Origin of the sequence: Paenibacillus sp. FSL E2-0178 (assembly GCF_038593005.1) — a bacterium.
Lineage (GTDB): Bacteria > Bacillota > Bacilli > Paenibacillales > Paenibacillaceae > Paenibacillus_AQ > Paenibacillus_AQ phytohabitans.
This window is the reverse complement of sequence record NZ_CP151953.1, coordinates 3,227,831-3,458,516: the sequence shown is the minus strand read 5'-3', so window position 1 is coordinate 3,458,516 and position 230,686 is coordinate 3,227,831. Positions and strand designations below refer to the sequence as shown.

Genomic DNA, 230,686 nt, shown 5'->3' with positions numbered 1-230,686 from the left:
GACGGCAATCGTAACGCTTGCCGTTCCGTTCGGAACGGAGAAACCTAAGGTGACCATTGAGCCCCTGCCTGCACGGATGAACGGGAAAGAGCTATCTGCTGAAGAGGCAACGGCCCTGCGTATTATAATGGGAGATCGAGTGGATGAAATCTGCTTATACCATAATAGTGTAGAGGTAGCGGGCTACCTCGACCACACCGGCAATATCATTGCCGAAGCGCTGCTGCCCCGCAAGGAAGAGCCGCTAGGCTTGGAGTTTGCCGGGGGGAGCTATAGCCGGGATGTTATTGTGATCACGGAATCTAAATCATAGCGGTCTGAAAAGAACAACGTCCATCCTGTACCGGGGTGGGCGTTGTTTTAGTTTGGGGGGGAGAGGAGGAAATGAAAGGGAGAAATCCCCTTGAATGCGGCGGAAGCAGGCAGCAGGCGGGAATGAGGGGCAGAAGTGCCCCGGAATCCGCCAACTTGAAAATGTTTGCGCCGAATCCCCTTGTTGCAACCGTTATCATGTTATAATTTTAGATATAATTTGAATGATAATGGAGGGACTCATGAGGAACTCTTTGGAACTGCTTGAGGATGTCGTGGATACACAGGCGCTGCAGATCATTCAGGACGATCTTGCTGCGGTGACGGATATGGCTGTGCTTACGGTCGATGCTGGCGGCAAGCCGGTGACCCGGCACAGCAAATGCACGGACTTTTGCAGAGCGATGAGATCGGCCACCCAGTCCTCCCGGTTATGTGAGAGCTGTGATTACCGCGGGGGATATGCCGCACAGAGTATGCAGCGTCCCTATGTCTATAAATGCCATATGGGGATTGTGGATATGGCGGTACCGCTGGTAGTCGGCAGCAAGTACCTTGGCTCCATTATGCTGGGGCAGATCTCTATTCCCGCACAGGATACCGGTAAGAAGCTTGATATGCTGAGCGCAACCAGCACTCCAGATCAAAGGGAGCATGACAGCATGCTGGAGGAATATTACCGGAGCCTTCCGGAGATGTCTTATGAACGGATCGAATCCGTAGCCCGTCTGGTCACCCACATGAGCCATTATATAACCGGCAGAGTTAGCGCCAGGAACCGGACTTATGTATTCGGCACTTCTGCAGCTGCTGCCGATGTGAAGCTTACAGAAGAAGCAGCGCAGGAGCAGGAGGTTCGCCGGCAGCAGGTACAGGAGGAGGCGGGCCAGCCGACTGACAGGAAGCAAGCTGCGGGCACAACAGGCGGCAGCCTCAGGCTGAAGCCGGCGCTGGAGCATATGCATGGGCATTTCCGGGAGCGGCTGAGACTGGCGGACATGGCCCAGTTATGCTGGATCAGCGCAGACTATTTCAGCAGACTGTTCAGGCAGGAGACGGGCAGCACCTTTTCTTCCTATATAAATAGCCTTAGGCTGGAGGAAGCGAAACGTAGTCTGGCGGAGGGGGAAGAATCTGTAGTGAGCATCGCGTATTCGCTGGGTTTTGAGGATAGCGGGTATTTCATCCGGACCTTCAAAAAAGCTACAGGCGAAACACCGGCGGTCTACCGCCTGAAGAGCCGTGCATAATCCGCGCTGCGCTGGGAGTTTATAGGATGAAATGACGGAATAGTTCTATACAGGATCGTGCAATGCCAAACAGCGGCAAAGCGCTTATACTGAATAGGAAGCGTTTACAAATCCTGCCTAAGGAGTGCTGTGAAATGAGAAAAATACTAACCTCTCCCTCTAAATATGTTCAGGGCAAAGATGAACTGTACAACATCGGGGACTATGTAACGATCTATGGACGGAAAGCGCTGCTGGTGGCGCATAAGGATGATCAGGCCCGGGTTCAGGATTACCTGGACAAGGCAGTTGCCAAAGGCGGCTTCGAATTCGTAACCGGCGGGTTCGGCGGGGAATGTACGCTTAAGGAGATCGGCCGGCTGGAGCAGTTCGCGGCAGCAGAAGGCTGTGATGTGATTGTTGGCCTCGGCGGCGGCAAGGCGCTGGATACAGCCAAAGCGATCGCCAACCGGGCTAGAATTGCGATTATTGTCGTACCGACGATTGCGGCGACTGATGCACCATGCAGCGGCTCTTCGGTGATCTATTCGGAGCACGGCGAGTTCGAATCCTATCTGTATGCGCGGCAGAATCCCAATGTGGTGCTGGTGGATACCGGAATCATTGCCAATGCGCCGACGCGTTTTCTGGTGGCCGGGATGGGGGATGCGCTGTCGACCTTTTTTGAGGCGAGATCCTGTGTCAGAGGGTTCACCTATAACAATTCCGGGGCCGTAAGCACGAAGGCGGCGATGGAGCTGGCCCGGCTCTGCTACGAAACACTGCTGGAGGACGGGCTGAAGGCCAAAGCGGCCAATGACAGCAAGGTGGTTACGCAGGCGCTGGAGAATATTATCGAGACGAATATCCTGCTTAGCGGACTTGGATTTGAGAGCGGGGGGCTGGCCGCAGCGCATGCGGTGCATAACGGGCTGACCATTCTGGAGGAGACCCATCACTATTATCACGGGGAAAAGGTGGCTTTCGGCACGCTGGTGCACATGGTGCTGGAGAATGCGCCGCAGGAAGAACTGGACACGGTGCTTGGCTTCTGCAAGTCGCTCGGATTACCTACCTGCCTGAAGGACCTGGGTGTTACAGATATCAGTGAAGCCCGGCTGATGCCGGTGGCCGAAAGAGCCTGTGCCGAAGGGGAGTCCATTCATAATATGCCGTTCCCGGTTACGAAGTACGATGTATATGCGGCCATTCTGGCTGCGGACCGGCTGGGCGGAAGCGGAGGCGAAGCCAGATGAAGAAGATCATCAACGCTCCTGAAGATGTAGTCGTGCAGATGATCGAGGGCATGGTGCTTGCTTATCCGGAGCTGCTGGAGTGGAACCGGAAATACAAGATCATTACGCGTAAAGAGCTGAACCCGGACAAAGTCACCCTGATCAGCGGCGGAGGCAGCGGACATGAGCCTGCGCATGGCGGATACGTAGGTAAGGGAATGCTGGATGCGGCGGTATGCGGTGATGTGTTTGCCTCTCCGTCGACCATTCAGGTCTACAATGCGATTACGAAGACGGCTTCCTCCCAAGGAACGCTGCTGATTATCAAGAACTATTCCGGCGACTGTATGAATTTCGATGCGGCGGCGGAGATGGCGTTCGAAGATGATGATATCACCGTGGAGAAAGTGTATGTGAACGATGATGTGTCCGTAGCGGATGATGCATCGACGGCAGGCAGAAGAGGCGTGGCCGGAACGGTGTTTGTGCATAAAATCGCCGGAGCGGCTGCAGAACGCGGAGATACACTTCCGGAGGTCAAGGCCATCGCGGAGAAAACAGTGCGCAATGTCCGGTCGATCGGCTTCGCGCTGACTTCCTGTACCGTGCCGGCCAAAGGCTCACCAACCTTCGCGCTTGGAGAGGATGAGATCGAGTTCGGCGTAGGCATTCACGGCGAACCGGGTATTGCCCGGGAAAAGCTCGTTCCGGCCGATGAACTGGCCGCGAAGGCACTTCAGGCGCTGCTCGCCGATATGCCGGTTAACCCGGAGGAAGAGGTCGCGCTGATGATTAACGGCTTCGGGGCAACGCCGCTGCAGGAATTGTACATTCTGAACCGTTCCGTCAGCCTGCTGCTGGAGGAAGCCAAGATTAGGGTATACCGGACCTTTGTCGGTAATTATATGAGTGCGATTGATATGGCGGGAGCATCGGTCACCCTGCTGAAGCTGGATGATGAGCTGAAGCAGGCACTCGACTATAGCGCGGAGACGGCAGCTTATAGATGTTAGGAGGCGGAAGCAATGGAGAAGCTGCTTACAGCTGATATAGTAGTGATGATAGATGAGATGGCGAAGCTTATCATTGAGAAGGAAGTCGAATTCTGTGAACTGGATTCCTTCGCCGGAGACGGGGACTTCGGCATGTCGCTGGCCAAAGGCTTCCGGCAGCTGAAGCTGGAATGGGAGGAGCTGCCGCAGGAGGGAATCGGTGAATTCCTCAAAGCCTGCGGAATGGTGATCATTGAGCACTGCGGAGGCGCTTCGGGTCCGATCTGGGGCTCGGCCTTCCGCAGCGCGGCGAAATACGCCAAGGGCCGGACAGAGCTAAGCGGACTTGAACTTGCCGAGCTGCTGGAGCATGCGGCGGAAGGGATTCAGAAGCGGGGCGGAGCGAAGCTTGGCGATAAGACGCTGCTCGATGCACTGATTCCTGCTGCTGAAGCTCAGCGGAAGAGTGCGGAGAGTGGCGACGCCCTGCTGATCAGCATGCGCAAGGGCGCAGAAGCGGCGGTGCAGGGAGCCGAGCACACCAAAGACATTATCGCTTCCAAAGGCAGGGCAAGCTATGTGGGCGAGCGGAGCCTCAGCCACCCGGATGCCGGAGCTACAGCGATAGGTATTCTGTTCACCGGGATTGTAGACCGGATGCAGCAGTAAGGATTGAAGACCCCGATTGAAATACAGATGCAGTGAAAAGGACGCCCGGTGGTATATCTCTTCCGGGCGTCCTTTTGCTGTTCCGCTAGTTCAAGTCTCGTATATAATATTCCCTGTTTCGGTAAGGTCATAGCTGTGAATGGACTTCAGCTCGTTCTGGAAGGCGGATGAACGCAGAATATCAAGAACCGTGCTGATCCATTGTTCATTCTCGGGCTTCTTGACCATGACCAGATCGTAGCGTTCCGTGGTGAGCGGAATGAAGTCAATGCCGTCAATAATCTTGGCGGCCTTCTCGGTGCCGATACCCACATCGGCGCTGCCCCGCGCCACCATACCGGCTATAGCCAGATGGCTGTTCTCTTCGGTTCCATAGCCCTCCAGCGATGCGGATGGAATTTCGAGCAGGCGGAGCTGCTCATCCAGCAGCACCCGGGCCCCGGAGCCGCGTTCGCGGTTGATCAGGATCAGCCCGTTCTGCCGGAGATCACTCCAGGTGCGGATGCCTTTGGGGTTGCCCTTCCGCACATAGAACCCGGCACTGCGTGATAGCAGATGCACTACGATATAAGAGAAGCCTACGAGCAGCTTGCGGATATAAGGCAGATTATATTCGCCGGTATCCCCATCCAGGAGATGGGTGCTGACAATATCCGATTCCCCGTGATACATGGCAATCAGGCTGTCCAGACTGCCGGCATACGAACGGAGCGGGCGGGTGGACGGCAGCGTACGCTCCAGATAGGTCGCCAGAATATCAAGCGACATATCCTGGCCGGTAATGACCACATTCATACTGGTGCTTTTGCCGGTATGGGGGGGCGGAGGGGCGAAGGCCTGATACGGAGCCGCAAAGGAAGCGGCCGTCTGCAGCGGCTGTATTTCCTGTAATCCGCTTCCGCCGGGGAGCGGATGCCCATAAGCCCCGCTGCTGCGGGAATTCTGCTTGTATGCCTCCAGATCAGAGAGATCAACACGCATCTGTTTGCCGACACGGTAGGAGGGCAGCTCTCCTTTTTTGATCAGATCATAGACTTTAAGTTTGGATATTTTGAGTAACCGGGCGATTTCCTCGGTGGTATAGGAAGTATTCTCAGACATGAATTAAACCCTCCCAGGGATGCACTGCGGCAGAAGTCACAGGTAGCCATATAATGCTTATAATGCTCAAGACTACCTTATTTTGTGGACCTGCGCAATCTAAGAAACCCCCGGACCGCAGGTGCAGAGCGGCAGACGGGGCTTCAATATGTCCCGTGCCGCTCTGTCTTCGCCTGCTGCGCATCGGATAACGTGATCAGCTCGGAGACAGTGACGAACCGGAACCCTTGCTTCGCAAGCTCGGGGAGGATGATCTTCAGCGCTTCCTTCGTTTGCGATTGCCCATGGACATGATCATGGAACAGAACGATATCTCCATTCCGGGCATTGCGGATCACTCTGCTGGAGATGCTCCAGACTCCCGGGCGGTTCCAGTCGCGGGTATCCTGATGCCAGGACCAGAGCACCGGCTTCAGGCCCATGCTGTTGGACACATCAATCATCGTGTCGTCGTACATTCCGCCCGGCGGTCTGAACAGGCTGCTGTGTTTGCCGGATACTTTGACAATCTCCTTCTCCGTCAGCTCCAGCTCCTCCTGAATCTGCTGCCCGGAGACCGGTTTTTTGAAATAAACGTGATTATAGGTATGGTTCGCAAGCTCATGGCCTTCATTAATGACGCGTCTGGCGACCTCGGGATAAGCGGCGATCCGTTTGCCAATTGCAAAAAAAGTGCATTTCGCATTGTATTCATGCAGTACCTCCAGAATGCCATCCGTCTCGAAGGGGTCCGGGCCGTCGTCGAAGGTGAGTGCAATAACCTTTTGGGTGGTCTGCACCTCCCAGATCATGTCGCCCCGTTCCTCATAATAATAGCGGTTCTTGGCCCTGTTCGGGCTGCCGAGGGCAATGTCTGCAGAGCCGTGCATAAGCGCGAGCGCTGCAAGGGCCGCGGCAGTGATTCGGATTCCTCTTTTCATGCGTCTCAAGTTTCACTCCACACCCTGTGTTTTTATAAGCCGTTCCTGCGCTGCTTGAGCCTTAGAATGCTCCATTTGCCCCGGGAAATATGCATTTTATATAAAGCGAACTGGAAGGTTAATGATAAAGATGAAAGTAACATCTGAACCGGAAACTTATCTGGTCGCATTTTAGAGTGAAAGTTCTGCCGGAAATGACTTATAATGAGATACTAAATACAGAACAATGGAATAGGGGCAGCGGAGATGACACTAATTGAGAAAAGAGAGCATAGGCAATATCCGGAAATTACCCGGCTGGAAACATCCAGAGCCGCATATGAACGCGATTATTCGCGTCTGATCCATTCGCCGACCTTTCGACGGCTGCAAGGCAAATCACAGGTATTCGGTGCAGGCACCGGAGATTATTACCGCACACGGTTGACCCACTCGCTGGAGGTGGCGCAGATTGCCCGTGAAGCGGCCAAGAGTCTGCTGCGTTCTTACCCTGAGGTAGAGACGGGGGCAGCTGAGAATCCGGGATTGGTCATCGATCCGGAGGTCGTGGAATGTGCGGCCATTGCGCATGATTTCGGACATCCGCCGTTTGGGCATAAGGGGGAAGAGGTGCTGGACAGCCTGCTGGAAGGGCTTATTGCCAAGAAGACAGCGGAGGCTGCCGCGAAGTCCGGGGCCGGTCCGGTACAGAAGCAGACGATCCATGAGAGCATGAAGCGTAAATATGAACATTTTGAAGGCAATGCCCATAACTTCCGCCTGATCATGTTTCTGGAGAAACGCGAAAATATTGATGGACTGAACCTCTCGGATGCGGTGCTGCTGGGCATTAACAAATATCCGTTTCCCGGTACTGTGCTGAAGAAGGGCATGTACCTGCATGAATGGGAGTACATCAACGAGATCCGCACCCAGTGGGGGGTTCCGGCAGGCAAGAAGACGCTGGAAGCACAGCTTATGGACTTATGCGATGATATAGCCTATTCGGCCCATGACCTCGAAGACGGCATCAAGGCCGGCAAGATAGAGGTACACGAGCATTTCATGCACGACGAATACATCCAGCGGCTGATTGTAGAGAAGATCACGACGCTGGAGGATGCCTTCTGGTCAGGCTGGCAGGCCGAGGCGATCAGCGCCAAGGTGGAGGAAGTGCTTAGCTCATTCCTTCGGGTATGGATGGAGAAAATGCCAACCTGTGAGAATGACTACTCCCGCACGCGCCGTGAAGTTAAAGCTTATTGGGTCAGTACTTTCGTCGCCAGTCTCGGCGTCATCGAGGACGGGGACTGGAAGAAGGTTACCTTCATCAAGGAAGGCCAGGAGGATGAGGATATGCTGCGGACGGTCAGTGTGCTCAAAAGCTTCGCCTGGGTAACGATGATCCGCGATTTGCGTGTGCAGCGCCTGCAGAAACGGAGTGAATGGATCCTCCGGCGGCTGTGGGAGGCCTTCCTGGATCCCGAGACCTCGCGGAGTATTATTCCGAGCGACTGGCTGCAGCGGTATGAGAAGGATCAGAGGTCGGCCAGGCCCATCTGGACCTGGGAGCATATGGTGACAGATTATATCGCCGGGATGACCGATGCGTTTGCCGAGAAAATCTACAATGAGCTGTATGGACTAAAGGTAGGCTCGATTTACGATCTGGATTAGGCATGGCTCTGCGCCCATAGTACCTGTCAGCCGGTTTGGCTGGCGGGTACTGTTTTTTTATATGATCTGGATATACATATAAAATTTTTTAGGTATTTTGCCGAAATAGTACTAGCAACCTATTTTTTTTGTTCTTTTATGAAAATGGAATGTAATAGAATGGAATTCCGGTCATGTTTTCGGAAAAAGTTTGAGGAGGCACGCGTAGATGGGCAAGGGTCAACAACTGAAAAGTGCAGTTAAAAAATGGGTGAGTAGAACTAAAAAGGTGCGCCAGACCGCAGTAGCTAAAGGAAGTAAAAGTATTGGATTCAAGATTGCCTCCGGTTATGCGGCTTTGGCAGTACTGGTTCTGGTTACCGGCGGAGTCTCGCTCTATCAAATGAACGGTATGCAGAAGAATACAGGCAATATTATTGATCAGAGCATTCCCGCACTGGATAAAATCCACAATGTAAATTACCTGACAGAGCATGTTATGGCGATCAGCATGCAGCATATTCTGAGCACGGATAGCGCAGAGAAAAACACACTGGCGGAAGAGCGGGCTGAATTCATCCGCAAAGTGTCAGATACATTGAAGGAATACAAGCTCACCTTGCGGGGAGAGCAGGAGCTGGGGCAATTACAGTCGCTCGTCGGGAAATGGGGAGAGTTCCTGACCGTCAACAATCAGGCGATCCTGCTCAGCAGCTCGAATGACGAGGCATTAGCACTGGAGGTATCCCACAAGGGGATTGAGGCGTTTAATTCGATGCAGATTGATCTGGACGCGCTTGTTGCACACACTCAGGATGAAGCAGCGAGTGAGGGCAAAGTGTCCGAGAAGATTTTCCACACTTCCCTGACGTTGAGTATTGTAACTGTGCTGATTGTCCTGGTAGTCATCGGAATGATTAACATGGTGATCCGTAAGACTATGATCAATCCGCTCAAAAAGGTAACCGTACACCTGCAGCGGATCTCCGGCGGTGATCTGACCGCTGAGGATACCCTGATCGGCAATATGGATGAAATCGGCCAGCTTGCCAAGACCGTTAACGAAACTAACCGTACCTTGCTGGAAATGGTGAACCGGATCAGAAATGTCTCCGAGGTGATTTCGGAACAGGGCGATGAGCTGATGCATACGATTTCCGATACCAAGGAGGGCAGCAGCCAGATTGCCTTGACCATGGAAGAGCTGGCCAAAGCCTCCGGCAGCCAGGCCGAAGCAGCGGTAGATGCTTCTAAGGCGGTGGAGGAATTAAACGCTATAATTGAGAATTTTGCCGGCAGGGGAATTGACCTCTCGCTTCATTCGGAGCAGGTGCGGCAGAAGGGTGAAAAAGGCAAAGCGCTCATGGAGAGCTCTGTAGCGCAAATGAACCAGATTGCGGACGCTGTATCGCAGTCTATGGACACGGTGGAGGAGCTGAACCGCAAGAACGAGGGGATCTTCCGGCTTGTGGGCTCCATCCGCAGCATCTCTGAGCAAACGCATCTGCTGGCGATCAATGCGGCCATTGAAGCGGCGAGAGCCGGTGACAGCGGCCGGGGCTTCGCGGTAGTAGCACAGGAGGTGCGCAAGCTGTCGGAGGATGTGCAGCGGACCGTAGCGGAGATTACCGGAATTACACAGGGAATCCAGCATGACTCCAGAGCGATGGTTGAACAATTGCGCGGCGGCGTGGCGAAGACGGAAGAGGGCAGCCGGCAGATAGTCGAGACAGGCGAAGCCCTGGCCGATATCAACGGCTCGGTGGGGGTAATGGCGCTCACGGTGGAAGAAATGGCCAAGGATCTGGAGCAGATGACCGGAGCCAGTGAAACCATGAACGAGTTCAGCCAGCATATCTCGGCACTCGCCCAGCAATCTGCGGCCGGTGTAGAAGAGACTTCAGCTTCGGCCCACGAGCAGCTCAGCGCGACTACGGAAGTGGCTAACGGCATCGAGCATCTGAAGCTGCTGCTTACTGAGCTTAAGGAGTCTGTGACGCGATTTCAAGTGTGAGGGGCTATATAGTTTGAGTGGTGAAATTCTAATACTTAGGGATACGCCGTGACTGCAGAGAATGTTTGGACTTCCGGCCGCTGTTGTTCCCGGATTTCTTGATTTATACCGCTGGTAGCGGTGGAAATCCGTGAACAAAGGCGGACGCTGCCGCTCCTACAGTTCCAAACTTCTCTTCCGCCACTTCTCCCTAAATGTAAATTTCAAGTTCAAACTATATAGTGAGATGGGAATATAAAAACAGCCTCTGCTTAGGTTAGCAGAGGCTGTTTTTGTCTTGGTAATGTGCTGGGGAGAGCAAAGTTATGTTACCTAGTGCTATATTACTATACAGCTTGAACTGGGGGTTTTTCGGATGGCCCCGGCTCCTAGCTCGAACTGCAGGCTCGAACTCCTTGGCGAATTGATGACGAGACCCGCGCCGCCTAAGTACTAACTAACTGTATTTTGTGCAACTAAAGCGATCGTTTTTTGCGCTGCGAGGGTTTTAACTGCATTCTCTACAGTTAAAATCCCCCATACTCCGGGAAAAAAGACGTACCGCTAATTTTAGTTGTACAGAATACAGTTAACCGGGAAAATCCGTTTTTTCGCCGTTATTTAACTGCAGGAAATACAATTAAAGTAATTGCAATGCACTTCGCACTAGCTAGTTCACAATAGACTTGTCCGCGCAGAGTCTTGCCAGCGCTGGGCTCTACGGAATAGGTTGTTTTCAGGTTCAACTCATTTCGTTGAAATCCGGATAGTTGAAATCCTGCACAAAATACAACATTTTCCTCAAAAGATCGACGTTAACCGAAAATTGTTGTATAAAAGGCATCATTTCGCCTCCATCCGGCAGATTAACTAGAGAATTGTTGTATTTCATACAACAATTCTCTAGAAAACCCTTTTATCTAACATCCAATGTTGTAATATGTACAACATTTAGCCGCAGGAGGCACCTTTAAACCCGCAAGTCACAAACAAGTCCGCAAATCCTCAGCAATCACCAGCCTGTCCGCCAGTCCTCAGCAACCTCGCAGCCCGTCCGCCAGCTCGTCCACAAGTTAGCAGCAACCTGGCAGCAAGCCCGCTAGCCCGTCCGCCAGTCCTCAGCAACCTCGCAGCCCGTCCGCCAGCCCGTCCACAAGTTAGCAGCAACCTGGCAGCAGGCTCGCCAGCCTGTCCACAAGTCCGCATATCCCACAGTAACCCCGCACCTACCTAGCAGCGGAGGCTTAATATTGGCGGCTGTAGTCGACCAGATTGAGTGAAGGCGTTCCGGACTCCAGATAGGCCTTCATGTTCTCAACGAAAATATCCACTACCCGGTCCGCGTAACGGTCGGTTACCCCGGCACAGTGAGGGGTCATGATGACCTGCTCCATTTCCCATAGAGGGTGATCCTCCGGCAGCGGTTCTTTCTCGAAGACATCGAGTCCGGCACCGGCAAGCTGTCCGCTGTGCAGCGCAGAGATTAGATCGTCCGTATTGGTAGTCGCTCCGCGGCCAATATTAATGTAATAGGCCCCCTGCTTGGCAGCGGAGAAGATGTCTGCATCGAATATTCCCTGCGTCTCGTCGGTGATCGGCAAAGTGTTGATAATAAAATCGGCGTCGCTCACGGAATCCTTCAGCTGTCCGGTCGTGAAGACCTCATCGAAGCCGTCAACCGGCCGGCCGGAACGGCTCACACCGATCGTCTTCATACAGAAAGCCTTGGCAATTCTGGCGGTTTCACTGCCGATGGAGCCGGTTCCGGCAATCACTGCCGTCTTGCCGGTCAATTCACTCTCTTGTCCATCCGAATGCCAGCGGCGGTTCTGCTGGTTGCGGATAGCAGTATGCATGTTCCGGGTGAACATCAGCATGAAGCTGAAGATAACGGCAGTAATCGGTTCGGCGTGAACACCGCTGGCATTCGTCAGCAGAATCCCGCGTTCATGCATGGCTTCGAGCGGAAGTTTCTCCACACCGGCAGACCAGGCCTGGACCCAACGCAGCGGTGAACCCTGGCGCAGAAGGGTATCACTGACGCCTTTTCCCCAGCCGATGATAATTTCCGCACCGGAGAGCAGCTCAAGGTCCGGATTCCTGGAATCTCCGAGGGTAAGGGTATAATCTGGTGCAGCGGCGCGGATCAGCTCCTGCTGCCCATCTGATAAATGCTGCATACAAACGATGGATTTAGTCATGTTGGTTCCCTCCTATTCTACATTTCAGTAGAGAAATGGACGATAAGTATAGAATAAGCATAACAAATCTGCCTGGAAAGGTGAAATTAGAATGGAACATAAGGAGCCGGAGCAAGAATTTGAGCGTCTGTTTATCGCTATACCTTTGCCGGAAGCGCTGCGCTATTATCTTAAAAATGAGTCTGCCCGCGTGTCTTCCGGACTTAAATTTGCCAGATGGACACATTTTGAAGATTTCCATATTACGCTGCAATTTCTTGGCGACACTCCGAAGGAGGATATCCCGGCCCTGTTCGCGGCGCTCCGGAAAGTTTCCTCGTCAAGCAAAGGCTTTCAGCTGAAGCTCGGAGAATGGGGCACATTCGGCCTCCCGGACTCGCCAAGAGTGCTCTGGACGGGGGTTTCCGGGGAGCTTGAGCCGCTCAGGGAGCTGCAGAAAAAGGTGGTTTCCGCGACACTTCCGTTAGGGTTCACGGCGGAAACACGAACGTATAATCCCCATTTGACAGTGGCCCGCAAATACCGTGAGGAGCAGCCGTTTACGCTGGAGCGGCTGGAAAATTTACGGGTAAAGGGACGTCCCGCAGGCAATTTACTTCCAGACTTAGGCTGGACGGTGGATGCTTTTGTGGTGTATGCTACCAGGATGTATGCCATTCCTATGTATGAAATGACCGAAAAATTTACATTTTTCTCAACATAAATCGACAAGAAAGTTTTCAAAGCTTCCATTTTCGGTTACATACAATAGGAGTGTGCCGTAAAATAGGAGGTAAATAATGTTAATATTTAAACAGAGCCGCTGTATTGCGCTGCTGGTTAGTGTAATTCTAGTGTCTTTCTCAGCGATAAGTTTGATGAACCCCGAAGGATCTGCTGCTACCGGGGAGAATGTAATAGAAATGGGTAAATTGAAGTCTGCCGGCCATGAGTCTCTGGAGCCCAGTGTTCCGAAAGCTGCATCCGCTGTATATAGGACAAGCCCTTCATCCAGCACAATGATTCCCATGCTTTACACCACAGCTGCCGAACCGGTCCACACCTGGGCCCGCATGGTAAGCGCCGGATGGTTAAGCCCCGAGAAGCTGCAGCGTCAAGAGGCTGTGAAGACGGGCGTCGTTCAGCCTAAGCCTAAGGCTAAGGTAACTGTGGTGAAAGCAACGCCGTCAGCGGCGCAAGCGCTGAAGAAAGCGGCCAAGGGGACAACGAGCGTAAATAAAGTCAAAGCGGCAACTCAGCAACATCCCCCCGCAACATTGTTCTTCTCTCGGACCAAGCTACTAAGCCAGGAGCAGCAAGCTGAAGCTACCTGGAGCTACGCCGTATCCGAAGAAGACCTGCTACTGCTGCAAAAAATCGTCATGGCAGAAGCAGAAGGCGAACCGTACCAGGGCAAGGTGGCAGTTGCCAACGTTGTTCTGAACCGGCTGCGGTCAGCCAATTTTCCCGATACCATTCATGATGTAATCTATCAAAAAAGCCAATTCAGTCCTGTCGCCAACGGCCGTCTAAAGCGTGTGAAGCCCAACGCAGACAGTATCAAGGCTGTTAATGCTGCACTTATGGGAGTTAAGGAAGTTACGGATGACACGTACTTCTTCTTATCGCTGACGCTCGCGCAGGATCTTACTGTGCATCATTCACGGACACTCCTTAAGACCATCGGCAATCATACCTTTTACAAATAATCACTGTTACGGTCTAGCCATCCGAATTCACGCTGGCTGCGCGCGGAGAAGGTTTCCGCTGCATTCTCATCTTAAGTAATGCAAAAGAACCTCCAAATCCACGCTTACCAGTGGCTGGAGGTTCTTTATGTTGTTGTTCACCTGGGGCCGTTTACGGGGTGACATAGACGGCCTCTTCATTGCGCACCTGTGAAGGGGAGCTCCACGACTCGGATTCGGCAACAGCTTGGCTGGCGGGCTTGCCCAGCAGCTGGAGCACAGTAGCTGCACAATGCTGAGGCTGCTGGCGTTCCGGGGAAGTCCGGCGTTTCCGCTGTAATTCAAGCCCGGCATATTCATGCAGCAGCATGGAGAACCATTTGTTCACCACTTCCGAATCAAGCACCTCGGCCAGCCCCAGCTCTACAAAATACTGGCTGTTCTTCTCTTCCTGCCCCGGGATGGCGCTGTAGAACAGCATCGGAATGCCCTTGGCCTGACCTTCAGTACAGGTCATTCCGCCCGGCTTCGTAATCAGCAGATCGGAAGCATCCATTAATTTGTTGATCTCGCTGCTGTAGCCGAGAATCTTTACATTGGGATGGTCCAGCAGCGGGTTGGCTTTCATTTTGGCTACCAGCTTGTCATTGCTGCCCATACAGAATATAAGCTGGATCTCATCCATCCGGGCCGTGAGCGAATTCATGATGTCCTTCCCGAACATCAGCCCCCAGCCGCCGCCCATAATGAGCACGGTAGGAATGTCGGCGAGCCCCAGCTCCTTGCGGAGCTGAGTCTTGCTATGGCGCTCCCAGAACTTCGGATGCACCGGGATACCGGTAACCGTCACCAGCTCAGGAGATACGCCCCGTCCGGTAAGAATCGATTTGACGCGTGAAGTAGAGACGAGATAACGGTTAGCTTCGGCGTTCACCCAGCTGCCGTGCGCATCATAATCTGTAATCAGCGTGTAGAGCGGGACATCCAGCCCCTGCTGCTTCAATCTGGAGATGACAGCGGCCGGAATCGGATGAGTGCAGATAATCAAATCGGGTTTAAGCTGCTCTATGACCTGTGAGGCATGTGTATAAAAAATCCGGTGAAGAGCCAGCTTGGTCAACCGGTTCAGTGATTTATGATATTGGGTCTTATACATCATGCCGACCAGCTTCGGCTGGCTGCTGACTGTTTTGCGGTAAGCGGAAAGAATCCATGGTGCGACCGTAGGATTGAGGAATTTTCCAAGCTCAATGACCCGGCACTGCACATCCGGACTCAGCAGTCTTATTCCTTCGGCCAGAGCATAGGCTGCCCCTGTATGGCCCGTGCCGAAGCCTTCCGAAAACAGCAGTACTCTTTTCTTTCGCATAAGTTCACCTGCTACTTTCCATCATGGGTAGAATTACGAGTTCTCTTCATCGGTTCATTCGAGATCCCATGTTCATGTTCTATTATATTATACTAGGGTTTTTGCTTCTTTTCTCACATTATACAAATAAGACGTAAATAGAAAGTTAAAACACTGCAATAAAATAAAAAAAGTTGGGCATAAGTATTGCATTGGCAGGAGCATCGTGATAAAGTTGGTCTTGACCGAGTGACCGGATTAGTAAAATGGTCAGAACGCGAACGCAATGATATTTCCTGACGAAAGGGAGTGCACGGGTGGCTGTGGTAGATCGAAGGCAGCAGGTGCTTCAGGCGGCGACGAAATCTTTTTCATTATTCGGCTATAAGGCAACTACAATGGATCAGGTCGCCAAGATTGCCAATGTCGGCAAAGGGACGATTTATACCTTTTTTACGAACAAGGAACAATTATTTGACGAGATTCTGCGAGATGTCATTATTGAGATGAAAAGAATCGCCGAGCGGGAGATTAAACGCGACAAGCCGTTTTTTGATAATCTGCACCGTGTGCTGGACGCCCTGCTGGAATTTCGGAGCGAACATGAGCTATTCATCAAGCTGTCCCAGGAAAGTCGTGATTTCGGAACGCCGCAGGCCGGTGATGGGCTCGACAAGATCGAGAGTGTCGTACTTGAATATTTGGAACGGGAGGTGGAACAGGCAATCCGTCAAGGGGAGATCAAACCCTGCGATCCCCAGATTGTCTCGGTAGTAATGTTCAGGCTTTATATCGTACTTACTGCTGAACTGAGCAAGGTGCATGTGCCTTTGACCAAAGAGCAGATTAAATGCTACTTTCATTTATTTTTGGCAGAAGGCCTGTCACAGTAGAATTTAAGTCCGGTATAGGGACGGCGCCCTGCGAACCTGCGCTTTCCCTGATGTGAATAGGCAAATTTTTTTTGCTCTTAAGTGACTGAATGGGGAAAATGGTCAACCAGTGTTACTGTAACATTCACGAAAATATCATTTCAGAGGAATTTATAGCATTTTAAAGAGAGCATATGATTAGAAGGAGAGAACCAGAATGAAATCTTTATCCGTGTTTATCAAGGACCTTGGCGCGGTTTTTAAGAATCCCAAGATGCGTATTTCCATGTTTGCCATTCTGTTCATTCCTGTACTGTACAGCGGATTATTCCTGAAGGCATTCTGGGATCCTTACGGTAAAATGAACGAGCTTCCGGTCGCTGTCGTAAATGAAGATAAAGGTGCTGATTATGAGGGCTCCAAGCTGAGCGCCGGAACAGACCTGGTCGCAGAGCTGAAGAAGACGGACGGGTTCAAGTGGAATTTCGTCAGCCGTGAAGCAGCGGAAGCCGGACTTGCGGACAATACCTATTATATGGCGATTATTGTTCCGGAAGACTTCTCGGCCAAAGCTACTACCCTGCTGGATGCGGATCCGCAGCCGGCCAAAATCATCTACGAGCCTAATGAAGGCTACAACTTCCTGGCTGGCCAGATCGGCGGCACGGCAGTGAAGGATATTAAGACCAAGGTATCTGCCAAGATCACAGAAGCGTATACCGAATCTGTATTTGATAAAATCACGGATATCGCCAGCGGGCTTGGCGAAGCCGGGGACGGCGCCACCAAGATTGCTGACGGTGCCACCAAGCTGGATGACGGAGCGCTTAAGCTGAAGGACAATCTGCTTGTCCTGACTGAAGGCACCGGCAAGCTGCTCGATGGTGTAGCGCCGCTTACCCAGGGTGTGACGGATCTGAATACCGGAGCAGCGGCTCTGGAAGCCGGCAGCAGCACGCTGGCCGGAGGGCTTCAGCAGTTGTCCGCAGCCCATAAGCAGCTGCAGGATGGTGTGACCCAGTCGGCAGCAGGCAGTAAGCAGCTTGATGCAGGGCTGCAGAAGACTGCAGCCGGAGCGGCTTCGCTTAAGGACGGCACACAGTCGGCCGTAGACGGAACCGCCAAGCTGCAGGCTGGCACGAAGTCGGTGGTGGACGGCAGCGCGAAGCTCGAAGCGGGCCTGACCTCTTCCGCAGAAGGCAGCGCGAAGCTCGAAGCCGGTCTTACGGCTTCGAAGGAAGGCAGCGCGAAAGCGGCAGCCGGAGCCAAGGCGGTAGCAGACGGTCTGCAGGCACTGGCGAAATCGAATCCGCAGCTTGCGGCAAGCCCGGATGTGCAGAAGCTGCTGGCGGCAAGTACAGCAGTGGCCACCGGCACTGCACAGCTGGACCAGAGCCAGGAGCAGCTGCTGGCAGGAGCAACAGCGCTGCACAGCGGCCAGGAGCAGCTGGTGCAGGGAGCGAATCAGCTGCACAGCGGTTCCCAGCAGCTTGATGCAGGTGTAACGCAGCTGCATGCCGGAGCGCAGCAGCTGAACGCCGGCAGCGCACAGCTGCTGGAAGGCCAGCAGCAGCTGGCGGCTGGCGCTGGCACACTTGCAGCAGGCGGCGCTAAGCTGTCGGCAGGCATGCAGCAGTTCGGCGCGAAGCTGGACGAAGCGGCCGCAGGCGGTGCGAAGCTGGCCGACGGCGGCAAGGCGCTTGAAGCCGGTACAGCGAAGCTGCTGAGCGGCGCAGGACAGCTTGGCAGCGGCCTCAGCTCTGTAGCTGACGGCTCGAAGCAGCTGAGTGACGGAGCAGGCCAGCTCAAGGACGGTCTGGATGAGCTGAAAGCAGGCTCCGGTGAGCTGGCCAGCAAGCTGGGCGATGCTGCAACGCAGACTAATGCTGTGAACAAGAGCGATGCGCTGGTATCCATGTTTGCCCAGCCGGTACAGATTGAAGAAGTGAAAGTCAGTAAGGTACCGAACTATGGAACAGGATTCGCCCCTTACTTCCTGTCGCTCGGTTTGTTCGTAGGCGCACTGATCTGTACGATTGTTATTCCGATGCGTGAATCTGAAGTGATCGGAGCCAGCCGGTTCAACCGGTTCATGAGCCGTACTCTTACGTTCTCCATGATGAGCTTGCTCCAGGCACTTCTCGCCATCCTGATTGTTCTGTACGGCTTGGGCCTTGAAGTGCAGAGTGTAGGCTTGTTCTACGCCTTCTCCTTCATCACCAGTCTTGCCTTCATGTGGATGATCCAGGCGATCGTAACCTGGCTTGACCAGCCGGGCCGTTTCGTAGTCATCCTGATTCTGATCTTCCAATTGACTACGAGTGCGGGTACGTTCCCGCTGGAGCTGATTCCGAACTGGATGAAGATTTTCAATCCGCTGCTGCCGATGACTTATAGTGTCAAAGGCTTCAAGGCAGTCATCTCCACTGGCGACTTCAGCTCGATGTGGAATGATGCCGGACTGCTGGCCGCTTACGGCATAGTATTCCTGGCGCTTACCTTCACCTACTTCATGACCCGTGACCGCGGTAATGAAGCTCTGCTGAAAAGTGAACAAGTTTTGACTGTATAATGGAACACATTTTCTTGTAAATATGAGGACACAAAAACGCCCCTGAGGGGGCGTTTTTGGCTTATACAGAAAACTAAATGGGTAAAAAAAGTGCCATACCCATGGCAGGAAAATAAATGAAACGCTTTCAATGCATAAGAACTTATTCGTCTTTTATGCATAATTATGCATCGAGAAGATTTTTTACGCTTTTATCCGCTAAAGCTGCGCTGCAAAAGCATTTGTTAATCAAGCTCATAAAAAAGTTTAAATTGCGCTCATGTCAGGTCGATGATAAAATAATATAACCAATCTGGCTTGAATAATTATTAAGATTTTCCTCTGAAAAATTTTCCTGGAATTCCGTCTACTTTATAATAGAAAGGTTGCGTATGATGAGACACACTGAACTGCCCGGCAAACAGGGCCTTTATGATCCTCAGTTCGAAAAAGACGCTTGCGGCATGGGATTTGTTGCCCATATTAAAGGCAAACCGTCCCATGATATTGTTAGCAATGCTCTGACTATGCTCTTTAATATGGAGCATCGGGGAGGCCAGGGAAGCGAGCCGAACTCTGGTGACGGAGCCGGCATTATGCTGCAGATTCCGCACCGTTTCTTTGCCGGCGAAGCAGCGAAGCTTGGCTTTGAGCTGCCGGAACAGGGCCATTACGGCGTGGGCATGATCTTTCTGTCTCATAACGAGGAGATCCGGGCCCGCCACGAGGCGCTCCTGAGCGAGATTATCGCTGAAGAGGGCCAGCAGGTGCTCGGCTACCGCGATGTGCCTACCTTTGACGAAATGCTCGGCAAGACGGCCAAGGCTGCCAAGCCTTATGTGCGGCAGGTATTTATCGGCCGCTCTGAAGGAATTAAGGATGATCTTTCATTTGAACGCAAGCTGTACGTGATCCGCAAACGTGCGGAGCTGTCGATCCGCTACGGCGGGGCAGAAGAGGGTGAATCCTTCTATGTACCGAGTTTATCCTGCAAGAAGATCGTATACAAGGGCATGCTGACTACTGTACAGGTTGGACAGTTCTACCTGGATCTGCAGGATGAGAAGCTGGAGTCGGCGATTGCGCTTGTCCACTCCCGGTTCAGTACCAATACCTTCCCAAGCTGGGAACGTGCTCACCCTTACCGCTTCATGATTCACAATGGCGAAATCAACACCCTTCGCGGCAATGTGAACTGGATGCATGCCCGCCAGTCGCTGTTCAAGAGCGAAGTGTTCGGAGAGGATCTCGGCAAGATCAAGCCGGTGGTTAACCCCGACGGCTCCGATACTGCGATGTTCGATAATACGTTCGAGTTCCTGTACCTGAGCGGACGCTCCCTGCCGCATGTTGCGATGATGATGGTTCCTGAGCCTTGGAGCAATCATGACAGCATGGACGAGAAGAAGAAAGCCTTCTATGAATTCCACAGCACCCTGATGGAGCCATGGGACGGGCCTGCCGCTATGGGCTTCACCGACGGCGTGCAAATCGGGGCAATCCTCGACCGTAACGGTCTTCGTCCTGCGCGTTATTATGTCACCAAAGATGATCTGATCATTCTGTCCTCCGAAGCGGGAGTCCTAGACATCCCGGCAGAGGATGTACTATACAAAGACCGCCTGAGACCGGGCCGTATGCTGCTTGTGGATACGAAGCAGGGCCGGATTATCTCTGATGAAGAGGTCAAGGCTGAAATTGCTTCGCAGCAGCCTTATCAGGATTGGCTGGATGAGCACCTGATCAGCCTCGATGAGCTTCCGGAAGCACCGGAGCTGCCGAATCCGAAGCATGATAACGTGCAGCAGCTTCAGCAGTCGTTCGGTTATACCTTTGAAGATCTGCGCAAGGTGCTGGAGCCTATGGCTTCCACAGGTGCCGAAGCTGTCGGGTCCATGGGTTATGATTCACCGCTGGCGGTATTGTCTGACCGTCCGCAGCGGCTCTACAACTACTTCAAACAAATGTTTGCCCAGGTAACCAACCCGCCGATTGATGCGATCCGTGAAGAACTGGTAACGTCCACGGCAACAACGATCGGGCCTGAACGCAATCTGCTCAAAGCAGAACCGGAGAGCTGTCGTCAGATCTCGCTGGATTCTCCGATTCTCTCGAACGAGGATTTCGCCAAGCTGCGTCATGTACGCCGTGCCGGCTTCAAATCGATGTCCATTCCGATTCTCTTCCCGGCAGAGCTGGGGGCGGAAGGGCTGCGTATCGCTCTGGAGCGTATGAATGAGGCGGCAGACCGTGTTATGGCCAAAGGACATAATATTCTTATTCTGTCAGACCGCGGGGTAGACCGCGACAATGCTGCAATTCCGGCGCTGCTGGCTGTCTCCAGCCTGCATCACCATCTGATCCGCTCGGGAACACGGACCAAGGTCAGTATCCTGCTGGAATCCGGTGAACCGCGTGAAGTTCATCATTATGCGCTTCTGCTTGGTTATGGTGTCAGTGCGGTCAACCCTTATCTGGCCTTCGAGAGTCTGGATGATATGATCGGCCAAGGCCTGCTCCGCGGAATCTCGCATGAGAAGGCTGTGAAGAACTATATCAAGGCAGCTACGAAGAGTGTTGTCAAAATCCTGTCCAAAATGGGTATCTCCACAATTCAATCCTACCGCGGCGCACAGATTTTTGAAGCTGTAGGCCTGAACTCGGAGTTCGTAGACCGTTACTTCACCTGGACACCATCCCGTATCGGGGGAATTGGCCTGGAGGAAGTGGCTCTAGAAGCACTTGCCAGCCATAACCGCGCCTTCACCGACAAAGACGGCAACGACAAGGTGCTGGATTCCGGCGGTGAATACCAGTGGCGGAGTGACGGGGAAGAGCATCTGTTCAACCCGCAGACGATTCATCTGCTGCAGCATTCCGTACGCAGCGGAGATTACGAGATGTACAAGAAATATGCGGCACTTGTTCAGGGCGAAAGCGAGAAACACCAGACTCTGCGCTCGATGCTGCAGTTCAAATCGACTAATGCACCCGTTTCGCTTGATGAGGTAGAACCGGCGGAATCGATCATGAAACGCTTCAAGACCGGCGCCATGTCCTTCGGCTCGATCAGCAAGGAAGCCCATGAGACATTGGCCATTGCGATGAACCGTATCGGCGGCAAGAGCAATACCGGCGAAGGCGGGGAAGATCCGGCGCGCTTCATTCCGGACGCTAACGGCGATTCCCGCCGCAGTGCGATCAAGCAGGTGGCATCGGGACGGTTCGGCGTAACCTCGAACTATCTGGTGAATGCCGACGAGATCCAGATTAAGATGGCACAAGGCGCTAAGCCGGGTGAAGGCGGACAGCTTCCGGGCCGCAAGGTATATCCTTGGGTTGCCGAAGTCCGCGGCTCTACAGCAGGTGTAGGTCTGATCTCACCGCCGCCGCATCATGATATTTACTCGATCGAGGATTTGGCAGAGCTGATCTATGATCTGAAGAATGCCAATCCTCGTGCCAATATTAACGTTAAGCTTGTATCCGAAGTCGGCGTAGGCACCATTGCCGCCGGTGTGGCCAAAGGCCGTGCCGATATTATCCTGATCAGCGGCTATGACGGCGGCACCGGTGCTTCACCGATGAACTCCATCCGTCATGCCGGACTGCCTTGGGAGCTGGGTCTGGCTGAGACACACCAGACACTGATGCTGAACAATCTGCGCGACCGTGTTGTACTGGAAACAGACGGCAAGATGCTCAGCGGGCGTGATCTGGCAGTAGCTGTTCTGCTTGGCGCCGAAGAATACGGCTTCGCTACTGCACCGCTGGTAGCTGTAGGCTGTATCATGATGCGCGTATGTCAGATGGATACCTGCCCGGTTGGCGTTGCTACGCAGAATCCGGAGCTCCGCAAGAACTTCATGGGAGATCCGCAGCATGTCGTTAACTTCATGACCTTTGTAGCACAGGATCTGCGCGAGATTATGGCTGAGCTCGGCTTCCGCACCATTGAAGAAATGGTCGGCCGCACGGATTGCCTGGATGCGGTTCAGGCTTCGACCCACTGGAAGAAGAAGGGTGTCGATCTGAACAGCCTGCTGCATACACCGGCTATGCCGGAAGGAAGCACACGCTTCCGCAGCAAACACCAGAATCATGGCCTGGAAGAAACGCTGGATATGACTCACCTGCTCGATATTGCCGCTCCTGCACTGGAATCCGGCACAGCAGTTGAAGCATCCCTGCCGATCACGAACGTCAACCGTGCAGTGGGTACGATTCTGGGCAGCGAGCTGACGCGCAAATATGGCGCAGCAGGTCTGCCGGATGACACCATCAAGCTGTATTTCACAGGCTCGGCCGGACAAAGTCTGGGCGCATTCGTACCGAAGGGCATCACGATTACGGTCGAAGGCGACTCCAATGACTATGTCGGCAAAGGGCTGTCCGGGGGCAAGCTGATTATCAGACCGTCCCGTAAGGCAACCTTTGCCGCTGAAGATAATATCATCATCGGGAATACGGCGCTGTATGGAGCGACTGGCGGCGAAGCTTATGTCAGCGGGATTGCGGGTGAACGTTTCGCAGTCCGCAACTCCGGGGCGAATGTAGTCGTTGAAGGCGTGGGCGACCACGGCTGCGAATACATGACTGGCGGCCGTGTGGTTGTTCTGGGTGAAACCGGCCGCAACTTTGCGGCAGGGATGTCAGGCGGTATCGCCTACGTATATGATCCGGACAGCACGTTCATCAAACGCTGTAACCTGGAAATGGTATTGCTGGAGCGTGTGGAGGAGGCGGATGAAATCGCTGAGCTGCATAGCCTGATTACCCGTCATACCGAGCTTACAGACAGCAATGCGGGCAGAGCGATTCTCGATTCATGGGATCAGGCCCTGCCGAAGTTTGCCCGTGTCATTCCGAAGGATTACAAACGGATGATGGAGCAGATCCGTAAGGTGGAGCAGAATGGCCTGACCGGCGAAGCTGCCCTGATGGCTGCTTTTGAAGCGAATATGCGTGAGCTTGCCCGTGTCGGCGGCTAAGGTTTAAGCTTTCAACTTTTAAATGTCTCCGGTATTGCCGGTGTGCACTATACGATCAAGGGACAGTATTCTTACCCGTATCACACGGGGAAGATACTGTCCCTTTTACTATTACTGCATTTCTTTCCTAATTTCAGGAAAAAGGAAAGCTATGGTAGAATATAAAAATGTATGAAACGGATTGCTGATACAGCGATAAGGTTAATATAGCTTGAACTGAAAGAGACAATATTAAGATGAGGGAGCGGAGGGGAAGTTTGGAACTGGAAGAGCGGAAGCGTCCGCCTTTGTCTGCGGATTTCCACCGCTAAAAGCGGTATGAATCAAGAAATCTGCAGACAACAGCGGCCGGAAGTCCAAACATTCACCGCAGTTACGGCTAACATCTGCATTGGAGCCTCTTCAGTTCTTCTATTAGTCACCTTATCCGAAAGCGCAAGTCCGTTTCATCCAAACCGACGAAAGGAAGTGAAGTTATGCCGAATACGGCAGAAGTTGTGAAACCTGTGGCCAGCCTGATGGGGGTTACCAAAAAGATCGGCTCCAAAACGCTGATCAGCGACTTGACCCTCGATATTCCGCCCGGGCAAATCTTCGGATTCCTGGGTCCGAACGGTGCCGGTAAAACAACTACCATCCGCATGATGGTAGGGCTTATTTCCATTAGCCGCGGGGATATTCTCATCTGCGGACGCAGTATTAAAGATCATTTTGAAGAAGCGATAGCGAATGTAGGGGCGATTGTGGAGAATCCGGAAATGTACAAGTTCCTTACCGGATACCAGAATCTGCGCCAGTATGCCCGCATGGTCCCCGGTGTGACCAAGGAGCGGATTAATGAAGTAGTAGAGCTGGTAGGCCTCAGCCAGAGAATCAACGACAAGGTTAAGACCTATTCTCTGGGGATGCGCCAGCGGCTGGGTGTGGCCCAGGCACTACTGCACCGGCCGAAGCTGCTGATTCTCGATGAGCCGACCAACGGGCTGGACCCGCAGGGCATCCGCGAGCTGCGCGATTATCTGCGCCTGCTGTGCCAGAAGGAAGGTACTACTGTTTTTGTCTCCAGCCATTTACTCGCTGAAATGGAACTCATGTGTGATAGTGTGGCGATTATCCAGAACGGCCGCCTGATCGAAGTGAAACAGCTTAAGGCTGTAGGCAATGTGCTGGTGCCGGTGGGTGAGACCCTGTTCGAAGTAGATCAGCCTGAAGCTGCGCTGGAACTGATGGGCCGTGGTGTGGTGAAGGACGGGGGTATTGCTGTAGAGGCGGTGCGGGAGGAAATTGCCGAGCTCAACGCGAAGCTGGTGGCCGGCGGAATTAAAGTGTACAGCATCAAGCCGATATTCCGGTCACTGGAAGATCAATTCTTGGAGATTACAGGAGGTGAAGGCATTGGGTGAGTTCGCTGCTCTCATACATAATGAGAATATCAAAATTTACAGACGTCTGCGGACATGGATTATGCTGTTCATTCTGGCGGTTATGAGTGCGCTGTTTCCGGCGCTAATCCATTTCACCAGCGGAGGCAATGAGGTAACGATCGGGTTATGGGATAGCTTCCAGACTACCGTAGCTATTGCTTTTTTCCTGAACACCATCTTCACAGCCCTGGTGGCTGCTGACTCCGTTGCGGGCGAATTCACCTGGGGAACGATTAAGCTGCTGCTGATCCGCCCTTGGAGCCGCTCCAAAATCCTGCTCTCGAAATATATATCGATGGTGCTCTTCAGCTTGTTCAGCACTCTGCTGCTGATCGTGTTTGGTTATGGTTCAGCCCTGATTTTCTCGTCCTCGGCCGTGGATTCGATAGGGGGGCCGACGATGGCCTGGAGCCAGGGGGAATACGTTTTTCTGACGATTATGTGTGCCTACATTGAGCTGTTTCTCACAGCAGCCATTGCCTTTATGATCTCCAGCGTATTCCGTTCCAGCGGCCTTGCGATTGTACTGTCGCTGTCCATCATGTTCACCAAAGATATCTTTATCGCCATCTTCAGCCCGGAACGGTATGAGTGGGCCAACTATCTGATTTTTGCCCATATGAATCTAAGCGGCTATCTGCTGTCGGACACCGGCCCCGGAGGCGCTACGTTAGGATTCGCAATTGCCGTCCTCGCGGTGTATTACGTTATTTTCATGCTAGTCTCTTGGGTTGTATTCCGTAAAAGAGATGTCGCAGCTTAATGTGGTAAAAGGCTCCACAAGGACTGGAAGCAAGCAGATGCGGGGTTATGCCCGCTCAGCCAGCTTCCAGTTTGTTCTGTTTATGGGAACCCCGCTTTCCTGCCTTGTCCGTAGAAGCACCTGCCTGAAGCCCGCCCGCTGTCTCTGTGGCGGGCTGTTCGGCCATGGCTACGGACCCGTTCAGCACGCTGCCTTCCATAATACTCAGTGCGCCGGCTGCAATATTACCGTGCAGCTGTCCGGTTTCGGTCATGATCAGCTTCTGGTTGGCGGTCACGTCGCCGTAGACCTTGCCGGCGATAATAACCTCCTGCGCCTTAATGCTGGAGTGGACCGTTCCCTGTTCGCCGACCGTAACTGTCCCCTGGCACAGGATTTCCCCGCTGAAATTCCCTTCAATCCGCAGATTGGTATCGCAATGGACTTTACCTTCAAGTGTGCCTCCATGTCCGATAAGTGAATCGGTCGATTTATATGGAGCACTTTGTTTGCGTTTGTTCCACATGCCTGCATTCCTCCTTGTATTCTTAAGGTTTAACATAATTCAGCGGATTCACCGGCTTATTCTGCTTCACAACCTGGAAATGGAGATGGGGACCCGTGCTGCGTCCGGTATTGCCGAGCATACCAATTTGCTCCCCTTTGCTGACCTTGTCACCGGGTGAGACCACCATGCCGTTCAAATGCATATACCAGGTTTCCAGCCCGTTCGCATGCTTGATAATGATATATTTGCCTCTGGCGCCCAGCTGGTCGGCAGAAGTGACCACACCTTCCATCGCTGCGTATACAGGGTCACCGATGCGGCCGGCAATATCGATTCCGGAGTGATAGGCAGAGACACCCTTGAAGGGATCGGAACGATAACCGAAGCTGGAGGTGATCACCTTCGAGCCTGTGGGCCAGAGGACAGCCGGAGCCAGTCTTGCTTTTTCTTCACGAGCCTTCTTGGCCTGCAGGTTAGCCTCCAGGGTGTTGGCTTTTTCCGCCTCTGTAATCGTAGTGGAGATACGGCTGACCATTTCCTCCAGCATCGTTTTTATTTCTTCGTAGTCGTCTCTTGTTTCCTGAACCAGCTCCAGCGGGTCATTGGCATACACAGCGATGTACTCCCCGCCAACCTGGGGGGGCACTGTACTTCCTAGTGCAGCGGTAACTACCCCGAAACGGAAATCAACTGCAGACAACGTGCCGGAAGAGGTATCTGATGGATGCTCTGCAAGGAACGGAGCCGTACTTGAGCGGCTTATGGTTCCCTTGACGTCTCCCTTGGTCCCGCTTGCAGCGACTTTGGCTGAAGCGGAAATGAACGGCCGGCTGCTTACGGCAGAAGCTGCAGAGGCAGTGGGGTCATTGTCGTCTGTACCGGAAGAGGAAGTCGTCTCTTTCTCAATCAGCGACTGCAGCTGCTGCTCCAGTTCAGAGACACTCTTCAGCTTGTCTTTAATGCTCTGGGCTTCCTCCGAGAGCTCAGTCACCTGGCTGCGGAGCTGCAGCAGCGCCTGGTCCTTGTCGGCGACCTTGAGCTCCATCCGGATATTCGTCAGCGATAGTGCCGCAGCTTCGGCCTCCAGCTCGGAAATGGACCGGGAGGCATGAATATGCATGGAGGTGACCAGACTGGAGAGGGACAGGGCAGCTGCGGCAGGCAGGGCGAAGGCAAGCGGCTTGGACAGCTGCAGCTGTCTGACCGGCCGTCCGGCCTCACGGACGACGAGCAGCGTAATCTTTTTATGATCGGGCTGACTCTTCATAACATCTCCTTCCTGCGGCCTTTAGCAGCCGCGTGGTATGAACTGAGTGAATCCAACATTGCTATAGAGCGGGGCTCATCCGATTCGTCCTACTACTCTATGTATTCCATTCCTCTGGCGAACATGACAACGGTTTGCTTGAATAAAGAAGGAGAGTTACGGCAAGACCTGTAGTAGATCATCTTCAATAACATAACTTTTAGGAGGCCCGGGATGAGGATATTCGCAGTTATCTTAAGTCTTTTTATCATACAGATTGCCATTATCGTTATATCGGAGTTCCGCCGTCCGCAGAGGGCACTGGCCTGGATATGCATTACCTTCTGCTGTCCGCCGCTGGGGCTGCTGTTCTATTATTTCCTCGGGCGGGATTATTGGCAGAGCCGGAAGCTTGGCAAACGGTGTGTGTCCCTGCTGAGGGAGATCCGCGCCCATGTTGCGGGCAAAATCCATATCGTCAAAAGCACGGCAGATACCGGGAATCCGGGGTTTGAGAACCGTAAAGAACTGCTGCATTTGCTCTCAGGCCTGTCAGAAAGCCACATTACAAGCCATAATCAATGTCAGGTGCTCAATAATGCCAGGGACGCGTATAAGGCGATGCTGGAGGTTATGGAGAATGCGCAAGAGCATATCCACATGGAGTTTTATATTTTCCGGGATGATGATATTGGCAGGCAGTTTCAGGAGATTATGATCCGCAAGGCGCGTCAGGGGGTTAGGGTGCGTCTGCTATGTGATGGTCTTGGGAGTCATCAGCTGAGCCGGAGATTCGTGAATACGCTCAAGAACGCAGGGGTGCAGGTTCACTTTTTTCTGCCGCCGCTTACTTCGCTGCTGGACCGCCGCTTCAATTACCGCAATCACCGCAAGATACTCGTGGTCGACGGGCTGACGGGCTTCACCGGGGGAATGAATGTAGGTGATGATTATCTGGGAAAAGACCCTAAGATGGGCTATTGGAGAGATACGCATCTTCGTGTTGAAGGGGATGCTGTGTATCATCTGCAATATGTGTTTCTCAAAGACTGGAGACTGGCAGCCGGTGACACTATGAGCCATCCGCGGTTTTTTCCTGTTCATACCTGCAGCGGGCCGGATGCTGTACAGATTGTAGCCAGCGGGCCCGATGGGGCGGTTGATGCCACACAGGAGATGTTTTTCGCTTCACTCTGTGCGGCGAAGGAGCGCATCTGGATGACCTCCCCGTATTTCATTCCGGACCCGGCCATTTGCCGGGCACTCAAGAATGCGGTGCTCAGCGGAGTGGATGTGAGGATCATTATCCCGGCGAAGCCGGACAACAAGCTGGTGTATAAGGCAACCCTGTCTTACCTTGAGAATCTGCAGGATGCCGGTGTGAAGTTTTACCGCTATACAAGAGGCTTCATGCACGCCAAAGTGATGATTATTGATGACGTGCTGGCAACGGTAGGCAGTGCGAATCTGGACATGCGCAGCTTCTATTCCAACTTTGAACTGACGGCTGTTCTGCTCCGTCCGGCGATTATTGCGCAACTGGCAGAGGACTTCAGCCAAGACCTGAAGCACAGCGAATTCATCGATCCCAAAAAGTTTAAAGAGAGAGCGCATAATGTCAAACTGATTGAGGGGCTCTGTCAGCTCTTATCGCCGCTTTTATGACATAAAAGGTGAAGTAAGCATCGTTTATCGAAGGTTATATCAAGTTCCATGCGTTATTTGAGCTTCCTTTATGATATAATAGGAATATAAGAAGCAAAGGGGAGAAAGCGCAGCTGTGAAGTCTGCTTTCGTATACTTCTTAGATATACTATTTATAGGGGGAGTTCTATGACTGTAAGCCAACAAATCTTTACGAGTGAGGAACAGAAGAAGCCTCAGAAATCAGGAGCCTTCAAGACAGCGAAGCTGGCCCAGCGGATTGTGATGATTGTCATCGGAGCGGCCATGATGTCTGTTGCGCTTGAGATTTTTCTTGTTCCCAATGAGTTGATTGACGGCGGAATAACCGGTATTTCCATTATGTTGTCCCATATTTTCAACATACCTCTGGGTATTTTATTGACACTGCTTAACCTGCCGTTTCTGGTGATCGGTTATAAGCAGATTGGTAAGACCTTTGCCTTATCTACTTTATTTGCTGTAATTGTAATGTCCATTGGTACCCAGTTGCTCCATCCTGTGAATCCGATTACGGTTGAACCGCTGCTTGCCGCAGTATTCGGAGGGGTTATCCTCGGGGTCGGGGTCGGACTTGTGGTACGTTATGGAGGATCGCTTGATGGTACTGAGATTGTGGCCATCCTTGTGTCCAAGAGACTTCCGTTCTCCGTAGGGGAAGTTGTAATGTTCTTCAACCTGTTTATTCTTTCCGGCGCGGGTTTTGTCTTCGGCTGGAATAATGCGATGTTCTCGCTGATTGCCTATTACATTGCTTTTAAATTAATAGATATTACACTTGAAGGTCTGGATCAGTCGAAATCGGTATGGATTATCAGTGATAAATTCCGTGATATCGGTGAAGCCTTGACGGAGCGTCTGGGACGCGGAGTGACGTATCTGGATGGTGAAGGCGGATTCTCCGGCGATAACAAGAAAGTTATCTTTGTAGTCATTACCCGTTTGGAAGAAGCCAAGCTTAAGTCCATTGTAGAAGATTGGGATTCTGACGCATTCATCGCGATCGGCAATATCCATGATGTCAAAGGCGGCCGCTTTAAGAAAAAAGCAATCCATTAGCGAGTACGGTATAACCGGAGCGCTTCCGAAGGAAGGTATATTTACGAACGTCAGAGTAATCAATGCGGCGGCCTGTGCTTGCTGCGCCGTATTCTCATATATAATACCTTCCGTCCATATGCTGGACGCCAAATAAGCCCGCAGCCTAGAGTATAGGTAACTGCGGGCTTATTGCTGTCTTCAGGGCCATTCTCAGGGCAGCTTGGCAATAATATCACCCACCGGCTGGGGAGGGACCTGGGCGACAAGATCGCCCATCCGGGCCAGACGCTCCTCAATGTTCAGCAGATGGTAATCGATAGGCTTGACGTTACGCTGCACTTCCTCCCACAGGAGGGGCGTTGAGACGGTTGCCAGCGGACGGGCCCGCGGGGTGTATGGGGCAGCAAGAGTTTTGCCGCCGTAATGCTGGAGGTAATCGAAATAGATTTTGTCCCCGCGGTTTTTCTTCAGGCGCTCCAAAGTGAACAGATCGGGACGCTTCTCCGTAACATAGCGGCCGACGAAATGGCCTACCCGGCGCAGGCCGTCGAAGGTGACTCCCGGCTCCACCGGAACAATGATCTGCACACCGGTGGCACCGGAGGTCTTGGGTACAGAGGCCAGTCCCAGGGACTTCAGTACCTCGCCCACCGTAGCGGCTGCCTCCATAATGCGCGGCTCGACCTCAAGCGAGGGGTCCAGATCAATCATCCATTCGCAGGGGAGCTCACTGCCCGCATAATGCAGCGAGGGATGGAATTCGAGCGCGGCCAGATTGCCGAGCCAGAGCAGCTCCGGGAGCCCCTGCAGCACAATATAGGTAATATTCTCATGAGTTGCTGTATGCACGAATTCCGGCAGCGGCTCGGGGGCATTCTTCTGGTAAAAGGACATCCCCGGAACACCGTGAGGGTAGCGGATTACCGTGAGCAGCCGTCCCTGGCAGTAGCGCAGCAGATATGGAGAGAGCGCGGCCAGCTTGAGCAGATAGATCTGCTTGGTGATGCCGCGTTCAGGCCATAGCAGCTTATCCGGGTTCGTAATGCTGATCTCGTGTCCCCCTGCGGTAATGGAGCCTCTGATCGTCTTCGGCATGCGGCATCCTCCTTGTATAGTTATACGAGCTGAAGATAAGGTGAGGCTTAGTCAGGCAAGGCTCGGGTAAGGCTCAGACAGGGCTCAGGCAAGACTTAGGCAGCTCAGGTAAGGCTCAGGCCCGGTGATCCCGTTACTACGTCTGTGTTCTCTGGTCCATGCGGCAGGATAGCGGAGGGAGCTCTACCTGGGATTGTATAACCGGCTGGCGGAAGGTTCCGGAAGTATTCCATTCCAGATAGTGCAGCTTGAACACTAGCTCAGGCTTAATCCAGACCGAGCCTTTACTGCGCTGGGGCAGCTCTGCAAAAGGCATCTGCTCTGTGATCATGCCGCTGATCTGTGCAGTCAAATTCCGCCAGTCCTGTACGGTCATTTTGCCCGCTCCTGCATGGCCGATATAGTGCAGCTTCCCCGCATCATCATACAGTCCGAAGAGCAGGGCGTTGACCAGACCGTCACGGAAGGTGACGCCGCCGGCTACAGCAGTGACATCGGAGATGATTTTGCATTTCTGCCAGCGCTTGTCCTTGCCTCCCGTGGCATAGGTGCTGGTGAGCTCTTTGCATACAATCCCCTCCAGCCCGCCCTTCAGAGCGGCGGCGTACAGCTGTGCGGGCTGATGGTAGCTTGGCACATTCTGCACATGGGGATGGGGCAGCAGCATTTCACTTAACATCTGTTGCCGCCGGGACAAAGGCTGGTCCAGCAGCCAAATGCCATTGCAGTACAGGATATCGAAGACCATGTAGAGCACCGGTACCTGCGGACTTACCGCCCGGATCGCTGCTTCATTCTTCAGGCTGTCCCGCCGCATCACCTCATGGAAGGAGGGCTTGCCGCCGCTGAGCGCAATAATCTCGCCATCGAGAATGACGGAACCGGCCCGGCAATACGCCTCCGGTCTGGCAAGCTCAGGATACTGCAGCGTGCGCAGGTTGCCTCGCCGGTTGATCAGCTCGGCATGGCTTCCATCGTAATAGGAGAGCATCCGCACGCCATCCCATTTGATCTGGGCGATCCACTCCTCGCCCTCCGGGAGCCTTGAGGCAAGCACGGGCTCGAATGGAATAACCGGCTGCAGCGTAAGCGGACCGCCAATAACGGGAGGTGCGGATGACCTGCTCCTAGGCACCGGTTACCTTGCTCTTGGCCGTCCGGCGTTTCGGCTTCGGAGCGATGACCGGAATCGGGCCTGTTGCCTCGTTAACTGCCGGCACTTCCGGTTCAGGGGCAGGGGCTCCGGAGGCTTTTGCCTGTGCCGGTTTTTTCTTGCCGGCCGCAGCCGCCCGCGGCTTTTTGCCTGTACCGGTTCCTGTGCCGGACAGTGAAGGTCCGGGGTCGGACGGAATATGCTGTACAGCTTCGATACTAGCCTGCAGGGCAGCCATCAGATCGATGACATTGTTCTCCTGGCGTGCCGGAGCAATATGGAATTCCTCACCGGCGATCTTGTGCGTGATCAGATCAAGCATCCGCTGGCGGTAATCGTCCGTGTATTTAGCGGGTTCAAACGGTGTGGACAGCTGGGAGATCAGCAGCTTGGCCATATCCAGCTCTTTGTCGTTCACGATCCCCGGCTCCGGCAGACCGGGGACCTGCGATACCGGACGGACTTCGTCCGGGTAATAAATGGTTTCAATCGCCAGGCAGTCGGCGAGGACGCGGATAGCAGCCAGACTGCTTTTAGAGCGGATGGAGATTTTGGCGATCCCGATTTTGCCGGTCTGGCGCATCGCCTCCATGAGCAGACGGTAGGCGTTGGCGCCGGCCTGATCGGGAGACAGGTAATAGGTCTTTTGGAAATAAATCGGGTCGATCTCCGTCAAATCCACAAAATCCAGAATCGTAATGCTCTTGCTGCTCTCCTCGGTTAACTGATCCAGCTCTTCCTTATCGAACAAGACAAACTTGCCCTTCTCATATTCGTATCCCTTGCCGATCTCTTCCCAGGCCACTTCCTTCTCGCACACGGGGCATTTACGCACGTAGGATAGCGGGCTGCCGCATTCTTTATGGATGTAACGCAGCGAAATATCCTTGTCTTCCGTAGCGGAGAACATTTTGACCGGAACATGCACAAGCCCGAAACTGATGGCTCCTTTCCAAACGGTATGCATGAGAATCGCCTCCTGAGTATAAGTGCTGTTTATAATTGCTGTATCATGAGTTCACGATCAATATGGCTTAGTATGACGCGATGGGGCTTTTTCTAGCCGGATGCATTATTTGCGATTCATGGGAAAAAATAAAGCCGTTCAGCATACGCATTGCACAGTGAATGAGACATTCATTGCTGGTCATTGCTGGATAGTCATGCTAAGGGAGGCCGTTATGGAAAAAGAGCGGAACAACTGGAGCGACGTCCTGTCCGAGCAGGATATCCCGGCAGAGGCTGTCGATTGGGAGAGCATTATTGCGGAGCCCGGGGAAGAGGAGCTGTACGGCGAAGCCGGACTGCTGGATGCTGATGCAACCATCGGCGAACTTTCTGCAGAAGATGAGGATGAATAGGGAGGCGACAAAATGGATGTGAAACGTGCGGGGGATATTTACGCCTCCAAGGATAGAATTGCTGTCCATCTCGATGGTGAACCGGTATGGATTGAGCATGTGGATGCCGATAACGGCATGGCCACTGTACAAGTAGGCTCCCGGCCGGATAATACACGGACCGTTGGTGTAGACCGGCTGGAGGAGCAGGAAAGTTAGATCGGTTGATGCCTACCTAGGCAGAGGCCTGATGAGGTAGAGTGAGTAAGGACGGATAGGAACGAATAAGAACGGATTAGGCAGATAATAAGAGTATATAAAACCGGTTGAGGAGGTATCCGATCAGCCGGTTTTTTTGTAGTTTAGAAATTATGTGATGAGCAAGTTGCTACGGCGCGGGTAACCGAGCCAAATGTATGCGAAAAACCGAGTACAATGTGCTGGAGGGGGCTGGTTGGTGAACATAAAGGGGGATGTCTCTTTAAATCCGCCAGAAATTGGCCAGAGCGTCATCCGGCAAAAAGATCATATTAGAGCTGACACAAAGGTTGACGGCGGACGCCATAACCCCCTATATTTGGGGGAAGAATTTTGACGAAAAGAGATGATAGGCGTGCGTCCCATTTTGCTTGGTGTATGTTCGGCGCTGTTTTTTGCGGTAACGTTTGTGCTTAACCGTAGGATGGAGCTTGCGGGAGGAAGCTGGGCCTGGAGCGCCTCGCTGCGTTATTTCTTTACCCTGCCGTTTCTGCTGGCCCTTGTGGCCGGAAGAGGGCGGCTGAGGCCGCTGCTGGCTGCGATGAGAGAACGTCCGGGGGCCTGGCTGTTATGGGGGACGGTCGGCTTCGGCCTGTTCTATGCGCCTATTTGCTTCGCGGCTGCATATGCACCCGGCTGGTTGACGGCGGGGACCTGGCAGATCACGATTATCTCGGGCTCGCTGCTCGCTCCATTCTTCGGACAATGGGTAAGCGGGCCTTCCGGTTCTGTATACATAAGAGGTAAAATCCCGCTCCGCGGGCTGCTCCTGTCCCTGATCATTCTGGCCGGAGTAGCGCTGCTGCAAGTGGAACATGCGCGCCAGCTGACTCCATCCCAGCTGCTGCTGGGCATTATTCCGGTACTTATTGCTTCATTCGCCTATCCGCTGGGCAACCGCAAGACGATGGAGCTCTGCGGAGACCGGCTGGATGTGTTCCAGCGGATTCTAGGGATGACGCTGGCCAGCCTGCCCTTCTGGCTGGCAGTCGCAGTATATGGCCTGGCAGATGCGGGCCTGCCGTCGTCCTCGCAAGCGGGCCAGTCCGTGATCGTTGCCCTATCTTCGGGGATAGTGGCTACCGTACTCTTCTTCCGGGCTACGGATATGGTCCGGGGCAGCATGAGCGGCCTGGCGGCAGTTGAGGCGACCCAGTCCCTGGAGGTGCTGTTTGCCCTGCTGGGTGAGATGCTGATTCTGGCTTCCCCGCTGCCGTCTCTCCTGTCATGGGCCGGGATTGCGGTCATTATTGCCGGCATGGCGCTGCACAGTCTGTTCTCCCGGCATCCGGGAGAAGCGGCTTCCGGGACAGAGAAGCGGTGCGGAGGAGCAGAAGTACCTGCAGCCGGAGGGAAGATTACATAATGAGAATCTGTGCAGCGGGCTCTGTACACGGGCTCCATGTACAGATAACAGCGGCCTGTTGCGGTGCAAGTATCATACCGATATAATTAAAAGTATTGTTAACCGTTAAGGGATATCAAGTAGAAACGGCTACGCCGTCCTTTAAGGACGGTATCCGTTTCAGCGAGAAATAGAAGGATAAAGTATAACGTAAAACATATACTTTCTTATATTTTCTAAAAGGTGGTAGTTGCAGTTTTGGACAATAATATTGAAACGGTGTTTACTTACCGTTCCTCCAGCCTTCAGGACACTGAGGCGCTTGCAGCCGCCATCGCAGCCGTGTCGGAGCCGGGGATGGTGATCGGCCTGGACGGGGATCTGGGCGCAGGCAAAACCGCGTTCTCGCAGTGCTACGCCCGCCACTTAGGTGTGGAGGGGATTGTGAACAGCCCTACTTTTACAATTATCAAAGAGTATGAGGGCCGTCTGCCGCTGTATCATATGGATGTATACCGGATTTCCCTCCAGGAAGCGGATGAGCTGGGGCTGGAAGAGTATTTCTACGGCCAGGGAGTAAGCCTGGTGGAGTGGAGCAGTATCATTACGGACCTGATGCCGCCGCGGCATTTGCATATAGAGCTGAAGTCTTCCGGCCCGGAGAAGCGGGAGATTACGGTAACCGGAATCGGGGAGCCTTACGGCGGAGTGTGCCGGGCGCTGATCCAGAAGTGGGGTAAAGAAACATGACGAATCTGAATAATGAGCCGCGCAAGCGGTTTTTGGCGCTGGATACATCAACGGCTGTGCTGGGGGTGGCAGTTACCGGGAACGGGGAGCTGCTGCATGAGATTAATGCTTCCGGGGAACGGAATCACTCGGTACATCTGCTGCCGATTATTGAGCAGGCGCTGCAGGCCTCGGCTACGGCGGCAGACATGATCGGCGGAATTGCAGTCGGTGTCGGTCCGGGATCGTATACCGGGACAAGGATTGCTGTAACTGCAGCCAAAACGCTGGCCTGGGCCTGGAACGTGCCGGTCACCGGGGTGTCCAGTCTGCATGCGCTGGCGTGGGGCGGATATCATGCCGCGGCTCTCCAGCAGGAAGCCGGACAGGCTGATGTGACGTCCGCGAACGGGACAACGGGTCCGGACTGGATCATCCCGCTGATCGACGCGCGCCGTGGACAAGCCTACACTGCGCTTTTTGCAGCGGACGGGGACAACCCTCCGCAGCGGCTGGCGCCTGATGCCATCCGTCTGATGGCAGACTGGGTGCAGGAGCTCGGAGAGCGGCTGAAGGACGCTGCAGCGGAAGGTATGCTGCCGGGCACCCTATGGTTCACCGGGGACACGGCACTGCATGGAAGTGCAGAATCGCTGGCCCCGCTAGCCGGAGCAGGCATTGTTCAGGCACTGCCTTACGAACTCGAAGGCCGCTGGACCGGATTCTTGGCCGAAGCGGGCAGCTATGAGGAAAGCGCAGATATTCACGTGTTGATTCCCAATTATACGCAGCTTACCGAAGCGGAGGCTAATCTCCGACGGAGCAGTGAAGGGAGCCTGAATAAAGGATGACGGTATCGGAACCAGGAAAAGATCAGGGGACTGAGCTTGTTTTTCGCCTGATGCGGCTTGAGGATATCCCGGAGATTCTTGTGATTGAACGCGAAGCCTTCACAATGCCGTGGACGGAGGAAGCGTTCCGCAACGAGCTGAGCCATAATCATTTTGCTAAGTATATGGTAATGGAGCTTTCCGGGCATATCATCGGCTACGCCGGGATGTGGGCGATTGTCGATGAGGCGCATGTGACGAATATTGCGCTGCTGGAGGCCTACCGGGGACGTAAATGGGGAGACCGGCTGCTGGACGAGCTGATGAAGACGGCGGCGTATCTCGGGATGAAATCCATAACACTTGAAGTGCGGGTCTCGAACGAGGTGGCCCAGAATTTATACCGCAAAAAAGGCTTCCGTCCTGCCGGCACCCGCAAGGGTTATTATTCGGACAACCGCGAGGATGCGCTCATCATGTGGGCGGATCTGCCGGAGTACGGGGAGCAAGGGTTGACGGAAGGAAGCGTGGACTTGAAATGAAGACAGGAACGGGCGCACTTAAGCCTGTATATATACTTGCCATTGAAACGAGCTGTGACGAAACTTCAGTAGCTGTAGTCAAAGACGGCTGTGAAGTGTTATCCAATATTATCTCCAGCCAGATTGAGACCCACCGGGCATTCGGCGGCGTGGTGCCTGAAGTGGCCTCCCGCAAGCATGTAGAGGTGATCACGCTGGTTATTGAGGAAGCCATGAACGCGGCGGCAATCTCGCCGCAGGACCTGACGGCAGTAGCGGTCACCCAGGGCCCGGGGCTTGTCGGTGCGCTGCTGGTCGGTGTCGTGGCGGCCAAAAGCCTGGCGCTGGCCTGGGGCAAGCCGCTTATCGGCACCCACCATATTGCCGGCCATATCTATGCCAACCGGCTGGTCAAGGAACTGCAGTATCCCAATATGACGCTGGTGGTATCCGGCGGTCATACGGAGCTGGTCCTGATGGAACGGGAAGGTGAGTTCAAGATCATCGGGCGCACCCGGGACGATGCTGTCGGCGAAGCTTACGACAAAGTGGCCCGGGCGCTGGGCTTTCCTTATCCGGGCGGTCCCCATGTGGACCGGCTGGCGCGGGAAGCAGAAGAAGCCTTCCCGCTGCCGCGTGTATGGCTGGAGCCGGGTTCGTATGACTTCAGCCTCAGCGGCCTGAAGTCTGCGGTGCTCAACGCGGTGAATCAGAGCAAGATGAAGGGGTTGGAGCCGGATGTGGCCGGAATCGCCCGCGGCTTCCAGGAATCGGTTGTTGAGGTACTGGTCGAGAAGGCTGTGCGTGCCGTACGTGAGTTCAGCGCAGGGCAGCTTTTGCTCTGCGGAGGGGTGGCTGCGAACAAGGGCCTCCGTGAAGCGCTGACCTTGAGATGCGCTGCAGAAGGGATCGAACTGATCATCCCGCCGCCGGTATATTGCACGGATAACGCAGCGATGATCGGGGCTGCTGCCTATGTGAAATGGAAGCATGAAGGCGGGATTCCGCTGGATATGGTCGCCGATCCCGGATTTTCGCTGGAGAAATGGTCTGTATCTGCCTATTGACTTCTTTTGGAGAAGCCGGGTATAATCAGTTCAATTCATGAATCTTATATTTGAACAAACGCGATGATTGGAAGCAGTAAGGAAACTCCGGGATAAGAGAGCTGCGGGCGGGTGCGACGCAGTCGAAGGAGACCTGAACTCGTCCGGGAGCGGAGCGGTGGAAGCAGGGAACTCCTTGAACAGGGAGTGCTGGCCGGTGCAGAATGTAGACCGGGCCCTTTCGTACACCGTTACGGTTGACCTCCGTAAGAGGGTTGTTGAGTGGATACCGCAGGCGCAGCAGAAGAGTTGCTGATCCGGGTATCAACAAGAGTGGTACCGCGAGGGTGAACAACCTGTCGTCTCTTGAATGAGACGGCAGGTTTTTTTGTGCGCTGGTATAGGCACTCATAGAATTACACGCAATGAACGGGAGCAGTAGACGGCCAAGGTGAACAGAGAGCTGCGGGTGGTGCGACGCAGTCACCGGAGGCCGGCGAATCTCGCCCGTGAGCGGAACGGCGGAAAGAGCTTCAAGTACGCCGTTACGGATGTCCCCGTTACCGGACTGTTCGTATCCCCCAGGCTACCCTTACGGGAGCAGGGAGATATGAAGCGGAGCTGGACGCAGCTTGGGCTGCCTGAATGGAATGAGGTTCAGGAGCCTATGCGTCAAAAAGAGTGGTACCGCGGAGGGGTGACCCGCCGTCTCTTTAATTAGAGACGGCGGTTTTTTGTGTTGTTTGAAGTTGATCTGGCAGGCTGGCTGTATGAACCCAATTTGAGGAGGATGAACAATGATTATTCCGGTAAAGAAACGAATTCAGATTTTTGATACGACTCTGCGTGACGGAGAGCAGGCCCCGGGGGCTAGCCTTACCCCGGAGCAGAAGATCATTCTGGCCGGCAAGCTGGCCGAACTGGGCGTGGATGTCATGGAGCCGGGCTTCCCCGTATCCAGTCCGGGTGACTTTGCAGCGGTAGAGACCATCTCCCGCAAGATTCAGGGCGTAGAGATCTGCGGCTTCGCCCGCGCGGTCAAAGGGGATATCGATGCTGCTGTGCGGGCAACGCGGGATGCGGAGCGGCGGCGGATTCATCTGTTCATCTCCTCCTCTGACATTCACCTGCGCCATCAGCTGCGTAAGAGCAGACCTGAGGTAGTTGCCGCCGCACGCGAAATGACAGCCTATGCCCGCCAGTTCAGCGATGTGGTGGAATTCACCGCAATGGACGCTGCACGGACGGGAATCGATGATCTGATTGAGATGGTCGAGGCGGTGATTGAAGAAGGTGCAACCATTATTAATCTGCCCGACACGGTAGGTTATGCGCTGCCGCAGGAATACGGGGAGATGTTCCGGCGTGTGCGGCTCGGTGCGCGGGGCGGCGACAAGGTCATCTATAGCGCCCATTGTCATAACGACCTGGGGCTGGCCGTGGCGAACAGCCTGGCGGCGATTGCCGGCGGTGCCACACAAATTGAGGTCACTGTCAACGGAGTGGGCGAGCGGACCGGCAATTGTGCGCTGGAGGAGCTGGTTATGGCGCTGGAAACACGGGGTGATGCTATCGGTGCTGAGACGGGCATCCGGCTTGAGAAGCTGTACGATACCTCGCGTATGATCAGCGGGGCGATGCATTTCCCGATCGCCTTCAACAAGCCGGTCGTCGGCCGGAATGCGTTCCAGCATGAATCCGGCATCCACCAGGACGGCTTGCTCAAGGACCGCAGCACGTATGAGATTATGGACCCGGAGCGGCTGGGCATCCCGCGCAGCATGATCATCCTCGGCAAGCATTCCGGCAGGCATGCGCTGAAGGACCGCGCGGCGAAGTACGGGATTGCCCTGGATTCAGCGGAGCTGGACGCGCTCTATGAATCCTTCAAGGAAACCGCTGACCGCCAGAAGGCCGTCAGCGATGATGAGCTGCTGCGGATGGTCAGCAGCACCACCGGGCAGCAGGCGCAGGTCTATGCGCTCGGCGAGGTGCAGGTCCTGGCAGGCAGCGCGCCGCGCCGCGTAGCCGCCGTATCGGTGCGCCACCTGCAGAGCGGCGCAGAAACCACGCACACCAGCACCGGAGACGGTCCGCTGGAAGCGATCATTGCCGCCATCGGGCAAGGGATCGCTGAGGATATCCGCTTCGACGGTCTGGAGCTGCACTCCCTGGGCAGCGGCGGGGATGCTCAGGCTGAGGCTGCCGTTATGGTGGAATGGAAGGACGCCAAATTCCGCGGCACGGCCATCCATCACGATATCGTGATGGCAGCGGGAATCGCTTATATCGCCGCCTGCAATGCAGCGCTGCTGTCAGAATCGGCTGCGGATTCTCCGGAAACGGAAGCTGCGGTGAACGGCTAAGCATTACCCGGAATGCAGCATTAGACACTTCACGGACGCGTCTTGCCGATGTCACTCAGACACGGCGGGGCGCGTTTTTTTAGCGGATAACTCCGAAGAAGCGATGCAAGAAGCTGGCACGGCGCTGGCTGGCGCCGGCGGCCGGAAACAGTTGGATTTTCTCCACTTGCTTATGAACTGAGGAGCTCTTGCCGGGAAACAGTTGGATAATCAGCACTTAATAGGCTGTAAATATCCAGACTTGAGGGAATGCATGAATTTAAATGACGTTTATCCACTTAATGATCTCAAACGCTCCAAAACAGCCAAATTAAGATACGTTAATCCACCTAAATTATTATGCAGAGTGGAGGCCCATCAACGCCCTTTCATGCACCTGAAGGGGAAGTGTAGTCGCGGCAACGTCCGCCAGAATTTTTTTCTGCAGGAAAGTGTACTTCGGAAGCATCGGCAGTCTCCGGATTTTCACCAATAACAGAAAGAGGAACAACGGTCCTGCTTTTATCCCTTAATCAACAAATTTTGATCCATTGCGGGTTTTGTCAAGCTGTGGACAACGTTATCCACATATTCCGCACGAGTTGTGTAAAAACCGTGTAAAATCAGCAATAACGCCTTTTTTTCGAAGGCCATAAACAGAAGGTTATGCCTTGAATCATTTTTGTGAAAACTGTGGATAATGTGGATAATTCGGTGGATAAAAAGTCCTTGACAAGGAAAATAGCGATTTTACGCATAAAAAAAGCCCCGGAGGGCTATTTTTCAACAGGAGTTATGCACGAAAACTGTGGATGGCGCTGTGGATAACTATTTATGAACAAATCGGAAACAGTTGAATTTTATTTTTTTACTGCCTTTACATTATTCGTCAGCCAGTTTCTCCCATTCGCTAAATAAATCTGCCAGCTGCTGTTTCTTGTCCTTCAGATCACTTTCATGCTCCTGAAGCGCCAGGTAATCCTGATAAACCTCAGGTTTGGTCATTTCATGCTCAATCCCGGAGATGGCTTCCTCCAGCCTGGCGATATTCTCCTCAAGGTCAGAGATCCTCCGCTGGCGGTTGCGCTCCTCACGCTTGGCCTGTTTGTCTGCTTCATAAGAGAGCGAGGTCCCTTTCTCGGCAACAGCAGCCTCGCTGTCCGCATTCCGGGAGGACTTGGCGGCGGCAAGCTCCGCTTCCTCCTCGGCAATGGCTTCAAGTTCACTTTTTTTCTCGACATAGTCGTCATAGTTACCGAGATATTGATCAATACCGCCAGGATGCAGCTCGAGCACCCGCTCAGCCATTTTGTTCAGGAAATAACGGTCATGGGAAATGAACAGCAATGTGCCTTCAAAATCAATCAGTGCCGCTTCCAGCACCTCACGGCTGACCAGATCCAGATGGTTGGTAGGCTCATCGAGAATCAGCATGTTGGCTCCGCGCAGCATCAGCTTGGATAGCGCTACCCGTGCTTTCTCGCCGCCGCTGAGTGCCGCCACCTTCTTCAGGACATCCTCGCCGCTGAACAGGAAATTGCCGAGAATGGTGCGGATCCGTGCTTCCTCCAGCATGGGGTACTCGCTCCACAGCTCTTCCAGAACGGTGTTGCGCGGATTCAGCCTCGTCTGCTCCTGATCATAGTAAGCGATCTTCACCTTGGTTCCCCAGTTGACCGTTCCGGCGGATGGTTCACGGGTGCCGGTCATGCACTGCAGGAGCGTGGACTTGCCGATACCGTTCGGACCGATCAGCGCCGCTGTCTCGCCGCGTCTAAGCTCAAAGGAAGCATTGCGGAACAGCGGGGCAGCCCCTTCGTTAAAAGCTACTGCAACCTCGCGGACCTGCAGCACTTCCTTGCCGGACATGAAGTCAGGCTCGAAGGAGAAGCTGGCCTTCTTCAGATCGCCCAGCGGCCGGTCGATGCGCTCCATTTTGTCGAGTGCCTTGCGCCGGCTCTGTGCCCGCTTGGTGGTGGAAGCCCGCACAATATTGCGTTGTACGAAATCCTCCATCCGCGAAATCTCGTCCTGCTGCTTCTCATATTGCTTCATGCGGATCTCATATTCCGCTGCCTTAAGCTCCATATAGCGGCTGTAATTACCTGTGTATCTGCGGGACTGGTGCCGCTCAATTTCCACTATGGTCGTGACCAGACGGTCGAGGAAATACCGGTCATGGGAGACCACAAGGATACCGCCGGGATATCCGCGCAGATAATCCTCCAGCCAGGTGAGCGTCTCGATGTCCAGATGGTTGGTCGGCTCATCAAGCATAAGCAGATCAGGAGCCTGCAGCAGAATGCGCGCCAGTGCCAGGCGTGTCTTCTGACCGCCGCTGAGCGTAGCGATCGGGGTCTCGGGTGCAAATTCCCCGAAGCCCATACCATGCAGGACGCTGCGAATCCGCGTGTTCATCTCGTAGCCGCCATGATCCTTGAACCAGTCTGAACGTCTGGCGTAGCGCTCGAGCAGATCCTCATAACGCTTCGGATCTTCCGCGAGCGCCGGATCAGCGATATCCGTTTCCAGCTGCCGCAGCTCCGCCTCCGCCTCAAGCAGCGGCGCAAAAACAGCGAGCATCTCTTCCTGAATAGTTTTATCGGATTGCAGGCCGCTGTTCTGGGCCAGATACCCTATTGTGGTTTCTTTGGATTTATGAATTTGTCCGCTGTCATACGACATCTCGCCTGCGAGAATCTGCAGGAAGGTGGACTTGCCGGCCCCGTTGACGCCTACCAGACCGACTCTTTCCTTCTCATTGACCATCAGGCTGATGCCGTCCAGCACGCTTTGTATTCCATATGATTTCGAAATTCCTGTCGCTTGAAGAAGCATTCTGATGAAACCTCCGCCCTTGCATATTCGCCTTGGCTCATTACGCCCGGCTTGTAATAATCTTATTCTTTAGTTTACATGAAAAAGGTTTGCCGCGCGAGGGGGCTGCATCATTCCTGAGGGCCCTGACGGCGGCAGATCAGCTGTCCGGGCTCCCGGCATTTCACGGCGGGGCGGTCAAAGACAGTGCGCAGAACATTCCTCTAACAATGTAAATGCCGTAGCCTTGGCGAACCGGGGAGAAGAGTGGTAAACTGAGCTTACAAACTATGATAAGCTAGGAACATGTTGAAGAGGAGGCGGCTGCCTATGCAGGACAGCAGCATGCGGTTTGCTCTCCGGAAGCGTGAGCTGCGGGCCGGGAAGGCCGCTCTCCGGGACGGACTATCCGTGGAACAGAGAGGCCGGTTGTCTGCTCTGGTATGCAGTCATGCCTTGACCTGGTTCTCTCAGGAGCAAGGGGATTCACTGCTTGCCTATGCCCCGTTCCGCTCTGAGCTGGATTGCCGCCCACTGCTGGCTGAGGCTTGGGCCAGAGGACATGAAGTGCTGCTTCCGAGGGTCATCCGGGAGAGCGGAGTCCTGAGCATCCATCCGGTCCGGTCCTGGGAAGAGCTTGCTCCGGGAGCTTACGGTATACCGGAGCCAGTAACAGAAATAGCCGGACCCGGCTTATACGCCGGCAAGAGTGAGAGATCCGGCCTGCCGGATGCCGTATTCGTACCCGGCCTGGCCTTCGACTTGCGCGGCGGACGGCTCGGCTATGGGCAGGGCTACTATGACCGCCTGCGGGCAGCCTGGGAAGCAGAGCTTCCTGAATCTGCCGCCAGGCCCCTGTGGGTGGGACTGGCTTTTAGCCTGCAGCTGGTGCCTGAAGTGCCGCTGGAAGAGCATGATGCCTTAATGGATGTGCTGATTACGGAGAACGGCATTTGGGACTGCCGGAAGGAGAGGAAGACATGGAGTTAACTCATTTCAATGAACAGGGCAGAGCCCGCATGGTGGATGTGAGCGAGAAGGAAGTCACCAGCCGGACAGCGGCGGCGCGAAGCCGGGTGCAGATGGACCCGGAGACGCTTGCCGCCATTAAAGCGGGCAGAATCAGCAAGGGAGATGTGCTCGCCGTAGCCCAGGTTGCGGGAATTATGGCTGCCAAGCAGACCTCCGCCTGGATTCCGATGTGCCATCCGCTGCCACTTACCGGGGTGGATATCAGCTTCTCGGATAACAGCAAAGATGAACTATATATAGAAGCAACCGTCAAGACTACCGGCAAAACCGGAGTGGAGATGGAGGCGCTGACTGCAGTTTCAGCAGCGGCGTTGACCGTATACGACATGTGCAAGGCGCTGCAGAAGAATATGATTATCGGACCTACCCTGCTGGTGTCCAAGAGCGGCGGCAAGAATGGCGATTACGCGCTGGAGGAAGAATAGCTAACAGCATGAGACTTACGCTGAAGGTGCGGGCAGCGGCTGTATCAAGCAGCCGGACTTACATAGTACATAGAGAGGGAGGGACAACCTATGGCGTGGAAAACAGCAATCCTGACGGCCAGCGATAAAGGGGCCAGAGGCGAACGGGAAGACACGAGCGCCCAGGTTATTCGGGAACTGGTGGAAGAAGAGCTTGGAGGCGAGATTGTAGAATACCGGATCGTACCCGATGAGCAGGATGAGATTATTGCTGCATTGATTGAACTGACGGATTATTTCCAGGCGGATCTGGTGCTGACTACCGGAGGAACCGATCTGGCGATCCGCGACGTTACACCGGAGGCTACACGGCGTGTCATTGAACGTGAAGTCCCTGGACTCTCCGAGGCGATGCGCAGCACAGTGATGCAGAAGAACCGGGCGGTGATGCTGTTCCGGGGAATCTGCGGCATCCGCGGCCGGACATTGATTGTCAATCTGCCCGGCAATCCTAAGGGTGTGCATGAGAACCTGGCGGCTATTATGGATCAGCTGCCTGAAGCCTTGCTGATGGTTACCGGACAATACCGCCAATAACAGCTCATGCTCCGGTAACTTCCGCATGATTCGTCACTCTAGACGATGGATGTGTGATATAAGTTATGGTATTATTAATTTATCGTTAACGATATCATGAACGGATAGAGTGATGGGAGGAAACAGTAATGCTAAATGGTATTGGTGCACCCGGAATTATTCTATTGGTTATCTTGGCGCTCCTGCTCTTTGGCCCGAATAAGCTTCCTGAGCTTGGGCGGGCAGTCGGACGTACCTTCCGTGAATTCAAGGACGGGGCGCGGGAGATCATTAATGAACCGGAACCGGCCCGGAAGAGTGAAGCACCTGCTCCTCCGGCTCCGCAGACTGTAGCAGCAGAACTTCCGCAGGACCGCCGTCTGCCGGAATAATTTCCATCCACTTACGCAGGGGCGTCTTTCCCAGGTCTGCTTCAGACTGGGGCGGCGCTCCTTTTTTCTCTAATCTATATAAATTTAATTAAAAATGACAAATAAGATGTGAGTAACGGAAGGGAAATTTGGAACTGTAGGAGCGTAGCAACCGCCTTTGTCACCGTATTTCCACCGCTAGAAGCGGTTTAAATTAAGAAATCTGGGGGCAACAGCGGCCGGAAGTCCAAATGTTCTCTGTAGTTACGGTGGCATCTTCATTGAAATACCTTGAATTTAATTTATATAGCCATTTTATATGTCATTTCGGGTGGTGTCAGTCATGTCTCTGGAAGCGGAAGAAATGTCTTTGGTCGATCATCTGACCGAGCTGCGCAGACGGCTTATCTACGTGCTGATCGTATTTGCAGCCGGACTTGTACTCGGATTGTTCGTTGCCAAACCGATCTATTTGTATCTTATCAGTGCTGACCCTGCCCAGGGATTCGTGCTGCATGCCTTCTCTTTCTGGGACGGGATCGGCATGTACATGAAGATTGCCATGGCCGTGTCACTGGCGTTCTCCGTGCCGTTTATTGTCTTTCAGCTGTGGGCCTTCATCAGCCCGGGCCTCCGGCCTGTTGAACGCAGCGCAGCGCTGCGTTATGTGCCGTATGTGTTCGTTCTGTTTATTCTGGGCGTAGCCTTTGCCTATTACATCGTATTTCCTATGGCCTTGTCCTTTACAATCTCGATTACACGCAGCATGGGACTTGAGGAGACATACGGCATAGCCGAATATTTCAATTTCCTGTTCAGTCTGGTGATCCCGCTGGCCTTGCTCTTCGAGCTGCCGCTGATTGTCATGTTCCTGACCAAGCTGAGAGTGCTCAATCCGCTGCGCCTGCGCCGGATGCGGCGGTATGCTTATTTTGCGCTTGTATTTATTGCTGTGGTGATCACACCGCCCGATTTCATCTCGGATTTTCTGGTGACAATTCCGCTTCTGGTGCTGTATGAATTCAGTGTATTTCTGTCTGCGTTCGTTTACCGGAGGCAGTTGGCGGAGGATGCGCAGCGGGAAGCACGTTATATTAAGGCGGAGGAGTTGTAGCCGGCAGATGGCCTTTGCAGTTCTGAAGTGCAGCACGCATCTGCAGAAGCTTAAACTGCAAGCCGCCGACAACCAGGAACGAGCCCGCCAGAATGGTAAAAAGGACGGCTCCTCCCCACCGGCCCAGCAGAATTCCGCCGATCAGCGGCCCCAGTATTCTCGATAGCTGCGGCCCTAGTCCAAAGACTGCAAAGGCATACCCGAGCCGTTCCACTGGAGCGGTCTCGGAAATTGTCTTGCGGATATGCGGCCCGTGCAGCATCTCACCAAGAGAAAACATCAGCTCTGCGGTCAGAAGGAACAGGAGCGAAGGGGCAAAGCCGTAGCCTAGTGCAACTACAGCAAACAGTAAATAGGAGACGGCAAGCATCCTCTGGGCAGTGAAGCGGGCAGTCGCTTTGGCTATCCACAACTGGAGCAGAATGACGGTGATTCCGTTGAACGTCAGAAGCAGGGCGAGTATAGCTTTATAATTGACGAATCGAGTTTTGAGATGAAAAGGCAATGTGGAATCTACCTGGGCGTATAGAAATCCCAGCGGCAGATAACACAGTGTCAGCAGAAGGATGATCCGCATTTCCCTGCTTTTGAAAGAGGAGAGGCTGCTCTGGGATTTCCTGCTGCCGGTCTTATGGGAAACTTGAGGTAAAGCTGCGGGCAGACGTGTCCAGAGCAGCAGCGAATACATACCCAGGAGCAGGGCGGCTAACCAGAATACGACAGATACATTCCATGTAAACAGCATTAGTCCAAGTGCAGGTCCGAAGGCAGCTCCGACATTCAGGGCCATATGGAGGAGGGCATATACTTCCGCCCGCTGCTCCGGCTTTACAATATCCGAAACCTGGGCGCTGGCGGCAGGTTCGAACAAGGCAGAGCCGATACCATTCACCATCGAGGCCAGAGCAAACAGGGCAACGCTATCCGCCACGGCATATCCAGCCATGGAGATGGTTTGCAGCAGCAGTGAAACAATCATTACCGGTTTGCGGCCGAACCGGTCGCTCAAGGTGCCTCCACCTATTCCGGCGGCCATTCCGCACAGAGGCTGAAGTGTTACAATAAGGATGGGCAGCAGCACGGCATCGTTCATCCGTTCATGAAGGTAGAGCACCAGAAAAGGCCGTATCATGAACATGGTCAATGCGCTGAGCACCGTTCCGGTAAACTGTACCCAGACTGCAGAATCATAACTTTGCAGGAAGCTTTGGAGCGAGCGGTTTTTCATTATTTTTGGGCCCCTTTCCGGTGCAGTTAACACATCTGCAGTATAGCTGCCGTTTCGGGGGACCGTGAAATTAAGGTTTGTAATACCGTAATTAGCATTTGCTAATAGACGCACCGGGCAGAAGCTTGCCGTAGGGAGGTAACCTGTGACCATTCTGCAATTGAAGGTGTTTGCCGCAGCCGCGAAATTCAATAGCTTCACCAAGGCAGCCGATAACCTGGCGTTTACACAATCTGCTGTCTCGCAGATGATTCAGAGTCTGGAAAAGGAACTCGGAGTCTTATTGTTCCACCGCAGCCACCAAGGCATTGCTCTGACACGGGACGGGGAGAATATGCTGCAACATGCCGAGCTTATTCTCCGCACAGAGCAGCTTATGAAAGAGGAGGCGCTGCTGGCGTCAGAACTGCACTCCGGCAATTTGCGGATCGGTGCTACACCGGACATCGCCTGCCGGTTTATTCCGGCGTTGACAGCTTCCTTCAAGCAGTCTTTTCCAAAAGCGGAGCTTGTCCTGTTTGAAGGGGATTCTGAAGAAATTAACAACTGGATAACAAGTGGCATCATCGATGTCGGTGTCACCATGTTCCCGGACCCTCTGCTCTGCACGGTGCCTCTGATCACGGGCGATATGGTTGTGATTCTGCCAGAGAAGCACCCGCTGGGTAAGGAGGGCAGCCTAAGTATCGACCAACTTGGAGAGCGCTGCTTCATTATGCCGGGAGATGAGGATTTACAGAATCTGCTGTTGTCCAGGTATTCCTGCATCAACGTAACGATAGAGGTCAAAGACATCAATACGATTCAGGCTATGGTTCAGGAGGATGTGGGGATCTCCGTTCTGCCAAAGTTTTATATTTCCAGCCGAAGCCCCAAGCTATCTGTCATTCCGCTTATGCCTCCCCTGACACAGGAGATCGTACTTGCAGTAAATAACAATGACAGTGTTTCGGGACTGGCCAGGGAGTTTATTAGGAACAGTCTGGAGGATGTCCGCACCAAAGGCCGTGATGATGCGGCGTCATGGCAAACGTAACAAGAGGGGCATATTTTGCCCCCTGGTGGATAGAATGTAAGAGAGTGTGTGCCGGACAAGCCCTGAAACCATAATTTTCCCCAAAACAAATACGATTTTACGTAAAAGGACTTGAAATCCGTCTTCAAGTTGAGTATCATAAAAATTGTTGTTAGCACTGCAAGCAGTTGAGTGCTAACGCTGTGGAAAATAGGGAATGGGCCGGCGAAACGGCATTTAAGTATGCTGATTCTCAACATTGCCATAAGGACCGCTAAGATTCCCGGCAGTTCAATCTATGTTTTCAAGGTAAACAACATAATTTCAAAGGAGGCTATTTTTTCATGATTAAACCACTAGGTGAACGCGTATTGGTAGAACCAAGCGAGCAAGAGCAAACCACTTCTTTCGGGATCGTGCTTCCGGACTCTTCCAAGGAGAAACCGCAAGAAGGCACAATTATCGCTGTAGGCAGCGGAGCTTTGAAAGACGGAGTACGTGTAGCGCTGGAAGTTAAAGAAGGCGACCGTGTGCTTTTCTCGAAATATGCCGGAACTGAAATCAAATACGAAGGCAAAGAATATCTGATTATGAAAGAAAGCGACATTCACGCGATTCTTGACTAGTCCGTTAGAGCCTTTCATAAGTTAGAACCCGATTACTTATATACACAAAACTTAAGTTTATGCTTTCGAAGCGAGTTTTGTACGAAGTGAAATTAATGAAGCGAATGCTACACAAAACTTTTAGGAGGTTAACAACACAATGGCAAAAGAAATTAAATTCAGTGAAGATGCCCGCCGCGCTATGCTGCGCGGGGTTGATGCTTTGGCAAATGCGGTTAAAGTTACACTCGGACCTAAAGGCCGTAACGTGGTGCTTGAGAAGAAATTCGGCAGCCCGCTGATCACTAATGATGGTGTTACTATCGCCAAAGAAATCGAGCTTGAAGATGCATTCGAGAACATGGGCGCGCAGCTTGTTAAAGAAGTTGCTACCAAGACTAATGATGTAGCCGGTGACGGTACTACAACTGCAACAGTTCTGGCTCAAGCCATGATCCGCGAAGGTCTGAAGAACGTAACTGCAGGCGCTAACCCTATGGTTATGCGTAAAGGTATCGACAAAGCGGTTAAAGCTGCTGTTCTTGAACTGCAGAGAATTTCCAAGCCTATCGAAGATTCCCAGTCTATCGCACAAGTAGCTGCTATCTCTGCTGCTGACGAAGAAGTAGGCCAACTGATTGCTGAAGCTATGGAAAAAGTCGGCAAAGACGGAGTTATCACCGTTGAAGAATCCCGCGGATTCCTGACTGAGCTTGAAGTGGTAGAAGGTATGCAGTTCGACCGCGGTTACATTTCCCCGTACATGATTACAGATACGGACAAAATGGAAGCTGTTCTGGAGAACCCGTACATCCTGATCACTGACAAAAAAATCAGCAGCACTCAGGAAATTCTTCCTTTGCTTGAGAAGATCGTTCAACAGGCGCGTCCGCTGGTTATCATCGCTGAAGATATCGAAGGCGAAGCTCAGGCAATGCTGATCGTGAACAAACTGCGCGGAACCTTCAATGCAGTAGCTGTTAAAGCTCCTGGATTCGGCGACCGCCGCGAAGCTATGCTGCAGGATATCGCTGCTCTGACAGGCGGCCAAGTGATCACTGAGAAGCTTGGACTTGATCTGAAAAGCACTTCCATCGAGCAACTGGGTAACGCACGCCAAGTGCGCGTAACCAAAGAAAACACTACAATCGTAGACGGAAGCGGCGACAAAGCGGATATCAATGCACGTGTAAGCCAAATCCGCTCCCAGCTGGAAGAAACTACTTCCGAGTTCGACAAAGAAAAACTGCAGGAGCGTCTGGCTAAATTGGCTGGCGGCGTAGCCGTTGTCAAAGTCGGTGCTGCTACTGAAACTGAACTTAAAGAGCGCAAGCTCCGCATCGAAGATGCCCTGAACGCAACCCGCGCTGCGGTTGAAGAAGGTATCGTATCCGGTGGGGGTACTGCTCTTGTGAACGTATATGCTGCTGTTGCTGCTGTAGTAGCTGAAGGCGACGAAAGAACCGGCGTTAACCTCGTGCTGCGCGCACTGGAAGAACCTGTTCGCACCATCGCTGCTAACGCAGGCCAGGAAGGTTCCGTTATCGTGGACCGTCTGAAAAAAGAAGCTGTAGGTATCGGCTATAACGCTGCTACCGATGAGTGGGTAAACATGTTCGAAGCGGGTATCGTTGACCCTGCGAAAGTAACCCGTTATGCTCTGCAGAACGCGGCTTCCGTAGCTGCAATGTTCCTGACCACTGAAGCTGTTATCGCTGACAAGCCAGAACCGGAAAAGGGCGGAATGCCTGATATGGGCGGCATGGGCGGTATGGGCGGCATGATGTAAGACAGCTTTGCAACCCTTGCTGAGGCAAGAGGGGAGCTGTTGGGGAGTTCAATTCCCCACATAGGGTAATACAATTAGAGGCTTCTCACGAGTTCAATGAACTTGTGGGAAGCCTTTTTTTAGCTTTGAGAATTCAAAAGTAAGGATAACTAGTGATTAAATGGAAAATAAAACCGATATATAGTTTATTAGTAACTTCTTGTTTTACATAAGCTTTCCAACGATGAAGCAGTGTATAAAGAATTGGAGGGAAGGAATGTCAGCTGGAAAAATGGTGTTTGACGCCGATGAAGCCCGGCGTCTGCAAACGAAAATAAGCCAGGTAAGTGAAGACACGAACCGGTTGTACCTGCAACTGAAAGGCCAGGCCAGCCAATGGGACGGGCTACCCATAGGGACAGGCCGGTTGCAAGCTCAGGTGCTTATCAACGAGCTGACTGTAGAGGCGGAGAAGCTTGAGGATCTCATTCGGATAGCGGTGAAGGGTGTTCAGGACGTGCAGGACGAAAGCAAGCGTCAGGCGGGCCAGCTCAGCCAGCAGTTCGGCATTTTTGGCGGTATGTTCGGAAGTTTTGGAGCAGGGTTCGGGAGCGCGGGAAGGTTGCCAATTCCAGCCTTTGCCCAGAAGATATCAACCAACCTGATTTCTTCGATAGCGATCCTGAGCGGCAAGGATGAACTGAACAGCGATCCAATGGTGCGGAAGCTTCTGGACATGAACAGTCAGTCCGGCCTGGGGACAGTGGACTCCATTGCCGTGCAAAGCAAGCTCAAGGATATCTACGAAGCACGGGACCAGATCGCAAAGGCGCAGACAGCTTTTGGCGTGTACCAGGCATTTGGAAACCAGGCGCAGATGGATAGGGTGCACCAGTTGGCGGAAGAGGCACGGGCGAAGCTGAAATCGTTTGGAGTGGATGAGGTCCAGTACCAGGCGGGGAAGGATCTGAGTGTCTACTTCAAGCAGCCTGCAGTCAAGGCATGTAAGTATGATCCGTCCATTACGTCTGGTAACGTACCTCTAGTACAGAATGAAGCGTATCTACTGCTGCTGCGGATGGGGATGGAAGATGGAGTTCAGGGCAAGTGGGCGAAGGGGCAGCTGGAAGGCATTCATGCTACAATGAAGCAAATGATAGCTACAGGGGTCAATTTAGGCGTACATATGATGACGAACCAAGGTGCAGAAGCTTGGGGAGACGTCGCCCGGTTAACTTCCTCATTTGCGCAATTAGAAAGCTATAACCTGTTTAAAAGCAAAGCGCCGGATGAACAACCGGAAGCGCCAGAGAAGTCGAAAAATGCTTTCTTAAAATCGCTGGACAGTTTCAAAGAGATTGGGACGGGTTTCATGGATACGTTAAGAATCCGTGCGGATAAAGCCACAGATTCCCCCTATGACTTTGTCAACTGGATAACGTTAGGCATTGCAGGCGATCTTCCCGTAGGGATATACAGGCAAGCCAAAGAGCGGGCGGATCATATGTTGGATTCACCGGAGAAGTTTGCGGATTGGTTGACGCTCGGGACAGTAGAAATGGGGAAGGGGGCATTCCACCCCGAAGAAAGCTGGTCCGCAGAGCATTGGCTGAACAGTCTGGGAGTAGTGTCGTTGTTGGTGGGTCCCTTGGAAAAGTCCTTGCTATCTACAGGTGGCGAATTACCGAAACCGATGATTTCAAAAAATGCAGCTGACAATGGGATGGATATATTCAGTAAAGATAAGGGCGGGCAGGGTATTGAGGGGACGGGAAATTTTGATTACAAAGAATGGGCAGACATGCCTGTTAGTGGTCAAGTGAAATTTGCATCAAATGGACAGAGATTGATTAGTATACGTGATTTGAAAATGTTTGCGAAAGAAATGAATGCAAAAAATATCAGAGTGATTATTGATAGTGAAGGTAAAATATTGCCAAGTTTTGCAGACGGAGGATTCAATCCTAAGACTGGTCAAATTGTGCTAAAAAAAGAGCCAACATACTTAAGTGCAAAGCATGAATCATATCATGCACAACAATGGCTCGAACTTGGACAAGAGAAGTATTTGAAACTAACAACTTTAGAAAGAGAAGAGTTTGTGTATAGTCAGATAATGAAGAATAAAGATTTGTACACAAGCGAAGAAATTTTGTTTTCACAAAAGTATATATTTAAATTACGAACTGGTGAGTGGCCACCACCCGGATGGAAAGGTTTTGAATGAGAAGGGGGATACAATGGAAACAAATATAACCTCAAATATGGCATTAAGTATAGCTAAAGATTATATGAGCAAGTATGATCTGTCAGGCGATATTTTAGAAAACTTGGAGCGTACAATAAGATTCTATTCGGAGTTTGATAGTGTCAATGGGTCAGTATGGTTGGTGATAGTAAGTATTGCGCCAAATGACTTTTTTGCAGAAAATGAATACACACTTGTAATTTCTGATAAAGAAGCATCAGTTAAATATATTATCGACCCAAATGGTCATGTTCATAGCCCCCATTTAGAAACTTTGACACATGATGAATTTGATTCACTATGGAATGGTGATAGTGATAATTAAACAACCCCACAATGCGAGCTGACCGCCGTGTTGTGATCTTCTTTGTTTCTGTCACTGTCTCAGCGGTTAATTCGAAGAATACATAGATGAAAATAATGGTTAATAAAAACGAATAAGTGTTGTATTTATGTTAATTATTCGCTTTTTCAAACCTTGCCAGGTCGGGCAAGGTTTTTTTTGTTATGGATACTCACTGAAGAGACAATTTCATTGTTCGGACATCTATCCGCACACCCACCCGCCCCCGCTCTAACAATATACTGCTGCACCCAATCAGAAATGCTTTTGAAAGAGTAGATTACTATGAGGGTGTTGTGATTGGAGCGGTAGTAATGGCTGGTGGCGAAAAAGTGGACAGGGGGTAAGGGCGCATTCATTTCTGATGACAGAATCTAGATTACATTATAGGAACGGGGGGACTACCCATGGATTTCAGTGCATTGACTGGCCTTTTTGTGAATAACAATGGTTCGGTCGTGCTAAATGTCCTGTTATCTACTGCATTAATCTGGAGTATTAAGCAAATTGCGAACAAAGAGAAAGTGATTCAGAATTACCAGAAACGTGATGAAGAGAACGAAAAGCAGTTGAATGAATATAACCGTACGCTCGTCAAGCTGCTAATCGAGAGAGGCACTGCGGAGAAGAAACCTAAAGATGAGGAGGTCGTCAACAAGTGAAGCTCCTCGATATATTCAGAAAACACGAGATGAAGCCCAGCCGGGTCAAGCATGAAATAGATACCTTGGGCGAAATTCAGGAAGCGTATGAATCCAATGATCTGGAGAGACTCATTGATCTGCACCGTACCGGCTTAGGTAGAAGGGGAGATGATCTGCATGGAAATTGTTGACTTGACACTGATCACACTGGAAACGATAGCCTTTATTGCTTTTACTGCTTATGTTATCCGTTACCGCAGGTATTTTATGGGACGAGGCCCCTTGCGGACGTATAATTTGTATCTCCGGAGTGTATGGGTTACCTACGGGGCCGTAGCACTGCTATGTCTCAATCTGTTGTGGGGGCGGCTGAACATCATTCTCGGATATAATACGGACGGCAGCCTATCGGGCATCATGAGGGAGTATGTTCTGATTCTGACCCTCGTAATGCTCGTATTCGCAGGCTGGATGCATAAGGAGCTATGGGATTCCAACCGGCGTGAAGAAAAGACCCGGGCCCGTTCAAACCAATCAAACAGACTCAAATAGGCCTAAATAAGCCCAGAGAGACACTGATTCACATCATAGCTATTCTGGTGCTGGACGAGCTGACCAACGGACGGGATCTCCCGGGGAAGTATGGAGCACTCACAGTGTATTCTGCTCTCGTGAACAAGGGTATTCATATATAATAGGGGAAAAGAGTACAAGGAGGCGGTCTGTTTGACTACTAACAATACACTCCAGGTGGCCACCTTCGCCGGCGGCTGCTTCTGGTGTATGGTCAAGCCGTTCGACGAGCTGCCGGGTATAGTCTCGGTGGTATCCGGTTACACGGGAGGACATACGGAGAATCCTACCTACGAGGCATTAGGAAGAGAAGCTACAGGGCATAGGGAGGCGGTGCAGATCACCTTTGACCCGGAACGTTTCCCTTATGAACGTCTGCTGGACATTTATTGGCAGCTGATTGACCCGACAGACGGAGGCGGGCAATTCATGGACCGGGGGCGTGCTTACGAGGCGGCGATTTTTGTACACAGTGAAGAGCAGCGGCAGAAGGCGGAGCTGTCGAAGGCGGCGCTTCAGGCCAGCAAGCGGTTCAAAGCACCGATTGTGACGGAAATTCTGCCGGCAGCAGCCTTCTATCCGGCGGAAGCGGAGCATCAGCATTATTATAGAACCCATCCGCTGGACTATAAGCTGTACCAGAAGGGTTCAGGCCGTGATGATTTCACGGAGCTGCACTGGAACAGCCGCGAAGACAAGAAGCAGCTGCTGAAGCAGCTGACAGAGCTGCAATATGAGGTCACCCAGAGGAAAGCTATGGAGCCGCCGTATCAGAACGAGTATTGGAGCCACTTCGGGGAAGGGATCTACGCCGATATGATCAGCGGTGATCCGTTATTCAGCTCCACGGACAAATTCGATGCCGGAACCGGCTGGCCCGGATTCACTAAGCCCGTGGAAGAGGGGCTGATCCGCCGAGAAGCGGATTACGGCAGCGGTGAAGTGCGGACGGTGCTGCGCAGCAGGCTGAGCGGGGCTTATCTGGGGGATTTATCCTACGATGGCCCGGAGCCGGCGAAGCTGCATTACCGGGTGAATTCCGCCGCACTGCGTTTTATTCCGAAGAATGAGCTTGCGGAGAAAGGGCTTGGGCGGTATTTAGAGCAGTTTGAGCGGGAGAGCCAAGGTTAACTCCGGATGAAGGGCTGACTTCAGGACGGAATATCATATGTATTAGGGCAGGCTTCCGGATCTGGGGGACTGCCCTAACTTGTTTTTAATGGGAATTATTCATGATTAGCGAGTGTAAGGCATATTATATAACGTCAAGAAAAGAGGAGATCTCCGGTATGGTAGAAGCATCGGCTTCAGTACGGGGGAAGATGTCCGGCAGCGTGGAGCATGAAGCGGTAGGATTTGGATTCAATCATATCTAGGGATTATTAGCCGTAATTTAGCGATTAGTGATATAGAAGCCGGTACCTCTATTAGGGTATGGGCTTTTTCTATTACCCGGGAAGCAGGTGAGGCATATGCCCAACATAGACAATCAAACCGTCATGATCCGCGGCAATACATTAACCATTGAGGAAGTTGTTAAGGTGGCCCGGTATTATCGGATGGTGGACCTGAGCGAGGAGAGTTGCCGCAAGGTGGACCGTACCCGCCAATATGTAGAGAAGCTCCTTCTGGAGAAAAAAGTGGTGTACGGCCTCACGACCGGCTTCGGCAAATTCAGTGATACGTACATCTCGCCGGAGGATACGAAGCAGCTGCAGCTTAATCTGATCCGCAGCCACTGCTGCGGAATTGGCGAGCCGTTCCCGGAGGAGGTTGTGCGCGCAATATTGCTGCTGCGGATAAACGCCTTATCCCTTGGTTATTCCGGCATCCGTCTGGAGGTGATCCGGCTGATGGTGGAGATGCTTAACCGGGGCGTAGTTCCGGTGATTCCGGAAAAAGGCTCCCTGGGCGCAAGCGGTGACCTTGCCCCTTTGTCGCATATGGTACTGGTTCTGATCGGCGAAGGTGAAGCCTATTATCAGAGTATACGGATGCCTGGTGCTCAGGCGCTGGCCAAGGCGGGCCTTACGCCAATTGTCCTTGCGGCCAAGGAGGGGCTGGCCCTGATCAACGGAACACAGGTGATGACCGCTGTCGGCACGCTGGCCTGCCGGGATGCGCTGAATCTGGCCAACTGGGCCGACTGCACGGCCGCGCTCAGCTGTGAGGCGCTGCGGGCGGTCCGGGATGCGTTCGACCCGTCAACGCATGCGGTTCGTCCGCATCAAGGCCAGCGCCAGGCGGCCGATAATATCCGCAATCTGACAGCCGGCAGTAAGCTGATGACTAATCAGGGGGAAGTGCGGGTGCAGGATGCCTATTCGCTGCGCTGCGCGCCGCAGGTCCACGGCGCAAGCCGTGATGCGCTGGCTTACATCGCAGAGAAGCTTGAGATTGAGATCAACTCGGCCACGGACAATCCGCTGATCTTCGCGGATGAAGACAAGGTGATCTCGGGCGGGAACTTCCACGGGCAGCCGGTTGCGCTGCCGATGGATCATCTGTCCATCAGCGCGGCGGAGCTGGCGGACATTGCCGAGCGGCGGATCGAGCGGCTGGTCAATCCGCAGCTGAACGAGGGACTGCCCCCGTTCCTGACGAAGAACGGCGGGCTGCAGTCCGGGTTCATGATCGCCCAGTATGCGGCGGCATCCGTGGTGTCCGAGAATAAATCACTGGCTCATCCGGCCAGTGTGGATTCGATCCCCTCCTCCGGTAATCAGGAGGATCATGTAAGCATGGGCACGATCGGCGCCCGGAAGGCGAAGCAGATCGTCGACAATGCCTATGCGGTATTGGCGATCGAGCTGCTATGCGGGGCGCAGGCAGCCGATTTTCGGGGGCCGCAGCTGCTCGGGACGGGCACGAAATGGCTGTATGACCGCTGCCGGGAAGTGGTCCCGTTCGTAGAAGGGGACCGGGTGCTGTCCGGTGATTTCGCCACCATCGCCGAGTGGATGAAGGAAGCGGATGTGCTGGAGGAGTTGTTCGCGCTGGTTCCGTTTCATTCCTGATCAAGGGCAAGCAGAAACATTCGATTCCGCTAACCGGTTAGTTACTGGAGGACGGGGTCTGGCCGATCAAGCCTTTTGGCGAGTTTTAAACGAAGCAATGGGGCGGTAATGTAACAGTTTGCTCGGAGTTCATGTCTGGAAGCCGGCTGAGAACTTTAGTTCAGCTGCTATAGGCATAATTGTTGTAATTTTTGCAACTTTGATACCTGGATACCCGGGTGTTCAGGGGGATTGTTGTATGGAATACAACAATTCTTCCGCTAAGCCGGCTGGAAGAGGCGGAATGCTGTATTTTCTACAACAATTTCCGGTTGCAGCCGATTTGATGAAGGGAATGTTGTATTTTGTGCAGGATTGTTAATCAAAATTGTAATTTGCTCTCTTGCGGGATAACGCTGCATTCAACTACGTATGAAAGTTTGCCGCTGGAAGGGGAGTTATCTGCAGCTTAAGCAGTCACAGGATTCCCGGCATGATCAGCATGTTCAATGGAGGAAGGGGAGTTAAGAATATGAATATGGATGAACCAAGAGTCTGCCGCGCGCCAAGAGGCAGCGTGCTGAACACCAAGGGCTGGGTGCAGGAAGCGGCGCTGCGTATGCTGATGAACAATCTCGACCCTGAGGTGGCGGAGCACCCGGAGCAATTGGTTGTCTATGGCGGGATCGGCAAGGCCGCGCGCAACTGGGAGAGCTATGATGCTATTGTGCGCTCCCTTAAAATGCTTGAGGACAACGAAACTCTGCTGATACAGTCCGGCAAGCCGGTTGCCGTCTTTCGCACCCATCGTGATGCCCCGCGCGTGCTGCTGGCCAATTCCAATCTGGTGCCGGCCTGGGCCAACTGGAGTACCTTCCATGAGCTGGACCAGAAAGGGCTGATGATGTACGGGCAGATGACGGCGGGCAGCTGGATTTATATCGGTACGCAGGGAATTGTGCAGGGGACCTATGAGACGTTCGCGGAGTGTGCGAGGCAGCATTTCGGCGGTTCGCTGCAGGGGACGATCACACTTAGCGCAGGACTCGGCGGCATGGGAGGCGCGCAGCCGCTGGCCGTCACCATGAACGGCGGGGTATTCATCGGCATCGATGTGGACCGGACGCGGATTAAGAAAAGAATCCAGTCCCGCTACTGCGATGTGCTGGCCGAAACGCGGGATGAGGCGCTGTCGCTGGCTGAAGCAGCCCGGGACACCGGGCGGGCGCTTTCGGTGGGCCTGCTCGGCAATGCGGCAGAGGTACTGCCGGTGATGATATCCCGGGGATTTGTCCCGGATATTCTGACCGACCAGACCTCGGCCCATGATCCGCTGAACGGCTATGTGCCGGAAGGCTTCACGGTGGATACGGCTAAGCAGCTAAGAATTGAGGACCCGCAGGGATATATACAATTGGCGCGAAAGAGTATCGCCCGCCACGTCGAAGCGATGCTGGAGCTTAAGCGGAGGGGGGCGGTTACCTTCGATTACGGCAATAATATCCGCCAGGTCGCCTATGATGAAGGCGTGAAGCAGGCTTTTGACTTCCCGGGCTTCGTCCCGGCCTACATCCGCCCGCAATTCTGCGAAGGCAAAGGACCGTTCCGCTGGGTCGCCCTGTCGGGCGATCCTGAAGATATCTATAAGACGGATGCGGCTATTCTGAAGGCATTCCCGGATAACGAAGGGCTGCAGCGCTGGATTACTCTGGCGCAGGAGAAGATCTCCTTCCAGGGGCTGCCTGCACGGATTTGCTGGCTCGGCTACGGTGAACGGGCGAAGTTCGGGCGGATTATCAATGATATGGTGGCAGCCGGAGAGCTGTCTGCGCCGATTGTTATCGGCAGGGATCATCTCGACGCAGGCTCTGTCGCTTCCCCCAACCGGGAGACGGAAGCGATGCGTGACGGCAGTGATGCGGTATCGGATTGGCCGCTGCTGAATGCGCTGGTCAATACCGCTGCAGGCGCCAGCTGGGTATCGCTGCACCACGGCGGAGGCGTCGGCATGGGCTATTCGCAGCATGCCGGAATGGTCGTAGTGGCTGATGGAACGAAGGAAGCGGAAGCACGGCTTGAACGGGTGCTGACCTCAGATCCGGGGATGGGAGTAGTCCGCCATGCGGATGCGGGGTATCCCCTGGCTGTGGAGACAGCCAAGGCTCAAGGCATTGTGATGCCCATGCTGATTGACCCGAAAGGAGTCAAGTGATGATCTATATTCAGAACGCTGCGCAGATCGCGACGCTTGGCGGTGCCAGTAATAAGCCGAAGACGGGCAAGGAGATGGAGGAGCTCGGGCTAATCGGGCATGGGGGAATCGTGATTGAAGACGGTATCTTCACCTTCGTCGGCAGTGATGAGGATGCGCGCAGCTATGTGGAGCAGCATGCCGGAGATAAGCAGGTGACGGTGTTCTCAGCGGAAGGAAAGACTGTTACGCCGGGGCTGGTCGATCCCCATACCCATGCCGTTTTTGCTGGCTCCCGGGAGTTTGAGCTGAATCTGCGGCTGCAGGGCGCTAAATATATGGACATTCTAAATGCAGGAGGTGGAATTCTGTATTCCACCGAACGGACCCGGGAGGCTACGGAGGAACAGCTGATCGCCGAAACCGTGAAGCGGCTGGACCGTTTCCTGGCGCATGGGGTAACCACCATCGAAGCCAAGAGCGGATACGGATTGCGGCTGGAGGATGAGCTGAAGCAGCTGCGGGCGGCCCGGAGGCTGGATGCTTCCCATCCGGTGGATGTGGTGTCCACATTCATGGGCGCGCATGCCGTGCCGGTGGAATATCGCGGCGATGCGGATGGATATGTCCGCTGCGTGATTGAAGAGATGATTCCGGCTGTGGCCAGGGAGGGGCTGGCGGAGTTCTGTGATGTGTTCTGCGAAGAGGGAGTATTTACGGTGGAGCAGTCCAGGGATATTCTGGAGGCGGGCCGGAGCTGGGGGCTGAAGCCCAAGCTCCATGCCGATGAGATTGTCTCCTGCGGAGGAGCAGAGCTGGCCGCCGAGCTGGGGGCAGTGACAGCGGATCATCTGCTGCATGCTTCCGAAGCTGGCATACAGGCGATGGCGGAGAGCGGAGTAATCGCCGTATTGCTTCCGGGCACAGCCTTCTTCCTGATGGCAAAGCCTGCGGATGCACGGGCGATGATTAATGCCGGTGTGCCTGTTGCGCTGTCGACCGACCGCAATCCCGGCTCCTCCCCGACGGAATCGCTGCCGTTTATTATGAATCTGGCCTGCCTGACGATGGGCATGACTCCGGCGGAGGTGCTGACGGCCTGTACAATCAACGCGGCACATGCGATCTGCCGTGCGGATGTGATCGGCAGCATTGAGGTTGGCAAACAGGCAGATCTGGTAATGTTCGATGCGCCGAATGTTCTCTACCTCCAGTACCATTATGCGGTGAATCTGGTGGATACCGTGTTCAAGAAGGGTGAGGCAGTCATTCAGAACGGACGGAGGGTATGGTGATGAGAACCTTGCGGATTAATGCGGAACGTCTGCAGAATAACATCCGGGAGCTGGCCAAGTTCGGCCTGAATGAGCAGACCGGAGGGCTGGACCGGACGACCTTCACTGAGGCCGAGCTGGCCGCCCGGCAGTGGCTCAAGAGTAAGCTGCTGGATCTGCAGCTTAGGGTCAGGATAGATGAAGCGGCGAATATCTGGGCCACCCGAAGGGGCGCGGGACAGGGGACTGCATCCGGAGCTTCAAAAGTTATGGAATATCCAGAGGCTTCGCAAGACTTAGAGGTTTCAGGAGTTCCGGATGGGCAGATGATTTCAGATCAGTTAGGAGATTCAACAGCTGCCGGCAGCTTAGGTGCTTCCGGCAGAGCCCGGGAGAGCCTTCCGGTGATCGCATTCGGCTCCCACATCGATACGGTTCCAAACGGCGGTAAATATGACGGTGCGCTTGGCGTTCTGCTGGCTCTGGAGGTTATGACAGTACTGGAAGAGAACAAGATCAACACCCGTCATCCGCTGGAGCTGGTTTCCTTCAGCGCGGAGGAACCTAATCCGTTCGGACTCTCCACGTTTGGCAGCCGGGCGGTCGCGGGCAAGCTCAGCCGGGGTGATCTTGCCGGAGTGCGCAATGATCAGGGGCAGCTGCTGACGGAGGCGCTGCGGCGGGCAGGCGGCGATCCTGAGCATTTCGAACAATGCCGGAGGGAACCCGAGGCGTTTGCAGCTTTTCTCGAAGTCCATATTGAGCAAGGTAAGCGGCTGCTGGACCGGGGCATTCCAGTGGGAATCGTCACCGCCATCACGGGAATTTACCGCGAGGAGATTACCGTCACGGGAGAAGCGAATCATGCCGGTACCACCTTGATGCAGGACCGGAAGGATGCGCTGATGGGCGCTTCTGAGATGATGCTGGCGTTCGAAGCGGTCTGCCGGAAGCATCCGGCGGATGAAGCCGTGGGCACGATCGGGCGGATCAGCAATGAACCGAATGCCGCCAATATTATTCCGGAGAAGGTACTCTTCCACCTGGAGGCCAGGGGAGCGGACCGCCAGCAGATTCAGGAGATGATAGGGGACTGGAGCCAGCAGGCTGAGGGGATTGCCCGAAGCAGAGGCCTCCGGCTGGAGCGGCGGCTGATTCTGGATCAGGCGCCGCAGCCAATGGATGCACGGGTCATTGATGTGAGTACTGCGCAGGCAGAAGCGCTGGGGATTCCAGTTCTGCAGCTGGGCAGCATGGCTGGTCATGATGCCACGCATATGGCTTCGCTGACCCGCGCGGGAATGCTCTTCGTACCGAGCCTGGGCGGCAAAAGCCATTGCCCGGAGGAAGAGAGCCGGATAGCGGATATTGAGAAGGCGGGCAATGTCCTGCTGCAGTCTATTCTGGCACTCGATGAGCAACTAAGCCGTTAGGAGGACCAAACCATGCGCGAAATATATTCAGCAGATGTTCTGTACACGCAGGACGAATTCAAGAAGAATGGCGCTCTGCTGGTGGAGAACGGGATAATTACGGATGTGGGAGAATGTGAAGAGCTGCTGGGCAGCTATCCCGACGCCAGGCACATCCACTGGGAGGACAGAGCTATCGTTCCCGGTACCGTCAATTCACATAATCACTCCTTCCAGAGTCTGCTGCGCGGGATTGCAATTGATAAGCCGTTTCTGGATTGGCGGAATCAGGCCCTGTACAAGTACACACCGCTTCTCGATGAAGAGGCCATCTATACCGGCGCACTGCTTGCCTTCGGAGAGATGCTGCGCTACGGAATCACGACCGTCTGTGATTTCTTCTATGTGCATAACGGCGGAACTGTCTACGATGAAGCTGTGATCCGGGCCGCGGGTGATCTGGGAATCCGGCTTGTATTTGCCCGCACGATGTATGACTGGACCGGGGCACCACTTGCTTACCGGGAGACGGTTCCGGAGGCTGTAGAGCGGACGCGGTCATTAGCCAAGAAGTATCAGGGCAATCCCATGGTTACGGTACATCCGGCTCCGCATAGCCCGCATGCGGCTTCACCGGAGATGATTAGGGCCGGGCATAAGCTGGCTATGGAGCTGGATACGCCTTTTCATATCCATGTGGCGGAAGAAATGTTCGAGGTAGAAGAGATCCAGCGTGACTATGGCCTGCGGCCTGTGCATTATCTGGATTCCCTGGGCGTTCTCGACGAGCGGATGATTGCGGTTCATCTGGTCTGGCTGGAGGATTCCGAGATTGAACTGATTGGCGCAAGACGCGGGTCGCTGGCATACTGTCCGTCCAGTAATATGTTTCTGGCTGACGGGGTGACCCGCATTCCCGACCTGCTGAAGGCAGGCGTCAGAGTGACACTCGGGACTGACGGAGGCTGCAGCAATAACCGGATCAGCGTGTATGAGGAGATGCGTATGTGTGCGCTTTTGCAGAAGGTCAGCCGGCTGGACGGTACCTGCATCACTGCCGGACAGGTGTACCGGATGGGCACCCGGAGTGCCGGGGAGATTCTGCAGCTGCCGGTGGGTTCGCTCGAAACCGGGCAGTACGCCGACTTCGCGGCGCTCGACCTTCAAGATCTGTCGCTGGCTCCGAAGCGGGAATTGTTCGCGAACATGGTCTATGCCATGCAGCCGGGAGCGATCCGGACAGTAGTCGTGGGCGGGAAGGTGGTTTTTGAACAAGGAAAAATCAAGGCAGTATCCGAAGCAGCCATCGGCAGGCGGGTAGACCGGTTGTTTGAGAAATGGGCGAAGCTGGAGTAATTCATGTCATTCATCACCATCAGATTCTAATGTATTTCATACAATTGATTGCTGAAGTCCGGCTCCATAACACCCTTTCTACTGGGATCTGCTGTACAGAGTGCAACAGATTCAGTTTTTTAGCACATTTAGTGCTGATCTGTTGTACAAAATGCAATTGAACTCTTGCTGGGCGCCACCGGTTCAATCTGTATGGGAAGAAAATAATGGAAGCCTGGTTATATTTAAGGCTGCCGGAAGCATAAGCTTGTCTATAAGTCCTGTCCACAAAAGGGGTTGAAGACTTGGCGAGTGCGTTTCTAGGCAGCTTTTTATCTGCAATGGCTACGGTTCTTGGCGTGATTCCCATCCTGTTCGTGAAGCGGCTGTCTGAGCTGTGGAAAGATGTGCTGGTGGCCTTTACCGCCGGTATTATGGTGTCCGCGACCACCTTCGGACTGATGCCGCAGGCGATCAAAGAGTCGGGAATCATCGCTCTTACTCTGGGTCTGATTACCGGGGTGCTTCTGCTTGATCTGATCGAGAGCCATATTCCGCATATTGATGTGGAGAACAAGCCCGGTCTCAGCAATCTGGATTCCAAAGCGCTGCTCGTGATGATCGCGCTGTTCATTCATAATATTCCCGAGGGGCTGAGTACCGGCTTCAGCTATGCCAGTGAGCAGGCGAGCCTGGGGCCCATGGTAGCTATTGCGATCGGTGCCCAGAATATGCCCGAAGGCCTGATCCTGGCAATATTTCTGATGAATGCCCGTGCGACCCGGCGCAAGGCATTGACTATTGCTGCCCTGACCGGCCTGATGGAGATGGTATCGGCGGTCATCGGATATTTTACAGCCAGCTATGTGCAGAATGTGGTCGGTTACGGGCTGGCCTTCGCGGCCGGAGCGATGCTCTTCATTGTCTATAAGGAGCTGATCCCGGAGAGCCACGGCCATGGGTATGAGCGGCCTTCGACTTATTCGTTTATATTCGGGTTGCTGGCGATGGTATATATTACAACGTTTTTTGGCGGATGAAGGATTTGCATAGAGGTTTTTCCGCAAAGTCTGTCGAAAAAGTCTATTACTATGGCGAAACTAAAATCTTTGGCAGCAATGCCTTACTATGTTGTACTGATCTATATAATTGCGGGGTTGCTTGGAGCGGGTTATTTTCATACCCGGTCCTTTTTGGTGTTGGATGTTCTGCTGTATGCTGCTGCGTTTAGCTGTATTCTACACTCCGGCAGGATAATGCTGCTGCCTGTGCACGTTCTTCTGCTGGTATTCACGGTGATGTATTGGATATCTGCGGTTTGGGCGGTTGATCTTGAACAGGCGGTGCTGGAGGCGGCCAAAATATCGTCGCTGCTCCCGTTGTCTTTGCTGTTTGCCACACTGTCATCGGAGCAGCGGGACCGGGTATGGTCGGCATGGGCCTGGTGCGGTGCAGCGCTGACCCTATGGGGACTGGTCTTTGGCTTGTTCAGGGAGGGAAGACTGGAATCGACGCTTGGGTATGCGAATAGCTATGCTGTGATAACAGCTGCAGCCATAGCGGCCGGTTGGCGCGCTTATCAGCTATCGGGATATAAACGTTACTGGCTGGCCTGCGTTGTCTCCTCTGGGGGGCTGCTGCTCTCCGGTTCCAGGGCTGTGATCATTCTGGCTGTCATTGGGGCGGTGCTTTATGTAGGGATTACAGGGCAGAACAAGAAGATTGCAATAATGGGTGCTCTGACAGCGGCAGTCTTGTTGGTTGGTGGCATTGCCCTAATCGTGTGGGTCGGTGGGGCAGCTTATCGGGAGATTGCCTGGAATGCGCCTGAGTTCACGCTGCGCCGGATCTATTGGAATGATGCGCTGCAATTATGGCGGAAGCATTGGCTGCTTGGTGTAGGAGGGGGCGGCTGGGCCGTGCTGTACCCTTCCGTATTTGTGAAGTACGCACATCAGCAGTATTTTCAGGTGGCTTTGGATACCGGCATACTGGGGGGCTTAACCTTCATTGCAATGATTACCAGTTCGCTTTGGGCAGGTTTGCGCAGAGGGCACACAGGACGGAGTACCCTGCTGGCAATTATCTTGTTTGGTATCCATATAGCCTTTGACATCGAATTGGCTTATCCGCTGATCTTCGGGCTGTTTATTATGCTACTTACCGGAGCAGAGGCTGAGGGTTTCTCTGCCAGACCAGTCCGCATCTCCCGCAGGACGGGTGCAGTTACAGCATTGCCGGTGCTCTGCGCTATAGTGGCTTTTACATGGCTGACCCTGGGTTATAACCGGCTTGCCGGAGGAGAATCGCAGATGCTCAGGAAGGACTGGCATAAGGCGGAGCAATCCTTGCTGGGAGCAGACAAAGCACTGCCATGGTCTCATGAGACACACTATCAGCTGGCAGCCTTGTATTCAGCAATAGCTCGAGATAAGGGAGATGCAATATATATGGACAAGGCCGTACAAGAGATGCAGACTGCCTCGGATATGATCCCGGAGAACAGAAATTATAAAGCGATGTTGAAGCAGGCAGAGAAACAGCAAGAATGACTGTTTATATATTAAAAATCACATTGTAATATTCTGGAGTTCCTCGTATAGTAGTGAAGGATTTTCCAAATTCGAATCCTACATATCCGCCGGGGGGAATTATTCTGCACAACATTTTACGTAAAATTAGCGCTTCGCTTGCAGTTCTTATGCTGCTGGCACTGAGCGCGCCTGTACTGACCTATGCGGCCAGTATACTGAAAGTTTATTACAATGCCTCCACAGGAGAAATTTCAGGAGTGATTTACTCTGATCAGTCGGATATTTCACTGAGTCTGGATAACACCGATGGAAGCAAGGTTCAAGTCCCTGGATCAGTCATTGGGGAGGTCTACCATTCTAACAGCGCGCTTGTATATTGGGCCAAGGTGAATGGAAATATTGCCACCGGGCTGATTCCCGGCAGTGCAACTGTAGAATCGGGCGATACCAGACAGTTTAACGCAAGTGTATCGGGGGATGTGTATTCTTTTGATAACAAGGTTACTACTCCGTATATCGAGCACTACTGGTACAGTTTCCTGAATAAAACTACGATGGTAGCTCCATATTGGCTTACTGAGGACAGGTTTGGTTTGGCTCATTATAATATCTATGACAACAACCAGCTTATGGCTTCAACTAAGAGTTATTATCGCGAGTTCTATAACCTGCCTTATAATTCTCTCCACAGGTTCGAACTTACTTCGGTAGATTTACTGGGTCATGAGTCAGAACGCTACAGCTATCCTATGTATGCTCCCTCTCTAATGCCGGAAGGTAAAGTTCTGCTCAGCGGCAAAAAAAGAGGTGCGGCCCTGATGCCTAATGACGAAATACTGGCATTCAGGCCAAGCGCCCAGCATCTGGATACAGATCCGGGATTCAGCTTCCAGCTTACATTACCGGGAGCTCAGGCTGCTGATTTCTCCCATTTTCCGTATTTATTTGATGCAAATGAAATAGCGGCTTCCGATTTTGAGCTCGCTGATGATTCCGGGCGGATTTACCAGGTGGATTCCTTAAAGTTTGAGGATGATACCTTTCATTTTGGATTTGCCGGCCAGTTAAATACGGATAGTATGTATACTTTGCGGCTTTCATCAACGGCATCCGGCAAAGAGATTCATTTGCCTGATATCAATTCAAGATATGGATGGCTCTATCTTTACTTAACCAGCTCCAAAGACGGTGTCCCCTACAACTTTGATTATTTTCCTGAGAATATTTCCCTAGGGCTTTTCCCGGACAAGCCAACAGGGTTCGCAGCAGCACCAGGGAACGGGACGTTGAATCTGACCTGGAACAGCAACACAGAAGCCGACCTGGACGGTTATCGTGTATGGCTTGATGGTCAATTGCTGACGAACTCGCCCATTCATCAAACGAATTATCTGATTCAGGGATTACAAAACGGGAAAAATTATCATGTGAACGTTGCTGCCGTAAATAAAGCCGGGGACCAATCCTATCAGGCCTATCTTTTCCCGGCTCCGCAGAGCACGGGAAGCGGTACGGTTGGCGGTGGAAGTAATACTGGTGGTGGAGGCGGCGGTGGCGGTGGTATCGCCAGCCCGGCTACTACCGGGGCCGCTTCAACTCCAGCAGCTCCTGTAATCACCGTTGTTGACACAGCAGGTGTTGCGAAGCCGCTGGGCACGGTGTTGAACAGTGAGAATGGCAAGACTACAGTTTCCGTAGCCAGTGACATTAAGCAGCTGTTGCTGCCGGCTGGCTTGGTGCCAATTGATAAAAATAACGCTCTGGCCGTTGTCAAAGATGACTTGTCCATTCAAATTCCGGGTGGAGTACTGGACCAGCTGAAAGGCCTGGTTCCGGCAGAGGCATGGAAGGATGCTAAGGTCTCTGTTGAATTTTCTCCACTGACCAGTGAGGAAATTGCCAAGAAGACGGACGCCATTACCGCAAAATCGGCAAATACGATAATTACTTCCGCAGGTGCTGCATTTGAAATAAGATTATCGCTGATTACAGCGGACGGGAAAGTAACCGGTTTGTCCAAGCTTGACCTTCCGGTTACGCTGAAGCTGAAGGTTAATGCAGGTGTGGACGGCAATCTGACCGGGATTTATTACTTGGGCGACCCAGGAGACCTGCAATACATGCCTGGACATTTAGATAATGGCTTCTGGATTGCAGAAACCAGTCATTTCAGCCAATATGCCGTACTGCAATACAGCAAAATGTTCAGGGATATTTCAGCGTCTCATTGGGCAGCTGCGGCAATACAGTCTATGGTTGCGAAGCAAGTGGTCACAGGAACAAGTGATCTGGACTTCTCTCCGAATCAGAATGTAACACGTGCTGAATTTGCAGCATTTATTGCCCGGAGCCTAGGTCTGAAATCAGGGAGTGCGGGCAGCTTCACCGATGTGACTTCAACCAAATGGTATGCCGGCGAGATCGCCGCTGCCGCAGAGGCCGGCATTGTGACCGGTACTTCCGGATCAAGCTTCGCACCGGATCAGCCGATTACACGGCAAGAGATGGTATCGATGCTGATGAAGGCTTATGTATATAAGAATAAGACACCGCTAAATGCGGGAGAGCCGGAGATTAAATTTACCGACTATAGTTCCATCGCTGCCTGGGCGCGGCCGTATGCCAGCGCTGCCCAGAAGCTTGGGCTGATCCTGGGACAAGGCAGCAACAAATTTAATCCGCTGCAGAAGGCTACGCGTGCTGAAGCGGTACAATTGATCTCCAAACTATAGTTTTATTGATTCTCAATATTCAGACCGCCTGTGGTGCAGACACCAGGCGGTTTTTTGTATTGAAATGGAAGCGAGGCACGATTTGCGTCTGCTTCCCAAAGCGGCTATACTGGCTGTTATCCCAGCGATTCATAGAGCGCTAGCTTGAAGATGGAAGGTGTGATTTGATGGACAGACTAACCTGGGAAGCTTTGCTGACATTTGTACTTCTGGTTATTGGTTTCATAAGCTTGTATGCTGCCATTCACAAACGGACGAACTTTGCCCGTTACAGTATGACGGTTCTGCTGATTGCCAGCGGGGCGCCGCTCGCGGTGATGCTGGTGCTGGAGAGCAGAAGAGACGCGCTCGATGCGAATATTGGGCTGGGTATGGCCTTTTTGCTGACATGGCTCATTACTGCCCTGGTGTTTGCCGCTTCGGTGATTATATGGATCGTTAAGAAGAGAAAGCACGGTTAACCGGATTTATCGCTGTAATTCAAACTTGTTCCCCGGAGGTATGAAAAAGAAGCTGTCCAATGACTGCAGATTCCCTGCAGCTTCAAAGGCAGCTTCTTTCGCTTTGGAATCATTCAACTCTACAAGTGCACTGTATACCGTCCTGCCTTGCTCACCTTACGGACAGCCTCTAGCTCAAGGGCAGAGAGCGGCGGTGAGGTAGCGGATGCAATATTCTGCCGCAGCTGCGCAAGGCTGCTCGCCCCCGGAATAATCGCGGCAACGGCAGGATCAGCCAGCGGATATTGCAGCGCTGTCTGCGTCAAGGTGCGGGTGAGGGTAGTCTGCTGCATTAGCTGGCCGTGCAGCTCTGACAGCTCCGCAGCAGTATAGTCCAGATATGCCCGCTCCGCCTTGCTGCGGCCATGTTCTGTCAGGATGCCGCTGGCCAGCGGTCCCCGCGCAATCAGGCTGATACCCTCCCGGGCCAGCAGCGGAAGGATGCTCTCCTCCGGGCGTCTGTCGAGGATGCTGTACTGGCTCATCACACTGACTATTCCCGAGCGCTGCACATATTCCCGGATGACATTCGGCCGGATGGAGGAAATCCCGTAATGACGGATGACCCCTTCCTGCTTCAGCTCTTCAAAAGCTTCGATAGTCTCGTCAATCTCATCTTCCAGCGTTCCCCCGTGCAGCTGATACAGATCGATATAATCGGTCTGCAGCCTGCGCAGACTCTCTTTCACCGCCGAGCGGATATAGCTTTTGGAAGCATCCCAGCTCCAGCCCTCTTGGCCGGGAATTCTGCGGTTGCCCACTTTGGTGGCCAGAATTATATCTGCACGGCGGTGCCGGATCGCCTGGCCGACGATTTCCTCATTGCGGCCTTCATCGTAGAGATCGGCGGTATCCAGGAAATTGATTCCGTGATCAAGCGCTTCGTGAATAATAGCAGCGGCCTTCACCTCATCCGTCCCCAGCGTCATACAGCCGAGGCCCATGGCGCTTACATATAAATCAGATTGTCCCAAACGGTTAGTGTTCATCTGACCTGACGTCCTTTCGTTACTGTAATTGTGTCTATTATATCATCCTGATACGCCAAAACGGCAATCCTGCCGCCGCTGACTGTCAGCCGGGCGGGCAGGATTGCCGTTATAAGTAAGAATAGATGTTGTCTTTCAGCTTTTCAGGCGCCGGATTATCCGCGCAGAATGTTCTCAATCTGCTCCAGCTCTTCTGCACTCAGCTCAGGCGCATTCAGGGAAGCTACAGCATCTTCGATCTGGCTGACTTTGCTCGCGCCGATCAGGGCGGAGGTCACTTTGCCGCCGCGGAGTACCCAGGATAAGGCGAGCTGGGACATCTTCTGTCCGCGGGCAGCGGCAATATCGTTCAGCTTGCTTACCTTGGCGATCACCTCGGCCGTGATTTCCTTCTCGGAGAGGAACACGCTTGGTCCGGCTGCGCGGGAATCCGCGGTAATGCCTTTCAGGTAACGGTCGGTCAGGATACCCTTTTGCAGCGGAGAGAAGGCGATAGTGCCGATGCCTTCTTCAGCCAGCACATCCTGCAGCCCGTCTTCGATCCAGCGTGACATCATCGAATAGTTCGGCTGATGAATCAGGCAGGGAGTGCCGAGACGGCGGAGAATCTGCGCGGCTTCACGCGCTTCTTCAGGCTTGTAGTTCGAAATACCGACATACAGCGCTTTACCCTGGCGTACTAGCAGATCCAGTGCAGACATGGTTTCTTCGAGCGGTGTATTCGGATCCGGACGGTGGTGATAGTAGATATCCACATAATCCAGGCCCAGCCGCTTCAGGCTCTGATCCAGACTGGATACGAGATTCTTCTTGGAGCCCCATTCGCCGTATGGACCGGGCCACATATAGTAGCCGGCTTTGCTGGAGATGATCAGCTCATCGCGGTATGCGGCGAGATCCTTCTTCAGAATCTGTCCGAAGCTCTCTTCGGCGGAGCCTGCGGGCGGACCGTAGTTATTGGCGAGATCGAAGTGGGTAATCCCCAGGTCGAAAGCGCGGCGGACCATAGCCCGGCCGTTCTCGAACACGTCGTTGCCGCCGAAATTATGCCAGAGTCCAAGCGAAATCGCCGGGAGCAGCAGGCCGCTGCGGCCGGTGCGGTTATATTTCATAGTGTCATAGCGTTCAGGACTTGCGATATACATATTTTTCCTCCTACAATTTGTTGGTTAGTGTGTTCTGTGATTAATGTGTACAAACTGGCGCTCCCTATCCGGGGAATGTTAGCGTTTGCTTCTCCGGCCGGGCCACCTCCTTATTGTAGCGAATCCGTGCGGATAATCGTATGTCAGCATGGATGATGTTTATAGAACAATGTCAGTATCGGTGTGGCGGATGCGGTATTCTTTGGGGGAGCAGCCTTTAACCTTTTTGAACATACGGGAAAAGAGCAGTGCGTCCTGATACCCGACAGAATGCGAGATTTCGCCGATGGTACAGCTGGTCTCGGTCAGCAATTCGCAGGCCTTGGCAATCCGGAAATTAAGCAGATACTGCTGCGGCGGCAGACCGATCGTCCGTTTGAACAATGTGGAGAGGTACTTGCGGTCCAGCTTCATAGAAGCGGACATGCTCTCCACGGTGACATTCTCACAGTAATGGGCATGCAGGTAGTGGAGGCATTGCTCGACATAGACACTCTTTTGACGCGGAATCACCAGGTTTGCAGTGGCCGGAACCGTGCGCAGCAGCAGGGATAAGAACTCATAGAGGATTACCTTGAGCGGCAGATCCAGCACATCCTGGCAATCGGCGGCTTCAGACAGCCTCCCGAATAGAGAGGGCATCAGCTCTTGATCCATCGGGAACACCGGCTGCTCCGGCGACAGCGAAGTCCGCGACAACAGATATCCGGCTTCTTCTCCGGTAAAAGCAATCCATGAATAGGTCCAGGGGCTGTCCTGGTCTGCGGCATAATGCGTCACAATATGGGGATAGGTGAGGAAGGCTTGTCCTGCCCCCAGCGTGTGGCTCGCTTCCCCGACAATAACTTTGCCGGTGCCTTCGTGAATGAAGTGGATTTTGTACAAATCACGGACCCCGGGTCCGACGGAATGGCCGGGTGCGCATTGCTCCTGTCCCCAATAATGGAGATGTAGATCGGGACTGGTGCGGTGTGGACGATGGGAATTATATTTGAATATGGCCATGCTTCAGCCTCTTTCCTGTATAGGGAGTGTTCTTTGCCTAAAAAGCGTATATTCCCCATTATACATCAGTTTCCCCAAGGCAGATCAACCGCAAAATAACCCCACAAAGTGGGGCTCTGGCTTCGATGATTACTCAGGTACTTTGCGGGGACCCCAAGGCAGATCAACCGCAAAAAGTCCCGGCTCCGCTGAAAGGGAGAGGGACCATACGTACATATTCACAACGTAGACGGCGTCGCCGTTTCCTGCCTGTCAGGCTTCCATTTTGAGCATAACGAGTTCTTCCACGGGCACACCATTCACCAGATGCTCCTCCACAATGCGCGCCACATCTTCGGTGGTTACATTGTAGTACCAGATTCCGTCAGGATACACGATGACAAAAGGACCGTTGCCGCATAGGCCGAGGCAGCTGGTTTTGTTGATTTTGACCGTTTTGTTAATCCCGTGTTCCACCATCTGCTCTTTGAATTCCTGCATGACCTCTTCAACATCCTGGTTATTGCAGTGTTCGCTGCAGCAGAAAAGTAAATGTTTCTTGAGCACCTTCAAACGCATATTCATCGCGGTTCCCCCTAAATGATATCTGAGTGGCTGACCTGTCTTATGAGGAGTATAGCCTCTTTTGGCGGTGCTGTAATGCGGTTGAGACCATTGTTCTAAAAGGCTTAATAAATGCCATGAGGCGGATAATTAAGTGTTATCTATGCTGACTCCGAAACGGGGAATATGAGTAAAATGTGTCCGGAATGCAGGAGGAAATCCGCTTGGAAATTATTTCCCCGATTATTTCCTGTTTCATAAATAATTTGGAGGTTACGTTTACAAGTTTATAAAATATCAGTTTCGCGGATGCCTGTTTGGTTAAGTAAGGGATGTGAAAGTTAAAGTGAGACCAATCCTTATTCACAAAATAAGCTACCAGGAGGGAATCGTTATGAACAAGAAAATTGTAGGTGTATTCTATACCGAGCATGAAGCTTCACGGGCCATTGAAGACTTGAAGAGTCACGGGTTTCTGACAGAGGATATCTCAGTGATAGCGAGAAACAAACGGGATGTTGAAGCGATCAGTGATGAGACAGGAACCAAGGCGCCTGAAGGCATGGCATCCGGTGCAGCAACAGGCGGTATACTCGGCGGTGTCACCGGGCTGCTGGCAGGCATCGGCGCACTGGCGATACCGGGGATCGGGCCGATTATTGCTGCGGGACCGATTGCCGCGACATTGACGGGAGTAGCCGTGGGTGCAGGAACAGGCGGGCTTGTGGGAGGTCTGATCGGGCTGGGTATTCCCGAGGATGAAGCAGAGAGTTACGACAACTATGTGGATGAAGGTCGCATTCTGGTCATGGTTGATGCAGATAACACGCGGGCAAGTGATGTATACTCCATTTTCCGCAACCATAATTCAGCGAACGCAGACCGTTATATGGATGATCCTAATACAACCGGCGATGCTGCGGATACCGCACGTCATTCGGTAACAGATACTGTGGATGCTGCGTTCAACGGCTCCGGTCTTGAAGGCAGGGACGATACAGGGCTGGATACGATGAATTCGGCAACGGAGCATGATCTCCCGGGGACAAGAGCACTGGATGATGTGAACCGGCCGGGAATGACGGGAGATGTATATTCCGGTACGCCGAATGGCATAGATGGGACGCTGGATAGTACACGAACTGGCGGGTTCAATGATCTGGATGAAGACCGCAAGCTGCGTTTGCGTGAAGAACAGCTGGATGTATCCAAGAACAAGGTGCAGACCGGTGAGGTCAACGTACACAAGGAAATCATCGAAGAGCAGAAAACGATCAATGTCCCGGTTACCCATGAAGAGATTGTCATTGAGCGGCGTGCCGTCAATAATGACACAACAGCAGAGCCGGTTGGCGCGGATGAAACGATCCGAATTCCGGTGAGCGAGGAGCAGGTGGAGGTCCGTAAAAATACGGTCGTTACCGGTGAAGTCGAAATTCACAAACGTGAGGTTCAGGGAACCGAGCAGGTACAGGATACGGTCAGACGCGAGGAAGCACGGGTCGACAAGAGCGGAGATGTGAAGGTGGACGGCAGTGACGAGCTGCTGAGAGACCACAGCCGCAGCCGTTAAATAGCAGGGACGTTATAACATTCTGACAGGCTAGATGACGGGATTTGTCATTAGGCTAAAGCAAGTGGGAACGGTTTTGCCGTCACTTTAAGCATGGAACTGTTTCAGCGAGAAAATAAAAGGGTTTCCGCGAAGTCCAGCCGGACTTCACGGAAACCCTTTTATATATTCATTGAACCGGTAATCTTCGGATCAGAATGAAATTCAGCTTGAAGCAAAGGGCCCAATCCGGCGAGGCTTTAACTGTATTTTCTGCAACTAAAATCACTGATAATTGCCCGGGAAGTGCTTTAGTTGCACTTTATACAATTATATTGACCAGTTTCTCTCAAAAGGATCACCTCATGCTATTTTAGCTGTACAGAATACACTTAGCGTAATAAATCTGGGCGTATACCTTGTTTTAACTGTACGAAATACAATTATCCGCTGCCCCTGTGCCTACATAAAGGCCGCATTGGCTCTGGCCGGAGTAACAGCCGGAATCTCTTTGCCCGGCAGGAAATGAATGCTGCGGATGTAGCGGATCGTACGGCTCTGCGCCCGCATGATCACCGAATGGGTCTCGGCGCGTTCCTTGCCGATGAAGCGGACGCCGCTGAGGAACTCGCCGGAGGTTACCCCGGTGGCGGCGAAGATGACATCGCCGGTGCCGACCATATCCTCCATGGACAGCACCCGTGCCGGATTGTCCAGACCCATCTGCAGGCAGCGCTGCATCTCGAAGGGGCCTTCGGGCAGCAGTCTGCCCTGAAGCTCGCCGCCCAGGCAGCGCAGTGCGGCGGCGGCGAGTACACCTTCCGGTGCTCCGCCGGAGCCCATGTACAGATCTACATCGCTGTCCGGCAGCGCAGCGGCTATTGCCCCGGCGACATCGCCGTGATTGATCAGCTTGATGCGCACGCCTGCTTCACGCAGGATGCTGATCAAGCCTTCATGCCGCTTGCGGTCCAGCACCATCACCGTCAGCTCGGAGAGCGCTTTGCCGGTGATCATGCCGGCTTTGCGCAGCGTTACTTCGGCCGGATCGTCCAGGCTTAGCTTACCTGCCAGCTCCGGTCCGCAGGCCAGCTTCTCCATATAGATATCCGGCGCATGCAGCAGGCTGCCCTTGTCAGCAATTGCAATCACCGACTGTGCATTATGCAGTCCGCAGGCGACGACCTCGGTCCCTTCCAGCGGATCTACCGCTACATCGACGGAAGGGCCGTTCCGGTTACCGACACGTTCTCCGATATAGAGCATCGGCGCCTCATCCATCTCGCCTTCGCCGATCACCACGGTTCCGTCAATGGAGACAGAATCGAACATGGAACGGATTGCGGTTGTGGCAGCATCATCTGCCGCATTCTTGTCGCCCCGGCCAATCCAGCGTGCTGAGGATAAAGCACCCAATTCAGTGACCCGTACAATTTCCAGTGCCAATTCGCGTTCCATAATGATTCCCTCCAGTGTAGTTAGAATAGTTAGATTAGATATAACCCATAATGATGCCGGCGGTTTCTTCAATCGCCTTATCTGTAATATCAATGACCGGGCAGCCCAGCTTGGCGAACAGTGTTGCCGCATATTCCATCTCTTCTGTAATGCGTTCGAGGCTGGCATATTGCGAGCCGGTAGGCAAGCCCAGCATCTTCAGCCGCTCAGAGCGGATCTTCAGCATGTACTCCGGCTTCATGGTCAGACCGATGATCCGGTTCGGCGGCAGGCTCAGCAGCTGCTGCGGCGGACCGACCTCCGGGACGACCGGATAATTCACCACCTTCTTGCCGCGGTGGGCCAGAAAGATGCTGAGCGGTGTCTTCGAGGTGCGGGACATGCCGAGCAGAACAATATCCGCCTTCAGCATGGCCCCGAGATCACGTCCGTCATCACAGGCAACGGTGAATTCAATCGCCTCGATCCGGCTGAAATATTCCTCGTCCAGCTGATGCAGCAGTCCGGGCCGGGCCTCCGGAGCATCATCGAAGGTATCGATGAACGCCTGCATCATCGGGCCCATAATATCCACAATCCGCAGATCGAGGCGGACCGCCTCCTCGCGGATCATCTCCCGCAGCTCCGGCTGGACCAGGGTATAAGCTACGAAACCCTGAAGCTGGGCGGTCTCTTCCATTAATTTGCGCAGTTCATCTTCATGTCTGACATTGCCGTATCTTCTGATCGTGACACGCTGATTCTGAAATTGGTGAATGACGGCCTGCACGACAGCTTCCGCCGTATCTCCAATAGAATCCGAGCATATCGTAATGTAATGGGTGGATGGCTCCATGCTCTATCGATTCCTCCGTTATCCTTTGGCTTCAAGCTCGAGGAGAAGCTTCACGATGGAAGTCTTCGTGAGCCGCCCTACTACGTCCAGACCTGAGCCGGACCCTTCCCCGCTGCGGGGAACAACTACCGGCAGACTGTCTACCTCGTGGTATATCATGCGCTGCGCGGCGTCAAGCACCGTGTCATCGGGCGAAACAGTTACTACCTTGGGCTGGCGGGTCATGACCATGCTCACAGGCATGGTTACCGCTCCGGGATTACCGAGCGTGACCTTCAGGAAGTCCTTGCGCGAGGCGACACCGGTCAGCTTGCCGTCGCTATCGCAGATGATCAGCGTACCGACATCCTGAAGAAACAGTGTAACTACGGCGTCCTGAATCGTCGTATTCTCGCGGATAATGACCGGGATGCTCTGGATATCGCTAACCTTGGTATCCTGCAGCAGCCCCCGGCTGTTATGGCGCGCTGCGGCTTTGGTACCGGGGAAATAACCGACCTTCGGCTTCGCATCGACATATTCGAGCATAACCAGGATGGACAAGTCTCCCCGGATGGTCGGCCGGCTCAGGCCCAGGCTTTCCGCGATTTGGTCTCCGGTAATCGGCGCTCTTTTTTTCACAATCTCAATAATTTGCAATTGCCGGGTTGTCAGTTCGATCACAGTTTTCCTCCACTTTCCGGTTTACGTTATAGATACGGGCACTCCCTTGGCAGAAAAGGAGCACCGTGCGCCGATTCCCCCTCTTCATTCAGACGTCCTATTTGGAATTAAATTCCCTAACTTGCTTATATAATACGCAACAATGATCATAAATGCAATATATAGTACGTCATATATAATAATTTTCTGAAAAAAATAGGCATCTTAATCAGATTTAAGTCAGGGAAAAATAGAATATTCTAATATATGGTATTTATTTAATGCTCTTTCCTCACATGTATGGTAAGGTTTGATCAGGCAAGGAGGTGTATTCATTTGAGAAAATCAAGCTTCGTTCTCATATGCGGGATAGTCATCCTAACGTTGTTATCTGCCGGATGCAGCAAGGACACCCCGAAGTACGCAGAATTGTTCACACAGGTGGAAGAGCACAGGGCTGTGTTCACCCAGCCGCTCGAAGACGGGCTTGCCGCTCTGGGGGTTACCGATGCTGTGGGGGAATATGATCCGAATTTGGGTACAATCATGCAGGATGATATCCTGACCGTCAATCAAATGGAGTTCATCCAGCAGATTACGGCAGATGTTACCAACGATACGATTATCGGTTACCGGATTGGGACGGTCTTTCCCAGATCGGAGTCCGGGTACGAGAATGCGAGGGAGCTAGTGCTTGCTTTTCTGGAACATTACAAGCCTGCGGATGATGAAGACGCTGACAAAGTCGAGCAATCAGTTCAGACGATTGACCGGATGGCGCTTCCGCTCATGCCGTCAATAGGCTTTATCCGAGAATCTTGGACATATGGCGAGGGTGAGAACAAGCTGTATATCACCTACAGGATATCGAACAGTTTCCAGAGCGATGAGGAATTGCCGCTGAATTTGTTTTTCAGCTCTGAGGAGTAGCGTTAAGCTTCATGGTGCTTGAGCCATAGGGTGAAAATAACAGAACAGCCCGGAGCCCTTTGTAAGGGTCCAGGCTGTTTTTGCTAAACAGGGGCAGGATTAATTAATCCTGCGGCAGAGCTTCAATGCTTGTTTTTTGAAGTACGGGTATTGCCGGTTTTTGTTTGAAAATCAGCTGCTTCAGCGCGCCTGCATTCACAAGGACCGTGCCAGCGATAATGGTGAATACACCAAGCAGCGTTACCCAGGTTACCGCTTCGTTATAGAACAGGAAGCCCACCCCGACGGCAATCGGCGGAGAGATATACAGCCAGGTCGACGGAAAGACGGGATTCGTCTTGGAGACGAGCCAGTAGAACAGGGTATGCCCAACCATGGAGCCGACAACGGTCAGGTAGAGCAGGGAGCCTGCGGTTTTGAACGATAACAGGAAGGCGGGATGCAGCGGCTCGGTAAACAGCGAGATGATGAACAATAACGCTCCGCCGTACATCATCTGGGCCGCATTCAGTGCCACAGGGGATACTCCGGAGAAGGTGGTGGTTACTTTTTTGGAGTAGATCGCCCCTGCCGCATAGCAGAGTTCTCCAATCAGAACGACAACACAGCCGATCAGCCAGAGCGGAGTGACATCAGCCGCCAGATTCGGCAGCACAAGCAGCAGTACGCCGGTGAAGCCGATGATACAGCCGAACAGCGAGTAGCCGGGAGCCTTTTGCCGGAGAAAAGCCATCTGCATCAGCAGAATCATCATCGGCCCGGTTGCCGATAATACGGCCGCGAGTCCGGAGGATACATATTGCTCGGCCCAGTAAAGTGCGGCGAAGGTGCCGAAGGTCAGCGTTGCTCCGGTGAACAGCATTTCCTTGCGCAGCAGCAGCGAGAAGCTGGCTTTGCCTTTCACTACCATGAACAGGAACAGCACCGCCCCTGCCGTGAAAAAACGAAGTCCCGCAGAGAAGAACGGCGGCGCTCCGGCGTCTACGCCGATTTTGATCGCGAGAAAGGTTGTGCCGAAGATCAGACAGACCAGTGAATAAGCTAACATAATCATGTTTCCGTGCCCCTTTGTGGTGGTAATGTGGCAATCTCCTAAAGTATTCTGTTAATCATATCCTCATAGGCGCAGAACAGATTGCAGAACACAGAACAGTTGCCGGGCGGAATGCTGTACAATAGGGCAAAGAGCAGTTGGCGGACGTGTGCGCTGGAGTGAGCGGCGAACGGTGAACGGCGAGCTGTGGCAGCGGGACGGTTGCGAGTATATTGTGGAGAGGGCGGGGGTATATGAAGAAGTCAGTGGGAGCAGAGCAAAGTAATCCCTTGTTCCGCCAAGTCTATGAGTTCATGGCGAACCGGATCGGGCGCGGGGAGTGGAAGCCCCACGACAAGCTGCCGTCGATCCGGCTGCTGGCGGATGAGCTGGGTGTCCACCGGCTGACGGTATTTAAGGCTTACCGGGCACTTACGGAGAACGGCATGCTGTATGTCAAAGACAAATCCGGTTATTATGTATCGCCGGGCAGCCGGATGGCCAACTCAGTGGAAGAAGGAGCAGCAGTGCTGGGATATACGGTCAAGAGTCCGATGTCCGATATTCAGCGGAAGCCGGTGACTTACCAGTTCTCTCAAGCGCTGATTGATCCGGGTCTGCTGCCCAACCTGTTCCTGTCCGATTATGTCAAAAAAGTATTCGATCTCTACCCGAAGGTCATGGGTACCTATTCCACCGTGCAGGGGGATGAGGAGCTGCGCGCAACGCTGAGCAGCCATTTCCATGACCGGTACCGGCTGCAGTTATCAGCCAGCGAGCTGCTGATTACCTCGGGCGCGCAGCAGGCGATCAATCTGATCGCCGGAATCATGCTCGGCCCGATGGATGCCGTGCTGGTGGAGCGCCCGACGTATAGTGTGGCGCTGGATATTTTTCGCCGGGCAGGCGCGCGGCTGGTTCCGGTGGAGATCTCGCCGCAGGGGTATGATCTGGCGGCGGTCGAGGAACTGATGCGCAGGCATAAGCCGCGGATGTTCTATATTAACCCGACGCACCATAATCCGACGGGTTATACGGTGCCAGCTAAGCAGCGCAAGCTGCTCGTTGAGCTGGCGGAGCGCTACCGCTGCCTGCTGGTGGAGGATGATCCGTTCCGTGATATGCACTTTGAGGAGGAGCCGCCGGCGCCGTTTTTTGCCTATGATACCGAAGGCTGGGTCATCTACATCAGCAGCTTCAGCAAGTATGTGGCCCCCGGGCTGCGGATCTGCGCAGTAGCCTGCCGTTATCCGTTCATGGAGCGGCTGATTGCCGCCAAGTCGCTGGCGGACAACGGGACGCCGCTGCTGAATCAGAAGATCTTCCTCCACTACTACACCTCGCCGCGCCTGCAGCAGCATCTCGGCAAGCTGCGGATCGCGCTTCAGGTGCATAAGGAGATCATGGAGGAGGAGCTCGCTGCTGCCGGCTGGGAATGGACAGCGCCGCAGGGCGGTCTGAACCTGTGGGTGAAGCTGCCGGACACAGTGTCCGTAGATGTGCTGTTTGTACGCTGTATGGAGCAGTCCATCTCCTTCGTTCCCGGTGAAATCTGTGATCCGCTGGGCGAGATGAAGTCCTGGCTGCGCCTTAGCTACTCCTTCGCCAGCGAAGCGCTGCTGCGCGAAGGGATGCGGCAGCTGACCGCAATTGCGCGGGAGATCGAGGCGGAGGGTGAACATAGAGAGTGAATTTAGAGAGTAAATACGAAGAACAGATGCAGAAAGCAGATGCAGAAAGTAGATGCAGAAAGTAGATGCAGAAATTAGATGCAGAAAGCAGATGCGGAAAGTAGATGCAGAAAGTAGATGCAGAAAGTAGATGCAGAAAGTAGATGCAAAAAGTAGACGCGGGTAAGCCTTGGGGTTTAGCCTGCAGACATGATGAGCCAGCCGCTATCATATATCCGTCAGGCATAGCTGGTAGCACATGCTCGTGACGCAGGCGTTATAACGTAGCTGTTATTACGCTGACTGTCCTATTATTCCCGCGTGCCTTTTTGCTGGTATGGGATTTTATGGTTTATAGAGTAACCTTTCTCTGGAAATTTCGTCTGGGGAATAAGGAGAGTGATTATGATGATTACGATAAAAAGAATCCGGGGCGTCCTGCTCATGTTCCTGTGTGCCCTGCTTGTCTTCATGACACTACTGACCGTACGTCCGCAGGTTACCTATGCCTGTTCTTGTGTCATACCAGCTCCTCCGCTGGAGGCTATGGAAAACAGTGCGGCCGTGTTTGAAGGCACCGTAATATCGGTCGCCAAACCATCCGGAATTATCCAATTCAGCGCTGATCCCATGCAGGTTACCTTTCAGGCGGGTGCCCGCTGGAAGGGTGATTTGGGTAATCAAGTGACCGTAAGTACGGCGCAGTCCGAAGACAGCTGCGGCTTTGAGTTCGCCGAGGGTGAACGCTACATGGTTTATGCAAGAGGAGCGGAAGCAGATGGAAACCTAGTGAAGGGGAATGAAGAACAGCGTGAGCTGACTACGAGCCTGTGCAGCCGGACTGCCCTGTATGCTGACGCGCAGGAAGATCTGAATGAGCTGGGGCCAGGTACCGGCGGCGGGTCGCCGACAGCTCCGCCGGAGACCGCTAAAGGTGATGCACCTTCAGTACCTGTAGACAATCATTCAGCAACAGCACCATGGCTGCTATATGTGGGAGCGGGTGCGGGGATGGTGATCTTGATAGCAGTAGGGCTAACCTGGCAGCGCCGTCAGAGTAACAAATCACGGAAATAGTGTAAGGCAGATTAAAGCGGGATGAGGCGGAGTAAGACGTGACGGGGGGAAGCAACGTTGGAGGATACCTGAGCAACGCGGCTAGTTTGTTGGAGGAATGGGAGCTTCATATCAATAAGAAGGGAGGCTTATGGCTATACGCTATAAGTCTCCCTTCTATTATGCTCATAGTGCAGGCGAAGCAGGAGAATGTCCGCACTCTAACTCTAGCGCCACGGCTGATAGAGCCGGTTCTCCGTAAGCCAGTCTATCATTTCCTCCACGCATTCCTCTGGTGTACGCTCTGCCGTGAGCAGCCTCAGCTCCGGGCGGTCCGGAGCCTCATAAGGATCGGAGATCCCGGTGAAGGCCGGGATTTCACCGGAGCGGGCCTTGGCGTACAGCCCTTTGACATCCCGCGCTTCACAGACGGGGAGCGGGCAGTCTACATAGACCTCCACGAACCCCGGCAGCTCCAGGCGGGCATAGCTGCGCATGTCGGCATAAGGGCTGATCACCGAGACCACGGTGACCACGCCGTGCCGGTTCAGCAGGCCGGCAATATAGACCGCCCGGCGGATATTCTCGAACCGTTCCTCGCGGCTGAAGCCGAGGTCCCGGCCCAGTGTGCGCCGCAGCTCATCACCGTCAAGCCACTCCACTGCCCGGCCCTGCTCCTGCAGCCGGTCCTTGAGCAGAGCGGCAAGCGTGGACTTGCCCGCTCCGGACAGGCCGGTGAGCCATATCGTTACCCCTGTTTGTGTCTGAGCATGTAGCTGAGCTGTCATTGCTTTGTCCTCCCGTAACTTTTCGCTTCATTGTAAGCACCTTGTAGCCACCTTGTGGCCATATTGTAGCCACCTTGTGGCCATATTGTAGCCACATTTGCTCTATCCATTGAACGGTACTCTTTCGAAATAGCGGCCTGGGAGATAGAACCAGATTTCTGCTCGAAGCCAGGAACCTCATCCGACAATAACTGTATTTACTACAACTAAAGTCACCAGTTATTGTCTTTCCAGTCTAATAGCTGCACTTTCTACAACTAAAAGGACTGACTTTCCCCAAATGAGCGCCTTAGGCCATTTTTAGTTGTACAGAATACACTTATCCGCACAAATCCGGTGTTTATCCTCCTTTTAATTGTACGAAATACACCTATTCGTGGCCTCTCTGCGTCTGCATTCCCCCACATATAAGAGAAATTGTGTTTGGAACTCGCCTACCGTAGCGGTATCTATCCATCGCCGTGTCAATTCTATCGAATCTGCCAACCTAACCCGCCAACCCAACCCGCTCACCGCTGAATCCCCATTTCCCTCATTTCGTCTGGGATTCTCTCTCCCGCGCCGTAAGGAATCCGCTCCAGCAATCCGGAGCCGTAAATCTGCTCCAGGCCAAGCTCCGGCATATGGATATAGCCGATGTAGCAGTCGCAGACCTTCATCCGGCAGCTCCGCTGCGCGGCTAGACCCTCAAGGCCGTCGCGGTAGAGGTTACCGATGACCGCGCGGTCCTTGTAGCAGCGTTTCACGAGACCTGCACCTTGCACATAGAACACGTTGCTGCCTGCATTGCAGCTTTTGCCCAGACTGTCGTAGTCAACGGCATTGATCCGGAAATAAGGATCTATCCCGCTTAGGAAGCCCACATCCTCTGGCGAATAATAATCCGGCTTGTCCTTGTAGGCGTTCACCCACAGATAAACATCCTCCGGCAGGGCGGCACGCAGCGAAGCAATAGCGGGAAAAGCACCATGAACACCTACACTGCCCACGCTGAAGGGAATGCCCTGCCCGTATACAGTCATACACTGCGCCAGGAACCGTTCCTCACTCACCTGACCGGGATGATAGGTCGCCCAGAAGGCGGCTTTGGCCGGATTCAGCTCTGCGGTGAAATCAAGCCGGGCCGACAAATTCGTCTGGATGGCGACTTTGTCCACATGCTCCAGATGGGATAGAGTGGTTAGCGCGTCCCGGTACCAGCGGTGTGTCAGTCCTTCGCCGTAGGGATTGAAGAAAATAGACAGCCGGTGGCCTGCCGCTCCCTGCTCCGACACCCAGCGGACGAAGGCCGTAAGATGCTCGCGGTCTTTGGTGAGGGTGGCGGCGCTGTCTTTTGTTTTGCCGAAGGGGCAGTAAGGGCAGTCATAGTTGCAGGAGGAGAGGGAGCCGCGGTAGTAGAGGACCGCCTTCATGGCAGGATGAACCCTTCCATCTGCTCCCTGATCTCGCCGGAGATGAACCAGTCGCCGATGGAATCGGAGTAGCCGAGCCCATCCGGAGTCAGCCGCAGGATGCCCTCTTCATCCTTGGCGAAGCCGCTCTGTACCAGCAGGCCCAGCTCGGGATGATCTTCCAGGAGCGCAGAACCGAATCTCCGGCTGTAATCTGCCACGGTGAGACCTTCGCTATGCAGGATTGCTTTGAGAATGAAGCGCCGTTTCTGTTCTGCAAGGCTCAGTACAATCCCGTAGTCAGCAGTATCATAACGTTCGGCTGCTACATAGTCAGCGATGATGCTCTCCGTGGCTTTGCGGCTGACGCCGTAGCGGGAGGCATAATGCACATTCCGGGTATAAGAGCGGGCACCGCAGCCGAGGCCGACCATGCCTTCCTCCTGGCAGCTGTAATCGAGAATATCTTTGGCAGTTCCAGCGTTCTCCTTGGCGAACCTGCGCATCGAATATTGGCGGTAGCCGTGCTCTGCCAGTAGCTGGCCTGCGGCCTGATAGCATTCATGGCGGATATCAGTCTGGCGCAGCAGATCGCCCGGCTTCACAATCGTGTGCTCACGGGTGTAGAGCGGATAGATGAAGATTTCCTCCGGCTCATGCAGCAGCGCCTGATTCAGCGAATACAGCCATGATTCCACCGTTTGACCCGGAAGCCCGTAGATCAGGTCCAGATTGAGGATGGGAAAATCATATTTACCCAGCAGCTCAAGCGCCCGGTATACCACGTCCGGGTCCTGCGGCCGGTAGATGGCAGCCGACTCAGCGGCCACGAAGCTCTGAATCCCCATGCTGACCCGGTCGACGGTATGCTCCTTCAGGATCGACAGCTTCTCTTCCGTCAGCGTCTCGGGTGAGGTTTCGACGGAGATGGAGGTGGCTGCAAGGTCCACGCCCATGATATCCGCAGCAATGCCGAACAGCCGGTTCAGCTGTGCGGGAGCCAGCAGGCTTGGCGTTCCGCCGCCGATGGCGAAGCGCGCATAAGGCTTGTGACGGGTAAAAGCAGCCCACTGCTTCGCCTGCCGTTCCAGCGCGTCTACGTATTCGGCGTGGACATTCGCTCTTTTGTCAGGCAGGGTGAACAGGTTGCAGAAGCCGCAGCGAGCGCCGCAGAAGGGAATATGCATATATAAGAAAAAACTCTCCGCAGGCTCGTCCCTCCACAGCTCCTCTAAAGAAATGGGGGCCGCGAACTCGCGGTAAGCGGTTTTGTGCGGATAGGAATAAAGATAATTGCGGTATGGATTGGCCGTGATCTGCCCGGTCCATTCCTGAAGCTCCCTTGAGGAGAAGGGAGGTTGCCCGTCATTGCTCTTGTGATGAGTGGATTGCCGGATTGACGTCATACGTTCTCCTTCCTTTTGCGGGATAGTATCGCTATATAAAAAATTCGCGGTAAGGGACATTCCATACCGTTTCATGCGCGAGCCGGTGGCCCTGATAGCCGTCTTCGCCGTAAGCTTCTCCATGATCGGAGAACGCCAGGCAGAACACCGGGTTACCGCGTTCGCGGAAGGCAGCAAACAGCCGGCCTAGTTCACCGTCGGCATAACGCAGGGCAGCACGCTGGCTGTCCACAGAATCACGCTTCGCACCCGGCAGGAACATATGATTCGGGCCATGGATCGCCGAGACATTTAGGAACATGAACAGACGCTGGTCCAGCGCGGTATTATTAAGTATCTTGAGCGCATGATTTACCTGATGTTCGGTCGAGCGCGGGTTCGTCACCCCGAACGTCATCCGCCAGTAGCTGTGCTGGAAGTAACCGGGCAGGACACGGGCGAGGGGAACTTTTTTGCTGAAAAAGATTACGCCTCCTATACATACCGTCTGATATCCCGCCGCTGCCAGCCCGGACACCATATCCGGCGTATCGAACAGCCAGGTATGGGGATGGGTCTTGAGCCCGGTATTCCGGGAATGGAAGAGCCGCACATGCTCAGCCTTGTTCGTAGTGGCCGGAGTGGGCAGGAATCCGCCGAAGAAGGCGTGATGGGCTGCATAAGTGAAGCTGCCGGGCGTATGCCGCTTTTCCCAGGAACCGCTGCCGCACAGGTTGGGACAATTGGCCTCCTCCAGAACAGCGGCATCATAGCGCAGCGTATCGAGCGTAATCATTAAGATATCGTGCGTGCCGACAACGGCATTCATATCGGTCATAGGGCCAGGTTCCTCCCGGATAGCTGTTTCATTTCCCATTCATAGGTGCTGTAGCCGTAGTATTCCACATCGTACAATAAGTCGCCAAAAGGGTTCACATCCGCCGTATACGTCCGCCCGGTGCTCCCCACCAATACATCAATTCCTGCGACGGAGGAACGCGGAAAAGCAGCCAGAGACTGCTCGGCCGTCTGCCGTACCTCTGCCTGCATGTCCTCCGAGAGTCCGGCTTCGGCTGGAGTCATCCGGCGGCTGCGCAGATGCAGGTTCGTAATCGGTGTGCGGCTTACCCGTGCAACCGAGTGGCAGGCCACACCGGCAACAACCAGCTGGCGGATATCGAACGATTGCCCGTCCGCGCCGGACTTCGGAATCCACTGCTCGGCGTAGGCGCCGTGGCGGTAGAGCCAGTTGATGATTCCGGCGAGGAGCGCAGAGTCCGTATAGCGCCGCAGCTTGCCGGAATTATAATACACCGGGGGACGGGTGATATAGCTCTCGACCCCGATGGTAGTGACCGCCACCTCAGCTCCCGTTGCCGGATTGAGCTGATAGGCAATGACGCCGGATGCGGCTGAGCCGCTGGCCAGCTTGATGAATACGCGGTGCATCCGCTGCGAGAGCATCAGCCCGCGGAGGGAGGCGTAGTCCACAGGGGCTTCTCCGCTGCTGCCCTTAAGCGGCCGGGGAATAGGAACGCCAGCCGCAGCCAGAAGCTGCTGCGTCCGGCGTTTATCCGTCATGGCCGCGATCTCGCCGGGATGGTTGGTCCAGCGGGCGGAGGGCAGGAGCTGCCCGGCTTCACGCTGAATCCGGGCCAGCAGCCGGCAGTAGCCGCGGAACCACTGGGACGGATGATGCAGCACGCCGGGCATATCCTTGAGTGCGCCGGCCGCCTTGAAGCTCAGCGGGCGGAGGTCCGGCTGGCCGCCGTAAGGATGCAGCGAGTCGTCTGCGTCCGGCGCATCAGGCGCACCGAGCGCGATCAAGGCGCGCTCGGTGTCGAAGCTGCCGCCCGGCGACTCCAGCCGCAGCAGCGGCGGGGCCGTGTCCGGGGCAGGCGCTGCGGGGGCAGGTGCGGCCAGCCTGGACTGCCTGCTGCTGTCGCGGCCTTGGGCAGCAGGCTGCGTCAGGTCCGGCTGCCTGTCCGGTGCCGGTGAATTCACCTGTGCTTGTCCCTGCAATGCATCCAGCACCTGCATTCCATCAACCCGCTGCCCCGCCTGCCGGAACACTCCGCCCAGCGGCTGCTCCCGCACCGGCAGCATGTCCGGCCAAAACCCCGCCTGCTCCAGCAAATCAGCCAGCGGCTGGCCCTGCAGCAGCCCGGCGTACGGAATCAGGACCGCCGGAGGCATGCCGAGGCGGCTTCGCGCCTGCTGGATGCCTTCCGAGCGCCTGTCGCCGGGATTGCAGAACACAATCAGCGGCTCTGCGGGTGGCATCACTCGGTGATCGACGGATAACGCCAGTCATCCTCGTCGTCGCTTTTCTGCTGGTCACTGACATCGGCAGGCAGTCCGCTGTTCTTCCAGCGCTGAATCATTCCGTCAGACATATAATGATGGCTCAAGTTGAGCAGCTTTAGTCCTTTGATCTTCCCGCTGGCGAGCAGCGCCTCGGCGCCGGTATCGCTAAGGGTTCCGAGCGACAGGTCGAGCGTCTCGAGCTGATCCAGAATAGGTGCATCGGCTAAGGCTGCAGCGATTTCATCCTGGATTTCACTGTTTTTGAGTCCCAGATAGGTAAGCTTGGGGAACTTTCCGGGGGCGATCAGCGGATACAGGTCTTCCAGACCGCCGTCAAAGCCGTAGTTGTCCACGCCTAGATATAATTCCAGCTTTTGCAGATTCGGCAGATTGGCGGCGGCGATATCGGCCAGGACATTTTTGCCGAGTCCGCCTGTTATAATAATCAGTTCTTCGAGCTTCTCATGCTGCAGTTGGCTCAGCCGCAAGTTCGTGCCTCCCTGCGCAGTCAATGACTGCAGCTCCGGATAAGCGGGAAGCAGCGGCGAGAGGTCAGTTTGGGTAATCCACGAAATTTCACATTCCTCATACCCCATTTCCCCGATAAAAAGCCTGCGCAGCGCAGGGAAACTTGCACTGTGCTTCACCAGCGCCTGGACGGCATCCTCCGAGCTGTTCTCGTAGGCTTGCCCCCAATCGCCAATCGTCAGACTGCTTACTCCAGCGGCTTCGGGGCTATTGCTCAATTGTTCTATCTCCGTCTCTATCCGCTTACCTTCTTCAAATGCATCGTAATCGATACTGAGCTTCACTGCTGTCATGAACATTCCCTCCCGGAAATTTATGGCTTCCAAATCACCCTAACATTAAGCAGATAGGGAGTCAAATGGCCAAGACGGAAGGTTACGGGAGAGGGATTAGCGATAGCTGGAGCGGATGGGTAGGAGGGACATGAGAGTAGGATGAGTGAGGGGGAGAGTATCTGTAGAGTAACTGAATAGTGGTAGGAGAGAAGCTGGTGAGTAGTAGGAGAGGTGCTTGTAGAGTAGCTGGAGAGTAGGAGAGTAGGAGAGTAGCTGGAGAGCAGCTGGAGAGCAGATGTAGAGTAGGAGTAGAGCAGTAGTAAAGGTACTTGTAGAGTAGCATGGGTGTAGTAAGAGAGTAGTTGGAGAGCAGATGTAGAGTGGGAGTAGAGCAGTAGTAAAGGTACTTGTAGAGTAGCATGGAGTGTAGCAAGAGAGTAGCTGGTGAGCAGATGTAGAGTAGGAGTAAAGCAGTAGCAGAGGTACTTGTAGAGTAGCATGGGTGTAGCAAGAGAGTAGCTGGAGAGCGGATGTAGGGTAGGAGTAGAGCAGTAGTAAAGGTACTTGTGGAGTAGCATGGAGTGTAGCAAGAGAGTAGCTGGTGAGCAGATGTAGAGTAGGAGTTGAGCAGTAGTAGAGGTGCTTGTAGAGTAGCATGGAGTGTAGCAAGAGAGTAGCTGGAGAGCAGATGTAGGGTAGGAGTAGAGCAGTAGCAGAGTAGGTGGAGAGCAATAGCAGAGGTACTTGTAGAGTAGCATGGGGAGTAGTTGAAGAGTAGCTTGAGAAGGATGCCTTTTCCGAATTTATGGAGTTTTTGATATCTGCAGAGTAATTTTAGGCTTTTGCGTGCGCGAAATGAAGTTATACAGCCCGTATGTAACGCTACTCCTAAATAGCAGTCTTCCGATCGCTGATAATAAGATGAACTGATTCAAATGTTGCACAAATTACAACTTTGAGGTAGAGATACCGGGGCATTCGAGAGAATTGTTGTAGAAAATGCAAGAATTTTTACATAAATTCAATGAAAATAAGGGAAATGTTGTATTTTGTACAACAATTTTGATTTTCGCCGCTTATCGCGATGGGATTGTTGTATTTCGTGCAAGATTTTGAAGGGAGGAAGGGGAGGGGGGCCGCTCGGCGTCCCGCCCCGTCGCCCAGCCCCGCGCGTCCCGCCCCGTCGCCAGGCTCCCCGCCTCAAGCGGCAGGGAGCCGGCCATCATACCCAGCCGAACAGCCGGGCTGCGGCTGCAACCAGGTAGGTTACCGCGATGGCGATGCCGAGCGGAATGACGGCGGAGAGCACCGCCCACTTCATGCTTTTAGTCTCCTTGTAGATGTTCACCAGCGTGGTGCCGCAAGGATAGTGCAGCAGGGAGAACAGCATCATATTCAGCGCCGTCAGCCAGGTCCAGCCGTGGCTCAGGAAGATATCCTTGATGCTGCCAAGACCTTCGATATCGACCATGGCACCCGAGGACATGTAGCCCATGAGCAGGATCGGCAGCACAATCTCATTGGCCGGCAGCCCGAGGATGAAGGCCATGATAATGAAGCCGTCCATGCCTAGCAGCTGGGCAAAAGGATCAAAGAATGCAGCCATATGGTTAAGCACGCTCTCTCCACCGACAAACACATTGCCGAGAATCCAGGTGATGATACCAGCTGGAGCGGCGACGACGATAGCACGGGTCAACACATTCAGCGATTTCTCTTTGGAGGAGCGGACGATGGTCTTCCAGATCTGCGGACGGCGGTATGGCGGAAGCTCCAGCGTGTAATGGGTAGGCACACCGCGCAGCGCTGTTCTGGACATGACCCAGGATACACTCAGAGTTACGGTAATGCCGACCAGCACGATACCCATCAGCACCAGCGCTGTGGAGAACGTACGCAGCATACCGGTTGTCGCGGCCCCGACCATGAACATGGAGGAGAGCAGGATAAGTGTAGGCCAGCGGCCGTTGCAGGGTACGAAGTTGTTGGTCAGAATAGCCAGCATCCGTTCACGGGGCGATTCAATAATGCGGGTCGAGAGAATGGCGGCAGCATTGCAGCCGAAGCCCATCGACATCGTTAAGGCCTGCTTGCCGTGGCCGCCGGATTTCTTGAACAGGCGGTCCATGTTAAAAGCAACCCGGGGCAGATACCCGAAATTCTCCAGCAGCGCAAACACCGGGAAGAAAATCATCATCGGCGGCAGCATGACACTGATGACCCATGAGGTTCCGCGGTACAATCCGAGCACAAGGACGCCGTGCAGCCAGGCCGGCGCATGAACAGCGGTAAATCCAGCAGTCAGATAACCTTCGATCCAGCTGAAGAGGGAGGCAAGCCAGCTTGAAGGATAGTTGGCTCCGGCAATCGTAATCCAGAATACCAGGCCCAGACCGGCAAGCATGATGGGGAAGCCCCAGAGCTTGGAGGTAACGATATTATCCAGTTTATAGGTACTGCCCAGCTTCTTCTTATCTTGGTAGGTGACTGCATCGCTGCAGATGCCGGCGGATACGCCGTAGATCCCGCTGACAATCTCATCGCGGATTCCCCCTTGATCAGCCAGCTTCTTAGCGGCTGCGAGCAGAGAATCCACCGGGTCGTGACCGTTAATGGCATGCGGTGATTCCATGGCCGACTACCTCCTCGCTTACGGGAATATCCTTACGGCTCATGCGGGCTTTGAGTGAAGTAAGCAGGCTGTGATCACCATCCAGCAGCCGCAGGGCAATCCAGCGGGCGGGGTATCTCGAACCGATGGTCTGCTCAACCATAGGAATCAGCTCGGCTATGCCTTGCTCAATGTCAGCGCTGTAGGTGATTTTCAGCGGCTCTGCCTTGAATGCACCCGTGGCCACACGCTCGATTTGATCAAGCAGCGCTTCAATACCGATTTTGTTACGGGCAGAAATAGCGGTTACGGGAACGCCGAGCCTCTTGGAGATCCGCTTCAGATTGATATCAATTCCAAGCCGGCGGGCTTCATCAATCAGATTGATGCAGACCACGGCACGGCCGGTGATCTCCAGTACCTGCAGGGCAAGGTTAAGATTGCGTTCCAGCGAGGTAGCATCCAGGACCACTAGCGTTACATCCGGCTGTTCAAAAATAATATAGTCCCTTGCAGCCTCTTCATCGGCGGAGTTGGAGTAGAGCGAGTAGGTGCCCGGAAGATCCACAGCCAGGTACGAGTGGTTCTTGTGGGAGAACCCGCCTTCGGCGGTGACTACGGTTTTGCCTGCCCAGTTGCCGGTATGCTGGCGCATGCCGGTCAGCAGATTGAACAGCGTGCTCTTACCCGTGTTGGGATTGCCTGCAAAAGCGACCGTGTACTGGCTCATCCTTCACCGCCTCCAATTAATTGCCCGTAGATTAAAGAGCTTTCTTCCCGGCGCAGGGCAATCGTCGTATTGCTTACCCGGAATGCCGTAGGATCTCCCAGCGGGCTGCGCCGCAGCACTTCTACAGCATTGCCGACGACGAATCCCAGATCAAGCAGTCTTCTCCGCAGCACACCCTGAACTTCAATGCCGCTGATGCGCAGCGTACTGCCGTTCACAGCCTCTGACAATGGAATAACGGCTTCAGCCATAAGATCTCCTTCTTTCGTATGAAATGGAATGAATGAATATATAACCATAAGTATGGAGTATGCATTTATATAGTGTATTGTGCACGCAGCATAGATTATTGCAGCCTGCCACAATATTAGTATATGTAAATAATTTTGTCCTTGCAACAAAAATGTTTCCCTAGGGAAAGAATGAAATAATCCCTGCTATAAAAGCGGCACGAGCCTCTTTATAGCAGGGATAGCGGAAGAGTACTAATTTAGAAGCGTCTATTCTGTGGTGATACTTGTTTGAATATAACGGAGGCTGTCTGCTGCTTACTCCTAGCTGCCGAAATCCAGGGTGCGGCCGGTTTCTGCCAGCGTCTTCGTATTGCTGAGAATCTGCCACCATGAACTGTTGCTGGCATCGTAGGAAGGGTCATCCGGATGCCAGTCTCCATGAACCAGTGTCAGCCTGGTACAGCCGCCCGCCGGCTCCAGCTTCCAGGAGATGACAGACTCATAACCCTCTCTATTCGTGAGGTAAGAGGGTCCGGTCTTATGGGTATAGCGCAGCGTCTGCTGCGGAACATATTCGAGCAGAGTGCCGTAGACATGCACCGTTTCTTCCCCGGCAGCCCCCGGACCTACATACTCCAGCTGTTCACCGACAACAAAGCTGGAGCGGATCACACTTCCGTAATAGATTTGCCGGACCTTCTCCGGGGAGACTAGAGCCTCCCATACCTCTGCAGCGGCAGCACCAATATAGAAGTCATACTTCAATTCTCTCATTCCCTGTTCCTCCTGGCATTATTGGATTCATGAACAATATACACAAGGATCACTGACAGCTGCAGTCAGTGATCCCTCAGGAGATTAAGAATCCTTATAATGTTCGGCGAGATCCGCAGCAACTCTGGACAGCTTGTGCTTGAGGGACGCGGGCTCCACAATGGCCAGCGATTTGCCGTAAGGCAACAGGAAATAAGGGGCGAAGCTGTGTAAGGCCGCCTGATTCAGCAGAAACCGGGCACTTCCCGTGCTGCGCCGCTCCAGCGTATGCCCGAACAGCCAGTGACTGCACAGATCGTTCAGTGTGGCTTCTTCCGCTTCGATAACCACAGCGGTTAACTCAGAGTCCTGCTCCGTTGCAGGGAGCAGCCTCTGCAATAAGAAATCCCGTGCCGAGAATCCGTCAGGACGAAGGAAGGCTTCCCCTGTCCGCTGCAGTCCGATGATCCGGTCCACCCGGAAGTTGCGGATATCCTGGCGCAGATGGCAGAAGCCGGAGAGATACCACTGGCCTTTCCACATCACCAGACCATAAGGGTCGATGCAACGGGAGGAAACCGGGGTACCGTTCCCCTTACGGTATTCCATCTGAAGAGAGAGACTCTCCGCAGTGCAGACTTCCAGTTCTTCAAGCAGCAGCGAAGGGTGCTCTCCAGGGGAGTGGAGGATCGCAAGACCGCTCTCATGGCGTTCCATCTGCGACAGCTGGGCTTCATTGCTGTAACGCTTAAGCTTGGCAATTGCCCCGTCGAGCGCATCAACGTAAGGGTAGCCGCTCCCCCTGGCAAAAGCAGATGCCTGTACAAGTGCCCGCCGTTCTCCATCGTTGAAGAATAGCGGAGCAGTGCTGAAATGCTCCGGCAGCCAAAAGCCGCCGCCCGGCCCGGCATCCGCCTCTACAGGGACACCGCTGGCGCACAGCGCATCGATATAGCGGTAGATCGAACGGACGCTCAGTTCAAGCTCGTCTGCCAGTTCGGCGGCCGTTCTTTTGCGCTGCTTCAGCATCCAGAGTATAGACAACATATAATCGGCTTTGGCCATTGGCTTGAACCTCCTAGGCAGAATGACTGATCTAACAGCCAGTTTACCTTCAACAACCCGTTTTGCCAACCTTCTGCAGCGCCGCCGGGTAATGGAGCCTGGCTGGGACCGGCTTACGAAGTGGATCGCTTAAACCCGCTGCGCACCAATATGGAAATGGCCAGCAGCAGGGGGATGGCGACCTGGAACACCGGATCAAGCTTGAGGCTGGGGCCCAGGCCGATGGCGATATGCTGCGTGTAGTCGCGCTCCAGAAAAGAAGCGCCATAAATAACGGAGCCTACCGGAAAGACCCACCATTTGGCCGGTTTGCCGGTCAGCTCCGCAATAGCTTTTACCGAACAGAAATAGAAGAGCATCATCTTAATCAGCAGTCCCAGAAAGAGCTGGATGGTCACCAGGATATCGAGCCGTTCCACAAACTTGAGGTTCGACAAGGTCCGGACGGTTTTGAGAAAAGGCAGCTGGCTGATCCCCGCAATGGTCGGACCGAGGACCGCCACATTCAGCGCATTCATGAAGATCAGGAAGAGACTGATCAGGAGATAGGCGTTCACGGTATATTTTACAGGCACACCGGGCTTCTCCCATAAGGACCACAGCATCAGGAATACGATCATCTGCCCAAAAGGGAACGAGACGATATCCGGCAGCGCAGCTTTGACGATAGGCATCAGTCCGCCCTCCATGACCGGAGCCAGCCGGCCGAAATCAATCGATCCCATAATTCCCAGCAGCACAACAAGCACAATGTAAAAGAAGATCATCACCGGCAGCAGAACCTCCGGCAGCCGGAAAATAACCTCTGCCCCCTTCCAGATCGCATAGAGGGCAAGAAGCACAAAGACTAACATCGTTACGGCCATCGGGGTTCTTGGCAGCATGGTGATTGCTGTGAGCTCACCTAAATCACGGACATTACGCATGGACTGATAGGCGAAATAGAGGCAGTAGACACCGCCGATGAATGAGCCGGCAACCTTGCCGAAATGAAATTTCAGCATTCCGATCAGATCCGTACTCAGAGAACGGTGCTGAATCCACATCAGAAGCAGAAGCAGGATGAATCCGGCGGCTGAACCTGTACACATCGCCAGCCACGAATCCTGCTTGGCTTTGCCTCCAAGCAGGAACAGCGGCGTGCTGCCAATTTCAAACAGCATAATCATGAACGCAATTTGCAGGGAGGACACCTGTTCTTTTTTGGGCATAATCAGCATTCAGCCTCCTAACCAATAGATTATTGCCCTGCCGATAGGCTGAAAGAACGCCGTATACAAGATCCCGACACTAATGAAGGGGGTTCTTGTCATTCCGCAAATATTAATATAAGCGCAATAGACAAGAATGCAACCCAGCCACAGGCGGTGCAGCTGGCGGCCCTTTCCGCGCAGTCTGGTGCAGCCCCATAAGAAGGCAAGAATATAGAGTATAAGAGTTATAGCTATTTTCATAGTGAAGCTCCTTTACTCTTGCTGGACAGACTTGAACGATTTATTGCTGAGGCCTGTCCGTTCAATCTGGAACGAGACATGCGGGCGGATCTCAATCTCCTGAAATACGCTGTCCCAGCTTTTCTCCTTCTCAATCTGCTTCCAGCGCTTGCGGTCGCTGCGGTGGACTCTTACCGCAAAGCCTGTGACATCTGCGCCGAGCTTTTTAACCTCTGTCCAGGAGTTATTCACGAGATCGAGTACCTGCCGGTCGAGGGATGCTTCCATTTCACTGATCGCTTTACGGTCATTCAGATCCATAACGCTGCCCAGCTCTGTTAATACCCCGCTGCCCTTGATGTCTATATCCATGATGAAATGGTCTTTAGCCCAGACGGGATGTACATTAGTCCAGGAATTCTGGAGGATGAACGAGGCGTCAAGCTTGTCGCTCTTCCGGGGCTGGGAAGCGAAGGCGATGGTTGCGGTCTCGATATTGTCTGTCATAAAAGACAAGCCGAAGGCCTGTTTCTGGCTGAGCCAGCCCACAAACTTCTCGCCTTTGATTACACCCAGTCTGCCCAGCGCCAGGCGTGAGGGCAGATCTGTCCGGCCGGTCTCGCTGGTCTCATCCATAATATCCGGACCCGTAAGCAGAATCTCCGGCAATACCGCACTCCCGGACTCAGAGGCGAGGGACATCGCCAGCTCAAACAGGCGGGTGCCGGGATAATAGGACAGCAGCCTCGACTCCTGTTCAATCATGAGCTGGATACCGGCGCCCTGGTTTTTGGTCAATTGCATCAGCTGATCCAGAATATCGCCTGCTTCGCCTTTGGAAATGAACACATATACCGTTTCCCGGGCATCCTGCTTGCGCAGGAACATGTCGATCAGCTGATTGATGCCATGCTTGGCCAGACTTTCCCCGATAACCGTGATCCGTGAATGGGAGAAGAACATCTCACGCGTGCTGGTCAGATTGGACCGCTCGATTGCTTCCATAATCGTCCGCCCTTTTACTGTAAAGGTGACAAACGGCGGTGAGCTTGTGCTTCCACCTCCGCTGCCGCCCATCCCGCTTGCACCGGATGAGGGGTTGATGACCTGATAGGTGGCTTTCCACTCGTTATTCTCCCAGTCGTAGGCCGAACCGGAGGTAACCCCCAGCTCATTCAGCTCCCGGTCATCCCAGCAGCCGGAGAGAAGAACGGACAGAAGCGGGAGACAGAGGATGAGGCACAGCGCCGTTCTCTGTGTATTCATGTTTCCAACTCCTTCCGCTTGGATCTCGACTTCTGGACCCGGTACAGCAGGATAGCCCCCAGCGGCACGAGCACATTGAACAGGAAGAAGACCACGAAACGTCCTTCCTTGTTGTAGATATTAAGCTTGGCCGAGCTTTGCCAGGAGAACAGGCATTCCAGCGCAATGAGCAGACCGAGCGCCCCGATAAAAGGCCGGCTGCTATTCACCCGGAAAGTCTGTTTGAAGCATTCTACTGTCACAAACAGGAAGATCGCGAATTTCAGATAGATGGACAGCACCCAATAGGAGATGAACAGAATATCCAGCTTCTCTATGAAACTTCCGATCCTGATAATGCCCACGGTAGAGAAGCCCGGATAGGTGCTGAGCTTGATGAAATCCGGACCGAACACCATCAAGGCCGTGATCAGGGAGAACATCATCAGAACAGAGACGAACAGCAGTCCGGTCCAGCCGATAATCCGCGCTCTCTGCGGATATTGCAGGTAAGGAGCCAGAAACAGCAGCACGGCCACTTCAGACATCCAGGTGGTCGGCGTCAGGCTGGCCAGCGTTAATTCAGCCAGGTTGTGATCGAACATCGGCAATAAATTATGCACATTCAGATCGCTGAACAACCCGAACAGGTACAGGGGGACGAAGACGAAATAGAGCAGAATGACCAGGGTATTCACTCTGGCGATGGATTCGATGCCTTGTCTGACCATATATATCGTGATGAAGAGAATCAGGATCACGAGTACGGTGACCGGTGTGTTGATCAGTACATTGTCTTTGATGAAATTGACGAATTCACGCAGGATCGTTGCCGTAGTATCCAGATAGTATTGCAGCATCAGCAGACCGAGAATGGTGGATACAACCGGAGAGCTTTCCTCCCTGACCCAGTCCAGAAAAGGAGCGCCATTGCTGTTCTGAATTACAGTCCCGACAATCGCGGCAATAAGCAGCCCGGTCAATGTGGACATAATAATCGCCAGCGGCGCATCTTGCTCCGCGTAGGTGCTAATAATGATGGGCAGCACGACAGTAGCTGTCGGCAGGATCGTATTAACAACCAGCATGGCTGCCTGGGTGGTGCCGATTTTTCCATTCATGCAGGACCCTCCCCCTGAGGCTTCGGCTGTTCTGGTGCTGGTTGGTTCGCCCCTTCAACGGGCTGAGGCTTCTGGTTCGGCCCTTGTCTGCGGGTTTCTTTGCCGAGATCGGTCTTGGGACGCATGGTCATGCTCCAGAGCGGAACGCGGATGAAGATATCCTTCAGATATCGCGGAATCATCGGCGCTACCGGAGACAGATAGGGAACGCCGAAGGAACGCAGTCCCGCCATATGAATCAGGAGCACCATCATGAAGGACATGATTCCGAATAAGCCAAGCGATGCAGCGATGAACATCATTACAAAGCGGATCAGCCGGATGGAGTTGGCAATCGCCAGTGACGGAATTACAAAGTTCGAGATGGCCGTAAAAGAAACCACAATGACCATAGCCGCCGAGACAAGCCCGGCCTGAACAGCAGCCTGACCCAGCACCAGCGCGCCGACGATGGAGATAGCCGGTCCGATGGTGCGCGGCATGCGCACCCCCGCTTCGCGCAGTACATCGAAGGTGAGCTCCATGAGCAGCGCTTCCGCCAGTGCCGGCAGCGGCACCCCTTCACGCTGGGCAGCCAGGCTGATCAGCAGGGTGGTCGGCAGCATTTCCTGGTGAAAGGTAGTGACTGCAATATAGAGTGCGGGTAGCAGCATCGATACAAAGAAAGCCCCGTAGCGGATCAGCCGCAGAAAGGAGGAGATATCATACCGCTGGTAGTAGTCTTCACTGGACTGGAAGAAGTTGAAGAAGGTAGACGGCGCCAGCAGGGCAAAGGGGGTACCGTCAATAATAATCCCGATTTGTCCTTCCAGAATGCCTCCGGCCACCGCATCGGGACGTTCGGTGTTCTGGATGGTAGGGAAGGGGGTCAAGCCGCCGTCCTGAATGAATTCTTCAATATAGTTGCTCTCCAGAATGGCATCCGTATTAATGGCATCAAGCCGGCGGCGGATTTCTGTCAGCACCTGTTCGCTGGCGATGCCCTTCAAATAGATGATGGCGATTCCGGTCTGGGTACGCTGGCCGATTTTATATTCTTCGATCCGCAGATCGGTAGTTTTGAGCCGGCGGCGCAGCATGGAGGTGCCCGTTCGCAGACTTTCCGTGAAGCCCTCCTTCGGACCGCGGATGACACCCTGGGAGGTCGGCTCGTTAATGCTTCTCTTCTCCCAGCCGGAGGTGTCTGCGGCCAGTGCGACCTGAAGTCCTTCGAACAGAATCAGCGTATAGCCTTCAAAAAGCATAGCCAGCAGCACTTCCAGCGTTTTGCCTTCCTTGACGCCCCCGACCGGCAGCATCTGATCCTTGATCATGCTGAAGGCAGCTTCGGCGGTAATTGAATCTCCTTTCAGCGTCACATTCTCCATTAAGGGCTGGAGCACCGTCTGGTTGACAGAATCGGCATTCACCAGGCCGTCAATATATATGAATGTAAGGGAAAGGGAGCTCAAGGATTCATTGGTGAAGTTGCGGATGACGATATCCGAGCTGCTGCCGATCCGCTTTACGATTTCCTGCAAATTCACCTCAAGTGAGGAGTTCAGCGGGAGCGGTGCGGGTACAGAGGTTTCCACGGGATCTATGCCTGTCTTCCGGCCTTTCTGCTGATTCTGCGGCATCTTCGGGGGCTCCTTTCTGCTGGATTCTGGATTCTTTGGCTGTATTATCCCCCGCAGGTGGATTCCTTATTCTGCCTGATTTACGGAATCAGTGGATGAATTCCAAGCTGGTGAACGTGAAAAAGGCATTTCTCCAACCTGTTCAGGATGAGAGAAATGCCTCCATATAGATGCTTATAGCCGGATATTATTTGGTCTGGACGACCAATGCGTTGCTGATCAGGCGGCCGGGTGTAGTCAGATATTTGCCGTTATAGTAGAGGCCGCTGGAAGCTCCGCCATCCAGATTCATCGCCTGGTACGCACCTGCCTGCTTCATAATCTCCGCCAGCTGGGGGATGGTTGCCCCGCCGGAGGTCAACAGAATCAGCTTGTGGTCGCGGGTCAGACCCAGCGCGCTGCGGGAGCCTCCGCCTGTCAGTATCTTAGGGTCCTTGAAGCCCTCGGCGAGCACATTGAGGGATACCTTGCCGTTCACCAGCAGCCGCGGGCCTGCCTGCAATGCGCCTTGAATGGAGCCGCTGTCGAAGCGGTTCTTGAATTCACTGCCCGGAATCAGCTCAGCCAGAAGGTTGCTGTCATAGGCAAATACGGTCCGCTTGTCTCCGGGGCTGTTCTTCAGCATCTTGCCGCCGCTGATAATATAGCCGTAGGGAGCATAATAGGTGCCTTTGGTGTAGGCATCGAAGAAGGTGCCGTTGATGGCGGCTGCGGCATTGCTGCGCTTAGCGATGCTGGCGAGCGCTTCTGTCTTGCCGACAGTATTTCCGGCAAGGACGGCATCCAGCTTCACTGACGGATGCAGCAGGGAGACCGTAACGGTCTGCACGGCAAAGGAACGTCCGCCGACCTTGTATGTATGTTTGCCGCTGACTACAGCAGGCGTACCGCTCTTGATCAGGGCGCCGTTCTGCACGGGCAGGGTGGCTGTTGCCTCGCCGCTCGTGAGCTTGAGCGATGCGGAATCTTTATTCCACTGGAGCTGTATGCCAAGCGTCTGGCTGACGAGAGACAACGGAATATAAGTCATGCCATTCTCGCTAAAGGGACGTTCGCCCAGGGTAACGGGCTTGCCGTTGACGGTGGCTCCGGCCGTGCCTGGAGTGAAGGTAACAGACAAATCATCCCGTGTTACCTGGATCTGTCCTCCAGCAGAGCTTACTACAGACTGGATGCCGGCGAAGCCGTTCAGGAATCTTAGCGGAATGAACGAATGGTTCTCCTTATCAACATAGACGGCAAGTTTGGCTGGTGCCGCCGCAGCGGCCCGGGATTGCAGGGGCGAAAGAAGGACAACAAGCAGACAGAAAGCGGTGAAGAGGACGGACATTCTTTTCATAGTAAACCTCATAGTAAACGAAATCTCCTTCAGATTGTAGCAGGTTAACTGCAGTTTAGGATGAATCTGGAATGGACTCCAGAAAGAAGCACTTGAAATACTATAATATAGCGGGCTCTCGTGACCGTCAATGGAACATGCATAGAGCGGGCTGTTCGTTTATAATGAAATCACTTACGGATATTGACACAAAGGCGGGAAGCGATGATAACAAGAATAGGCTTGATTCGGCACGGCAGCACACTCTGGAATCAGGAAGGCCGGATACAGGGCCACACGGATAATCCTCTGGACGAGGAGGGCTTCCGGCAGGCGGCCGTACTTGCAGAGCGTCTCAGCGGTGAATCGTGGGATTATATCTATTCAAGCGATATGCTGCGGGCCAGACAGACGGCGGAGGTCATTGCCGGGAGACTGGGCATACCGCTGGCTGGTCTGATTCCGGGGATACGGGAAATGAACGGCGGGTTAATAGAAGGAACTACGGAGAAGGAACGGATCGAGCGGTTCGGCAGCGGGTGGAAGACGATGGATATGAAGCTGGAAAGCCGGGACCTGGCTCAGCAGCGGGGTGTCCGGGCCGTTGAAGAGGTTGCCGCCCGCCATCCGGGGCGCAATGTCCTCATAGTCAGTCATGGCGCCATTCTGCGCAGTACGCTGGCAGGACTTGTTCCCTCACTGGATCTCAGTGTAGTGCTGAAGAATACTTCAATTACCCGTATAATCAGAGATGCCGGCGGCTGGACCTGCGAACTGTACAATGGCGTGGAACATATGAACGAATAGACAGTCTGGACGATTCTGGAATACAAGAGAGTCTCCCGTGCAAAGGGCGGCTCTCTTCCATATGTCCCAGAACATACCATCGCAAATCCTGCAGCTTTTGCCGATAATATTCTTAGCATTTATGCAAAGTCCGGCCTTACCTGCCGGAAATGTTCAGAATATGTTCAGACTAACCCTGTACAGTAGCGCTTAAAAGCGATAAATCATATGATTATCAAAGGAGGGCAGAGTAATTTGGAAGAGGCCCGGAATTATATACTGGCTGTATTATCTATTCTCATTGGAGTACTAACGGTGTACAGCATCCTCAGGCTGACGCGGAATTTCTCCAAATGTCACCAAAGAGCCCGCGCGGTCCGCACGAGCCTGGTTGTACTAGTTATTAGTGCCGGTCTTGGCAGCATGCATCTGCTGGGCAAGAGAACTTTGTCGGGGTTCACCGCTGAAGATAGCAATCTGTTTATTACTATGGCACTCTATGTGCTTACGCTCGCCGGAATATTGTACCTGTTCCTGCGTGTGCGTATGCTCCTCGGAGAGCGCGAGCAGCTGAAAGAACTGGCCTACCGGGATACCTTAACCGGACTGCTCAACAAGAATGGAATGGATCATTTCTGGGATCACTGCAAATCAGGCGAACAGCTTGCGGTATTATATCTGGATCTTAACCGCTTCAAATCGATTAATGATACGCTCGGCCATCATGCGGGAGATTTGCTGCTGGAAGCCGTTGGCGGCAGTCTGCAGCAATTTTCGCGTAAAGGCAAACGGCATATATTCAGGGTAGGCGGGGATGAATTCGTCATCATCGCCAAACGCTGCAGCCGCAAGGATGCGGAGCAGCTGGCCCTTAAGGTTCTGGAGAATATCACCCGGAATTATAAGTTGGAGACGCATGAATTGTTCGTATCCGCGAGCGTCGGCATCACTATGAGCCAAGGCAGGATTGACCGGAAGCGGCTGCTCCAGGAAGCTGATTCCGCTATGTACAATGCCAAGCAGCTGGGCAGCGGGCGTTATGCGGTCCATAAGCAGGAGAATAGTCTTCCTCCTGTGAAACTGGTTAGCAGCTCCAGAGCCCAATAGCTTGTGAAATCCTGCCCAAAATACAACATTTTGCTCATGAAATCGGCCCTAATCATCAAATGTTGTATGAAATATAGCATTTCCCCTCATTTAAGCCGATTAGCGGGAGAATTCTTGTATTTCATACAACAATTTTCCCGGACAGCTGGGCAGGTGGCAAGCAAAGTTGCAGTACGTACAACATTAATACCGGGGCCAGCAATGAACCTGGTATGAGGCGGGTACGAGTCAGGTGTGAGACAGGTTCGAGCCAGGTGTGAGACAGGTATGAGCCAGCTACGAGCCTGGTATAAGACAGTGATAGCTTTACGCAAAAACGGATACCATCCCTTAGAGGAAGGTATCCGTTTCTGTTTGGTACGGCCGCTGCCTGAGTGTTTCAGACGGCTCCTGATCCGGAAGCAGCAGCCACTCCGGCCTTTTTGCCAATACTATAATCCCTTGGCTGCCAGCAGCCCGGCAAGTACATCCGGGTGATCGGTAATGATGCCGGCCACTCCGGCCTCAATCAGATAGGTCATCTGTTCGGGATCATTTACAGTCCAGGGATGATAGACGATTCCGCTCTCCGCTGCATCGGTGACGAACTCCGGCAGAACGGAAGAGTAATGGGCATGCAGAGCATCCGCCTGAAGCGTAGCCGCATAATCCCACGGACGGTATAAGCCTTCGCCATACAGTATGCCGGTGCGGATCTCCGGTGCCAGCGACTTGCAATAAGCAAGGGAGTAGTGGTTGAAGCTGGAGATGACTACCCGCTCACTCATGCCCTGCTCCCGCACAGCGGCTATTACCTTTTCCTCCATACCGGGATAAAGGAACGTGCCGTTCTTCAGCTCAATATTAAGTACTGTCTCACGTCCCTGAAGCAGATCCAGCAGCTCATCCAGTGTCGGAATCCGCTCTCCCGTGAACTCAGGACTGAACCAGGACCCCGCATCGACCTCCAGCACTTCACGAAGCGTCTTATCCTTCACATATCCGCTGCCTGTAGTGGTGCGGCTAAGATTCTCATCATGAATGATTACTATGGCTCCGTCACTCGTCATCTGCACGTCTGTTTCGATGCCGGTTGCGCCAAGCTCCAGACCCTTGCGGAATGCCGCCATTGTGTTCTCCGGGGCGACTGCGGATGCGCCGCGATGCGCGAAATTAATGATGTTCATGTACTGTAATTCCCTCCGTCTCTTGGTTGTGATGATGCCCGTGTTGGACGGGCCCCCTTGTAGTGTATTCCACATAACATGAAGAAACCCTGTCCGCAAGCAGCGAAAAGGGTGTGATTTCTTGGAAATTAACATGCGCCGGCAGAAGCCATTAGAATGGGGGATTAATTCCCCAGCTCTTTCAGGGCCGCAGCAGCCAGCTCTGCGAAATAGCGTGCTGCCTCTAGCAGCGCCGATTCATCGACGTCAAAGCGCGGGTGATGAAGGCCGTAAACCCCTTCGGTACCGATGTTGACGAAAGCGCCCGGCAGCTGCTGCAGATAAAAAGCGAAATCCTCGCCCCCCATCTGCGGATCAAGCTCAAAGACAGTGAGGCCAAGACGGGCCGCAGTCGCTGCGGCAAACCCGGCCCAGCGGGGGTCATTGACCGTTGCCGGCGGTCCGGGTATCCACTCAAGCTGTGCTTCAGCTCCTGCAGCGGCAGCGACCCCTCCAATAATCTGCCGGATCTGCCGTGGCACGGCTTGGCGGATGGCTTCATTATACGTCCGGACTGTGCCTTCCAGCTCTACAACGCCGGGCAGGACGTTCCAGGTGTTGCCGCCCTGAATCCGGGTTACACTGACCACCACCGATTCAACCGCACTGGTAAGCCGGCTCGCGATTGTCTGCAGCGAGGTGATGATCTGCGCCGCTGTTACAATCGTATCCTGGCCGCGTTCCGGCTGAGCTGCATGTCCTCCTTTGCCGAGAACCTTAATGACAAACCGGTCTACACCGGCAGTAAGTGCACCGCTGCGTGTTCCGAATGAGCCTGCTGGCAGGTCGGGGTTATTATGCAGTCCAAAGATGGCGTCTACTCCGCTCAGCCCGCCGGATTCCAGTACGGCTATTGCTCCGTGCCCGGTCTCTTCCGCAGGCTGGAACAGTATTCTGACGGTCCCGGCAAGCTCGCTTTCCTGTGCCTTCAGCAGGTACGCTGCCCCGAGGATGCCTGCCGTATGGAAATCATGCCCGCAGGCATGCATCCTGCCGGGAATCACGGAGGAGAAGGGCAGCCCCGTATCTTCTTCAATAGGCAGAGCATCGATATCTGCACGGATGGCAACGACCGGGCCATGGCCGCTGCCAATCTCGGCAATCAGTCCTGTCTGCAGCGGAAGATCAAGCACAGTAATTCCCGCTTCAGCCAGCCAGCGGCGCAGCCTGTCTGTGGTCTCAAATTCCTCGTTCGACAGCTCCGGCTGCTGATGAAGCTCCCGGCGCACCTGAATCAAACGCTGAGCCAGTTGCTGTTCCTGATCTTGCGTTAATGACGGCATGGATGTACAGCCCCGCTTTCTCCAATTAATCTATCATTCCTGTAGATTCCTGATTAATCCGATTGATTTATTTACTGCGCATAATACCTTTAATGGAAAGGGCCTGTCAATGTGTTATTTAACGATCCGGGGATTTATGAAATATTTCATGAAAGTGATGGATATCTCATTGACGTTTCATTTTTCCCCATGCTATTATACGGCCAATTCATTTAAATCCGATAGAATAACTATTTATTTAATATTTCGGAGACAATGTGTTGCATCCAGAAGGGGGAGAACATATGGGAGAGTGGTCGAGACAGGAGCGTTTTGCGGCCTTGCTGTCAGGGGAGCGGGCCGATCGGCCGATTGTCAGCGGCTGGCGCCATTTCATAGACCGGGAGAGTAATGCCGGTGATCTTGCAGAGAGTACAGTAGCTTATACGAAGCAATTCGATTGGGACTGGGTCAAAATCAATCCGCGGGCTACGTATTACGCAGAGACATGGGGCAACACCTATGATTCCGCGGATTACCGTACGGTATTTCCCAAGCAGACCCGTGCGGTGATCCGGAGGCCGGAGGATGTCTGGAATATACAGGCGCAGCAGGCTGCAGCCGCAGCGCCGCTGGCCGAGCAGTTAGAGGCTGTAAGCCTTATACGCCAGGGCCTGCCGGATACTCCGCTGACCCAGACCATTTTCTCGCCGCTTACCGTGCTGCTGTTTCTGGCGGGCCAGTCGGCTTATGCCGGTGACACGGTTTATGGCAGCCGTGAGCCGGTGACCGTGGAAAGTCTGCTGGAGGAGCAGCGTGCAGGTGTACATCAAGCGCTGAAGGCCATCGCCCTGACGCTGGCGGATTATGTGCAGGAGCTGGGCAAACGGGGGCTGGACGGGATTTTTTATGCGGTGACCGGCACTGCTCATCCGGGGGTTTTTGATGATGCGGCGTTTCAGGAGCTGTCCCGGCCGTATGATGAGATGGTGCTGGAAGCCGCCGGTTATGGCAAAAGGATTCTGCATACTTGCGGTGCCTATTCGCAGCCGGAAAGGTTCAATAATTATCCCATTGAGGGCATCAGCTGGGATACCGCAGCACCGGGTAACCCCGGTTTGCATGCAGAGCTGAGGCCGACGAAGGTGGGGGGAGTGGATCATGCCTTATTCGCAGCACATGATCCCGGGCGCGTCCGTGCACAGGCTGAATTCGCCCTGCGCCTTATGGCGGACGAGCCGTTCCTGCTTGCACCCAATTGCGCGATCCCGCTTACCGTGGAAGATCGTTCGTTACAGGCATTACGTGATTCTATTCCGCATGAGTCACATATGAAAAGGGGTTCAAATAATGAAAAATATCGTGAAGTTTAAGAAATTGGCAGCTGTGGTTCTGGTGGGGATGTCGGTCGTGCTGGGAGCCTGCGGGAACAAAACGGCTACCGGAGAAGAGAAGAAGGATATCGTTGTCGGCTTTGGCGTGGGCACCTATGAAGAACAGTTCCGGCTTGGTATTGTGCCGATTCTGGAGAAGGAAGGGTACAAGGTGGAGATCAAAACCTTCTCCCAGAACATGCAGGTCAATCCGGCGATGAAGGAAGGCTCCATTGACGCAAGCATCTTCCAGAGTACGGCTTACATGGAAGGCATCAACGCGGAACTGGATGCGGATATGGCTGTGCTGAACTTCGTGCCGAGCGCACCGCAGGGACTCTATTCCGAGAAGCATCAATCGCTTGATGAAGTGAAGGACGGCTCTGTGATTGCCCTGCCGAATGATCCGGTTAACCAGGAGCGTGCGGTAAGAATTCTGGAGGATCTCGGCTGGGTGAAGGTCAAGGCGGATGCCGGGACCACAGACTTCAACCTCAGCAGTGTGGAGCCGGACAAATACGATCTGAAGCTGGAGTCGCTGGATTCGGCGCAGATTCTGGTCTCGCTGGCCGATGTGGATTACGGCGTGGTGAACGGCAACTATATCGCCAATGCCAAGCGGCAGATTACCGAAGCGCTCCAGATTGAGAACACGCCTGAGCAGCACCGGGTAACCGTAACGGTGAACAAGGGCGATTTGGATACCCAGTGGGCCAAGGATCTGAAGGCAGCGTATGAATCGCAGGAGTTCGAGGATTACATCAACGCCCAGGATAAATACGACGGCTTCATCCTTCCGGATGCCTGGGAGAACAACTGATATGGCAGCGGGCAGAATTCATTTCATCGGCGGCGGGCAAATGGCGGAAGCGATCATCCGGGCCGTTGTTGGCAATGGTACTTATAAGGCTGAGCAGATCAGCGTGGCAGACATTCATGAAGAACGGACGGCTTATCTGAATACTGCCTATGGCGTGCGGGCAGCCGGAGAGTCTCAGGAGGCGGAGCTTGCCGGAGCGGAGCTGATCATTATTGCCGTCCGGCCTCAGGATGATCTTGCAGCTGTTGGCGCGGCCATCTCCAGCTATGCGTCAAGCGGAGCGGCGGTCCTGTCCATTGTCGCCGGAGTGACCATCGATAGGCTGGCTGGTTATGTTGGAGCGGAACGCCCGATTATCCGGGTGATCCCGAATACGCTGACCGATACCGGACTCGGCTACAGCGGGGCAGCTCTGAACGCTTTCGCTGGTAAGGAGCAGGTGGAGGAGTTCCTGAACGGGTTCGGCAAGGTGCAGTATCTGGAGGAAGCGTTGATTGATATCTTTACCGGGTACGGGGTGGCCGGGCCGAATTATGTCTATTATTTCATCGAGTCCTTGGCCGATGCCGGAGTGCTGGCAGGATTGCCGCGCGAACAAGCCTGGACGACGGCGCTGGAGAATGTAGAGGGGGCCGTAGCCATGCTTCGGCACAGCGGACTGCATCCCCGGCAGCTGCTGGACATCAACAACTCTCCGGGCGGAGTTGGCATTCACGCGCTGTATGAGCTGAACAACAGCGGCTTCGCAGCCGGACTTCAGCGCAGTGTCAAGGCTGCTGTGAAACGCACAACGGAGCTGGGGCAGGTGAAGTCATGAGCGTGCTGCAGTGGGATCATACCGTGCATTATGTCAATGATCTTGAACAGGCCATCGGAGCCTTCAGGGACAATGGCCTGGCCGCTTCCTACGGCGGATCGCATAAGCTGTGGGGGACTCATAACGCGCTAAGCTATTTCGGGCTGAACTACATCGAATTCCTGGCGATTGAGGACCGGGAATTAGCGGCAAGTCTGGATACCCCTAATCTGGTAGTGAAGGATGCCGTGAATCTGCTGCCTGATCATGAAGGGTTCAGCAGGGTAGCGATCCGCACCGATGATATTGAAGCAACCGCATCAGCGCTGGAGAAGCAGGGCCTGAAGCTGTCACCCATACTTGATGGCAGACGGCTGAATGCACAGGGACAGTGGATTGAATGGCGCATGCTGACTATCGGCGGCCATTACCAGGGTCTGGTCTATCCCTTCATAATCGAGTGGAAGGGAACCGATGCCCTGCGGGAAGAGGAGCTGACGGCAGCGGGAATTATCGTTCCCCATCCGGCAGGAGAAGTGACGGTCCGCCGTGCTGTATTCTCCGTACCTGATCCGGCAGCGGCGGCGGCTCACTGGGGAGAAATCTTCGGCTTGGCGGAAGTCCAGGCCGGTTCATCTGCAACCCCCGGCGATAGCGTTTCACTGGCGGTTGGCGATAAGGTATTTGAATTCCGGCGCGGGGAAGACCGGCAGATGACCCGGCTGCTGCTAAGCGGCGATGCTCCGGGACTGGCGGGCCGTACGCTCACTATTGCTCAAGGCGAGTATGTGTTTACAGCCGAGTAATGACGAATTGCAAGCCCGTTGCCTGCGTGTGTTGCCGGCAGCGGGCTTTTTGTTGCCGGGAAGCGGTCTATGTGCGGTAATGAATTACGGCTGGTGTGTTCTTCAGCAATCGCTTAGAATAAGTCTGAACTATACCCATAACAGAAAGAAGCGATACACTTGAAGTTTTGTCTCGAATGTGGAAGCCGTCTGGTCCTGAAGGAATGTAACGGAGAAGGGGAGGTACCCTACTGTGAGTCCTGTGCCGCGTTCCGGTTCCCGGTGTTCAGCACGGCAATGAGTACAGCGGTGCTGAACAGGGAGCTGGATAGAATCCTGCTCATCCAGCAGTATAACCGCAAGGATTATATCCTGCTGGCCGGTTACGTGAATAAAGGGGAGAACGCCGAGGCAGCGCTGATCCGCGAAGTGCAGGAAGAAGCAGGGCTTGAGATCATCGCTTATGAATACATGCGCAGCCAGTATTTCGCCCCTTCCAATACGCTGATGCTTAATTTCATCAGTGTGGCTGACACGGAGGACTTAAGCGCAATGAGCGCTGAGCTGGATCATGCGGCATGGTTCACGCTGGATGAAGCTGCGGACGCCATACTGAAGGGCAGTCTCGCGGAGAGCTTCCTGCTGACGATCATCGGTAAGCTAAGACAAGGACGGACCTTGGAGAGCTTCACAGCGGCCTCACGTTAAGCATGATTTCAGGCTGAGACGATATTGCGGATTCTCTCGTGCACCTGCTGCGCCTCCAGAAAGGCTGCGGAGTACTGAAGATCTGTTTTTCGGGCCGGCAGCAGCCGGGGCAGGAAGGGAATCGATACGACAGGCGTGTCCGCGTTGTTAAAATAGATTTTTAGCGTCAGCTCGCTGATCTCTTCGGCATTGCTTATGGCTTGGACAGCTTCTGCGAACCCGGGGGTGGCGGCTACACTTGGGCGGATTCTCGGCGCACTGGTCGTAATCCGGCTGGTCTTGCTGACTTTGCTGAGCGTTAAGGCATTCTCGACGATCTCCGCTCCCAGAATGGTGTCGAACGTGTAGATGGTGGCTGTCGCCGGCTCCTGCCTGCCGGGATGCAGCAGACCGATGGCCATAGTCTGGCCCGCCTCATCCAACGCGATCAGATGGGATTCATCAGGTGTGATGAACCGCTGGGGAAATTTAAGATTGAATGCGGACAAGGCATGGATGGCCTCTTTCCGGCCGGGTGCTTGGGGATGGGACCGTATGAACTGAAGCACCGCAGCTGACAGCAGGAGCGAAACGCCAAGCACAGCAAACATGTACATCAGAATAATAAGCACTGAACCGCCTCCTAAAAGGTAACTATTTAATAGATATGCGGGGAGTACGTGAACAAATACATAGACCGGGCCTGCCGGGATCATATATTATTTGGGTATTCTGCAAGGCGGGGAATAATTCAGAGATTCCAGGGGGATTCCAGGCATGATTGTTGATACACTTAGCCATTTGCTCAAAGATGAGGCTGCATACGGAGAGAAGATCCAGAGGGGGCTGCAGTTTCTGCGCGATACCGATTTCACCGGGCAAGCGGCCGGACGCCATGAGGTCAATGATGAGATGTTCTATTTCATCAACGAATATCAGACCAAGGATGCCGGAGAATGCTTCTGGGAAGCGCACCGCGTGAATCTGGATCTGCATTATATTCTGGAAGGTACAGAGCGGATCGGCTATGCTGCCATTGAGCAGCTTGATGTGAGAGATGACTACAGCGCAGAGAAGGATGCGATCTTCTTCACCGGTGCAGTAGAATCTACGGTAACTGCAGGACCGGGCGCTCTTGTCGTGTGTTATCCGCAGGACGGACATATGACAGGGATTGAAGCAGGCAAGCCCGAGGCTGTGCGGAAGGTAGTTTTGAAGATTAAGCTATAGTTTTGTTAGGACAAGGAGCAACGGCTATGCTGACCCTCAGGGGACGGTGTAGCCGTTGCTGGTTAAGCTGCCGGAACAACGCTTCCCGATGTCACAAGGAAGTAAAGTTGTAGACTGACGATGCCTTTATTAAGCTTTCGGGCAGGATTGTTAGACCAAATGCGGTGAAGAGGACAAGTAGATCTGTGAGCAGATGAAAGGGTGATATTTCAATGCAATTCAAGTGGTATACGGATGTGCATGAGTTTTACCATGATACCTATGATGTCCTGATGCGTTATGAAGCACAAAATTTGATTCCTCTTGGCAATATCATCATTGGGCATGAAGGAAAAGACAAAACAGACTGGCGTGACCCTGTAAATTGGCTAATGGCAACTATTTCGGATGCTAAGGGCATACAACTTACCGCCATAATGACACCGCCACACAATATTACGCTTTATGCAACAGACAACATCATTAACCCGGAAGCTATAAACTGTCTGATAGACGGGTTGAAGGACCGTGAAATTCCAGGTGTGACAACCGAAAAAAACCTGGCAGAGTATTTTGCCAAAGAATATACCTTGCGCAAGGGAATAACCTGTAATACAACCATGAGCCAGCGTATATATGAACTTACGGCAGTAAACCCGGACATTCAAAAGGTTGGTATCGTTCGATTGCTGAATGAAAAGGATATTCACTTTTTCCCATACTGGGCTGAAGCATTTTATGCAGCGGGGAGTTATGGCCAAACAGAAATGTCCATTCCGCAAGATGCCGATCCTTACCTCTACCGGATAGCATCGAAAAAAATCTATATTTTAGAGGACAACGGGATACCCGTGTCTATGGCAGGATATACAAGGGTAATGCAGACGGCTATTGGCGTGGCATTTGTATATACCCCTCCATATGAGCGCGGCAAGGGTTACGCTACTTCAATTGTGGCGCAAATAAGCCAGCTTGCCTTGGATAAGGGGTTTACGAAATGCGTCTTATATACGGACTTAGCAAATCCCATATCTAATAGCATCTATCAAAAGATAGGCTATATGCCCATTTGTGATTCGCTCCAGTTAAAATTTGATTAGTAGAATGAGGCGTACATATACAGAAAAGAAACGGCAGTGCATCATGGTGATGTACCGCCGTTTTTTCGTGAACCGGAATAGTACAACAGGTGCAATCTGGTATCGTTGCCAGAAGTGGAGCCTCTAAGCGTTATGTAGGATTTCGAGCGGGGCTTTCACATCCTGGTGTGTTCCAGAGATCATGTTGATCCAGGCAGTATACAAACGTCCAAGGCCCGAAAGCAGTAACGGCAGCATCAGCAGAAGTACAAATCCCATTCCGCATACGATCCAGGAGCGTTCGTCCGGTGTTGTATCAGACAGGAACACGAAGACGTCCGGGTCCAGCATATTCTGGTCATAGGAGAATACTGAAGAACTGACTCTCTGGACTACAGGCGACAGGAGGGCACTAATGGCAACCGAGGGCAGGGCAAGAGCAAGGGTGAATCCCAGAATGCCTGCGGGCAGCTGCAGTATGCTGTACAGAATTCCCCGGTACGACTGACCTTGGCGAAGCTGGTATCCTAATGTCCGCAGACCTTCCCAGCGGAAGGTAGCCGGATGCTCTGGCATAATATGCTGCGCGGCTTCCCCTTTACCGTGAGACCAGGCTTCGGCAGCCTTCTGTTCACTGATCATCATCGTGCGGCACCAGGTTAGTGTCAGGGCCAGCAGAGGCAGCCCAACCCATATAATTACCAGAGGCAGACTTACACATAGGCCTGTAATGGCAATAACAAAAGCGATTATTCCTTTGGGCAAAGAAAGCATGAGCATTTTCCACGCGTTTATACTTCGTCTTAACATTAGGGCAACCCCTCTCCAAATTTTACCTTCTCCAGTATAGAGGTTAAATCCATACAATACACGCACCCGGAGGCGGGAATAATACTGGTCTTTGGTCTAGTGCGGCTCTCCTATACTTTAAGTTGGCATAGGCAGGCATATTTCTCTAAAATGAATATAGAGTGTGCAATGATCAATATCCCGGACAAGGAGCCGCGCTTATGAATATCTATCTGGAAATTCCGGATGTGGACAAGCATTTTCCGTTTCGCAGCCTGGTCTGCGGAGGAGATGATCTGACCTATCCGCATTGGCATAAAGAAATTGAGATTATCTATGTAACCAAAGGAAGTCTGAATCTGGGAATCAATGATGTGCCGATCCGCATGGAGCAGGGGGAAGTGCAGTTCATCAACGGCGGAGATGTGCATTATTTCCTGGCGTCACCTGACAGTGAGCGGGTAGTGATACAGTTTGATCTGAATTTCTTTCAGGAGGTTGCAGCACTGGGAGGCAATGACTATCCGCTGCGGGATATGTTCACGGAGATGGAATTCTCCAGTTCAAAGTGGCCGAAAGGGGCTGCCGCCAGTATAAAGGCTCTGATTGAGAGCATTTATGAGGAGGATACACAGCGCCGGGAAGGCTACGCTTATCTGATTAAGGCCAGGATGTTTGAAATGCTGACGGTTATTATGCGGGAGGTGCCGAAGAGCAGGGTCAAGAAGCAGCCCAAGTTCTCGGAAGACACATTGTCCCAGTCCAGAGAGACGCTGGAGCGGCTGGAGCGGATCTTCAGCTATGTGGAGCAGCATTATCAGGAAGCGATTACACTGAATGAGGTGGCCGGATACATGGGCTTCAGCCCGTATTATTTCACCAAGCTGTTCAAGAAGAATACGGGCATGACCTTTGTCGCTTTTTTGACGGAATATCGGCTGAATAAGGCCAAGTGGATTCTGCTCAACGAAGACCTGCCGATGTCAGCGGTAGCGGAAGCGGCCGGGTTCGGCAGCGGGAAGACCTTTCACCATTTATTCAAGGAAGCTACGGGGATATCTCCGCTTAAATACCGCAAGACAATATCCGGGAATAATTGAGCAAGAATGCAGGAAGAAAGCCTGCTTGCAGATTTGTATGATAGAGGTATAAAAAGTAGTCAAAAACTTAAATTAACCGTAAAATTCACCTTTGAAACAGGAGAGTGTCCATAGTGACCAGAGTAACCGTATGGAATGAATACCGCCATGAGCGGCAGGAAGAACGAATCCGCCAGGTCTATCCGAATGGCATACATGTACAGCTGGCCTCTTTTCTGAGCGCGGCGGGACTGGATACAAGAACGGCAACACTGGACGAGCCGGAGCATGGCCTGACAGAAGAAGTGCTGAATAACACTGATGTACTGTTATGGTGGGGGCATGTTGCCCATCAGGAAGTCAGTGACGAGGTAGTGAACCGGATTCATAAGCGCGTGCTGGAGGGGATGGGGCTGGTGGTGCTGCATTCAGGCCACATGTCCAAAATCTTCATCAAGCTCATGGGCACAAGCTGTGATCTGAAATGGCGCGAAGCCGGGGAGAAAGAACGCCTCTGGGTGATGGAGCCAAGCCATCCGATTGCTGCAGGCATCGGCGAATATATTGACCTGGAGCAGGAAGAGATGTACGGGGCGCACTTTGACGTGCCTGCACCGGAGAGCCTGATCTTTGTCGGCTGGTTCGAAGGCGGCAATGTGTTCCCGAGCGGATCAACGTACCGGCGCGGCAGCGGGAATATTTTCTATTTCCAGCCCGGCCACGAGTCCTATCCAACCTATTACAACAAGGAAATTCAGCAGGTTATCATCAACGGCGTGAACTGGTGTGCTCCGGTCAAGCGTGATGTTCCGGTGTACGGCCATTCCGAGGCGCTGGAGCCGATTAGAAGCACAGTAGGCGTATAACGAACGTTAGCCTCGCAGTCGATGAAAAGGATACCCGCCAGACCTAAAACCACCAGACCTAACGGTATGGCGGTTTTTTGTGCTGACGCGCTAACAGATGGGTTACGCTGTTGAATCCTGCAGAAAATACAACAATTTCTTCAGGATAGCGGCTCTAATCCAGGATTATTGTACGAAAGGCAACATTTTCTCTCCTGAAAGCGGCCAAGCGTGAAAAATCTTGTATTTCGTACAACAATCCTTAGGAATCCTCCATTATTGGGAGGTTCGAGTTGCAATACGTACAACATTTTCATTTTGAGGCCGGCCTTCACAAGCCGCATCCCTTTCACTGCTGACCGGGACCGTCCTACACCACACTTGTGTTATTAGTTGTGCTGCTTCTGCTGCGGCTATAAGCTCAGCGCTAGGTTCCCGCACTCCCGCACGTCTCCGGTTATCCATGACCAACCTTACGCTTGTGGCAGATAAACTAACAATTGTGAATTTGAACTAATTAAGTTGTGGCATATATATGTTAGATATAAATGCTTGTATATCAAGGTTTTGGCTGTTCTGCCAAGTCTGGAGGGAGAGGATGTTAAATATTTACTTCGTTATTTTCCATGCAGCAGTCTGCAGAATCCTTTATACTGAGTAAAATTTAACGGACCAGGAGGAGAGGCTGATGATGCGGCGGTGGAACAACTTAACATACCAGAGCAAGCTGATGCTCGCCTTCTTCATGCTTGGGATTATCCCGTCGATTGTGATCGGCACGATGGCATATTTCAAATCGGTCAGCACGCTGGAGTCGCGGGTGAACGCCGATCTCGGCGTCATTGCCGGACAGCTGAATGCGGCGATCCAGCGCCAGGTGGAGGATGTGGACCGTTTCAGCACTTTTCCTTATTTCACACCTGAAATCTTTCAAATATTGAACCAGCCTTACGTACCCCGCGACCAGTGGGGTTACCGCGAGATTGAAACCCAGCAGCAGTTCGCCAAGCTGCTCGTGACTTATCCTTCGATTTTCTCCACGATTCAAGGTCTGGTATTCTACAGCACCAAAGGCAATATCTACGGCTACAGGGTTAGCGACCGCTCCTCCATTAATGAAGCCGTAAGTCCGGTAGACGAGGAATGGTATAAGGAGACCCTCAAACGGAGCGGAGGCGTATTCATCTCCGGGCTGCGGCTGGAGCGGCAGTTCAATAGTGCTCCGTTCCCCACGATTACTGCTTCCCGCGTGCTGCTTAATGATGATTTCACTCCGGCCGGAGTAGTAGCCGTGGATATCCGTCCTGACTTCATGGACAAGATTGTCCGTTCCTTCCAGCTGGAGAGCATGCATGTGATTGTGGCCGATGAGAAGGGGGAGCTGATCTATTCCACACAAACCGGAGACAACGAGCGGTTCCTCCGCGCTGCGGCAGAGCAGTCCTCGCACAGCGGGACAAGCCGCGGCCTGATCAATCTGCCCGATCTGGGCGGCGGGCTGGCAGCGGCGACCGGGGTATATGCGCACAGTGAGTATTTGGGCTGGACAAGCTATCTCATGATTGACCGGGAAGAACTGCTCGGCGACGCGAATGTGATCCGCAACTTTACCGTGGTGCTGGTGCTGATCTTCAGTGTGGCCGCCGCCGTCTTGTCGCTTTTGCTGGCCCGGAATCTGTCGAGGCCGATCCGCAGCCTGATCTCTTCCATGCGCGACGTAGAGCGGGGACTGTTCATCACTCCGGCGGCTCCGCCGGTCCAGGGCGAAATCGGCCAGTTGCATCTCAGTTATGTCATGATGGTGCGGCGGCTCGATGTGCTGGTCCAGTCGATTGAAGAGAAGGAGCGGCAGAAGCGGGAGGCCGAGCTGTATGCGCTTAGAGCGAGAATCGCTCCCCACTTCCTGTATAACACGATTAATTCCATCCGCATGCTGGCCGTGCTGCAGCAGTCGGAAGGCATCGCCCGGCTGCTGCAGTCACTGAACAAGCTGCTGCATGCCAATATGAAGCTGGACAGCGAGCTGGTGCCGCTGTCTGCGGAGCTGGAGCTGCTGCATCATTATGTGCGGCTGATGGAGCTGCGCTACACGAACCGCTTCAAGGTGGAGTGGCAGATTGAAGAGAATATCGGGCAGGCGATGGTCCCGCCGATGATTCTGCAGCCGCTGATGGAGAATGCGATCTTTCACGGCTCCTTCGATATCGAAGGCCCGCTGCTGATTGAGGTGGGTGCCCGGATAACAGGGAACGTCGGGGATGAGCTGCTGATCACCATCACGGACAACGGGCACGGTATACCGCAGGATACACTGGAGGTGCTCAACGGCGAGAGAGAGCAGGGTCCAGACCCTGATGGGGACGGCAACGCGGGTTCAAGCATCGGTGTAGCCAACGTCCGTGACCGTATCCGGCTTAGGTTCGGACCGCCGTATACCTTGACGCTGAAGAGTGGTCCGGGCCAGGGAACCCGGGCAGAATTATATTTGCCTTATCAACCGGAGGACGGAGATACGTCCCGGCCGCGAATGGAGGAATGAAGCATGTGGAATTTGCTTGTAGTGGAGGATGAGACCATTGTGCGGCTGGGGCTGCGCTATATGCTGAATTGGGATGAGCTTGCCATTGCCTGGAAAGCCGAAGCTGCGAACGGGCATGAGGCGCTTAAGGTGCTGGCCCGGGAGGAGATTCACATTGTGATGACGGATATCCGCATGCCGGGTATGGATGGCCTGGAGCTGGCGCGCAGAATCAAGGAACAGTACCCCAGTGTGCAGATTATCTTCTTCAGCAGCTTTGAGGACTTTCCTTATGTAAAAGAAGCTGTCCGCATCGGAGTCGTTGATTATTTGCATAAGCCGACGATGGCGGCCGAGGAGATTGCAGCAGCGCTGCTCAAAGCAGCGGGGACCCTGGAGCAGCTTCATCAGGCGGCAGTGCCGCAGGTGCCGGGATACAGCGACAAGGACCGGGATCAATTCCTGCAGTCGATGCTTGAGACACAGGCCCCCTTGGAGAATTGGATGGAGCAGTGGCAGCAGTATGGACTGGAGTCCCTGTATGGAGCGGGATACAGGCTGGCTATTCTGCGCATGGCCGAGAACGAAGGGGTTGAACCGCAGGCGGCGCTGGCCCGCTTTATGTCGTTCCGGTATTATCTGGAGGAATATACTTCCCGGGAATGGGGCGGGATATTGCTCAGCCGGGAGAACAAGGAGCTGGTCTGGCTGCTGCCGCAGAAGGCGTCCATTGACGAAGCGGGAGCCGGTGCGATGCAGGGTTATCTGGATCAGCTGGAACAAGGGTTGTACAAAATGCTGGGCATCCGCATGGCGTATACCTGCAGCGGACTTCACCGGACAGCGGCGGAGCTGCCGGAGGCCTATAGAAGTGCGGCGGAGCGTGAGCCGGTGAGCGGCGGGAAGCTGAGCGGAATTATCCGGCTGGCAACGGCTTATATCGATGAACACTTGCTGGAGGATGTGACGCTGGCGCGGACCGCAGAGGCAATTCATGTCAGCGTCAGCCATCTGAGCCGCCAGTTTCTTAAGGAGACCGGACAGCATTTCAATGAATATATGACCGCCAAAAAAATGCTCCTGGCCCGCAAACTGCTGCGCGAGAGCAACCGGAAGGTGTACGAGGTAGCCGAGGAACTGGGGTATGCCAACCCGCATTATTTCAGCAAGCTGTTCAAAGATGACACGGGTCTGACACCGCTGGAATTCCGCAATCAGTGAGTAAAGAGCAAATATTTGACGGAAACAGCAATTCTCGTCTAGTTGGAGGATCAGACATCCGGCAGAGCGGCCAAGATAAGCAATTAATAGCTATAAAGCAGCAGATCAACCTGGTAGTTAACCTGACACAAACAGAGTACGATTAACTCATGAAACAAACATAATGTCAGGGAGGCTAACACATGAGAAGAAAAGGCGGGTTCTGGTGGTTGTCGGTATTATGTCTTGGGTTGTTGGTCATTCTTGCAGGCTGCGGCAGTAATAATGCGGCATCAAACGGTAATTCCGGAGCGGCTGCTACAAACGGTTCTGCTGCAGAAGGTGATGCTGAGAAAGAGCCGGTGGTGCTGAAGCTGACCACATGGAACCCGATCAGCCAGACGGTGGTTGATAAATTCCAGGAGAAATATCCCTACATCACGATAGAGCATGACAAGGTATATGATCAATTCCGGGAAATCATCCGTACGCGGATTGTCTCCAAGTCCGATATGGACATGTTATGGCTGTTCCCGAACCAGGTGGCCGAATTCTCCAAAGAGAATGTCCTGATGGACATCTCCGGCAGCCCTTGGCTGGATAATTATCTTGAAGCGGCAGTAAAGCTGGGCACAGTGGACGGCAAAACCTACGGTGTCCCTTATAACAGCCAGCCGATCGTGATGTTCTATAATAAAACGCTGTTCGACCAGCTCGGGCTTGCGATTCCGACCAATTGGGAAGAGCTGATGGCGGTGAGCGAGACCATCAAAGCCAGCGGCACCGCACCGATGGTCATCGGCAGCAAGGACGGCTGGGCGACCCAGTTCATCACCACTTCACAGTTCGGACTGTATCAGCATGACAATGCGGACGTATTTCCGCAGCTGGCCAGCGGGGACAAAAAGTGGACCGATCCTGAGTTCACCGGCTACTTCGACGGCATGAAGGAACTGGCGGATAAAGGGTATCTGCTGGAGAACTCGGTCGGCCTCAGCTATGACCAGGTGGCGCAGGTATTCAAGGAAGGCAAGGCCGCCATGTGGCCGATGGGCGAATGGGGCTACAGCGAGAACTTTGATGCAGACTTCTCCGCCTTTGAGCTTAGTGCCTTCCCGATTCCCGTCAACCGCGGCGATCAGCCGCTCGTAACGAATTTGGTCTCCGACAACCTGCTGGTTGGCGTATCCTGGAGCAAGCACCAGGAAGAGATCAAGCTGTTCATGGAATTCGTGGCCGAGCCGGAAATGGCTAAAATCTGGTCCGATGAAACGAAGCAGGCGGTAACGGTAAAAGGCGGCACGTCCGAAACCTACAGCCCGCTGGCCGCTTCACTCCAGCCGCTGATTGACGCCAGCGAAGCCCAGATTTTCCCGAGTATGACCTCTTCCATTGAGCCGGTAATGTTCCCGATCTTCCAGCAGATTCTGCTGAAGCAGGACGTGGACCCCGCCAAGCTGCTGGAACAAATGCAAACGGCTCAAGATAAAGATATATAGAACATATAAGACAAACAAAACTATAAAGATTGAACTGAGAAAGAGACAATACAAGATGAAAGTAACGGAGGGGAAATTTGGAACTGTAGGAGCGTTAGCGTCCGCCTTTGTCCCCGGATTTCCACCGCGGCCAGCGGTTACAAATCAAGAAATCTGGGGACAACAGCGGCCGGAAGTCCAAATGTTCACCGCAGTTACGGCCTACATCTAATTGGAATGTTCTTAATGTTTAATCTTTATAGAACACACACAACACAAGAGAATAAGCGAAAGCTCAGATCAAGGACAACCCTGTCTTTCGCTTAGGTTTCTTTTTTTTTACCCAAATTTGGGGTGAGGGATGGAGGCAGAAGATGAAATTCATGAATTTTCGCAATTACCTGCTGTTTATCGCGCCGGCGCTCCTGATCTATCTGCTGTTTTTTGCCGGACCGATCTTCAGCGGCTTGTACTACGGCTTCACCGACTGGAACGGCTTCTCGTTCAAGGCCGACTGGGTCGGGCTGGAGAACTTCCGCGAAGCCTTCCGTGATCCGCTGCTCCTGACGGCGCTGAAGAATATGGCGATTCTCTCCGTTGTAGTCATCGTGCTGCAGCATAGCGCATCGATCCTGCTGGCCGTACTGCTCGACCAGAAGCTTAAGGGCATTGTGTGGATGCGGGCGATTATCTTTTTCCCGGTTATCCTGAACACCGTTGTAATCGGCTATGTGTGGAGCTACATGTATGCGCCGATGGTTGGATTTCTGCCGAAGTTTTTTGCCGCAGTCGGGCTGAAGGGTCTGGCGCAGCTGGACTGGCTCGGTGATCCTTCCTTAGCAATCTACGCGATTGCACTCGTCATGGTCTGGCAGTACACAGGCTATTCGATGATGATCTACTTGGCTGGACTACAATCCGTTTCGGGTGAAATATATGAAGCCTCAAGCATTGACGGCGCGGGGCCGTGGAATAAATTCTGGAAAGTTACGTTGCCGCTGCTGATTCCTTCGGTCATTGTGAACACAGTGCTGTCGGTGATCGGCTGTATGAAAATGTTCGAGCATGTCTTCATCATGACGCAAGGCGGACCGGCCAATTCCACGCAGACCTTCGGGATTATGATCTATCAATATGCCTTCAAAACCTCGCAGATGGGCTACGGCACCGCGATGGCAATGATCCTGTCTGTGATGATTCTGGTTGTAACCTTTGTGCAGATGAAGCTGCTCAGCCGTCTGGAGGTGGCGAATTGACGACTACATTACAGAAAACCTCAATCTACACCGTGCTGATTATCGCGCTCATTATTGTACTCGTTCCGATGGCGGTCATGATCTCGGTTTCGCTGCAGACACCGTCAACGATCAATCCGCTTAGCCTGCCCAAAGACCCGCAGTGGAGCAATTATACCGAAGCGTTCCGCACCGGCAATCTGCTGCCGTATTTCGGGAACAGCATTCTGGTGCTGGTGATGACAACCGCTGCCGCCATTGGCGTCTCTGTGCTGGCTGCTTACGGTCTGCATCATGGCAAAAGATATAAATCAGATGCGATGTCGACCTTCTTCCTGATGGGTCTGATCCTTCCGGCCTTCTCCGGCACGATTCCGGCGTTCCTGGTGCTGCGGGAGATTCATCTGCTCAACACGCATGTCGGGCTGTCACTGATCCAGATTGCCTCCGGGCTGGCGCTGCCGATCTTCCTCTATGTGAATTTCTTTAAGACCGTGCCGACTGAGATTGAGGAGGCTGCGCTGGTTGACGGATGCGGGCCGTGGCGGACCTTTCTGAAGATTATTTTTCCGCTGACGCTGCCGATTACGGCGACCTGTATTATCGTGGTGGCGATCAACTCGTGGAATGACTTTTTCAATCCGCTGGTCTACCTGTCTTCGCCGGATATGCGGACGCTGCCCGTGGGCCTCATGGCCTTCAAAAGCCAATACAACACCAACTGGCCGCAGATGTTCGCCGGAGCTGCACTTGTGGCCCTGCCGATCATCATTCTCTACCTGTTCGTTCAGCGCTTCATTATTAAAGGTCTGGTGGGCGGGGCGGTTAAGGGTTAAGAGACTTAAGAGGCTGGTAGACTAAGGTGCAAGAATGAGAGAATGTTAAGAGGGCAGCCGTGTAATACGCGAAAATGATATGCAGGGAGGGTGTGGGAGGTATGGAAAAACGCTCAGGGAGTCTCATTCCCTATCAGGGTCTGGTCGTATCCTGCCAGGCGCTGGAGGACGAGCCGCTGTTCGGAAGCCATCATATGGTGGCGATGGCGATGGCGGCGAAGGAAGCGGGGGCGGCCGGTATCCGTGCCGGAGGGCTGGCGGATATCCGCGCGATTAAGGAAGCCGCCGGTTTGCCGCTGATCGGACTGGTCAAAATAATGCATGAAGGCAGTGAGGTCTACATTACGCCGACGCTTGAGGATGCACTCGCAGTGCATGCGGCCGGGGCCGATATTGTGGCCATCGATGGTACCAGGCGGCTCCGGCCGGACGGGCGCACGCTGGAGGCGACCCTTGCCGCGCTGAAGGCTGCGGAGATACCGGTGATGGCCGATATTGCGACCTTCGAAGAAGGGGTGCAGGCGGCCGGATGGGGCGCGGATTACATCTCGACTACGCTATGCGGTTATACCGCAGAGACGCTGGAAACTCCGCTGCCGAATCTGGATTTGCTGGAGAGGCTGTCCGTTGTCCTGGAGGTGCCGGTAGTCGCCGAAGGCGGGATATCCGAGCCGGCGCAGGCGGCTGCGGCGCTGGAGCTGGGTGCGGACTTCGTCGTCGTAGGCTCGGCGATTACCCGTCCGCAGTGGATAGCCGCCCGTTATGTGAAGGCGATGAAAGAGAAGGCGGGCGGCGCAACAACGGAGGCCGAAGGATGAGCCGCTATTATATCGGGGCCGATATCGGCGGAACCTTCATTAAGGCGGCAGTGGTGGACGGGCAAGGGGAGATTGTTGCCCGCCGCAGTACCGCTACGCCTGTGAACGAGGGGGCAGCAGGGATTCTCGCTGTGCTGAAGAAGATTATTGCAGAGCTTGTGTACTGCGGATACGGGATCGGCGGCATTGGCATAGGCACCGCCGGGCGGGTAGATCCGGCTGAAGGCGTAGTCCTCTATGCGACGGAGAATCTGCCGGGCTGGACCGGCATGCGCCTGGCGGAAGCTGTGGAGGAGGAGTTCGCGCTGCCTGTGTCGGTTGGCAACGATGCCAATGCAGCCGCTCTTGGCGAAGGCTGGCGCGGGGCGGCTGCGGGGCTGGAGCATTATGTAATGCTGACGCTGGGTACAGGTGTCGGCGGAGCTGTTATTCATAATGCTGAGGCTATCTCAGGCAGACAGGGCGGGGCCGGGGAGATCGGGCACATGGTGCTCTATCCCGGAGGAATTCCCTGCAGCTGCGGGCAGCGGGGCTGCGCCGAGCATTATCTGTCCGGCAGGGCGCTTAGCCGGCTGGGTGCAGAAGCCGCGGAGGGCTGGGACGGCCGCAGACTGCTGGCAGAATTCGCCGCAGGCAGCGCCACAGCGGCTGCACCCATGAAGAGATATATGCACGACCTGAGCCTGGCCGTGCATAATATCCAGTCTTTCATGGACCCGGAGGCGATTATTCTTGGCGGCGGAGTCGCAGAATCCCATGCCTTATGGTGGGATGCCTGGATGAGCGGGCTTGCCGCCGTGTCACCGCTGTCCATTAAGGTGCTTCCTGCCGAGCTTGGCAATGATGCCGGAATGATCGGCGCGGCACGGATGATTATGAACAAGGAAGGGAAGTAGAGTGAACTATGCTGTTAGAGGTTATAGCCACGACAGTAAGTGATGCAGTTACCGCTGAACGTTATGGAGCGGACCGGATCGAGCTGATTACCGGAATCCGGGAAGGCGGTTTAACACCCAGCCTTGGGCTGGTTGAAGCGGTGCGGGAAGCGGTCAGTATTCCCATAAGAGTAATGGTGCGGCCGCATGCGCGCTCCTTCCGGTATGACCCATCCGACGCGGAAACGATGCTGCGCGATATCCGGCATATTGCCGGAGTGGGCGGACTGTCCCTGGTCACGGGCATGCTCCGCAGTGACGGGACCGTGGACGAAGAGCTGCTGGTCCGGCTGCTTGATGCTGCGGCCGGGATGGAGGTTACGTATCACCGGGCTTTTGATGAGGTGCGGGATCAGATTGAGGCGCTTGAAGTCTTGAAGCGGTATCCGCAGATTACGGATATATTGACCTCCGGCGGCAGCGATAAGGCAACTTCCGCTGAGGGTATGGCGAGGATAGCCGTATTGGAACGGCTGTCCGCCGGTTCTTCGCTCTCCATCCTTGCAGGCAGCGGCTTGAATGCCGCAGGCCTGAAGGATTTCATCTCCCGGACGGCTGTCCGCCGGGTGCATTTCGGTTCCGCTGTCCGGGAGGACGGCGATCCGCTGAGGCCGGTTGACCCCGGGCGGCTGGAAGCCGTCCGCAAGATTCTCAAACCATAGAAGAGGTGAGTTCCTTGTCAAAACCATCGCTGCATGAGCTGCGCAGACAGAAGAAGCTGGAGATCAAGGATACTGTAGAGAACGGCCCGTTTAGAGCGGATTGGAAGTCTCTGGAGGAGTACTCCGTTCCCCGCTGGTACGAGGATGCGAAGTTTGGGATTTTCATTCATTGGGGGGTGTATTCTGTACCCGCCTTCGGGACAGAGTGGTATGCGCGCAATATGTACAGGGAAGGCACTGAGGTGTATGAGCATCATCTGAAGACCTACGGCCCGCCGGATACATTCGGCTATAAGGATTTCATTCCCCAGTTCACGGCGGAGAAATTCGATGCCGAGGAGTGGGCTGCCCTGTTCAAACGCGCCGGTGCCGCGTTCGTAGTGCCGGTTGCCGAGCATCATGACGGCTTCGCCATGTATGACTGCCCTTATTCGGAGTGGACCGCTGCCAGGATGGGTCCGCGCAGAGACATTATCGGCGAGCTTGGCTCAGCCGTGCGGCGGCATTATATGACCTTCGGCGTCTCCAGCCACCGTGCGGAGAATTGGTGGTACTACAACGGAGGCCGCGAGCTGCCTTCAGATGTGCAGGACCCGAAATACGCGGAATTGTACGGTCCGGCGCAGCCTTGCTACGGCGATCCGGCGTACCCGCTGCCGATTCTGCCGCCGAATGAGGAGTTTCTGGACGACTGGCTGGTCCGCACCTGCGACCTGATCGACCGTTACGGACCGCAGCTGGTCTATTTCGACTGGTGGATCGAGCAGCCGGTCTTCAAGCCTTATCTGCAAAAGCTCGCCGCCTACTATTACAACAAGGCTGCGGAATGGGGCCAGGGGGCAGTCATCAACTATAAATTTGATGCTTTTGCCGAAGGGACCGCCGTCTATGATATGGAGCGGGGCCAGCTGGCCGATATTAATCCGGAGGTCTGGCAGACCTGCACCTCGGTAGGTGAAACCGCCTGGTGCCATATTGCCGACCACAAATATAAGACCTCGGGAGTTATACTCGGCGACCTGGTCGATATAGTCAGCAAAAACGGCGTCATGCTGCTGAATGTCGGGCCGCGTGCGGACGGGACTATTCCTGAAGAAGAGCAGCAGCTGCTGCTGGAGGTAGGGGACTGGCTGGCGGTAAACGGGGAAGCGATCTATGGAACGCGGCCCTGGAAGGTATATGGCGAAGGCCCGACCCAGATCGTCAGCGGTACATTCAACGATACGAAGCGCAGCCCGTTCACCCCGCAGGATATCCGCTTCACCGCCAGAGGCGGGGAGCTGCTCTATGCGGCGGTTATGGGCTGGCCCGAGGGCGGAACGACAGTGATCGGGACCTTGGGCAACCGCTCCAAGCAGCTCGCCGGAGAGATTCTGCAGGTGGAGCTGCTGGGCTGGAACGGAGAGCTGCAGTGGAGCCGGGCCGGTGAAGGCCTGATTGTAGAACTGCCCTCTGACATGCGCGGCCGGGGCATTCTGGTATTGAAGATCAAGTATTCTACTCCTGAAGCGGCGAAATAGACATTTGAGCTGTAAAGGAGCGGGCGCAGGAGTTACGGGACTGCTCCGGGTGAATCCGGCAAGCTTCATATTCCGGCCAAGCTCCGGGGCTCCGGTATGTCCGAAACCAGCTCTAAACAAGTTCCGAAATGGCTCTAAACCAGCTCCAAACCAGCTCCAAACAAGCACCAACAAGCTACAAACCAACTCCAAGCCAACTCCAAGCCACTCCGGACTAACCTCACAGCCGGCTGATCGTATTTTGTACAACAGAATCGGGGTTTTAAGGGTCTGCAAAGGCATTCTAATGTATTTACTGCAACAGAATTTAGGGATCGTCCCCGATTGTGGCTGAAAGGAAGAAATCTATTGTACGAACTCTGCCGAGGTACGAATTCAGGCGATCTAGGGCAGCTCCTGGTGTAGCGTCAGATTTATTTAGTGAAAACCATTTTGGTAAATCGCTTGCTAATGGCCTGAGATGATCCGATTACGGTATATGCCTAGGTGTGTGCGGTAAGCGATATGCATAAGTGCACTTTGTACAACTAAATCGTCTGATATACACCCAATTATCCGTTTAGTTGTATTTCGTGCAATTAAATAGCTGTTTGTAGATTGTTTTCACTCATTTGGGTAATTTTAGTTGTTCAGATTGCACTTATATGAGGCAAGCCTCTCTTTTCGCTGTTTTTAATTGCACATTATACAACTATCAATGAATTTCCATTTGGAACGGAATACAGCAGTTACTGCATTGTTAAATGGACTTACTTCTTTAGTTCTGATATTGTACCAGGTTCCAGTCACTCTGAATTCCCGAACCCGCCTACCCGCCCGCTCCCCCCAGCAGCCTGGGCAGCAGGGTCAACAGCCGCTCGCGGGTCAGGGCATCGCCGGAATTCCATTTGGCGCCGTCCAGCATATAGACGCGGCCCTCCTGTACGGGGGGCAGGCTGTTCCACAGCGGCGTCCGCAGCAGCTGCTCCATGGCTTCCCGCGAGTCCTCGCGCTCCGGGATGAGCATGAAGACGCGGTCCCCCGCGTAGCTGTGCAGCTTCGCCGGGTCCACCTCGCCGAAGCCAAGCCCCTGGTCCAACAGGCCCTTAATCTCTGCCGTCGGCTGCAGGCCGCCGGGAGCATACAGGGCCGTGGACAGTCCGGTCATCGCCATAGCGAACAGGCGGTTGCCATGGTCGTAGACCAGCGCGGAGGCGGTTTCTCCCGGCTGGAGCCCCTCTGCGTACAGACGCTGCCACATGGCAGCGTTTTTGGCGTGGTAGGCCTCCAGCCAGGCTTCTGCTTCGCGCTGCCTGCCGAGCCACCCGCCAAGTATCCGCAGCCGATGCTCGAGCGGCGCGAATGAATCGAAGGTGAGGGTCGGGGCGATACCGGAGACGCGCGTATAGGCGCGCTCGTCCGAATTCGCGATAATAATCAGGTCGGGGCTGATCAGCCGGGTCAGCTGCGGGTCCAGCGGGAAGCCGACATTGGCCAGATTCTTGACCCGGTGCTTGTAGACGCTGTTCCGGGCGAAGGCCTCATCGCCTCCGGCCGGCTTGACTCCCAGAGCCAGCAAATCTCCCAGTGTCTCCCCGTGGTAGACAATCCGCTTTGGACGCTCCGGAATTTCCACCTCATGCCCCGTCCAATCCTTGACGGTAACTTTGCGCTGCTGGGCCTGGGCATACTGCCCGGGCGTGACTCCCGTCTTCTGCCGGAAGCGGCGGCTGAAGTAATATTCATCGGAGAAGCCCACCAGCCGGGCGATTTCGCGCAGCGGCTCGGCGGATTCCAGCAGATAGTTCTTGGAGTGCCCGATGCGCAGATCGGTCAGATAATCGAGCGGCCGCTTGCCGGTCAGCTTCTGGAAGATAGGGGTGTATTGCCAGGGAGAGACCTGTGCCAGCTCCGCAAGCTGCTTCACCGTGATGCTCTCCATATAATGATCCTGCAGGAATTGGATTGTACTCTCCACGGATTGCGCGGGACTGGGCAGCTGGCGGGTGGAGTAATTATGTTCAAACAGCAGGAGCAGCAGCTCCTGGAACTGCAGCTGCTGTCTGAAATACTGGAGCTCGTCCCCGCTGCCCTGGTTCGCAAGCAGCTCTTCCGCGAGCCGGATCACCCGGGTGAAAGGGTGGACGATTAGTTCCTTCCGGCCCGGCAGCAATTCAGCTGTATGAGAAGCAGGGGAATCTCCAGCCGTAATAGCGGCAAAGGATATCAAATAATAGTATAGTGTCATTTCCGCGTTATCCGTACTGTAGGAAGTTCCGGGGGACAGCAGACAACACTTGTCTGCATGTACTGAAAGGGCCGGCTGCTCCCCGATACAGAGTTCACCGCGGCCTCCGGTAAAGATCAGAAGTGTATGCTGACCGGCAGTCTGCACAGCGGACACAGTGTCGGCACTCTGGATTACCAGCTCAATGCCCTTCAGCTGAAACAGCAGGGAGCGGAGCGGAACTACCGGCAGGGCCGGAGCCGCTGCAAGTGCGGGGGCAGGGGGGAGTCCCGGGTTCAGGGCATTCTGTCTCAAGGCTCAGCACTCCTTTCAGGGCAGTTGAATTTATATGTATATTGAGAACGATTATCAATAAACCTCATTGTATATAAAATAAAGCAGCTTATCAACATTAGTTGATAAGCTGCTTTTAATATTCGTCCTGTCTGCATGCGTAATCGTTACTTATTCAGCATGGCGGGGATTTCGCCCAGCAGCCATTCTCTGGTGGCGGCATCACTGGAGGTTTTCATGATGTCCTGCGTGTAGACATAGCCGTTCTTAACGGCCGGCAAGCTTTTCCAGACTGCACTTTCCAGCAGCTTGTCGGTCGATGCCTTGGCTTCGTCAGCTACCGGAGTCAGAAGGAAAATACGGTCCCCTGCGTATTCCTGGATAACCTCCATCGAAATCTCCTGGAAGCCCATGTCGGCGTCAAGCACCTTTTGGATCGCCGGAGTAGGCTTGAATCCGTTCTCTCCATACAGTACCTGTGACAGGCCGGTTGTAGCCATTACAAACAGTCTGTCTCCCGGATAGTAAGTGAAGACTGCGGCAGTTTCGCCTTCTTTCATGCCCGAAGCTTTAAGCTGGGCCCACATGGCATCTTCCTGTGTCTGGTACTCGGCCAGCCAGGCTTCCGCTTCTGTTGTTTTGCCCAGGATACCGCCGATTTCCTGCATCCGTTCCTTCAGCGGGGCGAAGGTATCGAAGATAATGGTTGGAGCGATTTTGGACAAGGCATCGAAATCAGCCTCTTCAATTCCGGCATAGATGATCAGATCCGGCTGAAGCTCAAGCGTCTTCTCCAGGTTGATCGGGAAGCCGACATCTTCTACCCCGGTCAGCTTGTCCTTGAATACCTGGCCATCAGCCATGGAGAGCGGATAGCCGATGGCCTGTACGCCCAGCGCAATCAGATCGCCATAAGTTTCCCCGGAGTAGATGATCCGCTGTGGGTTCACAGGAATCTCAACCGTATGGCCTTTGTAATCGGTGTAAGAGCGTGTTGTGGCTGCCGGTTCTGCAGTAGCTTCTGCGGTTGGGGTTGCAGCGGTATTGCCGGCAGCTGTGTTAGCTGCAGCGTTGCCTTCGTCATTCTTGGTGCTGCTGCAGGCGAGCAGTAAGGTGCTCATCAGGAAGATGATGCACAGGATAGCGAAAGGTTGTCTTGCCTTGTTCATTGTAAGTAGGCCTCCCAATTATATTGATTACCAATAATGATAATCATTCTCGTTGAAATGATCATAGATGATAACCATCCGTTACTCAATGGACAAAACGCAGAGCGGGAATTTAGTTTGTGCAAAGAAGAATCGAGTTTGTGCAAAGGTGATTAGAGTTTGTGCAAAGCCGGAAATCCGCTGTGAATTTTCAGGTTATTAAAAAAAGAATGAGGCTATTCAGACTACATTCAGTTTGGGTTGTTATGATGCATTCAGCCTACCTCTTGAGCAGGGTGTATTTAGAGCTGTTCTTTTTCCGCGGATTGTGTAAATACATAGATGAATAACCGATTTATTACCGTTGTTATAAGAAAAAAGTTAAGTCTTTAGTACCTGAATTAAAAGCCGGGATATGTCGATAAGAGATTCAAATCATAATTCAACAAGGAGGATAACAGATTGAAGAAAAACAGCTATTTCCGGTTTTTGCTGATGGCATTGCCGCTGCTTCTGGTATTGACTAACGGGGGATTGGCGCTGGCAGCCTCCACCGTAACGGTCTCCAAAATTGTGCTGAATGTAAGTGAACTTACGCTTGCGGTGGAAGAGACTTCGGCTCTAACAGCTACTGCGGTCTATTCCGACAGCACGTCAGGCGACGTGACGGTTAACAGTGACTGGTCCAGCGATAAGCCAGCGGTAGCCACCGTATATAACGGGATTGTGACGGCCAAGACGGAAGGGACAGCTACGATTGTTGCGGTATTTACATATAGTGACGGCACGAAGTTCTCCCAGGCCGCAACGGTTACTGTAACCAAGAAGGTCAAAGCGCTGACGCAGAATGTCCAGAGCCTGGATCTCCGCAAAGCCGAGTCGGACAGCATTATTCTGACCGCAACGTATTCGGATAATACAACTGACGCCACGGTGGCAAATAAGGCAGTCTGGAGCACGAGCGATGCTGCGGTAGCAACCGTAGTGAACGGTGCAGTCAAAGGGATCTCCTCCGGGACAGCCACAATCACAGGCGTATATGGCAAAAAAACCATCACCGTCACAGTGAATGTAGAGGTGGCCAAGCGGATTGAAGCGGATCAGCCGGAGCTTGCGCTTTTGCTGAAAGACAGCTCTGCTGTAAAGCTTACAGCTACTTTCCAGGATGGCACGCAGGAGAATGTAACGTCCCTGGCCGCCTGGTCCTCCAGTGATGAATCGGTGGCCGATGTCCTTAAGGGCGTCATTACCGGCTACAAGCAGGGAACGGCGGTCATCACCGCCAAATACGGCACCAAGACTACCACAGTAGAGGTAACGGTTGACCAGACCAGTAAGCTGGTTGTGGATGATCAGAGTGTTTTTCTGAAGACGGAAGAAGCTCAGCAGCTTAAACTCACCGCAGTCTACCCGGATGGGACGACCAAAGATGTGACCGGCACTGCGGTCTGGAGTTCGAGCGATTCCAGTATCGCTTATGTATACAAAGGCAAGATTTACGGCTACACAGCCGGAACGGCGACGATTACAGCGACCTATGGCGACAAGTCTGTACAAGTGGATGTGGATGTTGCGGTGGCCCGGTATCTGGATCTGAGCGAAGAACAGCTTAGCCTGAAAACAAGCTCCACCCATGCGCTTACCCTGACGGCGACCTATGCCGATGGCAGCACAGAAGATGTTACTTCTAAGGCGGCATGGAGTTCGAGCGATGAGCTTGTGGCTTTTGTCAAAAAAGGATCCCTCACTACTTATAAATTGGCTGGAACCGCAACAATCTCTGCCGTCTACGGCACACTTGAAACCTCGACCCAGGTGGAAGTCGGAGCCGTAAGCAAACTGGTAGCCAGCGATGATAATGTATTCCTGCAGATTAGCGGTACGAAGCAGCTTGTGCTGACTGCCGTAGCAGGCGACGGGTCCTCATCGGATATTACAAGCAGTGCGGTATGGACCACAAGCGATAAGAGCATCGCTCTGGTCAGCAAAGGCCTGATCACCGGTTATTCCGTAGGTACGGCGACCCTTACAGGAACTTATAATGGAGCGGCGGCCACGGTTACCGTTGATGTGGGAACAGCAAGACATCTGGCCTTAAGTGAAACCAGTCTGAATCTTGCGGTGGATGCTGCTAAGGTGCTTGTGCTCAAGGCGACTTTTGCGGACGGTACGGTAACGGATGTAACCAGCAAGGCAACCTGGAGCTCCAGTGATGAAGCTGTGGCTTATGTGGATAAAGGAAGTATTACAACCTACGCAGAGGGCAACGTGACGATAACGGCGGTCTATGGCGGGAAGACAGTCACTGCAACAGCTGCTGTAGGTAAAAGCAATAAGCTCAGCGTCGATAACGACAGCCTGAACCTGCGCCTGAACGGAACTCAACAGCTAGTGCTGACTGCCCTGGATGCAAGCGGCACTCCAAGCACAGTGACAGACAGCGCAGTCTGGTCCACCGCTGACGAGAATATCGCTATCGTGACCAAAGGTCTGGTTACAGGCTACAAGTCCGGCAAAACTACAATTACCGCCGTTTATGGCGGCAAAACCCTCACCATTGCGGTGAGTGTCGAAACAGCTGCGCGCCTGAATCTTACGGTCAGCAAGCTGAACCTCGGCAAGGACCAGAGCAAAGCAGTAACGGCTATGGCCAGTTATGAAGACGGAACTTCACAGGATGTCACAGAGGATGCAGTGTGGACTACAGATAATGCGGATGTAGCTGATGTTAGCAAAGGAACCATTACCGCCTATGCTACAGGCAGTGCTGTAATTACGGCCTCTTACGGCGGCAAGACGGCAACGGTCAAAATCACGGCAGGCACACCGGACAAACTGTCGCTGCAGGCCAAAACCATTGAACTGAAGGAAGACGAGACTTATCAGGCCGAGGCTATCGGCAGTTACAGCGATGGCAGCGACAAGACGATCACCAGTGATGTGGAGTGGAGCTCCAGCGATGAGAAGATTGCCGAGGTTAAGGACGGTCTGATTACCGGCCTCTCTGTAGGAACAGCGGTGATTACCGCCAAAATAGGTACGGAGAAGGCGGCCATTACCGTGAACGTGGGCCTTGTGGATGAGCTGGCTGCCAATGTGAGCCTGATTACGATGTCTGCCGGAGACAAGGAGCAGATTACACTGACTGCCACCGATTCCGCCGGGGTAGAGAGTGATGTAACGGCGGATGCGGACTGGAGCTCGGCCAAGACTACAATCGCTACGGTCAAGAAAGGTCTTGTAACCGGAGTGCTGAAGGGCAAAACGGCGATCACCGCCTCCTATGGAGGGCAGAAAGTGACGGTCAACATTGAAGTGGATCAGATCACTGTCATCGAAGCATCGGTGACCAACCTGGCGATGAAATCCGGCGATACGGCCAAAATCGCAGTAAGCATCACTTACAGCGATGGCAAAACGAAGGATGTGACGGACAAAGCGGAGTGGAAAAGCGGAAGCTATAAGATCGTCACAGTTACCGGAGGCTCGGTCAAGGCAGTGGCTTACGGCAAATCCTATGTGACGGCCAAATACGGCGGCAAAACCGTCAAAGTCCCCGTAACCGTTGATGTGCTGAAATATCTCGAGGTCAGCCAGATGAATCTTACGCTGAGTGTAGGACAGTCTGTGCAGCTGACGGCAACGGCTACTTTTGAGGACGGCAGTGAATCGGATGTATCCAAGACAGCAGTCTGGACTTCCACCAAGGAGCTTGTAGCTACCGGCAAAAACGGCCTGATTAAGGCCAACAGTAAAGGTACTGCAAGCATATCCGTGAAATACGGCGGCAAAACCGTGAAGATAAAGGTCACTGTTAAGTAATTTACTTACACCTAAGCAAGAGAGGGGCGCAATGGAGGGGGATTTTGGAACTGGAGGAGCGGTAGCGTCCGCCTTTGTCTACGGATTTCAACCGCAACTGCGGTAAGGATCAAGAAATCTGTAGGCGGGCAGCGGCCGGAAGTCCAAATATTCAACGTAGTTGCGTTTGACTCTCTTGCATTCCACCGCCTCATTTTCCATTTTGGAGAGTGAGGTGTTTTTTTTGCAGATTTTTGTTATTAACATATTGATAATATCATTAAAGTCTGCTAAGATATTGTTAATAACAATTTAATAATAACATTAAGTTAATATCATTCACTAAAATAAACAACAGGAGGTAATGACCATGTTCGGATTCCGCTTCGTAAAGTTCCAGCCCAGTGAATATGTCCTTAAGGTGAAGAACGGTAAGGTAGTGCAGGAAGGTGTAGGACTTTCTTTCCATTATTACGCGCCTACGACCTCGGTTGTAGTGGTGCCGGTCTCTTCGATTGATGTACCGTTCATGTTCGAGGAAATTACGGCTGATTATCAGACGGTGACCGTGCAGGGGCAGCTGACCTACCGGATCGTGGATTACCGTAAGACTACACAGATTCTTAACTATACGTATAATCTGCGGAAGAATACCTACCTCTCCGATGATCCGCACAAGCTGGCCCAGCGGGTGATCAATATCGCCAAGGTGCTAACCAAGAAGCAGCTCGGGCAGCTGCCGCTGAAGGAAGCCATTCAGTCGAGTGAACGTCTGGCTAAGACAATTACGCTCGAAATCGGACAGAGTGCGGAGATAGAGAAGCTGGGCATCGAGCTGATGGGGCTGTCCATTCTGGCAATTGTGCCGAATAAGGAAACGCTGCGCGCGCTGGAAGCGCAGGCCCGCGAAGAGATTCTCCGCAGCGCCGACGATGCGCTATATGAACGGCGCAATGCCTCGATTCAGCAGGAGCGGCGGGTGAAGGAGAATGAGCTGAATACGGAGATCGCCGTGGAGACGAAGAAGCGGCAGATCCGCGAAACCCAGCTCGATGCCGAACGCTCGGTGAAGCAGAAGCAGAATGAGATGAAGGAAGAGCAGCTCAGCTTCGATACTGCACTGGAGGAGAAGAAGCAGGAGCTGATTGAATTGACAGTGGCGAATCAGAGGGCGGAAGCGGATGCCAAGGCCTACGAGCTGTCGGCGGTGATGAATTCGCTCCAGGGCGTAGCACCTGGTGTACTTCAGGCACTGACGAATGTAGGCATGAATCCGGATAAGCTGATTGCCATCGCGTTCCAGGAGCTGGCTGAGAATGCCGGGAAGATCGGGCAGCTCAATATTACCCCGGATCTTTTGCAGGGGATTATGGCCGGGTCGCCGGGTAACGGGGCGGGCGCGGCAAGAGGAGGCAACGGACGATGAGCAGCCCGGTATCCGAGAACAAGATTATTCTGATCAAACGCAAGACGCGCCTGGAAGAACTGGTGGTCCGCTACAATACAATCCAGCAGGCCCAGTTCTATATTGAACGGCTGGGGGCCGATTTCAGCGATTATTTGAGCGAGGACTTCACTTACCGCAAGGCGGTAGAGGCTGCTGTAACCGAGCTGAGCGCGGCAGGCCGGCTGCAGCTTCTGGACCGGCAGCATGTGCCTAACTTTATATTTGGAGAGCGGGATACAGTAGTTGTGCTGGGGCAGGACGGTCTGGTTGCCAATACGCTGAAATACCTGCGGGAGCAGCCGCTGATCGGTGTAAATCCCGACCCGCAGCGCTGGGATGGTGTGCTGCTGCCCTTCACGGTTAAGGACCTGCGGCAGCTGGTGCCGGAGGTGCTCCGCAGCCAGCGGCAGGTACGCGAGGTTACCCTTGCCAGGGCAGAGCTGAACGACGGCCAGAGTCTGTACGGTGTCAACGATCTGTTCATCGGCCGCCGGACCCACGTCTCGGCCCGTTATCAGCTTGAACTGAACGGCACGCTGGAGCAGCAGTCCTCCAGCGGGATTATTGTCTCCACCGGCATGGGCTCCACCGGCTGGCTCAAAAGCGTTCTCGCCGGAGCAGCGGGAATTGTCAGCCAGACGGCGCAATGGCAGGCAGCGGAACAGGTGACGGTAACGGCGGGCTTGGAAGCACATGCGTCTGTCCATGGGGGCAGACCGCAGGAAAACGGCGCGGCGCTCAAGCTGGCCTGGGATCATCCGGAGCTCTACTTTACGGTACGGGAGCCTTTTCCCAGCCGGACGACTTCAGCCGATCTGGTCTTCGGCAGGATCAACAGCCGTATGCCGCTGCGAATTACTTCGCAGATGCCGGAGGACGGGGTAATCTTCAGTGATGGAGTCGAGAGCGACTACCTGGAATTCAACTCCGGCGTAGAGGCAACGATTGGCCTCGCGGAGAAGAGAGGACGGCTGGTAGTCTAACATGCATATGTATGAATGCCCAGACGCGAAGTGCAGATACAAAGAAGGGGTTCCCCGCAGTGCCGCTGGTGCGGCCTGAGAGAACCCCTTTGTCTTGAGCAGCTATTCCGGGCATATATTACTGCTGGAAGCTGCGTCCCTGATTCATCGGAGAACCGTAGGAATGGTTTGTCTGCATGGGTGTATGCAGCGGCTGAGGGTTAAATGAAGAGTTAATTGGAGAATTAATTGGGCTATGCAGTGAATTTACCGGCTGGCTATTGGAAGTGAAGGACGGGCTGAAGGAAGAATTATACGCTCCAGAGCCTGTGCTATAGCTATGATTGCCAGTATTACCGGGGCTAAAGCTTGGGATTCCTGTATTATAGCCCTGTTGTTCGGTATTGAATCTTTGAATACCACCTGTATTGTAGCCGGCAGTCTGCGGGGTCTGCTCCAGCTGTCTGATTAACTGCGAGACCTGCTGCAGCTGCTGCATTGCGGTCTGATGGCCCTGCAATGCCTGCTGAATCATCTGAATGGCCTTATTGCTGTGCTGGCTGAGCTCCTGCAATTTGGCGGCATGCTCCTGCTCCTGCTGCAGAAGCTGCTGATAATTCTGCGTGCCCTGCTGGGTCTGTGTCATCAGCTGCTGGATGATTTGCTCGCTTTGGCTGATCTGGCTGGAATGGTTTGAATTCAAAGTAAATGGCCTCCTTGGCGGGTGCTGTAATGGTCATGCGGGCTTATTATCTCTGGCGGAGGCACTTAATATTCATCCTCATGGAACCGCACACGAAGCACCGCTTGAACGGTTACAATTGTGCAAACTCTGCTTCAAATCCGCACGGACGAGTTGATAAGAATAGGTACAAGCTGCTGTGCAACTAATGCGGCAGACTGACGTCTATGTAGAAAAGAGTTTCCAGTATCACCCATAACCTGGAGGTGGGGCAACCATGAATCTGCGTGAGCGTATCAGCCTGACTACAACTTATGTTCCAAGGAGCATCAAGCTTATGCTTGTGTTCGCAGTGCTGTTCACAGCATGCTTCACAGGATCAGCCGCAGCAGCGTCATCATCATCCTCAGATCTGATTATTGTGAACAAAAAGACGAATAAGCTGGCCTATTTCAGCGCCGGTAAGCTGGAGAAGGTTTTTCCGGTCGCCACCGGCAAGAACAAGAGTCTGACGCCCGAAGGCAGCTTCAAAATTGTGGTCAAAATCAAGAACAGACCCTATTACAAAGAAAAGATTCCCGGAGGCGATCCGGCCAATCCGCTGGGCGACCGCTGGCTGGGGCTGGAAGTGAACGATACCTACGGCACGACTTATGCCATTCATGGCAACAATAATGAAGCCTCCATCGGTAAATATGTCAGCGCCGGATGCATCCGGATGCATAATGAGGATATCCACTGGCTGTATCCAAGGGTAGCCAATAACACTCCCGTGATCATTACTACTTCAGGACTTGATATGGCAAGCATCGCAGTGAAGAGCGGCTATTCCACCGGGCCGACAATGATTGCGGGCGTCTTTATCATCAATGGAGAAAAGCTGGAGGTTAAGGATTCTTTCCTGCTGGAGAATTCACGGGTATTCGTTCCGCTCCGCGAATCGGTTGCCCTGCTGGGCGGAACCCTGAAGCAGGAGGCGGGAACCGGAGCGCTTATCATTACTATAGGTGGGCACACCGCGGTCCATAAACCGCTTAGCGAAACAGCGAAGGTGAACGGCAAAACGGTGGCCATGCTGGCCTCGCGGACTGTAAACGGGCGATTGTATATTCCCTTAGGCAGCTTGACGCCGCTCTTTGGCCTTCCCGTCATATGGAACGCCAAAGAGGCGACTGTGAAGCTGTGATGCGCCTAAACTAGAAGCTGCCAGATGAAGGTCTATCCGTAGCAATCACGCGCTGCGTATATGCTCACTGAGGCAGCTTGCTGCTATGCTGCAGCCGGCTGATTATATTTTCCGTGACCGGCCGGCCTAATTGCTCCAATGCATACAGGATAGCTCCTGCTTCGGGCGGGAGCTGTGGCGTTACTACCTTATACTGTTTGTTGGCCCCGCTCTTCAGTAAACTGCGTAATTCCGATTGAAAATACCTGCTGTTTGCCACACTGCCGATGAAGGCTACCGGGACGGTCTGCTGCGTAAAAGAAGAAGCCAGCAGACCGATACCCGTCTTAATCTGCTCTGCAGCCCTGCCGCAGACCCGGCCGGCGGCGGAGCTTCCGCGCTCCGCTTCTTCCGTAACTATAGGAGCAAATTCTCCAAAACGTCTGTCCCGGGCTTTCCGGTCATCGTCAAACCCTTCACTTGCAAGCATATATAGTTCAGAGACTGCAGCAACGTTCCAGTGCGCAAGCATCCGGTCGACAAGCAGCTCATCGCTTGAATTTGTGTGACCGGCCAGCACTTCAAAGACGGTATCATATGAGAGGAGCCGGGCGGCACTTGCGGCATAATGATGGAAATCATAATTGCGTAAATAATGTCCGTCTTCATTAATGGCAATAATGATGGAGCCAGTTCCCGAGATGACAATAATGCCGGGCTGCGCAAGCAGTGCTCCGTAATGGGCGATAAGCGCGTCATTGACATGCCACCTCGGACAAGTCAGCTCCGGAACCCCGGTGAGCGGCAAGATCCAGTTCAAATCCTCCGGCGAGTCATATCCGGCAACCCCGGCAGCGATGCCGATGACCCTGCCCGGTTCGATGCCGCCGCTTTCCAGCGCTTCTATAATCGCTGACCTCACGTTATGCTGAGCTGCGGAATCCCTATACACGGAAGCGCTTCCTTTTCTGCAATAGGCAAGTATATTACCCTCTATGTCGGCGGCTATAACCCGCGTATGAGTTCCTCCTCCATCGATTCCAATTACAACATCTGTTCGCTGCATTCCGGACACCTCTTCACGTTCTTTTCTACAGGATACTATAATCACTCCAGCGTTGGATATAACACAGGCAGATACTGCGAGGGGATAATGCTCCTTCACGGCAGCCGCTATTCCGGGAGCTTGCTGTTGCTGAAGCAGGATAAACAGGGTAAATATAGAAGTTATAGAAACGAACTGGATGAGGGGCATTCTTCCGGGTTATGATGCGGACCGGTAGTCAGTCTGGCATTCCATAGGAGGTAATTGGGATTAGAATACGAATTATAGGCGGATGCGGCAGCGGGAAATCATATACAGCCAGGGAATTAACGCGAATCTACGGTATCCCCTGTTATGAAACTGACAATTTTGTCTGGGACCGGAGTACGGACAACACCCGCAATTCACCAGAGGTCAGGGATACCCGGTTAGCTGAAACAGTTGCTGCGGAGTCGTGGATTATAGAAGGCGTGCATCACAAATGGGGAACAGAGAGCTTCGGGGAAGCGGATTTGATTTTTCTGATTAAACCTAATTTGTATGTGCAGAATGGGCGGGTAATCCGGAGGTTCATCAAGACAAGGCTGGGTCTGGAGCAGGGAAACTATAAGCAGACTTTCAAGAATTTGTCCGTGATGCTGTTCGAATGGAACCCGGGATTCATGAGGGAGAGCGTTCCCGCCATTATGGAATTAACCGAAGCGTACAAGGCTAAAAGGATAATAGTGCGCAATAGCAGCGAGATTCTGCAGCATGTAAGCAGATACATCGGAGATGCCAGTCTCCTGGAGGCAGGCGCTATAAATCATGAAACCGGAGGACAAAATGAGTAAATTCGCAACTTTTATAGCAGAGATGCTGCGTTTAGTGGTTCTGCTGGTTCTGACACTAGGTGTACTCGGGGGTGTGGAGCAGTGGATCTTCAAAATGTTATATGGATGGACCGGGTATTTGTATACTGCAGTAATCGGTAATTTTCTCATATTCTTAGTGATGTACCGGAATTATTGGCAGTTCAAGGGCTGGTACAAATCGGAGAAGAATCAGAAGCTGAAGCCGGTGTGGACCCGGAGTCTGAGTACAGCCGCGCTGCTGCTGATTCTTGTTCCGTTTGCGGTACCGATCTGGATGTAATTAGATTTGTACAGAGGATGATGCTTCCCCTGGTATTTCAAAGAATTCATTCAGCTTCATATTTTGTTGCCCGACCGTCCTGGAGGCACCCGTAGCATCAATGAATCCATAGGTTGCCTCCATAACCGGAAGCATCAGATGAAAGAATGCGAGGCTACCCTTATAGGTGGGCATTTTTCCGGCCTGATCCACAATTTTGTACGGTACAAAGAAGAGTCCGGCAGAGGATGGGGCACTATAGTCTATTTTGGCAGACCAGATCTCTTCCGCATAATTACCTGTAACTTCATAATACGAAAAACCAGGCCCGCCTTGAATGAAGAAACGGCCCGCTGTGCCTTCCGGGAAATAATAGTCCTGATTCTGTGACTCATTAATGATAGGGATTTGCTTAAGCGTGCTGACGCGGGGGAAATGAAGTGCTGCTGTACGTGCTTCCCCCAGATTCGCAGATTGGAGTTGAGTGATCAGCGCCTCATCTGCTTTGGCGACATACACAATCCGGGTGGCAGCATTCCAGGCTACATGCGCATCTGCGGCTTCTGCTATGAAGCGGATCGGCACCATGACTCTGCCTTTAAGCAAAACCGAGGCGACAGGCAGGGCGGTTGGTTTGCTTCCAATCAGGGCGTTTTTTTGACCCGCAACCAGTGTGATTGTTTCCCCGCTGCGGCCAATTGTAACTGTCTTGGTGTCATTATTCCAAGCGACAGTAATCCCCGGGATATGCTTCACTACATTTAGCGGGACCATGGTTGTGCCTTGTGTGAGATAAGGGGGCATGTCTGTGCTTATCGTGGAGTTGTTTATTTCTACTGAAATGGTTGGAACTGAGGCAGGGGCTGCCAGGGCAGTGCCGGACAGCAATATCAACAGCAGCACCGGCAGGCAGATAAATTTGATGACCTTCATCTTGAGTAGTCCTCCTTCGGGAATGTCGTTGATTTACTAAAATTATACAGTTATAGACGCCGGATCTATTTGAAAGTTGCGTATATGCCAGTTGTACTCTAGCAGTTCATGGAAGTTGATAGAAAAGGGGGTAGAGCTTTGACCCGGAAATCATGGATAGTGTCAGTAATAACAGTACTGATCGTGGCATTCCTGGGCTATGAATGGTTTCGTCCGCAGCATGTGGAGCGGGAGTACCCTAGTGTGATTTACTCCAATAATGAAGTCGTGAAGCATAGCGTAATCGGGCTGAGGGGTGAAGTATGGAGAGGTGTGCCCGGAAGCAGTGAGTTTACCGGCGAGCTTACACTGGATAGAGGTCTTCATTATGATGTGAAGCTTAAGGATGGCGGCGGATACTACTTGGGAATTCTGACGGTCCTGGATGCAGACCGGTCACGGCGTTCGATTGGCTCTATTATAGCGTCTCAGAAGCTGGATAAGTTCTGGATTATGCTGACCCGTCTTGATGAGCGCTACGGGCTTGCAGCCGGAGAGGGATATATCTCGGGTCCGGCTAATACGCTAGAGGAGGCCATACAGACCGGGAAGGATATTATGGATTGATTATTATACACTGAGGGGGAACAGTATGGAGCAGCGGATAGAGGAACAGCTCGATTTGGATGACTATGTAGGTTTTTGGAAAAGAGTACTGATCAGCTTCATTGATTTTCTGATTCTGGCCCTTCCTACGTATTTTTTGAACAGGTTGTGCGTCTCTGCCGCAGAGTCGGCGGAATCGGCTTTTCCACTTTTTATTCAGTTTGTGCTGCTGATAGGCTTCAATGTGTTCATGGTTGTCAAATATGGAGGCACTCCGGGCAGACTGCTTCTGGGGGTAAGAATTATTAATGAGGATGGCAGATATCCGGCGCTGAAGCAGGCTTTGATTAGATATCTCTTCTTCATCGTCAACGGATTTCTTGCGGTTATTGTGAGTCTGAACACTGAGGAATTATCTGCGGTTTCCAGCAGTCTGGCCAACTGGAGCCCGCTCGCCACGAATTTGAATGTGTTCTTTGGCTGGGTCGTGGTCGCCGATTGCCTATTCGTTGCATTCACCCGGCGCAACCGGGCGCTGCATGATATGATGGCCGGAACCTATGTGGTTAAGAAGGATGCACTGGACCGTCTTGTTTGAGCCAAAAGACTAGAATAAGCCAACTACAAAGGGGATAGACCAGGCGGCGCTGCCGCTCCTGTTCTATCCCCTTTGCCCTGCTCCGGAGGAGGATTAGTCCACTTCCAGAACAGCCTTCATGAACGTCTTGAGCGCGGAATCCCCGCTTTCTCCAGTCCATTCCCTGAGTTTGCCGGACCTTGCTGTATATAGTTCGAGCATCTGTTTCAGCTGCCGGTCAAAGAGCTCCGGCTGTCCTGTACGCTCTGCCTTCATCTGGGTTATCAGCTTCGCCCAGTTAACAGTGCCGGAGCCGGGACTATGCTGGGGATAACGCTGAGCAAGCTTTAGTACGTCATCCAGCGGCTGTCCCGCCGCCAGCTCTGCCGCCAGATAGCTGCCGATGAAGCGGTGGCTGCCATCCTCCTCCAGCGAGGCGACGAATTGCCTGCGGGCTTCGTCCAATTCCCCCTGGTACATCAGCGCGGTAGCGTTAATACCCAGATCATAGCTGTGCGGTTTCTGCTCACGCAGCTCAAGAAACCAGGAATAATAATGATTGTAGCTTTTCCAGTCAGACTGCTCATAGTAGTAATGCGCCAGGTTGAAGACATAGTCTGCAGTCGGACACAGCTCTACAAGCTTCACTAGCAGAGGTATCGTTGCTGCTTCTAAGGATTCGTCTTTTGTATAGGAAGCCTTGGCTGTCATGAGATGAACCAGCATTTTGAGCGCATGATCATCCTGGGGATCTCCGGCATAATCGTGGCGGTACGCTTCCAGTGCCTGCTCAAGCTTCTGCGCTTTAACCAGCTGATCGGCAGCGGTAAGACTGCGTGATTGTAAATGGAAGAAAGGCAGATTGCCGACGGTGTCCTCGTTCAGCCGGTAGCCATTGCTGCGGGTAATCACCCGTCCGGATTCATCATAGGCTTCGATGCTCCACGAGAAGCGTCCGCTTGGATCAGCGAAGCCGAGCAGAGACGAAGGCTCAACTGATTCCCAGCCTTCTCCGCTGCTGCTGGTGGAGAAGCCGCCGCTGCTATACAGCTCTGTTACAGGGATGGAAATCTTATTACCCGTGATATGCTGGCGGATTACATAACTGAAGCTGCTGCCTTCCGCTGAGACTGTGCCGCTGAGACTGTATGAGGCGGCATTCCGGACAGTTTCCCACTCGAATTCTACAGAATCACCTGTAAGGATCTGCGAATTTACCGGTGATTTCAGCTCCAGCAGAGGCTGAAGGATAATATTATTAGTCAAACGATCATTTGGTTTGATCTCGATCCAGTCATCAGTCTGCACAGGCCAGGTCCAACCATCGATCTGTTCAAAGCTCAGGCCCAGAAATATCTGATAATAGCCGGGAATGACGCCTGAGAAGGAAAAACGGCCATGTGCATCTGTGACGATTTCATATGGCTCCGAGCCATATAACACACTATGACTCACTTCGCTCTCCGGCCGCAGGAAGATGCCTGCCCGGGAGACCGGAGTGCCGTCGCTGTAGGTTAGTGTCCCTGACACGGTGGCAGGAGCAGAGTTTCCTGAATCTGCAGCGGATAATAAAGCGTTCCGCATCAGGAGCAGTTGCCGCTCTGATTCAGAATGTGGCTCCTCCAGAAACTGTGAAGCTGCTGTAAAGGATTCCGGTGCGGATGCAGAGTCCCCCGTGGAGCCTTGTAAGTCTTTGGAGTCATTGGAGTCTTGGGAGTCTTGGGAGTCTCCGCCACTCCCATCGTTCATCTCCTGATACTTCCGGTCACGCACCTCCTGATAATTCTCCAGACCGTTGTTTACCAGCTTCAGCGCTCCGCTGCTGTCTCCCTCTGCAAAGAGCAGCCATGCATTCAGCCAGGCCGAACGGACATCTAATTCTTCTTCACCATAATGCCCCGGGGAGTCAGCCTGCACGAGCAGCACTTTTGCAGCCGCCCAATTGCCTGCACTCAGTGCCCGCTGTGCCTGAAGCAGGAGCAGCTCTCTGGCCAAAGAGGATTTGCTGCTAATTCTTGCAATAGCCTCCGTAAGGACCTTGTCTCCGTCACTTCCGGTGCCCAGGACATCATATTCATAGACCAGCTGTTTAGCCGCAGTAAGCAGATAGCGGTCAATAGGGCCTTCGAGTACATATTCTCTCAGGAACCGGAGCTTATCTGCGGGTAGCAGCGGCGAAGGGGGTTCTTCATTATTGTTCTGGCTCCACTGGCTTGAGGAAGAACCGATATATACATTGTACTGATATGGCGGCCTCGCATTGCCGGGCTCAATGATCCTGGTGCGGATAAGCGTCATTCGTTTACTGCCGGTGCTGGAATTCAGAGTGTTCAGCAGTTCCTGGCGTGCCTTGGCCCCGGTATCCGCTGTGGCGGAGGTTGCAGGCTGAAACGATGGCGCTGCTGCCTGCTGAAGAACACCCGGTATTAGTATCAACAGCGCAAGCGGAAGCAGCACGAACAGCACCAGCTGTTTGACCTTGATTCTAATTTTCATGGCGTCTCACCGCCTGTTCATAAATGTCTTTCCAGTACGTATTGCCGCCGGCTTCAATTAGTTCCCGCTGGCCCTGTACGGGCAGTGTACGGGCTTCATGTTCCGGGGTCCCGCTCTGCGGATAGCAGAGGATCAGCGCTCCTGCGATTAACAGTGCAGATAGCGCACCCAGTGGCTTGAGTGGAATTTCCAGCTCCTTATTCCATAGTGCCCGCAGGCGGGCCAGCGGTGCGTTAGGGTGAGTCTGCTGCAGAACCCGTTCCTGTCCGCTGAAGGAGAGGCTGCTCAACTCTTCATCCAGACGGCGTTTGATGTATTCTTGTTCACTGCTCATAGAGCATGCCCCTCCTTCTCCAGAATCTGCTTCAGCAGTGTCCGTCCCCGGGATAACCGGGATTTCACCGTATTGTCCGGTAATCTCAACTGCCCGCTGATCTCACGGATACTCATCTCATGATAATAGTACAGCGTCAGGCATTCGCGGTAGATGTAATCCAGACTTCTTACAGCTTCACTTAGCTGCAGATTATGCCATTCTGCTATAAACAGCTCTTCTGCGCCTGCGGAGGCGCCAGCTTCATTCTGTACCCAGGCCCCGCCCTCCGGCGCAGGAAAAATATTTCGCCAGCTCCATGTCCGCTGTCTCATCCGGCAGCGGTTAACCACAATGGTGATCAGCCAGGGTCTCAGACGCTGAGGGTCCTTCAGCTGCCCGATTTTGGCATAGGCCTGAATAAAGGTATCCTGTACGGCTTCCTCGGCAGATTGCCGGTCCCGCAGCAGCAGCCAGGCGGTCCGGAGCAGCATATCCCCATATTGCTCCATCAGCTGGCGGAGAGCGGACTCATCCCTGGCTTTGATTCTCTCTATAATATCCAGATGAAGCTCCCCTCCCTTTATTAGTAAGATGCGTGCTGCGGGAGGAAGGTTGCGTGCTGCAGGGAAATAATTCCTGAATTGAAGGGCTTGAGCAGCGAATGTGCTTCTCAATTGCAGAAAGTGCAATAGAATCGAATTCCGGGTAATTTTTAGGGAGTTCTATTGTACTAAATGCAACAGATCCGGTAATGCAGCTTTGGGGGCGTTCTGCGGTGAGAGCAGCGCTGCAACTTCACGCGGCAGCATCATTCCCAGCTGCTCCATGCCAAAAATGTTCTATAGAAGAAGCAGCCTGAGAAGGAGCATTGTGCAACCTTTAGCGGGGACACTGCGTCATAGGGTAACAGTTTAGACTTTAGAGGAAGTTCCCTATTACGAAGGAGATGGCATCATGATCACATCATTCAAAACGATTGCAGGCATAATTTTACTCGGCGGAATGCTCAGTCTAACGGCTTGTAATTCCGGTAAGCCGGATGCGGCGGATACCGGCGGGGCGAATACCGGAGGGGCGGCTGCGCAAGCCTCGGAGCTTCCAGCGTCTGCACAGCCGGAAGGGAGTCCCGCCCCGGCGGCGGGCACGGAGCCGGCTGAAGCTGGCGGCGCTGCAGCAACAGCTGCGCCTGACGCAGGCGGCTCTGCTGCGGCCGCTTCACCAGCGGCTGCTGAGCCTGGCGCAGCGGCAGATGAAGCGTCGGCCGCTACGCCGCAGGAGCTGAGCAAGCAGCTGAAAGAGCTGCTGCAGCTAGCCAAGCAGGGCAAGGTGCCCGGCGTGGAATATGCTGCACACAGCGGACTTATTGACGATGTGGAAGCAGCATGGGGAGAGCCGGACACCAAAGAATCGGCAGGCAAAGGCATTTATTCCACGTATGCCGGCAAGCACGTGGTAATCGGCTTTAACAAGGGCAGCCAAATCTTTGATGTGCGTTCAAGCGCCTCCGACTTACAGAAGCTGACGCTGAAGCAGATTGAAGAAGTCCTCGGCAAGCCGGACGCTACCTCCGTGAACGGCAGCGATGACATTTATATATACCAGGCGGGCAAGCAGTATCAGCTCAAGTTCATCATTCCGGATTCAACGGGTACCGTCGATCATATCTCAGTATTCTCCGAACAGGATTCGATCAACAATATGGCTGGTTAGAACAGCATCTGTAAGTCGCCGGATTGCGGCAGCTGCAGTCACATAGATAGAGCAATTTAAGAAGAGTCTCTTCGCAGCGGCAACTGTGGAGGGACTTTTCTTTTTTTGATCATCGGATACAAGTAACTGGCAACCGCCGGGAGCAGGCCCTCCATGAATGCAGCTACTGCTATCGTGCGTAGAACTTCTTGCTGATATAATCAGTTTATGGGTTGATCTGTAGAAGAAAAGAGGCACAGCTATGCATCTGGAGTTGAACGGAAGCGAATATAAAGTATCTGCCGGCGGATTAACCATAGAGCTGCTGCCCAAGGAGTTTGCGCTTCTGCAGTTTCTGTACCGCAACAGGGGACGGACCTTCAGCCGCGAGCAGCTTCTCGATAAAGTATGGCCGATGGAGTATCCGGTGGAGCGGACCGTCGACGATCATATCTACCGGCTGCGCAAGAAGCTGCGCGACTTGGGCGGGATCGACATTAAGACTATCCGCGGATTCGGATATAGTCTGGCTGTGCAGGGCTCTCCGGAAGGCGTAGCGATGAATCCGGCAACGAATGATCCGGAACTGCGGAATACAATGTCAGAGGTATTCATGAAATTTCATATCTACGGTCAGGGCAAATCGATGCTGACCCTCGCGCGCCAGCAGGATATTCTCGGCTACGAGCTGGACCCGCATTATTCGATGGTCGTTCATTTCGTCCAGGGAGATTTGGAGTGGCTGATCTACACGGACGAGGTTCCGCTGAAGGACCGGCTTTTTTACCTCAACCTGTTCTACTTCTTCATAGGTGACCCCAAGGTGAAGATGGAATACGCCGAGCGTCTGATTGAGAAGAACCTGCTAAATCCGCCTGAGCAGCTGGAACTGGAGATTCTAACTATGCTGGATTTGTACACCTTGGCAGGCCAGCCGGAAAAAGCGCTGGAACGCCTGAAACGTTCCTATCAGGTAATAGCCGAACCGGATTTTGAGAACTTTGTTCCGGCGACGCAGATTACGGAGCTGTTCATTCATCTGGTGGCGGGAACCGGGGATGAGCAGCTGGAGCGTATGGATGAAACCGTCAGCCGGACCCTTAGGGACAAGCCTTTTCTGCGGGAAATCGGCGGTTACAAAGTAGTAAAGGGACTGTGGGCGCTTCGGCGTGCACAGTGGGCAGAGGGAGAGAAACTGATACATGAGGGGTTGCAGGTGCTCGATATGTCCGGCTTCGTGCCATTGCGGTTCTATTCGGTGTACCGGATCTACCATTTCTGCCGGATGTATCTGGCCGGGAGCCCCTTGGGACGCAAGTATGAGAGCCTGTTTACAGCAGAGCTTGAAGCTTTTGGTCTGCTAAGGCTGGAACTGCCTCTCGAGAATCTGCTGCTGCCGCTGCTCGAATCCCCCTGATAATTCTCTGACAATTCTCCGTTACATTAGGATCATGAATGCAGCACACATTCAATGATATTACATGTAACCTGGAGGAATGTCAGATGGAGCTTACAACCAAGCAGGGAACCAGCCTGCTGCATAACAAAACGTACATGCGGGTATACAGCGCATTCGCCACGGCAAGCTTCGGCGACTGGTTCGATGCACTGGCTATTCAGGTGCTGGTCGGCTACCGCTGGCAGGCCGGGCCGCTGATGCTGGCGCTTATTCCGGTAGCGCTGGCGCTGCCGAGCATTCTGTTTGGCTCAATTGCCGGAGTAGCCGCCGACCGGCTGAACAAGCTGAAGCTGATGCGTGTCTGTGATCTGCTTACTGCGCTGCTTACTGTACTGGTGCTATTCGCCCCGAGTATGGTCTGGCTGCTGCCTGTGCTGGCGCTGCGTTCAGCGCTATCCACGCTGAATATGCCTGCCCAGCAGTCTTTGACCCGCAGCCTGGTCAGAGAGGATCAGCTGCTGCAAGCCTCGTCGCTCAATGGACTGGTTAATCAGGGCTCCAAAATCGCCGGCCCGCTGCTCGGAGGTCTGGCGCTCGCCTTCCTTACGCCGCAATGGTGCATCCTGATCAATGCCTTGCTGCGCGGCTGTTCTTATCTGCTGCTGCTGTCCGTGAAGAACATCCGTACAGATGAAGAGGACAGCAAACAGCCAGAGGCGCCGGAAGACAAGATTCCGCTGCATACGATGTGGCGGGAAGGCTGGAGCTTCATGCTGCGCAGCCGGATTTTGCTGAATACTATGCTGTTCGGGCTGGCCGGGGCACTGGTGATTCAGGTGGTCGACTTCCAGTTCACCAGCCTGTTCCGGGTATTTGCACCGGAGCGGGAATCCTTGCTCGGCTGGATGGTAGCCGCTACCGGAGTTGGAGCTGTGCTGATCATCCTTCTGCTGAACAAGCTGAATCCCGAAACGGGATATAGCTGGAGGCTCGGCTCGGGATATGTACTGATCGGCGGTTCCATTGCTGCACTTGGATGGCTTCAGCCGGGCGATTCGATAGTATGGGTTCTGCTGATCGGATTTGTACTGGGGATCGGAAACGGGGTATTCATGGTTACGTTCAATTATTGTCTGCAAAAAGAAACCCCGCCGCATATGACCGGCCGGATCTTCGGCATCCAGAACACCGTACTCAGCACGGTACTTATTGTTGCACCTTTATTAGGCGGCTTGCTTGTCCGGTATGCAGGCCCTGCCCGTATTTTTGTTAACATCGGTCTGCTGCTGCTCCTTCTGGGTCTGGCGGGTCTTCTCTTCGGACGGCTGCTCTGGCCTGTGGCCAAGCTTAAGCTGGAAGGTGTACAGCCCGCAGCTGCAGTAGAACAGGGGTAGCTTATAGGCAGACAGTAAGTTTAAGATCAAGCCCTTCGGGGCTTTTTCTGCACTGCCGCATTACATATTCAGGAGGAACCAATGACGACTTATATTTATATGGTGAGACACGGCGATTCTCTCCGCACCGGTGTGGACGAATGGACGCGCGGCCTATCTCCTGCAGGGGAAGAGGATGCCCGCAGAGTAACAGCATGCCTGCGTCATGAAGGCATTGATGCGCTGTATAGCAGCCCGTACATCCGGGCCATACATACGATTGCCGATTTGGCAAAGGCGCTAGGGCAGGAAATTACTCTTAAGGAGGATCTGAGAGAGAAGGTCTGGATGGAGGGCAACCGGCAGCTGCCGGACGAGGATCTGCTTGCTTCACTTCAGGCGATGTATGCCGATCCGGACTATGCCCTGCCGGGCGGGGAATCGAACCGCGAATGCCAGGCAAGGGCGGTAGAAGCGTTGCAGGAAATCCTGCAGGCACATGAAGGAGAAAGAGTTGCCATCGGTACCCACGGGCTCGTAATGGCGCTAATGATGGGCTATTTTGCCCCGGAATATGATCTGGACTTCCTGCTGAAGACCACCAAGCCGGATATTTACGTCATGGCCTTCTCCGAAGGCAGATTGACCGGGGTGGAGCATCTTGTAGTTGAGGGATAAGAATGGAGAATGGCCGGAAGAACGTACCAAGCCGCGGATGGGCTGGGTGCGTTCTTTGGCGTGAGGGAGGAGAGTAAGCGTCTTAAGTTCGCTCTGCATAAGTAAAATGTTGTACGGATTACAACTTCGGACCATGGATACCCGGGTCATTGGGGTGATTGTTGTATGAAATACAAGAATTGTCCCGCCAAACCGCCTGGAGGAGGAGAAATGCTGCATTTGGTGCAACAATTTGAGATTGCGGCCCAATTAATGCGGGAAATGTTGTAGTTTGTACAGGATTATCTGGCGGTAGCCGCGGCACGGCGGAGTCCATCATTCACTGGGGTACGGTGATGGCTAAGCTACAGTCCGTAGAACCGCACCGTATTCGCTGTTAAAATAGCCTTCGCCTCGCTCCCGGTATAACCATGCAGCGCTCCCCAGGCAGCGGCAACGTCATGCACCATTGCCGGATGGGTGGTACGCCCGGTAAATGGTCCTTCAAACGGCCATGGACCATCGGTCTCCGCCATGACCAGCTCCGGCGGGTAGCGGCGCGCGAGATCCTGAATCTCCTGTTCATAGAGAATATCGGGAGTGAACGAAATATAATAGCCCCGGCTGATCATACGGTCCACAGTATCTCCCGGGCCCTTGAACCAATGGAAATGGGCCCGGGTAATGTGATGCTGCTCAAGCAAATCGCATACGGTCCAGGCATCTTCGTAGACAGCATGCAGCACCACAGGTTTGGCTAATCGTGCAGCCAGGCCAAGGAGTCTGTCCAGAAGCCGGGTATAAGGTTCCATATCCCATGCTTCCCCGTGCTCTATAGCTTCAGCCCGGGAATAGTAGGGAAGCCCGATTTCACCTATAGCTGCCATATCCCGGGCATGGAGCGTGATCCAGTCCAGCAGCGCGGCCAGATCCTCTTCCGGCGGCAGCGGCTGCTCGGGATGGAAGCCGTAGGCGGGTCTCACCAGCCCGGGATAACGGGCTGCTATCCCCTGAGTACGCAGACTGGAGGCGAGGTTCATCGAGACCGCAATCAGCGACTCAATGTCCTGCTCCGGCAGGCTCTGCAGCAAAGAGGATAACAAAGTCTCTTCATATTGGTCCAGATGAATATGGGCATCAATCATGCGTAATTGCTCCTTCCTCCGCAGGTTACTTCTCTACAAATTGCTGAGTGGTATCATGCGGTTCAAAAGTGATTGAGCCAAGCTCCATCCCCGCTGTCCCTGCCTTGTATTCCAGCTTCAGCGTCCCCATGCTCTCGGTCATGCCTACCATTAGGCTGGTATCTGCTAATAGCTTGCCGTCTTTCACCGAGTAGTAAGTAACAGCACCAATACCGGCAGTCTTGCCGAAATATTTCAATCCATCCTCTGCCCGGTCCGGAATTCGCATCGTCACTTTAGATGGCTTATCACCTTGGAGCTCAAGCTTCAGCAGCACATCCTTCTTATCCAGCGAAATGCTGGAGGATACTACAGCAGAAGCTGCTTGGTCCGCAGCAGGCACGGACAGCTCCTGCCATTGTTCAGGCTTGACCACATGTACTTCCTGCACTACCAGCGAAGTTCCGGTACCCACTGTGAACACAACCGTTACTTCAGGCTTCCCGTCAGAATCTACATCGGCATAGAAGAGCTGGGGCGGATTCGAGAAATCTCTCTCTACGGTCCAGTCGAAGCTGTGCTTCTTGCCGTTCACTTCCAGGATGAATCCTTTGTAGGTGTTGCCGTCCTTCAGCGCGGCATACAGCTTGACCTTGGCATTATCCCCGGCCACAACGAGGGGTTCAGCGGGAACCCTGACCGTTGTGCTGAGACTGCCCGGAGTAATCGCGACCCGGGTTCCTCCCGCTTCCAGCTCTGTGGTAGCACCCGTAAGCGAATTCAGACTATCTGCCGGAATATATACATGTCCGGCCTTAAGAATAACAGGAGCCTCCAGGCTATCTTTATAACTTCCATCTGTTTGTGTATAGCGGACCTGGATAGAGGAGCTGCCGGGGGTAAGGACTTTATTATCCCAGCCAGTCGTGAGAGTAAGCTGCTTGAGGACATTATTCCATTGCAGCTGGACAGGGTAAAACTCTATCAGGGCAAGAGCCGGTACATATAATATCCCATTGGAATGAAATGGCGGAACTTGGGGAAGAACGGCTTGTCCGTCTACCTTAAGGGATAGCGGAGCTGCAGCAGAATGGGCAATATTTATGGATGAAGCCGCCGCAGGGCCTGCGAGGAGCAGGGCGATAGCGGAAGCGGCAATTAATTTTTTCATAAGATAACCTCCGGAGTCTGGAAATTCCAATCCATTTTATTATAAATGAAAAACTCCGCTAGCGGGTCACGTTCTGTTAACAAAGATAAGACAAGCCTGTTACGGTTACCTGCTCTGCGCGCTAAGCGTATGACAAAGACCCGCAGGAGAAGGAAGCGGATGCTGTCCTTTTCTTGCGGGTCCTTTAAGATACAGTCTATTAATTTAGTTATACGGAACGTTTCATAGCCTGAACGGGAGCCAGAGGCCGGGCTGCGGGAGTATGATCCTTCTTGTGGAACAAGCTGCGCAGGTAAGGGAGGACCCAATAATCAAGACCGATTCTGCCGGCATTGGCCGCCGAGACCACAATGATCATTCCCATAAGCAGCAGCTGGACGTTGGTGCTGACCGTGCCTGAGAGCAGGTAGGCAGAGTTCATAACGATTCCCATCAGAGCGGCGAAGGTAGTGAAGGTGCCCAGAATCAGGCCAAGTCCGACCAGAAATTCACCTGCAGGAACCAGCAGATTGAAGAAATTGACACCGGGAAGCGCCGCATGCTGCAGGAAGCTGCCCCACCAGGCTTGTACAGTGGCATCTTCACCGACACTTTTGGCAATGGCCCCTTTCAGGAAGCCAGAAGCATCGAAACCGCCGGTAAGTTTGTGCCAGCCTGCTTCAATCCATTGATAACCTACATATAGACGTACTATTGTGAGCAGCACCATAGCTGCTTTGTTTGTGCGAAACCAGTTGTTGAACATACTCTCCACTCCTAAAGTTTAGTTAGCATACCTTCTGCAAGTCACGTCGTTCATAACTCACTTCGGAAGCATTGGCTTAAGTTTTATTGGCTAACTGTCTGTGAGCTACCTATCCTGAAAATCTTTATCTGTGTATCGGATGATCATCTTCGATACCTTAATTTTAAGTGATTTTTTTCACAATTAGTGTGATATAAATCACAAAATCCGAATAAAATTTTATATCAAACTAAAATTTTCAATACCCGGATTATATATACTTTTAGAGGGCTGGACGAAGCCGCTTGACACCTAATTTATATAAATCTACCATATAAGATATGAATGAAAAAAATGTATTGGCGGTCATTGGCCGTATTCACCGACGCGGAAATAAGTTCATTGAACAGGAATTGAAAAAGCATGATATTCACGGCATCGCTCCATCGCACGGAGATATTCTGTATCAGCTGTTTGCCCGGGAAGCTCTTACAATGAACGAGTTGTCCCGTGGGATTGATAAGGATAAGTCTACGATTACGGCATTAGTGGACAAATTGCTGCGGCTGGATTACGTGAGGCGGGAGCAGGACCAGCAGGACGGACGGATCTTCAGATTATCTCTTACTCCAAAAGGACGGGAGCTGCAGCCGGTGTTCGAGGCGGTATCCGAATCGCTGCTGGAAGCGGTCTATGAGGAGTTCGCTCCTGAAGAGAAGCAGCAGCTGATGAGCCTGCTTGCCAAGATTAAGCTGTAATACAAGTGCATGCCGGAGAAGCAGGGTCTTTCGAGAACGAAAGGCTCTGTTTGCTGTGAAGAATAAAAGGGATATGCTCCGCCAGATATGATCTATCTACCAGAAGAGTCAGCCGGTAATTCCGTATAATTAACACTAAATATCTATACATATACGCAGGAGGGGTGGAGTTAATGTTGCGGACCCGAGGAATTATTATGGCTTCCGGCGGAGCGTTATTATGGGGAATATCGGGGACGGTCGCCCAGCATTTGTTCCAGCAGGCCATGCTGCCTGCGGCCTGGCTGGTGACCCTGAGACTGCTGGTATCGGGAGCCCTGTTCCTGATGTTTACACTCCGCAAGGAGGGCTCGCAGGTATGGAAGCTGTGGCTGGACCGGAGATTCGTTCTACAAATGCTGCTGTTCGGGCTGCTGGGTATGCTTGGGGTACAGTACACGTACTTCGCTTCCATTGAGTCAGGCAATGCTGCAATCGCCACACTGCTGCAGTATTTAGCCCCGTTGTTTATCCTCCTGTACACTGTTATCCGGAGAAAAACCAAGCTGGCTCCGCTGGATATCACCGGTGCGCTGCTCGCGCTGGCAGGAACGTATTTACTGCTGACCGGCGGCGATTCCTCGGAGTTGACCGTTCCCCTGAGAGGTTTGGTCTGGGGGATTCTATCCGCAGTGTCCTTAACGTTCTATACGCTCTATTCCGGTCCGCTGCTGAAGCTGTACAGCACTTCACTGCTGATGGGCTGGGGGATGATTGTGGGAGGAGCAGGGATGAGTCTGATTCATCCGGTCTGGTCCGTACCGTCTGCTGATTGGTCGCTGTCTATCATTCTGGCTATTCTATTCGTTATTCTGCTAGGCACATTAGCCGCCTTCTATCTATACATCGGCAGTCTCCGCCACATTGCTCCGCATGAAGCCAGCCTGCTGTCCTGTACGGAACCGGTCTCAGCAATTGTCTCCTCCGTAATCTGGCTGTCCGTCCCCTTCAATCTATACCAGGCACTGGGAGCGGGAATGGTTGTACTTATGACTGTAATGGTTTCTTTGAAATCACGGACTAAAGAGACTGCGAAATAAATCGAACGAAATCCCTGAATTCTTCCAAGTAGATAGTGTAAGCCTGAAGGGGGAATGACGGATGGAGACAACAGACCCATATTCGCAGCTCATCGGACTCACGCTAGCCGGCAGCCGTGAAGCTTACGGTGAGTTATACGAGGCGACTATTCAGGATGTCTATAAGGCCGTGCGTTTCCTCGTTTCCGGGGTTTCAGATGCAGAGGATATTGTGCAGGAGATATATATTGAGCTGTACCGTTCACTTAGGAAATTTGACAGGACACAAGCGTTTAGACCCTGGCTTATGGGGCTCACGATACGGCAGATTCATGCCTATAGGCGAAGAAGGTGGAGACAGTTCCGGATTCAGAACAAAGCGGAGCAGACCAGCCAGACTATAGAACATGATCTCGCCAGCGATGTTGTGGACCGGATGGCAAACCGGGTACTTACCGATATGGTAAGCCGTTTGCCGTACAAGCTGAAGCAGGTCATCATCCTGCATTACTTGCATGAGTACACTCAGGAAGAGATCGCTGCCATCCTCCAGATTCCGCTGGGAACGGTGAAATCACGGCTTCATGCCGCTCTGCAGAAGCTTAGACGGAAACATCAGGTGACTACGATCAGATTAGGGAAGGTGGAGGATCTGCATGAGTCTTGAGCACAATTTGCGGCAGGCGCTTCATGAAGAAGCCGGAGATATGCACGCTCCACCCGAACTGAAAGGGGAGATCCTTAACAGGATTGCACCCGGACAAGGAGGAAGACGCATGAAAAAATGGCTGGTAGCGGCAGTAGTAGCTGCGACCTTAATTATCCCTACCGGAGCGTATGCCGGTTACAATTATCTGGCGGATTCACTATACGGATCGCAGGACAATACGGCGAAGATCGGCGGCACACAGCAGGATTATGACCAGCTTGAGGCTAAGCTTCAGCAGGCCAAATCCAGTTTGAACGGGGAAGACTTCACTGCATTGTCGACTCTGCTGCATGAGTTAGCCGGCTATAATCTGCAGATCGCCGATGATCAGGGGGGACTTCATCCTGAGAAGCTGAGCGCCGCAGATCAGCAACGCTACAAGGAGCTGGCTGCAGCAATTGAGCCGTATAATGACAAGCTGAATCAGGCAGAAGCTCCGGTAACTGCCGAAAGCACCGCGGATACGGATTTCGCCGCCTTCAGCGATCAACTGCTTGTTAAGGCAGAGCAGACGTTTAGCGGGGAAGAATTGGCTGCAGTTCAGCAGCTGATTGGTGACTGGAAGGTGTATACAGCCCGGATAAGCGGTCCGGATCATAGCAGTGTATCGGATGCTGAGTTAGCCGAGCAGGCGGCTCTGCTGGAGAAGCTTAATCCATATCTGAAAAAGATGGGGTATAGGATAAAGCCTTCTAACCGTTAAAATTGCCGCCATACACAAAATCAAAAACCACCGGATGGGGAAGATTCCCGTATATCCGGTGGTTTTTTTATAAATATAAGAATTTATATGTTTCACATGATAACTTATCCTTCTATTTCTCGCTGAAACGGTACCGTCCTTACAAAAGGACGGCAAAGCCGTTTCCACTTGCCATACTGCATTGTACGGAGTACCCTGCAATTCGCCATATCCTTATAAAATATTTGCAGGAGGGAAGAAAATGGATCATTTGGAAGCTATACAAAAGCATATCGAAGCAGAACGGACCCGGCTGAATCAGATGGAAGAGCAGCACGGCCGCCTGCATCCCAGAGTAATCAGACAGTCCAAAAAATTGGACGAGCTCATTAATGAATATCACAAAGCGGATGTCATCTGTAAAAACCGCGATTCTAAGCGTTAAACAGCAGTCAGGCCTGAATTCCCTCAAGCGCCAGCAAGACTAACTTTCGGACCGATTCCTCATTCAGCTCATCCCCCGTCAGCAATAACCGGTAAAAAATAGGCCCGTAAATCAAGTCGATGCAGCTCCCGATGTCGAGCTCTTGCTTCAATTCTCCTCTGGCTACTCCCCGTTCAAGCAATTGCCAGGCCTCCTGGCGGCGCGGACCGAAATATCTGCTGCGGTAAGCCTCAGCCAGTCCTGCGTCAAATTGCCCTTCACCGATCAGTTCAGTAATGACTTTGCCTTCCCGGCTGGACAGGAACATGGCCAGATTTCCCGCATGAATCAGCAAATCCTCCTTCACAGAGCCGCTGTCCGGTATAGGCAGTCTGGCGGTGGCGGCAAAAAGATATCCGTCCATCACTACCGCAGCTTTATTCGGCCACCATTTATAGATGGTCGCTTTGCTGACCTGAGCCTGTTCCGCGATTTTCTCCACCGTCACTGCACCGAATCCCATCTCCAGCAATAAATCATATGAAGCGTTCAGAATGGCATTCTTCGCCTCCGTATTGCGCGGCCGGCCTCTCTTCTTATCCATGGCTCGTTCCTCCTAATAGATTACTACATAGATAACCTGCGACATCCAAACTTAAGATCGATCTGTAACTGGAGTATAACATAAAAATGCCTATTTACAATACTGAACGTTTAGTATATTATTTGGTCATAGGAATTACTAAACTGTACGTTCAGTATTAAAAATTGAAAGGTGGAGTTACTAATGAAACAACAAGCAGTATCCGCTATGAATCACAAAGCCGTTCCCGGTTGGATCACATTTCTGCTCGCAGTATCCTGCGGACTGATTGTGGCAAATCTCTATTATGCACAGACGCTGGTCGGGCCGATTGGGCAGGCCATTCATCTGTCTCCCGGAGCCACGGGGCTGATTGTGACGCTGACACAAATCGGTTATGTTGTCGGGCTGCTGTTCATTGTACCGCTCAGTGATATTATCGAGAACCGGCGGCTCGCTGTAATGTCATTAATTCTGGTTGTAGCTGCACTGGCAGCTGCGGCACTTGCACCGAATGCTCCGTTGTTTCTTGCAGCCTCCATGTTCATCGGGCTGGGCTCGGTAGCTGCGCAGATATTGGTACCTTATGCTTCTTATCTGGCAGCAGAGAAAGAACGCGGCCGTGTGGTAGGCAATGTGATGAGCGGACTGCTGCTGGGTATTATGTTTGCCCGGCCGGTAGCAAGCTTCATGGCCGGACTATGGGGCTGGAAGTCCATATTTGTGGTCTCAGCAGTTGTGATTGCGCTCCTGACCCTGCTTCTGTCCCGCATACTTCCGGCACGCAAGCCGGAACCTACGTTGAATTACGGCCAATTAATCCGCTCTCTGGGTACACTGTGGATGCAAACGCCGGTTCTACGGCGCCGGGCGATTTATCAGGCCAGCTTATTCGGCGCCTTCAGTCTGTTCTGGACGACAGTTCCTCTGTACTTGTCCAGCTACTATCACCTGTCCCAGCAAGGAATTGCCCTGTTTGCACTGGCCGGTGTGGGCGGAGCAGTGGCAGCCCCTATTGCGGGCAGACTGGCAGACCGGGGCTGGACCAGACTGCTGACCGGTCTTGCCATCTCACTTGCCGCCGTATCCTTTATCTTGGCTTATCTGCTCCGGGATAATTCGAATCTTACACTCGGTCTGCTGGTTCTAACGGCCATTCTGCTGGACATGAGTGTATCCGGCAACCTGGTGCTGGGGCAGCGGGCGATTTATTCACTCGGCAATGAAACAAGAGGACGGCTGAACGGATTGTTCATGGCGATATTCTTCGTAGGCGGAGCAGTAGGCTCCTCGCTGGGCGGCTGGGCTTATGCTTACGGCGGCTGGAGTCTGGCTACACTGATCGGGCTGGCCCTGCCGGTGCTGGCTCTGGTGTACTTTTTGACCGAGAAGAAGAATCTGGTATAAGAGCGGGAGCATGGTGTTCAGCAATAATCCGCATAGCCGGATATTTCGAATATAACTAAAGTAGGCAGGGGAGCTTCGATCCTCTGTCTTTTTTATTTTGCCGCGTGATGTAATGGAACCGGGATGAAGAGCGTACTAGCTTATGTAAATTACTTGGCCAAGTAAATTCAGCCTGGAAGGGAGGGCCTCTAGGGATGCAAGAGCGCGCATTGCTGCCTTTGATTCACGGAAGAGTTCAAGAAAAGACGGAAACCGAGCCGGAGTTCACAGCGGTTTTTGAAACCTACTATAAACGGATATTCAATTATATTGCCTACCGGGTGAATTGCCGTTATACCGCCGAAGACCTGGCCAGCCAGGTGTTCGAGAAGACATTGTCCAAGCTGCCCGGCTACTCTCCGGAGAGAGCTCCGCTGGAGGTATGGCTGTTCGCCATTGCCAGGAATGTTGTGAATGACTATTACAGAAGCCGCGCCAGGCACCGGTTCTTCTCACTGGATGCAATCCGGGAGCTGGTATCCGGCAAAAAAGAGCCTGAAGATCTGATTCTCGAAGGCGAGCGCAGTGACAGGCTCAAGCTGGCGCTGGATACGCTCAGTGAGAAGGAGCGGAATATCATCGCGCTGAAATTCGGGGCAGATCTGAAGAATACGGAAATTGCGCTGGTCACAGGAATGACGGAGAGCAACGTTGGGGTCATTCTCTATCGCAGTATGCGGAAACTGAAATCTGAAATAGGGAGTGTGGAAGGGCTATGAAGAACAAGCAGGAGACAGCGGATTCGCTTGAGCTGCTGGAGCTGGAACAATTTCTGGCACAGCAGGACTTTTCCCGGGACTCCAATAAGGCAGCCATTCTCCGCCAAGTGAGAAGCCGCTCATTACAGGAACAGGAGGAATTAAAGATGAATATTAAACAACGGTTTAGACGTCCGGCCATGATCGTGGCTTCCCTGCTGGTGGCAGGCATAGTAAGTGTTTCCTTCGTCCGGCCTTCTTTTGCGGAGGAGATGCTGGAGCGGGTGCTAATGTCGGTAAATCTGGGACACATCGAGGTAAGTCAGATGGATGCGAGCGTTCCGCCGGTGTTCCCGGATGCCTGGAAGGGCAAAATATTTGATCAGAAAGGCAATCCGGTCAATCCCTTCGACCCCATGCCGGAAGCCATCTTCAATGCAGCCGGTGAGGCCATAGTGGATTTTGACGGGGATCAACGGATTACACTGAGCGGGCAGGAGCAGCGGGAGAAGGAGGAGGCAGCGCATAAATTTGCTGTCAAGGAGCCTGCGGAGCTGGACAAATACGCCCTCTTCAAAGTAAAGCTGCCGGAATATCTGCCTGAGGGCTTCGCCTTCGACCATGGAGAATTCTTCAAGGGCGAGGAAGGCGTGAACGGTCAGGTTGTTGAATTATTCTTCTCCAGCAAGGAGAAGGGGAAGCGGATCTGGATGCAGCTGCGCTTGGCCAATGAGGACAACGCCTTTGCAATGTCGACAGAGGGTACGGTAGAGCAGGTGAAGATCAAGGGAACCGATGCGGTTCTAGTCAGTGGCAGAGGTCTGGACTGGGAAGCAAACGGAGTACTGTACGGCCTCAGCACCCGCGGACTTGACCGGGCTGAGGTAATGAAGATCGCAGAGTCCATCAACTGGTAAGCAGGCAGGAGCGGAGAAGGGAACAGGTATCAGGAACAGGATGAATCAGAGCACCAGACTGCAACCCCGGAGCGTAGCGGGGAACGCGGTCTGGTGCTTTTTGAAATAGCGTTTCTATTATATAAGAAGTAATAAGAGGAACCATACATAGATTGTAAGATTCCCGGGAGGCCGGAGCGGATTCGCGGCCGGATGAATACTTCTCCGCCTGCTTGTCATGCCCGTCTGCATATTGAGGCCAAGTCCTTCATAGACATGTACTAATCAATGCATTCAAAACAGGTTAAGGGGATGATGTCATGCGCCGGATAACATGGGTACTCGCGATCATTATGAGCGTGGCCTTAGTATTGACGGGGTGCGGGAAGAAGGATGCCGCCTCTGTGGTCAAGGATTTGAATAGTGTGTCTGACAAGCTGGAGAGCAAGCAGGGAGCTTATCAAGGCTCAGGCACGATGACCTTGTACACCGGGGAGCAGCCGCAGGAATACAAAGTGGAAGTGTGGTACAAGAATCCGTCCTACTACCGGATCAGCCTGTCTAATGTCCAGAAGGATGTGAAGCAGATTGTGCTGCGCAATGATGAGGGAGTATTCGTTCTGACACCAAGCCTCGGCAAAAGCTTCCGGTTCCAGAGCGACTGGCCGGACAGCCAGGGACAGGTATATCTGTACCAGACGCTGCTCAAGGGAATTGTCTCTGACAACAACCGCCAGTTCGTAGAGGACGGGGACAATTATGTGTTTGAGGTAGCTGCGAATTATCAGAGCAGCGCGCTGGTCCGCCAGAAGATCTGGCTCGCCAAAAAAACCTATGAACCAAAGCAGGTTCAGGTATCGGATTCCGAAGCCAAGGTTGTCGTTAACGTGACCTTCGACAGCTTCAAGTTTGATCCGGAATTCGCCGCAGATTCTTTTGATATGCAAAAGAATATGGCCACGGGCTCACCTTCGGAGAGCACTGTAGCTGAGGTGGATGAGAATGGTAATCCGGTAGTGGCGGAAGACGGGGAACAGGCCGGCCAGCCGGTTACGGCAGAACCGGGTGACTTCGGAATCATCGAGCCGGATTATGTTCCGGCAGGCGTGAAGCTGAAGGATACGAACAAAATTGAAGGCAGCAAGGATCATGCGGTGCTTATCCGTTATGACGGCATCTACCAGTACACCATTATGGAAGCCCGTCCGCTGGACCGTGCGGTATCGCTGGCTCCAGGCAGTGTAATCGATCTCGGGTTCACTTGGGCACTTCTCAGCGGAGACGAGCAGCAGACATTGACCTGGATGAATGAGGGTGTCGAGTACCGGATCACGAGTGATAATCTGCCAGTTACGGAAATGATGCAAATAGCCGCTTCTATGGAGGAACAATCGGGTAAATAAATATCAGTAGGCGGATACTGCGCAACGTGGGAAATATTCCTCTACACGCAGTATCCGTTTTTTTGCTGGTTCTGCTCACATTGACAGGGGCCTTCTCTAAGCATTACCATTGCAGTAAGACCCCAAGTTCTATGCGATTTCAGCGTAGATGTTTTACTACAATGTAAGAAGGTGAACCTGAAGTGCAAGCAAGCTATCGACCGACAGTAGCCGAGATCAATCTGGATGATTTGCGTGCCAATTATGAGGCTTTCCGGGCGGCACTGCTGCCGGAGACCAAATTCATGGGATGCGTCAAAGGAAATGCGTACGGACACGGTGCCGTGGAAGTGACCCGGGAGCTGGAACGACTTGGAGCGGATTATGTTAGTGTCGCCTTTTTGGATGAGGCATTGGAGCTGCGTCAGGCGGGAATACTAATTCCTATTCTGGTGCTGGGCTACACCTCCCCTGAAGGAATAGCCGTTGCCTGGAAGAATAACGTTACCGTAACACTGTTCACACCGGAAGTACTGGAAGCTGTTAGAGCGCTTCCTGTAGAGAAGGAGCACCGGCTGAAGGTGCACATCAAGATTGACAGCGGGATGGGCAGGCTGGGATTATTGCCGGCCGACGCATCTGCTTTCATTGCTGAAGTGCATTCAGTAGCGCAGGCGGAGCTGGAGGGCATGTTTACTCATTTTGCTAAGGCAGACGAACAGAACAAAAGCTATACACTGATGCAGCACCGACGTTTCATGAGCGTGGCGGAAACGCTTCGGGACATGGATATTAAGATCCCGATCATACATACGGGCAATAGCGCTACGGCCATTGATACACCTCTCTTATCCAGCAACATGGTGCGTGTAGGCATAAGCTTGTACGGATTCTATCCTTCAAGTGAGGTGAACCGCGAGCTGGTGGCTTTACACCCGGTAATGACGCTGAAGACGCAGGCTGTCTATATCAAGACCCTGCCGCCTGACTCAGGCATCAGCTACGGCACCCGGTATTTCACGGACAGCGATGAGGTTATCGCTACGCTTCCCGTGGGATACGCTGACGGATATTCCCGCATGCTAACGGGCAAAGCGGAGGTGCTAATACGCGGACGCCGCGTTCCTGTCGTCGGAACAATCTGCATGGACCAGTGTATGGTATCACTCAAATCTTTCGCTGAAGAAGCGGAACAAATCAAAGCTGGCGAAGAGGTTGTACTCATCGGCCGCCAGGGAGCCTTGTCGATCACGGCAGACGAACTGGCGCTCCATCTTGGGACGATTCACTACGAAGTCATCTGTATGCTGGCTCACCGGGTGCCCCGCGTATATGTACGCGAAGGTATGTTACCCAACCTCGTGAATCCCTTGCTGCAGACTTGAAGCCCGGACCAGGGGACCTTGTGCAGGAATTGAAAATAAGGACTAACCCGTATAGAGCGTGTGACTTATAGTCTATACGAACCGCCATTTCTAGTTTATAATGGGATGCAGCATACTTGATATACTGGCGGCATATATTCCTTGTATAAAATTCCTTGTATATTGTAACACTGGAACACAAGGGCAGAAGGTTTGTGGGGGTGGAAGAGAAGGTGGCCAATTTGCAGAACACCAAAAGAATCATGATCAGCTTGCCCGATCATCTCTTGCAGGAAGTGGATGGGATCGTTCAATTGGAGAACTCTAACCGTAGTGAATTGATCAGGCAGGCCATGAAGCTGTACTTGACTGAACGGAGGAAACGTACCATCCGGGAGTCGATGCAGCGGGGATACATGGAAATGGCTAAGATTAATTTGACCATGGCAAGCGAGGCCTTTCTCGCAGAGGAAGATGCAGACAGTACTCTTGGCCGCTTAGTAAGCGGGGTGTAAATATTGATTGTTAAACGCGGCGACGTTTTTTTTGCCGACCTTTCACCGGTCGTGGGTTCAGAGCAAGGCGGAGTTAGGCCGGTACTGGTCATTCAGAACGACATTGGCAATCGCTTCAGCCCGACTGTAATCGTGGCAGCTATCACTGCCCAGATCCAGAAGGCCAAACTGCCGACGCATGTGGAGATTGATGCGGCTGCCCATGGCTTTGACCGGGATTCCGTTATATTGCTGGAGCAGGTTCGGACCATTGACAAACAACGCTTAACCGATAAGATCACCCACCTGGACGATGAGACCATGAAGCTGGTGGATGATTCGCTGCAAATCAGCCTGGGTCTGATTGACTTCTGAACCTTATAGGGCTATGACATCAATAATTGTACTAAAAGGCATGCCGGAGATTGTATCCGGCATGCCTTTTTTACAAGGATAAGAATGAATACGTTCGGGGTCGACGGAAAGTAGCGGAGTAATGATTGAAGATAATGCCCCGCTGTGTGGATGGATTATTTGGCAGTCCCACCGGGTGTTGTGCAAGGGCTTGACCTTATGTTACAATTAGACCGGTCAGTCGGTCTATAGGGGGGATACATATCAAAGGACGCTCGGATGGAGAAGAAACCAAGAACCGTATTCTGCAGAATGCTTCACATTTGTTCGCACATAAGGGTTATGGTGCGGTAAGTATGAATGAAGTCTGCTTAGCTGCCAAGGTCAGCAAGGGCAGCCTGTATCATCATTTTCCCAGCAAGGATGAACTGTTCCTGTATGTGGTGGAGGATGATACCCAGAAGTGGCTCTGTGAGTGGGAGGAGCTGCGGAGCAAGATCACCGGGACGGAAGCGAGGCTGTTCGCGCTGGGAGATCATTACGCGAATGACTTCCAGAATCCGCTGATTCATGCACTGGAGGAATACGCCAGATCCCGTACGCTTACCGATGATATGGGCCAGCGGCTCTCGCAGATCTACGAATCTGCTTCACAGGCCTGCCGTGACCTGCTTCAGGAGGGTATGGATTCCGGATATCTGATTCCAGGCAATCTGGACAACTATGTGACCATCGTCAGCGGCATGCTGGAAGGGATCGGCAGGGTCAGCGAGATTACAGCACTCGCCAAGGGGCCTGAGGATATCAGAGAATATTACCGCGGGGCCATTCAGCTGCTGCTTCAAGGACTGCGTACCCGGGAGAGCTGAACGGTAAACGGGATTTTTAATCCACAAGCAGAAACGGCTAAGCTTCATTCATAGGAGCTTATTGCTTTCGAGGCAGCGATATTACATATCGCTTTCAGGCTGTTTCTGCGTGAAAGATAGGGATAATTTTTTGCGGTGCGAAGCGTATAAATTATTATTTTTTAAATAGACCGGATGGTCGGTCTTGTCCACGGCGTTATGCAAGCAGCTGTACACGCGCCGTTATGAGTTCTTCGCCCGTTAATGGGAGAGACTGTTATTACATGAAATGAAGCACACCTGGAGCCTGAAGATTTGCCCGGGAATTACGGAGGGATTTACAATGTCATTATTACTAAGAAACCGGGGCGCGATGCTGCTCCTGATGTTGAATATATTTTTGGCGTTCACGGGGATTGGTCTAGTTGTCCCTATTATGCCGACCTACATGAATGAGCTGGGCATTGGCGGGAGTGTTGTCGGACTGCTGGTGGCCGCTTTTGCCCTGACGCAGCTGCTGGTATCACCGTTTGCCGGGAACTGGTCGGACCGGATGGGCCGCAAAAAAATCATTATCGCCGGACTGATTGTCTTTGCCTTGTCGGAGCTGCTCTTTGGTCTGGCTAATGTGCCTTGGCTGCTCTTCGTATCCAGAATGCTCGGCGGTGCGGGTGCGGCGATGATTATGCCGGCGGTTATGGCTTATGTTGCGGATACGACCTCTTCTGAAGAACGCGCCAAAGGTATGGGCTTGATCAATGCGGCCATTACTACGGGATTCATCATCGGGCCGGGAATTGGCGGATATTTGGCTGAGCTCGGCATCCGGGTCCCTTTTTTCGTCGCTGCCGGAGCGGCTGCCGTTGTCGCACTCATTACTTTTGCCGTTCTGCCGGAATCACTGTCTGCGGAGAAGCGCGATGTAGCGAAGTCTGATGAGGGTAACAAGGAGAATCTGGGAATGCAGATGCTGCGCTCTTACCGCGAGCCTTATTTCTTCGGTCTGGTGATCATATTCGTGCTCTCCTTCGGGCTGGCTAATTATGATACAGTGTTCGGGCTGTTTGTGGATCATAAGTTCGGGTTCACCCCCAAGGATATTGCGTTTGTCCTGACGTTCGGTTCCATCGCGGGTGCGGTGGTTCAGGTTACGGTGTTTAGCTGGATTTTGAACCGTTTCGGCGAAAATAGAGTGATCTCCATCTGTCTGCTCATTGCCGGACTGTCTATCTTCCTCACGCTGTTCGTTCACGGGTTCGCAGCTATTGTTGCAGTGACCTTCATCGTATTCTTGGCGATGGATATTCTCCGTCCCGCCGTCGGCACACAGCTCTCCAAGATGGCGGATGAATCGCAGCAGGGGTTTGTCATGGGGATGAACTCTGCCTACACCAGTCTTGGCAATATTGCCGGCCCGATTGTTGCCGGAATCCTGTTCGATATGGATGTGAATTTCCCTTATGCGGCGGCTGCGCTCGTCATGGTGCTCTGCTTCCTCATGTCGCTGAGTTACGGGCGGCGGAAACGGAGCCAGCGGAGTGCGGTGATGCGGTAAATGGAGGGGAAGGTTGGATACCTATACAACCATGTCCAAGCGTTAGAGGTTATGAATCGGCTATACTGTCCCGCGAGGGACGGTGTAGCCGTTTTTTGTATAACTCCGCTGGGGCGGGTAAGTACACCGGGAACCTCCTCATTAGCCAGGGGATGCTGTAGCGGGACAGGGAGTTGGATTTGTTCCACTTGCTCATAAGTGGAGAAGCCCCTCTGAAACAGCAGTTGGAAAAACAGCACTTAATATAAGGCATATTAGCCAAAGTTGAGGAATGCATGGAATTAAATGACGTTTATCCAACTAAAACACTCGAATGCTCCAAAACAGCTAAAATAAGATACGTTTATCCAGCTATTGCTGCAGAGCGGGTGGGTGCCTGAGGGAACCTTAAACGGGAAAGGTAAAGGTATGCAAGGTAGGGTCCAATTAACCTTGGTAAGCTGCATATTTCGCCTTCCGGGCGGAATATGCTTTGGGGTCCCCGCAAATCTGCTGAGTTATCACCGGTTTGGTAGCTTGCGTTGCGGGGGTACTTTACCGTGCCAAACTTTGGTCCTGCGGCAAACTGTGATAGTATTTTAGTAGAGAGTTATGAACTCAGACTGCGTATAGAAAGAGGGATATACTTGAGCGTTGATACTAATGGGGCGGGTAAAGCGGCGGAAGATGCGGCTGTCCGCCAGGAGCAGGAACTGATTACTGCAGCAATTGCGAAGGAACTGGGCATTAGCCTGAAGCAGGTGCGGACTACGGTGGGGCTGCTGGATGAGGGCAACACGATTCCGTTTATCGCCCGATACCGCAAGGAAATGACCGGAGAGCTGGATGAGAACGCGCTGCGCGATATCGAAGAACGGCTTGGATATCTGCGCAACCTCGGCGAGCGGAAGAAGGATGTCATCCGCAGCATTGAGGAGCAGGGCAAGCTGACCCCGGAGCTACAGGCGCAGATCATGAAGGCTGTGAAGCTGCAGGAAGTGGAGGACTTGTACCGTCCGTTCAAGCAGAAGCGCAAGACACGGGCCAGTGTTGCCAAGGAGAAGGGGCTGGAGCCGCTTGCCGATTGGATCATGGAGCAGCGCCGCCAGGGTAATCCTTATGAAGAAGCGGCCAAATATATAGATGCGGATAAAGGTGTAGACAGTGCGGAGCTTGCTGTCCAAGGGGCAATGGATATCATTGCCGAGAATATTGCCGATGATCCGGCCATCCGTTCCTGGGTGCGCCAGTATACAGCAAGCCAGGGAATTCTGGTCTCCGAAGCGAAGGATGCGGAGCAGGAGAGCGTATATGAGAATTACTATTCCTACCGTGAGCCTGTGCACAAAATGCCGCCGCACCGTATTCTGGCCATCAACCGCGGGGAGCGGGAGAATGTGCTGAAGGTCGGCATTGAGATTATTGCCGATAAGATTCACGCTTTCATTATCCGTAAGCTGGTGAAGGGTCCGTCCCCGGTCAAAGAGCTGCTCGAAGCCGTGACCGAGGATGCCTACAAACGGCTGATCGCACCTTCCGTCGAGCGCGAGGTGCGCGGGGAGATGACGGAAAAAGGGGAGGCGCAGGCGATTTCCATCTTCTCCGGAAATCTGCGCAGCCTGCTGCTGCAGCCGCCGGTGAAGGGCCGCCATGTGCTGGGCGTAGACCCGGCTTACCGCACCGGCTGCAAGCTGGCCGTTGTGGACGATACCGGCAAGCTGCTGGAGGTAGCGGTCACGTATCCGACGCCGCCGAACAACAAGAAGAAAGAGGCGGCGGCTAAATTCAAAGAGCTGATTGCCAAATATGGCATCCAGCTCATCGTAATCGGCAACGGCACCGGCTCGCGGGAGACGGAGCAGTTCACGGCCGAGGTTATTGCCGAGGTCGGGAATCCTGAGCTGGCCTACCTGATCGTTAACGAGGCAGGGGCTAGCGTGTATTCGGCCTCCAAGCTGGCGCAGGAGGAGTTCCCGGACCTGGATGTGGCGGAGCGCAGCGCCGCCTCCATCGCCCGCCGCGTGCAGGACCCGCTCGCGGAGCTGGTGAAGATCGACCCGAAGGCGATCGGTGTCGGGCAGTACCAGCATGATGTGTCGCAGAAGCATCTGGAGGAGAGCCTTAAGGGCGTCGTGGAGTCGGCGGTTAACCACGTCGGTGTCGACGTGAATACCGCTTCGGCCTCGCTGCTGTCCTATGTGGCGGGAGTCAATACGACGATCGCCAAGAATATTGTGAAGTTCCGCGAGGAGAACGGCAAGTTCGCCACGCGCAAGGCACTGCAGAAGGTGCCGCGCCTGGGCGCGAAATCCTACGAGCAGTGCATCGGCTTCCTGCGTATCCCCGGAGGGGATAACACGCTGGACCGCACGCCGATCCACCCGGAATCCTATCCGGTGGTCGACCGGCTGTTCCGCGAGCTGGGCCTCGATGTGGAGAAGCTCGGCAGCAAGGAAGTAGCGCAGCAGCTGGAGGTGCAGGATGCCGCCGAGCTGGCTGTGAAGCTGGATGTCGGCGTGCCTACGCTGCGCGACATCCTGGAGAGCCTGCAGCGCCCGGGCCGCGATCCGCGCGAGGAGCTGCCGCTGCCGATCTTCCGCACGGATGTGCTGAAGATCGAGGACCTGGTTCCCGGCATGGAGATGCAGGGAACCGTCCGCAACGTGATCGATTTCGGCGCGTTCGTCGATATCGGCATCAAGAACGACGGGCTGGTCCATATCTCCCAGCTGAGCGGCAGCTTCGTGAAGCACCCGATGGACGTGGTCTCCGTGGGAGACAATGTCACCGTTTGGGTGATGGGCGTCGACCTGAAGAAGGGCCGCGTCAGCCTGACCATGCGCCAGCCGCGTGAGGTGGCTGGCAGCGTGAAGTAGGGCCGGCGGTATCGCTGGCAGGTTGAAGCAAGGGCAGGCGGTATACGAGGCTGGCTATGCGAGAAGTTAGACCGGCGCTGCAAGCTGGGCGGCAGCGTGAAATAGGGCCAAGCGGCAGATGCCGGGGCCGGCACAGACTCGCGGCACAAGGGAAGCCGTGCCCATTGGACCGGGCATGTCGAACATGCGGAAACTGACCGTCTGAGCTCTATTGCACGAACTGTTGCGGACTCAGATGACCCTATTTTGCTGAAATCAGCGTTTTGATCGTGGTTGCGGACTCAAAGGCCTCTATTTCATGACTCGAGGCCTGCTGGCATGCCCGAAAGATCAAATAACGTCTTCTGAGTCCGCAAGGGAAGCAAAACAGGCTATTTTCGCAAAATAACGTCTCTGGAGTCCGCAAGGAAGAATGCCAACATGTACACTGGAGTGGAGCACCCGGGCAACTGGATCTTGGATAGTCACTATGGAGCTCCAGCAAACTAACCTGTTAATAATGATCAGCCCGCGAATACAGCAGCAGAAGAAACGAATACGAAGCACCACGGCTAATAACCAATCAAGACAGAAATAAGACCCAAATCAGAACCAACCCAAGAACAACCCAAGAACAACCCAAGAACAACCCAAGAACAACCCAAGAACCAACCCAAGAACCACCCATATGACCAGCCGGACGGCTGCGCTTCCTTGAACAGCGCAGCCGTTTTTTGGCAATCCCAAATAGCAGATGTAACGTTCCGGGCCAAGCTGCGGTAGAGAATAGTTATAATTGTTAATGATCTTAATCCCTCTTCCACACAGTGTTATGATGAACAAAAACAGAAGGTGGCGGACCGGTATTGAGCAATAGAGTGATCAGGAATTTCGGACAGAACGATATGGCGGCGCTTGGGGAAATGTATGCGCGGGTGTCGGCACAGGAGGATGTGCTTTTTTGGTGGGTAGGGGAGGAGAGCAATTGGGAGAATGTAATCTGTGCCTTTGAAGGGGATAAAATGGTGGCCAAAGGCCAGCTGCAGATCTTCAATGTGGTTCCTCCGGGACGTCTGCCTGGAAGCAAACATAAGATTTTTGTGAATCTGAAAACACTGCCCGGGCGTGAACAGGATATCGGACTGCTGGACAGTGTCTACTCCCTTCTGCTGGAACGGGCGCATGAACTGAAGGGGACACTGCCCCGGGAATACGGAACGGTTCTGTGTACGGGGAATTACGCCGCAGAAGAGAACTGCAACACTTATTTCGCACAGCATCTGGGTTACCTGCCGCATAGCCGCTTATATACGCTCCACCGTGACTTGAACGAACCAATACCCGTGGTTGAGCTTGCGGCAGGGCTTGAATCAGCGTGGGTTCAGTTGGATTCACCGGAGCAGAGAGAAGCTTATCTGGAACTGGAGGCGGAGATCTGGCCGGATGTCCCGCTGGGACTGGAGCGTCTGCTGGAGTATCAGGAGCATCCGCTTTGGACATCGGCTGTTGTACTGGATGAAGGCAAGGTGGCCGGCAGTCTGATGGTCTGGCAGGAAGATAAGAACGGCATTATCGAGGACGTGTTTGTCCGTGAGCCATGGAGAAGACGCGGGATCGCCAAGGCCCTGCTGGTCCGCGCCCTGGCGTATCTGAAGGAGCACGGGCTGGAGCAGGCGCAGCTTATCGCCATGACTACCAATGAATCGGCACTGTCCCTGTACGCATCCGTGGGTTTCCAAACGGGACGGCAGGAGATCAGATTGTATACGGAGCTGGATTAATAATCACTTAGGATGAATTCCTCTACACAGTGATATCCGCGCAGTGAAAGTTGGGAGGAAGTTCGTATGGCAGTTGAATTAAAGCCAGTGTGTATTGATAATTGGTATGAATGCACCCAGCTTACGGTTAAGCCAGAGCAGCTGAATGTTTTTCCTGCACCTGTGGTGTATTGGATTGCCGAATCTAAATATGTTGATGAACAAGGAGGATAACTGTTGGATTCCTGCCCTAATGATTGATCACAAGCATCAAGGCAAAGGGTATGGCAAGGCGGCAATGGAAACCTTGATTCAGCTGATGAGTGGTTCCAATTGTACTAGAATCATGATTGGGCACCGGCCGGACAATCTGATTGCGGGAAGAATGTATGAAGCTTTAGGGTTTCTAAAAGCCAGTGAAAAAGTTATCGAGGGTGAAATCGTTCGTCTGCTACAAATCAGTTAACTAGCCCCCTCCCAATGCTTACCTCCCCATGTGATAAGCGCCTTGCAACTATATCCGGCCGGGCAGCGTCTACAAGGGTAAGAATGGCAGCATGAGGAGGGATATCATGTACAAGGCACAATCAATTGGATTCGCCGCGTTAACGGCAGGAATGCTAATGCTCGCAGCCTGCAGCTCAGCGCCGGAAGCGGCGCCGGGGACCACATCCACACCGGAGCAGACTCAGACATCTGCCCCGGCCACTGCTGCGGTCGTACCATCACCATCTGCATCCCCGGCAACGGTTGCTCCAAGTCCTGAAGCTACGGAACCAACTCCGGTAGCGGAAGACCCCGGACCGCCGGAGGAAGGCACACCGCCTACAGCGCTGGAAGCGGCAACTACAGTAATGCGGGCGCTGAAGAGCGGGAATATGGAGACGCTCGCCGCGTGGGTACACCGGGACCGAGGGGTCCGCTTTTCCCCTTACGCCTATGTTCAAACGGAAAGAGATATTGTGTTAAGCCAGGATGAGCTGACCGGCGCGATGAAGGACCCGCTGAAGCGTAATTGGGGAGAGTCCGCAGGTTCAGGCGAGTCGATGGAGTTAACCTTTGCGGATTATTATAAGCAGTATGTGTACGATGAGGATTTTGCAGGGAAGGCTGAAGTTACTGTGAATCAAAGCCAGGGGCAAGGTACAACCGTGAACAATATCAACGAGGTGTATCCTAAGGAAACTCATGATTTCGTTGATTATTATATCAAGGGGATCGATCCTTCCGCAGAGGGCATGGATTGGCGCAGCCTGCGGCTGGTGTTCGAGAAGAATGGTCAGGATCATATCCTTGTAGGGATCATTCATGATCAGTGGACACCTTAACGTAAGGACTGAAAGCGCCAGTTATTAGTACATCGCAAAAAGCCGCATCCCTTGGTTATCCCAACGGCGATGCGGCTTCTTTTGACGTATATGCGTTTATAGGTTACTGCCATGTGCCATGGTATCAAGCAGTAGCCGCTGTATTTCTCACTTACATCCCTGCGGAAGAAGCGGCAGCAGAAGCCGAACCTGTTACGGATTTGGCTACCGCTGTATACCCTTCAGGCAGGTAAGTCACCGCGGAGGCGGTAGAGATGACCTGCAGATTCATGGAACCGGCAGGCGGAGCAGTCACTTTGAAATAGACCACTGCTGTTTGGTTAGCGCCGAATTCGATCCGCTCAATCGACAGGTTGTAACCCGAGGTAGGCAGATTCTCAACAGTGACAGTGGCTTTGTTTACGCCAGTTGCCGCTTTTTCCAGCGTAACCGCTGCTTCATAGTCATTAACCGGAGCCGTGGCGCTGTCATCCGGAGTGATTACCTCTTTGGCGAATTTGGCTGCGTCATAGATCAGGACAGCGGCTTCCGCACGGGTAACCGGTTCATTCGGACGGAAGGTATTGTTCTTCTCCAGCGTGATCAGGCGGGTATTGACCAGAATCTGCAGACTGTTCATCTCCGCTGTAGACAGCTTGCCGCCATCCGTGATATTAGCGTACATCAGCGTAACCGGGAAGTTCCCTTTACTCTGCAGCGCCTGGGTCAGCAAATGAGCGAACTGGATCCGCGTCATTGCCGCATTGGGGTCGATGGACTTGTCCAGAGACAATCCGCTCTGCTTGGCAGCCACGAATGCGGAGGCATACCATGCGTTATCTTTTACCTTGTCGAAGTAATCGCTGGCTTTGCTGCCGGTTGTATTCTGCGGAGACAGCTTGAGTCCGCTGACGATGAACTGCAGGCCTTGGGCGTAAGTCAGCTTGGATTTCGGTGCGAACATATCACTGGTAATTCCGTTAATGATGCCATTTTGATGGAGTGCATTGATTTTGGATTCGGCCGCATTGCCCTTCAGATCCGAAAAGGCAGAAGCCGATGCTCCGAACGATACTGTTGCTGCCAGAATGCTGCACGCTAGAGTGATTTTTGTAGCGCGCTTCTGGAATGATTTATTCTTCATTGTGCCTCACCTCTTATACTCTTAGATGGCTAAAGGGGCCGAAATGTTGCAGGCAGATCTGTATAAGCTGAAAAAATTGTTGTTGAGCTGAGTGAAGTGCGTCTGTCACCAAGTAACCTAATTGCAGAAGGCGCGTTGTTGTTAGTATCAGCAGACCGCGGGGCCGTCATCCGGGAAAGTGCTTACCGATTGAACATTAGCGGCATTTGGCTGTACACTTGAAGTAGAATCAGTAAACGGATTCAAACACTATCAGGCATTCATACATTCGGCTTATGACAGGAGAACATAGATGATTCAGCAGCAGAGGGTTGAACGGATCAACGTGGGGATTTTTGCCCATGTAGATGCGGGGAAGACGACTACGACAGAGCATATATTATATGAGAGCGGGCGGATTCGCGCACTTGGCAGTGTCGACAGCGGAACGGCGTTGACGGATTCCATGGAGGTGGAGCGGCAGCGGGGGATTTCTGTGCGGGCGGCTCTGGCTTCATTTACGTGGCAAGGAGTGCAGATGAACCTGGTCGATACCCCGGGGCATGTGGATTTCCTGTCCGAGGTGGAGCGCAGCTTGCGGGTGATGGATTGTGCGGTATTGATCCTGTCAGCAGTGGAGGGCGTGCAGGCACAGAGTGAGATGATCTGGAATGCGCTGCGCAAGCTGGGAATTCCGACGCTCATCTTCGTGAATAAAATGGACCGGATCGGCGCGGATCCAGCCGCTGTGCTAACTCAGGCGCGGACCTATCTCTCCGGGGATATTGTGCCTGTGCAGCAGCCCTTATATAGGGAACGGGAATACATAGGGGCGGCGGATTTGTGGAGTGAAGGCGCAGACGCGGCGGCGCGGACAGAACTGCTGGAAGCGCTCGCGGAGCGGGACGAGGAGCTGCTGGAGCTGTATATGGCGGGCGGTACGGCAGATCTGGCGCAGTGGAAAAGAGAGCTGGCCGTTCGGACGGCCGCAGGAAAAATGTATCCGCTGGTGTATGGCGTAGCGGCCAAAGGTCTCGGTGTCACGGCGCTGCTCGATGCCATGACCGAGTATTTCCCCCGCGCGGGCGGAGATGCGGAGCAGCCGGTGTCCGGTATCGTGTACAACATCCAGCGTGACAAAAGCATGGGCCGCATGGCCTTCGTGCGCCTCTATCAAGGAACTATCCGTAACCGGGATACGGTGATGAATTATACGCAGGAGGTTCAGGTCAAGGTGACGCAGATCCGCAAGGTCGAAGGCGGACGCACCGAGGATGTGGGGGCGCTGGAAGCGGGGGACATCGCCGTAGTCTATGGGCTGTCCAGCGTGCGGATCGGCGATGTGCTGGGCCGGCCGGAGGCCATTCCGCAGGAGGCGAAGCTTGCCGTCCCGCTGCTGACCGTTCGTGTCTTCTGGGGAGCGGATGCCGACGACCATAAGGTGATTGCCGCATTTGAGGAGCTGGCCGACGAGGACCCGCTGCTGGATACCCAGTGGCTGCAGGAGGAGCGGGAGCTGCATATCAAGGTGATGGGGCCGATCCAGCTGGAGATTCTGGATAGTGTATTACAGGAGCGATTCGGGCTGAAGGTCACCTTCGGCCAGCCGTCGGTGATCTACAGGGAAACGCCAAGCCGTGCAGGTGAAGGCTACGTTGCGTACCTGATGCCGAAGCCGTGCTGGGCAATTCTGAGGTTCCAGATAGAGCCGGGCCCGCCGGGCAGCGGCCTCGTCTATGAATCATTGGTGCGCAGCTCCGATCTGCTGCCGCAATACCAGAACGAGACGGCCCGCCGCGTGCCGGAGGCGCTGCAGCAGGGTCTGCGCGGGTGGGAGGTCACCGACCTCAAGATCACACTGGTGGAGGGGAACCACCATGTGTGGCATACCCATCCGCTGGATTTTGCCGTGGCTACGCCCATGGCCATCATGGATGGGCTGGCCCATACCGGCACCAGCCTTCTGGAGCCGATCCTGCAGGTGCGCATCGTTGTGCCTGAGGAGAACGGCGGCCGCGTGATGAACGACCTCGTGCAGATGCGCGGCACCTTCGAGCCGCCCGTGCTGCAGGGCGAGCGGATGATCATCGAAGGCAGGCTGCCGCTGGCAACCTCGCTAGATTATCCTGTGACCTTAAGCTCCTACACGAAGGGGCGGAGCACGTTTACTTCCTTTTTTGCCGGCTATGAACCGTGCCCGCCGGACGTCATTGCCGAGCGTACCCGCCGGGGCGTGAACCCGCTCGATCAGGCGAAGTATATTCTGAGCGTGCGGAAGGCGCTGCAGGGGTAGGATGGGGAAAGAAATAGGCAGGGCGTGAGAATCAGTAGCACAGTATAACGAGAGAAGCAGCAATGGAGAGGAGAGAACCGCATGTTCAGAGGCCTGAAGCGGCGAATCGACAATGCGAACCAAATGCAGCGAATGCGCAACGAGAATCCCGAGGAGTTCCGGCGGGCACTGGAGAAGCATACCCGTGAACAGCAAGCCCCAGATAACACTCCCCCGGTACAATCCGGTCCGGCTATCCGGTTTACCCGCTGGTTTCTGTACTTGCTAACCGCGCTCATTCTGCTGGTCATTTTCCTCGGCGTGCCTCAGGCGGATAATCCGATATTTTCACTGCTTAGCTTCGGCCTGCTGCTGTCTCTTCTGTATATGGCGGCCGGTCTGGCCCATCCCTCTATTGTATTTTTCCGGAAAAAACGTTCCCGAATGTTTGCACTCGAACTGTTCGGGCTGATCAGCGGTTTGCTGATTCTACTGATGACGGTTTTTCATACTTAGGAGGGAATTAATTACTTTTGCAGAATATAATCCTGGATCAACAGGTAGAAGATGATCAGTGCGAATGGCAAGCTCCCATGAAATCCCCGGGTCCTTCGCACCTCAGAATTTGACGAAACCTTCTAAGTTAGCGATTGATTAAGAAAAGTCAACGGCTGATCGATACTTATTGTAGTATCGTTTCGGGGAAAGTGCAGTGAATTGATGCAGGAACAGCATGGAATGTGCTGGTTTCCGCTGTCGCACTCCGTGTGGAGTGCGTGGATTGAAATCTACTTGATACGATCCGTATACCCACTCACCGTTATCGTCGCACTCCGTGTGGAGTGCGTGGATTGAAATGGCATTATTTCGGCGTTGCTGCTGTCTTGACCAGTCGCACTCCGTGTGGAGTGCGTGGATTGAAATTTCCACTCGAATAGCGTCGCTCTATGTACGCCAAGTCGCACTCCGTGTGGAGTGCGTGGATTGAAATCATTATATCTGTAAGAAGTCGTTTGAATAATGAAGTCGCACTCCGTGTGGAGTGCGTGGATTGAAATGTTATACGGTATGTTGCTCTGTATCTCCGTAAAAGGTCGCACTCCGTGTGGAGTGCGTGGATTGAAATTCATAAATAGAGCAGGAGATATCATCATCAAAAGTCGCACTCCGTGTGGAGTGCGTGGATTGAAATAGCACAAACGCCGTAGTCGCTAACTGCGTTGTGAACGTCGCACTCCGTGTGGAGTGCGTGGATTGAAATTTCGCTGTCGTCTGGTTCGTCGCATAACTGGCAGTCGCACTCCGTGTGGAGTGCGTGGATTGAAATGAAATCGAACAACAGATTGAACAACAAAACGGCAAGTCGCACTCCGTGTGGAGTGCGTGGATTGAAATATCAGATATTGGATCTGATCGTATGCAAGGATCTCGTCGCACTCCGTGTGGAGTCGTGGATTGAAATGACCCCACACCACCAGTACAGCCAGACACACCGTCACACTCCATGTGGAGTGCGTGGATTGAAATAGATCATAGCGGCCCCAGGCGACGATGGCGTAGAGGTCGCACTCAGTGTGAAATACGTAAAATAAAAAAACAGATCATGACTCAGAAATCAGGCATGATCTGTTTTTCAATTCATTTGCTTGTAACCTTACAATAAGCCTTGCATCAAGATTTACTGTACATCAGTTGCCGGCTGCAGCCAACGCGAACCCATTACAGGCTCTGCTGTAGCGGTATAGCCTTCGGGCAGATAAGTGGAAACCGTCCCTTTGGTGATGACTTGTGGGTACATCATATCCGGATCGGGCAGGGTTATTTTGAAGTAGATCACTGCTTTGGTGGCACTCGTGAATTCGATACGCTCTACCGCCAGGCCGTAGCCGGGGTTAGGCAGATTATCGACGGTGATGGTGGCTTTATTGACGCCTTCAGCAGCTTTTTCAAGTACGACATCTGAAATGTAGTTATTAACCGGAACTGGTTCCGGTTCAGAAGGCTCAATGACTGTATCGTCTTGGTTGATCACCCGCGCTGCAAACTCAGCAGCATCATGAACCATAACAGCGGCCTCGGAGCGGGTGATGATATCGGCTGGGCGGAATTTTCCGTTGTCCAGCGTAATCACCTTCGTGTTCAGCAGAATCTGCAGGCTGTTCATGATTTCTGAAGAGAGGTGTCTGCCATCCGCAACATCTACATACATTTCGGTAACCGGGAAATCACCCTTGCTCTGCAAGGCTTCAGTCAACAGATGAGCGAACTCTGCACGGGTCAAGGTTGCATTCGGATTGGCATTCTGTGCTAGAGTCAAACCGCTCTGCTTGGCGGTCAGGAACGAGGAGGCATACCAGGCATTATCTTTTACATTGTCAAAAAAACTGCTGGCCGTGGAAGTGCTGCCTGTATCTGTCTGTGGCGTCAGCGCCAGCCCTTTGACGAGAAATTGAACGCCTTGCGCCAGGGTCACTTTAGCGTTGGGAGCAAAAAGGTTGCTGGTTATACCGTTGATCACACCGGCGTCATGCAGCGCATTAATTTTGGCTTCGGCAGGATTTCCGTTCAGATCAGAAAAGGCAAAAGCGGATGCCCCAAATGACAAGCTGGCAGCCAGGATTCCGCACGCGATGCTCATATTTTTTGCGCGCTTCAGTAGATTAGTTGGTTTCATTGTGCATCACCTCTACCTACTAAGATGGCTTTTAGGTGGGAAATGTTGCACCTGGCAAAGAAAATTTTTTTCTGATGAATTATTTTCGGATTAAAACAGTGTTTGTTTTATGTCTAAAATAACTCGGATTTTGTCGGATCGTAGAGAAAGGTTCATTTTCAAAAAAAATAGTAAATAATGAGCATGTTTTTTTGAAATACATAAAGTTGGGAATGCGGCAAATGCATAAGTCTTGAAGATTGATCTATTGTGATTCCGCTGTCGCATTCTGCGAGGAATTATTGGTAAAAATTAGGTCTGATGACCTGTTGACGGAAGGATGGCGGAGAGTAACTGATGCATAGGAAAGGTTGTCCGCGAAGCAGAGGGCGGCAATGAGTTATGCAGTATTCTGCGAATTGATTTTTTTAATATAACGCTATGATATTTTTCCTTTTTTATCCTAATTAATACTATAAAATAGAAAACGAAACCCTTGGTGAAATTCGGTGTAGGTTGAAAAGAATGGGATTGGAGAGAAGCGCATGCGGGTTGCACTGGTTTGTTGTGCGGGTTCCACAGAGCCTTGTGAGGGGTGTAGGTTTCAGAATGTTCATTCTTTTTTTTCAAGGGTGTATGGTTGTAAGGTATTTCATTTCAAGGAGCTTGAGGCGCTGGTCGATATTGTTAAGGATGGCTTGAGGTTTGACGGCGTGGTGGTCAGTACCCCGGACTTTAACCTGGGCTTCATTCATACGATGCAATACCTGCAGCAGATGCTTAAGCTGAAAGTATTCCTTATTGTTGAGAAGATCAGCACTCAGGGCATAACCGTCCAGTTCCCTTCCAATCATATTTACATCGACAGCTCGGGAGGCCATGGCTTCCAGGAGGAATTATTCAGCCGTTTGCGCTGCTGGTTCGACGAAGAGCTGAGTGTGAATACGCACTGTACCAGACAAATCAAGGATATCGCGCTTAACCTTCACTCTAAATCCCTGAAAGTCGGAGAGGTTATCATTGAACTCACCAGTAAAGAATATGAATTGCTTGACCTGCTGCTGGAATGCCAGGGCCAGTACATCCCCACCGAGAAGATACTGCACCACCTGTGGGACAGCTATACATCCCCTGAAATTGTCAGGCAGTATGTATACAAGCTGAGGCACAAAATTGAAACGACAGCCGGCAGAAGCGACATCATTCACTTCCGCCGGGGAATCGGATATTCGGTTAGCTTTTAGATCTGACAGTTTTCTGTCAGGTCTTTTTTTTTGCTGGGGAGCCTGTGCTGTCTTCGTGCTGCAGAATAACTGTAAATTAACGCAAGCTTAACAGCCGGGTTATGTCCCCCTCCAAAATTTAACGATACGATGTAATTAATACTATTAGGGAGGCATGTACAGTGACAACGATTCAGAACAGTATCTGGATTCAGGCAGACCGGAACACCGTATTTGACAGAACCAACGATATTGCGGGCTGGACGGATTTGTTCACGGAATATAAAGAAACGCGGGTGCTGGAGCAGGGGGAGTCCTACATCCGTTTTGAATTGACTACATTTCCTGAGCCAAATCGCCCGTCGCGCTCATGGACATCCGAAAGATGGTTGGACCGGCCTAATTTCCGGATTACCGCCAGACGTCTTGCGCCGCTGCTGCCGTTCAAGCACATGAATCTTGAATGGCTCTATGAGGAGCAGGGCGAGGGCACGTACATGACCTGGATTCAGGAGTTTGAGGTAGATCCCGCAAGCGGCCTCACCGCAGAGCAGGTGGAAGCCCATCTGAACCGTACCACGAAGGAGCAGATGGAGGCGGTCAAGCTTAATATCGAGAAACCAAGGATTCGGAGCTGAGGCCTGGATGGACAATGTGATGGGAAGAAGAGTGGTTATCACCGGAATGGGGCTGCTTACCCCGCTGGGGAATACGCCGGAGAATTTCTGGAAGAACAGCCTGCAGTGCAAGGTTGGATATGACAGCCTGCAGGGTTATGAGCATATGGCTTTGAAGAGCCGGGTCACCGGGAGAATACCGGATTTTGAGCATCTCGGCAGGACGGCCGATGAAGCAGTGAGGGAAGGCATGGGCCGGCCGGGAATTCTGGCAGTCAACGCCGCTGTAAGGGCTGTTGCCGATGCGCAGCTGGAGTTCACTAAGGAAATGCGGGAGCGTTCAGGGGTCTGCATCGCCAATGCGATTGCCGACACCCCATTCTCTGAGCAGACCTTTCTGCAAGTGACGGAGGGCGGCCAGGGGCCGATTGCCCAGGGGCTTAGACAGGATGATTTATACCGCAAAGGCATGTTCTCCTATATTGCCTTTGATGTGGCGCATGAGTTCGGGCTTCAGGGAGAAGCGCTGGTCATGTCAACGGGCTGCACAGGCGGTATTGATGCTGTCGGGTATGGATACGAATCTATCGCGGCAGGAGAACATGACATCATGATATGCGGTGCAGCGGAAGCGCCGATCAGCTCCATGACCATCGCTTCCTTTGATGCAATTGGAGCATTGACCTCAAAGTTCAACGATGATCCCAAGCGCGCCTCCAGACCCTTTGAGCTGAACCGGAGCGGATTCGTTCTCAGTGAGGGCTGTGCAGTGGTTGTAATGGAGGAACTGGAGCATGCACTGCGGCGGCAGGCCAGAATCTATGGTGAGGTCACCGGCTTCTCCAGCACGAACAATGCCTATCATATGACCGATTTGCCCCAGAACGGGGAGGCGCTCAGTCTGACGATGAACGAGGCGCTTGAGAATGCCGGCATTGAAGCGGGAGAGGTTCAATATATCAATGCGCATGGAAGCTCGACCCCGCAGAATGATGCTTTTGAGACCGCTGCCTACAAAAGAACCTTTGGCGAATTAGCCTATTCCATTCCGATCAGCTCCACGAAGTCGATGGTGGGTCATCCGCTCTCGGCAGCAAGCGCCATTGAGATCGTACATTGTCTGCTGGCTTTGAACGAAGGCTATATCCCGCCCACGGCGAATCTGGACGAGCCGGATCCGGCCTGCGATTTGAATTATGTGCCGGGGCAAGCCTTAAAGCGTGACCTGTACCATATTCTGACCAATGCAAGCGGCTTCTCCGGCATTCATTCCGCCATGATTCTGGCGAGGAGCGAGTTCTGTAATATGACGGGGAAGCTTCAGACTGAACAATGGATGTGCAGCCCATGAAGAATAAAGTATTCGTAACCGGAGTAGGTATGGTTGGGCCTTGCGGGAATACTGCCGGGGCCTTTTGGGACGGACTCCTGAGCGGCCGTAACTATATGACCCCACTCCAGCTTGAGGGTACGGTTGGAGAGGCGCCTCCCTTCGCCGGACAAGTCAGCGGGATGGAGCCGGAACAGGTCATCTCGAAGCGTCTGTTCAAGAAGTGCTCCCGGTTCTCAGTAATGTCGATCCTGGCAGCGAAGGATGCCATGGATGATGCCGGCTGGGATCTTGGCACGATGAGCCGCGGGCGGATCGGCATCTTCGTCGGCAACAACTCGGGAGGATGGGAGAGTGCCAGGAATGGCTTGCGTGTTCTGCATAACGAAGGTGCCCCCTTCATTGATCCTAACCTCGCAAGCAATTGGTTTCCGGCCGCTGCACAGGGGCATATGTCCCTGGCCTTCGGCATTAAGGGCTACAGCAAGACGGTTATCGCAGACCGGAGCAGCGGCCTGCTTGCCATTGCTTATGCGGCCAGAGCCATTCGCAGCGGAATCATTGATGCGGCCATCGTGGGCGGTGCAGAGACGCCGCTTGATCCGTGGGCGCTCTCCTTCTACAACTCGGAGGGGCTGCTGAACCTGAAGGCGGACAGCCCGGAGACGGCGTATCGTCCGTTTGTAGCGGCCCGGAGCGGAATAGCCCTGGCTGAAGGATCGGCCTTTCTCTGCCTTGAATCTGAACGCAGCCTCCGGAAGCGTGAGTCAACCGGCCGGGTGAGAGCGAGTATCCAGGGCTTCGGATTCACGAATGACGGGCAGGAATCCGCCCCGCATGAGGAGAGTGTGGCGCAATATGCCAGGGCCATCCGGCTGGCCATCGGACATTCGGAGATCCAACCGGAGCAGATTGGCTATCTCTCACTGGATGGGGCGGCTTCCTCCCGTCAAGACGGGATTGAATGCGCGGCAATCCAAGAGGTATTCGGTGGCAGTGCATCGGACAAATGGGCGGGCTGTCCCAAGACATCCTTCGGCAACACGATTGGGGCTGCAGGCGCGTTCGATGTGGCACTAAGCGTGCTTGCCATGAATCACGGGCAGCTGCCCGGTCTTCCGTATTTAGCGGAATCGGCTCCGGACAACGACTTGAATTTCGTGGCGGGAAGCAGCCGCCGGGTATCTGTCGAGTCCTCACTTATTCTGTCCAGAGGGAGGGGCGGGGTCTCTTCGGCACTGGTGGTGAAGGGCGAAGGCTTGTGAACAACGAAGGTTATGGCTCATAAACTCAAGCGGGAGGGTGTATCTAATGGTATTCGACCAGGTAAAGGCCATCATTGAGGATATCGGAATTGAGGAGGAGATTACGGAGGCGTCGCGTTTGTATGAAGATTTGGCTCTGGATTCGACAGAGCTGGCGCTTGTGTCTACAGGGCTGGCCAAGACCTTTGGCATCTTTATTGAAGGCAAGGCGCTCAGAGCTTATTCCGTGGGCCAGGTGATGGAAGCTATTGCCTTGAAGGCATGATCAGAGGGATCGGCATGGATATTATCAGCATTAGCTTTGTGGAGCAGATGATGGCGAAATGCGGTGATATCTTCATGCAGCAATATTTTTCGAAGGAAGAGAGAGAATTGTTCACTTGTAAAAAAAGACATGCCGCAGACTTCCTTGCGGGCAGATTTGCCGCCAAAGAAGCGCTGCTGAAGGCCATCGGAACCGGAATGAACTGTGAGCTGGGCTGGAATGAAATGGAGTTTCTCAACCATGCCAGCGGCCAGCCCTATTTGGTCCGCAGCAGCGCCCTTGAGCCTTATCTACAGCAGCAGGAGACGATTCACGTAAGCATTAGTCATCACGGTGATTATGCTGCTGCATTCATCATTATTGAGAGCAGTCAATGACTGTGAGGAGAGGACAATTGATATGAGCAACAACAAAATTTTCACACTCTTAGCCATCAATATTTTACTCGTCTTTTCGATTATGGTCAGTATCTTCCCCATCGCACCCCTGATCAGCAGCGATCTCGGCATGACCTCCGGTGAGATTGGAAGCATAGCGGGGATTGCCTCGCTGGTGATGACCTTTCTGTCGATTCCCTCCGGCGTGTTCGCGGACCGCTACGGGCGGAAGAAGATTATTATCGCTTCCCTGGCCCTGTCGGCAGTGGCCGTATTCATGGTAGCTGCATCCCACGGAGTCCTGCTCTTTACGGCGGGGTGGCTGCTGTTCGGCTTCGCCAGAGGTTTCGTGTCCACACCGATCTTCGCGGTGGTGATGGATGTGTGCAAGCCCGAGGAGCGGGGCAGAGCGATGGGCATTGTGTCCGGGGCGATTGGTGCCGGGTCGGTGCTGGGGTATGTGCTTAGCGGCCTGCTGAGCAATTATTTTGGCTGGCATACCTCCTTCGCGGTGTTGGCTTCACTCCTGCTGCTGTCCACGCTGGTTACCACGGTGCTGCTGAGGGAGACTGGGGTCAAGAATACAAGCAGAAGCATCGGGCAAGCCTTCAAAAGCTCCTTCAAATGGCTGGGCGTCCGTGAAATCCTGCTGGCGGGAATTGTAGGAACCCTGTGCTTCATGGTGGGTGTGTTTACGACCTTCCTGGTGCCGTTTGCTGCCAAGGAACAGGATATTTCCCTCGTGCTGCTCAGCCTGCTCTTCATTCCTTATGAAGCCGTAGCCTCGTTCGGGGCGGTATTCATTGGCTGGATCTCGGATAAGGTGGGTAGACATGCGCCCCTGATCTGGGCCCAGTCGATCTGTCTGGGAGCACTCGTGCTGCTGTATGCGCTTGACTTCAACCCCTGGCTGCTGACCTTCGGCTATGCGCTGATTGGACTTACAGAGGGGCCTATTATTACTCTGGTCAACACGATTATTACGGATAAGGTCATCAAGATCAATCCGATGGAAATGGGCGCGGCATTAGGGACCTTCCGAACCCTGCAGGGAGTCGGGATTGCGCTGGGGTCGACGCTTGGCGGCTTCTTCTACAGCAGGATCGGAACGCATCCCAGCTATCTGGTGGCAGCCGGAATGATGGTGCTTACGATTCTGATCTCGCTTGGCCTGGGCAAAAAGGAAGAATCGGGTGTATCTGAATATAAATCAGCCGGATAAAGGGGTGCGAGGATGAAGCAGGTGTACACAAGTACAGTGGTTCAATTTGAGGATGTGCCGGTGGTTCTTGCCAGGGGAGGACAGATGCGCGTGCTGGCGAGTCCGGCAACGGTCGGAGCCTCGCAGCTGATTATGGGTCATGTGATTCTCCGCGCCGGGGAAGAGATCAAGGAGCATCTCCATGATTACGGTGAAGAGACCGTATTTGTGGTCCGGGGACAAGGAACGGCGTTCATTGAAGATATTCCGCATTCCCTTCAGGAGCATTGCCTGTTCATTGCGAGGAAGGGTGAGCGGCACCGGGTGGTAAATGAGGGGCCGGGCGAAATGGAGCTGGTCTTCGCCACGGCTCCGCTGGCCCCGAGTGCAGAGAAGGGCCACAGAGATGTATAGCTCCCGGGCAGCTGTAAGCAATTCCATACAATCCAAAGGGGTGAGAAGAGAAACGTGAAAAGCAATCTTGTTATTGTAGACACTCATGCCCATTTTGCCGTCAAGGAGAATAAAAGTCTGGAGCTCAGTCTGGCTGGCGCCGGAACCGTCCCCGATTACAAGAAGCAAAAAGGATTCGATGATTTGCAATATTTGAAGAAGATGGTTGGTGCTGCTCAAGAAGGATTCGTAGATGACAACAATCTGCTCGAGGATTACCTCTCCTGTATGGCCGAGAATCAAATTGCCATGAGCTGGGTCCATCAGCTCAGCTTTGAGGATGTATACGGCTATGAGGTGCTGTCCAATGAAAAAATCGCCGAGGCGGTCCGGGCACACCCTGACAAGCTGCGCGGATTCGCGAGTGTCAACCCCTATAAGGGGAAGGAAGCGCTGGCGGAGCTGGATTACGCGATTAACACGCTTGGAATGCAAGGCTTTAAGCTGAATCCTAATGATTATGGCGGCTTCGGCCTGAACGACCGGGAATTGCTCTATCCGCTGTATGAACGGTGCAGCGAGCTGGGAATTCCGGTAAGCGTGCATACCGGAATTACGCCAGGCAGTATTTTTCGGATGAAGCATAACTATCCGATTCTGCTTGATGATGTAGCTGTTGATTTTCCAGGGCTGACCCTGATTGTGGAGCATATGGGACATCCATGGAATGACCTGTGCTATTACATGGTGGGCAGGCACGAGAACATGTATGTGACCATCACGGCGGTAGCCAATATCCTTATTCATAACAATCCCAAGGTGTTCCGGATGGAGCTGGCCAAGATGATCTCGGTCTGCGGCAGCCACAAGATTCTCTGGGGATCGGATTGGACGGTAACGCCGAACATCGCCGAAGTGCTGAATTACATGCAGAAGGTGGCAATTCCCCTGCCCATGAAGCTGATGATGGGCGTGAAGGAGATCAAGAAGGAGGATGTCCAGAACATCCTGGGGCTGAACGCGCTGAGAATAATGAAGTAGGTGAGGGCATGAGATATCAATTCATTGATCTGAGTGTGCATATGGAGCAGAATCCGGGCGAGCTGGCTCCATATGGTTTCGAGCAGACCGGCCATCAGGAAGGGGCGGACCGCTTTGCACGCCAGTTCGACGGGAGCAGAAAAGACTTTCCGGATGAAGAATTCTTGAATATGGAGATGATCTCCGCTTCCACGCATACCGGGACACATTTTGATGCCCCCTTGCATTTCGGCTCTATGAGCGAAGGCAAGCCTGCAGCGTCTATAGATCAGGTGCCGCTGGAGTGGTGCTATTGCGACGGTGTGGTGCTGGATGTTACGCATAGGCAAGCGGGTGAAGCAATTGAGAAGCAGGATATCGAGCAGGCGCTGGTCAAGATCGGGTACGAGCTGAAGCCGCTGGATATTGTGCTGATCCGTACAGGTGCAGACCGTCATTGGGGCACGCCCCAATACCTTACGGATTATCCGGGCATGAGCAGAGAGGCCACGAAGCTGCTGACTGACCAAGGCATCCGGGTCATGGGCATTGACAGCTACGGGTTCGACCGTCCGTTCAAGAATATGATCGGGGATTATAAGCGAACCCGGGACAACGCCTATTTGTTTCCGGCCCATTTCTGGGGAAGAAAGCAGACTTATTGCCATATGGAGCGCCTGGCGAATCTGGAGCAGATTCCGGTTCCTTACGGGTTTAAGGTGGCCTGTTTTCCAATCAAGATCAGACAGGCAGGAGCGGCCTGGGTACGGGCAGTGGCCATTGTCGAAGAGCCTGCGGCAGAGTAAGTGAAATCTATCACCAAATATATGGAGGAGGCATTTCGAATGAATTATGAATTTGAACTCAAGGTAACGGGCGTTAAGGGGCATTGCCGGGCAGGGCATAAAGAAGGGGATATCATGAAGGTCTCTCCGCTGAACGCAGGCAATCTGTGCGGAACGGCATTCCATTCGGTCTTCCCGATGCTGCTCGCGTTGAATATGGATGCGAAGCTGCCGTGGGACCCTGAGGGTAATATTGTGCACTCGGCTTGTCCGGATCTGCGCAACCAGATGACGATGGAAATCCGCCGCATCCCGGTAGAGCCGTCTGAAGATTCACCGTACGCGGGACGGATGCTGCAATCCAAATGAAGGGGAGGCCGCTCCATATGAGCAGAGCGAAGCAGTATGTTGAATTATTCAAGGAAAGAGACTCCATTTGTGTCTCCCATTATCCTGTGCCGATCTCCCAGCACACCGAGTCTGAAGTGTGGTCGCTGATGGAGCTTGAGCAGGTGAATACCAAAGATACGCCGACAGCCTTGTATCTGCATATTCCCTTCTGTGATGCAACCTGCTCGTTCTGCCCATTCAACCGTTATCTGAAGAAGCAGGATCAGGTGGATGATTATTTGGCTGCTGTCCGGAAGGAGATTGACAAGTATGCGGCTACGCCTTTTGGAAGCAGCATTACGGTTTCCTCCATTAATCTGGGCGGCGGAACCCCCTCATGCCTCTCCTCGGAAGAGCTGACGGGAATATTGCAGCACATGAAGCAGGCTTTTCACGTTGCGGAGGACGCCATGATCTTCATTGAGGGCAACCCCCGGAATTTCACGGCCGACAAGCTTGAAGCCTTAGCCCTGCAGGGATTAAACCGGATCAGTGTGGGAGTGCAGACCTTTCAGGAAGAACTTGCCGGACTGCTGGGGTTATACCATAGTGTCGATGATTCCTTCGAGCTGGTGAAGAATGCCCGAAGCTGCGGAATTGACAATATCGGGATTGATCTGATGTACAATCTGCCCGGTCAGACGCTGGATCAATGGCGGGCTGATATCCTCACCTCCATTGAGCAGGAGATTGACCATATCTGTGTGATTTCGTTCTGTGTGGTGCCGCATACGCAGATCGCTTCGCGTATAGCGGAAGGGAAGATTCCGGGAATCGGTGATGTCTACAGAGAGATTGAGCTGTATACCATCGCCAAGGAGATGCTGCTTGAGGCAGGTTATCTCCAGTACAGTGTGATTGATTTCGCCAAGCCGGGCAAGACGGACCGGCACGCGACCTTATATTTCAGCGAGCAGTCGCATATGATCGGGATCGGTGCGGCCGCGTTCGGTATCATCAACGGCTACATGTATGTCAACAGCGGCAATCTGAATGAATATATGTCCCGCGTGCATGACGGGCTGCTCCCGGTCAATTGCGGGGAGAAGGCCGATGAGCTGGAGCTTGCGCATGGGGCAATGGCCAAGGGCCTGCGGATGCTGTCAGTCAGCCGTGCGGATTTCGTACGGATGTTCCGGAAGGAGCCGGAGGAGCTGTTCCCGGATACGATTGAGCGTCTGGTTCAGGACGGTCTGCTGATTCAGGATGCCGAGGGGATCCGACTGACCGACGACGGAATTATATGGGGCAACAATGTCAGCAAGCAATTTTTCTCCCCTAAGTATGCGGATTACGGGCTGCAGCACCGGATGAAGCTGGCCAAGGGGCGTCCGGTGCAATCGGTCAAATAATAAGGAGGCTATAGCAAATGAGCGATATGTTGATGAGAGTCAATCCGCAGGTAGGCGCCGCATTTGAAGGCATGTGCAAGGCGATTGAGGATACAGGGACGCTGGAGCCCAAGGTGCGGGAATTGGTCCGTTTGGCTTGTGTAGTGACTGACCGTTCTACCTACGGCATCCGGCTGCATGCACTGAAGGCATATGAGCTGGGGGCGACCCGTGAGGAAGTGACGGAGACCGTTATGAATTGCTTGCCTGTGGCAGGCATTGAAGCTGTATCCTCCGGTCTGGCTGCGGCCATGACGGCAATGGAATCCAAGCGGGGTGTTCATCATGGCAGTTAAGACGTCCTATGAGCCATTCTATAATGTGTATCCCCATAGAGATCCAATCTGTGTATCCCACTATCCGAATCCTGTGACCGAGATTGCTCCGGCCGACATTTATGGAGTGATGGGTCTGAATAGTCAGCCTCCGGCGGACAATGTCGGTGCAGTCTATGTGCATGTTCCATTCTGTGCGTCGGTCTGTATCTTCTGCCCCTTCAACAAGATGGCTTATCAGGAGAAGCAGGTAGAGCAGTATATGGAGGCCGTCAAGGCCGAAATCGGCATCTATGCCTCTTCCCCTTATGGTTCACAGTCCACGATCAGTGCAGTGACGTTCGGGGGCGGCACGCCTACGGCTCTGTCTGCCGAGCGGATGGTGGAGATGCTGAAGAGTGTGCAGGAGCATTATCGGGTGCTGCCGGATGCGCAAATCTCCTTTGAAGGAAGCCCCGCTACCTTAACGCTGGAGAAAATGCAGGCCATCCGTGCCCAAGGAGCGAACCGGATCAGCATAGGGGTGCAGACCTTCAACGACAAGATGGGGCGGCATCTCCGGATGAGCCATGATTCGCAGCGGGCCTTCGAGGTGCTGAACGAGGCGAAGGAAGCGGGCTTTGAGAATATCGGGATTGATCTGATGTACAATCTGCCCGAGCAGACGATGGAGGAGTGGCTGGAGGATGTCCGGACGGCCGTGCGGCTCGGAATCGATCATATCACTGTGTTCTCCCTGTGTGTCGTGCCGTTTACTGCGCTGTTCAAAATGATTAAGGAAGGCACGATTCCGCCTACCGGGGACGTTAATCTGGAAGTGGATATGTATCTGGAGGCCAAGCGGCTGCTGCAGGAAGAGGGATATGTTCAGTATAGTGTGTGGGATTTTGCCAAGCCGGGCTTCGAAGACCGGCATGTCCTGCTGTACTATACCCAGCAGAAGGATCTGTTCGCGCACGGTCCGGCCGCCTTCGGTTATGTCAACAAGCTGATGTACATCAATCAGGGTGACATTCAGGAGTACAGCAGCCGTCTTGAGCAGCAGTTCCTGTCCGTCTTCATCGCCAGTAAAGCCGATGATCTGGAGGCGATGCATGGAATGATGGCCAAGGGCCTGCGCATGCTGTCGGTGAAGCGGAAGGATTTTGCCGGCATGTTCGGGTATCAGCCGGAAGAAGTCTTCGGTCCGACTATCGATGACCTGGTATCCAAAGGCCTGCTTGAAACGGATGAGCATGAGATTCGCCTGTCCGCCAAAGGCATTGTCTGGGGCAATAATGTATGCAAGGAATTCTTCTCGGAAGCGAACCAGCAGACGTTCGAGAGCCGTGTGAAGCTGGCACGCGGACAAAAACCGGCCGAGGTTAAAGGGGAGGTTCTGAAGTGATGAAGCTGTCTGTCGGTACCAATTTTGATGACCGGTTACCTTTATTGCTGAAGGATTCACATGTGGATGTATTCTATGGCAAGTTATCCTCTGATCTGGTGGGCGGTGGCCGGCCAACGTTTGCGCTGCCAACCATAGACCGGACAAGGGTGGAGGAGCATGTGAAGCTCCTTCATGCCTACGGGTTCAAGTTCAATTACCTGCTGAATGCTACTTGTCTGGATAATCTGGAGACGACCAAGGAATTCCATTACCGCTTGCGCGAGCTGCTGGAATGGATCGGTACGCTTCAGCCGGAATATGTCACTGTGTCCCTCCCCATGCTGGTTGATATGGTGCGTACAGCGTTGCCCGACGTCAAGATCAGCTTGTCTACCTTTGCCAACGTCAACACGCTTAGACAAGCGCATTACTTTGAAGAACGGGGCGTCAGCGAGATTACCCTGCCCGAGAGCCGGAACCGTGATTTTGCCTTTCTGGAGAGCCTGCGCAAGAGTACCAGCTGCGACTATCAGCTCATTGCGACCAATGACTGCCTGCTGGATTGCCCGATGCGCCAGAACCATGCGAACTTTCAGAGCCATGCCTCGCAGTGCAATCATGTGACCGACGGCTTTGCGCTGGATTATTACATGCTGCGCTGTACGGAGCGTAAGCTCCAGCATCCCGAGGAGCTGCTGAAATCGCAATGGATTCGCCCGGAAGATATGCATATCTATGAGGAACTGGGTTATCACAAATTCAAGCTGACCGAGCGGATGAAGACTACGGAGAAGATTGCGGATACGGCGCTGGCCTATTCCGGGCGGAGTTATCAGGGCAATCTGCTCAGTCTGCTCAACTCGCGGATGGCGGAGGCCGATTTCGAAATGCCCAATTTCTCCAAGAACATTAAGGAGGATTTCGCACCTTCCGAAAAAATGAGACAGGTCTACAGCCTGCTGTTCAGCTTCCAGGCGAACATTGACAATGAGAGTCTGGAGGGCTTCCTGGAGGGCTTCCGTGCCAAGAGATGTGACAGGATGGACTGTGACAAATGCGGATACTGTGCCGAATGGGCCAGCCGGACTGTTCAAGTGGCGAAGCCGGGGGGAGCAGTTCTCCAGGAGTTTGAGCAGCTATTTGCGGCGCTGGCTTCAGGCACCTTCTTCGAATCGGCCGCCGGAGCGCCGGTGACCTGGACGGCGGAGAGCCAGAGCCTCTATGAGGGGGTTGTGGGACGGAAGCCCGAGTTCATCCGCGACATGGCGAGCACCGAGATCCGGAAGAAAGCCGAGGAGCTTGCCGCAGCAAACGGAACAGGTCTGGTATCCAGATATGAGGTGGCCAAAGCCAATGTGCTGTGTACCCCGGCTGATTTCCGGATGTTTGCACTCATGGACCTGAGGGCGCTTGGATTTGATACGGCTGAGCTGGATGCGGAGGAGGCTGTGGGATGAAGAAGATGATCGGGCTCGCCGGGTCCATGAAGAAGCATCACAGCTCCAGTGAATATCTGTTGTCCGTCGCGCTCGAAGCAGCGGAGGAGCAGGGGGTGGAGACGGAACTGCTGCGGCTGAATGATTACAATATTCTTCCTTGTGAGGGCTGCGGCAACTGCATGAACGGCAAGCCCTGCCATCTGCTGAAGAAGCCGGAGGATCAGTTGACAGAACTGTACGACAAGCTGAAGGAAGCGGATGGCTTTATCTTCTCCTCCCCGGTCTATGCGCTCTCGCTTCCGGCAGTCTGGAAGAATTGGATCGACCGCTGCGAGCCGTGCTCTGCCGAGGATCTGGATTTTGAGCACTATAATTATGACCGGGTGGCGGGGGTAAAGGGCAAAGCGTTCAAGGGAAAGGTCGCCGGGCAGATTGTCGTCGCAGCGGGGCCGGGGCATGAATGGGCGCTGGCCTCTCTGATGCCTTGCTTCACGGCGATCAAGCTGTCCATGATCGCCAGCGCAGGCATCAGCCTGATTGAATACGACGGCCAGCCGGGCATCCGGAAACGCTCCTGGAGCAAACCGATTGAAGAAGCGGAATCCGCCAAAATGATGGCCCGGGCCGTCGGGCTGCGGGTCGCTTCGGCTCTGGGATTCTCCTACTTTGACAGCCCGGCGGAGCAGGGGCAGGTGCGCTGGGAACAGCAGCAGGAGCGCGCGGAGCAGGCCGATGACTGGTCTGCCTTCACCGTTCAGAACATCAGGGATGAGGAGGTCAGGCTCGGTGCGCTGGCGGAGAAGCAGCCGCGGATCTTCGTCATTGGGGATCAGCAGGCCAGCAGCCGCTGCGGGCCGCTGCTGGAGCAGCTGGAGCAGCAATTCGGCGGCCAGGCAGCCTGTGCGCTGATTGCAAGAGTGGGGCAATTGCCCCACTTCATTACCCATGAATTTGTGAAGGAGAAGACGGGGCAGGCGGTTCCCGGCTTCGAGCTGTATTATGACTGGGAAGACGCGCTGGCCTCACGGTGCTCCGTAGCACCCGGCCAGCCGGCCATTCTGGTGGGGCGTACCAGGGAGGAGTGGCAGCTGTTTGCAGTCGATGGGACGCAGGGCCGGGAGATCGGCCGGGTCGTTGACTATCTGGAGGAAGCCATCGTATGAGCCGGTAGGCGGACAAGATCAAGGGAGGAAAGTCACAAATGTTGAAGACAAAGGGCATACCTTTATTTTACAGGTGTCAAGGCACCGGCGAGGCCGTATTGTGTCTGCACGGCAACCGGGACTCTTCGCTCGTCTTCCGGGAATTGGCCCAGGCGCTGCAGCCTCATTATCAGGTGCTGTCTGCTGATCTGCGGGGGCATGGCCAGTCGGATTACTCCGGTCCGCCGTTCACTCTTGAGGACATGGTTGATGATATCGTCAGGTTGCTGGACGAGCAGGGTCTGAAGCAGGTCTCCATTGTGGGGCATTCTCTGGGGAGCACGCTTGCGCTGCTGCTGTCTGCACGTGATCCGGGCAGGGTGAAGAAGCTGGTGCTCATGGGGGCAGCCGCCACCTTTCAGGTTCCGTTCAAGCGGCCGGGCCACGGCGAGGAGATCACGCCGGATACAGTGAAGCAGACGAATGCAGCAGCGGTTCCGTATTTTTTCACAGCAGAGCATGAAGAGGTTCAGCATTTGATTCTGGAGGGATGGTCGAAGCTGCCCGCCGCGACCCACCGGCTGATGATCCAGATTAAGCATCCCGATCTCCGGCCGATCCTTCAGGATATCCGCCAGAGAACCCTGATTATAACCGGCCAAGAGGACCGGATCACGCCACTGCCCAAGGCCTTGGAGCTGAACCGGTACTTGCCGGACTCCCGGATGCTGGCGGTTCCGGGCACCGGACACTTTATGTTTCTTGAGGAGAGCGAAACCGTAGCCAGTGCAATGCTCACTTTCCTCAAGGAGGAGTAGTATGGGCAGAGTGCTGCTAATATCGGCGAATACGGAGAAGCGGCCGCCCGTTTTTCCCCTTGGTCTCAGCTATATTCATGCCAGTCTTGTAGCTTCCGGCTATGAAGCAGGCATGCTGGATATGACCCAGCTGGACTATACCCGGGAGGCTGTTACCTCTTACCTGGATGCCTATGCACCGGATTACATCGGCGTGTCGATCCGTAATTTGGATAATTGCTGCATGCAGTATCCCCGGAGTTTCGTGGAGCAGGTCTGCATCCTGGTGGATTGGGTCCGGCAATGGAGCCATGCGGCTATTGTCATTCTGGGGGGAGCGGGCTTCTCGCTCCTTCCCAGGCAGTGGCTGCAGGAGACGGGGGCCGATTACGGGATTGTAGGCGATGGCTGTGACAGTATGGTTGAACTCTTATCCCATCTGGAGAAGGGAGAGGAGCCATCCACCGTAAGCGGGCTGATGTTCTGCACAAAGAACGGGGAATGGAAATACTTGACGCCGGAGGCGCCTGAACAGCTGGACCACCCTTATTTTCCGAGCCGCAGCGGATTTCTGCATAATTATGATGTGGAGCGCAAGGTGCGCCATAATGTATTGACCAAGAGAGGCTGTGCGCTGAGCTGCACCTATTGCGCCTATCCGTCGCTGGAGGGCAGGGCAGTCCGCCTGCGGTCGCCCCAGGCAATTGCTGACGAGATTGAGCAGATGGTGCTGCAGCATGACATCGGTTCTTTTGATTTCGTGGACAGTGTGTTCAACTATCCCTTGGAGCATGCTGAGGATATTTGCCGGGAGCTGATCGGGCGGGCGGTTCCTGTGTCCTGGGGCTGCTTCCTGAATCCCAGGTTCTTCACTGCAGACTTCGCCGGGCTGCTTAAGCAGGCAGGGTGTACGGAAGTGGAGTTTGGCATTGATTCAGGCAGCGATATCTGCCTGCGGTCGTTCAAGAAGAACTTCCGCCAGACCGAAATCCGGGCTGTCGTGCAGCTCTGTCAGGAACAGGATTTATCCTTCAGCTTTTGCCTGCTTATCGGCGGGCCGGAGGAAACCCCCGAGACCTTAAGGGAGACGCTGGATCTTATGGAGGAATTGAAGGTTCAGCGCATCTTCGGCTTGTTTGGCATCCGCATTCTGCCGTCAACAGATATGTACAGGTACGTTGGTTCCCCGGAGCCGGATGATCTGCTCCATCCGAAGTTCTTCATGTCCCCCCAGCTAAATCTGGAGCAGGCGAGCAGCATATGCCGTCCGTACCGGGAGCGGAATCCGGATTGGATGTTTATTTAAAATAGGGAGACAGGGTGGAGCGTAATCATGAGAATACTGGTAGTGTCTACGAATACCCTGAAGAAGCCGATGCCGGTTCTTCCGGTTGGGGCGGGGATGGTCTACTCGGCTCTGACGGCTGCCGGTTTCGAGACCCGTTTTCTGGATATGGCCTTTATGGCTGAACCGTTTGAGGCACTCCGGGATGAGCTGCGGGTGTTTGAACCGGAGCTGATCTGCCTGTCTGTGCGCAACATCGACAATCAGGTGATTCAGCAGCCGGAGAGCTATCTGCCTTTTATAAGAGAAGTAATGAAGGTATGCCGTACATGCAGCTCAGCCAAGGTTCTGCTTGGAGGGGCCGCGATGCTTGTAATGCCGGAGGAGCTGGTGGAAGAGCTGGGGGCGGATTACGGGATTAAGGGAAGCGGTGAGACGGAGGCTGTCCGGCTGGCCCAGGAACTTGAACGGGGGCAGGCCGCAGGCAGAGACAAGGTAGTTACTGCGGTTCCTGCCTATCATCCGGTGTACAGCCGCATTCCCGCCAAGACGCTGTTCTCCCCGCAGTATTTTATCCCGAACCCCCGCATCAAAAAAGCCTCCATGGGCTATCAGGCCTCCAGAGGCTGCAGCAGGCACTGTATCTATTGCTCAGAGGGCTATAAGAATTCCGGCGGCTGCCGGATTCCTGCGGAACAATTCATGGAAGACATGAAGATCCTGCAGGCAGACTATCAAGTGAACAGTATCACTTTTGTAGACGGCGTTTTCAATCATGATGTGGAAGAGACGATGGAGTTCTGCGGGCTGATCGGCCGCACAAGCGCTTCACTGGACTGGAGCTGTGCCCTGACCCCGGCCAATATTACAGAGGAACTGGTCCGCTTGCTGAAGAGAAGCGGTTGCCGCTTTGTGGATATCGGGGCAGATTCAGGTTCTGAGCGGATGCTCAGGCGGATGGGCAAGCAATTCCACCCGGAGCAGCTGCTGGAGCTGGGACGACTCCTGGAGCAATATCAGATCCCATATTCAGTGTCGCTGCTGTTCGGCGGGCCTGGAGAGCATGAAGAGACCATGGCAGAGACCGTACAACTGGTCAACCAATTGAATCCCGTCTATATTCTGGCCAGTCAAGGGATTCGTATTTATCCTCATACAGCACTTTACCATACCGCCCTTAAGGAGCAAGTTGTCCATAAGAATGATAACTTGCTGGTTCCCGCGTTCTATCAGTCCAAGGATTACAGTGACGCCCTTCTTACCAAGGTCTTGGCAGAATCGCGCCACATCTATAAGGATATGCTTATGAATTCAATTGGAGGAAGGACTTGATCGAATGAACAAGCCTGTATACCCGTTCCGGGAGATAGGGATCGGCCACTATCCCATGGGCAATTCTCCGGTTACCCCGGAGGACAGCAAACGTCTGCCGTCCATGATGAACTTGAATCATGCCGCTCCAAGCTCTAAACTTGTATATGTACATATTCCGTTCTGTGACTCCATCTGCCCGTTCTGCCCGTATCCCAAGGCGTTCAATGAGCAGACAGCCCGCCAGGAATATTTGACTGCGCTGTTCCGCGAATTGGAGATGTACGGTTCGGCGCCGCAGATCCGCAACTGCTCCGTGGAGGCGCTTTATATTGGCGGAGGAACTCCAAGCGTTCTGGACGAGGAAGAGATCATGGCGCTCTTCGAGCAGCTGCAGGCCACACTCCCCATGCACAGTATTGAAGAAATCACGTTTGAGGGGAATCCCGCCTCATTTACCGCTGCCAAGCTGAAGCTGCTCTATGCTCTTCACGTCAACCGAATCAGTCTGGGCGTTCAGACCTTCAATGATGAGCTGGGGAGACGCCTCGGACTGCTTCAGACCAGCGAGGATTCACTGCGGACCATTCAGCAGTCCCGGGAGGCCGGAATATCCAATGTTAGCCTGGATCTGATGTACAATCTGCCGGGTCAGAGCATGGAGGAATGGCTGGAGGATCTGGAGAAGGTGGTGGAGCTTGGAATCGGTCATGTCACGTTATTCCCGCTGAAGATCATTCCCGGCTTCGGCCTCGCCAAACGCATTGCCAGCGGCGAGCTTCCGGCCTGCGGTGATCTTGCACTGGAGCAGCAGATGTATTACGAGGCTTGCCGTTATCTGGAGTCGCAAGGCTACGCGGTCGAATCCACCTATGATTTCGTGCAGCCGGGAGGACATCATATTTACAGCCGTAAGCATTTTGATGATCATCTGGACCTGCTCTCTGTCGGACTGGGGGCATTCGGCGAAGTGGGCGGCTATGCTTATCAGAATGTGAAGCTGCTTCCGGAGTATGTGAAAAAAATTACATCAGGAGAGCTGCCGGTTTCCTTAGGCTACCAGGTGACGCCGGAGGATCTGCCCAACCAGTTCCTGGCGATGGGCTTGCGCCGCACTGCGATTGACCGCCAACTGTTCCGCCGTAAATTTGGCACCTTCCCGGAGGAACATTTTCCTGAGCTGTTCGATAAGTTTGTAAAGGCAGGCTTGGTGGAGATTCGTGAGGAGACTATTGCGCTGACACGTTTTGAAGGATTGTTCTGGGGCAACAATGTATGTAAGGAGTTTTGCGAGGAACATATCAAAATTGCTTTTCCAAAATGATGGAGGGGTACTATGAACAGCAAAGTGACCAAGAACGTTTTCTATGAGGATCTTCAGGACGCCGGGAAATTCAAGCAGCTTGAGAAGCGGTTGCTCGGCGAGTCGAATCTGCCGGGTCCGCGGGCCAATCTGGGGGCGGCCTCCACATTCGCAGATGCCTTCGGGTCGGATTGGGTAACCGGCGATGCCTGGGAGCTGCTTGCCGAATGGAGCAGCAGAGCGGAGGCGGATGCGCCGACGGATGATCCCCGTGAGTTCCTGCCTTTCTGTGCGCTGCAGGCGATGGGGACCTATTACCGCTATGCAGATTCTTCGAGGCAGCAGATCATTCTGGAGCGTTGTCAAGCAGCCATGAATGATTCCCGCTGGCGGATGCGTGAAGCGGCAGCGATGGCGCTGCAGCGAATCGGGGAACAGGACTTTGGAGCGCTCCGAAGCTTGTTCGATGCGATGATGGGCAAGGCCAGTGCGCTGGAGAAGCGGGCTTTCGTAGCGGCGCTGGCCCACCCGCCTATGCTGAAGGATGCTGCCAATGTCTTGTATGCTCTGGAGCTGTCGGAGCACATCCTGGATGAGATTGCTGAGGGGAAGACCCGCTATGGTACGGAAGATTTCCGCGTCCTGTCCAAAGGTCTGGAATATGCACTCAGCGTATTCGTCGAGCGTGCCCCTGAGGCAGGCTTCCGGATGCTGGCCAAATTCGCTGTGACCGAAGATAAACGGATGCAAAAAATCGTGAAATCCAACCTCGGCAAAGCCAGACTGGCCAAAAAATACAGCCAGGATGTGGAGCGTATCCAGCTGCTGATGAATGCCTGAGGACGCTGATCAATAAGCCGAGACACCACAAACAGCCGGACCGTACGCGATGCGCGGGTTGGGCTGTTTGTAATTTGGAATTCAATGAAATAGTTGTCTGAAAAAATATACAGGCTTCATAACTAGCTCCGGTCGCTTGCAGATTAAAAGCAATAGAGCAAGATAGGCTCTAAGAGCTGGTGCGAATTCCAAGCTCCCACGAAATCCCCGGGTCCTTCGCACCTCAGAATTTGTGGAAACTATAAGGAATAGACAGTGTTTATATAAAGTCAACAATTGATTGATATCCTTTCTAGTATTATATTAGCGGAAGAGTAGGGAATTAATATGGAAAAGGCATAGGTTATGCTGATTTCCGCTGTCGCACTCCGTGTGGAGTGTGTGGATTGAAATAGCATTGTCATCAATTTGTCTGAGATCGCCAATGTCGCTCCCCTACAGAAGTGAAACCAAGGAACATCAGTAAATTCCACACAGTCCTTTAGATTAAAAATGAGGGCTATTCAACATTTTTAGTGGAAGGACTATGGGGGATAGATTAGAATGTGGGTGTGTACTTTTTTAATAGACCAGTAGAATGTCTTTATAAATAATGATTAGGAAGGGTAGAATGATATGTCGAAATCTCAACTGCCGCTGCCTGAATTAAAAAGATACCTGAAAGAAGCTTCCCAGCCAGAGCTGATCACTTTGATTATGGACTGTTATAAGATGAATGATGAAGTGAAGAAATATTTTCAGATGAAATTGCGGCCGGAGGAAACTTTAACTCAACTGTATGAGGAGGCGAAAAGGACGATTGCCTATGAGTTCTATCCCGAACGGGGGATGCCTAAAATGCGACTGGCTCAAGCCAAGAAGGCAATCTCCGAATTCAGCAAACTGACTGATGATTTTCCCAAACAGATTGACCTGATGCTTTTTTATGTCGAACAGGGAGTAAGTTTCACCAATGATTACGGAGATATCGATGAAAGATTCTATAACAGTATGGCTTCCGTGTACTCTCAGGTCGTTCGCAAGCTGATTGATCATGATGATGTAGAGCTTTATTATTATTTTCACCCAAGAATAGAAGCTGCTGTCCACGAAACATCTGGGTGTGGTTGGGGATTTCATGACGACCTTGCATACGAATATTATGAGCTCGTGGATCATTTTGGGGTATTGAATCAGGTAGTTGAGGGTAAGTAAGCGAGTGTCTTTTTGCAAAGACTTCGCGTTTCCCAGTCACGGGTAGAGCTGTTGGCCAAGTTTAAGCGTAGCGGTTACATCGCCCGCACACCTTCCGCGGCTTCTGTGACTATTTTTTGCAAGCCTTTCACCCTGCCGCCTGATAGCGGTTCTTTTTTTGCGATAAATGGGCTACTCTTGTCCGTTGCTCAGGATAGAATGTGCTTATATCTGACTGAAGTCTCGTCGCTCCATTCTCATCCCCACAAGTGAGTATCGTACCCGGGGCAAATCATGTTAAAATAATAGAAATGTGTTGATCAAATCTACATGCAGCGGGTGAATGGATTGAGATTAAGAGATTTCATGGGCCCCTCGGATACTTCCGCACAGCGGCAGGCCAAGTGGATCAAGCGTTTTTTGCGTACCTATTGGCTCGTAATTGCTTTGCATTTTGCTGCGCAGCTCTGGGCTTTTTTATTTCTTTCATATCCCATGGGGCCGCATGAATTTTATTATGATGTCCTGCTGTATCCGACGCTGCTGATGAGCGCGGTTGTCGGGTTGACCCAGTTCGTCGATGCGATTGCGCCAAAATATTCCTTTGTCCTGCTGTTTGTGTCCGGGACCATTATTGCCATGATGATTATCCATCTCAATATGGATATCCGGATTATTGGGGCGCTGATGCTGCTGCCGATTTTCGCGTCGGCGATCTTTTTTCGGCTGGATCTGACCTTATTTACGTCTGCCCTGCAGGCGGCTGCGTTCTTCATTCTCTACCGCTGGGATTACTGGTTCAAATATTATCTGAATGATTTCGATCTGATTGCCATTCCGCTATTTCTGCTGGTGGGCACGCTGGTAGCCAGCATTATTATTATTAACGGGCGGGAGCTGGCGAGTGATCTGGAAGCGACACTGACCGCCAAGCAGAATCTGATGATCGAGAATGCGGTGATCCGTAAGCTGTCCACTACGGATGCGCTGACCGGCCTGTACAATCATATCTCCTTCCATGAGTTCTACGACAAAGCGCTGGAGTATGGGAATCAGGGCGCGCCGTTTCATCTGGCTTTGATTGATATAGACAATTTCAAGCGGATTAACGATAAATACGGCCACCGTATCGGCGATGCAGTGCTGGCGCGGGTCGCGAAGGTGATTAAAGACAATATCTCTCCAGCGGATATTGCCTCACGTTATGGGGGCGAGGAATTTGCGATTCTGTTCTTTGAGAAGACATCCGAAGAAGCCTACGAGCTGGCAGACAGGGTACGTCAGCAACTGTCGGAGACTCTACATGAAGAGTTGGAGAATACTGCAGTGACCGTCAGTATCGGACTCAAAAGCTACTCCGAAGGAGCCACCAAAGAACAGCTGTTTGAGGAAGTGGATAAACTGCTCTATACTGCCAAAAAATCAGGCAAAAACACAACATTGACTCCGCTTCAGCAGACCCGGCATTTGCAGTCTGTATAAAAGCTAGTCCGGCAGATTCCCTTTATCCTCCGCAGCCTTCTTACGCGCCCGGAACCGTCTGACCTTCATCAGGTTCCCGCACATCTTGTCGTCGCAGTAGCGCTTCGAGCGGTTGCGGGTATCATCGTAATAGACCCAGAGGCAGTCGGGATTCCCGCAGATGCGGAAGCGTGAGGATTCCTTCTCCAGTAATGCCGCGGCAAAAGAAGCGGCTATCTCCGCCATAATCTGCTCCCAGTCTGCACGCTGGGGGAGCAATGAAATCCCGGCTTCGCCACCGGTACCCCAGACTACTTTCCGCAGAACAGGCCCGTTGCTCATATATACATTCAGCTGTTCCAGCAGAGCTCTTTCCGTTGGTTGTCCCTGCACCAGCCGTTGTATCTCGTCCCATAATAATCCGCGCAGCTGCTTCAGCCGCTCCAGTTCAACCGGCAGAATCGGTCCTGCCGCAGGTAATTTCTGTGCCGCCAGCCATTCTGCCAGCCACTCCGGTTCATCCAGCCTATCCCGGTCCTTGCTCCGGTCGCCTGTCCGCCAATTCCGCCAGTAGCTGTTAATGAAATCCTCCCACAGCAAGCTGCATCTTTCCTTTCACCACGATGTTTCCTTTGATTGTAACAGTTAAAAATAAGTTTTGCTAGTTACTTGAAGCGCTCCGGCAAATATGCTACATTTCTAATGTAACCTTCATTCAGGTTGTTTAACCGTTACGAAATTCGGATTTTCTAAGCTCTGTAATCAGGGAGCGAATGCTCCGAGAAACGAAGCCGATGCTTTCGAAGTCTGCTTTACTGCGAAGAAACTCGAGGTGCATAGGCTCCGCAAAACTTTTAGGAGGGTGAAATATGCAAAATAAGATTAGCGATGTTCTGGTGGAGAACTGGGATTATGTGATGGATGTGGAGGATTGGCAGCCGCCGCTTAAGGACGCGCTCGAAGGGGTGACTAGTGAACAGGCAAGCTGGAAGCCGGAGGGGGCAGCGGGCAATTCCATCTGGGAGACCGTCAACCATCTGACTTATTATAAGGAACGTCTGCTGCGCAAGCTTAAGGGCCTGGAGAAATTGCCTGACTTAGAGAGCAATGATGCTACGTTTACGGTAACGGAGAGCGGGGAAGAGGCGTGGAACCAGGCAGTTGCCAAGCTGAAGTCCGTTCATGCCTCTTTGCGGGAGATTATTGTGGCCTTGGAGGAAGGTGCTTATGAATGGGGCGGCTCCGGACATGCACCGGGCGAAGAAGTGATGAGTCTGATTCTGCATGATTCTTATCATACCGGACAGATCGTACTGGTCCGCAAGCTGCAGGGCTCCTGGCCGGGTCAACGCAGTTTTGACTAAAAGCTGATTTCCAGCAGAAACGGATGCTGTCCCTAGGACGGCGCCGTTTCTTTTTGTTTCAGTCCGAAACACGGGGGTTAATGGAAGACATACAGCTAACGAACCGAGAGGAGAGATTGAAGATGGAACCGAATACCAAGGATAGAAGCATTGAGGTCGAACGGACAGAGGTACACAAGAAATCGGATTCCAGTCTCGTCGCATCCACCTTTATTAAATATGCCGCGTATATTATCATCATTTTTGGACTGCTGTTCTTCCTGGTGAAATATGTATTCCCGATGTTCTAAGCAACAGAATCCGGCCCGGATATATATGTTAAAGGGAGTGCCCCACAGCCATGATTTCTACGGCTGCGCGGTCACTCCCTTTTGGCGCTTACGGATATAATGCGGAATAATACCTATACGTCTTTGGTGATGAATTCACGGGTTTCGGCAGAATTCCGGTAAAAGAACCAGCATTCATTCAGCAGTTTGATCTGACGGCGGTCTTTCTTGAAATAAGCCTTCATGAGCTGTTGGCAAAGCCACTGCGGCAAGGGTACCCCTCCTCTGGCATGCATCCTATGTACAGATAGCATATGGGGAAGGCCGCCCAAAGGTGCGGCAGCAGCATTCATTTACATGTGGCAATTAGCCGTACAGCTCCATCATATAACTGCCAGCTACTGCACACTTTCCTCTTCCTCTTCATACCATTGCTCAAGCTGGGCCTGCAGCGCGCGGATTTCCGTTAATAGCGAGATCAGCGGATACTCAGTCTCTTGTATAGAGGCAAAAGCATTTTCCAGACGGTTGATATATGCCAGCCCGGACTCCAGGTGATGCTCCTCACGCAGCAGCTCCAGGGAATCGCACTCGGCAATCGCCCGCGGCAGACCGGGTACATTCTCCGCAGTCAGCTTGTCAATTTCTTTATTCAGGCGAAGATTGAGGGCGCTCAGCTGGTAAGCATACTCCTCCGGCATCTCCACGAACTGCAGTTCCTGATCCTGCTGCAAAATAACATACCGCATTTTCGGCATAACTCATTCTCCCTCCGGACTTGTCTTCCTTCTTGACAGTGTAGCCTATGGGCAAGTTACAATTCAAGTAGAGATCTTATTTCCTTAAGGAGAGGAGCCATGAAGGAGCGCTATGATCAGTATGAGCAACGAAGAGCTGCAGCAGTGGATCGAGCAGGTGTCACTGAACAGCTTCGGCGTGCCTTTCCGGCATACAGCCAGCTTTAACAGCAGACTTACGACAACGGGCGGACGATATTTTACCAAAAGCCATAATATAGAGATCAATCCCCAGCAGCTTGCCATCCACGGCCGGGAGGAGACGGAGAAAATCATCAAGCATGAGCTCTGCCATTACCATCTGCATCTGGCGAAGCGGGGATATATGCACCGGGATGCCGATTTCAAAACACTGCTCGCCCGGGTCGGGGGCAGCCGCTACTGCCAGACACTGCCGGGAGACAAGGCGCGGAAACCGCAGCCTTACCGGTACAAGCTGGTCTGCACAGCCTGCGCCATGGAATATCCGCGTAAGCGCAGAGCCGATCCGAAGCGTTACCGCTGCGGGAAATGTTCGGGCAAGCTGAAGCTGGTCGCCCTGGAGGCAGGTGCGGGTCCGGCTACTTAATATTTAATCACCAGGCCCAGCAGTCCGGCGAAAGAAGCCGCCTGCTCCGCCGAGATCACACAGCCGTCCAGATCCTGGAGGTCAACCACGAGGCCGGTGAACTCGCAATCGCTCAGATCGATATCCTTCAGCTTGCACCCGGCCAGTGTGGCCTGATCCAGATTGCATTCCGAGAAATAGAGGCCGCTTAAGGTGGACTGGTAATAATCGGCGCTGACGAGCGAGCTGCGCTCGAAGGAGGCTCCTTTGAAATTAGCAAACCGGAACACCGCGAACTCCCCGATGCACCCGGTCACCGATACATTTTGAAACCTCGCTCTCGTGAAGTCCGTGCCAATCAAACGGCAATCCCTGAATTCTGTCCTATGCATGAAGGCATCGTTGAAATCGACATTGGACAGGTCACAATGATCGAAGATGACATCGGTCAGCTCAATGCCGTGCAGAGAGGATTCAGTGATCGTTACATTTTTGAAAATAACCTTATCAAAGGACACTCTGGCAGCATCCTGGTATTCAATTAGCGCTCCGGAAATGAGGCAGCGGCTGAATTCGTCCTTGGAAGACAGAGAGTGAATCTGCTGCGGCAGCAATAGCTCCGGTTCCGGGATTCGGGGTTGTTCGATCTTGTTATTCATGAATGCCTCCGTAGAATTAGTTCCATCCGTTCAAGTATGGACAACTTGGCGGCTGAATGAGTTAACTATCCTGCGAACCTGAGCTTTTGTCAATTGCAGCGGCTATAGCCCGCCTTAAGCATGTACGTACAAATACACCTGTGGATGGATAAAATCACACATCGTTTTGTAAGCGTTACCAAACTAAGATGGAAAAGAAGTCCATTTAAGTTAGAGGGGGCGCACTTATGAAACGATTCAGGTCCGTGATTGCGGGTCTGCTGGCGTTGCTGCTTATTTTTCCCAATCTGGGTCTGCCGGGAGCCGGGAATTCTGTCTACGCAGACGGCCTCGGGGGAACAGGCGCAGCGCAAATTCCAGCGGGTACTGTTCTGATTAAGAACAAGTGGAAGAGCAATTTTTTGTATGAGACAAGCGAAGGTGTTGTCCGCTACGGAATGACTAACCCGGCAGATACCTCTTCCCATTGGAATGTGGTCACGGAGGGCGGCTTATCACGGATTCAGAATGTGAAGACCGGCCACTTCATTACGCTTGAAGGCAATGCAGGCAAAGAGGATTCACTCAAGGCAGCTGCTGCCCCGGGCGGGGGGAGCACCGCTGACCAATGGCTGATAGATACTTCAAACAGAGCCGGCTATATGGTCATCCGCAGTGCAACGGCTCCGGAGAGCAAGCTGGTCATCCATGAGGAGAATCAGCTGGGTTATGCCCAGGCCAGCGCGGATATAAACATTACCTTTGAGAGCCCGCAATGGGCGTTTGTAAGTCTCAGCGCAGCTCCTGTCCGGATCGAAAGTGTGATGCGCCCGGGCAACGTCATGTTTGAGAATGAGGGGAAGGTACAGCACGGTGCACAGCCGCTCAGTAATGAGGCAGCACAGTGGTTTCTGGAACCGGGTACAGATTCCGGGACACTGTTGATCCGCAACCGGGCGACCGGACACTACATCAAGCAGAATGAAGAGCATTGGTATGGGGTCTTCTCGGCTGAGATTGATCCGGCCAAAGCAAATCTGAGTGAGTGGGTCCAAGAGCCGGCGCCGGGCACCTCCGGGGAAGGGCTTGTAACCTTCCGCAATCAGGGTCTGACCGACGGCGGGAATGCATTATGGCTCAATCCCCAGTATGACGGTGACAGCGATGTGCGCTCCAACAATTGGCCGGGCTGGGGAGGCAATCCAAGTGCGCAGTGGCGGATCGTCACGGTTAGCGAGCTGCAGCCGGTGCGGATTGCCACCTATACCGATGCGCAAGTAGCAACCGATTTCCTGTATGAAGCTGCGGGCGGCGAGCTCCAGCATGGGGTTATCGCCCCGGATGCAGCAGATGAGGGTCAATACCTGTGGTACGCCGAGGACTATGACGGCCATAAACGCATCCGCAATGCAGCCACCGGACATTACCTTAACTATGCGGATGGTGCGGCTGCTGCCGTGACGATGAATAGTAGTCTGCCTTCCGATCAGTGGGATTTCAATGAATCAGATGATTATGATGACTACCAGACGATTGAGAATGTAGGGACTCCGGGAAACTATCTGTCTCTGCTGGGAGGCGGACATGCCGGCGCAGGCTCTGATGCAAGCTCGCTGTCTGCCCAGTGGCAGCTGCTTGATCCGGACGTCCCGACAGACGGATCCCTTCATTATTACCGGATTCAGAATACCTGGCAGTCCTTCTACTGGTATGAGAGCAGTGACGGTGTGCTGAAATACGGCAATATGCAGGAGGATGGATCAGACCAGTGGCTGATTGAGAAGTACAACGGCCGCAAGCTTTTTCAGAATAAAAAAACAGGCCACTACATGAATGTAGCACAGATGCCGGAGGGTCATATTTCAGTGGCACCGCTTGGCAGTAAGGATAATGTGGACCCGGCGTACATCTGGACCGGCAGAAATACCGGCGACAGCACGTATGTGATCGCGAGTGTGCTGGATAAGGAGCCGAATAAGCGTCCACTGAAGTATATTTCTTTGCAGAATCTGACCAAATATGCCGAATATGGGGTGATCAATCCCGATTGGGGCAGTCCCAAGTGGAAGTTCGTACCCGTAACCGAGAAGAGACATGATTTGTTCCGCTTCAAGCTGAATGGAGTGAACGGAGTAGATCAGTATCTTAAGGATGATGCTGTCCCTGCTCCTGTGCTGAAGGTTACGCTTCCGGTTAATGATGCGACAGTTACAACGGATGTGTATGATCCGCAGGATCAGGCGGGCGGAGACCTGGAGGATATAGCAGAGAAGGCTGCTAAAGAGGAAGAGGCATTGCTCGCTCTGGATACAGGTGATACTGCAACTGCTGGTGCGGGTGGCGGTGGCGGTGCTGCTGATCCCACAGTCGGTCAGGCTACGTACGGAGAGCTTATTCCCGGAGACGATTCCTTCGTCTGGCAGCTGATCGACATACCCGGCAGTAACGGTGCGGTCAAGCTGAAGAATCGAGGTACCGGAAGGTACATTTCCCTGGAGAGTCTGGCAGCGGTCATTGAACAGGAAGAGCCCACAAGCCCCGTCCGTACGGAGCAGACGGTATATGACGTCTGGGCAAGCATCAGATGGATAGTTCATATACAGGAATCCGGACGTACTACCTTCAAAAGTGCCTGGGCAGGCCATTACCTGTATGGCGCCGCTGATGATAACGGCTATCCGGTAATCCGGATTAGCAAGGCTGCGGATGCTGCCGTCAGGGACAGTGCGCAGTTTACTGCTGAGCCGGTTTACGAACCGGTACCACCTCTTCCTGTCACCCCAGTCCGGTTCAAAAATGCAGGCACCGGAGATTACCTGTATGAGAACGAACACGGCGTGGTCCTATACGGCCAGCCTGCTTCAGATAACGGCTACTCGCACTGGAGTATCGTTACGGATGCAGGGCAGCAATATATCGTGAATCGTGCCACGGGCCACTATATTACTCTAAATAGTGATTACTCCTTCCTGGAGAGTACCGGCGGTGATCCGGCAGATACCGGCGCTTCAGCATGGGATGTCAGTCTCGCTGCAGATGCCAAGCATTACACCATCCGCAGTCTCTACGGTGAATATAACGATGAGTACATCAACTTGCAGAATAAGACGGGATATGCTGAGCGCGCATTGCTGCTGGACACTGAGGCGTCATTGCAATGGACACTCGAAGCTGCACCGCAAGAATTCAACATGCCGGAAGGCGAAGCCGGGAACACGGATACGGCTACACCGGTTCAGAACGACACGAATATCATTACCATCGCACCGCAAGGAATGGACGGCACGATAGTGGCTGAAAAGGACGGCAAGCTGGTTTATGCCGATGCTTCCGGAGGTCCCGCCCAGGCGCAATGGCTGGTGCAGGATTTCAACGGGCGGAACCGGGTGATGAACGTTCAGACGGGCCATTATCTTGCGCGCGATCAGGAGGGCGCTGTTGTCCTCGTGGATTCCGGTGACAAGGAAGATTCGCAGTGGAGTATCCAGGATAAGCTGGGATACCGGCTGCTGTTAAGTGCGGATAAGCAATCTGCACTTATTTATGGGGACGCAGGAGTTCAGCTGGGGGCGGCTGGAGCACAGGCTGCGCTATGGAGCTTCGTTCCCGTAGCTCAGGATGCCGTGTATGCCGGGCAAGAGGCATTCCATGGGGACGGGGTGCTGCGGTTTGCCGTGAATGCTGATGTAGCGGGGGAATACGACGTTGTGCTCCGTTACCGGAATGCTTCCGCCGCTGCGGCTGAGCTGGAGACCCGGGTCAATGGTCTTAAGCAGGGCGTTGTAAGCCTTGCTGCCAGCGCCTCCGCTTCCGTATGGCAGACGGCTGAGCTTACGCTGGACCTGCGGACAGGAATCAATACGGTTTCATTCAGTGGCGCAGAGGCGTCATTGAGCGGGATCACAATCGATAGTCTGACTGTCAAAGATAGCATCAATAAAACCTACCGCGGAGCTACGCTTCCTTATACCAGCTATGAAGCGGAGGATGCCGTTACGAATGGAACACAGGTCACGCCTTCGCGGAAATACCGCAGTCTGGCTTCGGAGGCTTCAGGACGCGAAGCAGTCATCCTGAAGAACACCGGCGAGTATGTGGAGTTTACGCTGGCCAAACCTGCGAATTCAATCGTACTCCGTTATTCCATACCGGACAGTCCGGATGGGGCGGGAGCAGAGGAAACCTTGTCGCTCTTCGTGAATGGGGAACGCCGGGTGCTTAATCTCACGTCAAAATACGCCTGGGAATATGGCAGCTACCCATGGTCGAATGACCCGAGTCAAGGCAGCGGACACCGCTTCTATGACGAGATTCATGCGCTGATCGGTGAGGCTCCGGCAGGAGCAGTAATCCGCCTAGAGAAAAGCGCGGATGATCATGCTGCCTCATATGTAATCGATCTGGCGGACATGGAGCAGGTTGCACCTGCACTGGCTCAGCCTGAGGGGTTCTTGTCTGTCACTGATTTTGGAGCCATTGCCGGGGATGATGGCGATGATACTGCCGCATTTAAGGCTGCGCTTGCCGCAGCCGAAGATCAGGATGCAGGCGTCTGGTTCCCGGAAGGCAGCTTCAATGTCGGCAGCGGAATGCTGGATCTGGACGATGCGGAGATCCGCGGCGCAGGCATGTGGTACACGACGCTGAACGGCGCCAAGTTCTACGGCCACGGCGGCAAGATCGGAGTATACGATCTGCTGATTGAGGGCGGCATTAACGTGCGCGACGATGAGGCGGTTACGAATGCTTTTCACGGCGCCTTCGGTCAAGGTTCGGTCATTCAGAATGTATGGATTGAGCATACCAAAGCAGGCTTATGGCTGACCCAGCCAAAAGGTGAGAAGGCGCGCACCAATGGCCTCTATATGGCCGGGCTGCGTATCCGCAACCTGATGGCGGACGGGATCAACTTCGCTGTAGGCACAGGGAACAGCATGATGGAGCAGAGCGATATCCGCTATCCGGGCGATGATGGTATCGCCATGTGGTCCTTCACCGATGCCGGGCTGAATGATGTCAACGGCAGCGAGCGGACGCCAAGCTTCAATAATACGGCACGCTTTAACAATGTATCTCTGCCGTGGCTGGCTGATAATATCGTCGTGTTCGGCGGCAAGGATAATAAGATCCAGGACAATATTGTGAAGGATACGGTGACGAACGGAGCGGGGATTGCTGTATCCACACGCTTCAGCGCAGAGCCGTTCCAGGGCACGACCGTTGTGGAGCGGAACACCCTGCTGCGTACCGGCAGCTATGATTCAGGCTATGGTGTGAATCTGGGGGCAATATGGCTCTATACCGGGGAAAATAACATCAACAGCAATGTGCTGATCCGCAATAACATCGCGCTGGACAGCACCTATTCCGGACTCATCGTCCACGGCAATCTGAATATGGAAGGAATCACTCTTGCAGATAACGTAATTGACGGAGCCGGCACGAACGGAATTGAGATTACGAAGGAGATGAGAGGCAGTCTGCTGGCCGATAACCTGATTATCCGCGGGGAGCGGATGAATCTGGTGGCGAACACCTCGTCAACATTTACGGTTCTGGAGAAGAATCAAGGTATCGCAAGCAGCGTCAAGCCATTCTCGATCAAGCTTGGGGATGGACAGACCGGACCTGTGGTATTAAAAGAAGGAACCAGCTCCAAGCTGCAGGTGCTGGATCAGAAGGGTACAGATATCACTGCACAGGCAGTCATCAGTATTGCAGGCAGCAGCCTTGCCACTGTGGAAGAAGGGAAGCTGCGGGCAGTTGCTAAAGGGAACACTACCTTTACCGTGTCCGCCCTTGGCAGCACAAGAGTGTATGATCTTGTGATATCGGCCGCTGCAAGTCCGGCTCCAAGTCCGACTCCAAGTTCGACGGCGTCTCCGAGTCCGAACGCGAACCCGAACCCGCAGGCAACTCCTGCGGCTACCCCGGCGCCCGTAATTGTGCCTGCGGCTAATAACGATGCGCAGCTTAAGAGTGTTGCCGCCGGGCAGAAGATAATTGAAGTGGCGGCTAATGCAGAAGGTACCGCACGCTTCAGCGGGACTGCTCTGCGGGCAGCGGCAGCGGCGAGTCCAGACGCTGTGCTGGTGGTGCGGAGCGGGGACGCGTCCTACCGTCTCCCGCTGGCCCTGGCAGACAGCGTCCTGAAGGCTGCGAAGCTGCCTGATGGAACGCTGGAGTTCAAGCTCGCGCCGCAGACAGGCGCGGAGCTTGCGGGGCTGCTTGCCGCTGCAGGCAAGCAGAACTATAAGGTGAAGGGAACGCCGGCAGGCTTCACCTTGAATGTTACGGACGGCAAGACCTCATTGCCGGCCGGAAGCTTCGGCACTGTACATGTCGAGCGTACATTCACCATTAACGAAGTAATGGACGTCAAGACAGCAGTGGCGCTGGTCTATAATGCCAAGGACGGAACCTTCCGTTACGTTCCGGCAGTATTCGAATCCGGGGCAGGTGTGACCCGGGTTACCGTTAAGAGCAGCTTGGCCGGAGGTATAATGGCCGTTGCCGTGAATCCGGCAAGCTTCGGCGATATCTCCGCCCACTGGGCCAAGGATGAGATCAATCTGCTGGCCAGCAGATTGATTGTGAACGGCCAGTCGGCCGGTGTCTTTGCGCCGCAGCGCACCGTCAGCCGGGCGGAATTCACGTCCATGCTGGTCCGCTCGCTTGGCCTGCAGCCGGATGCTCTACCGGCTGCAGCGGCCACTTTCCGCGATGTGCCTGCCAGCTCCTGGTACGCCGCTGACGCGGAGACAGCCGTATTGTTGGGGCTGGTTCAAGGCTACGCGGACGGTTCCTTCCGTCCGGATGCGCCGGTCACCAGAGAGCAGATGGCGGTCATGGCCGCCAGAGCCTGGAAGCTGCTTCACGCCAATGCAGCAATTAATGAAGCAGCTTCTGCGTCAGCACTGCCGGGGCCAGGCACTTTTAAGGATGCTGCCAGTATCTCTGCTTGGGCTAAGGAAGCTGTGAGCATATTAACCGCCACCGGCATTATGAACGGCCAATCCGCCGGATACTTTGTGCCGGGCAGCAATACCAGCCGTGCAGAAGCCGCCGTTATTCTGACCCGCCTGCTCCGTGCCGGCAAGCTGCTGAACGAGTAGCCGCTAGTCGTCACGGCTTAACGAACAACCTACAAGCCGCCGCAAAGGAACGCGGGATTTTCCCCGTCTTCCTTCGCGGCGGCTTATTTTTATCTAGGCAGTCGGCAGTGCTTTTAATTCTCAGGAAGTGGACTAAGAGGAAATCGAAGCGCAGACGTGTCTTTGAATTAGCTGAAAGTCGGCAGAATGGAGGGGAAGAGACGCAGATGTGTTGGAATTAGCCGAAGTTGCCAGAAGGGAGTGAGGGAAGTGCGGAAGTGTGTTTAATATATCGGCCAAAGTCGGCGGATTGAAGGGACGGAGAGGTGCGAGACGGCTGAAATCTTGCAGAAAATACAACAATGTATGGTTCAAAACTACCCAGTTGCCAGAAATCCTGCAGAAAATACAACAATTTGAGGCTCAAAACTGCCAACCCGTCAGAATTCTTGCAAAAAGTACAACAATGTGGGTTCACAACCGCCAAACCGCCAAAAATCTTGCAAAAAGTACAACAATCCCGGATCTGAAGGTAACAATTCTCCAGTACTCCCGCTCCTAAAGGAAGAGTAGCTATAATTTCATCCAAAGTCGGCTGAGCGGGCAAACAGAGATGAGCCCCAACTAATTCAAGCAAGGAGCGTACTCCTGCCAAAAGGTTCACTCTGCCTCCTCTCAACCAGCCACAGAACTACTTGATCTGGCCCATGTCCAGGTTGACCCGGTAATTGCCGTATCCCAGCAGCTCATCGAGAAAAGCGGTCAGCGCTTCCTGATTCACGGTGCGTACGCGCATCCAGTAACAGCCCTCCCCGCTGATGCGGTACAGCTCCGCGACGCTCTTATGGTTCTTCGCAAAGTTCTGGAAGGGCAGATGAGCGGCGTTGGTGCTGAGAAAAACCGTAATAAAAGCATGCATATTCTGCCCGATCCGGAGCGGGTTCCAGCGGATAGTGTAGCCTTCAATAATCTCCAGCTCCCGCATTCTGCGGATACGCGCGCCAACGGCTTGGCCGGTCAGGTGAACCTCAGCTCCGATATCTTTATGGCTTAATGTAGAGTCTTCTATTAGAAGCTGTAAGATGCGGTAATCCGTATCGTCAATGAGGTAGGGTGTCATAAGTGTAATTTCCTTTCCGGGTGAAAGTAGAACAGTCTAATCTCTTTCGCGGCACAATGTATTCTTATCTGCGGCCGATTTATAATTAATTGTAGCAGAACCCAAGCACAAGTATAAGAAAGAGGTGTTTATTATCAAAATCCAACTGATCCGTCACGCCTCATTATGGCTGGAATACGGCGGCGTAACCTTTCTGGTTGATCCGATGCTGAGTGCACAGGGAGTCAATCCGCCAATTATAAATACCACGAATGAGCAGCGGAATCCGCTGGTTCCTTTACCGGGACCTGTAGAGCAGTGGCTGGAGCCGGATGCTGTGCTCGTGACCCACCTCCACCAGGATCACTGGGATGCAGCGGCGGCAGAGCTTTTGTCGCATGAGCTTCCGGTACTATGTCAGGAGGGAGATGGAGAGAAAATTACAGCGCAGGGCTTCGCCCAAGTTACAGAGATTAAAGACAGTGCGGCAGCTTCTGTGCGTGGAGTAACCCTGACGCGTACTGATGGCCGCCATGGAACGGGAGAGATCGGGGAGAGAATGGGCAAAGTCTCCGGTTTCGTATTCCAGGCGGAAGGAGAACCCGACCTGTATCTGGCGGGAGACACCATCTGGTGCGGCGAAGTCCGGCAGGTGCTTGATGATTATCACCCGGAAGTTATCGTCGTGAATGCCGGTGGGGCAAGCTTCGTAAGCGGAGGAAATATCACTATGAACGAACAGGATATTGTGGATGTATGCCATGCATCCCCGGAAGCATCCGTGATTGCCGTTCATATGGATGCCATTAACCACTGCCACGTTACCCGTGAACTGCTGAAGCTCCGCCTTGAACAAGAGGAACTGCTTAACCGTGTCGCTGTACCATTGGACGGAGAATGGGTGTAGTCCCAAGGGAATTTGTATAGTTTGAAAACGTTCTTACAATCTCTTTCGCTAAGCTTGACTAACCTAAAGAATCATGATAAATTAATCCTTGTTCATGTTAATGTTCCCTGATAGCTCAGTTGGTAGAGCACTCGACTGTTAATCGAGTTGTCACAGGTTCGAGTCCTGTTCGGGGAGCCATTACTTGGAGAGATACCCAAGTGGCTATAAGGGGACCCTCTGCTAAGGGGTTAGACTGCGTAAGCGGTGCGAGGGTTCGAATCCCTCTCTCTCCGTATAATTAATACGTAAGGAGCTCATTTTGAGCTCCTTTTTTGCATGCATCCAGTCGGGTCGTTCTGGATCATTGAACGATGCAGCTTCCCTTTTGATGTCGTAATTACATATAGTTATTGTCGCATTTATCTACTAAAAAACCTGCATGTTATATGATACCTTATAGGTAATGTCAGAATAATATATATGGAGGTGCAAGAGAATGAGCATTAGGATTGGCAAAATCAGCTTTTGGCATGTGCATGCCTGGGATTATACGAAGCAGGCTCAGGAGCATAGTGATACTGTAATCGCTGCGGTGTGGGACGAGGATGCGGAGCGCGGTAAGAAGGCTGCAGAGAACTTGAATGTTCCGTTTTTTGATTCCTTGGATGACCTGCTTGCGCAAAAGGATATAGATGCCGTTATTGTCGACGCGCCAACCTGTTTGCACCGGGAGATCATCATTGCGGCTGCCCAAGCCGGCAAGCACATCTTCACCGAAAAGGTTGTGGCTGCAACGTTGAGTGAGGTCAATGAAATCCTGTCAGAAGTATCGGAGCAGGGGGTGAAGCTAACGGTTTCCCTCCCGCGTCTAAATGATGGTTATACTTTATCGGTTCAAGAAATTCTAAACCAGGGACTGCTTGGAGAAATAACGTATGTCAGAGTCCGCTTATCTCATAATGGTGCAACTGCAAGCTGGCTTCCCGAGCATTTCTTTAGCTTGGAGCAATGCCAGGGCGGTGCCTTAATTGACCTTGGCTGTCATCCCATGTACCTGACCAGGCTCTTTCTGGGTCAAGAGGTGACCGGTGTAAGCGCGAGCTTTGGATATGTAACGGGTAAGGAAGTGGAAGACAACGCGGTGGCAACGCTTTATACCGGTTCAGGGGCTATTGGTGTGGTGGAAGCCGGGTTCGTGAATAGCTACTCACCGTTTACGATCGAGGTGCATGGAACGGAAGGAACCCTTTTATACGGAACGCCTGAAGAGAAGCTGCTCGTTAGAAGTGCTAAAGCGCCAGACAAAGGGGATTCCTGGATAGATATGCCTCTGCAAGGCCACCGGGAAAGTGCATTTCAACAATGGGTCAACCACATTCAGAGCAACACGCTTGCTGCCGAGAATATTCAAATCGCAACTGAGCTTACAAGGTTAATGGAGGCGGCGAATCTCTCCGCGAAGGCAGGCCGTGTTATCCGGTTAGCCGAATTGAACGCCTGATCACTCATCCATGAAGAGCTTAGCTTAAGCAGGAGGATTACAATGAGCCATTTTCCCTTCGGGATTATGTTTGAGAAGCAGGATATGCTTGAAAGACTGGATATTTCAATCCTGTGGGGACATTATGAAATTTCTGTTCTCCGGTTTCATTTGACCTCTTTTCCGCCGGGAAAGGTCATTGATTTCCACAACCATGCTGAGTTTGAATTTCATTTCATTCCGCGGGGCAAGGGAACGGTCATTCTTGGCGATCAGCGGTATCCTTTATCGGAAGGAATGCTCTACTTAACCGGACCGGGAGTGATGCATCGTCAGGAAGCGGACCCGGAAGAGGCGATGGATGAGTTGTGTCTGCATGTCAATATTGCGGAAAAGCTCAGAGAAGATGCGGATTCATGGGAGGTTGCGGAAGCCGAGGAATGCGTTGAGAAGCTGAGGAGGCTTCCCCCTGTACCTGCGCAGGATTATCACAGGGCTATGAGATGCTTTCTCGAAGCTTATGAGGCCTGCGACGGCAAGCTTACGGGATATTATACTTCTATTAAACATCTCGTGATCAGTATTTTATTGAAGGTAACCAGAGCTTATGATGCAGGCGGGATGGGAACCTCGGCACCGGTCCGGGATATGTTGACCTACCGCTATCAATATGCCATTCAATACATGGAAGCGAATTCTTCAGCAACTGTGACCCTGGAGAATGTGGCTGAGAAGCTGAATATCAGCTCCAGGCAGCTGCAGCGGATATTTAAGCAGATCGATCCGGATAAAACCTTCAGCCGGGTTCTTGAAGATATAAGGTTAGAGGCCGTATGCAGCAAGCTTGAGGCTAGCACTCTGCCAATCGAACAGATCGCTGAGTCCGAAGGGTTTACCAATGCGACCTATCTGCATTCGGTTTTCCGCAAGCGGCTCGGGATGACCCCGGCGGCCTACCGCAAGTCCAAAAAATTAAATTAAAAGTGAGGATGAGAGAATATGAGCAAAGTGTATCGTGTTGGAGTTATCGGATGTGGAGGCATTGCGAACGGGAAGCATCTTCCGAGCTTGAGCAGACAGGATAAGGTCCAAGTAGTTGCCTTTTGCGACATTATTAAAGAACGGGCTGATGCAGCTGCTGAACAATATGGAGGCGCAGATGCTGTGGTCTACACCGACTATCAGGAATTATTGAAGGATGCTTCTATTGATATTGTCCATGTGCTTACTCCAAATGATGCGCATGCAGATATCTCTATTGCGGCATTAGAAGCAGGAAAGCATGTGATGTGTGAGAAGCCAATGGCCAAAACAGCGGCAGATGCCAAGCGTATGGCCGAGGCGGCGAAACGTACAGGCAAGAAGCTGACGATCGGTTATGACAACCGGTTCAGACAAGACAGCTTATATTTGAAAAAGGTTTGCGAAGCAGGGGAGCTTGGCCATATCTATTATGCGAAAGCGCATGCGATCAGACGGAGAGCGGTTCCGACCTGGGGTGTTTTCCTGGATGAGGAGAAGCAGGGCGGAGGCCCGCTTATTGATATTGGAACCCACGCGCTTGATCTGACGCTCTGGATGATGGACAACTACAAACCGAAGGTTGTACTGGGTACCAAATACCATGAGCTTTCCCAGAAAGAAGAGGCTGCAAATGCCTGGGGACCATGGGATCCGAAGAAATTCACCGTGGAAGACTCCGCCTTCGGGATGATTGTGATGGAGAATGGTGCAACGATTACGCTGGAAGCGAGCTGGGCGCTGAATTCGCTTGATGTGGATGAAGCCAAGTGCAGCTTAAGCGGAACGGAAGCGGGTGCGGATATGAAGAATGGTCTCAGAATTAACGGGGAGAAGCATAGTAAGCTGTACACGAATGAAATTGAGCTCGATGCCGGAGGAGTAGCTTTCTATGAAGGGAAAACAGAGAAGGCTACGGATGTGGAATTGAGAAAGTGGATTGAAGCCATTGAAGAGGATAAAGATCCGGTCGTGACTCCTGAACAGGCTTATGTGGTCTCCCGTATTCTGGAGGCTATCTATGAATCTGCACAGACGGGTAAGGCGGTTTATTTGGACTAAACGTTAGACGGTCTGCAGACTATATCAGGCCAATAAGCTGGACCTCGCGGTGTAAGAGGTGCCAGCTTATTTGCTTTCTAGACAAATAACGACAAAAAGTCTGCTGGTTCAACCCGTTACCCCTTTAATAAATTGAAGGAGTGATGCTGTAAAGAGACAAATGTTATATTAATTGCGTGAAAATAAAGTATTGTATAAGAAAAGGAAACAAATCCTAAAACTATCCTGCTTTAAAATCCTCTGTTTTACTCCCGTTTTCTACGAATTTTTCGAAAACTAACAAAAACCTACCGAATACTACACATACCATGTTATGTAACATAACATTAAATCTTGAATTTTATATTAATTCACATAAAAATTAGTGACGACACCCAACCCTTGTGTTAATATAAATGACATCATAAAGAAATAAAAGAGAGGCAAGGCAGAGAAAGGGGAATTTTGATTATTATGGGGAAAAGGGGATGGCGATGGAGTACTTCATTCAGCAACTAATTAACGGGATTTCCGTAGGCAGTATCTATGCTCTGATCGCCCTTGGTTACACTATGGTTTACGGTATCATCAAACTGATCAATTTTGCGCACGGCGATGTATTTATGGTAGGTTCGTTCATCGGACTCTACAGTGCCAAATATCTGGCGAATGCCGGATTGCCGCCCATCGTTGTCCTGCTCTTGTCGCTGATCATTTCGATGACCATCAGCGCATTGCTCGGTATCACAATAGAGCGTCTGGCTTACAAGCCGCTTCGCAAGTCAACCCGGATTGCCGCGTTGATCACTGCGATTGGTGTATCCTTCCTGCTTGAATATACCGGAGTATTGATTCTTGGGCCTCAGGCTCAAGGCTTCCCGGATATTATGGAGAAGAAGCAATATCATCTGTTCGGTTCTTCCATCCAAGTGGAATCCAATCAGATAATGATTCTGCTAACAACGATTATTCTAATGCTTGTCCTGCAGTATATCGTCCGTTATACCAAAACCGGTAAAGCGATGCGGGCGGTATCATTCGATGTGGAAGCGGCGCGATTGATGGGGATCAACGTAGACCGTACCATTTCAGCTACATTCGCAATCGGCTCAGCGCTCGCTGCTGCTGCCGGAGTCATTTTTGGAATGACGTATAACTCAGTCGATCCTTTGATGGGCGTTATGCCTGGACTCAAAGCTTTCGTAGCTGCAGTGCTCGGGGGAATCGGAAGTATTCCTGGTGCCCTTGTAGGCGGGTTGCTGCTGGGAACGGTAGAGACAGAGATTTCTTCACTCGGATTCTCCTCATGGCGTGACGGCGTGGCATTCGCGGTACTGATTCTGATCCTTATCTTTAAACCATCCGGACTGTTTGGCAAGAATGTCCGGGAGAAAGTGTAGGAGGGAACTACCGTGAAAAATATAAATAAAAAGTTCTGGATGGGCATTATCGTTGCCCTTGCGTTCTATGGAGTCGTTAAAGTTCTTCTAACAACGGGAGTGCTAAGTGATGTGAACCAATCTATGCTGCTTCTAATTGGTGTTAACATCATGCTTGCCGTATCGCTCAACCTGATTACCGGGATTACCGGGCAGTTCTCCATTGGTCATGCCGGATTTATGTCCGTAGGCGCATACACTTCGGCGATCCTTACCCTTGACTACAACGTGCCATTCGTTCCAGCCATTATTGCAGGCGGACTCCTGGCAGCGGTATTCGGCGTATTGATCGGAATGCCTACCCTCCGGCTTAATGGTGACTATCTTGCCATCGCCACACTGGGGTTCGGTGAAATCATCCGGATTATCATGCTGAATACAGAATTCGTCGGCGGGGCTTCAGGGCTCAGCGGTATCCCTGCCAAAACAACATGGACGATGTTATTCTTCTTCACCCTGATTTCTGTGGTTCTGATTAATAACTTCATTAGATCTACACACGGCCGGGCATGTATTGCTATCCGTGAGAATGAAATTGCAGCAGAGGCTATGGGTATTAATACGACACGCTACAAAATTATCGCTTTCACCATCGGCGCCTTGTTTGCCGGGATTGCAGGCGGGCTGTCAGCTCATACGTTCTACGTTATTACACCGGGCAGTTTCAACTTCCTGAAGTCGTTTGAAATTATCGTTATGGTTGTTCTCGGGGGACTTGGCAGCACGGCTGGTTCCATCGTCGGAGCGGTGTTCGTTACCCTGCTCTACACCTACTTACGTGAATTCCCGGAATGGCGCATGATTATTTACTCCATTGTGCTCATCCTGATGATGATCTTCCGCCCGAGCGGCCTGCTGGGCACAACCAAATTCTCATTCGGCAAGTTCGGCAAAAAGGAGGCTAAGGCAAATGACGCAATCGAAGGCAGCAGTGCTCCTTGACGTTAAGGAGGCCAGCCGATCCTTTGGCGGACTTAAGGCAGTCAGTGATGTTTCCCTTCATATTGATAAAGGTGAACTGATCGGTCTGATCGGACCCAACGGTGCCGGCAAAACAACATTATTCAATCTGCTGACCGGGGTGTACCCACCCTCATCGGGCAGCATTCTTCTAAATAACGAATCCATTGGCGGGATGAAGCCTTACAAAATCAACCATAAGGGTGCCGCCCGTACGTTCCAGAACATCCGCTTATTTACGGCTATGACTGTGCTGGAGAATGTCAAAATTGCTTTTCATCAGCATGCGAAACACTCATTGTTCTCTTCTATGCTCCGTTTGCCGAAGCATTTCAAGGGAGAGGACGAAATCACTCAGAAGGCGATGGATATCCTCAAAATATTCAATCTTGCCGATCAGAGTCAAGAGGTAGCCAGCAATCTGAGCTATGGTAACCAGCGCCGCCTTGAGATTGCCCGCGCGCTTGCGGCCGGACCCAAGCTGCTGCTGCTCGATGAGCCTGCGGCCGGGATGAACCCGAACGAGACACGTGATCTGATGAATCTGATAGCCTGGATCCGTGAAGAATTCGACCTTACCATTCTGCTGATCGAGCATGATATGTCACTGGTTATGGGTGTCTGCAACCGGATTTACGTCCTGGACCGCGGTATCCTTATCGCTGACGGAACTCCGGTGGAAATCCGGAATAATCCGAAGGTTATCGAAGCGTATTTGGGACAGGAGGCGTAGAACTATGCTTACAGTACAAGGAATCAATGTTTATTACGGAGCTATTCATGCCTTGAAGGATCTCAGCATCAACGTGAAGCAGGGAGAGATCGTTACACTGATCGGTGCCAATGGCGCCGGCAAGTCAACGCTGCTCAAGACGCTTTCGGGGCTGCTTAAACCCAAGACAGGAAGTATCGAATTCCTGGATAAATCGATTGTCAATCAAAGTGTTCAAGCGATTGTTAAGGAAGGGCTGATTCATTGTCCTGAAGGACGCCGTGTCTTCGCGAATATGTCCGTTGAGGAGAACCTGGAGCTGGGTGCTTATCTGCAGGATTCCAGCAGCCTGGCAGCTGACTTCCAGAGAGTCTACAATACCTTCCCGCGTCTGCTGGAACGTAAGAAGCAACAGGCCGGAACGCTGTCCGGCGGGGAACAGCAGATGCTTGCCATGGGGCGGGCGATTATGGGTCACCCCAAGCTGCTGCTGCTGGATGAACCGTCCATGGGGCTGGCGCCGCTGCTGGTCCAGGATATTTTCAAAATCATCAAAGAAGTCAATGACGCCGGAACCACTGTGCTGCTGGTTGAGCAGAATGCACATCAGGCGCTCAAAATCGCTGACCGTGCCTATGTTCTGGAGACAGGCAGGGTAGTGCTTGAAGGAGACGCCAAGGAATTGGCCGATTCCGATGAAATCAAAATGGCTTATCTTGGTCACTAAACAGATACGCCTAACTACAGCAGCATCACAGAAACAACATATAAAAATTAATTATTCGGGAGGCTGGGAGAAACAATGAAGAAAATTGGGGCCATTATTTTGTCGACAGTACTGACTGCGGTATTAGCATCGGGCTGTGGCAACAACACAGAGAACAGCGGTAACTCTGCAAGCGGCGGAAATGCTGCCGCAGGCACAATCAAAATCGGGGCTGACCTTGAGCTCACAGGCGGTCAAGCTTCTTTCGGCGACTCCGCATCGAAGGGCGCGAAGCTGGCTGTTGATGAGATCAACGCAGCAGGCGGGATTCTTGGTAAGCAGTTGGAACTGGTAATTGCCGATAACGCTTCGAAGTCTGAAGAAGCAACGCAAGCAGCACAAAAGCTGATTACCAATGATAAGGTTGTTACAATCATTGGTGCTTCCACTTCTACCAATACGCTGGGTATCGTTCCGGTTGCTACCGAGAAGAAGATTCCACTCGTTGCAGTAGGTGCCACCAACCCTAAAGTTACTGTAGATGAGCGCAGTGGCAATGTGAATGAATATGTGTTCCGCGCAGCCTTTATCGATCCATTCCAAGGTGAAGTGATGGCGAACTTTGCAATCGACTCCCTGAAAGCCAAAAAAGCAGTAATCTATACAGATACTTCGAGTGACTACTCCAAAGGTCTGCAGAAGTTCTTCGAAGAGACCTTCAAAGCTAAAGGCGGCGAAGTGCTGAGCCAGGAGTCCTACCAACAGAAAGACTCTGACTTCAAAGCCGTTCTGACACGTATCAAAGCAGCTAACCCCGATGTAATTTACCTGCCGGGCTACTATGAAGAGGTTGGTAAAATCGTGAAACAGGCCCGTGAGATGGGCATCACCGTTCCATTCCTGGGCGGCGACGGATGGGATTCTCCGCAGCTGGCTGAAATCGCTGGTGCAGAAGCCTTGGAGAACACTTACATGTCTAATCACTACTCGCCTGAAGATACAGCTACTGAAGTAACCAGCTTCGTTGAAGCCTACAAAGCAGCTAATGGCGGTGCTGTTCCGGATGGTATGGCTGCCCTTGGTTACGATGCACTGAAGCTGGTGGCTGATGCCATCACCCGTGCCGGTGAAGCTGATCCGGCCAAAATTACAGAAGCTTTGGCAGCAACCAAAGATCTGCAGCTCGCAACAGGCAAAATTACCCTGAACGAAACACATGACCCGGTTAAAGCGGCTGTCGTTCTGAAATTCGTTGACGGTAAACAGACCTTCGAAACAAAGGTTAATCCTTAAGAAGGAAATCCGCATATACTAAGGTGAATGGAATTGGGGTTCTAAACCGCAGGAGGCCGTGCGGCCGCCTGCATCACCTTAGCTGAGAAGAGAAAGGCTCAATTCTGAGCCTTTCTTTTCGCATATCACAGGAAGGCTATGCTCACCAAACTAAGCCTGTGCTTCTGAAGCGAGTTTTGCTCACAAAACTTTTAGGGGGAATCAGCATGATTGTTGGCGTACCCGCAGAAATCAAGAATAATGAGAACCGCGTCGCCATAACCCCGGCCGGGGTAGAAGCACTCCGGAAGGCGGGGCATGAAGTGTTCGTCCAGGCCTCTGCCGGCACAGGCAGCGGCTTCGATGACCAGGAATACCTGGACAAAGGTGCTGATGTTCTGGACACCGCTGCGGAAGTCTGGGGCAAGGCGGAGATGATCATTAAAGTGAAGGAGCCTCTGCCGGAGGAATATGCTTATTTCCGCAAAGGCCTGATTCTCTTCACATACCTGCATCTGGCGCCGGAGGCGGTTCTGACCAAGGCGCTTGTGGAGGGCGGGGTGACGGCGGTAGGGTATGAGACCATCCAGCTTGAAGATGGCTCCCTGCCGCTGCTGATCCCGATGAGCGAGGTTGCCGGACGGATGGCTGTGCAGATCGGTGCCGGGCTACTGGAGAAGCCGCAGGGAGGCAAAGGCGTCCTGCTGGGCGGTGTGCCGGGAGTACAGCCTGGAGAGGTAGTGATTGTCGGCGGCGGTATTGTCGGCACCAATGCGGCGAAGATTGCCCTGGGGATGGGGGCACGCGTGACAGTCCTGGATCTGAATGCGAACCGGCTGCGGGCTTTGGATGATATTTTTGGCGGAAGGCTCGTTACAGTGATGTCGGATTCTTATCATCTTGAGCAGGCTGTCCGCAAAGCCGATCTGCTGATCGGGGCTGTACTGATTCCCGGTGCCCGTGCGCCGAAGCTGGTCAAAGAGTATATGGTGCAGCAAATGGCAGAGGGTTCTGTGATCGTGGACGTGGCGATTGATCAAGGCGGCTCGATTGAGACCATCGACCGGATTACAACCCATGAGAACCCGACCTATGTGAAGCATGGCGTGGTGCACTATGCGGTGGCCAATATGCCGGGGGCGGTCGCCCGGACCTCTACACTGGCGCTGACCAATGTGACAATCCCTTATGCGCTGCAGATTGCCAATCATGGCATTCATGTGGCTGCGGTTAACAATGCGGCGCTTGCCCGCGGCTTGAATGTGGTGGCTGGACACGTAACGAATCCCGCAGTAGCGCAGAGTCTGGGCTATGACTGCGCGGATGGAATCCGCGTCCTAGCTGCCGCTGGCGGACGTATTTAAGAAGGGGGAAATATAGTTTCGGTCTCGCGGGAAGGCGGGGCTGGGATGGGGAGAAGCGGAAGCTGCACGCCGTATTTCTCCCTGATATTTTCTTTTGAAAAAAGGCTTGTCAAATTTAGTGAGGTTTGATATACTCATTTTTGTTGTGACAAACACACAAACTTATCATCTGGCTCGTTGGTCAAGGGGTTAAGACACCTCCCTTTCACGGAGGTAACATGGGTTCGAATCCCATACGAGTCACCATAATCTTCTTCGATTGAAGGGATGAGAATTCCCTGGGTTCGATGAAGCCTCAATATGCGGTAGTGGTGGAATGGCAGACACGCTATCTTGAGGGGGTAGTGGGTGTATACCCGTGGAGGTTCGAGTCCTCTCTACCGCATAATTGCAATGAGCAGGAAACCCTTGATGATTCAAGGGTTTTTTGTTATATAAATAGAGCGTTTAGAATAGCGACTTGTCTCCGGATGAGTTGCTTTTTGTTGTTGTATGCGAGTTATTGTCATCCCACATTTAGGAAGGTATTTCCATTGATGGCGCCTTCATGTTCCTTTATACCTGCATATATATCAGAAAATCAACAGGAACGGGGGGGCTGCAATGAATTTTGTAATTCATAGAGATGAAGTGGTTCCACCTGAATAACACCCATGCGCCGCTGATTCTGGCCGGACTGAATAATACCTTCGGCGTATTCTTCATGACCCAGTTCATCCGCTCCTCTGTGCCTACCGAGGTCATCGAAAGCATGCGGATCGATGGCTGCTCGGAGCGGCCTTTCTCACCAGAATCGTAGTTCCGTTTTCCTGATGCCGGGCATCAGCCCTCTTGGGCTGATCGTAGAAGAATAGGCCGCCATTTTGGCGGCCTATTTGTTTTTTGAGTACTACAAAACTTGAGGTGAAGAAGTAAATTCCCGCAGGTATTTTAGTTTAATAGGACAATAGAATAGTTTTGGCGCAGTCATTATTCATAGTATTGAAGTCCTGGAGCAGAGAAGCCGGCAGTGGCTGATAACTAAATAAAAAAGTTTGACAGAGGTGTACTGAAGAATAAATACATTTTAAGTAAAAATATAAAACGGATGGTAAATGGTGTTGAGGTTGGGTTGAAAAAGTAAATATGCCGTTATGCATAATTCCGGTGCCTGCAGAAATGAGCAGCGTGGCTATGGAACTATATCTTTATACTCTGTTAATTTTAATGCGTTAAAGAGAATGGCAACTAATTAGGGATTAATGAACTATATTAACAATAAATGTTATGGAAAATATAAACTATTGTCGAGGATTACCGATAATGCTAAATATAAATCCCAAATTAATGAAATTTTATATTTTTTTATTAAAAATTTTAAATTAAATAAGCTTAGTAATCCAAAATTCCTATCCAGTGGTGATGAAAAAAATGAGCGTACAAGAAATGCTAACCAATCAGGTACAAAGAACCCCTAGAATTAAACCTGGCTACCCGGAAGGCGAACTGGCTCTGGAGGATCCTGCCAAGCCTTCGGGCAAACCGACCTTCTCCTGGCTGACCATTATTATTCCGCCGATCGGGATGATGCTGATTGCAATTTTCATGTCAACCTTGACCAGGTCGTATACGATGCTGATCTCGACGATGAGTATGACGTTTCTAACAGTTATGATCTCGGTGATGAATTACAAATCCAGTGTGAAGAAGCATCTGGAGCAAAATAAGAAGCTGGAGAAGAAATATCTGAATTATTTATTCCAAGTCCGCAATGAGCTGCAAAATGCTGCCAGTACGCAGCGTGAGGCTTATACATACATACATCCGGATATCTCCAGCTGTATTGAAATCGTCCGCGGCAGAAGCAAGCAGCTATGGGAGAGAACGGCAATTGAAGATGATTTCTTGAATATCCGGATCGGAGTGGGGATACAGCCCATTTCACTGGTACCTACATACAGCCCCAGAACCAAAGCAATCGACGACGATAATCCGCTTGAAGAAATCGCTGCCAAAATCTGCGAAGAAATGTATTTCGTAAGAGACATTCCTGTGTACATTCCGCTTAGCAATATTAATACGCTTGGCATATTCGGCAGAAAGCGGGAGGTTCGCGATTTTCTGAATGCAGCTATCGTTCATCTGACTACACATCAGGGCTACGATGACGTAAGAATCGTATGTGTGATGCAGCCTGAGGATCTGGAACACTGGGCATGGCTGAAATGGCTTCCCCATACATGGGACAAAGGCCGGAGATTTAGAAGTTTGGCTACGACCTCTTACGAAGCCTCCAATTTTGCCGATGAACTGCTCCCGGTCCTTAGAAAAAGAGAGGAAAGCGGCCAGAGCGGCTATGGCTTGCAGACGCTGCAGACCCCACATTATGTATTCCTGGTGTTTGCTCCTGAATTGTGGGATAGCACAGAAATGATGAAGGTTTTGCTGTCCAATAATTCTGTGCTTGGCGCGACGAGTATTTTTATCTCTGAGAAGATAGATGTTGCGCTGCCGCTGAACTGCCAGGCCATTCTTGAAATCAGGGACGGTAAAGGAATGGTCCGCAAAGATACGAAGCAGCTATTAAATCATTTAGCAGATCATTTTACAGTTGATTCTCTGGATAAGCAGCATTCAGAGTTTTTTGCCCGTTCGTTATCTCCGCTTAGAATCAAGGAGGGGCAAAATAACAGTTATATTCCGTCAATGGTCACCTTCATGGAGAGCTTTGAGGTAGAGCAGGTGGAGGAGCTGAATGTGCTACAGCGCTGGTCTAAGAATCAGGCCAACCGGACGCTGTCTATTCCCTTGGGACTCGGGGCGGGCGGGAAGTCCCTGCTGTTCGATATGCATGAAAAAAGCTACGGTCCGCATGGATTGGTTGCCGGAACCACCGGTTCAGGGAAGAGTGAGCTGCTACAATCCCTGCTGCTGGGTCTGGCGGTAAATTACCATCCTCATGAGGTTGCTTTTGTCCTGATTGACTACAAGGGCGGGGGAATGGCCAATGCGTTTCAGGGGCTACCCCATCTGGTAGGAACGATCACGAACCTGGGCGGCAACCAGATTAACCGCGCACTCGCATCCATCAAAAGCGAATTGCTGCGCAGACAACGGTTGTTCAGTGATGCCGGTGTAACCAGCATTGATAATTACATCATCCTGTACCGCAACAAGGAGGTCAGTCTTCCGTTGCCGCATCTGATCATAGTGGTGGATGAATTCGCGGAGCTGAAATCGGATCAGCCGGAATTCATGAAAGAGCTGGTCAGTGCGGCGCGGGTCGGAAGAAGCTTGGGTATCCACTTAATACTGGCAACCCAGAAGCCATCCGGAGTAGTCGATGAGCAGATTTGGAGTAACTCGCGTTTCAAGCTATGTCTGAAGGTGCAGACACCATCGGATAGCCAGGAAATGCTGAAACGCCCTGAAGCGGCAGAGATCAAAGAGAAGGGCCGCGGATATTTGCAGGTCGGCAATAATGAGGTCTTCACCCTATTCCAGTCCTCCTGGAGCGGAGCACCGTACGCTGGTGGTGATTCGGCGGGCGATGAAAGACCTCAGATGGATATTGTCACCCTGGGCGGTGAGCGGAGATCCCTGCTGCCGAAGGTGAAGAGTGGTGAAGGGGCTTCGCAACTAAGTGAGCTTCAGGCAGTGGTTAATCACATCGCTGCCCTTTCGGCCGAGCACTCCATCCGGGAGGCCTTCCAGTTGTGGCTTCCTCCGCTTCCGGAGACTCTCCTGCTTACGGAAGTGCTGGAGCCGCAGCAAATCTGGAATGGAGTCCACTGGCAGCAGCCAACGGATAATCTGACAGCAACCGTTGGGCGGGTAGATAACCCTGCAGATCAGGATCAATACAATCTGGACATTAATTTTAACCTGAATGGACATATGCTTGTGTACGGGGCGCCGAGCAGCGGCAAAACCATGCTTTTGAAGACCATTATTATGTCGCTTGCCCTGAAATATGATCCTGAATACGTGCATTTTTACATATTGGATTTCGGTACACGGACACTGGGTGTCTTTCATGAGCTGCCTCATCTGGGCGATATTATTTATCCTGAGGAGGAACAGAAGCTTGCTAAACTGATCAGCTGGCTGTTGTCCCAATTGGATGAACGCAAACGTAAATTCTCGCAGCTTGGCATTAGTAATCTGGTGTCTTACTGCGCAGCAACTGGTGACAAGGTTCCATACATTGTTATTCTCCTTGATAACTACACCGGATTTGCGGAAGCGTACGATGACCATGTATTAGATCTGGCGAAGCTGGTTCGTGAAGGCGGAAACTACGGGATTTATTTTGTATTTGCAGCCAATGCTGTCAGCTCCTATCCTTACCGGATCAGTCAGAATGTCAAGCAGGCTCTGGTGTTCCAAATGTCTGACAGGCTGGATTACAGCAGCATTTTGGGCCGAACGGACGGGATGGAGCCAACGAGTACTGTGGGACGCGGGCTGCTCAAAGATAACCGGATTCTGGAATTCCATACTGCACTTCCGGGGGAAGGCAGCTCAGATGATCAGGTTGCAGCCTCACTCCGCAGGATTAGTGCAGAGATGAAGGCTGTGGCCGGAGAGATTGAACCGGTAGGTATTGCCGTAATTCCGGATAAGCTTTCGCTGGAAGAGCTTCTGGAGTGCGCCTCCAAGGCGCAACCGGAGGATGGAGAATATCTTGTACCGGTAGGGTTGGATTGGAATACCACACTTCCGGCAGCGATCAATATCAAGCATGTCAGTAACTTTGTTGTATCGTACACCGGCTTGCAGCAGGTGGATTTCAGGTTCAACTCATTAGTGCAAACTTTTCATGATTCGGCAGACCAGGTCACTAAGGAATTCTATCTGCTCGACAGCGGTGTGGCCAACTTGGCGGGCCTGAGGGCCAACCCTGTGCTTACCCGTTATATGGACACGGCTGAAGCGTTCCTGGAACTTACACAATCACTCATTGAACAGCTGCAGCTGCGAAAAAATGATGCCCGGCAGGCCTCTGCCGATTCTCCGGAGCCTGGGGCATTTGACGAAGCTGGTTATATCCTGTCCAAATACCCGCTTCTCGTAATTCTGATGCCGCATTTCAAATCAGCCTTTGATCTGATGGACAATGAATCCCTGGATCACCTAGAGCGGATTGCGAGATTTGGCGGCAGGCTGGGTGTGCTCCTGATGGTCGGCAGCAATGCTGTTGAGCTGAGTAAAATGCAATTAACCACTGAACTTGCGGGTGAACTGATTAACAGTGGAAATGCGCTGTTGTCGGGCGGAGCACCAAGCGATCACACGTGCTATGCTGGCGTGATGGAACACCTGGATTACGACGAGCTTAATAGGGGAATGGATGCCAGTGAGGCGATGCTGCTTACAGAAGGGGTAATCCGGCGGCTCAAAATGATAACAGAACTTTAGATAAGCAGGTGAAGGAAGCAATGAAACCAGCTCGTGAAGTGTTTGAATTGCATGCTCTGGAAATTATCTATCTGACGGCATTAACGGGAGGAAGTAGCTTTCCGGGACTGGATACGGATCTCAAGGCTGAGTCTGAGCGCAGTCTGCGTTCCCTTATGGATGCACAGATGAGATCGCTTGAAAGGAAAGGGTATCTGGAGACTGATTTTATGGGGAACGCGCAAGTGAAGGAAGGGCTTCATGAATTTATCCGTATCGCCTCAGGCAGTACGGCATATCTGTGTCAGATTATACAAAAGCATCAGCAGACGCTTAAGGTCTACTATTTCTTCCGGGACGGCACCTGGTTTGAGCTTGAACATCAGCCGGATGGCAGCAGCTATAAAGTGCAGGAAATTTATGCGTGGCATGAGCTGGT

203 protein-coding genes, 4 tRNA genes, 2 pseudogenes, 1 CRISPR repeat array and 1 other annotated feature (2 of these 211 cut by a window edge) are annotated in these 230,686 nt (G+C 53.1%); of the genes and pseudogenes, 149 read left to right on the top strand and 60 right to left on the bottom strand.

The window, feature by feature from the left end; genetic code table 11:
• The 4 genes and pseudogenes from MHI42_RS15145 to dhaK form a co-directional block, all read left to right on the top strand.
• Positions 1-313 carry the final stretch of an alginate lyase family protein gene (locus MHI42_RS15145; RefSeq protein ID WP_342424330.1) on the top strand. It extends 1,898 nt beyond the left edge of the window, so the window shows 313 of its 2,211 coding nt (coding positions 1,899-2,211); its start codon lies beyond the left edge, outside the window; it ends in the stop codon at positions 311-313.
• A 241-nt stretch (positions 314-554) separates the two neighbouring features.
• The gene (locus MHI42_RS15140; protein WP_342424329.1) at positions 555-1,562 is read left to right on the top strand and encodes a PocR ligand-binding domain-containing protein; all 1,008 of its coding nucleotides are present in this window, start codon (positions 555-557) and stop codon (positions 1,560-1,562) included.
• Positions 1,563-1,696: 134 nt separating this feature from the next.
• Positions 1,697-2,797: a glycerol dehydrogenase gene (locus tag MHI42_RS15135; RefSeq protein ID WP_076242274.1), complete on the top strand. Its 1,101-nt coding sequence runs from the start codon at positions 1,697-1,699 to the stop codon at positions 2,795-2,797.
• Positions 2,794-4,437 (top strand): annotated as a pseudogene (dhaK, locus tag MHI42_RS15130) (dihydroxyacetone kinase subunit DhaK). The gene MHI42_RS15135 and the pseudogene dhaK overlap by 4 nt, the downstream one beginning before the upstream one ends.
• Before the next feature lie 90 nt (positions 4,438-4,527).
• On the opposite strand, the gene MHI42_RS15125 reads toward dhaK, so the two are convergent.
• Both MHI42_RS15125 and MHI42_RS15120 read right to left on the bottom strand, forming a co-directional pair.
• Positions 4,528-5,538 carry a helix-turn-helix transcriptional regulator gene (locus MHI42_RS15125; protein WP_342424328.1) on the bottom strand — a complete coding sequence of 337 codons (1,011 nt, stop codon included), beginning with the start codon at positions 5,536-5,538 and terminating at the stop codon, positions 4,528-4,530.
• Positions 5,539-5,681: 143 nt separating this feature from the next.
• On the bottom strand, positions 5,682-6,458 hold the full coding sequence (locus tag MHI42_RS15120) for a polysaccharide deacetylase family protein (RefSeq protein ID WP_342424327.1): 777 nt from the start codon (positions 6,456-6,458) through the stop codon (positions 5,682-5,684).
• Between the two features lie 246 nt (positions 6,459-6,704).
• Between MHI42_RS15120 and dgt the strand changes: the two genes are divergently transcribed.
• Positions 6,705-8,114 carry a dGTP triphosphohydrolase gene (dgt, locus tag MHI42_RS15115; RefSeq protein WP_042134021.1) on the top strand — a complete coding sequence of 470 codons (1,410 nt, stop codon included), beginning with the start codon at positions 6,705-6,707 and terminating at the stop codon, positions 8,112-8,114.
• Positions 8,115-8,364: 250 nt separating this feature from the next.
• Complete coding sequence (locus tag MHI42_RS15110) at positions 8,365-10,107, top strand: methyl-accepting chemotaxis protein (RefSeq protein WP_342424326.1); 1,743 nt, start codon at positions 8,365-8,367, stop codon at positions 10,105-10,107.
• 1,223 nt (positions 10,108-11,330) lie between these two features.
• Here MHI42_RS15110 and MHI42_RS15105 read toward each other — a convergent pair.
• Positions 11,331-12,287, bottom strand: coding sequence for a D-2-hydroxyacid dehydrogenase (locus MHI42_RS15105; protein ID WP_342424325.1), 957 nt, complete (start codon positions 12,285-12,287; stop codon positions 11,331-11,333).
• A 91-nt stretch (positions 12,288-12,378) separates the two neighbouring features.
• Between MHI42_RS15105 and thpR the strand changes: the two genes are divergently transcribed.
• Both thpR and MHI42_RS15095 read left to right on the top strand, forming a co-directional pair.
• The gene (gene thpR / locus MHI42_RS15100) at positions 12,379-12,990 is read left to right on the top strand and encodes an RNA 2',3'-cyclic phosphodiesterase (protein WP_342424324.1); all 612 of its coding nucleotides are present in this window, start codon (positions 12,379-12,381) and stop codon (positions 12,988-12,990) included.
• Positions 12,991-13,066: 76 nt separating this feature from the next.
• Positions 13,067-13,975 (top strand): cell wall hydrolase, encoded by a 909-nt coding sequence (locus MHI42_RS15095; protein ID WP_342424323.1) that lies wholly within the window; start codon positions 13,067-13,069, stop codon positions 13,973-13,975.
• Between the two features lie 151 nt (positions 13,976-14,126).
• On the opposite strand, the gene MHI42_RS15090 is transcribed toward MHI42_RS15095, so the two are convergent.
• Positions 14,127-15,323 carry a glycosyltransferase gene (locus tag MHI42_RS15090; RefSeq protein WP_171720504.1) on the bottom strand — a complete coding sequence of 399 codons (1,197 nt, stop codon included), beginning with the start codon at positions 15,321-15,323 and terminating at the stop codon, positions 14,127-14,129.
• Between the two features lie 296 nt (positions 15,324-15,619).
• Between MHI42_RS15090 and MHI42_RS15085 the strand changes: the two genes are divergently transcribed.
• The 5 genes from MHI42_RS15085 to MHI42_RS15065 all read left to right on the top strand — a co-directional run bounded on the left by MHI42_RS15085 (position 15,620) and on the right by MHI42_RS15065 (position 25,903).
• Positions 15,620-16,195 carry a TetR/AcrR family transcriptional regulator gene (locus tag MHI42_RS15085; protein WP_039302173.1) on the top strand — a complete coding sequence of 192 codons (576 nt, stop codon included), beginning with the start codon at positions 15,620-15,622 and terminating at the stop codon, positions 16,193-16,195.
• A 196-nt stretch (positions 16,196-16,391) separates the two neighbouring features.
• Positions 16,392-18,746: a YhgE/Pip domain-containing protein gene (locus MHI42_RS15080; RefSeq protein WP_342424322.1), complete on the top strand. Its 2,355-nt coding sequence runs from the start codon at positions 16,392-16,394 to the stop codon at positions 18,744-18,746.
• 374 nt (positions 18,747-19,120) lie between these two features.
• On the top strand, positions 19,121-23,716 hold the full coding sequence (gltB, locus tag MHI42_RS15075; protein WP_342424750.1) for a glutamate synthase large subunit: 4,596 nt from the start codon (positions 19,121-19,123) through the stop codon (positions 23,714-23,716).
• A 476-nt stretch (positions 23,717-24,192) separates the two neighbouring features.
• Entirely contained in the window at positions 24,193-25,119 is a 927-nt protein-coding gene (locus tag MHI42_RS15070) for an ABC transporter ATP-binding protein (protein WP_342424321.1), read from the top strand.
• Positions 25,112-25,903: an ABC transporter permease subunit gene (locus MHI42_RS15065; protein ID WP_042134035.1), complete on the top strand. Its 792-nt coding sequence runs from the start codon at positions 25,112-25,114 to the stop codon at positions 25,901-25,903. The genes MHI42_RS15070 and MHI42_RS15065 overlap by 8 nt, the downstream gene beginning before the upstream one ends.
• Positions 25,904-25,958: 55 nt before the next feature.
• Here the strand turns inward: MHI42_RS15065 and MHI42_RS15060 are convergent, their stop codons facing one another.
• Both MHI42_RS15060 and MHI42_RS15055 read right to left on the bottom strand, forming a co-directional pair.
• Complete coding sequence (locus tag MHI42_RS15060) at positions 25,959-26,408, bottom strand: polymer-forming cytoskeletal protein (RefSeq protein WP_342424320.1); 450 nt, start codon at positions 26,406-26,408, stop codon at positions 25,959-25,961.
• A gap of 22 nt (positions 26,409-26,430) precedes the next feature.
• Positions 26,431-27,657: a M23 family metallopeptidase gene (locus tag MHI42_RS15055; protein ID WP_342424319.1), complete on the bottom strand. Its 1,227-nt coding sequence runs from the start codon at positions 27,655-27,657 to the stop codon at positions 26,431-26,433.
• Positions 27,658-27,870: 213 nt separating this feature from the next.
• On the opposite strand from MHI42_RS15055, the gene cls reads away from it, so the two are divergent.
• Positions 27,871-29,301, top strand: coding sequence for a cardiolipin synthase (gene cls, locus MHI42_RS15050; RefSeq protein ID WP_342424318.1), 1,431 nt, complete (start codon positions 27,871-27,873; stop codon positions 29,299-29,301).
• A 168-nt stretch (positions 29,302-29,469) separates the two neighbouring features.
• Entirely contained in the window at positions 29,470-30,378 is a 909-nt protein-coding gene (locus tag MHI42_RS15045) for a YitT family protein (RefSeq protein ID WP_342424317.1), read from the top strand.
• A 192-nt stretch (positions 30,379-30,570) separates the two neighbouring features.
• Here the strand turns inward: MHI42_RS15045 and ligD are convergent, their stop codons facing one another.
• From ligD to MHI42_RS15030, 3 genes are all read right to left on the bottom strand, one after another.
• Positions 30,571-31,455 carry a non-homologous end-joining DNA ligase gene (gene ligD, locus MHI42_RS15040; RefSeq protein ID WP_342424316.1) on the bottom strand — a complete coding sequence of 295 codons (885 nt, stop codon included), beginning with the start codon at positions 31,453-31,455 and terminating at the stop codon, positions 30,571-30,573.
• 136 nt (positions 31,456-31,591) lie between these two features.
• The gene (locus MHI42_RS15035) at positions 31,592-32,590 is read right to left on the bottom strand and encodes a DNA ligase (protein WP_342424315.1); all 999 of its coding nucleotides are present in this window, start codon (positions 32,588-32,590) and stop codon (positions 31,592-31,594) included.
• Positions 32,583-33,575, bottom strand: coding sequence for a Ku protein (locus MHI42_RS15030; RefSeq protein WP_342424314.1), 993 nt, complete (start codon positions 33,573-33,575; stop codon positions 32,583-32,585). Before MHI42_RS15030 ends, MHI42_RS15035 begins: the two co-directional genes overlap by 8 nt.
• Positions 33,576-33,789: 214 nt before the next feature.
• On the opposite strand from MHI42_RS15030, the gene MHI42_RS15025 reads away from it, so the two are divergent.
• The 8 genes from MHI42_RS15025 to MHI42_RS14990 all read left to right on the top strand — a co-directional run bounded on the left by MHI42_RS15025 (position 33,790) and on the right by MHI42_RS14990 (position 41,043).
• On the top strand, positions 33,790-33,969 hold the full coding sequence (locus tag MHI42_RS15025; RefSeq protein WP_042134045.1) for a hypothetical protein: 180 nt from the start codon (positions 33,790-33,792) through the stop codon (positions 33,967-33,969).
• A gap of 12 nt (positions 33,970-33,981) precedes the next feature.
• Entirely contained in the window at positions 33,982-34,167 is a 186-nt protein-coding gene (locus MHI42_RS15020) for an H-type small acid-soluble spore protein (RefSeq protein ID WP_171720496.1), read from the top strand.
• 385 nt (positions 34,168-34,552) lie between these two features.
• On the top strand, positions 34,553-35,572 hold the full coding sequence (locus MHI42_RS15015) for a multidrug resistance efflux transporter family protein (RefSeq protein WP_342424313.1): 1,020 nt from the start codon (positions 34,553-34,555) through the stop codon (positions 35,570-35,572).
• Positions 35,573-35,821: 249 nt separating this feature from the next.
• A complete protein-coding gene (gene tsaE / locus MHI42_RS15010) occupies positions 35,822-36,301 on the top strand; it encodes a tRNA (adenosine(37)-N6)-threonylcarbamoyltransferase complex ATPase subunit type 1 TsaE (protein WP_342424749.1) in 480 nt (159 codons plus the stop codon).
• The gene (gene tsaB / locus MHI42_RS15005) at positions 36,298-37,131 is read left to right on the top strand and encodes a tRNA (adenosine(37)-N6)-threonylcarbamoyltransferase complex dimerization subunit type 1 TsaB (RefSeq protein ID WP_342424312.1); all 834 of its coding nucleotides are present in this window, start codon (positions 36,298-36,300) and stop codon (positions 37,129-37,131) included. The genes tsaE and tsaB overlap by 4 nt, the downstream gene beginning before the upstream one ends.
• On the top strand, positions 37,128-37,652 hold the full coding sequence (gene rimI / locus MHI42_RS15000; protein WP_342424311.1) for a ribosomal protein S18-alanine N-acetyltransferase: 525 nt from the start codon (positions 37,128-37,130) through the stop codon (positions 37,650-37,652). The genes tsaB and rimI overlap by 4 nt, the downstream gene beginning before the upstream one ends.
• Complete coding sequence (gene tsaD / locus MHI42_RS14995; RefSeq protein ID WP_342424310.1) at positions 37,649-38,698, top strand: tRNA (adenosine(37)-N6)-threonylcarbamoyltransferase complex transferase subunit TsaD; 1,050 nt, start codon at positions 37,649-37,651, stop codon at positions 38,696-38,698. The genes rimI and tsaD overlap by 4 nt, the downstream gene beginning before the upstream one ends.
• 395 nt (positions 38,699-39,093) lie before the next feature.
• Positions 39,094-39,393: a binding site (T-box leader), on the top strand.
• Positions 39,394-39,474: 81 nt separating this feature from the next.
• Entirely contained in the window at positions 39,475-41,043 is a 1,569-nt protein-coding gene (locus MHI42_RS14990; RefSeq protein ID WP_342424309.1) for a 2-isopropylmalate synthase, read from the top strand.
• Positions 41,044-41,122: 79 nt separating this feature from the next.
• Here MHI42_RS14990 and MHI42_RS14985 read toward each other — a convergent pair whose 3' ends face one another.
• Positions 41,123-41,260 carry a hypothetical protein gene (locus MHI42_RS14985; protein ID WP_342424308.1) on the bottom strand — a complete coding sequence of 46 codons (138 nt, stop codon included), beginning with the start codon at positions 41,258-41,260 and terminating at the stop codon, positions 41,123-41,125.
• A gap of 644 nt (positions 41,261-41,904) precedes the next feature.
• A complete protein-coding gene (locus tag MHI42_RS14980) occupies positions 41,905-43,860 on the bottom strand; it encodes an ABC-F family ATP-binding cassette domain-containing protein (protein WP_342424307.1) in 1,956 nt (651 codons plus the stop codon).
• Positions 43,861-44,169: 309 nt separating this feature from the next.
• Between MHI42_RS14980 and MHI42_RS14975 the strand changes: the two genes are divergently transcribed.
• The 5 genes from MHI42_RS14975 (at position 44,170) to tatC (ending at position 47,336) form a co-directional block, all read left to right on the top strand.
• Positions 44,170-44,829, top strand: a complete 660-nt coding sequence (locus MHI42_RS14975; RefSeq protein ID WP_342424306.1) for a 5-formyltetrahydrofolate cyclo-ligase — start codon at positions 44,170-44,172, stop codon at positions 44,827-44,829.
• The gene (moaC, locus tag MHI42_RS14970) at positions 44,820-45,296 is read left to right on the top strand and encodes a cyclic pyranopterin monophosphate synthase MoaC (protein WP_342424305.1); all 477 of its coding nucleotides are present in this window, start codon (positions 44,820-44,822) and stop codon (positions 45,294-45,296) included. Before MHI42_RS14975 ends, moaC begins: the two co-directional genes overlap by 10 nt.
• Positions 45,297-45,386: 90 nt before the next feature.
• Positions 45,387-45,872 carry a MogA/MoaB family molybdenum cofactor biosynthesis protein gene (locus MHI42_RS14965; RefSeq protein WP_039302112.1) on the top strand — a complete coding sequence of 162 codons (486 nt, stop codon included), beginning with the start codon at positions 45,387-45,389 and terminating at the stop codon, positions 45,870-45,872.
• 128 nt (positions 45,873-46,000) lie between these two features.
• A complete protein-coding gene (tatA, locus tag MHI42_RS14960; protein ID WP_171717504.1) occupies positions 46,001-46,243 on the top strand; it encodes a twin-arginine translocase TatA/TatE family subunit in 243 nt (80 codons plus the stop codon).
• A gap of 322 nt (positions 46,244-46,565) precedes the next feature.
• Entirely contained in the window at positions 46,566-47,336 is a 771-nt protein-coding gene (gene tatC / locus MHI42_RS14955; protein WP_342424304.1) for a twin-arginine translocase subunit TatC, read from the top strand.
• Here tatC and MHI42_RS14950 read toward each other — a convergent pair.
• On the bottom strand, positions 47,317-48,564 hold the full coding sequence (locus MHI42_RS14950; protein WP_342424303.1) for an MFS transporter: 1,248 nt from the start codon (positions 48,562-48,564) through the stop codon (positions 47,317-47,319). The genes tatC and MHI42_RS14950 overlap by 20 nt on opposite strands.
• A gap of 145 nt (positions 48,565-48,709) precedes the next feature.
• On the opposite strand from MHI42_RS14950, the gene MHI42_RS14945 reads away from it, so the two are divergent.
• The 19 genes from MHI42_RS14945 (at position 48,710) to MHI42_RS14855 (ending at position 70,695) form a co-directional block, all read left to right on the top strand.
• Positions 48,710-49,600 (top strand): LysR family transcriptional regulator, encoded by an 891-nt coding sequence (locus MHI42_RS14945; RefSeq protein ID WP_342424302.1) that lies wholly within the window; start codon positions 48,710-48,712, stop codon positions 49,598-49,600.
• A gap of 323 nt (positions 49,601-49,923) precedes the next feature.
• The gene (groES, locus tag MHI42_RS14940) at positions 49,924-50,205 is read left to right on the top strand and encodes a co-chaperone GroES (RefSeq protein ID WP_039302104.1); all 282 of its coding nucleotides are present in this window, start codon (positions 49,924-49,926) and stop codon (positions 50,203-50,205) included.
• Between the two features lie 139 nt (positions 50,206-50,344).
• Positions 50,345-51,973, top strand: coding sequence for a chaperonin GroEL (gene groL / locus MHI42_RS14935; protein ID WP_039302101.1), 1,629 nt, complete (start codon positions 50,345-50,347; stop codon positions 51,971-51,973).
• 256 nt (positions 51,974-52,229) lie between these two features.
• Positions 52,230-54,179 (top strand): zincin-like metallopeptidase toxin domain-containing protein, encoded by a 1,950-nt coding sequence (locus tag MHI42_RS14930; RefSeq protein WP_342424301.1) that lies wholly within the window; start codon positions 52,230-52,232, stop codon positions 54,177-54,179.
• Between the two features lie 13 nt (positions 54,180-54,192).
• A complete protein-coding gene (locus MHI42_RS14925) occupies positions 54,193-54,525 on the top strand; it encodes a hypothetical protein (protein WP_342424300.1) in 333 nt (110 codons plus the stop codon).
• A 425-nt stretch (positions 54,526-54,950) separates the two neighbouring features.
• Positions 54,951-55,205 (top strand): hypothetical protein, encoded by a 255-nt coding sequence (locus tag MHI42_RS14920; protein ID WP_039302090.1) that lies wholly within the window; start codon positions 54,951-54,953, stop codon positions 55,203-55,205.
• On the top strand, positions 55,202-55,378 hold the full coding sequence (locus tag MHI42_RS14915; protein WP_156118540.1) for a hypothetical protein: 177 nt from the start codon (positions 55,202-55,204) through the stop codon (positions 55,376-55,378). Before MHI42_RS14920 ends, MHI42_RS14915 begins: the two co-directional genes overlap by 4 nt.
• Positions 55,365-55,739, top strand: a complete 375-nt coding sequence (locus tag MHI42_RS14910; protein ID WP_171717499.1) for a hypothetical protein — start codon at positions 55,365-55,367, stop codon at positions 55,737-55,739. The genes MHI42_RS14915 and MHI42_RS14910 overlap by 14 nt, the downstream gene beginning before the upstream one ends.
• A 174-nt stretch (positions 55,740-55,913) precedes the next feature.
• Entirely contained in the window at positions 55,914-56,891 is a 978-nt protein-coding gene (msrA, locus tag MHI42_RS14905; RefSeq protein WP_342424299.1) for a peptide-methionine (S)-S-oxide reductase MsrA, read from the top strand.
• A gap of 341 nt (positions 56,892-57,232) precedes the next feature.
• Entirely contained in the window at positions 57,233-58,777 is a 1,545-nt protein-coding gene (hutH, locus tag MHI42_RS14900) for a histidine ammonia-lyase (protein ID WP_342424297.1), read from the top strand.
• A gap of 238 nt (positions 58,778-59,015) precedes the next feature.
• Positions 59,016-59,138, top strand: a complete 123-nt coding sequence (locus tag MHI42_RS14895; RefSeq protein ID WP_342424296.1) for a hypothetical protein — start codon at positions 59,016-59,018, stop codon at positions 59,136-59,138.
• Between the two features lie 150 nt (positions 59,139-59,288).
• Positions 59,289-60,968: a urocanate hydratase gene (gene hutU, locus MHI42_RS14890; protein WP_342424295.1), complete on the top strand. Its 1,680-nt coding sequence runs from the start codon at positions 59,289-59,291 to the stop codon at positions 60,966-60,968.
• Positions 60,968-62,242, top strand: a complete 1,275-nt coding sequence (hutI, locus tag MHI42_RS14885) for an imidazolonepropionase (RefSeq protein ID WP_342424294.1) — start codon at positions 60,968-60,970, stop codon at positions 62,240-62,242. The genes hutU and hutI overlap by 1 nt, the downstream gene beginning before the upstream one ends.
• On the top strand, positions 62,242-63,654 hold the full coding sequence (locus MHI42_RS14880) for a Zn-dependent hydrolase (protein WP_342424293.1): 1,413 nt from the start codon (positions 62,242-62,244) through the stop codon (positions 63,652-63,654). Before hutI ends, MHI42_RS14880 begins: the two co-directional genes overlap by 1 nt.
• A 12-nt stretch (positions 63,655-63,666) precedes the next feature.
• Complete coding sequence (locus tag MHI42_RS14875; RefSeq protein ID WP_342424292.1) at positions 63,667-64,989, top strand: amidohydrolase; 1,323 nt, start codon at positions 63,667-63,669, stop codon at positions 64,987-64,989.
• Positions 64,990-65,273: 284 nt separating this feature from the next.
• On the top strand, positions 65,274-66,008 hold the full coding sequence (locus MHI42_RS14870) for a ZIP family metal transporter (protein ID WP_081969841.1): 735 nt from the start codon (positions 65,274-65,276) through the stop codon (positions 66,006-66,008).
• Between the two features lie 51 nt (positions 66,009-66,059).
• Positions 66,060-67,520 carry an O-antigen ligase family protein gene (locus MHI42_RS14865; RefSeq protein WP_342424291.1) on the top strand — a complete coding sequence of 487 codons (1,461 nt, stop codon included), beginning with the start codon at positions 66,060-66,062 and terminating at the stop codon, positions 67,518-67,520.
• Positions 67,521-67,669: 149 nt separating this feature from the next.
• Complete coding sequence (locus tag MHI42_RS14860) at positions 67,670-70,234, top strand: S-layer homology domain-containing protein (RefSeq protein ID WP_342424290.1); 2,565 nt, start codon at positions 67,670-67,672, stop codon at positions 70,232-70,234.
• Positions 70,235-70,401: 167 nt separating this feature from the next.
• Positions 70,402-70,695, top strand: a complete 294-nt coding sequence (locus MHI42_RS14855) for a hypothetical protein (RefSeq protein ID WP_171717491.1) — start codon at positions 70,402-70,404, stop codon at positions 70,693-70,695.
• A gap of 119 nt (positions 70,696-70,814) precedes the next feature.
• On the opposite strand, the gene MHI42_RS14850 is transcribed toward MHI42_RS14855, so the two are convergent.
• From MHI42_RS14850 to MHI42_RS14835, 4 genes are all read right to left on the bottom strand, one after another.
• Entirely contained in the window at positions 70,815-71,723 is a 909-nt protein-coding gene (locus tag MHI42_RS14850; protein WP_342424289.1) for an aldo/keto reductase, read from the bottom strand.
• Positions 71,724-71,878: 155 nt separating this feature from the next.
• A complete protein-coding gene (locus MHI42_RS14845) occupies positions 71,879-72,868 on the bottom strand; it encodes an aldo/keto reductase (protein WP_039302057.1) in 990 nt (329 codons plus the stop codon).
• A gap of 159 nt (positions 72,869-73,027) precedes the next feature.
• Positions 73,028-73,873, bottom strand: coding sequence for an AraC family transcriptional regulator (locus tag MHI42_RS14840; protein ID WP_342424288.1), 846 nt, complete (start codon positions 73,871-73,873; stop codon positions 73,028-73,030).
• 252 nt (positions 73,874-74,125) lie between these two features.
• The gene (locus MHI42_RS14835) at positions 74,126-74,437 is read right to left on the bottom strand and encodes a (2Fe-2S) ferredoxin domain-containing protein (protein WP_342424287.1); all 312 of its coding nucleotides are present in this window, start codon (positions 74,435-74,437) and stop codon (positions 74,126-74,128) included.
• 373 nt (positions 74,438-74,810) lie between these two features.
• Between MHI42_RS14835 and MHI42_RS14830 the strand changes: the two are divergent.
• A pseudogene (locus MHI42_RS14830) lies at positions 74,811-75,305 on the top strand (general stress protein); the annotation flags it as partial.
• Complete coding sequence (locus tag MHI42_RS14825) at positions 75,306-75,989, top strand: YsnF/AvaK domain-containing protein (protein ID WP_342424748.1); 684 nt, start codon at positions 75,306-75,308, stop codon at positions 75,987-75,989. It begins immediately after the preceding pseudogene.
• Between the two features lie 441 nt (positions 75,990-76,430).
• On the opposite strand, the gene glpX is transcribed toward MHI42_RS14825, so the two are convergent.
• The 3 genes from glpX to MHI42_RS14810 are packed head-to-tail and all read right to left on the bottom strand — an operon-like array spanning position 76,431 to position 78,924.
• Positions 76,431-77,426 carry a class II fructose-bisphosphatase gene (glpX, locus tag MHI42_RS14820; RefSeq protein ID WP_171717487.1) on the bottom strand — a complete coding sequence of 332 codons (996 nt, stop codon included), beginning with the start codon at positions 77,424-77,426 and terminating at the stop codon, positions 76,431-76,433.
• Between the two features lie 34 nt (positions 77,427-77,460).
• Positions 77,461-78,261 (bottom strand): pyruvate, water dikinase regulatory protein, encoded by an 801-nt coding sequence (locus MHI42_RS14815; RefSeq protein ID WP_039302045.1) that lies wholly within the window; start codon positions 78,259-78,261, stop codon positions 77,461-77,463.
• 18 nt (positions 78,262-78,279) lie between these two features.
• Entirely contained in the window at positions 78,280-78,924 is a 645-nt protein-coding gene (locus MHI42_RS14810) for a helix-turn-helix transcriptional regulator (RefSeq protein WP_171717486.1), read from the bottom strand.
• Between the two features lie 315 nt (positions 78,925-79,239).
• Between MHI42_RS14810 and MHI42_RS14805 the strand changes: the two genes are divergently transcribed.
• A complete protein-coding gene (locus tag MHI42_RS14805; protein ID WP_342424286.1) occupies positions 79,240-79,833 on the top strand; it encodes a hypothetical protein in 594 nt (197 codons plus the stop codon).
• 103 nt (positions 79,834-79,936) lie between these two features.
• Here the strand turns inward: MHI42_RS14805 and MHI42_RS14800 are convergent, their stop codons facing one another.
• Positions 79,937-80,887 (bottom strand): EamA family transporter, encoded by a 951-nt coding sequence (locus MHI42_RS14800; protein ID WP_171717484.1) that lies wholly within the window; start codon positions 80,885-80,887, stop codon positions 79,937-79,939.
• A 233-nt stretch (positions 80,888-81,120) separates the two neighbouring features.
• On the opposite strand from MHI42_RS14800, the gene MHI42_RS14795 reads away from it, so the two are divergent.
• Together MHI42_RS14795 and MHI42_RS14790 are read left to right on the top strand one after the other, a co-directional pair.
• Entirely contained in the window at positions 81,121-82,557 is a 1,437-nt protein-coding gene (locus tag MHI42_RS14795; protein WP_042134096.1) for a PLP-dependent aminotransferase family protein, read from the top strand.
• A 384-nt stretch (positions 82,558-82,941) separates the two neighbouring features.
• Positions 82,942-83,613 (top strand): hypothetical protein, encoded by a 672-nt coding sequence (locus MHI42_RS14790; RefSeq protein WP_342424285.1) that lies wholly within the window; start codon positions 82,942-82,944, stop codon positions 83,611-83,613.
• Positions 83,614-83,819: 206 nt separating this feature from the next.
• Here MHI42_RS14790 and cysC read toward each other — a convergent pair whose 3' ends face one another.
• The 16 genes from cysC to MHI42_RS14710 form a co-directional block, all read right to left on the bottom strand.
• Positions 83,820-84,380, bottom strand: coding sequence for an adenylyl-sulfate kinase (cysC, locus tag MHI42_RS14785; protein WP_342424284.1), 561 nt, complete (start codon positions 84,378-84,380; stop codon positions 83,820-83,822).
• A 509-nt stretch (positions 84,381-84,889) separates the two neighbouring features.
• Entirely contained in the window at positions 84,890-85,792 is a 903-nt protein-coding gene (locus MHI42_RS14780; protein WP_342424283.1) for an STM4011 family radical SAM protein, read from the bottom strand.
• A complete protein-coding gene (locus MHI42_RS14775; RefSeq protein ID WP_342424282.1) occupies positions 85,789-87,177 on the bottom strand; it encodes an STM4012 family radical SAM protein in 1,389 nt (462 codons plus the stop codon). Before MHI42_RS14775 ends, MHI42_RS14780 begins: the two co-directional genes overlap by 4 nt.
• A gap of 31 nt (positions 87,178-87,208) precedes the next feature.
• Positions 87,209-87,994: an STM4013/SEN3800 family hydrolase gene (locus tag MHI42_RS14770; protein ID WP_342424281.1), complete on the bottom strand. Its 786-nt coding sequence runs from the start codon at positions 87,992-87,994 to the stop codon at positions 87,209-87,211.
• Positions 87,991-89,439, bottom strand: coding sequence for an STM4014 family protein (locus MHI42_RS14765; RefSeq protein ID WP_342424747.1), 1,449 nt, complete (start codon positions 89,437-89,439; stop codon positions 87,991-87,993). Before MHI42_RS14765 ends, MHI42_RS14770 begins: the two co-directional genes overlap by 4 nt.
• Positions 89,439-90,284, bottom strand: coding sequence for an STM4015 family protein (locus MHI42_RS14760; RefSeq protein ID WP_171717476.1), 846 nt, complete (start codon positions 90,282-90,284; stop codon positions 89,439-89,441). Before MHI42_RS14760 ends, MHI42_RS14765 begins: the two co-directional genes overlap by 1 nt.
• Before the next feature lie 1,204 nt (positions 90,285-91,488).
• Positions 91,489-92,898 carry a nucleoside recognition domain-containing protein gene (locus tag MHI42_RS14755; RefSeq protein WP_042134111.1) on the bottom strand — a complete coding sequence of 470 codons (1,410 nt, stop codon included), beginning with the start codon at positions 92,896-92,898 and terminating at the stop codon, positions 91,489-91,491.
• Positions 92,876-93,607, bottom strand: coding sequence for a FeoB small GTPase domain-containing protein (locus MHI42_RS14750; protein ID WP_342424280.1), 732 nt, complete (start codon positions 93,605-93,607; stop codon positions 92,876-92,878). Before MHI42_RS14750 ends, MHI42_RS14755 begins: the two co-directional genes overlap by 23 nt.
• The gene (locus tag MHI42_RS14745; protein ID WP_039302013.1) at positions 93,604-93,858 is read right to left on the bottom strand and encodes a FeoA family protein; all 255 of its coding nucleotides are present in this window, start codon (positions 93,856-93,858) and stop codon (positions 93,604-93,606) included. Before MHI42_RS14745 ends, MHI42_RS14750 begins: the two co-directional genes overlap by 4 nt.
• A gap of 303 nt (positions 93,859-94,161) precedes the next feature.
• Positions 94,162-94,614 carry an SRPBCC domain-containing protein gene (locus tag MHI42_RS14740; RefSeq protein ID WP_171717472.1) on the bottom strand — a complete coding sequence of 151 codons (453 nt, stop codon included), beginning with the start codon at positions 94,612-94,614 and terminating at the stop codon, positions 94,162-94,164.
• Between the two features lie 84 nt (positions 94,615-94,698).
• On the bottom strand, positions 94,699-95,658 hold the full coding sequence (locus MHI42_RS14735) for a YafY family protein (protein WP_342424279.1): 960 nt from the start codon (positions 95,656-95,658) through the stop codon (positions 94,699-94,701).
• 113 nt (positions 95,659-95,771) lie between these two features.
• Positions 95,772-96,869: an endospore germination permease gene (locus MHI42_RS14730; protein WP_342424278.1), complete on the bottom strand. Its 1,098-nt coding sequence runs from the start codon at positions 96,867-96,869 to the stop codon at positions 95,772-95,774.
• Between the two features lie 255 nt (positions 96,870-97,124).
• Positions 97,125-98,357, bottom strand: a complete 1,233-nt coding sequence (locus MHI42_RS14725; RefSeq protein ID WP_342424277.1) for a Ger(x)C family spore germination protein — start codon at positions 98,355-98,357, stop codon at positions 97,125-97,127.
• Positions 98,354-99,457, bottom strand: coding sequence for an endospore germination permease (locus tag MHI42_RS14720; RefSeq protein ID WP_342424276.1), 1,104 nt, complete (start codon positions 99,455-99,457; stop codon positions 98,354-98,356). The genes MHI42_RS14725 and MHI42_RS14720 overlap by 4 nt, the downstream gene beginning before the upstream one ends.
• Complete coding sequence (locus MHI42_RS14715; protein WP_342424275.1) at positions 99,454-101,076, bottom strand: spore germination protein; 1,623 nt, start codon at positions 101,074-101,076, stop codon at positions 99,454-99,456. The genes MHI42_RS14720 and MHI42_RS14715 overlap by 4 nt, the downstream gene beginning before the upstream one ends.
• Before the next feature lie 187 nt (positions 101,077-101,263).
• Positions 101,264-102,415: a phosphodiester glycosidase family protein gene (locus tag MHI42_RS14710; RefSeq protein WP_342424274.1), complete on the bottom strand. Its 1,152-nt coding sequence runs from the start codon at positions 102,413-102,415 to the stop codon at positions 101,264-101,266.
• Between the two features lie 204 nt (positions 102,416-102,619).
• Between MHI42_RS14710 and MHI42_RS14705 the strand changes: the two genes are divergently transcribed.
• Positions 102,620-103,201 carry a histidine phosphatase family protein gene (locus MHI42_RS14705; RefSeq protein ID WP_342424273.1) on the top strand — a complete coding sequence of 194 codons (582 nt, stop codon included), beginning with the start codon at positions 102,620-102,622 and terminating at the stop codon, positions 103,199-103,201.
• Between the two features lie 234 nt (positions 103,202-103,435).
• Positions 103,436-104,287 (top strand): GGDEF domain-containing protein, encoded by an 852-nt coding sequence (locus tag MHI42_RS14700; protein WP_340947756.1) that lies wholly within the window; start codon positions 103,436-103,438, stop codon positions 104,285-104,287.
• 431 nt (positions 104,288-104,718) lie between these two features.
• Here MHI42_RS14700 and MHI42_RS14695 read toward each other — a convergent pair whose 3' ends face one another.
• On the bottom strand, positions 104,719-105,453 hold the full coding sequence (locus tag MHI42_RS14695; protein ID WP_171717463.1) for a glycerophosphodiester phosphodiesterase: 735 nt from the start codon (positions 105,451-105,453) through the stop codon (positions 104,719-104,721).
• A gap of 164 nt (positions 105,454-105,617) precedes the next feature.
• A complete protein-coding gene (locus MHI42_RS14690; protein WP_342424272.1) occupies positions 105,618-106,775 on the bottom strand; it encodes an amidohydrolase in 1,158 nt (385 codons plus the stop codon).
• Between the two features lie 284 nt (positions 106,776-107,059).
• Here MHI42_RS14690 and MHI42_RS14685 point away from each other — a divergent pair, with 284 nt between their 5' ends.
• The 5 genes from MHI42_RS14685 to MHI42_RS14665 all read left to right on the top strand — a co-directional run bounded on the left by MHI42_RS14685 (position 107,060) and on the right by MHI42_RS14665 (position 111,236).
• Positions 107,060-108,127: a uroporphyrinogen decarboxylase family protein gene (locus MHI42_RS14685; RefSeq protein WP_342424271.1), complete on the top strand. Its 1,068-nt coding sequence runs from the start codon at positions 107,060-107,062 to the stop codon at positions 108,125-108,127.
• Entirely contained in the window at positions 108,105-108,947 is an 843-nt protein-coding gene (locus MHI42_RS14680) for a MetQ/NlpA family ABC transporter substrate-binding protein (RefSeq protein ID WP_076242312.1), read from the top strand. Before MHI42_RS14685 ends, MHI42_RS14680 begins: the two co-directional genes overlap by 23 nt.
• Before the next feature lies 1 nt (position 108,948).
• A complete protein-coding gene (gene proC / locus MHI42_RS14675) occupies positions 108,949-109,764 on the top strand; it encodes a pyrroline-5-carboxylate reductase (protein ID WP_076242313.1) in 816 nt (271 codons plus the stop codon).
• Entirely contained in the window at positions 109,761-110,549 is a 789-nt protein-coding gene (locus MHI42_RS14670) for a VOC family protein (RefSeq protein WP_076242314.1), read from the top strand. Before proC ends, MHI42_RS14670 begins: the two co-directional genes overlap by 4 nt.
• A 159-nt stretch (positions 110,550-110,708) precedes the next feature.
• The gene (locus MHI42_RS14665; RefSeq protein WP_042134141.1) at positions 110,709-111,236 is read left to right on the top strand and encodes an NUDIX domain-containing protein; all 528 of its coding nucleotides are present in this window, start codon (positions 110,709-110,711) and stop codon (positions 111,234-111,236) included.
• 8 nt (positions 111,237-111,244) lie between these two features.
• Here the strand turns inward: MHI42_RS14665 and MHI42_RS14660 are convergent, their stop codons facing one another.
• On the bottom strand, positions 111,245-111,847 hold the full coding sequence (locus MHI42_RS14660) for a hypothetical protein (RefSeq protein WP_340988915.1): 603 nt from the start codon (positions 111,845-111,847) through the stop codon (positions 111,245-111,247).
• Between the two features lie 145 nt (positions 111,848-111,992).
• Here MHI42_RS14660 and MHI42_RS14655 point away from each other — a divergent pair, with 145 nt between their 5' ends.
• On the top strand, positions 111,993-112,445 hold the full coding sequence (locus MHI42_RS14655; RefSeq protein ID WP_340988914.1) for a YhcH/YjgK/YiaL family protein: 453 nt from the start codon (positions 111,993-111,995) through the stop codon (positions 112,443-112,445).
• A 212-nt stretch (positions 112,446-112,657) separates the two neighbouring features.
• Complete coding sequence (locus MHI42_RS14650; RefSeq protein WP_342424270.1) at positions 112,658-113,524, top strand: GNAT family N-acetyltransferase; 867 nt, start codon at positions 112,658-112,660, stop codon at positions 113,522-113,524.
• Positions 113,525-113,647: 123 nt separating this feature from the next.
• On the opposite strand, the gene MHI42_RS14645 is transcribed toward MHI42_RS14650, so the two are convergent.
• On the bottom strand, positions 113,648-114,268 hold the full coding sequence (locus MHI42_RS14645; RefSeq protein WP_342424269.1) for a sensor domain-containing protein: 621 nt from the start codon (positions 114,266-114,268) through the stop codon (positions 113,648-113,650).
• Positions 114,269-114,513: 245 nt separating this feature from the next.
• On the opposite strand from MHI42_RS14645, the gene MHI42_RS14640 reads away from it, so the two are divergent.
• The 11 genes from MHI42_RS14640 (at position 114,514) to MHI42_RS14590 (ending at position 127,418) form a co-directional block, all read left to right on the top strand.
• The gene (locus MHI42_RS14640; RefSeq protein ID WP_342424268.1) at positions 114,514-115,392 is read left to right on the top strand and encodes an AraC family transcriptional regulator; all 879 of its coding nucleotides are present in this window, start codon (positions 114,514-114,516) and stop codon (positions 115,390-115,392) included.
• Positions 115,393-115,505: 113 nt separating this feature from the next.
• Positions 115,506-116,237 (top strand): ThuA domain-containing protein, encoded by a 732-nt coding sequence (locus MHI42_RS14635; protein WP_342424267.1) that lies wholly within the window; start codon positions 115,506-115,508, stop codon positions 116,235-116,237.
• Between the two features lie 667 nt (positions 116,238-116,904).
• Positions 116,905-118,755 carry a sensor histidine kinase gene (locus MHI42_RS14630; protein ID WP_342424266.1) on the top strand — a complete coding sequence of 617 codons (1,851 nt, stop codon included), beginning with the start codon at positions 116,905-116,907 and terminating at the stop codon, positions 118,753-118,755.
• A gap of 3 nt (positions 118,756-118,758) precedes the next feature.
• Positions 118,759-119,955 carry a response regulator gene (locus MHI42_RS14625; RefSeq protein WP_342424265.1) on the top strand — a complete coding sequence of 399 codons (1,197 nt, stop codon included), beginning with the start codon at positions 118,759-118,761 and terminating at the stop codon, positions 119,953-119,955.
• 182 nt (positions 119,956-120,137) lie between these two features.
• The gene (locus tag MHI42_RS14620; protein WP_342424264.1) at positions 120,138-121,433 is read left to right on the top strand and encodes an extracellular solute-binding protein; all 1,296 of its coding nucleotides are present in this window, start codon (positions 120,138-120,140) and stop codon (positions 121,431-121,433) included.
• Between the two features lie 353 nt (positions 121,434-121,786).
• A complete protein-coding gene (locus MHI42_RS14615) occupies positions 121,787-122,668 on the top strand; it encodes a sugar ABC transporter permease (protein ID WP_340988907.1) in 882 nt (293 codons plus the stop codon).
• The gene (locus tag MHI42_RS14610; protein WP_039309671.1) at positions 122,665-123,483 is read left to right on the top strand and encodes a carbohydrate ABC transporter permease; all 819 of its coding nucleotides are present in this window, start codon (positions 122,665-122,667) and stop codon (positions 123,481-123,483) included. The genes MHI42_RS14615 and MHI42_RS14610 overlap by 4 nt, the downstream gene beginning before the upstream one ends.
• Before the next feature lie 101 nt (positions 123,484-123,584).
• Positions 123,585-124,301 (top strand): N-acetylmannosamine-6-phosphate 2-epimerase, encoded by a 717-nt coding sequence (locus MHI42_RS14605; protein WP_342424263.1) that lies wholly within the window; start codon positions 123,585-123,587, stop codon positions 124,299-124,301.
• Positions 124,298-125,197 (top strand): ROK family protein, encoded by a 900-nt coding sequence (locus MHI42_RS14600; RefSeq protein WP_342424262.1) that lies wholly within the window; start codon positions 124,298-124,300, stop codon positions 125,195-125,197. Before MHI42_RS14605 ends, MHI42_RS14600 begins: the two co-directional genes overlap by 4 nt.
• Before the next feature lie 8 nt (positions 125,198-125,205).
• Complete coding sequence (locus tag MHI42_RS14595) at positions 125,206-125,898, top strand: copper homeostasis protein CutC (protein ID WP_342424261.1); 693 nt, start codon at positions 125,206-125,208, stop codon at positions 125,896-125,898.
• Positions 125,899-125,903: 5 nt separating this feature from the next.
• A complete protein-coding gene (locus MHI42_RS14590) occupies positions 125,904-127,418 on the top strand; it encodes an alpha-L-fucosidase (protein ID WP_342424260.1) in 1,515 nt (504 codons plus the stop codon).
• A gap of 808 nt (positions 127,419-128,226) precedes the next feature.
• On the opposite strand, the gene MHI42_RS14585 is transcribed toward MHI42_RS14590, so the two are convergent.
• Entirely contained in the window at positions 128,227-129,939 is a 1,713-nt protein-coding gene (locus tag MHI42_RS14585; RefSeq protein WP_342424259.1) for a helix-turn-helix domain-containing protein, read from the bottom strand.
• Between the two features lie 146 nt (positions 129,940-130,085).
• Complete coding sequence (locus MHI42_RS14580) at positions 130,086-131,087, bottom strand: ABC transporter substrate-binding protein (RefSeq protein WP_342424258.1); 1,002 nt, start codon at positions 131,085-131,087, stop codon at positions 130,086-130,088.
• A gap of 441 nt (positions 131,088-131,528) precedes the next feature.
• Between MHI42_RS14580 and MHI42_RS14575 the strand changes: the two genes are divergently transcribed.
• From MHI42_RS14575 to MHI42_RS14565, 3 genes are all read left to right on the top strand, one after another.
• Positions 131,529-134,888, top strand: a complete 3,360-nt coding sequence (locus MHI42_RS14575) for an Ig-like domain-containing protein (RefSeq protein ID WP_342424257.1) — start codon at positions 131,529-131,531, stop codon at positions 134,886-134,888.
• Positions 134,889-135,237: 349 nt separating this feature from the next.
• Positions 135,238-136,293, top strand: a complete 1,056-nt coding sequence (locus MHI42_RS14570) for an SPFH domain-containing protein (protein WP_042233072.1) — start codon at positions 135,238-135,240, stop codon at positions 136,291-136,293.
• Positions 136,290-137,297 carry a sugar kinase gene (locus tag MHI42_RS14565; RefSeq protein WP_340988890.1) on the top strand — a complete coding sequence of 336 codons (1,008 nt, stop codon included), beginning with the start codon at positions 136,290-136,292 and terminating at the stop codon, positions 137,295-137,297. Before MHI42_RS14570 ends, MHI42_RS14565 begins: the two co-directional genes overlap by 4 nt.
• Positions 137,298-137,415: 118 nt before the next feature.
• Here MHI42_RS14565 and MHI42_RS14560 read toward each other — a convergent pair whose 3' ends face one another.
• Complete coding sequence (locus MHI42_RS14560; RefSeq protein ID WP_342424256.1) at positions 137,416-137,979, bottom strand: hypothetical protein; 564 nt, start codon at positions 137,977-137,979, stop codon at positions 137,416-137,418.
• A 256-nt stretch (positions 137,980-138,235) separates the two neighbouring features.
• Between MHI42_RS14560 and MHI42_RS14555 the strand changes: the two genes are divergently transcribed.
• A complete protein-coding gene (locus MHI42_RS14555; protein WP_342424255.1) occupies positions 138,236-139,144 on the top strand; it encodes a L,D-transpeptidase family protein in 909 nt (302 codons plus the stop codon).
• A 64-nt stretch (positions 139,145-139,208) separates the two neighbouring features.
• On the opposite strand, the gene MHI42_RS14550 is transcribed toward MHI42_RS14555, so the two are convergent.
• Positions 139,209-140,189 (bottom strand): BadF/BadG/BcrA/BcrD ATPase family protein, encoded by a 981-nt coding sequence (locus MHI42_RS14550; RefSeq protein ID WP_342424254.1) that lies wholly within the window; start codon positions 140,187-140,189, stop codon positions 139,209-139,211.
• A gap of 449 nt (positions 140,190-140,638) precedes the next feature.
• On the opposite strand from MHI42_RS14550, the gene MHI42_RS14545 reads away from it, so the two are divergent.
• Positions 140,639-141,001: a hypothetical protein gene (locus MHI42_RS14545; RefSeq protein WP_342424253.1), complete on the top strand. Its 363-nt coding sequence runs from the start codon at positions 140,639-140,641 to the stop codon at positions 140,999-141,001.
• Positions 140,994-141,302, top strand: a complete 309-nt coding sequence (locus MHI42_RS14540; protein ID WP_171717438.1) for a hypothetical protein — start codon at positions 140,994-140,996, stop codon at positions 141,300-141,302. The genes MHI42_RS14545 and MHI42_RS14540 overlap by 8 nt, the downstream gene beginning before the upstream one ends.
• Here the strand turns inward: MHI42_RS14540 and MHI42_RS14535 are convergent, their stop codons facing one another.
• The gene (locus MHI42_RS14535; RefSeq protein ID WP_342424252.1) at positions 141,303-142,214 is read right to left on the bottom strand and encodes a copper amine oxidase N-terminal domain-containing protein; all 912 of its coding nucleotides are present in this window, start codon (positions 142,212-142,214) and stop codon (positions 141,303-141,305) included.
• A gap of 138 nt (positions 142,215-142,352) precedes the next feature.
• Between MHI42_RS14535 and MHI42_RS14530 the strand changes: the two genes are divergently transcribed.
• Entirely contained in the window at positions 142,353-142,820 is a 468-nt protein-coding gene (locus MHI42_RS14530; RefSeq protein ID WP_171717436.1) for a hypothetical protein, read from the top strand.
• Between the two features lie 25 nt (positions 142,821-142,845).
• The gene (locus tag MHI42_RS14525; protein WP_342424251.1) at positions 142,846-143,397 is read left to right on the top strand and encodes an RDD family protein; all 552 of its coding nucleotides are present in this window, start codon (positions 142,846-142,848) and stop codon (positions 143,395-143,397) included.
• A 93-nt stretch (positions 143,398-143,490) separates the two neighbouring features.
• On the opposite strand, the gene MHI42_RS14520 is transcribed toward MHI42_RS14525, so the two are convergent.
• Genes MHI42_RS14520 through MHI42_RS14510 form a run of 3 tightly spaced genes read right to left on the bottom strand, consistent with a single transcriptional unit; the run spans position 143,491 to position 146,733 of the window.
• Positions 143,491-145,872 (bottom strand): carboxypeptidase-like regulatory domain-containing protein, encoded by a 2,382-nt coding sequence (locus MHI42_RS14520; protein WP_342424250.1) that lies wholly within the window; start codon positions 145,870-145,872, stop codon positions 143,491-143,493.
• Positions 145,862-146,206 carry a hypothetical protein gene (locus MHI42_RS14515; protein ID WP_342424249.1) on the bottom strand — a complete coding sequence of 115 codons (345 nt, stop codon included), beginning with the start codon at positions 146,204-146,206 and terminating at the stop codon, positions 145,862-145,864. Before MHI42_RS14515 ends, MHI42_RS14520 begins: the two co-directional genes overlap by 11 nt.
• Positions 146,203-146,733: a sigma-70 family RNA polymerase sigma factor gene (locus MHI42_RS14510; protein ID WP_342424746.1), complete on the bottom strand. Its 531-nt coding sequence runs from the start codon at positions 146,731-146,733 to the stop codon at positions 146,203-146,205. Before MHI42_RS14510 ends, MHI42_RS14515 begins: the two co-directional genes overlap by 4 nt.
• Before the next feature lie 409 nt (positions 146,734-147,142).
• Between MHI42_RS14510 and MHI42_RS14505 the strand changes: the two genes are divergently transcribed.
• The 4 genes from MHI42_RS14505 (at position 147,143) to MHI42_RS14490 (ending at position 151,327) form a co-directional block, all read left to right on the top strand.
• Entirely contained in the window at positions 147,143-147,898 is a 756-nt protein-coding gene (locus tag MHI42_RS14505) for a YjgB family protein (protein WP_342424248.1), read from the top strand.
• Between the two features lie 241 nt (positions 147,899-148,139).
• On the top strand, positions 148,140-149,294 hold the full coding sequence (locus tag MHI42_RS14500) for a winged helix-turn-helix domain-containing protein (protein WP_342424247.1): 1,155 nt from the start codon (positions 148,140-148,142) through the stop codon (positions 149,292-149,294).
• 86 nt (positions 149,295-149,380) lie between these two features.
• Complete coding sequence (locus MHI42_RS14495; RefSeq protein WP_342424246.1) at positions 149,381-150,670, top strand: MFS transporter; 1,290 nt, start codon at positions 149,381-149,383, stop codon at positions 150,668-150,670.
• Positions 150,671-150,751: 81 nt separating this feature from the next.
• A complete protein-coding gene (locus MHI42_RS14490) occupies positions 150,752-151,327 on the top strand; it encodes a histidine phosphatase family protein (protein WP_342424245.1) in 576 nt (191 codons plus the stop codon).
• A 344-nt stretch (positions 151,328-151,671) separates the two neighbouring features.
• Here the strand turns inward: MHI42_RS14490 and MHI42_RS14485 are convergent, their stop codons facing one another.
• The 3 genes from MHI42_RS14485 to MHI42_RS14475 form a co-directional block, all read right to left on the bottom strand.
• Positions 151,672-152,451: a TatD family hydrolase gene (locus tag MHI42_RS14485; RefSeq protein WP_342424244.1), complete on the bottom strand. Its 780-nt coding sequence runs from the start codon at positions 152,449-152,451 to the stop codon at positions 151,672-151,674.
• A 25-nt stretch (positions 152,452-152,476) separates the two neighbouring features.
• On the bottom strand, positions 152,477-153,601 hold the full coding sequence (locus MHI42_RS14480; protein WP_342424243.1) for a stalk domain-containing protein: 1,125 nt from the start codon (positions 153,599-153,601) through the stop codon (positions 152,477-152,479).
• Positions 153,602-153,809: 208 nt separating this feature from the next.
• Entirely contained in the window at positions 153,810-154,346 is a 537-nt protein-coding gene (locus MHI42_RS14475; RefSeq protein WP_042134203.1) for a DoxX family protein, read from the bottom strand.
• Positions 154,347-154,666: 320 nt separating this feature from the next.
• Between MHI42_RS14475 and MHI42_RS14470 the strand changes: the two genes are divergently transcribed.
• The 5 genes from MHI42_RS14470 to MHI42_RS14450 all read left to right on the top strand — a co-directional run bounded on the left by MHI42_RS14470 (position 154,667) and on the right by MHI42_RS14450 (position 157,977).
• The gene (locus tag MHI42_RS14470; protein WP_039307558.1) at positions 154,667-155,083 is read left to right on the top strand and encodes a MarR family transcriptional regulator; all 417 of its coding nucleotides are present in this window, start codon (positions 154,667-154,669) and stop codon (positions 155,081-155,083) included.
• Positions 155,084-155,256: 173 nt separating this feature from the next.
• Positions 155,257-156,162, top strand: coding sequence for a DMT family transporter (locus tag MHI42_RS14465; protein WP_342424242.1), 906 nt, complete (start codon positions 155,257-155,259; stop codon positions 156,160-156,162).
• Positions 156,163-156,223: 61 nt separating this feature from the next.
• The gene (locus MHI42_RS14460; RefSeq protein ID WP_340988864.1) at positions 156,224-156,808 is read left to right on the top strand and encodes a sigma-70 family RNA polymerase sigma factor; all 585 of its coding nucleotides are present in this window, start codon (positions 156,224-156,226) and stop codon (positions 156,806-156,808) included.
• 109 nt (positions 156,809-156,917) lie between these two features.
• Positions 156,918-157,553, top strand: coding sequence for a DUF3600 domain-containing protein (locus MHI42_RS14455; protein ID WP_342424241.1), 636 nt, complete (start codon positions 156,918-156,920; stop codon positions 157,551-157,553).
• A gap of 241 nt (positions 157,554-157,794) precedes the next feature.
• The gene (locus MHI42_RS14450) at positions 157,795-157,977 is read left to right on the top strand and encodes an aspartyl-phosphate phosphatase Spo0E family protein (protein WP_342424240.1); all 183 of its coding nucleotides are present in this window, start codon (positions 157,795-157,797) and stop codon (positions 157,975-157,977) included.
• A gap of 7 nt (positions 157,978-157,984) precedes the next feature.
• Here the strand turns inward: MHI42_RS14450 and MHI42_RS14445 are convergent, their stop codons facing one another.
• Positions 157,985-158,560: a TetR/AcrR family transcriptional regulator gene (locus MHI42_RS14445; RefSeq protein WP_342424239.1), complete on the bottom strand. Its 576-nt coding sequence runs from the start codon at positions 158,558-158,560 to the stop codon at positions 157,985-157,987.
• A 183-nt stretch (positions 158,561-158,743) separates the two neighbouring features.
• Here MHI42_RS14445 and MHI42_RS14440 point away from each other — a divergent pair, with 183 nt between their 5' ends.
• The 14 genes from MHI42_RS14440 (at position 158,744) to MHI42_RS14375 (ending at position 173,498) form a co-directional block, all read left to right on the top strand.
• The gene (locus MHI42_RS14440) at positions 158,744-159,946 is read left to right on the top strand and encodes an MFS transporter (protein ID WP_342424238.1); all 1,203 of its coding nucleotides are present in this window, start codon (positions 158,744-158,746) and stop codon (positions 159,944-159,946) included.
• 194 nt (positions 159,947-160,140) lie between these two features.
• Positions 160,141-160,704 carry a sigma-70 family RNA polymerase sigma factor gene (locus MHI42_RS14435; protein WP_342424237.1) on the top strand — a complete coding sequence of 188 codons (564 nt, stop codon included), beginning with the start codon at positions 160,141-160,143 and terminating at the stop codon, positions 160,702-160,704.
• A complete protein-coding gene (locus MHI42_RS14430; RefSeq protein ID WP_342424236.1) occupies positions 160,701-161,600 on the top strand; it encodes a DUF4367 domain-containing protein in 900 nt (299 codons plus the stop codon). Before MHI42_RS14435 ends, MHI42_RS14430 begins: the two co-directional genes overlap by 4 nt.
• Before the next feature lie 299 nt (positions 161,601-161,899).
• Entirely contained in the window at positions 161,900-162,982 is a 1,083-nt protein-coding gene (locus MHI42_RS14425; protein WP_342424235.1) for an outer membrane lipoprotein carrier protein LolA, read from the top strand.
• 182 nt (positions 162,983-163,164) lie between these two features.
• Positions 163,165-164,346 (top strand): alanine racemase, encoded by a 1,182-nt coding sequence (gene alr, locus MHI42_RS14420; protein ID WP_342424234.1) that lies wholly within the window; start codon positions 163,165-163,167, stop codon positions 164,344-164,346.
• A 212-nt stretch (positions 164,347-164,558) separates the two neighbouring features.
• Positions 164,559-164,840 carry a ribbon-helix-helix protein, CopG family gene (locus MHI42_RS14415; RefSeq protein ID WP_039307597.1) on the top strand — a complete coding sequence of 94 codons (282 nt, stop codon included), beginning with the start codon at positions 164,559-164,561 and terminating at the stop codon, positions 164,838-164,840.
• Between the two features lie 3 nt (positions 164,841-164,843).
• Positions 164,844-165,194: a type II toxin-antitoxin system PemK/MazF family toxin gene (locus tag MHI42_RS14410; RefSeq protein WP_019913013.1), complete on the top strand. Its 351-nt coding sequence runs from the start codon at positions 164,844-164,846 to the stop codon at positions 165,192-165,194.
• A gap of 206 nt (positions 165,195-165,400) precedes the next feature.
• The gene (locus MHI42_RS14405; RefSeq protein ID WP_342424745.1) at positions 165,401-166,042 is read left to right on the top strand and encodes a TetR/AcrR family transcriptional regulator; all 642 of its coding nucleotides are present in this window, start codon (positions 165,401-165,403) and stop codon (positions 166,040-166,042) included.
• Between the two features lie 322 nt (positions 166,043-166,364).
• On the top strand, positions 166,365-167,576 hold the full coding sequence (locus tag MHI42_RS14400) for an MFS transporter (protein WP_342424233.1): 1,212 nt from the start codon (positions 166,365-166,367) through the stop codon (positions 167,574-167,576).
• A 692-nt stretch (positions 167,577-168,268) separates the two neighbouring features.
• Positions 168,269-170,431, top strand: coding sequence for a Tex family protein (locus MHI42_RS14395; protein ID WP_342424744.1), 2,163 nt, complete (start codon positions 168,269-168,271; stop codon positions 170,429-170,431).
• Between the two features lie 845 nt (positions 170,432-171,276).
• Positions 171,277-172,191: a GNAT family N-acetyltransferase gene (locus MHI42_RS14390; RefSeq protein ID WP_340988854.1), complete on the top strand. Its 915-nt coding sequence runs from the start codon at positions 171,277-171,279 to the stop codon at positions 172,189-172,191.
• Positions 172,192-172,257: 66 nt separating this feature from the next.
• Positions 172,258-172,404, top strand: a complete 147-nt coding sequence (locus MHI42_RS14385) for a hypothetical protein (protein WP_342424232.1) — start codon at positions 172,258-172,260, stop codon at positions 172,402-172,404.
• A gap of 19 nt (positions 172,405-172,423) precedes the next feature.
• Entirely contained in the window at positions 172,424-172,636 is a 213-nt protein-coding gene (locus tag MHI42_RS14380; RefSeq protein ID WP_342424231.1) for a GNAT family N-acetyltransferase, read from the top strand.
• A 106-nt stretch (positions 172,637-172,742) separates the two neighbouring features.
• Positions 172,743-173,498: a hypothetical protein gene (locus MHI42_RS14375; RefSeq protein ID WP_342424230.1), complete on the top strand. Its 756-nt coding sequence runs from the start codon at positions 172,743-172,745 to the stop codon at positions 173,496-173,498.
• Between the two features lie 151 nt (positions 173,499-173,649).
• On the opposite strand, the gene MHI42_RS14370 is transcribed toward MHI42_RS14375, so the two are convergent.
• Positions 173,650-174,621 (bottom strand): S-layer homology domain-containing protein, encoded by a 972-nt coding sequence (locus MHI42_RS14370; RefSeq protein ID WP_342424229.1) that lies wholly within the window; start codon positions 174,619-174,621, stop codon positions 173,650-173,652.
• Positions 174,622-174,913: 292 nt separating this feature from the next.
• Here MHI42_RS14370 and MHI42_RS14365 point away from each other — a divergent pair, with 292 nt between their 5' ends.
• Both MHI42_RS14365 and MHI42_RS14360 read left to right on the top strand, forming a co-directional pair.
• Positions 174,914-176,893, top strand: a complete 1,980-nt coding sequence (locus MHI42_RS14365) for a translation factor GTPase family protein (RefSeq protein ID WP_342424228.1) — start codon at positions 174,914-174,916, stop codon at positions 176,891-176,893.
• Positions 176,894-176,974: 81 nt separating this feature from the next.
• On the top strand, positions 176,975-177,388 hold the full coding sequence (locus MHI42_RS14360; protein WP_342424227.1) for a hypothetical protein: 414 nt from the start codon (positions 176,975-176,977) through the stop codon (positions 177,386-177,388).
• A 239-nt stretch (positions 177,389-177,627) separates the two neighbouring features.
• A CRISPR array of direct repeats spans positions 177,628-178,399; the repeat unit is 33 nt; unit sequence GTCGCACTCCGTGTGGAGTGCGTGGATTGAAAT.
• 151 nt (positions 178,400-178,550) lie between these two features.
• Here the strand turns inward: MHI42_RS14360 and MHI42_RS14355 are convergent.
• Positions 178,551-179,546, bottom strand: coding sequence for an S-layer homology domain-containing protein (locus tag MHI42_RS14355; RefSeq protein WP_342424226.1), 996 nt, complete (start codon positions 179,544-179,546; stop codon positions 178,551-178,553).
• Between the two features lie 611 nt (positions 179,547-180,157).
• Here MHI42_RS14355 and MHI42_RS14350 point away from each other — a divergent pair.
• The 23 genes from MHI42_RS14350 to MHI42_RS14240 all read left to right on the top strand — a co-directional run bounded on the left by MHI42_RS14350 (position 180,158) and on the right by MHI42_RS14240 (position 202,198).
• Positions 180,158-180,769, top strand: a complete 612-nt coding sequence (locus tag MHI42_RS14350) for a winged helix-turn-helix domain-containing protein (protein ID WP_157763983.1) — start codon at positions 180,158-180,160, stop codon at positions 180,767-180,769.
• 161 nt (positions 180,770-180,930) lie between these two features.
• Positions 180,931-181,386, top strand: a complete 456-nt coding sequence (locus tag MHI42_RS14345) for an SRPBCC family protein (RefSeq protein ID WP_171717783.1) — start codon at positions 180,931-180,933, stop codon at positions 181,384-181,386.
• Between the two features lie 7 nt (positions 181,387-181,393).
• A complete protein-coding gene (locus tag MHI42_RS14340) occupies positions 181,394-182,716 on the top strand; it encodes a beta-ketoacyl-[acyl-carrier-protein] synthase family protein (protein ID WP_342424225.1) in 1,323 nt (440 codons plus the stop codon).
• Positions 182,713-183,960, top strand: coding sequence for a beta-ketoacyl synthase N-terminal-like domain-containing protein (locus MHI42_RS14335; RefSeq protein ID WP_342424224.1), 1,248 nt, complete (start codon positions 182,713-182,715; stop codon positions 183,958-183,960). Before MHI42_RS14340 ends, MHI42_RS14335 begins: the two co-directional genes overlap by 4 nt.
• Before the next feature lie 46 nt (positions 183,961-184,006).
• A complete protein-coding gene (locus MHI42_RS14330) occupies positions 184,007-184,225 on the top strand; it encodes an acyl carrier protein (RefSeq protein WP_171717786.1) in 219 nt (72 codons plus the stop codon).
• Positions 184,222-184,602: a holo-ACP synthase gene (gene acpS, locus MHI42_RS14325; RefSeq protein ID WP_342424223.1), complete on the top strand. Its 381-nt coding sequence runs from the start codon at positions 184,222-184,224 to the stop codon at positions 184,600-184,602. Before MHI42_RS14330 ends, acpS begins: the two co-directional genes overlap by 4 nt.
• 22 nt (positions 184,603-184,624) lie before the next feature.
• Positions 184,625-185,824 (top strand): MFS transporter, encoded by a 1,200-nt coding sequence (locus tag MHI42_RS14320; protein ID WP_171717788.1) that lies wholly within the window; start codon positions 184,625-184,627, stop codon positions 185,822-185,824.
• A gap of 12 nt (positions 185,825-185,836) precedes the next feature.
• Positions 185,837-186,217: a cupin domain-containing protein gene (locus tag MHI42_RS14315; protein ID WP_171717789.1), complete on the top strand. Its 381-nt coding sequence runs from the start codon at positions 185,837-185,839 to the stop codon at positions 186,215-186,217.
• 54 nt (positions 186,218-186,271) lie between these two features.
• On the top strand, positions 186,272-187,237 hold the full coding sequence (locus tag MHI42_RS14310; RefSeq protein ID WP_171717790.1) for an amidohydrolase family protein: 966 nt from the start codon (positions 186,272-186,274) through the stop codon (positions 187,235-187,237).
• 8 nt (positions 187,238-187,245) lie between these two features.
• Positions 187,246-188,022, top strand: a complete 777-nt coding sequence (locus tag MHI42_RS14305; RefSeq protein WP_342424222.1) for a cyclase family protein — start codon at positions 187,246-187,248, stop codon at positions 188,020-188,022.
• A gap of 39 nt (positions 188,023-188,061) precedes the next feature.
• Positions 188,062-188,370 carry a TIGR04076 family protein gene (locus MHI42_RS14300; RefSeq protein WP_042210959.1) on the top strand — a complete coding sequence of 103 codons (309 nt, stop codon included), beginning with the start codon at positions 188,062-188,064 and terminating at the stop codon, positions 188,368-188,370.
• A 17-nt stretch (positions 188,371-188,387) separates the two neighbouring features.
• A complete protein-coding gene (gene hemW, locus MHI42_RS14295; protein ID WP_342424221.1) occupies positions 188,388-189,743 on the top strand; it encodes a radical SAM family heme chaperone HemW in 1,356 nt (451 codons plus the stop codon).
• 17 nt (positions 189,744-189,760) lie between these two features.
• Positions 189,761-190,078, top strand: a complete 318-nt coding sequence (locus tag MHI42_RS14290; RefSeq protein ID WP_171717794.1) for a carboxymuconolactone decarboxylase family protein — start codon at positions 189,761-189,763, stop codon at positions 190,076-190,078.
• Positions 190,068-191,444 (top strand): radical SAM family heme chaperone HemW, encoded by a 1,377-nt coding sequence (gene hemW / locus MHI42_RS14285; protein ID WP_342424220.1) that lies wholly within the window; start codon positions 190,068-190,070, stop codon positions 191,442-191,444. The genes MHI42_RS14290 and hemW (MHI42_RS14285) overlap by 11 nt, the downstream gene beginning before the upstream one ends.
• Positions 191,444-192,883 (top strand): U32 family peptidase, encoded by a 1,440-nt coding sequence (locus MHI42_RS14280; protein WP_246354340.1) that lies wholly within the window; start codon positions 191,444-191,446, stop codon positions 192,881-192,883. Before hemW (MHI42_RS14285) ends, MHI42_RS14280 begins: the two co-directional genes overlap by 1 nt.
• Positions 192,880-194,028, top strand: a complete 1,149-nt coding sequence (locus MHI42_RS14275) for a flavodoxin family protein (protein WP_342424219.1) — start codon at positions 192,880-192,882, stop codon at positions 194,026-194,028. Before MHI42_RS14280 ends, MHI42_RS14275 begins: the two co-directional genes overlap by 4 nt.
• A gap of 38 nt (positions 194,029-194,066) precedes the next feature.
• Entirely contained in the window at positions 194,067-194,825 is a 759-nt protein-coding gene (locus tag MHI42_RS14270; protein ID WP_340988820.1) for an alpha/beta hydrolase, read from the top strand.
• Position 194,826: 1 nt separating this feature from the next.
• Positions 194,827-196,110: a radical SAM protein gene (locus tag MHI42_RS14265; protein ID WP_342424218.1), complete on the top strand. Its 1,284-nt coding sequence runs from the start codon at positions 194,827-194,829 to the stop codon at positions 196,108-196,110.
• Positions 196,111-196,137: 27 nt separating this feature from the next.
• Entirely contained in the window at positions 196,138-197,421 is a 1,284-nt protein-coding gene (locus MHI42_RS14260; RefSeq protein ID WP_342424217.1) for a radical SAM protein, read from the top strand.
• A gap of 4 nt (positions 197,422-197,425) precedes the next feature.
• Positions 197,426-198,724: a coproporphyrinogen-III oxidase family protein gene (locus tag MHI42_RS14255; RefSeq protein WP_342424216.1), complete on the top strand. Its 1,299-nt coding sequence runs from the start codon at positions 197,426-197,428 to the stop codon at positions 198,722-198,724.
• Between the two features lie 12 nt (positions 198,725-198,736).
• Positions 198,737-199,543, top strand: a complete 807-nt coding sequence (locus MHI42_RS14250; protein ID WP_342424215.1) for a hypothetical protein — start codon at positions 198,737-198,739, stop codon at positions 199,541-199,543.
• A 615-nt stretch (positions 199,544-200,158) separates the two neighbouring features.
• On the top strand, positions 200,159-200,737 hold the full coding sequence (locus MHI42_RS14245) for a DUF6155 family protein (protein WP_342424214.1): 579 nt from the start codon (positions 200,159-200,161) through the stop codon (positions 200,735-200,737).
• Between the two features lie 327 nt (positions 200,738-201,064).
• The gene (locus MHI42_RS14240) at positions 201,065-202,198 is read left to right on the top strand and encodes a GGDEF domain-containing protein (protein WP_342424213.1); all 1,134 of its coding nucleotides are present in this window, start codon (positions 201,065-201,067) and stop codon (positions 202,196-202,198) included.
• 3 nt (positions 202,199-202,201) lie between these two features.
• Here the strand turns inward: MHI42_RS14240 and MHI42_RS14235 are convergent, their stop codons facing one another.
• Positions 202,202-202,777 (bottom strand): CGNR zinc finger domain-containing protein, encoded by a 576-nt coding sequence (locus MHI42_RS14235; protein WP_342424212.1) that lies wholly within the window; start codon positions 202,775-202,777, stop codon positions 202,202-202,204.
• A gap of 269 nt (positions 202,778-203,046) precedes the next feature.
• Here MHI42_RS14235 and MHI42_RS14230 point away from each other — a divergent pair, with 269 nt between their 5' ends.
• Together MHI42_RS14230 and MHI42_RS14225 are read left to right on the top strand one after the other, a co-directional pair.
• Complete coding sequence (locus MHI42_RS14230) at positions 203,047-203,541, top strand: DinB family protein (protein ID WP_039296306.1); 495 nt, start codon at positions 203,047-203,049, stop codon at positions 203,539-203,541.
• 122 nt (positions 203,542-203,663) lie between these two features.
• Positions 203,664-203,831 carry a hypothetical protein gene (locus tag MHI42_RS14225; RefSeq protein WP_167549522.1) on the top strand — a complete coding sequence of 56 codons (168 nt, stop codon included), beginning with the start codon at positions 203,664-203,666 and terminating at the stop codon, positions 203,829-203,831.
• A gap of 113 nt (positions 203,832-203,944) precedes the next feature.
• Here the strand turns inward: MHI42_RS14225 and cmpA are convergent, their stop codons facing one another.
• Positions 203,945-204,082: a cortex morphogenetic protein CmpA gene (gene cmpA, locus MHI42_RS14220; protein WP_099052445.1), complete on the bottom strand. Its 138-nt coding sequence runs from the start codon at positions 204,080-204,082 to the stop codon at positions 203,945-203,947.
• A gap of 126 nt (positions 204,083-204,208) precedes the next feature.
• Positions 204,209-204,568: a hypothetical protein gene (locus tag MHI42_RS14215; RefSeq protein ID WP_039296308.1), complete on the bottom strand. Its 360-nt coding sequence runs from the start codon at positions 204,566-204,568 to the stop codon at positions 204,209-204,211.
• A gap of 121 nt (positions 204,569-204,689) precedes the next feature.
• On the opposite strand from MHI42_RS14215, the gene MHI42_RS14210 reads away from it, so the two are divergent.
• Positions 204,690-205,175 (top strand): SprT family protein, encoded by a 486-nt coding sequence (locus MHI42_RS14210; protein ID WP_342424211.1) that lies wholly within the window; start codon positions 204,690-204,692, stop codon positions 205,173-205,175.
• Here the strand turns inward: MHI42_RS14210 and MHI42_RS14205 are convergent.
• Complete coding sequence (locus MHI42_RS14205) at positions 205,172-205,813, bottom strand: pentapeptide repeat-containing protein (RefSeq protein WP_342424210.1); 642 nt, start codon at positions 205,811-205,813, stop codon at positions 205,172-205,174. The genes MHI42_RS14210 and MHI42_RS14205 overlap by 4 nt on opposite strands.
• A gap of 227 nt (positions 205,814-206,040) precedes the next feature.
• Between MHI42_RS14205 and MHI42_RS14200 the strand changes: the two genes are divergently transcribed.
• A complete protein-coding gene (locus MHI42_RS14200; RefSeq protein WP_342424209.1) occupies positions 206,041-212,907 on the top strand; it encodes an S-layer homology domain-containing protein in 6,867 nt (2,288 codons plus the stop codon).
• A 217-nt stretch (positions 212,908-213,124) separates the two neighbouring features.
• Here MHI42_RS14200 and MHI42_RS14195 read toward each other — a convergent pair whose 3' ends face one another.
• Both MHI42_RS14195 and MHI42_RS14190 read right to left on the bottom strand, forming a co-directional pair.
• Complete coding sequence (locus MHI42_RS14195; protein ID WP_342424208.1) at positions 213,125-213,523, bottom strand: hypothetical protein; 399 nt, start codon at positions 213,521-213,523, stop codon at positions 213,125-213,127.
• Positions 213,524-213,577: 54 nt separating this feature from the next.
• Positions 213,578-214,006 (bottom strand): Lrp/AsnC family transcriptional regulator, encoded by a 429-nt coding sequence (locus MHI42_RS14190; RefSeq protein WP_342424207.1) that lies wholly within the window; start codon positions 214,004-214,006, stop codon positions 213,578-213,580.
• Between the two features lie 133 nt (positions 214,007-214,139).
• Here MHI42_RS14190 and MHI42_RS14185 point away from each other — a divergent pair, with 133 nt between their 5' ends.
• The 17 genes from MHI42_RS14185 to MHI42_RS14105 all read left to right on the top strand — a co-directional run.
• Positions 214,140-214,892, top strand: a complete 753-nt coding sequence (locus MHI42_RS14185; protein WP_342424743.1) for an MBL fold metallo-hydrolase — start codon at positions 214,140-214,142, stop codon at positions 214,890-214,892.
• Between the two features lie 104 nt (positions 214,893-214,996).
• Positions 214,997-215,072, top strand: a tRNA-Asn gene (locus MHI42_RS14180).
• 6 nt (positions 215,073-215,078) lie between these two features.
• Positions 215,079-215,167 (top strand) — tRNA-Ser (locus tag MHI42_RS14175).
• A gap of 203 nt (positions 215,168-215,370) precedes the next feature.
• Positions 215,371-216,375 carry a Gfo/Idh/MocA family oxidoreductase gene (locus MHI42_RS14170; protein WP_342424206.1) on the top strand — a complete coding sequence of 335 codons (1,005 nt, stop codon included), beginning with the start codon at positions 215,371-215,373 and terminating at the stop codon, positions 216,373-216,375.
• A 42-nt stretch (positions 216,376-216,417) separates the two neighbouring features.
• Positions 216,418-217,335: a helix-turn-helix domain-containing protein gene (locus tag MHI42_RS14165; RefSeq protein WP_342424205.1), complete on the top strand. Its 918-nt coding sequence runs from the start codon at positions 216,418-216,420 to the stop codon at positions 217,333-217,335.
• 18 nt (positions 217,336-217,353) lie between these two features.
• Positions 217,354-218,436, top strand: coding sequence for a Gfo/Idh/MocA family oxidoreductase (locus tag MHI42_RS14160; RefSeq protein ID WP_342424204.1), 1,083 nt, complete (start codon positions 217,354-217,356; stop codon positions 218,434-218,436).
• Between the two features lie 473 nt (positions 218,437-218,909).
• Positions 218,910-219,815: a branched-chain amino acid ABC transporter permease gene (locus MHI42_RS14155; RefSeq protein WP_039296535.1), complete on the top strand. Its 906-nt coding sequence runs from the start codon at positions 218,910-218,912 to the stop codon at positions 219,813-219,815.
• A 12-nt stretch (positions 219,816-219,827) separates the two neighbouring features.
• Positions 219,828-220,796 carry a branched-chain amino acid ABC transporter permease gene (locus tag MHI42_RS14150; RefSeq protein ID WP_171717810.1) on the top strand — a complete coding sequence of 323 codons (969 nt, stop codon included), beginning with the start codon at positions 219,828-219,830 and terminating at the stop codon, positions 220,794-220,796.
• Positions 220,765-221,547, top strand: coding sequence for an ABC transporter ATP-binding protein (locus MHI42_RS14145; protein ID WP_171717811.1), 783 nt, complete (start codon positions 220,765-220,767; stop codon positions 221,545-221,547). The genes MHI42_RS14150 and MHI42_RS14145 overlap by 32 nt, the downstream gene beginning before the upstream one ends.
• A 4-nt stretch (positions 221,548-221,551) precedes the next feature.
• Positions 221,552-222,253, top strand: a complete 702-nt coding sequence (locus MHI42_RS14140) for an ABC transporter ATP-binding protein (protein WP_042134260.1) — start codon at positions 221,552-221,554, stop codon at positions 222,251-222,253.
• 75 nt (positions 222,254-222,328) lie between these two features.
• On the top strand, positions 222,329-223,525 hold the full coding sequence (locus tag MHI42_RS14135) for an ABC transporter substrate-binding protein (RefSeq protein WP_042134262.1): 1,197 nt from the start codon (positions 222,329-222,331) through the stop codon (positions 223,523-223,525).
• A 206-nt stretch (positions 223,526-223,731) separates the two neighbouring features.
• Positions 223,732-224,868 carry an alanine dehydrogenase gene (ald, locus tag MHI42_RS14130; RefSeq protein ID WP_342424203.1) on the top strand — a complete coding sequence of 379 codons (1,137 nt, stop codon included), beginning with the start codon at positions 223,732-223,734 and terminating at the stop codon, positions 224,866-224,868.
• Between the two features lie 171 nt (positions 224,869-225,039).
• Positions 225,040-225,114: transfer RNA gene (locus MHI42_RS14125), tRNA-Glu, on the top strand.
• Positions 225,115-225,170: 56 nt separating this feature from the next.
• Positions 225,171-225,253, top strand: a tRNA-Leu gene (locus tag MHI42_RS14120).
• 240 nt (positions 225,254-225,493) lie between these two features.
• On the top strand, positions 225,494-225,667 hold the full coding sequence (locus MHI42_RS14115) for a hypothetical protein (protein ID WP_342424202.1): 174 nt from the start codon (positions 225,494-225,496) through the stop codon (positions 225,665-225,667).
• A 611-nt stretch (positions 225,668-226,278) separates the two neighbouring features.
• Positions 226,279-230,268, top strand: a complete 3,990-nt coding sequence (gene essC, locus MHI42_RS14110; RefSeq protein WP_342424201.1) for a type VII secretion protein EssC — start codon at positions 226,279-226,281, stop codon at positions 230,266-230,268.
• 20 nt (positions 230,269-230,288) lie between these two features.
• A protein-coding gene (locus tag MHI42_RS14105; RefSeq protein WP_342424200.1) for a hypothetical protein crosses the window boundary here: on the top strand, positions 230,289-230,686 show its 5' portion. Its footprint extends 361 nt past the window's final position; only the first 398 of its 759 coding nucleotides appear in the window; it begins with the start codon at positions 230,289-230,291; its stop codon lies beyond the right edge, outside the window.

Bases quoted from the DNA above. Each gene is read 5' to 3' on its own strand.
- tatA (WP_171717504.1), top strand. From the start codon at position 46,001: ATGCTAAATGGTATTGGTGCACCCGGAATTATTCTATTGGTTATCTTG.
- MHI42_RS14605 (WP_342424263.1), top strand. From the start codon at position 123,585: ATGGAAAAACGCTCAGGGAGTCTCATTCCCTATCAGGGTCTGGTCGTA.
- MHI42_RS14685 (WP_342424271.1), top strand. From the start codon at position 107,060: ATGGGAGAGTGGTCGAGACAGGAGCGTTTTGCGGCCTTGCTGTCAGGG.
- ald (WP_342424203.1), top strand. From the start codon at position 223,732: ATGATTGTTGGCGTACCCGCAGAAATCAAGAATAATGAGAACCGCGTC.
- MHI42_RS14875 (WP_342424292.1), top strand. From the start codon at position 63,667: ATGCGCGAAATATATTCAGCAGATGTTCTGTACACGCAGGACGAATTC.
- MHI42_RS14710 (WP_342424274.1), bottom strand. From the start codon at position 102,415: ATGAAAAGAATGTCCGTCCTCTTCACCGCTTTCTGTCTGCTTGTTGTC.
- MHI42_RS14145 (WP_171717811.1), top strand. From the start codon at position 220,765: ATGACGCAATCGAAGGCAGCAGTGCTCCTTGACGTTAAGGAGGCCAGC.
- MHI42_RS14865 (WP_342424291.1), top strand. From the start codon at position 66,060: ATGGCGAAACTAAAATCTTTGGCAGCAATGCCTTACTATGTTGTACTG.
- MHI42_RS14815 (WP_039302045.1), bottom strand. From the start codon at position 78,261: ATGGAGCCATCCACCCATTACATTACGATATGCTCGGATTCTATTGGA.
- MHI42_RS14445 (WP_342424239.1), bottom strand. From the start codon at position 158,560: ATGGATAAGAAGAGAGGCCGGCCGCGCAATACGGAGGCGAAGAATGCC.
- MHI42_RS14365 (WP_342424228.1), top strand. From the start codon at position 174,914: ATGATTCAGCAGCAGAGGGTTGAACGGATCAACGTGGGGATTTTTGCC.
- gltB (WP_342424750.1), top strand. From the start codon at position 19,121: ATGAGACACACTGAACTGCCCGGCAAACAGGGCCTTTATGATCCTCAG.
- MHI42_RS14800 (WP_171717484.1), bottom strand. From the start codon at position 80,887: ATGATTATGTTAGCTTATTCACTGGTCTGTCTGATCTTCGGCACAACC.
- MHI42_RS14735 (WP_342424279.1), bottom strand. From the start codon at position 95,658: ATGGCCAAAGCCGATTATATGTTGTCTATACTCTGGATGCTGAAGCAG.
- MHI42_RS14440 (WP_342424238.1), top strand. From the start codon at position 158,744: ATGAAACAACAAGCAGTATCCGCTATGAATCACAAAGCCGTTCCCGGT.
- MHI42_RS14740 (WP_171717472.1), bottom strand. From the start codon at position 94,614: ATGAGAGAATTGAAGTATGACTTCTATATTGGTGCTGCCGCTGCAGAG.
- MHI42_RS14160 (WP_342424204.1), top strand. From the start codon at position 217,354: ATGAGCAAAGTGTATCGTGTTGGAGTTATCGGATGTGGAGGCATTGCG.
- glpX (WP_171717487.1), bottom strand. From the start codon at position 77,426: ATGGAACGCGAATTGGCACTGGAAATTGTACGGGTCACTGAATTGGGT.
- MHI42_RS14840 (WP_342424288.1), bottom strand. From the start codon at position 73,873: ATGGCCATATTCAAATATAATTCCCATCGTCCACACCGCACCAGTCCC.
- MHI42_RS14725 (WP_342424277.1), bottom strand. From the start codon at position 98,357: ATGAATACACAGAGAACGGCGCTGTGCCTCATCCTCTGTCTCCCGCTT.
- MHI42_RS15060 (WP_342424320.1), bottom strand. From the start codon at position 26,408: ATGTGGAACAAACGCAAACAAAGTGCTCCATATAAATCGACCGATTCA.
- MHI42_RS14720 (WP_342424276.1), bottom strand. From the start codon at position 99,457: ATGAATGGAAAAATCGGCACCACCCAGGCAGCCATGCTGGTTGTTAAT.
- MHI42_RS14895 (WP_342424296.1), top strand. From the start codon at position 59,016: ATGGAATACAACAATTCTTCCGCTAAGCCGGCTGGAAGAGGCGGAATG.
- MHI42_RS14490 (WP_342424245.1), top strand. From the start codon at position 150,752: ATGACGACTTATATTTATATGGTGAGACACGGCGATTCTCTCCGCACC.
- MHI42_RS14930 (WP_342424301.1), top strand. From the start codon at position 52,230: ATGTCAGCTGGAAAAATGGTGTTTGACGCCGATGAAGCCCGGCGTCTG.
- MHI42_RS14380 (WP_342424231.1), top strand. From the start codon at position 172,424: ATGATTGATCACAAGCATCAAGGCAAAGGGTATGGCAAGGCGGCAATG.
- hemW (WP_342424220.1), top strand. From the start codon at position 190,068: ATGGCAGTTAAGACGTCCTATGAGCCATTCTATAATGTGTATCCCCAT.
- MHI42_RS14115 (WP_342424202.1), top strand. From the start codon at position 225,494: ATGAAGTGGTTCCACCTGAATAACACCCATGCGCCGCTGATTCTGGCC.
- MHI42_RS14385 (WP_342424232.1), top strand. From the start codon at position 172,258: ATGGCAGTTGAATTAAAGCCAGTGTGTATTGATAATTGGTATGAATGC.
- MHI42_RS14245 (WP_342424214.1), top strand. From the start codon at position 200,159: ATGTCGAAATCTCAACTGCCGCTGCCTGAATTAAAAAGATACCTGAAA.
- MHI42_RS14595 (WP_342424261.1), top strand. From the start codon at position 125,206: ATGCTGTTAGAGGTTATAGCCACGACAGTAAGTGATGCAGTTACCGCT.
- MHI42_RS14305 (WP_342424222.1), top strand. From the start codon at position 187,246: ATGAGATATCAATTCATTGATCTGAGTGTGCATATGGAGCAGAATCCG.
- dgt (WP_042134021.1), top strand. From the start codon at position 6,705: ATGACACTAATTGAGAAAAGAGAGCATAGGCAATATCCGGAAATTACC.
- MHI42_RS14670 (WP_076242314.1), top strand. From the start codon at position 109,761: ATGAGCGTGCTGCAGTGGGATCATACCGTGCATTATGTCAATGATCTT.
- MHI42_RS14765 (WP_342424747.1), bottom strand. From the start codon at position 89,439: ATGCCACCCGCAGAGCCGCTGATTGTGTTCTGCAATCCCGGCGACAGG.
- tatC (WP_342424304.1), top strand. From the start codon at position 46,566: ATGTCTCTGGAAGCGGAAGAAATGTCTTTGGTCGATCATCTGACCGAG.
- MHI42_RS14655 (WP_340988914.1), top strand. From the start codon at position 111,993: ATGATTGTTGATACACTTAGCCATTTGCTCAAAGATGAGGCTGCATAC.
- MHI42_RS14620 (WP_342424264.1), top strand. From the start codon at position 120,138: ATGAGAAGAAAAGGCGGGTTCTGGTGGTTGTCGGTATTATGTCTTGGG.
- moaC (WP_342424305.1), top strand. From the start codon at position 44,820: ATGGAGTTAACTCATTTCAATGAACAGGGCAGAGCCCGCATGGTGGAT.
- MHI42_RS14485 (WP_342424244.1), bottom strand. From the start codon at position 152,451: ATGATTGATGCCCATATTCATCTGGACCAATATGAAGAGACTTTGTTA.
- MHI42_RS14555 (WP_342424255.1), top strand. From the start codon at position 138,236: ATGAATCTGCGTGAGCGTATCAGCCTGACTACAACTTATGTTCCAAGG.
- MHI42_RS15105 (WP_342424325.1), bottom strand. From the start codon at position 12,287: ATGACTAAATCCATCGTTTGTATGCAGCATTTATCAGATGGGCAGCAG.
- MHI42_RS14795 (WP_042134096.1), top strand. From the start codon at position 81,121: ATGAAGAAGTCAGTGGGAGCAGAGCAAAGTAATCCCTTGTTCCGCCAA.
- MHI42_RS15120 (WP_342424327.1), bottom strand. From the start codon at position 6,458: ATGAAAAGAGGAATCCGAATCACTGCCGCGGCCCTTGCAGCGCTCGCG.
- hemW (WP_342424221.1), top strand. From the start codon at position 188,388: ATGAGCAGAGCGAAGCAGTATGTTGAATTATTCAAGGAAAGAGACTCC.
- MHI42_RS14320 (WP_171717788.1), top strand. From the start codon at position 184,625: ATGAGCAACAACAAAATTTTCACACTCTTAGCCATCAATATTTTACTC.
- MHI42_RS14400 (WP_342424233.1), top strand. From the start codon at position 166,365: ATGTCATTATTACTAAGAAACCGGGGCGCGATGCTGCTCCTGATGTTG.
- MHI42_RS14550 (WP_342424254.1), bottom strand. From the start codon at position 140,189: ATGCAGCGAACAGATGTTGTAATTGGAATCGATGGAGGAGGAACTCAT.
- MHI42_RS14535 (WP_342424252.1), bottom strand. From the start codon at position 142,214: ATGAAGGTCATCAAATTTATCTGCCTGCCGGTGCTGCTGTTGATATTG.
- MHI42_RS14225 (WP_167549522.1), top strand. From the start codon at position 203,664: ATGGAACCGAATACCAAGGATAGAAGCATTGAGGTCGAACGGACAGAG.
- MHI42_RS14910 (WP_171717499.1), top strand. From the start codon at position 55,365: ATGGAAATTGTTGACTTGACACTGATCACACTGGAAACGATAGCCTTT.
- MHI42_RS14470 (WP_039307558.1), top strand. From the start codon at position 154,667: ATGAATGAAAAAAATGTATTGGCGGTCATTGGCCGTATTCACCGACGC.
- MHI42_RS14625 (WP_342424265.1), top strand. From the start codon at position 118,759: ATGTGGAATTTGCTTGTAGTGGAGGATGAGACCATTGTGCGGCTGGGG.
- MHI42_RS14250 (WP_342424215.1), top strand. From the start codon at position 198,737: ATGAACAGCAAAGTGACCAAGAACGTTTTCTATGAGGATCTTCAGGAC.
- MHI42_RS14135 (WP_042134262.1), top strand. From the start codon at position 222,329: ATGAAGAAAATTGGGGCCATTATTTTGTCGACAGTACTGACTGCGGTA.
- MHI42_RS14630 (WP_342424266.1), top strand. From the start codon at position 116,905: ATGATGCGGCGGTGGAACAACTTAACATACCAGAGCAAGCTGATGCTC.
- MHI42_RS15045 (WP_342424317.1), top strand. From the start codon at position 29,470: ATGACTGTAAGCCAACAAATCTTTACGAGTGAGGAACAGAAGAAGCCT.
- hutU (WP_342424295.1), top strand. From the start codon at position 59,289: ATGAATATGGATGAACCAAGAGTCTGCCGCGCGCCAAGAGGCAGCGTG.
- MHI42_RS14920 (WP_039302090.1), top strand. From the start codon at position 54,951: ATGGATTTCAGTGCATTGACTGGCCTTTTTGTGAATAACAATGGTTCG.
- MHI42_RS14315 (WP_171717789.1), top strand. From the start codon at position 185,837: ATGAAGCAGGTGTACACAAGTACAGTGGTTCAATTTGAGGATGTGCCG.
- MHI42_RS14335 (WP_342424224.1), top strand. From the start codon at position 182,713: ATGAAGAATAAAGTATTCGTAACCGGAGTAGGTATGGTTGGGCCTTGC.
- MHI42_RS14565 (WP_340988890.1), top strand. From the start codon at position 136,290: ATGAGCAGCCCGGTATCCGAGAACAAGATTATTCTGATCAAACGCAAG.
- MHI42_RS14580 (WP_342424258.1), bottom strand. From the start codon at position 131,087: ATGAACAAGGCAAGACAACCTTTCGCTATCCTGTGCATCATCTTCCTG.
- MHI42_RS14790 (WP_342424285.1), top strand. From the start codon at position 82,942: ATGATGATTACGATAAAAAGAATCCGGGGCGTCCTGCTCATGTTCCTG.
- MHI42_RS14270 (WP_340988820.1), top strand. From the start codon at position 194,067: ATGTTGAAGACAAAGGGCATACCTTTATTTTACAGGTGTCAAGGCACC.
- MHI42_RS14980 (WP_342424307.1), bottom strand. From the start codon at position 43,860: ATGCTTCTTCAAGCGACAGGAATTTCGAAATCATATGGAATACAAAGC.
- MHI42_RS14475 (WP_042134203.1), bottom strand. From the start codon at position 154,346: ATGTTCAACAACTGGTTTCGCACAAACAAAGCAGCTATGGTGCTGCTC.
- MHI42_RS14850 (WP_342424289.1), bottom strand. From the start codon at position 71,723: ATGAACACTAACCGTTTGGGACAATCTGATTTATATGTAAGCGCCATG.
- MHI42_RS15015 (WP_342424313.1), top strand. From the start codon at position 34,553: ATGATAGGCGTGCGTCCCATTTTGCTTGGTGTATGTTCGGCGCTGTTT.
- MHI42_RS14750 (WP_342424280.1), bottom strand. From the start codon at position 93,607: ATGAGCCAGTACACGGTCGCTTTTGCAGGCAATCCCAACACGGGTAAG.
- cysC (WP_342424284.1), bottom strand. From the start codon at position 84,380: ATGACAGCTCAGCTACATGCTCAGACACAAACAGGGGTAACGATATGG.
- MHI42_RS14480 (WP_342424243.1), bottom strand. From the start codon at position 153,601: ATGAAAAAATTAATTGCCGCTTCCGCTATCGCCCTGCTCCTCGCAGGC.
- MHI42_RS14140 (WP_042134260.1), top strand. From the start codon at position 221,552: ATGCTTACAGTACAAGGAATCAATGTTTATTACGGAGCTATTCATGCC.
- essC (WP_342424201.1), top strand. From the start codon at position 226,279: ATGAGCGTACAAGAAATGCTAACCAATCAGGTACAAAGAACCCCTAGA.
- hutI (WP_342424294.1), top strand. From the start codon at position 60,968: ATGATCTATATTCAGAACGCTGCGCAGATCGCGACGCTTGGCGGTGCC.
- MHI42_RS15030 (WP_342424314.1), bottom strand. From the start codon at position 33,575: ATGCATACCGTTTGGAAAGGAGCCATCAGTTTCGGGCTTGTGCATGTT.
- MHI42_RS14615 (WP_340988907.1), top strand. From the start codon at position 121,787: ATGAAATTCATGAATTTTCGCAATTACCTGCTGTTTATCGCGCCGGCG.
- MHI42_RS14455 (WP_342424241.1), top strand. From the start codon at position 156,918: ATGAAAAAATGGCTGGTAGCGGCAGTAGTAGCTGCGACCTTAATTATC.
- MHI42_RS14730 (WP_342424278.1), bottom strand. From the start codon at position 96,869: ATGCCCAAAAAAGAACAGGTGTCCTCCCTGCAAATTGCGTTCATGATT.
- MHI42_RS14300 (WP_042210959.1), top strand. From the start codon at position 188,062: ATGAATTATGAATTTGAACTCAAGGTAACGGGCGTTAAGGGGCATTGC.
- MHI42_RS14515 (WP_342424249.1), bottom strand. From the start codon at position 146,206: ATGAGCAGTGAACAAGAATACATCAAACGCCGTCTGGATGAAGAGTTG.
- MHI42_RS14745 (WP_039302013.1), bottom strand. From the start codon at position 93,858: ATGGCTGAAGCCGTTATTCCATTGTCAGAGGCTGTGAACGGCAGTACG.
- MHI42_RS14255 (WP_342424216.1), top strand. From the start codon at position 197,426: ATGAACAAGCCTGTATACCCGTTCCGGGAGATAGGGATCGGCCACTAT.
- ligD (WP_342424316.1), bottom strand. From the start codon at position 31,455: ATGCCGAAGACGATCAGAGGCTCCATTACCGCAGGGGGACACGAGATC.
- MHI42_RS14950 (WP_342424303.1), bottom strand. From the start codon at position 48,564: ATGAAAAACCGCTCGCTCCAAAGCTTCCTGCAAAGTTATGATTCTGCA.
- MHI42_RS14370 (WP_342424229.1), bottom strand. From the start codon at position 174,621: ATGAAGAATAAATCATTCCAGAAGCGCGCTACAAAAATCACTCTAGCG.
- MHI42_RS14230 (WP_039296306.1), top strand. From the start codon at position 203,047: ATGCAAAATAAGATTAGCGATGTTCTGGTGGAGAACTGGGATTATGTG.
- MHI42_RS14570 (WP_042233072.1), top strand. From the start codon at position 135,238: ATGTTCGGATTCCGCTTCGTAAAGTTCCAGCCCAGTGAATATGTCCTT.
- MHI42_RS14860 (WP_342424290.1), top strand. From the start codon at position 67,670: ATGCTGCTGGCACTGAGCGCGCCTGTACTGACCTATGCGGCCAGTATA.
- MHI42_RS14280 (WP_246354340.1), top strand. From the start codon at position 191,444: ATGAAGCTGTCTGTCGGTACCAATTTTGATGACCGGTTACCTTTATTG.
- MHI42_RS14460 (WP_340988864.1), top strand. From the start codon at position 156,224: ATGGAGACAACAGACCCATATTCGCAGCTCATCGGACTCACGCTAGCC.
- MHI42_RS14290 (WP_171717794.1), top strand. From the start codon at position 189,761: ATGAGCGATATGTTGATGAGAGTCAATCCGCAGGTAGGCGCCGCATTT.
- MHI42_RS15055 (WP_342424319.1), bottom strand. From the start codon at position 27,657: ATGAAGAGTCAGCCCGATCATAAAAAGATTACGCTGCTCGTCGTCCGT.
- MHI42_RS14425 (WP_342424235.1), top strand. From the start codon at position 161,900: ATGCGCCGGATAACATGGGTACTCGCGATCATTATGAGCGTGGCCTTA.
- MHI42_RS14500 (WP_342424247.1), top strand. From the start codon at position 148,140: ATGCATCTGGAGTTGAACGGAAGCGAATATAAAGTATCTGCCGGCGGA.
- MHI42_RS14680 (WP_076242312.1), top strand. From the start codon at position 108,105: ATGAAAAATATCGTGAAGTTTAAGAAATTGGCAGCTGTGGTTCTGGTG.
- MHI42_RS14340 (WP_342424225.1), top strand. From the start codon at position 181,394: ATGGACAATGTGATGGGAAGAAGAGTGGTTATCACCGGAATGGGGCTG.
- tsaD (WP_342424310.1), top strand. From the start codon at position 37,649: ATGAAGACAGGAACGGGCGCACTTAAGCCTGTATATATACTTGCCATT.
- MHI42_RS14360 (WP_342424227.1), top strand. From the start codon at position 176,975: ATGTTCAGAGGCCTGAAGCGGCGAATCGACAATGCGAACCAAATGCAG.
- MHI42_RS14705 (WP_342424273.1), top strand. From the start codon at position 102,620: ATGATAACAAGAATAGGCTTGATTCGGCACGGCAGCACACTCTGGAAT.
- proC (WP_076242313.1), top strand. From the start codon at position 108,949: ATGGCAGCGGGCAGAATTCATTTCATCGGCGGCGGGCAAATGGCGGAA.
- MHI42_RS14275 (WP_342424219.1), top strand. From the start codon at position 192,880: ATGAAGAAGATGATCGGGCTCGCCGGGTCCATGAAGAAGCATCACAGC.
- MHI42_RS14975 (WP_342424306.1), top strand. From the start codon at position 44,170: ATGCAGGACAGCAGCATGCGGTTTGCTCTCCGGAAGCGTGAGCTGCGG.
- groES (WP_039302104.1), top strand. From the start codon at position 49,924: ATGATTAAACCACTAGGTGAACGCGTATTGGTAGAACCAAGCGAGCAA.
- MHI42_RS14690 (WP_342424272.1), bottom strand. From the start codon at position 106,775: ATGCCGTCATTAACGCAAGATCAGGAACAGCAACTGGCTCAGCGTTTG.
- MHI42_RS14495 (WP_342424246.1), top strand. From the start codon at position 149,381: ATGGAGCTTACAACCAAGCAGGGAACCAGCCTGCTGCATAACAAAACG.
- MHI42_RS14715 (WP_342424275.1), bottom strand. From the start codon at position 101,076: ATGCCGCAGAATCAGCAGAAAGGCCGGAAGACAGGCATAGATCCCGTG.
- MHI42_RS14640 (WP_342424268.1), top strand. From the start codon at position 114,514: ATGAATATCTATCTGGAAATTCCGGATGTGGACAAGCATTTTCCGTTT.
- MHI42_RS15025 (WP_042134045.1), top strand. From the start codon at position 33,790: ATGGAAAAAGAGCGGAACAACTGGAGCGACGTCCTGTCCGAGCAGGAT.
- tsaB (WP_342424312.1), top strand. From the start codon at position 36,298: ATGACGAATCTGAATAATGAGCCGCGCAAGCGGTTTTTGGCGCTGGAT.
- MHI42_RS14845 (WP_039302057.1), bottom strand. From the start codon at position 72,868: ATGTATATCGCAAGTCCTGAACGCTATGACACTATGAAATATAACCGC.
- MHI42_RS15095 (WP_342424323.1), top strand. From the start codon at position 13,067: ATGTTAATATTTAAACAGAGCCGCTGTATTGCGCTGCTGGTTAGTGTA.
- hutH (WP_342424297.1), top strand. From the start codon at position 57,233: ATGCCCAACATAGACAATCAAACCGTCATGATCCGCGGCAATACATTA.
- MHI42_RS14770 (WP_342424281.1), bottom strand. From the start codon at position 87,994: ATGACCGATATGAATGCCGTTGTCGGCACGCACGATATCTTAATGATT.
- MHI42_RS15090 (WP_171720504.1), bottom strand. From the start codon at position 15,323: ATGCGAAAGAAAAGAGTACTGCTGTTTTCGGAAGGCTTCGGCACGGGC.
- MHI42_RS15080 (WP_342424322.1), top strand. From the start codon at position 16,392: ATGAAATCTTTATCCGTGTTTATCAAGGACCTTGGCGCGGTTTTTAAG.
- MHI42_RS14775 (WP_342424282.1), bottom strand. From the start codon at position 87,177: ATGACGTCAATCCGGCAATCCACTCATCACAAGAGCAATGACGGGCAA.
- MHI42_RS14505 (WP_342424248.1), top strand. From the start codon at position 147,143: ATGATCACATCATTCAAAACGATTGCAGGCATAATTTTACTCGGCGGA.
- MHI42_RS14835 (WP_342424287.1), bottom strand. From the start codon at position 74,437: ATGAATATGCGTTTGAAGGTGCTCAAGAAACATTTACTTTTCTGCTGC.
- rimI (WP_342424311.1), top strand. From the start codon at position 37,128: ATGACGGTATCGGAACCAGGAAAAGATCAGGGGACTGAGCTTGTTTTT.
- MHI42_RS14600 (WP_342424262.1), top strand. From the start codon at position 124,298: ATGAGCCGCTATTATATCGGGGCCGATATCGGCGGAACCTTCATTAAG.
- MHI42_RS15140 (WP_342424329.1), top strand. From the start codon at position 555: ATGAGGAACTCTTTGGAACTGCTTGAGGATGTCGTGGATACACAGGCG.
- MHI42_RS14825 (WP_342424748.1), top strand. From the start codon at position 75,306: ATGGATGATCCTAATACAACCGGCGATGCTGCGGATACCGCACGTCAT.
- MHI42_RS15135 (WP_076242274.1), top strand. From the start codon at position 1,697: ATGAGAAAAATACTAACCTCTCCCTCTAAATATGTTCAGGGCAAAGAT.
- MHI42_RS14465 (WP_342424242.1), top strand. From the start codon at position 155,257: ATGTTGCGGACCCGAGGAATTATTATGGCTTCCGGCGGAGCGTTATTA.
- MHI42_RS14855 (WP_171717491.1), top strand. From the start codon at position 70,402: ATGGACAGACTAACCTGGGAAGCTTTGCTGACATTTGTACTTCTGGTT.
- MHI42_RS14760 (WP_171717476.1), bottom strand. From the start codon at position 90,284: ATGACAGCAGTGAAGCTCAGTATCGATTACGATGCATTTGAAGAAGGT.
- MHI42_RS14650 (WP_342424270.1), top strand. From the start codon at position 112,658: ATGCAATTCAAGTGGTATACGGATGTGCATGAGTTTTACCATGATACC.
- cls (WP_342424318.1), top strand. From the start codon at position 27,871: ATGAGGATATTCGCAGTTATCTTAAGTCTTTTTATCATACAGATTGCC.
- MHI42_RS14990 (WP_342424309.1), top strand. From the start codon at position 39,475: ATGATTATTCCGGTAAAGAAACGAATTCAGATTTTTGATACGACTCTG.
- MHI42_RS14965 (WP_039302112.1), top strand. From the start codon at position 45,387: ATGGCGTGGAAAACAGCAATCCTGACGGCCAGCGATAAAGGGGCCAGA.
- MHI42_RS14330 (WP_171717786.1), top strand. From the start codon at position 184,007: ATGGTATTCGACCAGGTAAAGGCCATCATTGAGGATATCGGAATTGAG.
- MHI42_RS14205 (WP_342424210.1), bottom strand. From the start codon at position 205,813: ATGAATAACAAGATCGAACAACCCCGAATCCCGGAACCGGAGCTATTG.
- MHI42_RS14260 (WP_342424217.1), top strand. From the start codon at position 196,138: ATGAGAATACTGGTAGTGTCTACGAATACCCTGAAGAAGCCGATGCCG.
- MHI42_RS14265 (WP_342424218.1), top strand. From the start codon at position 194,827: ATGGGCAGAGTGCTGCTAATATCGGCGAATACGGAGAAGCGGCCGCCC.
- MHI42_RS14170 (WP_342424206.1), top strand. From the start codon at position 215,371: ATGAGCATTAGGATTGGCAAAATCAGCTTTTGGCATGTGCATGCCTGG.
- MHI42_RS14780 (WP_342424283.1), bottom strand. From the start codon at position 85,792: ATGAAGGCGGTCCTCTACTACCGCGGCTCCCTCTCCTCCTGCAACTAT.
- MHI42_RS14540 (WP_171717438.1), top strand. From the start codon at position 140,994: ATGAGTAAATTCGCAACTTTTATAGCAGAGATGCTGCGTTTAGTGGTT.
- MHI42_RS14525 (WP_342424251.1), top strand. From the start codon at position 142,846: ATGGAGCAGCGGATAGAGGAACAGCTCGATTTGGATGACTATGTAGGT.
- MHI42_RS14375 (WP_342424230.1), top strand. From the start codon at position 172,743: ATGTACAAGGCACAATCAATTGGATTCGCCGCGTTAACGGCAGGAATG.
- MHI42_RS14190 (WP_342424207.1), bottom strand. From the start codon at position 214,006: ATGACACCCTACCTCATTGACGATACGGATTACCGCATCTTACAGCTT.
- MHI42_RS15020 (WP_171720496.1), top strand. From the start codon at position 33,982: ATGGATGTGAAACGTGCGGGGGATATTTACGCCTCCAAGGATAGAATT.
- MHI42_RS14210 (WP_342424211.1), top strand. From the start codon at position 204,690: ATGAGCAACGAAGAGCTGCAGCAGTGGATCGAGCAGGTGTCACTGAAC.
- MHI42_RS14925 (WP_342424300.1), top strand. From the start codon at position 54,193: ATGGAAACAAATATAACCTCAAATATGGCATTAAGTATAGCTAAAGAT.
- MHI42_RS15070 (WP_342424321.1), top strand. From the start codon at position 24,193: ATGCCGAATACGGCAGAAGTTGTGAAACCTGTGGCCAGCCTGATGGGG.
- MHI42_RS14200 (WP_342424209.1), top strand. From the start codon at position 206,041: ATGAAACGATTCAGGTCCGTGATTGCGGGTCTGCTGGCGTTGCTGCTT.
- MHI42_RS14450 (WP_342424240.1), top strand. From the start codon at position 157,795: ATGGATCATTTGGAAGCTATACAAAAGCATATCGAAGCAGAACGGACC.
- MHI42_RS14755 (WP_042134111.1), bottom strand. From the start codon at position 92,898: ATGGAATCACCGCATGCCATTAACGGTCACGACCCGGTGGATTCTCTG.
- acpS (WP_342424223.1), top strand. From the start codon at position 184,222: ATGATCAGAGGGATCGGCATGGATATTATCAGCATTAGCTTTGTGGAG.
- MHI42_RS14520 (WP_342424250.1), bottom strand. From the start codon at position 145,872: ATGAAAATTAGAATCAAGGTCAAACAGCTGGTGCTGTTCGTGCTGCTT.
- MHI42_RS14430 (WP_342424236.1), top strand. From the start codon at position 160,701: ATGAAGAACAAGCAGGAGACAGCGGATTCGCTTGAGCTGCTGGAGCTG.
- MHI42_RS14880 (WP_342424293.1), top strand. From the start codon at position 62,242: ATGAGAACCTTGCGGATTAATGCGGAACGTCTGCAGAATAACATCCGG.
- MHI42_RS14695 (WP_171717463.1), bottom strand. From the start codon at position 105,453: ATGAACATCATTAATTTCGCGCATCGCGGCGCATCCGCAGTCGCCCCG.
- MHI42_RS14355 (WP_342424226.1), bottom strand. From the start codon at position 179,546: ATGAAACCAACTAATCTACTGAAGCGCGCAAAAAATATGAGCATCGCG.
- MHI42_RS14155 (WP_039296535.1), top strand. From the start codon at position 218,910: ATGGAGTACTTCATTCAGCAACTAATTAACGGGATTTCCGTAGGCAGT.
- MHI42_RS15125 (WP_342424328.1), bottom strand. From the start codon at position 5,538: ATGTCTGAGAATACTTCCTATACCACCGAGGAAATCGCCCGGTTACTC.
- MHI42_RS14215 (WP_039296308.1), bottom strand. From the start codon at position 204,568: ATGCCGAAAATGCGGTATGTTATTTTGCAGCAGGATCAGGAACTGCAG.
- thpR (WP_342424324.1), top strand. From the start codon at position 12,379: ATGGAACATAAGGAGCCGGAGCAAGAATTTGAGCGTCTGTTTATCGCT.
- groL (WP_039302101.1), top strand. From the start codon at position 50,345: ATGGCAAAAGAAATTAAATTCAGTGAAGATGCCCGCCGCGCTATGCTG.
- MHI42_RS14165 (WP_342424205.1), top strand. From the start codon at position 216,418: ATGAGCCATTTTCCCTTCGGGATTATGTTTGAGAAGCAGGATATGCTT.
- MHI42_RS14435 (WP_342424237.1), top strand. From the start codon at position 160,141: ATGCAAGAGCGCGCATTGCTGCCTTTGATTCACGGAAGAGTTCAAGAA.